The organism is Neorhizobium lilium (assembly GCF_004053875.1).
Lineage (GTDB): Bacteria > Pseudomonadota > Alphaproteobacteria > Rhizobiales > Rhizobiaceae > Neorhizobium > Neorhizobium lilii.
The window spans coordinates 278,197-505,833 of record NZ_SBIP01000002.1 but is presented as its reverse complement, the minus strand read 5'-3'; the positions used below and the strand labels follow the sequence as shown (position 1 = coordinate 505,833).

214 protein-coding genes, 1 tRNA gene, 1 other RNA gene and 2 pseudogenes (2 of these 218 cut by a window edge) are annotated in these 227,637 nt (G+C 60.2%); 110 read left to right on the top strand and 108 right to left on the bottom strand.

The genetic code is table 11. The features are described 5' to 3' along the window. The 3 genes in view from EPK99_RS08640 to EPK99_RS08630 are tightly spaced (at most 32 nt apart) and all read right to left on the bottom strand, a layout consistent with a single transcriptional unit that may run on beyond the window. Positions 1–2,578, bottom strand: partial view of a DUF4159 domain-containing protein gene (locus EPK99_RS08640; RefSeq protein WP_128442632.1) — the 5' portion only. 269 nt of this gene lie to the left of the window's left edge; only the first 2,578 of its 2,847 coding nucleotides appear in the window; the start codon lies at positions 2,576–2,578; its stop codon lies off the left edge, out of view. Further along, on the bottom strand, positions 2,575–3,507 hold the full coding sequence (locus tag EPK99_RS08635) for a DUF58 domain-containing protein (protein ID WP_128442631.1): 933 nt from the start codon (positions 3,505–3,507) through the stop codon (positions 2,575–2,577). Before EPK99_RS08635 ends, EPK99_RS08640 begins: the two co-directional genes overlap by 4 nt. A 32-nt stretch (positions 3,508–3,539) precedes the next feature. After that, entirely contained in the window at positions 3,540–4,553 is a 1,014-nt protein-coding gene (locus tag EPK99_RS08630; RefSeq protein ID WP_128442630.1) for an AAA family ATPase, read from the bottom strand. A gap of 254 nt (positions 4,554–4,807) precedes the next feature. Here EPK99_RS08630 and EPK99_RS08625 point away from each other — a divergent pair, with 254 nt between their 5' ends. The 3 genes from EPK99_RS08625 to EPK99_RS08615 are packed head-to-tail and all read left to right on the top strand — an operon-like array spanning position 4,808 to position 7,322. Further along, a complete protein-coding gene (locus EPK99_RS08625) occupies positions 4,808–5,431 on the top strand; it encodes a DUF1285 domain-containing protein (protein WP_128442629.1) in 624 nt (207 codons plus the stop codon). Continuing rightward, entirely contained in the window at positions 5,428–6,063 is a 636-nt protein-coding gene (locus EPK99_RS08620) for a CoA pyrophosphatase (protein ID WP_128442628.1), read from the top strand. Before EPK99_RS08625 ends, EPK99_RS08620 begins: the two co-directional genes overlap by 4 nt. After that, the gene (locus EPK99_RS08615; protein WP_128442627.1) at positions 6,060–7,322 is read left to right on the top strand and encodes a CCA tRNA nucleotidyltransferase; all 1,263 of its coding nucleotides are present in this window, start codon (positions 6,060–6,062) and stop codon (positions 7,320–7,322) included. The genes EPK99_RS08620 and EPK99_RS08615 overlap by 4 nt, the downstream gene beginning before the upstream one ends. 15 nt (positions 7,323–7,337) lie before the next feature. On the opposite strand, the gene EPK99_RS08610 is transcribed toward EPK99_RS08615, so the two are convergent. The 3 genes from EPK99_RS08610 to hemF all read right to left on the bottom strand — a co-directional run bounded on the left by EPK99_RS08610 (position 7,338) and on the right by hemF (position 8,916). Next, a complete protein-coding gene (locus tag EPK99_RS08610) occupies positions 7,338–7,532 on the bottom strand; it encodes a DUF1059 domain-containing protein (protein WP_128442626.1) in 195 nt (64 codons plus the stop codon). Positions 7,533–7,617: 85 nt separating this feature from the next. Further along, the gene (locus EPK99_RS08605) at positions 7,618–7,902 is read right to left on the bottom strand and encodes a hypothetical protein (protein ID WP_128442625.1); all 285 of its coding nucleotides are present in this window, start codon (positions 7,900–7,902) and stop codon (positions 7,618–7,620) included. A gap of 99 nt (positions 7,903–8,001) precedes the next feature. Beyond that, positions 8,002–8,916 (bottom strand): oxygen-dependent coproporphyrinogen oxidase, encoded by a 915-nt coding sequence (gene hemF / locus EPK99_RS08600; RefSeq protein WP_128442624.1) that lies wholly within the window; start codon positions 8,914–8,916, stop codon positions 8,002–8,004. Positions 8,917–9,087: 171 nt separating this feature from the next. Here hemF and EPK99_RS08595 point away from each other — a divergent pair, with 171 nt between their 5' ends. After that, complete coding sequence (locus EPK99_RS08595) at positions 9,088–9,345, top strand: hypothetical protein (protein WP_128442623.1); 258 nt, start codon at positions 9,088–9,090, stop codon at positions 9,343–9,345. Position 9,346: 1 nt separating this feature from the next. Here EPK99_RS08595 and EPK99_RS08590 read toward each other — a convergent pair whose 3' ends face one another. After that, a complete protein-coding gene (locus EPK99_RS08590) occupies positions 9,347–9,760 on the bottom strand; it encodes a hypothetical protein (RefSeq protein ID WP_128442622.1) in 414 nt (137 codons plus the stop codon). A gap of 140 nt (positions 9,761–9,900) precedes the next feature. Further along, a complete protein-coding gene (locus EPK99_RS08585; protein WP_128442621.1) occupies positions 9,901–10,362 on the bottom strand; it encodes a tRNA (cytidine(34)-2'-O)-methyltransferase in 462 nt (153 codons plus the stop codon). Positions 10,363–10,723: 361 nt separating this feature from the next. Here EPK99_RS08585 and EPK99_RS08580 point away from each other — a divergent pair, with 361 nt between their 5' ends. The 3 genes from EPK99_RS08580 to EPK99_RS08570 all read left to right on the top strand — a co-directional run bounded on the left by EPK99_RS08580 (position 10,724) and on the right by EPK99_RS08570 (position 16,694). Continuing rightward, the gene (locus EPK99_RS08580; RefSeq protein ID WP_128442620.1) at positions 10,724–12,577 is read left to right on the top strand and encodes an ABC transporter ATP-binding protein; all 1,854 of its coding nucleotides are present in this window, start codon (positions 10,724–10,726) and stop codon (positions 12,575–12,577) included. A gap of 177 nt (positions 12,578–12,754) precedes the next feature. Further along, positions 12,755–14,683, top strand: a complete 1,929-nt coding sequence (locus EPK99_RS08575) for a HAMP domain-containing methyl-accepting chemotaxis protein (protein WP_128442619.1) — start codon at positions 12,755–12,757, stop codon at positions 14,681–14,683. A gap of 148 nt (positions 14,684–14,831) precedes the next feature. Beyond that, entirely contained in the window at positions 14,832–16,694 is a 1,863-nt protein-coding gene (locus tag EPK99_RS08570; protein ID WP_128442618.1) for an ABC transporter ATP-binding protein, read from the top strand. A 6-nt stretch (positions 16,695–16,700) separates the two neighbouring features. Here EPK99_RS08570 and EPK99_RS08565 read toward each other — a convergent pair whose 3' ends face one another. Continuing rightward, a complete protein-coding gene (locus tag EPK99_RS08565) occupies positions 16,701–17,642 on the bottom strand; it encodes an endonuclease/exonuclease/phosphatase family protein (RefSeq protein WP_128442617.1) in 942 nt (313 codons plus the stop codon). 380 nt (positions 17,643–18,022) lie between these two features. Here EPK99_RS08565 and petA point away from each other — a divergent pair, with 380 nt between their 5' ends. The 5 genes from petA to EPK99_RS08540 all read left to right on the top strand — a co-directional run bounded on the left by petA (position 18,023) and on the right by EPK99_RS08540 (position 22,235). After that, a complete protein-coding gene (petA, locus tag EPK99_RS08560) occupies positions 18,023–18,601 on the top strand; it encodes a ubiquinol-cytochrome c reductase iron-sulfur subunit (protein WP_128442616.1) in 579 nt (192 codons plus the stop codon). A gap of 15 nt (positions 18,602–18,616) precedes the next feature. Further along, positions 18,617–19,906: a cytochrome b gene (locus EPK99_RS08555; protein WP_128442615.1), complete on the top strand. Its 1,290-nt coding sequence runs from the start codon at positions 18,617–18,619 to the stop codon at positions 19,904–19,906. 27 nt (positions 19,907–19,933) lie between these two features. Beyond that, on the top strand, positions 19,934–20,815 hold the full coding sequence (locus tag EPK99_RS08550; RefSeq protein ID WP_128442614.1) for a cytochrome c1: 882 nt from the start codon (positions 19,934–19,936) through the stop codon (positions 20,813–20,815). A gap of 115 nt (positions 20,816–20,930) precedes the next feature. Beyond that, entirely contained in the window at positions 20,931–21,470 is a 540-nt protein-coding gene (locus tag EPK99_RS08545; RefSeq protein WP_128442613.1) for an adenine phosphoribosyltransferase, read from the top strand. 150 nt (positions 21,471–21,620) lie between these two features. Beyond that, a complete protein-coding gene (locus tag EPK99_RS08540; RefSeq protein ID WP_128442612.1) occupies positions 21,621–22,235 on the top strand; it encodes a LysE family translocator in 615 nt (204 codons plus the stop codon). A 6-nt stretch (positions 22,236–22,241) separates the two neighbouring features. Here EPK99_RS08540 and EPK99_RS08535 read toward each other — a convergent pair whose 3' ends face one another. The 4 genes from EPK99_RS08535 to ychF form a co-directional block, all read right to left on the bottom strand. Next, positions 22,242–22,709, bottom strand: a complete 468-nt coding sequence (locus tag EPK99_RS08535; protein ID WP_128442611.1) for a MaoC family dehydratase — start codon at positions 22,707–22,709, stop codon at positions 22,242–22,244. Continuing rightward, a complete protein-coding gene (locus tag EPK99_RS08530) occupies positions 22,706–23,164 on the bottom strand; it encodes a MaoC family dehydratase (RefSeq protein ID WP_128443373.1) in 459 nt (152 codons plus the stop codon). The genes EPK99_RS08535 and EPK99_RS08530 overlap by 4 nt, the downstream gene beginning before the upstream one ends. A 61-nt stretch (positions 23,165–23,225) precedes the next feature. Continuing rightward, a complete protein-coding gene (locus EPK99_RS08525; protein ID WP_128442610.1) occupies positions 23,226–24,674 on the bottom strand; it encodes a hypothetical protein in 1,449 nt (482 codons plus the stop codon). An 81-nt stretch (positions 24,675–24,755) separates the two neighbouring features. Beyond that, complete coding sequence (gene ychF, locus EPK99_RS08520) at positions 24,756–25,859, bottom strand: redox-regulated ATPase YchF (protein ID WP_128442609.1); 1,104 nt, start codon at positions 25,857–25,859, stop codon at positions 24,756–24,758. A gap of 147 nt (positions 25,860–26,006) precedes the next feature. Between ychF and EPK99_RS08515 the strand changes: the two genes are divergently transcribed. From EPK99_RS08515 to clpS, 3 genes are all read left to right on the top strand, one after another. Continuing rightward, positions 26,007–26,261, top strand: coding sequence for an AbrB/MazE/SpoVT family DNA-binding domain-containing protein (locus EPK99_RS08515; RefSeq protein WP_128442608.1), 255 nt, complete (start codon positions 26,007–26,009; stop codon positions 26,259–26,261). After that, positions 26,258–26,659 carry a type II toxin-antitoxin system VapC family toxin gene (locus EPK99_RS08510; protein WP_205909080.1) on the top strand — a complete coding sequence of 134 codons (402 nt, stop codon included), beginning with the start codon at positions 26,258–26,260 and terminating at the stop codon, positions 26,657–26,659. Before EPK99_RS08515 ends, EPK99_RS08510 begins: the two co-directional genes overlap by 4 nt. 95 nt (positions 26,660–26,754) lie before the next feature. Further along, positions 26,755–27,063 carry an ATP-dependent Clp protease adapter ClpS gene (gene clpS / locus EPK99_RS08505; RefSeq protein WP_128442607.1) on the top strand — a complete coding sequence of 103 codons (309 nt, stop codon included), beginning with the start codon at positions 26,755–26,757 and terminating at the stop codon, positions 27,061–27,063. 34 nt (positions 27,064–27,097) lie between these two features. On the opposite strand, the gene prmB is transcribed toward clpS, so the two are convergent. The 12 genes from prmB to lgt all read right to left on the bottom strand — a co-directional run bounded on the left by prmB (position 27,098) and on the right by lgt (position 39,427). Further along, positions 27,098–28,039 (bottom strand): 50S ribosomal protein L3 N(5)-glutamine methyltransferase, encoded by a 942-nt coding sequence (gene prmB, locus EPK99_RS08500; RefSeq protein WP_128442606.1) that lies wholly within the window; start codon positions 28,037–28,039, stop codon positions 27,098–27,100. Between the two features lie 43 nt (positions 28,040–28,082). After that, positions 28,083–28,817, bottom strand: a complete 735-nt coding sequence (gene pth / locus EPK99_RS08495; protein WP_128442605.1) for an aminoacyl-tRNA hydrolase — start codon at positions 28,815–28,817, stop codon at positions 28,083–28,085. A 93-nt stretch (positions 28,818–28,910) separates the two neighbouring features. After that, the gene (locus tag EPK99_RS08490; protein WP_128442604.1) at positions 28,911–29,636 is read right to left on the bottom strand and encodes a substrate-binding periplasmic protein; all 726 of its coding nucleotides are present in this window, start codon (positions 29,634–29,636) and stop codon (positions 28,911–28,913) included. Between the two features lie 63 nt (positions 29,637–29,699). After that, complete coding sequence (locus EPK99_RS08485) at positions 29,700–32,078, bottom strand: EAL domain-containing protein (RefSeq protein WP_128442603.1); 2,379 nt, start codon at positions 32,076–32,078, stop codon at positions 29,700–29,702. Positions 32,079–32,376: 298 nt separating this feature from the next. Beyond that, positions 32,377–32,985, bottom strand: coding sequence for a 50S ribosomal protein L25/general stress protein Ctc (locus EPK99_RS08480; protein WP_128442602.1), 609 nt, complete (start codon positions 32,983–32,985; stop codon positions 32,377–32,379). A 251-nt stretch (positions 32,986–33,236) separates the two neighbouring features. Further along, positions 33,237–33,494 carry a hypothetical protein gene (locus tag EPK99_RS08475; protein WP_128442601.1) on the bottom strand — a complete coding sequence of 86 codons (258 nt, stop codon included), beginning with the start codon at positions 33,492–33,494 and terminating at the stop codon, positions 33,237–33,239. A 10-nt stretch (positions 33,495–33,504) separates the two neighbouring features. Next, a complete protein-coding gene (locus tag EPK99_RS08470) occupies positions 33,505–34,437 on the bottom strand; it encodes a ribose-phosphate pyrophosphokinase (RefSeq protein WP_128442600.1) in 933 nt (310 codons plus the stop codon). A 105-nt stretch (positions 34,438–34,542) separates the two neighbouring features. Beyond that, positions 34,543–35,265: a RodZ family helix-turn-helix domain-containing protein gene (locus EPK99_RS08465; protein ID WP_128442599.1), complete on the bottom strand. Its 723-nt coding sequence runs from the start codon at positions 35,263–35,265 to the stop codon at positions 34,543–34,545. 82 nt (positions 35,266–35,347) lie between these two features. Then, positions 35,348–36,499, bottom strand: coding sequence for a M24 family metallopeptidase (locus EPK99_RS08460; protein WP_128442598.1), 1,152 nt, complete (start codon positions 36,497–36,499; stop codon positions 35,348–35,350). A gap of 11 nt (positions 36,500–36,510) precedes the next feature. Further along, the gene (pgeF, locus tag EPK99_RS08455) at positions 36,511–37,308 is read right to left on the bottom strand and encodes a peptidoglycan editing factor PgeF (RefSeq protein WP_128442597.1); all 798 of its coding nucleotides are present in this window, start codon (positions 37,306–37,308) and stop codon (positions 36,511–36,513) included. Between the two features lie 149 nt (positions 37,309–37,457). Next, a complete protein-coding gene (locus EPK99_RS08450) occupies positions 37,458–38,558 on the bottom strand; it encodes a class I SAM-dependent methyltransferase (RefSeq protein WP_128442596.1) in 1,101 nt (366 codons plus the stop codon). Next, positions 38,555–39,427: a prolipoprotein diacylglyceryl transferase gene (lgt, locus tag EPK99_RS08445; RefSeq protein WP_245582373.1), complete on the bottom strand. Its 873-nt coding sequence runs from the start codon at positions 39,425–39,427 to the stop codon at positions 38,555–38,557. Before lgt ends, EPK99_RS08450 begins: the two co-directional genes overlap by 4 nt. Before the next feature lie 197 nt (positions 39,428–39,624). Between lgt and EPK99_RS08440 the strand changes: the two genes are divergently transcribed. The 4 genes from EPK99_RS08440 (at position 39,625) to EPK99_RS08425 (ending at position 42,339) form a co-directional block, all read left to right on the top strand. Continuing rightward, positions 39,625–39,885, top strand: coding sequence for an accessory factor UbiK family protein (locus EPK99_RS08440; protein ID WP_128442595.1), 261 nt, complete (start codon positions 39,625–39,627; stop codon positions 39,883–39,885). Between the two features lie 765 nt (positions 39,886–40,650). Further along, a complete protein-coding gene (locus EPK99_RS08435) occupies positions 40,651–41,151 on the top strand; it encodes a type III secretion system chaperone family protein (RefSeq protein ID WP_128442594.1) in 501 nt (166 codons plus the stop codon). Between the two features lie 2 nt (positions 41,152–41,153). After that, entirely contained in the window at positions 41,154–41,969 is an 816-nt protein-coding gene (gene proC / locus EPK99_RS08430) for a pyrroline-5-carboxylate reductase (protein WP_128442593.1), read from the top strand. A 7-nt stretch (positions 41,970–41,976) separates the two neighbouring features. Then, complete coding sequence (locus EPK99_RS08425; protein WP_245582372.1) at positions 41,977–42,339, top strand: tRNA-binding protein; 363 nt, start codon at positions 41,977–41,979, stop codon at positions 42,337–42,339. Between the two features lie 38 nt (positions 42,340–42,377). Here the strand turns inward: EPK99_RS08425 and EPK99_RS08420 are convergent, their stop codons facing one another. From EPK99_RS08420 to EPK99_RS08405, 4 genes are read right to left on the bottom strand one after another with little or no spacing between them, the layout of a single operon-like run. Beyond that, positions 42,378–42,962, bottom strand: coding sequence for a DUF1349 domain-containing protein (locus EPK99_RS08420; protein ID WP_128442592.1), 585 nt, complete (start codon positions 42,960–42,962; stop codon positions 42,378–42,380). A 42-nt stretch (positions 42,963–43,004) separates the two neighbouring features. Further along, a complete protein-coding gene (locus EPK99_RS08415) occupies positions 43,005–44,384 on the bottom strand; it encodes an ATP-binding protein (RefSeq protein ID WP_128442591.1) in 1,380 nt (459 codons plus the stop codon). Between the two features lie 28 nt (positions 44,385–44,412). Continuing rightward, on the bottom strand, positions 44,413–45,111 hold the full coding sequence (locus tag EPK99_RS08410; protein WP_128442590.1) for a response regulator: 699 nt from the start codon (positions 45,109–45,111) through the stop codon (positions 44,413–44,415). Between the two features lies 1 nt (position 45,112). Further along, a complete protein-coding gene (locus tag EPK99_RS08405; protein ID WP_425374182.1) occupies positions 45,113–45,649 on the bottom strand; it encodes a MarR family winged helix-turn-helix transcriptional regulator in 537 nt (178 codons plus the stop codon). A gap of 255 nt (positions 45,650–45,904) precedes the next feature. On the opposite strand from EPK99_RS08405, the gene EPK99_RS08400 reads away from it, so the two are divergent. Further along, positions 45,905–46,102, top strand: a complete 198-nt coding sequence (locus tag EPK99_RS08400; protein ID WP_128442589.1) for a hypothetical protein — start codon at positions 45,905–45,907, stop codon at positions 46,100–46,102. A gap of 68 nt (positions 46,103–46,170) precedes the next feature. Beyond that, positions 46,171–46,818, top strand: a complete 648-nt coding sequence (locus tag EPK99_RS08395; RefSeq protein WP_128442588.1) for an MBL fold metallo-hydrolase — start codon at positions 46,171–46,173, stop codon at positions 46,816–46,818. Between the two features lie 70 nt (positions 46,819–46,888). Here EPK99_RS08395 and EPK99_RS08390 read toward each other — a convergent pair whose 3' ends face one another. Beyond that, entirely contained in the window at positions 46,889–47,104 is a 216-nt protein-coding gene (locus tag EPK99_RS08390; protein WP_128442587.1) for a cold-shock protein, read from the bottom strand. Between EPK99_RS08390 and EPK99_RS25275 the strand changes: the two genes are divergently transcribed. From EPK99_RS25275 to EPK99_RS08375, 4 genes are all read left to right on the top strand, one after another. Beyond that, positions 47,012–47,266 (top strand): hypothetical protein, encoded by a 255-nt coding sequence (locus tag EPK99_RS25275; protein ID WP_164901717.1) that lies wholly within the window; start codon positions 47,012–47,014, stop codon positions 47,264–47,266. The genes EPK99_RS08390 and EPK99_RS25275 overlap by 93 nt on opposite strands. Before the next feature lie 522 nt (positions 47,267–47,788). Next, the gene (locus EPK99_RS08385) at positions 47,789–48,991 is read left to right on the top strand and encodes a pyridoxal phosphate-dependent aminotransferase (protein WP_128442586.1); all 1,203 of its coding nucleotides are present in this window, start codon (positions 47,789–47,791) and stop codon (positions 48,989–48,991) included. Between the two features lie 101 nt (positions 48,992–49,092). Beyond that, a complete protein-coding gene (locus tag EPK99_RS08380; RefSeq protein ID WP_128442585.1) occupies positions 49,093–49,368 on the top strand; it encodes a type II toxin-antitoxin system Phd/YefM family antitoxin in 276 nt (91 codons plus the stop codon). A 2-nt stretch (positions 49,369–49,370) separates the two neighbouring features. Next, on the top strand, positions 49,371–49,757 hold the full coding sequence (locus tag EPK99_RS08375; RefSeq protein WP_128442584.1) for a type II toxin-antitoxin system VapC family toxin: 387 nt from the start codon (positions 49,371–49,373) through the stop codon (positions 49,755–49,757). A gap of 36 nt (positions 49,758–49,793) precedes the next feature. Here the strand turns inward: EPK99_RS08375 and EPK99_RS08370 are convergent, their stop codons facing one another. The 3 genes from EPK99_RS08370 to EPK99_RS08360 all read right to left on the bottom strand — a co-directional run bounded on the left by EPK99_RS08370 (position 49,794) and on the right by EPK99_RS08360 (position 53,182). After that, positions 49,794–51,056 (bottom strand): PQQ-dependent sugar dehydrogenase, encoded by a 1,263-nt coding sequence (locus EPK99_RS08370; protein WP_128442583.1) that lies wholly within the window; start codon positions 51,054–51,056, stop codon positions 49,794–49,796. Between the two features lie 181 nt (positions 51,057–51,237). After that, positions 51,238–51,681 carry a DUF3597 domain-containing protein gene (locus EPK99_RS08365; RefSeq protein WP_128442582.1) on the bottom strand — a complete coding sequence of 148 codons (444 nt, stop codon included), beginning with the start codon at positions 51,679–51,681 and terminating at the stop codon, positions 51,238–51,240. Between the two features lie 397 nt (positions 51,682–52,078). Continuing rightward, a complete protein-coding gene (locus EPK99_RS08360; protein ID WP_245582371.1) occupies positions 52,079–53,182 on the bottom strand; it encodes a calcium:cation antiporter in 1,104 nt (367 codons plus the stop codon). Between the two features lie 212 nt (positions 53,183–53,394). On the opposite strand from EPK99_RS08360, the gene EPK99_RS08355 reads away from it, so the two are divergent. Beyond that, positions 53,395–53,679: a DUF2188 domain-containing protein gene (locus EPK99_RS08355; RefSeq protein WP_128442580.1), complete on the top strand. Its 285-nt coding sequence runs from the start codon at positions 53,395–53,397 to the stop codon at positions 53,677–53,679. Here the strand turns inward: EPK99_RS08355 and EPK99_RS08350 are convergent. After that, positions 53,664–54,572: a LysR family transcriptional regulator gene (locus tag EPK99_RS08350; protein WP_128442579.1), complete on the bottom strand. Its 909-nt coding sequence runs from the start codon at positions 54,570–54,572 to the stop codon at positions 53,664–53,666. The two genes, EPK99_RS08355 and EPK99_RS08350, sit on opposite strands and share 16 nt — an antisense overlap. A gap of 96 nt (positions 54,573–54,668) precedes the next feature. Between EPK99_RS08350 and EPK99_RS08345 the strand changes: the two genes are divergently transcribed. Further along, positions 54,669–55,658 carry an SDR family oxidoreductase gene (locus EPK99_RS08345; protein ID WP_128442578.1) on the top strand — a complete coding sequence of 330 codons (990 nt, stop codon included), beginning with the start codon at positions 54,669–54,671 and terminating at the stop codon, positions 55,656–55,658. A gap of 36 nt (positions 55,659–55,694) precedes the next feature. Here the strand turns inward: EPK99_RS08345 and EPK99_RS08340 are convergent, their stop codons facing one another. The 4 genes from EPK99_RS08340 to trxB form a co-directional block, all read right to left on the bottom strand. After that, positions 55,695–56,816, bottom strand: coding sequence for an alkene reductase (locus tag EPK99_RS08340; protein ID WP_128442577.1), 1,122 nt, complete (start codon positions 56,814–56,816; stop codon positions 55,695–55,697). 39 nt (positions 56,817–56,855) lie between these two features. Beyond that, positions 56,856–57,152, bottom strand: coding sequence for an ArsR/SmtB family transcription factor (locus tag EPK99_RS08335; RefSeq protein WP_128442576.1), 297 nt, complete (start codon positions 57,150–57,152; stop codon positions 56,856–56,858). Between the two features lie 543 nt (positions 57,153–57,695). Further along, complete coding sequence (locus EPK99_RS08330; RefSeq protein ID WP_128442575.1) at positions 57,696–58,598, bottom strand: LysR family transcriptional regulator VtlR; 903 nt, start codon at positions 58,596–58,598, stop codon at positions 57,696–57,698. A 2-nt stretch (positions 58,599–58,600) separates the two neighbouring features. After that, entirely contained in the window at positions 58,601–59,575 is a 975-nt protein-coding gene (trxB, locus tag EPK99_RS08325; RefSeq protein WP_128442574.1) for a thioredoxin-disulfide reductase, read from the bottom strand. A gap of 496 nt (positions 59,576–60,071) precedes the next feature. On the opposite strand from trxB, the gene EPK99_RS08320 reads away from it, so the two are divergent. Beyond that, complete coding sequence (locus EPK99_RS08320) at positions 60,072–60,539, top strand: Lrp/AsnC family transcriptional regulator (RefSeq protein ID WP_128442573.1); 468 nt, start codon at positions 60,072–60,074, stop codon at positions 60,537–60,539. 56 nt (positions 60,540–60,595) lie between these two features. Here EPK99_RS08320 and EPK99_RS08315 read toward each other — a convergent pair whose 3' ends face one another. Next, a complete protein-coding gene (locus EPK99_RS08315) occupies positions 60,596–61,528 on the bottom strand; it encodes an alpha-1,2-fucosyltransferase (protein WP_128442572.1) in 933 nt (310 codons plus the stop codon). A gap of 14 nt (positions 61,529–61,542) precedes the next feature. After that, on the bottom strand, positions 61,543–62,325 hold the full coding sequence (locus EPK99_RS08310) for a glycosyltransferase family 25 protein (RefSeq protein WP_128442571.1): 783 nt from the start codon (positions 62,323–62,325) through the stop codon (positions 61,543–61,545). 216 nt (positions 62,326–62,541) lie between these two features. Here EPK99_RS08310 and EPK99_RS08305 point away from each other — a divergent pair, with 216 nt between their 5' ends. Then, positions 62,542–63,567: a glycosyltransferase gene (locus EPK99_RS08305; RefSeq protein ID WP_128442570.1), complete on the top strand. Its 1,026-nt coding sequence runs from the start codon at positions 62,542–62,544 to the stop codon at positions 63,565–63,567. 18 nt (positions 63,568–63,585) lie between these two features. Here EPK99_RS08305 and EPK99_RS08300 read toward each other — a convergent pair whose 3' ends face one another. Continuing rightward, on the bottom strand, positions 63,586–64,638 hold the full coding sequence (locus tag EPK99_RS08300; protein ID WP_128443368.1) for a glycosyltransferase family 4 protein: 1,053 nt from the start codon (positions 64,636–64,638) through the stop codon (positions 63,586–63,588). Between the two features lie 42 nt (positions 64,639–64,680). Continuing rightward, entirely contained in the window at positions 64,681–65,157 is a 477-nt protein-coding gene (greA, locus tag EPK99_RS08295) for a transcription elongation factor GreA (protein ID WP_128442569.1), read from the bottom strand. 239 nt (positions 65,158–65,396) lie between these two features. Between greA and EPK99_RS08290 the strand changes: the two genes are divergently transcribed. Both EPK99_RS08290 and EPK99_RS08285 read left to right on the top strand, forming a co-directional pair. Continuing rightward, positions 65,397–66,629, top strand: coding sequence for a putative DNA modification/repair radical SAM protein (locus EPK99_RS08290; RefSeq protein WP_128442568.1), 1,233 nt, complete (start codon positions 65,397–65,399; stop codon positions 66,627–66,629). Next, the gene (locus EPK99_RS08285) at positions 66,629–68,080 is read left to right on the top strand and encodes a UdgX family uracil-DNA binding protein (RefSeq protein ID WP_128443367.1); all 1,452 of its coding nucleotides are present in this window, start codon (positions 66,629–66,631) and stop codon (positions 68,078–68,080) included. Before EPK99_RS08290 ends, EPK99_RS08285 begins: the two co-directional genes overlap by 1 nt. Before the next feature lie 21 nt (positions 68,081–68,101). Here EPK99_RS08285 and EPK99_RS08280 read toward each other — a convergent pair whose 3' ends face one another. Together EPK99_RS08280 and carB are read right to left on the bottom strand one after the other, a co-directional pair. Then, positions 68,102–69,271, bottom strand: coding sequence for a T6SS phospholipase effector Tle1-like catalytic domain-containing protein (locus EPK99_RS08280; protein ID WP_128442567.1), 1,170 nt, complete (start codon positions 69,269–69,271; stop codon positions 68,102–68,104). Between the two features lie 94 nt (positions 69,272–69,365). Then, positions 69,366–72,851 (bottom strand): carbamoyl-phosphate synthase large subunit, encoded by a 3,486-nt coding sequence (gene carB, locus EPK99_RS08275; RefSeq protein WP_128442566.1) that lies wholly within the window; start codon positions 72,849–72,851, stop codon positions 69,366–69,368. 334 nt (positions 72,852–73,185) lie between these two features. Between carB and EPK99_RS08270 the strand changes: the two genes are divergently transcribed. From EPK99_RS08270 to EPK99_RS08260, 3 genes are all read left to right on the top strand, one after another. Continuing rightward, positions 73,186–74,394, top strand: a complete 1,209-nt coding sequence (locus EPK99_RS08270) for an MFS transporter (protein WP_128442565.1) — start codon at positions 73,186–73,188, stop codon at positions 74,392–74,394. Between the two features lie 96 nt (positions 74,395–74,490). Further along, entirely contained in the window at positions 74,491–75,381 is an 891-nt protein-coding gene (ypfJ, locus tag EPK99_RS08265) for a KPN_02809 family neutral zinc metallopeptidase (RefSeq protein ID WP_128442564.1), read from the top strand. A gap of 176 nt (positions 75,382–75,557) precedes the next feature. Next, positions 75,558–76,952, top strand: a complete 1,395-nt coding sequence (locus tag EPK99_RS08260) for an MATE family efflux transporter (RefSeq protein ID WP_128442563.1) — start codon at positions 75,558–75,560, stop codon at positions 76,950–76,952. 37 nt (positions 76,953–76,989) lie between these two features. On the opposite strand, the gene carA is transcribed toward EPK99_RS08260, so the two are convergent. Further along, entirely contained in the window at positions 76,990–78,195 is a 1,206-nt protein-coding gene (carA, locus tag EPK99_RS08255; RefSeq protein ID WP_128442562.1) for a glutamine-hydrolyzing carbamoyl-phosphate synthase small subunit, read from the bottom strand. Positions 78,196–78,503: 308 nt separating this feature from the next. Between carA and EPK99_RS08250 the strand changes: the two genes are divergently transcribed. The 9 genes from EPK99_RS08250 to EPK99_RS08220 all read left to right on the top strand — a co-directional run bounded on the left by EPK99_RS08250 (position 78,504) and on the right by EPK99_RS08220 (position 88,341). After that, on the top strand, positions 78,504–78,956 hold the full coding sequence (locus tag EPK99_RS08250; RefSeq protein WP_128442561.1) for a GatB/YqeY domain-containing protein: 453 nt from the start codon (positions 78,504–78,506) through the stop codon (positions 78,954–78,956). Between the two features lie 190 nt (positions 78,957–79,146). Further along, positions 79,147–81,153 (top strand): DNA primase, encoded by a 2,007-nt coding sequence (gene dnaG / locus EPK99_RS08245; RefSeq protein WP_128442560.1) that lies wholly within the window; start codon positions 79,147–79,149, stop codon positions 81,151–81,153. A gap of 434 nt (positions 81,154–81,587) precedes the next feature. Beyond that, positions 81,588–83,651: an RNA polymerase sigma factor RpoD gene (gene rpoD / locus EPK99_RS08240; RefSeq protein WP_128442559.1), complete on the top strand. Its 2,064-nt coding sequence runs from the start codon at positions 81,588–81,590 to the stop codon at positions 83,649–83,651. Between the two features lie 131 nt (positions 83,652–83,782). After that, positions 83,783–84,943: a DUF930 domain-containing protein gene (locus EPK99_RS08235; protein WP_128442558.1), complete on the top strand. Its 1,161-nt coding sequence runs from the start codon at positions 83,783–83,785 to the stop codon at positions 84,941–84,943. Between the two features lie 199 nt (positions 84,944–85,142). Further along, positions 85,143–85,547 (top strand): hypothetical protein, encoded by a 405-nt coding sequence (locus EPK99_RS08230; RefSeq protein WP_425374181.1) that lies wholly within the window; start codon positions 85,143–85,145, stop codon positions 85,545–85,547. 65 nt (positions 85,548–85,612) lie between these two features. Beyond that, complete coding sequence (locus EPK99_RS25710) at positions 85,613–86,086, top strand: hypothetical protein (protein WP_245582370.1); 474 nt, start codon at positions 85,613–85,615, stop codon at positions 86,084–86,086. 3 nt (positions 86,087–86,089) lie between these two features. Further along, complete coding sequence (locus EPK99_RS25705; RefSeq protein WP_245582369.1) at positions 86,090–86,422, top strand: hypothetical protein; 333 nt, start codon at positions 86,090–86,092, stop codon at positions 86,420–86,422. Positions 86,423–86,488: 66 nt separating this feature from the next. Then, positions 86,489–86,935, top strand: coding sequence for a hypothetical protein (locus tag EPK99_RS25700; protein WP_245582368.1), 447 nt, complete (start codon positions 86,489–86,491; stop codon positions 86,933–86,935). Positions 86,936–86,991: 56 nt separating this feature from the next. Continuing rightward, on the top strand, positions 86,992–88,341 hold the full coding sequence (locus EPK99_RS08220) for a type IV secretory system conjugative DNA transfer family protein (RefSeq protein WP_245582367.1): 1,350 nt from the start codon (positions 86,992–86,994) through the stop codon (positions 88,339–88,341). A gap of 26 nt (positions 88,342–88,367) precedes the next feature. On the opposite strand, the gene EPK99_RS08215 is transcribed toward EPK99_RS08220, so the two are convergent. Then, complete coding sequence (locus EPK99_RS08215; RefSeq protein WP_128442557.1) at positions 88,368–88,928, bottom strand: hypothetical protein; 561 nt, start codon at positions 88,926–88,928, stop codon at positions 88,368–88,370. 267 nt (positions 88,929–89,195) lie between these two features. Here EPK99_RS08215 and EPK99_RS08210 point away from each other — a divergent pair, with 267 nt between their 5' ends. Together EPK99_RS08210 and EPK99_RS08205 are read left to right on the top strand one after the other, a co-directional pair. Further along, positions 89,196–89,426 (top strand): helix-turn-helix transcriptional regulator, encoded by a 231-nt coding sequence (locus EPK99_RS08210; protein WP_128442556.1) that lies wholly within the window; start codon positions 89,196–89,198, stop codon positions 89,424–89,426. After that, positions 89,423–90,685 carry a type II toxin-antitoxin system HipA family toxin gene (locus EPK99_RS08205; RefSeq protein ID WP_128442555.1) on the top strand — a complete coding sequence of 421 codons (1,263 nt, stop codon included), beginning with the start codon at positions 89,423–89,425 and terminating at the stop codon, positions 90,683–90,685. Before EPK99_RS08210 ends, EPK99_RS08205 begins: the two co-directional genes overlap by 4 nt. 47 nt (positions 90,686–90,732) lie before the next feature. Here EPK99_RS08205 and EPK99_RS08200 read toward each other — a convergent pair whose 3' ends face one another. From EPK99_RS08200 to EPK99_RS08175, 6 genes are all read right to left on the bottom strand, one after another. Further along, on the bottom strand, positions 90,733–93,156 hold the full coding sequence (locus EPK99_RS08200) for a nucleoside triphosphate pyrophosphohydrolase (protein WP_128442554.1): 2,424 nt from the start codon (positions 93,154–93,156) through the stop codon (positions 90,733–90,735). Beyond that, positions 93,153–93,770, bottom strand: a complete 618-nt coding sequence (locus tag EPK99_RS08195) for a hypothetical protein (protein ID WP_128442553.1) — start codon at positions 93,768–93,770, stop codon at positions 93,153–93,155. Before EPK99_RS08195 ends, EPK99_RS08200 begins: the two co-directional genes overlap by 4 nt. A gap of 1 nt (position 93,771) precedes the next feature. Continuing rightward, positions 93,772–94,428, bottom strand: coding sequence for a hypothetical protein (locus EPK99_RS08190; RefSeq protein WP_128442552.1), 657 nt, complete (start codon positions 94,426–94,428; stop codon positions 93,772–93,774). Positions 94,429–94,496: 68 nt separating this feature from the next. Further along, on the bottom strand, positions 94,497–94,808 hold the full coding sequence (locus tag EPK99_RS08185) for a helix-turn-helix domain-containing protein (RefSeq protein WP_128442551.1): 312 nt from the start codon (positions 94,806–94,808) through the stop codon (positions 94,497–94,499). 144 nt (positions 94,809–94,952) lie between these two features. Continuing rightward, the gene (locus tag EPK99_RS08180; RefSeq protein ID WP_128442550.1) at positions 94,953–95,306 is read right to left on the bottom strand and encodes a hypothetical protein; all 354 of its coding nucleotides are present in this window, start codon (positions 95,304–95,306) and stop codon (positions 94,953–94,955) included. Then, a complete protein-coding gene (locus tag EPK99_RS08175; RefSeq protein WP_245582366.1) occupies positions 95,303–95,746 on the bottom strand; it encodes a helix-turn-helix domain-containing protein in 444 nt (147 codons plus the stop codon). The genes EPK99_RS08180 and EPK99_RS08175 overlap by 4 nt, the downstream gene beginning before the upstream one ends. Positions 95,747–95,811: 65 nt before the next feature. On the opposite strand from EPK99_RS08175, the gene EPK99_RS08170 reads away from it, so the two are divergent. The 3 genes and pseudogenes from EPK99_RS08170 to EPK99_RS26080 all read left to right on the top strand — a co-directional run. Next, complete coding sequence (locus tag EPK99_RS08170) at positions 95,812–96,030, top strand: helix-turn-helix domain-containing protein (RefSeq protein WP_043613259.1); 219 nt, start codon at positions 95,812–95,814, stop codon at positions 96,028–96,030. A 10-nt stretch (positions 96,031–96,040) separates the two neighbouring features. After that, positions 96,041–96,307 (top strand): helix-turn-helix transcriptional regulator, encoded by a 267-nt coding sequence (locus tag EPK99_RS08165; protein ID WP_128442549.1) that lies wholly within the window; start codon positions 96,041–96,043, stop codon positions 96,305–96,307. Further along, a pseudogene (locus EPK99_RS26080) lies at positions 96,273–97,250 on the top strand (tyrosine-type recombinase/integrase); the annotation flags it as partial. The gene EPK99_RS08165 and the pseudogene EPK99_RS26080, both read left to right, overlap by 35 nt. Positions 97,251–97,451: 201 nt before the next feature. Here the strand turns inward: EPK99_RS26080 and EPK99_RS08155 are convergent. Beyond that, a tRNA-Ile gene (locus tag EPK99_RS08155) sits at positions 97,452–97,527 on the bottom strand. A 230-nt stretch (positions 97,528–97,757) separates the two neighbouring features. Here EPK99_RS08155 and EPK99_RS08150 point away from each other — a divergent pair. Then, positions 97,758–98,501, top strand: a complete 744-nt coding sequence (locus EPK99_RS08150; protein WP_425374191.1) for an SIMPL domain-containing protein — start codon at positions 97,758–97,760, stop codon at positions 98,499–98,501. Positions 98,502–98,604: 103 nt separating this feature from the next. On the opposite strand, the gene EPK99_RS08145 is transcribed toward EPK99_RS08150, so the two are convergent. Both EPK99_RS08145 and EPK99_RS08140 read right to left on the bottom strand, forming a co-directional pair. Then, the gene (locus EPK99_RS08145) at positions 98,605–99,027 is read right to left on the bottom strand and encodes a secondary thiamine-phosphate synthase enzyme YjbQ (protein WP_128442547.1); all 423 of its coding nucleotides are present in this window, start codon (positions 99,025–99,027) and stop codon (positions 98,605–98,607) included. A 36-nt stretch (positions 99,028–99,063) separates the two neighbouring features. After that, positions 99,064–99,447: a DUF427 domain-containing protein gene (locus tag EPK99_RS08140; RefSeq protein ID WP_128442546.1), complete on the bottom strand. Its 384-nt coding sequence runs from the start codon at positions 99,445–99,447 to the stop codon at positions 99,064–99,066. 365 nt (positions 99,448–99,812) lie between these two features. Here EPK99_RS08140 and EPK99_RS08135 point away from each other — a divergent pair, with 365 nt between their 5' ends. Next, positions 99,813–100,610: an NAD-dependent epimerase/dehydratase family protein gene (locus EPK99_RS08135; RefSeq protein ID WP_128442545.1), complete on the top strand. Its 798-nt coding sequence runs from the start codon at positions 99,813–99,815 to the stop codon at positions 100,608–100,610. Positions 100,611–100,670: 60 nt separating this feature from the next. Here EPK99_RS08135 and EPK99_RS08130 read toward each other — a convergent pair whose 3' ends face one another. After that, positions 100,671–101,447 (bottom strand): siderophore-interacting protein, encoded by a 777-nt coding sequence (locus tag EPK99_RS08130; protein WP_128442544.1) that lies wholly within the window; start codon positions 101,445–101,447, stop codon positions 100,671–100,673. Between the two features lie 231 nt (positions 101,448–101,678). Between EPK99_RS08130 and EPK99_RS08125 the strand changes: the two genes are divergently transcribed. Beyond that, entirely contained in the window at positions 101,679–102,563 is an 885-nt protein-coding gene (locus tag EPK99_RS08125) for a helix-turn-helix domain-containing protein (protein WP_128442543.1), read from the top strand. Between the two features lie 142 nt (positions 102,564–102,705). After that, positions 102,706–104,859, top strand: coding sequence for a TonB-dependent siderophore receptor (locus EPK99_RS08120; protein ID WP_128442542.1), 2,154 nt, complete (start codon positions 102,706–102,708; stop codon positions 104,857–104,859). A gap of 95 nt (positions 104,860–104,954) precedes the next feature. Here the strand turns inward: EPK99_RS08120 and EPK99_RS08115 are convergent, their stop codons facing one another. Together EPK99_RS08115 and EPK99_RS08110 are read right to left on the bottom strand one after the other, a co-directional pair. Beyond that, on the bottom strand, positions 104,955–105,614 hold the full coding sequence (locus EPK99_RS08115; protein WP_128442541.1) for a peroxiredoxin: 660 nt from the start codon (positions 105,612–105,614) through the stop codon (positions 104,955–104,957). A 267-nt stretch (positions 105,615–105,881) separates the two neighbouring features. Continuing rightward, a complete protein-coding gene (locus EPK99_RS08110) occupies positions 105,882–106,280 on the bottom strand; it encodes a DUF1236 domain-containing protein (RefSeq protein WP_128442540.1) in 399 nt (132 codons plus the stop codon). A 530-nt stretch (positions 106,281–106,810) separates the two neighbouring features. Between EPK99_RS08110 and EPK99_RS25270 the strand changes: the two genes are divergently transcribed. Further along, on the top strand, positions 106,811–107,308 hold the full coding sequence (locus EPK99_RS25270; protein WP_164901735.1) for a hypothetical protein: 498 nt from the start codon (positions 106,811–106,813) through the stop codon (positions 107,306–107,308). Here the strand turns inward: EPK99_RS25270 and EPK99_RS08100 are convergent. Together EPK99_RS08100 and EPK99_RS08095 are read right to left on the bottom strand one after the other, a co-directional pair. Then, positions 107,298–107,957, bottom strand: coding sequence for a response regulator (locus tag EPK99_RS08100; RefSeq protein WP_128442539.1), 660 nt, complete (start codon positions 107,955–107,957; stop codon positions 107,298–107,300). The two genes, EPK99_RS25270 and EPK99_RS08100, sit on opposite strands and share 11 nt — an antisense overlap. Next, the gene (locus EPK99_RS08095; RefSeq protein ID WP_245582364.1) at positions 107,954–109,354 is read right to left on the bottom strand and encodes a sensor histidine kinase; all 1,401 of its coding nucleotides are present in this window, start codon (positions 109,352–109,354) and stop codon (positions 107,954–107,956) included. Before EPK99_RS08095 ends, EPK99_RS08100 begins: the two co-directional genes overlap by 4 nt. Positions 109,355–109,491: 137 nt before the next feature. Here EPK99_RS08095 and EPK99_RS08090 point away from each other — a divergent pair, with 137 nt between their 5' ends. After that, positions 109,492–110,313, top strand: coding sequence for a DUF1206 domain-containing protein (locus EPK99_RS08090; RefSeq protein WP_128442538.1), 822 nt, complete (start codon positions 109,492–109,494; stop codon positions 110,311–110,313). 29 nt (positions 110,314–110,342) lie between these two features. After that, complete coding sequence (locus EPK99_RS08085; RefSeq protein ID WP_128442537.1) at positions 110,343–111,083, top strand: phosphatase PAP2 family protein; 741 nt, start codon at positions 110,343–110,345, stop codon at positions 111,081–111,083. Here EPK99_RS08085 and EPK99_RS08080 read toward each other — a convergent pair. Further along, entirely contained in the window at positions 111,067–112,296 is a 1,230-nt protein-coding gene (locus EPK99_RS08080; RefSeq protein ID WP_128442536.1) for an ROK family transcriptional regulator, read from the bottom strand. The two genes, EPK99_RS08085 and EPK99_RS08080, sit on opposite strands and share 17 nt — an antisense overlap. Positions 112,297–112,500: 204 nt before the next feature. Between EPK99_RS08080 and EPK99_RS08075 the strand changes: the two genes are divergently transcribed. The 7 genes from EPK99_RS08075 (at position 112,501) to EPK99_RS08045 (ending at position 117,989) form a co-directional block, all read left to right on the top strand. Continuing rightward, the gene (locus EPK99_RS08075) at positions 112,501–113,526 is read left to right on the top strand and encodes a sugar ABC transporter substrate-binding protein (protein ID WP_128442535.1); all 1,026 of its coding nucleotides are present in this window, start codon (positions 112,501–112,503) and stop codon (positions 113,524–113,526) included. Positions 113,527–113,657: 131 nt separating this feature from the next. Further along, entirely contained in the window at positions 113,658–114,737 is a 1,080-nt protein-coding gene (locus tag EPK99_RS08070; RefSeq protein ID WP_128442534.1) for an ABC transporter permease, read from the top strand. Then, positions 114,737–115,519: an ATP-binding cassette domain-containing protein gene (locus EPK99_RS08065; protein WP_128442533.1), complete on the top strand. Its 783-nt coding sequence runs from the start codon at positions 114,737–114,739 to the stop codon at positions 115,517–115,519. Before EPK99_RS08070 ends, EPK99_RS08065 begins: the two co-directional genes overlap by 1 nt. Then, a complete protein-coding gene (locus EPK99_RS08060; RefSeq protein ID WP_128442532.1) occupies positions 115,516–116,154 on the top strand; it encodes a nucleoside triphosphate hydrolase in 639 nt (212 codons plus the stop codon). The genes EPK99_RS08065 and EPK99_RS08060 overlap by 4 nt, the downstream gene beginning before the upstream one ends. A 231-nt stretch (positions 116,155–116,385) precedes the next feature. Further along, positions 116,386–116,916, top strand: coding sequence for a sigma-70 family RNA polymerase sigma factor (locus EPK99_RS08055; RefSeq protein WP_164901762.1), 531 nt, complete (start codon positions 116,386–116,388; stop codon positions 116,914–116,916). Next, a complete protein-coding gene (locus EPK99_RS08050; protein ID WP_128442530.1) occupies positions 116,913–117,572 on the top strand; it encodes a ChrR family anti-sigma-E factor in 660 nt (219 codons plus the stop codon). Before EPK99_RS08055 ends, EPK99_RS08050 begins: the two co-directional genes overlap by 4 nt. A 9-nt stretch (positions 117,573–117,581) precedes the next feature. Beyond that, positions 117,582–117,989 (top strand): DUF2177 family protein, encoded by a 408-nt coding sequence (locus tag EPK99_RS08045; protein WP_128442529.1) that lies wholly within the window; start codon positions 117,582–117,584, stop codon positions 117,987–117,989. A 35-nt stretch (positions 117,990–118,024) separates the two neighbouring features. Here EPK99_RS08045 and EPK99_RS08040 read toward each other — a convergent pair whose 3' ends face one another. Next, the gene (locus EPK99_RS08040; RefSeq protein WP_128442528.1) at positions 118,025–118,936 is read right to left on the bottom strand and encodes a DnaJ C-terminal domain-containing protein; all 912 of its coding nucleotides are present in this window, start codon (positions 118,934–118,936) and stop codon (positions 118,025–118,027) included. A 420-nt stretch (positions 118,937–119,356) separates the two neighbouring features. Here EPK99_RS08040 and EPK99_RS08035 point away from each other — a divergent pair, with 420 nt between their 5' ends. Beyond that, complete coding sequence (locus EPK99_RS08035; protein WP_245582363.1) at positions 119,357–119,875, top strand: sigma-70 family RNA polymerase sigma factor; 519 nt, start codon at positions 119,357–119,359, stop codon at positions 119,873–119,875. A gap of 23 nt (positions 119,876–119,898) precedes the next feature. On the opposite strand, the gene pepT is transcribed toward EPK99_RS08035, so the two are convergent. From pepT to EPK99_RS07995, 8 genes are all read right to left on the bottom strand, one after another. Beyond that, positions 119,899–121,134 (bottom strand): peptidase T, encoded by a 1,236-nt coding sequence (pepT, locus tag EPK99_RS08030; RefSeq protein ID WP_128442526.1) that lies wholly within the window; start codon positions 121,132–121,134, stop codon positions 119,899–119,901. Between the two features lie 120 nt (positions 121,135–121,254). Next, entirely contained in the window at positions 121,255–122,535 is a 1,281-nt protein-coding gene (locus tag EPK99_RS08025; protein ID WP_128442525.1) for a TRAP transporter large permease, read from the bottom strand. Beyond that, a complete protein-coding gene (locus EPK99_RS08020) occupies positions 122,535–123,056 on the bottom strand; it encodes a TRAP transporter small permease (protein WP_128442524.1) in 522 nt (173 codons plus the stop codon). The genes EPK99_RS08025 and EPK99_RS08020 overlap by 1 nt, the downstream gene beginning before the upstream one ends. 89 nt (positions 123,057–123,145) lie before the next feature. After that, on the bottom strand, positions 123,146–124,120 hold the full coding sequence (locus tag EPK99_RS08015) for a TRAP transporter substrate-binding protein (RefSeq protein ID WP_128442523.1): 975 nt from the start codon (positions 124,118–124,120) through the stop codon (positions 123,146–123,148). Between the two features lie 52 nt (positions 124,121–124,172). Next, positions 124,173–125,054, bottom strand: coding sequence for an amidohydrolase family protein (locus EPK99_RS08010; protein ID WP_128442522.1), 882 nt, complete (start codon positions 125,052–125,054; stop codon positions 124,173–124,175). After that, a complete protein-coding gene (locus EPK99_RS08005; protein WP_128442521.1) occupies positions 125,054–126,190 on the bottom strand; it encodes a mandelate racemase/muconate lactonizing enzyme family protein in 1,137 nt (378 codons plus the stop codon). Before EPK99_RS08005 ends, EPK99_RS08010 begins: the two co-directional genes overlap by 1 nt. A 4-nt stretch (positions 126,191–126,194) precedes the next feature. Further along, positions 126,195–127,100, bottom strand: coding sequence for a 5-dehydro-4-deoxyglucarate dehydratase (gene kdgD, locus EPK99_RS08000; protein WP_128443363.1), 906 nt, complete (start codon positions 127,098–127,100; stop codon positions 126,195–126,197). Between the two features lie 79 nt (positions 127,101–127,179). After that, the gene (locus EPK99_RS07995; protein ID WP_128442520.1) at positions 127,180–127,926 is read right to left on the bottom strand and encodes a FadR/GntR family transcriptional regulator; all 747 of its coding nucleotides are present in this window, start codon (positions 127,924–127,926) and stop codon (positions 127,180–127,182) included. A gap of 234 nt (positions 127,927–128,160) precedes the next feature. Between EPK99_RS07995 and EPK99_RS07990 the strand changes: the two genes are divergently transcribed. Further along, entirely contained in the window at positions 128,161–128,733 is a 573-nt protein-coding gene (locus EPK99_RS07990; RefSeq protein WP_245582362.1) for a DUF922 domain-containing Zn-dependent protease, read from the top strand. Positions 128,734–128,747: 14 nt separating this feature from the next. Here the strand turns inward: EPK99_RS07990 and EPK99_RS07985 are convergent, their stop codons facing one another. Together EPK99_RS07985 and EPK99_RS07980 are read right to left on the bottom strand one after the other, a co-directional pair. After that, complete coding sequence (locus EPK99_RS07985; protein ID WP_128442519.1) at positions 128,748–130,643, bottom strand: ABC transporter ATP-binding protein; 1,896 nt, start codon at positions 130,641–130,643, stop codon at positions 128,748–128,750. A gap of 11 nt (positions 130,644–130,654) precedes the next feature. Continuing rightward, positions 130,655–132,490 (bottom strand): ABC transporter ATP-binding protein, encoded by a 1,836-nt coding sequence (locus tag EPK99_RS07980; RefSeq protein ID WP_425374190.1) that lies wholly within the window; start codon positions 132,488–132,490, stop codon positions 130,655–130,657. Between the two features lie 240 nt (positions 132,491–132,730). On the opposite strand from EPK99_RS07980, the gene EPK99_RS07975 reads away from it, so the two are divergent. Continuing rightward, positions 132,731–134,287: a VOC family protein gene (locus tag EPK99_RS07975; RefSeq protein WP_128442518.1), complete on the top strand. Its 1,557-nt coding sequence runs from the start codon at positions 132,731–132,733 to the stop codon at positions 134,285–134,287. A gap of 11 nt (positions 134,288–134,298) precedes the next feature. Here EPK99_RS07975 and EPK99_RS07970 read toward each other — a convergent pair whose 3' ends face one another. From EPK99_RS07970 to EPK99_RS07945, 6 genes are all read right to left on the bottom strand, one after another. Then, complete coding sequence (locus EPK99_RS07970; protein WP_128442517.1) at positions 134,299–135,072, bottom strand: ABC transporter ATP-binding protein; 774 nt, start codon at positions 135,070–135,072, stop codon at positions 134,299–134,301. Beyond that, complete coding sequence (locus EPK99_RS07965) at positions 135,072–135,854, bottom strand: ATP-binding cassette domain-containing protein (protein WP_128442516.1); 783 nt, start codon at positions 135,852–135,854, stop codon at positions 135,072–135,074. Before EPK99_RS07965 ends, EPK99_RS07970 begins: the two co-directional genes overlap by 1 nt. Then, positions 135,851–136,681, bottom strand: a complete 831-nt coding sequence (locus EPK99_RS07960; RefSeq protein ID WP_128442515.1) for an ABC transporter permease — start codon at positions 136,679–136,681, stop codon at positions 135,851–135,853. Before EPK99_RS07960 ends, EPK99_RS07965 begins: the two co-directional genes overlap by 4 nt. Beyond that, positions 136,678–137,667 (bottom strand): ABC transporter permease, encoded by a 990-nt coding sequence (locus EPK99_RS07955; RefSeq protein WP_128442514.1) that lies wholly within the window; start codon positions 137,665–137,667, stop codon positions 136,678–136,680. The genes EPK99_RS07960 and EPK99_RS07955 overlap by 4 nt, the downstream gene beginning before the upstream one ends. 42 nt (positions 137,668–137,709) lie before the next feature. Next, on the bottom strand, positions 137,710–139,320 hold the full coding sequence (locus EPK99_RS07950) for an ABC transporter substrate-binding protein (RefSeq protein WP_128442513.1): 1,611 nt from the start codon (positions 139,318–139,320) through the stop codon (positions 137,710–137,712). Positions 139,321–139,487: 167 nt separating this feature from the next. Next, positions 139,488–139,673 carry a hypothetical protein gene (locus tag EPK99_RS07945; RefSeq protein WP_128442512.1) on the bottom strand — a complete coding sequence of 62 codons (186 nt, stop codon included), beginning with the start codon at positions 139,671–139,673 and terminating at the stop codon, positions 139,488–139,490. A gap of 326 nt (positions 139,674–139,999) precedes the next feature. Between EPK99_RS07945 and EPK99_RS07940 the strand changes: the two genes are divergently transcribed. Next, positions 140,000–140,983, top strand: coding sequence for an ROK family protein (locus tag EPK99_RS07940; protein ID WP_128442511.1), 984 nt, complete (start codon positions 140,000–140,002; stop codon positions 140,981–140,983). A gap of 1 nt (position 140,984) precedes the next feature. After that, on the top strand, positions 140,985–141,707 hold the full coding sequence (locus EPK99_RS07935) for a copper homeostasis protein CutC (protein WP_128443360.1): 723 nt from the start codon (positions 140,985–140,987) through the stop codon (positions 141,705–141,707). A 4-nt stretch (positions 141,708–141,711) separates the two neighbouring features. Here the strand turns inward: EPK99_RS07935 and EPK99_RS07930 are convergent, their stop codons facing one another. The 4 genes from EPK99_RS07930 to EPK99_RS07915 form a co-directional block, all read right to left on the bottom strand. Further along, the gene (locus tag EPK99_RS07930; protein WP_128443359.1) at positions 141,712–142,347 is read right to left on the bottom strand and encodes a helix-turn-helix domain-containing protein; all 636 of its coding nucleotides are present in this window, start codon (positions 142,345–142,347) and stop codon (positions 141,712–141,714) included. Positions 142,348–142,455: 108 nt separating this feature from the next. After that, positions 142,456–142,914 carry a response regulator transcription factor gene (locus EPK99_RS07925; RefSeq protein WP_128442510.1) on the bottom strand — a complete coding sequence of 153 codons (459 nt, stop codon included), beginning with the start codon at positions 142,912–142,914 and terminating at the stop codon, positions 142,456–142,458. Next, complete coding sequence (fixJ, locus tag EPK99_RS07920) at positions 142,901–143,521, bottom strand: response regulator FixJ (protein WP_128442509.1); 621 nt, start codon at positions 143,519–143,521, stop codon at positions 142,901–142,903. Before fixJ ends, EPK99_RS07925 begins: the two co-directional genes overlap by 14 nt. Then, positions 143,508–145,028: a sensor histidine kinase gene (locus tag EPK99_RS07915; protein ID WP_128442508.1), complete on the bottom strand. Its 1,521-nt coding sequence runs from the start codon at positions 145,026–145,028 to the stop codon at positions 143,508–143,510. The genes fixJ and EPK99_RS07915 overlap by 14 nt, the downstream gene beginning before the upstream one ends. Before the next feature lie 266 nt (positions 145,029–145,294). Between EPK99_RS07915 and EPK99_RS07910 the strand changes: the two genes are divergently transcribed. Beyond that, on the top strand, positions 145,295–148,204 hold the full coding sequence (locus tag EPK99_RS07910; RefSeq protein ID WP_128442507.1) for a hybrid sensor histidine kinase/response regulator: 2,910 nt from the start codon (positions 145,295–145,297) through the stop codon (positions 148,202–148,204). A gap of 64 nt (positions 148,205–148,268) precedes the next feature. On the opposite strand, the gene EPK99_RS07905 is transcribed toward EPK99_RS07910, so the two are convergent. Further along, entirely contained in the window at positions 148,269–149,525 is a 1,257-nt protein-coding gene (locus EPK99_RS07905; RefSeq protein WP_128442506.1) for an AGE family epimerase/isomerase, read from the bottom strand. Between the two features lie 155 nt (positions 149,526–149,680). Here EPK99_RS07905 and metH point away from each other — a divergent pair, with 155 nt between their 5' ends. Next, positions 149,681–153,451, top strand: coding sequence for a methionine synthase (gene metH, locus EPK99_RS07900; RefSeq protein WP_128442505.1), 3,771 nt, complete (start codon positions 149,681–149,683; stop codon positions 153,449–153,451). Positions 153,452–153,500: 49 nt separating this feature from the next. On the opposite strand, the gene EPK99_RS07895 is transcribed toward metH, so the two are convergent. The 6 genes from EPK99_RS07895 to EPK99_RS07870 all read right to left on the bottom strand — a co-directional run bounded on the left by EPK99_RS07895 (position 153,501) and on the right by EPK99_RS07870 (position 159,886). Then, entirely contained in the window at positions 153,501–154,838 is a 1,338-nt protein-coding gene (locus tag EPK99_RS07895; RefSeq protein ID WP_128442504.1) for an MFS transporter, read from the bottom strand. A 131-nt stretch (positions 154,839–154,969) separates the two neighbouring features. After that, the gene (locus tag EPK99_RS07890) at positions 154,970–156,031 is read right to left on the bottom strand and encodes an ABC transporter ATP-binding protein (protein ID WP_128442503.1); all 1,062 of its coding nucleotides are present in this window, start codon (positions 156,029–156,031) and stop codon (positions 154,970–154,972) included. A gap of 10 nt (positions 156,032–156,041) precedes the next feature. Then, the gene (locus EPK99_RS07885) at positions 156,042–156,830 is read right to left on the bottom strand and encodes an ABC transporter permease (protein WP_128442502.1); all 789 of its coding nucleotides are present in this window, start codon (positions 156,828–156,830) and stop codon (positions 156,042–156,044) included. After that, complete coding sequence (locus tag EPK99_RS07880) at positions 156,827–157,702, bottom strand: ABC transporter permease (protein ID WP_128442501.1); 876 nt, start codon at positions 157,700–157,702, stop codon at positions 156,827–156,829. Before EPK99_RS07880 ends, EPK99_RS07885 begins: the two co-directional genes overlap by 4 nt. A gap of 69 nt (positions 157,703–157,771) precedes the next feature. Next, positions 157,772–158,827: an ABC transporter substrate-binding protein gene (locus EPK99_RS07875; RefSeq protein ID WP_425374189.1), complete on the bottom strand. Its 1,056-nt coding sequence runs from the start codon at positions 158,825–158,827 to the stop codon at positions 157,772–157,774. 177 nt (positions 158,828–159,004) lie between these two features. Further along, entirely contained in the window at positions 159,005–159,886 is an 882-nt protein-coding gene (locus EPK99_RS07870; protein ID WP_128442499.1) for a MurR/RpiR family transcriptional regulator, read from the bottom strand. A gap of 164 nt (positions 159,887–160,050) precedes the next feature. On the opposite strand from EPK99_RS07870, the gene EPK99_RS07865 reads away from it, so the two are divergent. From EPK99_RS07865 to EPK99_RS07840, 6 genes are all read left to right on the top strand, one after another. After that, on the top strand, positions 160,051–160,827 hold the full coding sequence (locus tag EPK99_RS07865; protein WP_128442498.1) for an N-formylglutamate amidohydrolase: 777 nt from the start codon (positions 160,051–160,053) through the stop codon (positions 160,825–160,827). A gap of 100 nt (positions 160,828–160,927) precedes the next feature. Next, complete coding sequence (locus EPK99_RS07860) at positions 160,928–162,520, top strand: amino acid permease (protein WP_128442497.1); 1,593 nt, start codon at positions 160,928–160,930, stop codon at positions 162,518–162,520. A gap of 122 nt (positions 162,521–162,642) precedes the next feature. Continuing rightward, on the top strand, positions 162,643–164,013 hold the full coding sequence (locus EPK99_RS07855) for a glutamine synthetase family protein (protein ID WP_128442496.1): 1,371 nt from the start codon (positions 162,643–162,645) through the stop codon (positions 164,011–164,013). 35 nt (positions 164,014–164,048) lie between these two features. Continuing rightward, a complete protein-coding gene (locus EPK99_RS07850) occupies positions 164,049–165,434 on the top strand; it encodes an aldehyde dehydrogenase family protein (RefSeq protein WP_128442495.1) in 1,386 nt (461 codons plus the stop codon). Continuing rightward, a complete protein-coding gene (locus EPK99_RS07845) occupies positions 165,431–166,576 on the top strand; it encodes an iron-containing alcohol dehydrogenase (protein WP_128442494.1) in 1,146 nt (381 codons plus the stop codon). The genes EPK99_RS07850 and EPK99_RS07845 overlap by 4 nt, the downstream gene beginning before the upstream one ends. 221 nt (positions 166,577–166,797) lie before the next feature. After that, positions 166,798–167,514: a ParA family protein gene (locus tag EPK99_RS07840; protein ID WP_128442493.1), complete on the top strand. Its 717-nt coding sequence runs from the start codon at positions 166,798–166,800 to the stop codon at positions 167,512–167,514. 78 nt (positions 167,515–167,592) lie between these two features. Here EPK99_RS07840 and EPK99_RS07835 read toward each other — a convergent pair whose 3' ends face one another. Next, complete coding sequence (locus EPK99_RS07835) at positions 167,593–169,011, bottom strand: L,D-transpeptidase (protein WP_425374180.1); 1,419 nt, start codon at positions 169,009–169,011, stop codon at positions 167,593–167,595. A gap of 193 nt (positions 169,012–169,204) precedes the next feature. Between EPK99_RS07835 and EPK99_RS07830 the strand changes: the two genes are divergently transcribed. The 3 genes from EPK99_RS07830 to EPK99_RS07820 all read left to right on the top strand — a co-directional run bounded on the left by EPK99_RS07830 (position 169,205) and on the right by EPK99_RS07820 (position 170,866). Next, positions 169,205–170,044, top strand: a complete 840-nt coding sequence (locus EPK99_RS07830) for a DUF4432 family protein (protein WP_128442491.1) — start codon at positions 169,205–169,207, stop codon at positions 170,042–170,044. Positions 170,045–170,119: 75 nt separating this feature from the next. Further along, positions 170,120–170,458 carry a protein tyrosine phosphatase family protein gene (locus EPK99_RS07825; RefSeq protein WP_128442490.1) on the top strand — a complete coding sequence of 113 codons (339 nt, stop codon included), beginning with the start codon at positions 170,120–170,122 and terminating at the stop codon, positions 170,456–170,458. A gap of 63 nt (positions 170,459–170,521) precedes the next feature. Further along, positions 170,522–170,866: a RidA family protein gene (locus EPK99_RS07820; protein WP_128442489.1), complete on the top strand. Its 345-nt coding sequence runs from the start codon at positions 170,522–170,524 to the stop codon at positions 170,864–170,866. Between the two features lie 64 nt (positions 170,867–170,930). Here the strand turns inward: EPK99_RS07820 and EPK99_RS25900 are convergent, their stop codons facing one another. From EPK99_RS25900 to EPK99_RS07800, 5 genes are read right to left on the bottom strand one after another with little or no spacing between them, the layout of a single operon-like run. Continuing rightward, positions 170,931–171,053, bottom strand: coding sequence for a hypothetical protein (locus EPK99_RS25900; protein WP_281033454.1), 123 nt, complete (start codon positions 171,051–171,053; stop codon positions 170,931–170,933). A 47-nt stretch (positions 171,054–171,100) separates the two neighbouring features. Beyond that, a complete protein-coding gene (locus tag EPK99_RS07815; protein WP_128442488.1) occupies positions 171,101–172,750 on the bottom strand; it encodes a thiamine pyrophosphate-binding protein in 1,650 nt (549 codons plus the stop codon). Beyond that, positions 172,747–173,961: a succinate--glutarate CoA-transferase gene (gene caiB / locus EPK99_RS07810; protein ID WP_128442487.1), complete on the bottom strand. Its 1,215-nt coding sequence runs from the start codon at positions 173,959–173,961 to the stop codon at positions 172,747–172,749. The genes EPK99_RS07815 and caiB overlap by 4 nt, the downstream gene beginning before the upstream one ends. 1 nt (position 173,962) lies before the next feature. Continuing rightward, a complete protein-coding gene (locus EPK99_RS07805; protein ID WP_128442486.1) occupies positions 173,963–174,928 on the bottom strand; it encodes a DMT family transporter in 966 nt (321 codons plus the stop codon). Between the two features lie 54 nt (positions 174,929–174,982). Then, complete coding sequence (locus EPK99_RS07800) at positions 174,983–175,930, bottom strand: alpha/beta fold hydrolase (RefSeq protein ID WP_128442485.1); 948 nt, start codon at positions 175,928–175,930, stop codon at positions 174,983–174,985. 88 nt (positions 175,931–176,018) lie between these two features. On the opposite strand from EPK99_RS07800, the gene ettA reads away from it, so the two are divergent. The 4 genes from ettA to metF all read left to right on the top strand — a co-directional run bounded on the left by ettA (position 176,019) and on the right by metF (position 182,337). Next, positions 176,019–177,668, top strand: coding sequence for an energy-dependent translational throttle protein EttA (ettA, locus tag EPK99_RS07795; protein WP_128442484.1), 1,650 nt, complete (start codon positions 176,019–176,021; stop codon positions 177,666–177,668). 272 nt (positions 177,669–177,940) lie between these two features. Next, positions 177,941–180,301, top strand: coding sequence for a methyl-accepting chemotaxis protein (locus EPK99_RS07790; RefSeq protein WP_128442483.1), 2,361 nt, complete (start codon positions 177,941–177,943; stop codon positions 180,299–180,301). 129 nt (positions 180,302–180,430) lie between these two features. After that, complete coding sequence (locus tag EPK99_RS07785; RefSeq protein ID WP_128442482.1) at positions 180,431–181,426, top strand: ArsR/SmtB family transcription factor; 996 nt, start codon at positions 180,431–180,433, stop codon at positions 181,424–181,426. Positions 181,427–181,434: 8 nt separating this feature from the next. Continuing rightward, positions 181,435–182,337 carry a methylenetetrahydrofolate reductase [NAD(P)H] gene (metF, locus tag EPK99_RS07780; protein ID WP_128442481.1) on the top strand — a complete coding sequence of 301 codons (903 nt, stop codon included), beginning with the start codon at positions 181,435–181,437 and terminating at the stop codon, positions 182,335–182,337. Positions 182,338–182,766: 429 nt separating this feature from the next. Here metF and EPK99_RS07775 read toward each other — a convergent pair whose 3' ends face one another. The 5 genes and pseudogenes from EPK99_RS07775 to EPK99_RS07755 all read right to left on the bottom strand — a co-directional run bounded on the left by EPK99_RS07775 (position 182,767) and on the right by EPK99_RS07755 (position 188,036). After that, on the bottom strand, positions 182,767–183,675 hold the full coding sequence (locus EPK99_RS07775; protein WP_128442480.1) for a DMT family transporter: 909 nt from the start codon (positions 183,673–183,675) through the stop codon (positions 182,767–182,769). Positions 183,676–183,781: 106 nt separating this feature from the next. Continuing rightward, positions 183,782–184,984: a lytic murein transglycosylase gene (locus EPK99_RS07770; RefSeq protein ID WP_164901733.1), complete on the bottom strand. Its 1,203-nt coding sequence runs from the start codon at positions 184,982–184,984 to the stop codon at positions 183,782–183,784. A 212-nt stretch (positions 184,985–185,196) separates the two neighbouring features. Further along, positions 185,197–185,979 (bottom strand): annotated as a pseudogene (locus EPK99_RS07765) (glycoside hydrolase family 25 protein); the annotation flags it as partial. Between the two features lie 142 nt (positions 185,980–186,121). Then, positions 186,122–186,805 carry a class I SAM-dependent methyltransferase gene (locus EPK99_RS07760; RefSeq protein ID WP_128442478.1) on the bottom strand — a complete coding sequence of 228 codons (684 nt, stop codon included), beginning with the start codon at positions 186,803–186,805 and terminating at the stop codon, positions 186,122–186,124. Further along, a complete protein-coding gene (locus tag EPK99_RS07755) occupies positions 186,789–188,036 on the bottom strand; it encodes a BtaA family protein (protein ID WP_128442477.1) in 1,248 nt (415 codons plus the stop codon). Before EPK99_RS07755 ends, EPK99_RS07760 begins: the two co-directional genes overlap by 17 nt. Before the next feature lie 177 nt (positions 188,037–188,213). Between EPK99_RS07755 and EPK99_RS07750 the strand changes: the two genes are divergently transcribed. Further along, on the top strand, positions 188,214–189,563 hold the full coding sequence (locus EPK99_RS07750) for a serine hydrolase domain-containing protein (protein WP_128442476.1): 1,350 nt from the start codon (positions 188,214–188,216) through the stop codon (positions 189,561–189,563). Positions 189,564–189,569: 6 nt separating this feature from the next. On the opposite strand, the gene EPK99_RS07745 is transcribed toward EPK99_RS07750, so the two are convergent. From EPK99_RS07745 to EPK99_RS07735, 3 genes are all read right to left on the bottom strand, one after another. Continuing rightward, positions 189,570–190,463, bottom strand: a complete 894-nt coding sequence (locus EPK99_RS07745) for a lytic transglycosylase domain-containing protein (RefSeq protein WP_245582361.1) — start codon at positions 190,461–190,463, stop codon at positions 189,570–189,572. 345 nt (positions 190,464–190,808) lie between these two features. Continuing rightward, positions 190,809–191,444: a hypothetical protein gene (locus tag EPK99_RS07740; protein WP_128442475.1), complete on the bottom strand. Its 636-nt coding sequence runs from the start codon at positions 191,442–191,444 to the stop codon at positions 190,809–190,811. A 43-nt stretch (positions 191,445–191,487) separates the two neighbouring features. Next, complete coding sequence (locus EPK99_RS07735; RefSeq protein WP_128442474.1) at positions 191,488–192,699, bottom strand: pyrophosphate--fructose-6-phosphate 1-phosphotransferase; 1,212 nt, start codon at positions 192,697–192,699, stop codon at positions 191,488–191,490. Positions 192,700–192,961: 262 nt separating this feature from the next. Between EPK99_RS07735 and EPK99_RS07730 the strand changes: the two genes are divergently transcribed. The 17 genes from EPK99_RS07730 to EPK99_RS07650 all read left to right on the top strand — a co-directional run bounded on the left by EPK99_RS07730 (position 192,962) and on the right by EPK99_RS07650 (position 210,760). Next, positions 192,962–193,705, top strand: a complete 744-nt coding sequence (locus EPK99_RS07730) for a J domain-containing protein (protein WP_164901732.1) — start codon at positions 192,962–192,964, stop codon at positions 193,703–193,705. Then, positions 193,702–194,469, top strand: coding sequence for an N-acetylmuramoyl-L-alanine amidase (locus EPK99_RS07725; RefSeq protein WP_128442473.1), 768 nt, complete (start codon positions 193,702–193,704; stop codon positions 194,467–194,469). Before EPK99_RS07730 ends, EPK99_RS07725 begins: the two co-directional genes overlap by 4 nt. A 41-nt stretch (positions 194,470–194,510) precedes the next feature. Then, positions 194,511–195,710, top strand: a complete 1,200-nt coding sequence (locus tag EPK99_RS07720; RefSeq protein ID WP_128442472.1) for an NAD(P)/FAD-dependent oxidoreductase — start codon at positions 194,511–194,513, stop codon at positions 195,708–195,710. A 47-nt stretch (positions 195,711–195,757) separates the two neighbouring features. Beyond that, an RNA gene (rnpB, locus tag EPK99_RS07715) (RNase P RNA component class A) lies at positions 195,758–196,188 on the top strand. Between the two features lie 437 nt (positions 196,189–196,625). Further along, on the top strand, positions 196,626–197,060 hold the full coding sequence (gene mraZ / locus EPK99_RS07710; RefSeq protein ID WP_245582405.1) for a division/cell wall cluster transcriptional repressor MraZ: 435 nt from the start codon (positions 196,626–196,628) through the stop codon (positions 197,058–197,060). Between the two features lie 14 nt (positions 197,061–197,074). Then, a complete protein-coding gene (gene rsmH, locus EPK99_RS07705; RefSeq protein WP_128442470.1) occupies positions 197,075–198,100 on the top strand; it encodes a 16S rRNA (cytosine(1402)-N(4))-methyltransferase RsmH in 1,026 nt (341 codons plus the stop codon). A gap of 2 nt (positions 198,101–198,102) precedes the next feature. Next, positions 198,103–198,567 carry a cell division protein FtsL gene (ftsL, locus tag EPK99_RS07700; RefSeq protein ID WP_128442469.1) on the top strand — a complete coding sequence of 155 codons (465 nt, stop codon included), beginning with the start codon at positions 198,103–198,105 and terminating at the stop codon, positions 198,565–198,567. After that, complete coding sequence (locus EPK99_RS07695) at positions 198,567–200,312, top strand: peptidoglycan D,D-transpeptidase FtsI family protein (protein ID WP_128442468.1); 1,746 nt, start codon at positions 198,567–198,569, stop codon at positions 200,310–200,312. The genes ftsL and EPK99_RS07695 overlap by 1 nt, the downstream gene beginning before the upstream one ends. A gap of 55 nt (positions 200,313–200,367) precedes the next feature. After that, positions 200,368–201,828, top strand: coding sequence for a UDP-N-acetylmuramoyl-L-alanyl-D-glutamate--2,6-diaminopimelate ligase (locus tag EPK99_RS07690; protein WP_128442467.1), 1,461 nt, complete (start codon positions 200,368–200,370; stop codon positions 201,826–201,828). Further along, the gene (locus EPK99_RS07685) at positions 201,825–203,258 is read left to right on the top strand and encodes a UDP-N-acetylmuramoylalanyl-D-glutamyl-2,6-diaminopimelate--D-alanyl-D-alanine ligase (RefSeq protein WP_128442466.1); all 1,434 of its coding nucleotides are present in this window, start codon (positions 201,825–201,827) and stop codon (positions 203,256–203,258) included. Before EPK99_RS07690 ends, EPK99_RS07685 begins: the two co-directional genes overlap by 4 nt. Before the next feature lie 29 nt (positions 203,259–203,287). Continuing rightward, the gene (gene mraY, locus EPK99_RS07680) at positions 203,288–204,391 is read left to right on the top strand and encodes a phospho-N-acetylmuramoyl-pentapeptide-transferase (RefSeq protein WP_128442465.1); all 1,104 of its coding nucleotides are present in this window, start codon (positions 203,288–203,290) and stop codon (positions 204,389–204,391) included. Between the two features lie 6 nt (positions 204,392–204,397). Beyond that, positions 204,398–205,804: a UDP-N-acetylmuramoyl-L-alanine--D-glutamate ligase gene (gene murD, locus EPK99_RS07675; protein WP_128442464.1), complete on the top strand. Its 1,407-nt coding sequence runs from the start codon at positions 204,398–204,400 to the stop codon at positions 205,802–205,804. Between the two features lie 3 nt (positions 205,805–205,807). After that, on the top strand, positions 205,808–206,962 hold the full coding sequence (gene ftsW, locus EPK99_RS07670; RefSeq protein WP_128442463.1) for a putative lipid II flippase FtsW: 1,155 nt from the start codon (positions 205,808–205,810) through the stop codon (positions 206,960–206,962). 6 nt (positions 206,963–206,968) lie between these two features. Further along, the gene (gene murG / locus EPK99_RS07665) at positions 206,969–208,108 is read left to right on the top strand and encodes an undecaprenyldiphospho-muramoylpentapeptide beta-N-acetylglucosaminyltransferase (protein WP_128442462.1); all 1,140 of its coding nucleotides are present in this window, start codon (positions 206,969–206,971) and stop codon (positions 208,106–208,108) included. Next, positions 208,105–209,514, top strand: coding sequence for a UDP-N-acetylmuramate--L-alanine ligase (gene murC, locus EPK99_RS07660; protein ID WP_128442461.1), 1,410 nt, complete (start codon positions 208,105–208,107; stop codon positions 209,512–209,514). Before murG ends, murC begins: the two co-directional genes overlap by 4 nt. Positions 209,515–209,516: 2 nt before the next feature. Then, complete coding sequence (gene murB / locus EPK99_RS07655) at positions 209,517–210,491, top strand: UDP-N-acetylmuramate dehydrogenase (protein ID WP_128442460.1); 975 nt, start codon at positions 209,517–209,519, stop codon at positions 210,489–210,491. A gap of 2 nt (positions 210,492–210,493) precedes the next feature. Further along, positions 210,494–210,760 (top strand): hypothetical protein, encoded by a 267-nt coding sequence (locus tag EPK99_RS07650; RefSeq protein WP_128442459.1) that lies wholly within the window; start codon positions 210,494–210,496, stop codon positions 210,758–210,760. Positions 210,761–210,956: 196 nt separating this feature from the next. On the opposite strand, the gene EPK99_RS07645 is transcribed toward EPK99_RS07650, so the two are convergent. Continuing rightward, positions 210,957–212,261 carry an MFS transporter gene (locus EPK99_RS07645; protein WP_128442458.1) on the bottom strand — a complete coding sequence of 435 codons (1,305 nt, stop codon included), beginning with the start codon at positions 212,259–212,261 and terminating at the stop codon, positions 210,957–210,959. Positions 212,262–212,655: 394 nt separating this feature from the next. Between EPK99_RS07645 and EPK99_RS07640 the strand changes: the two genes are divergently transcribed. The 8 genes from EPK99_RS07640 to ligA all read left to right on the top strand — a co-directional run bounded on the left by EPK99_RS07640 (position 212,656) and on the right by ligA (position 224,256). After that, complete coding sequence (locus tag EPK99_RS07640) at positions 212,656–213,582, top strand: D-alanine--D-alanine ligase (RefSeq protein WP_128442457.1); 927 nt, start codon at positions 212,656–212,658, stop codon at positions 213,580–213,582. After that, positions 213,570–214,499 carry a cell division protein FtsQ/DivIB gene (locus tag EPK99_RS07635; protein ID WP_164901731.1) on the top strand — a complete coding sequence of 310 codons (930 nt, stop codon included), beginning with the start codon at positions 213,570–213,572 and terminating at the stop codon, positions 214,497–214,499. The genes EPK99_RS07640 and EPK99_RS07635 overlap by 13 nt, the downstream gene beginning before the upstream one ends. Beyond that, complete coding sequence (gene ftsA / locus EPK99_RS07630) at positions 214,496–215,827, top strand: cell division protein FtsA (RefSeq protein WP_128442455.1); 1,332 nt, start codon at positions 214,496–214,498, stop codon at positions 215,825–215,827. Before EPK99_RS07635 ends, ftsA begins: the two co-directional genes overlap by 4 nt. Positions 215,828–215,906: 79 nt before the next feature. Further along, a complete protein-coding gene (gene ftsZ / locus EPK99_RS07625; protein ID WP_128442454.1) occupies positions 215,907–217,703 on the top strand; it encodes a cell division protein FtsZ in 1,797 nt (598 codons plus the stop codon). A gap of 355 nt (positions 217,704–218,058) precedes the next feature. Next, positions 218,059–219,015, top strand: a complete 957-nt coding sequence (gene lpxC, locus EPK99_RS07620) for a UDP-3-O-acyl-N-acetylglucosamine deacetylase (RefSeq protein ID WP_128442453.1) — start codon at positions 218,059–218,061, stop codon at positions 219,013–219,015. Positions 219,016–219,210: 195 nt separating this feature from the next. Beyond that, complete coding sequence (locus EPK99_RS07615) at positions 219,211–220,077, top strand: outer membrane protein assembly factor BamD (RefSeq protein ID WP_128442452.1); 867 nt, start codon at positions 219,211–219,213, stop codon at positions 220,075–220,077. Between the two features lie 21 nt (positions 220,078–220,098). Continuing rightward, on the top strand, positions 220,099–221,772 hold the full coding sequence (recN, locus tag EPK99_RS07610; RefSeq protein WP_128442451.1) for a DNA repair protein RecN: 1,674 nt from the start codon (positions 220,099–220,101) through the stop codon (positions 221,770–221,772). Positions 221,773–221,838: 66 nt separating this feature from the next. Further along, a complete protein-coding gene (gene ligA / locus EPK99_RS07605; protein ID WP_128442450.1) occupies positions 221,839–224,256 on the top strand; it encodes an NAD-dependent DNA ligase LigA in 2,418 nt (805 codons plus the stop codon). Between the two features lie 14 nt (positions 224,257–224,270). Here the strand turns inward: ligA and EPK99_RS07600 are convergent, their stop codons facing one another. Continuing rightward, positions 224,271–224,876: a BRCT domain-containing protein gene (locus tag EPK99_RS07600; protein WP_128442449.1), complete on the bottom strand. Its 606-nt coding sequence runs from the start codon at positions 224,874–224,876 to the stop codon at positions 224,271–224,273. 135 nt (positions 224,877–225,011) lie between these two features. On the opposite strand from EPK99_RS07600, the gene EPK99_RS07595 reads away from it, so the two are divergent. Together EPK99_RS07595 and EPK99_RS07590 are read left to right on the top strand one after the other, a co-directional pair. Then, positions 225,012–225,602: a 3'-5' exonuclease gene (locus EPK99_RS07595; RefSeq protein WP_128442448.1), complete on the top strand. Its 591-nt coding sequence runs from the start codon at positions 225,012–225,014 to the stop codon at positions 225,600–225,602. Between the two features lie 75 nt (positions 225,603–225,677). Next, the gene (locus EPK99_RS07590; RefSeq protein ID WP_128442447.1) at positions 225,678–226,175 is read left to right on the top strand and encodes a CreA family protein; all 498 of its coding nucleotides are present in this window, start codon (positions 225,678–225,680) and stop codon (positions 226,173–226,175) included. A gap of 65 nt (positions 226,176–226,240) precedes the next feature. On the opposite strand, the gene EPK99_RS07585 is transcribed toward EPK99_RS07590, so the two are convergent. The 3 genes from EPK99_RS07585 to EPK99_RS07575 all read right to left on the bottom strand — a co-directional run. Next, positions 226,241–226,549, bottom strand: coding sequence for a hypothetical protein (locus EPK99_RS07585; RefSeq protein WP_128442446.1), 309 nt, complete (start codon positions 226,547–226,549; stop codon positions 226,241–226,243). A 186-nt stretch (positions 226,550–226,735) separates the two neighbouring features. After that, on the bottom strand, positions 226,736–227,203 hold the full coding sequence (locus EPK99_RS07580) for a chemotaxis protein CheW (RefSeq protein ID WP_128442445.1): 468 nt from the start codon (positions 227,201–227,203) through the stop codon (positions 226,736–226,738). Between the two features lies 1 nt (position 227,204). Further along, on the bottom strand, positions 227,205–227,637 hold the 3' end of the coding sequence (locus EPK99_RS07575) for a methyl-accepting chemotaxis protein (RefSeq protein WP_128442444.1). It continues 1,532 nt past the right edge of the window; the window shows 433 of its 1,965 coding nt (coding positions 1,533–1,965); its start codon lies off the right edge, out of view; the stop codon is at positions 227,205–227,207.

Sequence of the window (227,637 nt, the reverse complement as noted above, 5' to 3'; positions counted from 1 at the left end):
CCACCCAAAGCGGGCTTCCGGCATAGCGGCCGGGAAAATCCCGCAGGAGGTAGAAGGAGCGGGTCAGCACATGGTTTTCCGGCGTCGGCTCGAGCGGCGGGATGTCGATGTCGGCAAGAATGGCCTGCAGGCGCTGCGCGTTGGGGCTGGAGCCGGCGCCATCCAGCGCCGAGATCTGGTCGCGGGTATCGAACAGCACGGTGCCGCCATTGCGCATATACGCGTCGATGCGGGAAATCGCAGCCTGCGAGGGCATGGGGGCGGTTGCTGAAACAGGCCAGTAGATGATCGGGTAGAAAGACAGCTCGTCCTTGGCGATGTCGAGACCGACGGGCGCGCCCGGCTCCAGTGTCGTCCGGTAGGTGAGGAACTGGCTCAGCCCTTCGAGACCCTGCTGCGAGATGCGGTCTACATCGGGTTCGCCCGTTGTGACATAGGCGAGATGGGTTGTATCCAGCCGTTCCAGGATCTGGTCGTCGCCGGGTTTTGCCGCCGCGCCGGGCGCCATGTCCTGCGCCTGAAGATGTCCGGGCGAGAAGGCCAGAGGCCCGAAGGCGAGCAGACCTGCCAGGGCAGCCGCGGCGCCGCCTGCCGTGCCCCGATGCGAACGGTTGCGCGGACCTCTGGCGAAGGCGCCGTTCATGAAGAGGATGACGAGGCTGTCGAGCACCAGCAACGCGAAGGCCAGCGCGAAGAGGGCGGGCCGCAACGAACGAGCTTCGCCACCGGCCAAGCCTTCACGGGCGATATTCTGTCCCGCGCCTGCGGCATCGAAGGGAGCCAGTACGGTTTTCGGGGCCAGAAGGTTGACGGCGCTATAACCGTCTTCGGTGCCGTAGAGGCCAGGCGGATGATCGAAGCTTGCCACGGGTGTTTCTCCCGGACGGATGGCGATCGGTCGCGCCGTCCCGGTTTCGGTGGTGAGGATGCCGTCGGCGGTCAACAGCCGGTAGGGCGGCAGGGCGGCGGCGGCTCCCTCTGCGCCAGTCGTTGCGGCGCCGCCTGCGCGGGCAAGCTGAACGAGACGCCGCAGCATTTCCACGAAATTGCCGGAAAGCGGAAGGTTGGACCAGCTCGCCTCGGCGCTGGTGTGGAAGAGCACGATGCGTCCCGCCTCCACTTCCTTTTCAGTCACGAGCGGTGTGCCGTCGGCAAGGCTCGCCCAGGTGCGCTCGGCCAGATCCGGGCTCGGCTCGGCCAGAACCTGACGGCTGACGGTGATGTCGGCGGCGCGCGGCAGGCCGGCAAAGGGACCGAAACTGGGAAACTCCGCCAGCGGTTGCGGCTCCGACCAGGACATGGCGCCGCCGAGCGCGCGTTCGCCCTGGCGCAGCACGACAGGCACCAGCGGATCATCGGCGGGCGCGGCGGCAAGGCGCGGGCCTGCAAAGCGGATCAGCGTGCCACCCCGGGCGATCCACCGCTGCAATGGCGCATAGGTCTCTGCCGGAAGGCGGCCGATATCGGCCATGACGATGGCTGACGGGTTGCTGGCGATCAGTTCCGGGATGGAGGCGGCGAGGTCGGCCGTGCGGGGCTCCACGATATCGGCATAGGGCTGAAGAGCGCGGCTAATATAGTAAAGCGGCTGCAGAAGCGGTTGCAGATCGTTGCCGCCGTCTCCTGCCAGCAATGCGACGCGGCGGCGCTTGAAGCCGTCGTCGAGCAGATGGGCGGTGCCGGCCGTCGCCATGCCTTGCACGTTCAGCCGCGCGAAATCGTTTCGCAGCTCGAAGGGGGCGGTGATCTCCGCGGTGGCGGTGGCGGCACCCACTGCGAAGTCGAGCGTGCCCGATGCGAGCGACCGTCCCTGGCTGTCGAGCGCATCGACGATCGCCTGTTGCGCCGTCGCGGTAACCAACCGGGTCGCGGTGACGCTTAGCGCCGTCGCGTTGTTGTTGGCGTCGGTGATGGCAAGGGCGCTGCGGCCGTCACCTTCGATCAGGCGCAGATCCGCCGGCGACAGGGCGGCGAGGGAGGCGACAGCATCGCCATCGCTTGCGGCCGCAACACCATCGGAAAGAAGGACGAGCGTGCCGGGGCGGGTGCCGTTCAGCGCTTCCGCCACCGCTTTGGCGGCACGGGCACGATCTGGGACCAGCGGCTTCGGGCCGGCCGCGGCGAGCTTTTCGCGGGCGTCAGCAGCCGTGCCCGGCGTCGCTTCCTGGCTTGGATCGGCGGTGAAGGCGATCGAAACCGGGATATCGGCGTTTTCGGCATCGTCGATCAGAAGCCGGGCAGTCTGTACGCGGCGATCCCAGTCCGGAGCGGTCGCCCAGCCGTTATCGACCACAAGCACCAGCGGGCCTGCGGTGTTGAGCGAGTTGGTGCGCGGATTGAGGATAGGATCGGCAATAGCAAAGATGACCGCTGCGGCGAGCAGCATGCGCAGCAAGGTCAGCCACCACGGGCTCTTGGAGGGCGTCTCCTCCCGCGTCAACACGGATGCGAGGATGCGCAGCGGCGGGAAGACTTCCGCCTTGGGGCGCGGCGGCGTCAGCCGCAGCAGCCACCAGATCATCGGCAGGGCGATCAGGCCAAGGAGAATTGCGGGACTGGCGAAAGCAAGAGCGCTCATGCCTTGCCTCCTGTCGGCCGCTCGATTGCCCTTTGTGCCGGCATGCCGGAAAGATAGCCGTGGACTGCGACCAGCGCCTCGGAGGCAAGATGATCCGTGCGATTGAAGACGAAGCTCCATCCCAGCCGCCGCAGCGCTTCGCCGAGTGCCTGGCGGCGAGCCCAATAGGCGCGCTGGTAGAGGTCACGGATATTCTCTGCCCGGCCTGCGACGAGCTTCTCGCCCGTCTCCGGATCGACGAATTCGGTGCGGCCGGAATAGGGAAAGGTCTCTTCGGCCGGATCGGCGATCTCTATCACATGGCCACGCAGGCCGCGGCGACCGAGCGGCGCGATACGGTTCATCACCGCATCCGCTTCATCGAGAAAATCGCCGATCAAGATGATGTCGCTCTGGCCGCGGATCATGGCCGTATCGGGTAGACCCGTTGCCTGGGGAGCGTGCATGATGGCGGTTGCCAGCCTCTCGGCGGCATTGCGTGACGAAACCGGCTCCATGATGCCGGGGCAGCCGATGCGTTCGCCCGACCGTGAGAGGATTTCGGCGAGCGCCAGCATGATGACCAGCGCGCGGCTCTCCTTGGAGACCTGCGCCAGCGTCGACTTGTACATCATCGACGGAGAAAGGTCGGCCCACAGCCAGACGGTATGGGCCGCTTCCCACTCGCGGTCGCGGACATAGGTATGGTCGTCGCGGGCGGAGCGGCGCCAGTCGATGCGCGACAGGCTTTCGCCTTCAGCATAGGGGCGGAACTGCCAGAAGTTCTCGCCGATGCCGCGTTTGCGGCGGCCGTGCCAGCCGGCAATCACCGTATTGGCGATGCGCTTGGCCTCGACCATGCAATCGGGCACCAGCATGGCCCGCGCCTGGGCGCGGGAAAGGACGTCATTGGTGGGCGTCTGTTCGACGATCTGGCCAATGGATGCCACGGGGTTCCTTTCTAGCCTTGCGGGGAGCCGCCTTAGCCGCGGGCCTGCTTCACCAGGCCGGCAATGACGTCGCGCACCGACATACCCTCGGCGCGAGCCGAGAAGGTGAGAGCCATGCGGTGCTCCAGCACGGGTTCCGCCAGCGCATAGACATCGTCGAGCGATGGGGCGAGGCGGCCTTCGTAGAGCGCACGGGCGCGGGCGGTGAGCATGAGCGACTGGCCGGCGCGCGGGCCGGGACCCCAGGCGACATGCTTGTCCGTGGTGACGTTGCCTTGGCCGGGACGGGCGGAGCGGACCAGCGAAAGGATCGCATCAACCACCGTGTCGCTGACCGGCATCTGACGGATCAGCATCTGGATTTCCTGCAGGCGCGCCGCATCGATGACGCTTTCCGGCTGGCGCTCCGAAAGCCCGGTCGTCTCCAGCAGAATCTGGCGCTCAGCGGTGAGATCCGGATAGAGCACGTCCACCTGCAACAGAAAACGGTCGAGCTGAGCCTCGGGCAACGGGTAGGTGCCTTCCTGCTCCAGCGGGTTCTGGGTCGCCAGCACATGGAAGGGCGCCGGCAGGTCGTAACGCTGACCGGCGACGGTGATGTGGTATTCCTGCATGGACTGCAAAAGCGCGGACTGGGTACGCGGCGAAGCGCGGTTGATCTCGTCTGCCATCAGCAATTGAGCGAAAACCGGGCCTTTGATGAAGCGGAAGGAGCGGCGCCCGCTTTCGTCGGCGTCCATGACTTCGGAGCCGAGGATATCGGAGGGCATCAGGTCCGGCGTGAACTGGATGCGGTTGGAGTCGAGACCCAGCACCGAGCCGAGCGTGGTGACGAGCTTGGTCTTGGCAAGGCCCGGAACGCCGACAAGCAGCGCGTGGCCACCGGAGAGAACCGCAAGCAGCGTGTTCTCCACCACCTTTTCCTGGCCGAAGATCACCTTGGCGATCTGGGCACGGATGGCGGCGATATCGGCAAGAGCACTTTCGGCGGACGCGATGATGGCCTTCTCGTCGAGCACTGCCTCGGTGGAATTCATCATGCCCATATCGCTCTCCAACATGCTTATTCGGTAGATCGCACAGCCAAGGCATCGTGCCTGATGGCGAATCGCTGCGGTGCGAAATACGCCCATTCAACCAAACTTATTACCCGAAAGAAGGCTGACAAGCGCGTATTGAATGACTATCTCGTGAGGAACGATAGCCTTGTCGAGTGCTTATACCAAGGATCAATGATCGAGCCGATCCTATAGATCCCTATCATTGATCCTTGGTGTTACGTGTGAACCGGGACTGAAAGATGGCGGCACAGATGACAAATTCGGAAGGCGACGCGGCGGGACTGGCGGCTTTGATTGCCCGTGCCTCCGAACAGACCGGTACTCCCGGTCGGGGCCTCCCGCCGGTCGAAAAGTGGAACCCGCCTTTCTGCGGCGATATCGACATGGAAATCCGCGCCGACGGTACGTGGTTCTACATGGGGACGCCGATTGGCCGGGCTCCGCTGGTGCGGCTTTTCTCCACGGTGCTGCGCAAGGATGAAGACGGGAAAACATATCTTGTCACGCCTGTGGAAAAGCTCGGCATCCGTGTTGTCGACGCGCCGTTCCTGGCCGTGGAGATGCAAGCGGTCGATGGGCCGGGCGGACCTGTGTTATCCTTCCGCACCAATGTCGGCGACGTGGTGGAGGCAGGCAGCGATCATCCCTTGCGCTTCGCGATCAGTGGCGAGACAGGGGAGCTTAAGCCCTATCTGCATGTCCGTGGGCGGCTGGAGGCGCTGGTTTCCCGCGCGGTGATGTACGACCTTGTGGCACTGGGAGCGGTGGTGGCTGTGGATGGTGTGGACATGTTTGCCATTCGATCCGGCGCTGAACTGTTTCCCATCATGCCGGCAGCCGAACTGGACCGCCTGTCGCAATGACCGACGCATTTCCTTTCTCAGCCGGCGAATTTCGGCGACGCGCGCTTCGTCAGCGTGGCAGTCCGATCGAGAATGCGGCGCGCGAGCATGGGGACCATCTGCTCAACCCGACGCTGGTCGATTATGCACAAGGCCTCAAGCTGAAGGATGCCGCGGTGCTGGTGCCGGTGGTCGATGATGGCGAAGACGCCAAGATCATCCTGACGCAGCGTACGTCGAACCTGCGCAAGCATTCGGGCCAAATCGCCTTTCCAGGCGGCGCGATCGATCCGGAGGACGGATCTCCGGAACGGGCCGCCATTCGTGAAGCGGAAGAGGAAATCGGCCTTGCGCCGCATTTCGTGGAAACGGTTGGGCGGCTGCCGACCTATTTCGCCACGACCGGTTTCCGGATCACGCCGGTGCTTTCCGTGGTGAAGCGCGGCTTCGAGCTGAAGCTCAATCCGACGGAAGTGGATGAGGCTTTCGAAGTGCCGCTATCGTTTCTGATGAACAAGGCGAACCACCAACGCAGTTCGCGCCTGCTGGACGGAAGAGAGCGGCACTTCTATCTGATGCCCTACGAGCAGCGCAACATCTGGGGCGTCACAGCCGGTATTCTCCGGACATTGTATGAAAGGCTCTACGCATGACCTCTGTTGGAGACGACGCCTGGTTCCGCGATCCGGCGCTTCAGCGTGTGCTTTCGCTCCTGAATATTGACGGGGCAGAGGCGCGTATTGCAGGCGGCGCTGTGCGCAATGCGTTGATGGGAATGCCGGTCTCCGATGTGGACATCGCCACGACGCTTCTGCCGGAGCAAGTGGTGGAGCGTGCGGTGAAAGCAGGGATCAAAGCGGTGCCAACGGGGATCGAGCACGGTACGGTAACGCTGGTCACCGACGGCAGGCCATTCGAGGTGACGACGTTGCGGCGCGACGTGGAAACCGACGGGCGGCGCGCCAAGGTAGCTTTCGGAACCGATTGGCAGGCAGATGCGGAGCGGCGCGACCTCACGATCAACGCGCTCTATGCGGATGACCAGGGGGAGGTGATCGATCTCGTCGGCGGCCTCGCGGACATCGAAACGCGCACCATTCGGTTCATCGGCGACGCCGCGCAACGGATCGCGGAGGACCATCTGCGGATACTCCGCTTTTTCCGCTTCTTTGCACTTTATGGTTCCGGGCGGCCAGACGCCGATGGCCTGAGGGCGTCGGCGCGCGCCAAGGACAAGCTTTCGACGCTTTCGGCCGAACGCGTCTGGGCGGAAACCAAAAAGCTTCTTTCGGCTGCAGACCCCTCCCGCGCCCTGTTGTGGATGCGGCAGGTGGGCGTGCTGACGGAAATCTTGCCCGAGACGGAAAAGTGGGGCATCGACTCCATTCACGGACTGGTAACAACGGAGGCCGCGTTCGGCTGGGCGCCTTATCCCCTGCTGCGGCTCGCCGCCATCGTGCCGCCCGATGCGGAAAGGCTCAATGCGCTGGCGACGCGGCTGCGAATGTCGAAGGCGGAGACAGCGCGGCTGGTGGATTGGGCGAAAGCGCCAGTCTTGCCGGACGAAGTAACCGATGTCGGCTTCGACAGGCTGCTCTACCGTCATGGCGCCGACGGCCTTGTCATGCGGCTGAAGCTCGCGCTCGTGTCGGCGCGCTCGGCGGACGAAGGAGATCCGGTGGCGATGCGCAAATCGGCGCGGCTTTCGACGCTCCTGCAGCGGGCGGAGAATTACCGAAAGCCGGTGTTCCCGATGACCGGTGCCGACGTTGTCGCGGCAGGCGTGCCCGCCGGAAAGCGGGTCGGCGAAGTGCTGAAGCTGCTCGAGGATTTATGGGTGGAGCGCAATTTCACTCTCGACCGGGCGGTACTGACCGCCCGGCTGAACGAGATGATCGCGGATTCGCTTTAATCGTCTTCGGCCGGCTCAGGCCGCCGCCTCAACGCCGTTTTCGTGCTGGATACGCGCCTTGATCTTCTCTACCGTGCCTTGTCGGATCATTTCTTCGCCATGGGTCCCGCGCATATGCTCGACGGCACGTCGAACCACTTCGGCATCGTCCTGCGCCCGCGTATGCCATTCGCAGCCGGGCACCAGCGTGCCGCACTCAAACAGTCGCATCTGTGTCTCCTCCTGTTCAGCAATTGACGCGCCGAAAGTTCCGGCGCTGCCGATCTAACTCAGGGGCGAGTGGTGTGTTCCGATGTTACTCGCGCAGCGCCCAGGCGTGGAAGACGGACTGAGCTTCCGATGGCATCTGCTGTGCCATCACGTCGGCTGGCATGAAGCTGTCTCCATTCTCGCCCCGGAGCCGCTGCTTCACCTTCTCGACATAAAAGGAATGAGGCAACTCACCACCGCTGCGGGCCCGCATCTCGATTGCCAGCCGCTCGATCATGCGCGGCGTGTCCAGATTGCGGGACGGACCTTTCTGCTGCTGCAGGTCCAGTGTTGGAACGCTTGGGTTTGGCAGGCTGTATGATGCGCTCATGGGATCCTCCTCCAGTGCGATCAGCGAGAAGTTACCACCACAGCGGCGATTCGAAAACTCCTTATTAGCGAAAGTTGAACTGTCAACTAGCCAAGTCGATCATGGCCACCTGACCACTGGAGGTAGAGAGGAGAGAATGGATTCGACGTTGCCGCCGGTCTTCAGACCGAAAATCGTGCCGCGATCGTAAAGCAGATTGAACTCGACATAGCGGCCGCGCCGTACCAACTGCTCGTCGCGATCCTCTGCCGTCCAATCGCTGTTGAAATTGCCCCGAACGATCTTGGGGTAGACCATGTTGAAGGCGCGCCCGACATCCTGCACGAAGCCGAAGTCGGCGTCCCAACCGCCTTTTTCCTCTTGCGAATGCAGCCAGTCGAAGAAGATGCCGCCGACGCCGCGGGCTTCGTTGCGGTGCTTCAGGAAGAAGTATTCGTCGCACCATGCCTTGTAGCGATCGTAATCGGCGACTGCCTGATGACGGTTGCAGGTGATCTCCATAACGCGGTGGAAGAGGAGAGTGTCGGGATCGTCCTGGGTACGGCGGCGGTCGAGCACCGGCGTCAGGTCGGCGCCGCCGCCGAACCATTGACTGGTGGTGACGACCATTCGGGTGTTCATGTGGACGGCAGGCACGTTGGGATTGACCGGATGGGCGATCAACGAAATGCCGGACGCCCAGAAGCGTGGATCCTCGTCGGCTCCAGGCATTTGGGCGCGGAAATCCTCGGAGAATTCGCCATGGACAGTCGAAGTATGCACGCCGACCTTCTCGAACACCCGGCCGGCCATCATGGACATGGTGCCGCCTCCGCCTTCGCCGCCATCACGCAGCCAGTCCTTGCGCTCGAAGCGTCCCGGCGCCTGATCGGAAAGAGGCCCTGCCAGCTCATCCTCCAACTGTTCGAAGGAGGCGCAGATCGTATCGCGCAGGCTCTCGAACCAAGCCCTAGCCGCTGCCTTCTTCTCCTCGATGTCGTGGGGCAGTTCTCTTGGAAGTATCGGCCGTTCCATCTGTGATCCCATCCATCTCGCCGCGCGCAGACGCGATTCGTCTTTCATTGGATCTAGCAAACGAGGCTTTCGTTAGCCATTCCGGTACTGGCCGAAGACAAAAAATCGGACTCGCAATGCGTGTCTCTCCAGACTATCTTTTTCTCGCAAGGTGCGGATGAGAGGCTTTTGATGGCGAAGTTCACACCCCCGCCGCTCGACGGGCTGAAGCGCAGGATCGATCGCCACCGGCTGGAGAAGGCCGGCGCGCGATCCGGCATGTTCGTACGCGAGACCTTTCTCATGTCCCGGCAGGAAGCCCGCGAAAAAGCGCGGGAATGGTTCGCCGAGTTTCCCAAGGCTGCCTATTGGACCGAAGTGGAAAGCTGGCGCCAGCTCGACAACGACCGGATCGAATTCACCATGCGGCGGCTGCCGACGGCAGATTGACCTATTCCGGGTCCTGGTAGGTGTAGAGGGCGCACATTTCGTCGTCGCCCTTCGGCGCACGCTTTCCAGTGAAGACGGCAATTGCCGACATGCCGTCGCTCAGCGCCCAGTTGGCGACATAGGTCACGTCTCCATTGCCGCAGAGCTGATTGCCGTTCTGCAGTTCCGGATCGGCCGGATTCTTGACGCGATAAACGGAAGCCGGGACATTGCGACCGCCGACCTGAAAATGATCGGCGACGAGAGCGGAAAAGTTAAGCGATTCATCGTTTTCGAAGGTGATGCTGAAGTCGTCCAGCCAGATATCGCCGGTAACGCTCATCGCCGTGTTGCTGACGGCCGTGTAATGATCCGCCTCCTGCGCAAGGGCGGGCGTGGCCGCCGCGACTGTCGAGAGCAGCAAGAGACTGCACATTCTGTTTATCCCGGTAATGCGCATGACCGAACCACTTTCTCTGCAAACGCCCGAAAGGCGCTGTCAATTCAGTGGCGGATATCGCACAGGCCGGGCATCCGGTCCAGGGAAACTCCCGCGACGGAAACTGCATCGAGACTTCAACGGAAGCCCGTCTGGCGCAGGGCTTCGCCGGATATCATCGCTGCCGACATGGCGACGTTGATGGATCGCTGGCCGTCCACCATAGGTATCAGGACACGTGCTTCGGCCATATCGTGCACATGATCCGGCACCCCCGCACTTTCCCTCCCGAAGAGCAGGATGTCGTCTGGCCTGAAGTCGAAGCTGGTATAGGGAAGGGCGGCTTTGGTGGAGGCGAGCACGAGGCGGCGTCCGGCGTCCCGCCGCCACGCGTCGAAGTGCTGCCAGGTAACGTGGCGGGTGAGAGCGACCGTGGCAAGATAGTCCATGCCGGCCCGCTTCAGGTTGCGGTCGGATATGTCGAAGCCGGCCGGCTCGATGATATCGACGGAGAGGCCAAGGCATGCGGCGAGCCGCAGGATGGTGCCGGTATTGCCGGCAATGTCGGGCTGGTAGAGAGCAATGCGGAGCGCGGTCATGCTTTGGTCTTTACGAGAAAGGGGGGCCGTGGCTCAAGAGGGATCGTTGCAACGCTCACCGGCTGCTTCTCCGCTGCATGACGGGCGATTTGATCTTTTCAATTTGCGCGTGAGCCGCTACAAGGCTGCCACATCTTCAACGCAAGCCTCAAGGAGACCCACATGGATATGACCGTGCTTTGGCGCCTCCGCGGCCGAATTCTCCGAATTCCAGCTTAGCGCTTAGCGGTTTCTCGCAAATTTCCCTTCTCTGATCCGTTACGTGGCCGACACCCGGCCTCGATATCTCAAGTTTCGTTGCCTGATTCCGGCCGCCTTGCGTTCCGAACCGGCTCGGCAATACGATTTACGGAGTTTCTCCATGTTTTCCTGGTTCGAACGGCGCGTCAATCCTTATCCAGAGGAAGCGCCCACTCTGCCGCCGTCTACGCTGTTTGGCTTCCTGTGGCACTACACCAAGCCTGTCTGGCCGTGGGTTCTGTTGATGTCGATCTGCACCATGCTGATTGCGGTCGGCGAGGTGATGCTGTTCCAGTTCCTCGGGCAGATCGTGGACTGGCTGTCGCATGCCGACCGCGCCACCTTCCTGCAAACCGAAGGTCCGCGTTTGATTTTCATGAGTGCGGTGGTGCTGATCGCTCTGCCGGCGGTGGCGACGTTCGATTCGCTCATCATGCACCAGATCCTGATGGGCAATTTCCCCATGATCGCGCGCTGGCAGATGCACCGCTTCCTGCTGCGCCACTCGATGACCTTTTTCGCCAACGAGTTCGCCGGCCGCGTTTCGACCAAAGTCATGCAAACATCCGTCTCGGTGCGCGAGACGGTGATGAAGGTGCTCGACGTCTTCGTCTATGTCGCCACCTACTTCATCTCGATGGTGGGGCTCGTCGCGTCTGCGGATTTGCGCCTTGCCGTGCCGCTGATCGTGTGGATCATCGCCTATTCCGCCACGGTCGCCTATTTCGTGCCGCGTCTTCGCAAAATTTCGGCCGAGCAGGCGGACGCACGCTCGATGATGACCGGGCGCGTGGTGGACAGCTACACGAATATCGGAACGGTGAAGCTGTTTTCGCATGCGGGCCGTGAGGAGGCCTATGCGCGCAGTGCCATGGACGTGTTCCTGCAGACCGTCTACGGGCAGATGCGCAAGGTGACGATGTTCCAGGTTCTGGTCTATTTCTACAACTGCCTGGCTCTTTTCGCCATCGGTGGCCTGTCGATCTGGTTCTGGCTGGACGGCGCCATTTCGATCGGCGCCATCGCAATTGCCATCGGCCTTGCCATGCGCATCAACGGCATGTCCCAGTGGATCATGTGGGAGGTCTCGGCGCTGTTCGAGAATATCGGCACCGTCTATGACGGTATCTCGATGATGCGCAAGCCGCATGACGTCACGGATACGCCAGGGGCAAAAGCTCTGACGGCAAGCAAGGGTCATATCCGCTACGAGAACGTCCGTTTTCATTATGGCAAGGGCGGCGGCGTAATCGACGGCCTGAACCTCGACATCGCGGCGGGCGCCAAGATCGGGCTTGTCGGACGGTCGGGCGCCGGCAAGACGACGCTGATGAACCTGCTGCTGCGTTTCTACGACCTTGAGGGTGGCCGCATCACGATCGACGGGCAGGATATTGCGACCGTGACGCAGGACAGCCTGCGCTCGCTGATCGGCGTCGTCACGCAGGATACGTCGCTGCTGCATCGCTCAATTCGCGACAACATCGCCTATGGCCGGCCGGACGCCACGGATGCCGACATCGTCGAAGCAGCGAAACGGGCCAATGCCTGGGACTTCATCGACGGGGTCGCCGACCTTCAGGGCCGCCTGGGTCTCGATGCGCATGTGGGAGAGCGGGGCGTCAAGCTTTCGGGCGGCCAGCGACAGCGGATCGCCATCGCGCGGGTCTTCCTCAAGGATGCGCCGATCCTCGTGCTCGACGAAGCGACCTCCGCGCTGGACTCGGAAGTCGAGGCCGCGATCCAGGAAAACCTGTTCGCGCTGATGCAGGGCAAGACGGTGATTGCCATCGCCCACCGGCTTTCGACGCTGACGGAAATGGACCGGCTGATCGTTCTGGATCGTGGTCGCATCGTGGAGGAGGGCACGCATCAGCAACTTGCGGCCGGCAACGGCATCTACGCAGACCTTTGGAGCCGCCAGTCCGGCGGGTTTATCGGTGATGAGAAGCCTGAAGACGCTGCCGCAGAATAACAAACGAAAGGCCGGACTAGTTCCGGCCTTCTGCCTGCTAATACAGAAGGATCTTATACTCAGAGTTGTGGCGGAGACGAGGCATGAAGTCGCAGAGCGCGGTAAGCCTTTCTTCAATTTCGACTGACAGAAAGATGAGGACATCTCGTATCAGTTGAAACTACTGCGGATTTTCCCATGCGCTCGATTAAAATCAAATTTCTTCTTCCCGCCTTGTTTGCAATGATCGTCTTCATGCTCATCTTCCAGGGCGCTGCCGGTATGCGCTCTGTCTATCAGCTGGAGGACCAGATCAGCAGCATCAGCCGGCGCATGGACCGTTCGCTGATGATCGCCAATATGGATCGGGTCATGTCCGATCTCCGCCGGCTCTACCTGATGACGCTCGCCACCAGCACGGCCTCCGATCAGGCGCAGTGGCTTGATCAGATTCAGGCTTCCATCAGGGAGCGGGACGAGGTGTTCAAGGCATTCGGCGACACGGCCACCTTGCCGGAAACGAAGGCGAAACTCGAAGCGCTCCAGAAGACGGTCGCGGATTATGACAAGATGGGCGCCAGTTTCCTCGAGCTCGTCAAGGGTTCGCGGGTCTATGAAGCCAAGGCGGTCATTGCGGACATGGTGCCGAAGGGCGCGGAAATCGGACAGGTCCTGCAGAGCCTGATTGCGGATAACAAGGTTCGTGCGGCAAACGATCTCCAGACGGCCGAGGAGGCCGGCGCGTTCATCTCCATCTCGACCATTGTGGGTGTGGCTTTCGCCGTATTGCTCGCGATCGGTGCCGCAGTGCTGAGCCTGGTGCGTATCACGCGTCCGGTCACCTCGATCACCGCGGCCATGAACGCGCTTGCCTCCGGCGACAACCGGGTCGAGATCCCTCATGCCGAACGCAAGGATGAAATCGGCGAAATGGCAGCGGCCGTCGCCGTGTTCCGGGAGAACGCCTTGGAACGCGAGCGGCTGGAGAAGGAGACAGAGGCCAACCGTTCGATCAGCGAACGGGAGCGCATTGCCCGCGAAGAGCAAAGGGCGCGCGAGGCCGCGGAGGTTGCCTTTGCCGTGGAAGGGCTTGCCAAAGGACTGACGGGCCTTTCGGACGGTGACCTCACCATCCGCCTTGAGGAACCGTTTGCCCAGCATCTCGACCAGCTGCGCGTCAACTTCAACGAATCGGTCAGCACGCTTCAGGGCGTGTTGAAGGCCGTCGGCGAGAATGCGCGGATGATCGATAGTGGCGCCAACGAGATCCGTTCGGCAGCCGACGACCTTTCCAAGCGTACTGAGCAGCAGGCTGCTTCGGTAGAGCAGACTGCGGCGGCGCTGGAGCAGGTCACCATTGCGGTCAAGGATTCCGCGGCTCGCGCTGTCGAGGCCGGCCAACTGGTCGATGTGACGCGCTCCGGCGCCGAACGTTCAGGCGAAATCGTGCGCCAGGCCGTACAGGCCATGGAAGCGATCGAAAAGTCTTCCAGCGAGATCACCAACATCATCGGCGTGATCGATGACATCGCCTTCCAGACCAATCTGCTTGCCCTCAATGCCGGTGTGGAAGCGGCAAGGGCGGGCGATGCCGGCAAGGGCTTCGCAGTGGTCGCGCAGGAAGTGCGCGAGCTTGCTCAGCGTTCGGCCGCTGCCGCTCGCGAGATCAAGGCGCTCATCACGGCTTCCGGCGGCAAGGTGCGCGATGGCGTGGCGCTGGTCGGCCAGACGGGGGAGGCGCTGCAGGCCATGGTGGCGAACGTGCAGCAGATCAACAGCAATGTCGCCTCGATCGTCGTCGCGGCGCGGGAGCAATCGACCGGGCTCGGCGAGATCAACACCTCCGTCAACCACATGGACCAGGGCACGCAGAAGAACGCCGCCATGGTGGAACAGACGACTGCGGCCAGCCATAGTCTTGCGGCTCAGGCCGCGACGCTGAACGAATTGTTGTCGCAGTTCAAGCTTGGAGATGTCAGTGGCGACATTCGCCGTAATGTTCGGCCTCAGGCCGCACGCCCGGCATCGCGTCCGGTTGCCTCGCCAGCCCGCGCGATGGGCGCAAGGCTCGCTTCAGCATTCGGCGGCGGATCGGCAGCAGTGAAACAGGAGTGGTCCGAATTCTGATCCGGCATGGATCTTCGATCATGATGGAACAGCGGCGGCCTTCGGGCCGCCGTCTTCGTTTGGAGGGATTACGACGCTCGTGCCGCATTGCCGAAATGTAATCGGCGAGAACCTTTCCCCTCACAGAGAATCCGCCTATATCCCGGTCATGATAATTTCCGTCTTCCGCAGCTTCGAGAACTGGATAAAACCATTCGCCAGGCGGGGGGACCTGAGGCCGCCCGAAGGCGTTTTTCCGTTCATCTGGTTCTACGTTTCCCAGGCCAAGGCGCCGTTTCTCGCCATGCTGGTGCTTGGCGGATTGACGGCAAGCATCGAGGCCGCCCTTTTCTGGTTCGTCGGGCGGCTGGTGGATATTCTCGCTACGGTGAAGGCGGGCGATGGCTGGCCCGGACTTCTATCCCAGCACGGGGCGGAACTGGTCGGCATGCTGGTGCTAATAGCGGTCGTGCGCTTTATCGTGACCCTGTTCACGGCGCTGATAGACCAGCAGATCATCACCCCTGGCTTCTACAATCTGGTGCGCTGGCAGTCGTATATGCACGTGGCGCGGCAATCGCTGTCCTTCTTCCAGAACGATTTCTCCGGTCGCATCGTCACCAAGGTCTGGTCTGGCGGGCAGGCGGTCGGCGATCTGGTGACCTCGTTAATGGAAAGCGTATGGTTCGTGCTGATCTATGCCGCGTCTATGCTGTTTCTGGTGGGAGGGCTCGACTGGCGGCTCGCGGTCGTCGTCTGCCTGTGGGTCTTCATCTTCTCGCTGCTGGCGCGCTATTTCGTGCCCCGCATCCGCTATCATTCGCGCGAGACGGCGGAAGCCAGTTCCATGCTGAGCGGCCGAATGGTCGATGCCTACAGCAATATCCAGACACTGCGACTGTTCGGTCGCGACGAAGCCAATGACCGCTACATGCGGCAGGGCTTCGAGGTCTATCAAGACACGCTGATCATGTTCACCCGGTTCATCACCGGCGTGCGGGCCTCGATGGCGCTGCTGTCGGGCGTGATGATCACCAGCATGGCAGCGCTCTGCATTCATCTCTGGCTTTCAGGCAAGATCAGCGCCGGCGCCGTCGCCTTCACTTTGGCCCTGGTGCTGCGGCTCAACTTCCTGCTGGGCCGGCTGATGACGCAGTTCAACGGCATCATGCGCAATTTCGGAACGGTGCAGAATGCCGCCGAACTGATTTCCCAGCCGATCGGTCTGGTCGATACTCCCGATGCGAAGGAACTCGTCGTTCGAAGCCCGGAAGTTCGGTTCGAGAACGTGTCGTTTGCCTATGGCTCCGGCAGACCGGTTATCGAAAATTTTTCACTGACCATCCGACCGGGTGAGAAGATCGGCATTATCGGCCGCTCTGGCGCCGGCAAATCGACGCTCGTCAACCTGCTCCTGCGTTTCTACGATATCCAGCAGGGCCGCATCCTGATCGATGGGCAGGACATATCGCAGGTAAGCCAGGAATCGCTGCGCGCCAATCTGGGTATGGTGACGCAGGATACGTCGCTCCTGCATCGATCCGTGCGCGACAACATCCTGTTCGGCCGTCCAGACGCCTCGGATGAGGAATTGCTGGAGGCCGCGCGGAAGGCGGAGGCAGACCAGTTCATCCTGACGCTGGAGGACCAGCGGGGCCGCAAGGCATTCGACGCGCATGTGGGCGAACGGGGCGTCAAGCTTTCCGGCGGTCAGCGTCAGCGTATCGCGATTGCCCGCGTGATGCTGAAGGACGCGCCGATCCTGGTTCTGGACGAGGCGACATCGGCTCTCGATTCGGAAGTGGAGGCGGCCATTCAGTCGAACCTCGACCGGCTGATGGAGGGCAAGACCGTTCTCGCAATTGCCCACCGCCTTTCGACCATCGCCTCGCTGGACCGGCTGGTTGTGATCGACAATGGCCGGATCATCGAGCAGGGCACGCATGGCGAGCTATTAGCACGAGGGGGGCTTTATGCAGACCTGTGGACCCGCCAGTCCGGCGGCTTCGTGGCGGCGGACGCTGCGCAGTAACCTGTGTCAGGGGCCGGTAATCGCGACCTCCGCCATCAGGCCGTAATGGTTGGAGCCGAGGGCATCCGACAGTCGCTGGAGCCTCTTGATCTTGAGGGGTGAGCGGACATAGACGTGATCGATCGGAACGCCGAAATCCCCAGCCTCGATGGGCCAGGTCGCAGCCTCCCAGGAAGCCGGGTGAAGATCCGTCCATTTCAGGAAGGCGCGCATATTGGGAGCGAGACTCGATGCGTTGAAATCGCCCGAAAGGATGAGCGGACCGTCCGTGTCAGTGATCGCCAATGCCGCTCGGATGAGTTCCAGCGTATGGAAGTTGTCGAAATAGGGCTTGGTGGTGTGGATGCCGCCGATATTGATCCTGCGGCCTGCCAGAGTGACCTGCGCCAGGATGAAGCGGTTCTCGAATATGTCGCTCAGCGTCCGCACGGAAGCGTTTTCGAGCGGAACCTTGGACAGCATCAACTGGTCGCAGTCATTGAGCACGATGACGCCGCAGCCGAGCCGGTAGGGATAGGTCTCCGAAAGCCGCGCGAGCTGGTTGTAGAGGGGGGCCGCCTCCATGACGTTCACCACGTCCGCGCCGGAGCCAATAATCGCCGTTGCTATGGCATCGGCGTTCTCGAAATTGTCGGACAGGATGTTGAAGGACATCAGCCGGAAGGTCGGCGCTGCGGCATCGGTGTCGGTAAACGAAACCGCGAGGTCTCTTGTCATATAAAACGTATGCGCCGTCAGGATTACGGCGCAGGCCAGCAGGGCGTAGACAAGCGGGTGGCGGTGGAGTGCGACGGCCACCAGCATGGCAACGACGCAAGCAATGGCGAAATGCAGCTGCAGGCTGTGCAGTGTCGCCAAAATCCAGTGAGGGTGGAAATAGCGCGTTACCAGCGCGCCCAGGACTAGCGACACGATGACGCAGATGGCAACCGATAACGTCTGTCTCATGATAACCCGGTCCGAAAGGCTGCCATTCGCCTGCGCTGCGACCTAGCATGAGGGCAGGTTTGTTGCAACGCCGAAGAGCGCGGCGAACGGGGCTTCAAACCACCTCGAAACGGGGTTTGGCCACTCCTTCCGACGCAGCGGTTAAACCCCTCGGATTGTTGCCGTTACGCAAGTGCGAAGAACATACGCTCACACGGTTGTGGACCGGGCTTAAGGTTTCCGCAGCATTGTGCCAGGCGCCCTTGCCAAGACTGGACATAATTTGCGATGAAGCATAGAACGCGCCGAATTGCCGGGGATTCTGTGGTCTAATTGTGATCAGATTAGATTCGCGAGAGGCGGCAAAGCGGTTTTCGGGATTGCGAGAGGATGGTAGAACCGTGAGCGAGCACGAGACACATAGCGAAACCCTTGGCGAGCCCACTCGCCGCGACTTTCTGTACCTGACGACCGGCATGGCGGGAGCGGTCGGGGTAGCAGCAGTCGCCTGGCCGTTCATAGACCAGATGCGTCCGGACGCCTCGACATTGGCGCTGGCCTCGATCGAGGTCAATGTGGCCGCGCTCGAGCCCGGCATGTCGCTGACGGTCAAGTGGCGCGGCAAGCCGGTCTTCATCCGCAACCGGACGCAGCAGGAAGTGGAAGCAGCAAATGCTGTTCCGCTCGGCGAGCTGAAGGACCCGGTCGCGCGCAATGCCAATCTGCCTGTCGACGCACAGGCTACGGGCGCGGACCGCTCCGGCGGCCAGGGCAAGGAAAACTGGATCGTGATGATCGGTTCCTGCACCCATTTGGGTTGCGTGCCGCTTGGCCAGTCCGGCGAATACAATGGGTGGTTCTGTCCTTGTCACGGCTCGGTTTACGATACGGCGGGCCGTATTCGTAAAGGCCCCGCGCCTCAGAATCTGGCCATACCGAATTTCAAGTTCACGTCCGACACAGTGATCCAGATCGGGTGAGGGGGATCTAAATCAATGAGTGGGCATTCCACATACCAGCCGTCCACCGGCATCGAAAAGTGGATCGACTCGCGGCTTCCACTGCCGCGCATGATCCATGACAGCTTCGTTTCCTATCCTGTTCCGCGCAATCTGAACTATGCCTATACGTTCGGCGCCATGCTGTCGGTCATGTTGATCGTACAGATCGTCACCGGCATCGTACTGGCCATGCACTATGCGGCCTCCACAGGGCTTGCCTTCGACAGCGTCGAAAAGATCATGCGCGACGTCAACCATGGCTGGCTCCTGCGCTACCTGCATTCCAACGGCGCCTCCTTCTTCTTCATCGCCGTCTATGCGCACATTGCACGCGGCCTGTATTACGGTTCCTACAAGGCGCCGCGCGAGATCCTGTGGATCCTTGGCGTCGTCATTTACCTGCTGATGATGGCAACCGGCTTCATGGGCTATGTCCTGCCCTGGGGGCAGATGTCCTTCTGGGGCGCGACCGTCATCACCGGCTTCTTCTCGGCCTTCCCGGTGGTCGGCGATTGGATCCAGCAATTTCTGCTTGGCGGCTTTGCCGTCGATCAGCCGACGCTGAACCGCTTCTTCTCGCTGCACTATCTGCTGCCCTTCATGATCGTCGGCGTCGTTATCCTGCACGTCTGGGCGCTGCATGTGACCGGCCAGACCAACCCGACCGGCGTCGAAGTGAAGACCAAGACGGACACGGTTGCCTTCACGCCTTATGCGACGCTGAAGGATGCGCTGGGCGTTGCCGTGTTCCTGCTGTTCTATGCGTGGTTCGTCTTCTACATGCCGAATTTCCTTGGTCATCCGGACAACTACATTCCGGCCGACGCGCTGAAGACACCGGCCCATATCGTCCCCGAATGGTACTACCTGCCGTTCTACGCCATGCTGCGTGCGATCACCTTCAATGTCGGCCCGATCGACTCCAAGCTTGGCGGCGTCCTCGTGATGTTCGGTTCGATCATCATCCTGTTCTTCCTGCCCTGGCTCGATACGTCCAAAGTTCGTTCCGCAGTCTATCGTCCCTGGTACAAGCTGTTCTTCTGGCTCTTCGTGGCCGATTGCATCCTGCTGGGATGGCTCGGCTCCGGCCAGCCGACCGATCTCACCACGACTCTGGCCCAGCTCGGTACGCTGTACTACTTCGGCTTTTTCCTGGTCATCATGCCTTTGCTCGGCCTGTTCGAGACACCGAGGCGTATTCCCAATTCCATCACGGAAGCGGTGCTCGAGAAGAAGAACAAGTCCGACATGGAGAAGCTCAAGCCTGGCCATGCCAGCGCTTGACGCCTGCGACCGAGAGGGAAGAGAGAAATGAAGAAGCTTGTTTCAAGCCTCCTGTCGCTGGCCTTCGTGGCGGGTCTTGGCGGAGCCGCAGCCATCGCGCAGGAAAACCATGCAGCGGCTCCCGCTGCAGAGCACGCGGAATCCGAAACGCCGCACTATCCGCTCAAGCATCCCAAAGAGGTTGCCTGGAGCTTTGCCGGTCCGTTCGGGCATTACGACAAGGCTCAGCTGCAGCGCGGCCTTAAAGTCTATACGGAAGTCTGTTCCGCCTGCCACTCCATGCGCCTGGTTCCGTTCCGGATGCTCGAGGAGTTGGGTTATTCCGAAGCGCAGGTGAAAACCTTCGCCGCTAACTACAAGGTTCAGGATGGACCGAATGACGCAGGCGAGATGTTCGAGCGCGTAGCCGTGCCTTCGGATTATTTCCCGTCACCCTATCCGAATGCCCAAGCGGCAGCTGCGGCCAATAACGGTGCCGCACCTCCCGACATGTCGCTGCTGGCCAAGGCGCGCGGCGTGACCCGTGGCTTCCCGCAATTCGTGTTCGATATGTTCACGCAGTACCAGGAAGGCGGCCCGGACTATATCTATTCGCTGCTGACAGGCTATGAAAACCCGCCTGCAGGCTTCCAGGTCCCGCCCGGTGGACACTATAATCCGCACTTCGCCTCGGCGGCCACGCTTGCCATGCCGCAGCCGATCAACAACGACCAAGTCACCTATGACGACGGATCGCCGCAGACGCTCGACCAGTATTCCAAGGATGTTTCGGCCTTCCTGATGTGGGCTGCCGAGCCGCATCTGGAGGAACGCAAGCGGACCGGCTTCATGGTCATGGTGTTCCTGTTGATCTTCGTCGGCCTGATCTACCTCACGAAGAAGTCGGTCTACGCCAGCAAAGAACACTAAGATCTCGTCTTATTTCATCGAAAGGCGGAGCTAGCCGGCTCCGCCTTTTTTGTTGGGCACGGCGGCGCCGGTTGATAAGCTGGCGCCAAAGTCTTTCTCCTATCGGTCGAATGTCATGTCTTCCAATACCAAGCTTGCCGCCTCCATTCGTGCCATTGCCGATTATCCGAAGCCGGGAATCGTGTTTCGCGACATCACCACGCTGCTCGGGGATGCTGCTGCCTTTCGCGAGGCGGTGGATCAGCTGGTTGCACCCTATCAGGGGCTGGGCGTGGACAAGATCGCCGGCATCGAGGCGCGAGGCTTCATCCTCGGCGGCGCGCTCGCGCATCAGCTGTCGGCCGGTTTCGTGCCGATCCGCAAGAAGGGCAAGCTTCCCCACGCGACCGTCCGCATCGCCTACAGCCTGGAATATGGCGTGGACGAGATGGAAATGCACGTGGATGCCGTAAAGCCCGGCGAGAAGGTGATCCTGACCGACGACCTGATCGCCACCGGCGGCACGGCCGAGGGCGCCGTCAAACTGTTGCGGCAGCAGGGGGCGGAAATCGTCTCGGCCTGTTTCGTGATCGACCTTCCCGATCTTGGCGGCCGCGCCAAGCTCGAGGCCCTGGGCGTCGAAGTGCGCACGCTGGTGGAGTTTTCCGGGCACTAGAAGTGGCGGCCCTAAATGGGGACCTGGCCGATGCCGCTGCACTGGCGAAGTCGCGTGCCCAAGCCAACAATTCATCCCCATCTTCCGGTGATTGCCAGGCGGCGCGTCAGGGTTATGCTGTTGCTTTCAACCGGATGAGGGAAGCTGCCCATGGATGCCACGACGCTTTTGTTGTTTGCCGGTGCCTTCTTCGTTTTCGCGGCAAGTCCTGGCCCTGACAATGTCACCATTGTCGCGCGTACCGTTGCAAATGGCACAGCCTCCGGCATTGCCTATGGGCTGGGTACGGTCGCCGGCATCCTCGTCTTTCTGCTTCTGGCCTGTATCGGCCTGTCCACGGTTGCGGCCGAAATGGGCGGGGTCATGCTGGTGCTGCGCTATGCCGGAGCCGCCTATCTCATCTGGATGGGACTGAAACTTTGGTTTGCAGAGCCGGTCGTGCGCGAGAGTACAGATATTCCAGGCTCCGGAAATCTGTGGAAGAGTTTTGCAACGGGCGTGCTGCTCAACCTCGGCAATCCGAAAATGCCGCTTTTCTACATCGCATTGCTGCCCAATGTGGTTGGGGCGGAACTGACTTTGCGGCAGGCATTCACCATGGTCGTGGTGATCCTTGCGGTGGAGGCGGTGGTGATCGGCGGGCATGTCTTCCTGGCGAGCCGCGCGCGACGGATGTTGAAACAGCCGGCCATGCTCCGCAGGCTCAACCGGGCTTCGGGCGCCGTCATGGTCGGGGCCGGTGTCGCGGCGGCCTCCGTCAGGTGAGGAGCACTATTCGAATTCCAGCACGCTGCCTTCGTAGCGCATCACCGGCTCGCCATTCTGGTTGACGGCCTCGTTAAGGGTCATGTTGATCCAGGTGCCGGGCCGGGACGCCAAAGGCCGAGAATCGAGCAGCGTGACCGAATAGGTGATGCTGTCGCCGGCGTAGACGGGCTTCAGCCATTGCAGCTTGCGGAAGCCGGGCGAGGGGCCAAGCTTGGGCGCGGTTAAGCCATCGCTTTCCAGGCGTGCTACTTCGCCCTGCCAATAGGCGAGGAACATCTTCATCCAGCCCGCGCAGGTATGCCAGCCGGAGGCGCAGAGGCTTCCGAACACATAGTTCTTGGCCGCTTCCGGATCCACATGGAAGGGTTGCGGATCGAACTGTCGCGCGAAGCGGATAATATCTTCCGGGGTGAAGACGAGCGTACCAGTGACGACCCTGGTGCCTGTGGGAGAGAGTTCCATCAGCCTCATGCGGCTGCCTCATCTGGGTCTCGCATGCGCATCATGATCGGGTTTTCACCGCGCATCACCACCTCTCCGCGCTGGTTTTGCACCTCGTGCTGGAACTTGACGAGGCCAAGGCCTGGGCGAGTGCGTAACGGCCGCGCATCGAGAACCGTGGAGCGGCCGGAGAGGGTATCGCCCGCCAGTACCGGCTTCTTCCATTCCATGACGTCGATACCCGGCGAGCCTTCCGAGGTGGAGCGCGACAGCCAGCCGTCGAACATCATGCGCATGAAGAGACTTGCCGTATGCCAGCCGGAGGCAGACAGGCCGCCGAGAATGCTCGCGCGGCCGGCCTCTTCGGACAGGTGCATGGGCTGCGGATCGAACTCGGTAGCGAATTCGACAATCTCGTCGGCCGTCACCTGGTGGGTGGCGAGCGCGAAGGAATGGCCTGGCTGGAAATCCTCGAAACACAGCATGACGTCCTCCTCGAACATTTCAAGAGCCGCGGCTGGTGCCGGCAACCCTCACTCGCTCCGCCTAAAAGGGTAGGTCCTGTCCGTTGATCTTGACCTTGTTGGTCTCATCGACGGAGACGGCCCACATATTGCTGCCATCCGGCATTTGCTTCGCAAACCCCTTGGCCATGAGCACGAAAAAGGCGGCCTGGTTGAAGTCGGGTACGGTCTGCGCATTTTGCTGCAGATAGGCAATCGTCTTGTCGAGATCCCGGGCGAAAACAGTCACTTCAGTGTTCTGCCGGGCGGTTTCCTCAGGATAAAAAGTGGTGGTTCCCGAGAGGCTGACGTCATAAATCGACGACCGCGCCCGCACCTCGTCATAGCGAACGGTAACAGCTCCGCCAGGCAGGAAGATACGCTCGATTTCCGCTGTTTGTTGATCGTCAAGCGGCGCAGCCGCATCGAAATCCGCGTGGTCCAGGAAATAGTTGATGCCACTGGCGAGATTGAGCTTATCCACCGAGATGTTCATGGCGAAGCTTTCCGGCACGGCCACCTCGTAAGCGTCCGGGATGAGACCAGGCGGGATCGACGGTTTGTCGAAAGCAATGCCGAAGCCGGCCTTTGCGCCGTCGCTCAAGCCTGTCGAATTGATGGAATAGCGCACCGTCTGGGCGCCGAATTTGCCGGCCGGCGTCGCGATATCCAGATTGGTGAAGTCGATGGTTTCGGCCAAGCCATCGAAGACCGGAAGGCTGGCCCGGATCATCTGCGTCAAGCGGGCTTTATCCTCGGCTGACACGGTCTCGGTCTCTTCCTTGACCTTGTCCATGACGAACAGGACCATGTCCTGCAGCGGCTTGAAAGCCAGCCCGTTGAGGGAGACATCCATCGATAGGCTGTCGGCCGAAAAATCGACCTGCAGTCCGGAAGGATCGATAACCGTTTCAGCGAAGGACTTGACGAGGGCATTGGAGTGAAGTGTCACCTTGCCTTGCGGCTCTTGCCTGCTATCCATCGTCGACTTCAGAGAACCGAAGCGGGCATCAAGCGATTGTGGACCGGACTTTGACGTCATCGCCATGCCGTCCGCGGTCATTTCTGCAGATCTGAAGTAGAGAATTTGCGGGTCATAGACACCGTCGAAGCGAAAAGCATCGATCTTGTAGCTGAAATCGGACGTCTGTTCCGAGGCCGTAATCGAGCCCTTCACATCCAGACTGTCGGACTGGGAAAACTGCCAGGTTCCATCGTCGAGAGGCCGGAGTGCCGACAGCAGAGGCTTGAGCCCGGAGACCGTGATAGTCTTGGGGTCGATGTCCTTCAACAGAACAGCGGGATTGACCGTGAGATCATAAGCGCTGGTGCCGGGCCGGACCTCGATCAGGCCCGAACTGGCAAAGCCCTCCGGCAGGTAGGAGAGGATCTTCTCCTTGATCTGCTTTGCGCCCTCATAGGTGATTTCGGCCGCGCTCGAAGCATGAGTGCCGAGCGCGGTGGAGAACAACAGGGCTATAAGCAGGCGCATCGAGAAGGTCCCCTCACTGTGTGGCAAATCATCTGGCGTTGCGGCAAGCGTCAAGCGACCTGCCGGTAAGCCCGGTCCGGATCAGGTGTTGAAGCGGAAGTGGATCACGTCGCCGTCCTGAACGACATATTCTTTGCCTTCGTCGCGGCCCTTGCCTGCTTCCTTGGCACCGACTTCTCCCTTGAAGGCGATATAATCGTCATAGGAGATGGTGAAGGCCCGGATGAAGCCGCGTTCGAAATCCGTATGGATGACGCCGGCGGCGGCAGGGGCCTTGGTGCCGCGCCGGATGGTCCAGGCGCGGGTTTCCTTGGGACCGACGGTGAAATAGGTGATGAGGTCGAGCAGGTGATAGCCGGCCCGGATCAGGCGGTCGAGACCTGCTTCTTCAAGCCCGAGCGCCGACAGGAATTCCTTGGACTCTTCTTCCGGCAGTTGGGCGACCTCTGATTCGATCGCCGCGGAAATAATGACGCATTCGGCGCCCTGTTCCTTGGCCATGGCGGCAACGGCCTGCGTGTGCTGATTGCCATCGACTGCATCGGCTTCCGCGACGTTGCAGACGTAGAGCACCGGATGCGAGGTCAGGAGGTTCAGGCCCTTCAGGATCTCGATCTCGTCGGCCGCCAGCGTCTTCAGGAGCAGGCGGGCCGGCTTGCCGTCGTTGAGAAGCTTCACCACCGCTTCCATGATCGGCAGCTGAGCGAGCGATTCCTTGTCCTTCGAGGCCGCGCGCTTGCGGGTCTGCTCGACGCGGCGCTCCAGGCTTTCGAGGTCGGCGAGCATGAGCTCCGTCTCGATCGTATCGGCATCGCCAACCGGGTCGATCCGCCCTTCGACATGGGTGATGTCGTCATCCTCGAAACAACGCAGTACATGCACCACGGCATCGACTTCGCGAATATTGGCCAGAAACTTGTTGCCCAGGCCTTCACCCTTGGACGCGCCGCGCACGAGGCCGGCGATATCCACGAAAGAGATGCGGGTCGGAATGATTTCCTTCGAGCCGGCAATGTCGGCCAGCGTCTTCATGCGCGGATCCGGAACGGCCACTTCGCCCGTGTTGGGCTCGATCGTGCAAAACGGATAGTTGGCAGCCTGCGCCGCGGCCGTCTTGGTCAGCGCATTGAAAAGCGTGGACTTGCCGACATTCGGCAGGCCCACGATACCGCATTTGAAACCCATGGGTCCGGACCCTGTCTTTGTGAAGATTTTCGTTGGCTTGGCTATGGGCGAAACTGCCGAAGCGGTCAAGGCTTGGGGTCATTCCGGGACGCCAGTCTTGCAGGTAAGGCAGTTTTGCCTTACCTTTATAATGATGTGGAGGCAGCAATGGTTAGACTGAAAGTCACCGCCAAGGGGCAGATTACCCTGAAGAAGGAAGTTCTCGATCATCTTGGCGTAAAGCCGGGGGATCATCTTGACGTCAAGCACGGTGCAGATGGTACGCTGAAGTTGGCGCGCGTACGCGAAAAGACTGGAAATATCTTGGACGTCTTCGGCAGCGTGAAAAATGAACACGGCCTTCATTTTACTCTGGACGAAATTAAAGAAGAGATCGACAAAGCCTGGGCAAGCGAACCTTGATCATCCTCGACACCAATATTCTGCTTCGCGCAGCTCTGGATGATGATCCGAGGCAGTCGAACATCGCGCAAGGATGTCTTGCTGATGCTGACGAGATCGCGATTCCGCTTCCCGTATTTTGCGAGTTTGTGTGGGTGCTGTCACGGAGCTATAAGCTGCGAAAGGAGATGGTGATCTCCGCCGTTCTCCGGCTTATCAATAGCTCAAACGTCACATGCGACGAGGAGGCCGTCGAAGCAGGCCTTGCCTTCCTTCAGGCCGGCGGAGATTTCGCGGACGGCGTCATTGAATTCGAGGGCCGCAAGCTGGGCGGGACCAGGTTCGTAACCTTCGACAGGCAGGCCGCTTCAATCGTCCGAGACAAAGGCCGTGAGGTGGTTCTTCTCGACGCCGGCTGAATGTCTGCCCGTCTCCGCTTGCTTGAAATGTCAAGGTCGCGATGCGATATAGCGACGAATGCGGCCAACCAGGCCGGGGTCATCAGGGGATGCCGATGCCGGGCAATACTACCCTCAAACCAAAGACCGTCACCAAGCCGAAGCTGGAGCGTCCCAAGCTCTACAAGGTCATACTGGTGAATGACGACTACACGCCGCGCGAATTCGTGACCATGGTCCTGAAGGCCGTGTTCCGCATGAGCGAGGAGGCGGGTAGCCGTGTCATGCTGACCGCGCACCAGCTGGGAACCGCTGTTGTCGTTGTCTGCACAAAGGATATCGCCGAGACCAAAGCCAAGGAGGCTGTCGATCTCGCCAAGGAAGCGGGTTTTCCGCTGATGTTCGTGACGGAACCTGAGGAGTAGATCTTTCCTGCCTCAAGCTGCGTGACGGCCAGCGTCAGCGCTTCTTCTTGATCGACACGCCCAAAGCTTCCGCCGAAATCCAGAACACGCTGTCGGGTGCTTCTGCGGTTTCGAGCCAGACGAATTCGAGGTCCGGAAACTCCTCTTCCAGGATATGACGCCCGTTGCCGATCTCGCAGATCATGCCGCCGCCAGGATTGAGATGGGCCGGGGCTTCCGAAAGCAACTGTCGGACGATATCGAGCCCGTCAAGTCCGCCGTCGAAGGCCATGGCCGGCTCGGCCCGGTACTCTTCCGGAAAGGCGTCGATTTCCTCGTGATCCACATAAGGCGGATTGGTGATGATGAGGTCGTATTTCCTGTTGCCGATCGGTTGGAACAAATCGCCCTGATGGAGCGTCAACCGATCCTGAACCTCATGGTCACCGACGTTGAGCTCGGCGACCGCCAGGGCATCGGCGGAAAGATCGACGGCATCGATTTCTGCATTGGGGAAGAATTTGGCAGCCAGGATGGCCAGGCACCCCGAACCGGTGCAGACGTCGATGACGCTTTCGACGGCGATTGGATCGGGAAGATATACAGGCTCGTCATCCCCCAGATATTCGGAGAAGAGAATTTCGCCGATATGGGAGCGCGGCACGATGACCCGCTCATCGACGCGGAAGCGGATACCCTGGATGTAGGAGCGGCCCGTGAGATAGGCGGAGGGCTTGCGGGTCGAAACCCTGGCATCGATTCGCTCGGCGAGAAGCCGCCGCTCGTCCGCCGTCAATCGAGCATCCAGGAAAGGATCGAGCGTGTCGATGGGCAGGTCGAGCGAGTCGAGAAGGAGAAAGGCTGCGTCGTCCGTCGCGGTCGTGGTGCCGTGGCCGAAGCTCAGCTTGGCGGCATTGAAACGCGAGATCGCGTAGCGCCAGAAATCACGCAGCGTCACAAGTTCGCTCGCGATGTCGGTGGTTTGGATCTTCGTCATTGAGCGGTTCCGATTTGAAACAGTGAGGTCGTAGGTCTGGGGGTCATTCCGGCTTATTGCCGAACATTTTCTTGAGCATGTCCGCCATGGGGCCGCTCGATGGAATGCTTGGCTTTGCGCCGCCGCGGGCCTGATGAATGTGGGATTTACCGGCAGGCTTGGCAGCGGGTTTCGCCGAAGCCTTGGCTGGAGCGGACTCCGGGTCCGGCTTTGCGCCCACCGCAAGCGCCAGCTTGTTCATCAGTTGCGAATCCTCTCCCTTCACCAGCATTTCCGCATTGTCCGCAAGCGTGTCCAACATCGGCGAAAGCCAGGTCTGGTCCACCTTGGCGAAATCGCCCAGGACATGGTTGTGCACCAGTTCCTTTGCACCGGGATGACCGATGCCGAGCCGCAGGCGGCGATATTCCCTGCCGCAATGGGCGTCGAGCGATTTCACCCCGTTATGACCTCCATGACCGCCACCGGTCTTGATGCGCGCCTTGGCCGGCATCAGGTCAAGTTCGTCATAGATGGCGATGATGTTTTCCGGGCCAAGCTTGTAGAAGCGCATCGCTTCGCCCACGGCTTCGCCGGAGAGGTTCATGAAGGTCTGCGGCTTCATGAGCAGGACTTTCTCGCCCGCCAGCTCGCCTTCCGATATCTCTGCCTTGAACTTCTTGGACCATGGCGCAAAGCCTGGCCGGCGTTGGATCGCGTCCAACGCCATGAAGCCGATATTGTGCCGGTTGGCCGAGTATTTGGCGCCGGGATTGCCGAGACCCGCGATGATGAGCATGAAAAAATATGTCCTGGACCGATGGCTTTCACCATCGCGAAACGAAGAGAAAGTCAACTGGTTTCAGTGTGCCAGCCGAACGAGGCTTCTCTTCTACTGGGAACGGTTGATGCCGTACTTCTTTTCGACCGCTCTTTGGGTTCCGTCGGCAATCATTTTCGTGAGATTCGATTGCATCCTGGCAATGATATCGTCCGGGATGTTCCTGTTGCAGGCGATGCCAAGCTGCTGCTCGGTGAGCACGATGACTTTCTCGATCGGGTTGCCATCGGTCTTGAGTTTGTCATAGACGCTCTCCGACATGGGCATCATGTCGATGCGGTCACCAAGCAGCTTGCGCAGGGTCGTATCGATGTCCGCGCTCAGATCGATCTTGGGGAAGCCGAGGCTCTTCAAAATCTGCGCAGTATAGTCTTCCCTGTGGGTGCCGAGAGTGAACTGCCTAGCCTCGTCAAGTGTGCCGGCATGAACATTCGAACCGGCATGGCGGACGAGGATGCTACGATCGATATAGAGGGGCACCACCCATTTGAAGCGGGTTTCGCGCTCCGGCGTGCGGGCGGCGGCAAAGACGCAGTGCCATTCCCGCGTCTCGGCCAGCGTGATCGCGCGAGCCCAGGGCATTATCTCCAGTGTATAGGGTGGCCCGACATCGCGCATGATGATCGCAACCTGCTCCACGCCGATGCCTTTGTAGCTGCCGTCGCTATCGCGGTAGCTGAAAGGTGGGTAGGATTCCGTGCTGAAGGTGATGGATTGTTGGGCGAAGGCGCAATTGGCCACGCCCAGACCGGCAAAAAGCAGCAGTGCCTCTTTCATATTCCAGCCTCCGAACGAGCGTGGTTGCGGGTGAAATCCGCGTCTCGTCCTTGGCTGTCGCCCTTAACCCGCCAAGGATGCAATGTCGGTCATTTCCACTGAGAGCACCGAAAGCAATTCCGAAATTTCGCGGGGTTTGGAGAAGTAGTAGCCTTGAGCATAATCTACACCCATTTGCATCAGCAGAGAACGTTGCTCGGCCGTCTCGACGCCCTCGGCCACGACCTTGCAGTTCATCTGATGGGAAATTGCCCGTATGCCCTCGATCAGCATCGTGTTCTTCCGGCCGATCTCGCTTGCCGGTTCACCGAGTGAGCGGATGAAGGACTGATCGATCTTGACGATATCCACCGGGAACCGGCTGAGATAGCTCAGGGACGAGTAGCCCGTTCCGAAGTCATCGAGCGCGATCCGGCAGCCGAACTCATGGATCTCGTTGAGGATCGTCCGGATATCCGGGTTGTCGTGCATGAGGACGGCTTCTGTTATTTCCACCACCAGCCGCGAAGGAAGGATGCCGTAGCGGCCGAGAATCCCTGACAGGCGTGTCGGCAAGGCGTGGTCGAACTGCAACGGCGAAAAATTGACGGCGACATACGTGTCCCGCATGCCGGGCAGGCGCGATACGCGGGCCAGATTTGCAACCGCATCTTCCAGGATAAGATTGCCGATCTGTCCGATCGTGCCGTTCTCTTCGGCCACGCCAATGATGGAGGCCGGCGACATCAGGCCCTTGCGGGGATGGCGCATGCGCATCAAGGCCTCGAAGCCCGAAGGCTGGCCGGTGGTAATATCCACGATTGGCTGCAGATGCGCTTCGAACCAGCTGGCTGTGATGGCGAGATCGATGTCGTTCTCGATTTCGGCCCTTTCTCTTGTCTGGTCCAGCATGGCTTCGTCGAAGACCTGTGCGCCGTTCTTGCCGTCGCGCTTGCGGGCATACATGGCAAGGTCCGACTTCTGCAGCAGCTCCGCAGCGCTTGAAGCGTGCCCCGGATAGAAGGCGAGCCCTATGCTGGCACTCAGGCGCATCGTCGTTCCCTGAACGCGGAAAGGCGCCTCGAACATGTCCACGATCTTCTGGCACAATTCATGGCCGCGCTGGTCGGCGACGTCTCCGGGCAGGAGGATGGCAAATTCATCGCCGCCGAGGCGGGCCGCTGTGTCGTTTTCGCGGAGCATGGGCTGGATGCGCTCGACGAACTGCCGCAGCACGGCATCGCCTGCGGAGTGGCCAAGATTGTCGTTGATCGCCTTGAAACGATCCAGATCGACGAAGAGGCAAGCCAGCTCACTGTTTCTTCGATCCGCTTCCTTGATTCTGTCTTCAAGCGTGGCTTCGAAGCCCTGGCGATTGAGAAGTCCTGTCAGATGGTCTGTGACAGCTTGTCGGCGATTGCGCAGTTCGGACTGCTTGAGTTCGGTGACGTCGGTCATGACGCTGAGAGAGCCGGCGACATGAGCACTTGTGCCGGTGAGTTCTGTTTCGACGATCAGCACGTCAATAAGCCTGCCGTCCATGCAGATGAATCGGACAGTCAGTTCGAGCGCCGGCCCGCCTGCTTTCCGATGCTGCTTGCGCGCCGCGTAAAATCCGCGGTTCTCCGGTGCGACGAGTTCCGAAAACGGATGCCCGATAACCGTCTCGCGGCGGTAGCCCGTGACCAGCAGCCAGTAGTCGCTGACTGCTGCAATGTGGTCGTTGGAGGTGAGCGAGAACAGCATGGCCGGGGTGAGATTGTAGATCTCGGTCGCCTGCTGATGCGCACGCCTGATTTCCCGTTCCTCGCGTTCGAGCAGCGTCTGCATCTCGTTAAAGCTTTTCGCCAGCCGCCCCATCTCGTCACTGGAGCGCCAATCGACGTGGTGGCGAGAGCCCAGCTTGCGCGTGGCTTCCACGGCGGCGGTAAGGCGCATCAGCGGCTTGATCACCATCAGTCGGTTGCCGAGGATGGCGGCGCCGAAGACGGTCAGAATGGCGATGACGAAAATGGAGACGAAGGCGAATTCGATCTCATGCAGCGCGGAGAACCAGCCCGGCATTTGCACGTAAGCCGTGACCGTTCCTACCTCCTGCGGCCCTTGCTGCGCATTGTAGAAGATCGGGCGCGACATGAGCGTTAAGTCTCCCATGTCGAGATTCTCGGTCATGCCGCTGTAGAGATTGAGCTTTCCAGTCGTGTCCGTCACACGAGCGCCCGAGATCGTCCTATCGGCAACCAGGGCTGTGATGACCTGCTCGACGCTGTCCGTATCCAGATCCCACAGCGGCTTTGCGAGTGCTCGTGAATTGGTATCAAGCACGACATCGACATGCCCCCGCAAGTTTTGCGTGGCCTGCTGCGACGAAAGCGCCAGGAACAGAGTGAAGAGCGGGGCAACCACGATCAGAAGCGCACCGGAAACGATGGCTATAAATCGACTTTCAACGGAATGCGTCATCCGTTTTCCTTAAGCCCCGCGACCGCCAGGGTAGATCTTGAGCGTGCCTGGGCTAAATTGAAAGCCTGGTCCTGACCGGAATTCCCTCCAGGGGAGCCGTTCCAATTTACCCTATGCACTCCAAGCCCCCCACTTGATGTTCAAGTGGCGCCATAGTTCACATAAACTCTTAATCTTTGCTAAAACGGGAGGATCTACTTGCGCATGAATCGCATAAGTTGTGGAGCATTGGCTGATTATCAAACAAAAAACCCGCCTTCGGTGAAGACGGGTTTGATGAAACCGAAGGAGTTTAAGCTTATTCGGTCGGTGCGGCAGCTTCTTCTTCTTCCGCAATACCTGCAGCCGGCGCGACGATCGTAGCGATCGTGAAGTCGCGGTCGGTGATCGTGGGCTTTGCACCCTTCGGCAGCTTTACATGCGAAATATGGATGCTGTCGCCGATCTTGAAGCCGTCGAGGTCCACGGTGATGAATTCCGGGATGTCGTTGGCAGGAACAAGCATTTCCACGGCATGACGAACGATGTTCAGAACGCCGCCGACCTTGATGTCCGACTTCTCTTCATTGACGAAGTGAACCGGAATTTCAACGGTGACTTCGCTGTCTGCGGAGACACGCAGGAAATCGATATGCATGGTGAAGTCGCGGACCGGATCCAGCTGGTAGTCCTTGGGAAGGACCTGGATCTTCTCGCCGTTGACATCAATCGTGGCGACGGTTGTCATGAAACCGCCGGCGTGGATGCGCTTCGTCACTTCGTTCGTGTTGATCGCGATCGAAATGGGGGACTGCTTGTCGCCATAAATGACGGCAGGGATAAAACCGTTGCGGCGAAGTTCACGGGAGGACCCCTTACCAACCCGTTCGCGCGCCTCGGCCTTGAGCTCGTAAGATGCGTGGCTCATGGCATTTCCTTTCGAGGTTATATGGAGAGTTTTTCGCGAGTGATTTCACCGCGTCAAACTGAAGGGCCTCATCCGATGCTCTTCATCCGCGTTGCCTCCAAGGGTGTCTACGCGGACGGGGTCCCTATAATACAAGGTGCTCCGTGACGCAAGGGAGAGCTGAAATGTGCAGAAATACTGCCATCCGCGGGCTTTTACGTCCATATGGGCAGGACGGCTTACCGCTCGCGACGAGGATTACGGCGGGCAGATCAGCGCCGCGGTTCGCCCCCCGGAGCATAAGCCGTCTTCTGCTCGAAGCGGAACTTGTGGCCGCACTGGCCGCACCGCAGGATGTGTTTTTTCGGATCGCTCGAGGCAAATTCCGTCTGGAAGCTTCTGGGAAGCTCGTCGATTCTGAAGTCCCGATGGCTGGCCCGCTTGTCGTCGGCCTCCGAAACCTCGGCAAAGCCGGTATTGCCGCATTGCGGGCATTCCAGCTTGCGGGAGTAGCGGTCTCGGGCTGCCACGTTTCTACCGTCAGTCGAACAGGCTGGAAACGGACGCTTCCATGGCCGTGCGGTTGATGGCTTCGCCAAGCAGGTTGGCCGTGGTGATCACCCGTATATTATGGGCCGACTGCACTGCCGTTGTCGGCTGAATGGAATCGGTGATCACCAGTTCCTTGAGCTTGGATGCGGCGATCCGGGTGACCGCGCCACCGGACAATACGCCATGGGTGATATAGGCGGTGACGCTGGTCGCGCCATTCTTCAGGAGCGCTTCGGCCGCGTTGCAGAGCGTGCCGCCTGAATCTACGATGTCGTCGATCAGCAGGCAGTCCTTGCCGGTCACGTCGCCGATGACGTTCATGACTTCCGACTCGCCGGCGCGCTCGCGGCGCTTGTCGACAATGGCGAGCTGACAGTCGAGCCGCTTGGCGAGCGACCGGGCGCGAACCACGCCGCCGACATCCGGGGAGACAACCATCACGTTCTTCAGGTCATAGTGTTCCTTCACGTCGCGCCCCAGGATCGGCACTGCGTAGAGATTGTCCGTCGGGATGTCGAAGAAGCCCTGGATCTGACCAGCATGAAGGTCGAGCGTCAGGACGCGATCGGCACCGGCCTCGGTTATGAGATTGGCCACGAGCTTGGCGGAGATCGGTGTGCGGGGCCCAGCCTTGCGGTCCTGTCTAGCGTAGCCGAAATAAGGAAGAACTGCGGTGATACGTTTGGCGGAAGACCGCCGGAACGCATCGATCATGATCAGCAGTTCCATCAGGTGATCGTTGGTGGGAAACGATGTGGATTGGATGACGAACACGTCTTCCCCACGCACATTCTCCTGGATTTCAACGAAGATTTCCTGGTCTGCGAAACGCCTTACACTCGCCTTGCCCACTGGAACATTTAAATAGGTGCAGATCGCGTCGGCGAGATGCCGGTTCGAGTTGCCTGCGAAAACCTTCATTGCGGTCCGCCTGTTTTGAAGCTGGATGGGCGCCTTTTACCGGGCACGTCTTCGAATGCAATAGAGTTTCGTCTCCGCCACCTCATTTTATGGCGAAGGCGTGTCCTAACCGGCACGCGACTGGCGCCAGCTGAGGTAATCCTGGATGGTCTTGGCAGCGATTTCTTCCATGGTGGAGGCCGGAACGGCGGTCCAGGGATCCGACCCCTTGGCTGGAACGACTGCCTGACCCTGCATGCGGTGAAGGCGGTTGCCCGTGCCGTCAAGTACATCCCAGACATAGATGACGGTCACCTTGCCTTCGTCCGCAAAGGCGGAAAAGTAGCCCTTGAGGATATGTTCGGTGCTGGTGTCGCCGGACGGTCGAATGGTGAGCCCGCTTGCCCGCGCCTGGGCGCCGAGTTGTCGCGACAATGGCGTCACCGCCTGCACCGGAGCGCCGATGATGGGAAGGAAGCGGATCGTGCCCGTAGCCGTCGCTGCGGATGGCAGCGAGGCATTCTGTTGCGACTGTCCTGTCGCGGGCAGCGGGCTTTCGCTCTCCTGTTGCACAGGAGGACCCGAAGATGCGGGTGACGCGCTTCCGTCCTGCATGGCCTCGGCTTGCGCCTGGAGTGTGTTCTGCGGTCCCATGGACCGGTTCTGCGCGGTATTGGAGCTGGTCGCGGGGTTGCCTGCCATCCGCTCCGTATCCGCCTGGGTGACCGGCGTCGATGTTCGGCGGCCGGAGCCGATCTCTGCCTGGGGCGTCAGCGTATCGCTGGTGTTGCAGGAAGCCAGCGCCAGCGTCAGCAGAAGTGTGCAACCCAATCTCTCGGTAAGCCGCATGACTGCCTCCTGCCGCCAGATTGCCGGTTGTCGAACTTAAGGTTCGGCCCGAAGGCCTGTCAATCGCAAGATGCACGGCAGGTCACCGGGCGATCAGGTCCAATCCGTGGCGAGATAGGGAAAGGGGCGCGGATTCCGTCGTCTGATAGGTCTGGCCGAGCGTCATGGCAGTGCCGCTGTCGGAGTCCATGATGATCATGTGAACGAAGAGCGTCATGTCCGGCAGGATCTCCTGCGTGTTGCCGAACTGAAACATCTGATGCTCCATCCATGAGGGCGAGAAACGCGCTCCAAGCGAATAACCGCAGGCATTGAGGCGGTGGCGGGAGAGGCCGCGCTCATCGAGAACCTGCGCATGAATATCGAAGACGTCGCCGAAGCTGTGGCCTGGCCGAAGCACCTCTTCGATCGCCTGGATCGTATCGACGCAGGCTTTGTGGAGCTCCCGCTGGCGGTGCGACGGCTCGCCGACCACCACGGTGCGCATCATTGCGGCGTGGTAATGTGCGCTGACGCCAGCCCATTCCACCGTCAGCTGATCCGTTGCTTCCAGTTTGCGGCGGCCGGACTTGTAGCGGCAGAGCAGGGCATCTTCGCCCGATCCGATGACGAATTCATTGGCGGGATAATCGCCGCCGCCAGCAAGAACCACACCCTGCATGGTGGCCAGTATGTCTGCTTCATCTCCGCCTGCCGCAATCAGCGAAAGGGCGGCATTGAGGGCGTCGTCCGCCAGTTCGGCCGCACGGCGGACATGGGCGAGTTCGACCGCGCTTTTGACCAGCCGCAGCCCGCTCACGATATAAGAGGCATCGACGATATGGCCGAAGGTCATCAGCTGATTGTCGATCAGGCGTGCGACCCGGCCCGTCATGCCGTGGGTGTCGTATTCGATACCGATCCGGGCTCCGAGCAGGTCCATCTCGCTCAGGAGGTTCTTCAGATCGAGCGTCGGGTCGGCATTGACCCGATCCACCCAGACGACGACGTTTTGCACGATTGAGGTCTGGCGCGCCTGCCGCATATCGGCGGAGCGCGTCAGGAGCGTCAGGGTTCCGTCCGCCTTGACGATCAGTGTCTGGAAGAAGCAGTAGCCGAAGCTGTCATAGCCGGTCAGCCAGTACATGCTCTCCTGCGCAAACAGCAGCAGAGCATCCAACTTCTCGGCCTGCATCCTCGCGGTCAGGCGCGATAGCCGCTCCGCATATTCGCTTCGTTCGAAGTGCAGCGCCATGATGTATTTCCCTACTGGGCCTCCCTGATGGATATGGCTGAGATCTGGCGGCCGTAATCCGGCTCTTTGGAATGGGTGGTGCGGCGGTAGGAATAGAACCGGTCCGCATCCGGATAGGTGTCGAGGCCAAGGCTTTCGGCCGTCACTCCGGCTTTCCGGAGCCGGTGGATGGTCAGCGAGGGCAGGTCGAACATGGCATGGCCCTGTTTGGCAGAGGGGCTGAAAAAGCTCTGATAGGATGGGTCGAAGGACACAAACCGCTCGATGAATTCCGGACCCACTTCATAGCTTGCTGGCCCGATCGACGGCCCGAGAACCGCCGTGATGTTTTCCCGGGCAGCGCCCAAGGAGATCATCGCATCTATCGTGTTCTCAAGAACGCCGGTCAGCGCACCCTTCCAGCCGGCATGGGCTGCGCCGATGACGCCGTTCTTGCCGTCCACAAAAAGGATAGGACCGCAGTCGGCGGCCAGCACTCCAAGCGCCACCCCAGGGACGGCGGTGACCATGGCATCCACCTGGGGCCGTTCTCCTGCATAGGTTTCATCGACCACATAGACATCCGGCGAATGGACCTGATGCACGGTCGCCAGTTTTTCGACGGGCAAACCGAACCAGGCGGCCACGCGCGAACGGTTTTCCATGACCCTGATGCGGTCGTCACGGGATCCGATCCCGACATTGAGGCCAGCGTAAATGCCTTCCGATACGCCGCCTTGGCGGGTGAAGAAGCCATGCCCGATGCGGCTTCCGGCTGCCTCATTCAGGAGCGGGCTCTCGATCGGCGTCGGCAAGGGGAGGTCCTGCATTGGCGGCTCCTATCCGGTTGATGGGGTGGGGCTTTGTGCAGGCGACGGAATTGGTCCAACTGCTTCGAACGGCGGGAGAGTGGCGCAAGGGGAGGGCGGATGTCAATCCGACAATGCCTTGCCGGCGCTGGGTCATCAGATGCGCAGTTTCACTCGACGGGACGGAACGGCATGAGATTGAGGGCCGGGCTCGAAACGGCGATGACCTTGAAGAGCTCACCCATCTTGCCGGCACCTTCGCCGGCCAGGCGGTCAACGGCGGCAGCGACCAGCCGCTGATCGACAGGCTCCTGGTCGCGAGCCAGCGCTGCGGCGCGCTCGGCAAGGCCGAGACCGTAGAGGAATTCTCCCTGGCGCAGGCCGCCATTCACGTGCACGCCCATGGACAGCGCAACCTTAGCCAGATCCTCGAAGTCCACATGGCTGGTCAGGTCTGCCTCGCCGGGGTTTGCAAGCGGCGGATCGAAATCATGCTGGCGCACCGCCTGCATCGTATCGCCGAAACCGGTAACCATGTGCCCGTAGTCGATGATGAGAGCCGTTCCGCCAAACTCCTTAAGGCGCTGGCAGAGCGTCTGCATGACGGCTTGGCGGGCTGGCGAAAGCTCGAAGATCGTGCCGTCCGGGATGGTGGAGACCGGTGCCGGCAAAAGATCCGGGTCGAGCGTCGCTACGCCTACGGTGAAGGCGAGTTCGTCCTCAGCGTCCAGCGCGACCACGCGTTCCCGGAACCCCGTCGGTGTCTTTACGAACTGGCGGATCGGGATCGCGTCGAACAGTTCGTTGGCAGCGATCAGGGTGAAGCCTTCCGGCACGTCTTCGAAACTGTCATGCCAGGAAATCTTGGTCGAATAGGCTTCCAGGGTCACGCGCTGGACGCCCCGCAACCTCTCGCTCGTTTCGACCAGATGGACATGCAGGTCATCGAAAAGCGACGGCGTGATGCGCTTTATCACCCGCAGCATATCGGCCATCATGGTGCCGCGACCGGGTCCGATCTCAACCAGGCGCACGCCGGTAGGCTGCTCATGGCGCTGCCAGGCATGAACCAGGAAAATTCCGACCATCTCGCCGAAGAGCTGGCTGATCTCCGGGGCGGTGATGAAGTCTCCGTGGCGACCAAAGGGTTCGCGGGTGCGGTAATAACCGTGTTCCGGATCAGCTAGGCACAGCGCAAAGTAGTCGGTCACGCTGATGGGACCGTTGATACGGATCAGCGACTTTATCTTGTCAGCCAGAGGAGTGCTCACGCAGAACCCTCCACCTCGGGCAACGACGGGTGTCTGGCGGCCAGGCGGGCACGCATGATGGCGGCGATGCCGATCAGCAGCATGGGAGTGGAGAGGATCATGCCCATGGTTAGCCAGTCCGTGCCGAGAAGATAGCCCAACTGCTTGTCAGGCTCCCTGAAAAACTCGACAAAGATACGGCAAAGCCCATAGCCGAAGACAAAAGTGCTGGAGACGAGGCCCGGCGTCTTCAGCGCCTTGAACCCGTAGATCATGACGGCCAGTACCAGCAGGAGCAGGATGCCTTCAAGGCCTGCCTCATAGAGTTGGCTCGGATGCCGCGCAAATGGTCCGCCGGTGGGGAAGACGATCGCCCAAGGCATACTGCTGAGCCGGCCCCAGAGTTCGCCGTTCACGAAATTGGCAATGCGGCCGAAGAAGAGGCCAATCGGCACCACAGCGGCGATGATATCCAGCATGCTCCACACGGGGATGGCGTTGCGGCGCGCGAACAGGATGATCGCAAGCGTCGCGCCGATGAATCCGCCATGGAAGGACATGCCGCCGTTCCAGATCTCGATGGCCCGGATCGGGCTCTCTATCACGGCGCCAAGATCGTAGAAGAGGATGTACCCCAGCCGCCCGCCGATCACGACACCAGCGGCGACCCAGACCAGGAAATCATCAAGATGGGCATGGGTGATCGGCGACTGGTTATTCTTCCACAGCGCTCCATTGCTGACCAGCCGGCGCGCGTAGAGCCAGCCGAGCAGAATGCCTGCCACATAGGCAAGGCCATACCAATGCACGGCGAGCGGCCCGATGGCGAAGGCCACCGGATCGATGTCAGGAAAGGGGATCAGGGCGAAAAAGTGAAGCGCTTGATACAAAATACGGGGTTCTCAACCAGCTTTATGTCGCCGGAACATGGCCTTGCGGATATTCGCGGTCAAGGCTTATCTCTCCCGAGGATCGAGCGAACGGTGGATGACGCTTGCAAGGTGGCGGTACAGGCCCTACTTCCATTCCATCAACCCATTGCGACAACAACGGGCCGGCCAATGCCGGCTGCACGGGAGACAGGACGATGGCAACCGGAACGAACCGCATATTCGACGATTTCGCGCGGCTTATGACCGATGCCGCCGGCGCTGCACAGGGTGTGCGCAAGGAAGTCGAGACCGCTTTCCATGCGCAGGCCGAGAAATTCCTCAACAGCATGGACGTGGTGAAGCGCGAGGAATTCGAGGCCGTTCGCGAAATGGCCGCGCGTGCCCGCGACGAGAACGAGGTCTTGAAAGCCCGTATCGAGGCGCTGGAAGCGAAGCTGTCCGGCCAACAATCGTAAGTCGTTGGTGACGTGACAAGCAGGACTCCCTCCCGGCCTGCCGGGGGGCACTTCCATCTGGTGGCTGGCACGCAAGCTGGGGATGATTTTACGCCCATCAAAAAATTACTTCCCCCGTTTCCAGCCGCTTAACTGCATTCGCGTCCCCAGATCGTCCACGCCTTTCGAATTCCGTCCATAATTCCATAGTCATCGGATGGGAGCCGGGTTCGCGAACCGGATTGCGTCCTCGGGTTCGAAAGTTCCCGGTTCCGATGATGGTCAGGCCAAGGTGAGCGGGAAGAGGGCTCGGAAATCCTCTTCAAGCTCCCCAGACCGGGCCGGGACAGGTGGAAAGCCTGAAAACTCATACTTAACTGCACTACCTCCGCCTGTCCCATTCCCTGTCGCCTGCCGCGGATCGACCGTCGGCGGGAGCGAGGGCGTATCGGCCGTCTCCCGAACTTTCATCAAAAAAATGCAGCCTGTGGACATGTCCAAAAAAGCCAGCGTCCAGAGTCAGTTATGACTCCCTTCTGATCCCCGCCCTAAACAAGTTCCGACGACTATACCGGCAAATTTGGCGTACAGGGGCTGGCAGCAGGACTCCGTCTAGGTACACTGATTTTAAAGGATGATTCGAAACGGGCTGGTAAGCTCCAGACAGGGTAACAGCGTTATTCTGGCAGCGTCGAGCGATCATCCGCAGTGTTGTTTCCGGTATTTGTTCGCGTTTCTGGCGTCGGTCGCACGAAGTCGCATTCATTCCGGTCAAGAAGGTGCCGCATGAGCCTCATTCAGATGGAAATGGAACGCCAGTCGAACCCGGTCGATATGATCGAGTTCGTCGCAGCCTCGAACGACTGGACGTTCGAACGGTCGGGCGAAGACGAAATCGCCATGACCGTGGAAGGCCGCTGGACGGACTATCATGTGTCCTTCTCCTGGATGGAGGAATGCGAGGCGCTGCATCTGGCCTGCGCCTTCGATCTCAAGATCCCCGATATCCGCGTCAACGAGGTCATCCGGCTGCTCTCCCACATCAATGGGCAGACGCTGATGGGCCATTTCGACCTCTGGCGCCAGGAAGATGTCGTCATCTTCCGGCAGTCGCTGCTGTTGGCCGGCGGCGCAGAGCCGACCAACCAGCAGGTCGAAGTGCTGCTGTCGAGCGCGCTCGATGCCTGCGAGACCTATTTTCAGGCATTCCAGTTCGTGGTCTGGTCCGGCATCGACTCCAAGGCGGCCATGGAAGCCGTGCTGTTCGAGACCGTGGGCGAGTGCTGACTATGCCGTCGCAGTTTGGGTCTGTCGTTCTCGTCGGTGCTGGCAATATGGGCGGCGCCATGCTGACTGGCTGGCTGAGGAGCGGCGTTCCGGGAGCGTCTGTCACCGTCATTGATCCATCGCCGTCCGATGCGATCCGCATCATATTGGCCGATGCCGGTGCGCGTCATGCGCCTTCGTTGCCTGAAGGGCTGGTGGCCGATATCCTGTTCCTGGCGGTCAAGCCGCAGATGATGGACGCGGTGCTGCCACCGCTTCGTGCTGCTGTGGGTGAGAAAACCGTGGTCGTGTCCGTCGCTGCAGGCAAGACGCTTTCCTATCTGGCAGGCCATCTCGGCGAGGCAGCCATGGTGAGGGCCATGCCGAACACACCGGCCATGATCGGCCGCGGCGTCACCGGCGCCTATGCCAATCCAAAGGTCGGCAGCAGCCAGCGTGACGTAGTCCAGTCCCTGCTGAAGGTCAGCGGGCCTGTGGAATGGGTCTCATCCGAAGCGGATATCGACGCGGTCACGGCCGTTTCCGGCAGCGGTCCGGCCTATGTCTTCTATCTGGTCGAGTGCATGGCGGAAGCGGGCCGAAAGGCCGGGCTTCCGGCTGATCTTGCGATGCGGCTTGCGCGGGAAACCGTATCCGGGGCAGGGGAGCTTCTCCACCAGTCGCCGGAGGAAGCCTCGAAGCTGCGGCAGAACGTGACATCGCCCGGCGGCACGACTGCCGCTGCCCTGTCTGTCTTGATGGCGGAAGACGGCATGCAGCCTTTGTTCGACAGGGCGATTGCCGCTGCCCGCCGAAGGGCGGAAGAACTCGGGAGCTGAGGGCGCCGTGGCGGACGATAACATTCACAGCAGCGAGACAATCAGCTTTGCCGACTTCGAGAAGGTCGATATCCGGGTCGGCACGATCGTCGAAGCGCAGCCGTTTCCCGAAGCACGCAAACCAGCCTTCAAACTGAAGATTGATTTCGGCCCGGAGATCGGCGTGAAGAAATCCTCGGCGCAGATTACCGTGCATTATACGCTCGACACGCTGGTCGGGCGGCAGGTGCTGGGTGTCGTCAACTTTCCGCCACGTCAGATCGGGCCGTTCCGTTCCGAAGTGCTGACGCTCGGTTTCGAGGACGAGACCGGCGCCATCGTGCTGGCTGCCGTCGAGCAGCCCGTGCCCAACGGCCGGAAGCTGATGTAGGCGAGCGGCATTGCCTCTCTTGCTGCGGGACTTGAGCTCTATCCATGAATGTCTCGGCTTACGACGTGCGTCAGGCTGAAATTCGAAAACGCGACCTCGAAGCCCGCTCTTTGTGGTGAGCAGAAGGTCGGCCCGACCGCAAGCTCGGTCATCTCGGGTGCAAACCAGGCCAGCCTTGCCATGCGCCAGTCCGGCTGATTGTCTGTGCGGTACTGCACGAACAGGGCATCGCCCATGCGCGTCACCCGCACCGTCATTTCCTCGAAATCATCGGCCAGGCGAAAGGCGGACCAGTCGGAATGGCCATTGGTGACGACAGTGCTGAAATGCCGTGCGCCGTCGGTGAACTCGATACCGCACTTCATCCAGTGCCTGTCGTCGTGGCGGATCATCAGGCCGGCCTGGTCGTAAAGCGCCTCGTAGCGGCCGGTAAAGGAAACCTCGGCTGTGAAATCTCCCTGCCAGGACTGATAGAGGAAGTGGCCGCTGTCGCGATGGAAGCCGTAATAGGTGCCCTGCCAAAAATCCGTCTCCAGGCCCGAGCGGCAGATCAGGCGGCGGTCCTCCATCCGGTTTTCCGGCGGCGGGTTAAGCCAGCTCATCCCGGCTAGGTCGATCGGCATCGGGAATTTCCTCATGTCAATTGCGGTTAGATCGGCTTCATATCAGGCGGGGAGGCGGACAATGGCACGAAGGCCGCCCTGCGGGCTTTTGTCCAAGGTGACATTGCCGCCATGCGAGCGGGCAATGTCCAGAGCGATGGCCAAACCCAGGCCGGTTCCGGATGCGTCCAGGTTCCGGGCTTCGTCCAGCCTGTGGAAAGGCTTGAACACGTCCTCCCGGGATTCCACTGGAATACCGGGTCCATCGTCATCGAGGGTCAAGGTCAGCCACTTGGCGCTGTGTCTTGCCTCGATATGCAGGCTTTGGGCATAGCGCTCGCTATTGGAGACGAGATTGCCGACCAGCCGCATGAAGGCGCTGGGGCGGACGGCGATCCTGTCGTCGCCTTCGATACTGTAGGTCATCGTCTTGCCCCGCAGCGCGAATTCGGCCCGGAATTTCTCCAGAAGCTCGCTCAGCCGCAGTTCGCCGAAATCCTCTTCCGCCTCGCCCTTGGCAAAGGCGAGATATCCTTCGAGCATGGACTGCATGTCGTCCACATCCTGACCCATGCCGGACAGTTCCGGCCGGTCGCCCGAAAGAGCAAGCTGTAGCTTGAAGCGGGTAAGGATGGTTCGCAGATCATGGCTGATCCCGGCCAGCATGGCGGTCCGCTGCTCCATCTGCCGCTCGATCCGCTCGCGCATCTGGATGAAGGCGAGGCCCGCGCGACGTACCTCATCGGCTCCCCGCGGCGAGTAGCCTTCCATCTTCTGCCCCTTGCCGAAGCTTTCCGCAGCCCGGGCGAGCGATAGAATGGGTCTGATCTGTCCGCGCAGGAAGAGGATGGAGATGACGACGAGCACAAAGGCCGTGCCCACCATCCAGATCAGAAAAATATGGGTATTCGAGGCATAGGTGGAGCCGCGCCGGGCAAAGACCCTCAGCACACGCGTATCGATCTTGACGCGGATCTCGACAAGGCGGCTGTCGCCCACCGTATCGATCCAGAATGGCAGCTTGATCTGGTCGGTGATCTGGTCGGCCAGGATATTGTCCAGGATCGCGAAAAAGGGGCGGGGGCGCGGGGACGGCAGCTGGCCGTTCTCTTCCACGGCAATGGTGAGGTTCAGAGCGTCTTCTGCGATCTTGGTGATCTGCTCGTAATTGCTGTCCTGCGGATAGGTGTGGATGACCTCGATGATGCCTGCAATATCCCGGATCGTGCCTTCGGACAGGCGTTCGGTCACCATGCGCCAGTGCCGCTCCATGAAAAGCGCGGCCACCACCGTCTGCAGGAGCAGCATGGGCAGGATCACGATGAGGAGCGAACGCGTGTAGAGACCCGTGGGCAGCCGGCGCCGCATCCAGCGCGTGAGCGCCCGCCACCCGGGTGGGTTGATACGGCCTGCATCGCGCTTCAGCATATCGAAGATTGCCATACTGCCGCCTGTGCTTCCTTTTGCCTGCTCAGTCGATGCTCAGGCGGTATCCTATGCCACGCACGGTCTGAAGATAGACGGGATTGGCGGGATCTTCCTCGATCTTACGCCGAAGCCGGTTGATCTGCACGTCTATCGTCCGTTCGCCCACTTCCGCATCGTCGCCCACCAGCTCGTGTCTCGGAATGGTGTCGCCGGCCTTCAGCGCAAAAAGCAGCATGATTTCCTGCTCGCGGTCGGTCAGCCGGATCGTCTCGGCTGCCTTTCGCAATTCCTTGCGCGGAATGGAGAAGGTGAAGGGCCCGAACATGATCTGTTCGATCTTTGGTGTATCAGGCGAGGTGCTGCGGCGCAGGATGTTGTTGATGCGCAAGACAAGTTCGCGCGGATCGAAGGGCTTGGAGAGGTAATCGTCCGCCCCGGCCTCGAGGCCGGCAATGCGCGATTCCGCTTCCGCCCGCGCCGTCAGGAGGATCACCGGGGTTGTCTTGTTCTGATAGAGCGACTTGGTGAGCGAAATGCCGGACTCGCCCGGCATCATCACGTCGAGGATGATCAGGTCGAAATGAATGCCGTCGAGCTTGCGGCGCGCCTCGGCCGCGTCGCCGGCAACGGTGATGCGGAAACCCTGCTCCACAAGGTAGCGGTTCAGAAGGTCGCGGATGCGGGTGTCGTCGTCCACGACCAGAAGGTGAGGGGCATCGTCCGAGGGAGGCACAGATGTCATGCTAAAGATCCCCGCTGTCGTCGAAATCATGTTCAGCAATAGCAATGGCAACGGCTTCGTCGCGGCCCCGCATTCGCTCCAGGAACCGCTTGATCGTCTGCCGCATCTCAGGCGTGAAGTCCTCCATCGCATGAGCGATACGCCGAGATTGCGGCTCCGACAGGGCAAGCGCCAGTTCGCGACCGGCCAGGGTCGGGTAGAGCCTGCGCTGCCTGCGGTCCTTGGCACCGGCCATCTGCCGGATATAGCCCAGATCTATCAGCTGCTTCAGCACGCGGGCCAAGCTCTGCTTGGTAATTTCGAGCGTGTCGAGCAGATCCGTCACCATCATGCCCGGCTGGCGGCACACGAAGTAGACGACGCGGTGATGGGCGCGCCCCATATCTATCCTTGCCAGAATGGCATCCGGATCCGAGACGAAATCCCTGTAGGCGAAAAACAGCAGCTCTATCGTCTCGAAGTCTATCTGGGCTTCGTCAACCGCCGGCATGGGCGGCTGGACCTTCTTGACGGCTTTTCCCGTCGATGCAGGCGACAATGCAGTTTCCTTTCGCTCCGGCCTTCGGCCCGTCAGAACATCTGGTCCAGAGCTTAGCTCGAAGATGGTGATAAAGCGCGAACTTGTTGAACAATCAACAGGATTTCTTTTATTGCGGAGCTGGAGGTCACGCGATCTGATCGCCTGTATCAAAGCGTGAACCCTATAAGCCGTTTCTTGGACCTTTCAGTATTTAGTCCAAGGAACCTTTAAGCGGGCCGTCCATTATCGTGACCAGACACTGGAGAGACTGCAATGACTGCGCACACATATTCCGCCATCCCCGCCATCGAACTGAAATCGCCTTCGGTTCCCGCCCATCCTCTGCGCCCGGTTTTCGTCACCGTCATCGCGCTCAAGGTTGCGGTCTCCGTCTTTCTGCTCGCCACCGTTTCGCTGGCTCCGCCTGTCGCGGCCGAGGGCACATATATGTCCGTCGCCTCCATCGACTAAAGTTTTCGCTGGCAAGCCTGCTCCATATTGCTATATCCGGCTGACACGTCGCTTAAGCCGAGGACCCTATGGGCAAGATCCAAGCCGGCATCATTCCCGTTACCCCTTTTCAGCAGAATTGCACTATCCTTCTCGACGAAGACACCAAGCAGGGCGTGGTTGTCGATCCGGGCGGCGACGTCCCGACGATCGTCCAAGTCATCACGGACAACAAGCTGACGCTGACAGAGATCTGGCTGACCCACGGCCATATCGACCATGCCGGTGGCGCTGACGAACTGCGGGAGATATTGGGTATTCCGGTCATTGGCCCGCATGAGGCCGACCGGCCGCTTCTCGAAAAACTGGAAATCCAGGCCCAGAAGTTCGGTGTGTCTATGCCTGTGCGCAACCTCGTGCCGGACCGGTGGCTGAACGAGGGCAATACGGTCGGTTTCGGCGAGCACGTTTTCGAGGTCTTCCATTGTCCTGGGCATTCCCCCGGCCATGTCATCTACTTTAACCGCAACCAGGCCTTCGCGCATTTGGGAGACGTTCTGTTCAACGGCTCTATCGGCCGGACCGACCTGCCTGGCGGCGATCACGCGACCCTGCTTGCTTCGATCCGCGACAAGGTTCTGCCTCTCGGGGATGAAGTCGGCTTCATCTGCGGCCATGGCCCAGGAAGCAGGATCGGAGACGAGCGCCGCACCAACCCGTTCCTGAAGGGGCTGTGAGCCTGTTTTCAGCGCATAAAAAAACCCGGCATCGCTGCCGGGCTTCAACTCGAAGAATAGGCTTTGAAGCTTATCCAGCGATCTGCAGGTTTACGGCCTTGGGGCCTTTTCCGCGACGATCGGGTTCCGTGTCGAAGCTCACCTTCTGATTTTCTGTCAATCCGGACAGGCCAGATGCCTGTACGGCAGAGATATGAACGAAGATATCGGCGCCGCCATTATCTGGCTTGATGAAGCCGAAGCCTTTGTCCGTGTTGAAGAATTTTACAGTGCCAGTCTCGGCCATCAGCAGGTCCTTTTCTCTCTGTCCGTGTTCAGCGGCGGACAGCATCACGATGTTGCCCAAAGGGCGGTGGCAGGCAGTTTTAAGAAAGGGTCCCTGTTTACCGCGGAGACTTGCAGGAATGGTTTTGAGATCCGCCCCCAGATCTACCGCCCGAAGTTTTAGCGACTTCGGAACGCATCATTATAGGTCTTCCCATGCTCGTAAATTGCCCGAACTTACACAGAGTGCTGTGTTTATAAAAAATTGGCAAGAAAAAGTTTTTTGACGCAGGATCAGGTGCTCACGGCTGATATCATGCCCAAGCTGAAAAAGCGCAGTTGGTTTATAATTACAGTTGCGTGGAGCCTGATTCAGGCAAAAATGGGACATTCCGCGCCGTTCTGCATTAAATCGGCATAGGTTATATAGTAATGGCTGCCAATGGGTCAGTCTAACCGGTTGCTCCTGGAGTATGTCTCTTTATTGGGCGGCGACCCCAAGCGATCCGGAGAAAAGGTTGCCGACGGACTTGATGGCCGAGCGCGACCTTGATGAGCCTTGCAAGCGAGCTGCCGCTCCTTCGATCAGGCTTATTGATCTGTGTCATTCAAGCTTTGTGCTTGAAAACAAAGCTTTCATTCGACATACAACGTGCGGCGGTCCAGCAGCTCCGCCATGTTCCAACAGCTCTTCAGGACGAAGATTATGGCCTTTCTTGCCGATGCACTCTCCCGCGTAAAGCCGTCCGCTACCATCGCCGTCTCACAAAAAGCCCGCGAACTGAAAGCCAAAGGTCGCGACGTGATCGGTCTGGGCGCAGGTGAGCCTGATTTCGATACGCCGGACAATGTCAAGCAGGCAGCCATCGACGCGATCAACCGCGGCGAGACGAAGTACACGCCCGTTTCCGGCATTCCCGAACTGCGCAAGGCCATTGCCGCAAAGTTCAAGCGCGAGAATGGGCTCGACTATTCCTGGGAGCAGACGATCGTTGGTACGGGCGGAAAGCAGATCCTTTTCAATGCTTTCATGGCGACCGTGAATCCGGGCGATGAAGTCATCATTCCTGCGCCTTACTGGGTGTCCTATCCGGAAATGGTGGCGCTGTGCGGCGGCACGCCGGTTTTCGTTTCAGCTACGCAGGAAAATAATTTCAAGCTGACGGCTGCCGATCTGGAAAAGGCGATCACGCCGAAGACGAAGTGGTTCCTGTTCAACTCTCCGTCCAATCCCTCCGGCGCCGCCTATAGCCACGACGAGCTAAAGGCGCTGACGGATGTTCTGCTCAAGCATCCGCATGTGTGGATCCTGACGGACGACATGTATGAGCACCTCACCTTTGGCGACTTCAAGTTCGTGACGCCGGTCGAAGTGGAGCCAGCGCTTTATGGCCGTACACTGACGATGAATGGCGTGTCCAAGGCTTATGCCATGACCGGCTGGCGTATCGGCTACGCGGCTGGTCCGCTGGAACTGATCAAGGCCATGGACATGATCCAGGGCCAGCAGACTTCCGGCGCTTCGTCTATCGCCCAATGGGCAGCAGTCGAAGCGCTGAACGGACCGCAGGATTTCGTCGTGAAGAACAAGGCGATCTTTGAAGGCCGCCGCGATCTCGTCGTGTCTATGCTGAATCAGGCGAAGGGCATTTCCTGCCCCAACCCGGAAGGCGCATTCTATGTCTATCCGTCCTGCGCTGATCTGATCGGCAAGACCGCGCCTTCGGGCAAGGTCCTTGAGACGGACGAGGATTTCGTGACCGAGCTCCTGGAAACGGAAGGCGTTGCCGTCGTGCATGGTTCCGCCTTCGGTCTTGGACCGAACTTCCGCATCTCCTACGCCACGTCGGAGGATCTGCTGGAAGAGGCTTGCCGTCGTATTCAGCGCTTCTGCAACGCCTGCAAGTAAGGTCTTCGGTTCATCCCCGATCGTGAAGGGCTCGCCGCAAGGCGGGCCCTTTCGCTTTCGTACTCGTTGACCGTGAACGGAGCCGCGCCTACATTGGCGTCATGAAGACCGTTTCCATCCGCGATGTTCAGAACCGCTTCGATGAACTGGCTCATGATGTGGAGCAGGGTGAAACCGTGACCGTGACCCGCGACGGCAAGCCGGTGTTCGATCTCGTGCCGCGTGGGGGTGCCTCTTCCAAGAAAGAGGGTGGACTCGACCTTGAAGCTGGACAGGCTTATCTGCGTTCAAGAGGCATCACAGATCCTGTCCCTTATATTTCGGACGACTTTGACGATCCGTTGCCTGAAGACTTCCTGCTACGGCCGTTGCCCTAGTCATGCGGTGCCTGCTCGACACGCACATGATTATCGCAGTTCTCCGCAACGACATCCATATACGCTTCCCCGAGGCGGCCAAACTCGTCGTTTCTGAAGATTTCTCCGGCTTCGCAAGCGTCGCCAGCCTCTGGGAAATTGCAATCAAGTCGAGGTTGGGAAAGCTTGATCCGGGAATGGACCTAGCTGCGATGCAGAGCGCACTGGAACGGACGGGGCTGATAACCTTGAGCATTGAAGTCTCACACGTCACTACGGTTATCAAGCCGGAGCCGCCCACGCGCGATCCTTTCGACCGGCTGTTGCTGGCGCAGTGCCACGTCGAAGGGCTGCAGCTGGTGACGGTCGATCGGGCGCTGGTCGATCATCCGCTGGCATTCAGACTTTAGGCAAGGCGGCGCTTGAGGACGCCGCCCAACCGCGCCTTAGGCCTTTGTCAGGCGAATAATGCTGGATGCCCCGCCGCGGCTTTCCGTCACTGCATAAACAGCACCGTCCGGCCCGACCTTGACGTCTCGGATGCGGGCTTGCAGCGGCACGCGTTCCTCGTGAGTAACCCGGTCTCCGTCCGTATGCAGGACGACGACGCCTTGGCTGACGAGGCCGCCGACCAGGAAGCTGTTCTTCCATTCGGGTATCGCGTCGCCATCATAGTAGGCCATTCCCGATGGAGCGATGACCGGATCCCAGAAATAGACGGGCTGCTCCGTTTCCTTCATCGCCGTGATGCCTTTGCCGATCGGCTTGCCGGAATAGTCGATGCCGTATGTGACTTCCGGCCAACCGTAGTTCTTGCCGGCTTCCGGACGATTCAACTCGTCTCCACCGCGAGGTCCGTGCTCCACGGTCCACAGCCGTCCCTGGCCATCGAGCGCCGCCGCCTGAAGATTGCGGTGGCCATAGGACCAGATCTCAGGCCTTGCGCCCTCCCGTCCGGCAAAAGGGTTTCCGGGGAGAGGCTTGCCGTTGACGTCTATGCGAAAAGTCTTGCCGAGACCGCTCTTCAGGTCCTGTGCCTGGACGCGCGGCTGCGGATCGGAGCGTTCGCCGACCGTGACATAGAGTTCCTTGTCAGGGCCGAAAACAAGTCGGGAGCCAAAATGCTTGTTGCCGTCATAGCTCGGCATCTGGCGGAAGATGATTTTAAGATCCTGAAGCTTCCCGCCGCCTGCGCCATCGGCCACCAACTTCGCGGAGGCGACAGACGTACCGTTTCCGCCGTCGCGGGCTTCGGAGAAGGAAAAGAAGACCATTCCCGTCTGCGCATGATCGGGAGCCAATGCGACATCGAGGAGCCCGCCCTGTCCGGCCGATAGCACGCCCGGTACGCCTTCGATCGCGGGTCCGGGTTTGCCATCCTTGGAGATGATGTGCATGGCGCCCGCCTTGGCGGTCACGAGCATGCGCCCGTCGGGCAGAAACTCCATCGACCAAAGATGCGGAAGGTTATCGGCGACCACGTCGGTGCGTATCGCCGGCATGTTCGCCGGCTGCGGTGCGCGCGTTTGACCGGTGAATGCGGGCTTCTGGTTGCGGGCGTTCGGCGCCTGGGTTTCGGCCGGCTTGCCGGACGAAGCGCCTTCCGCGCCGGTAGCGACGGGTGCGCTTTCCATCTGAGAATGCGCAGGGGATGAAAGAAACGACGCGCTCATGAGCGAGGCGGTGAGGAGAAGGGTGAGGCTCTTCATCGGGGACTCCTAGATAAGCGTTGCTACGGCCCAACTGAATGCACGAAGTCGGTCGGGCCAATAGTCTCCATCTAGGGTGGCGAGCCCAAACACTCGCACACGAAGCATTCAAGTTTACTTTACCGAATACAGGAAGGCCCGCCCGAGCAGGCGAGCCCTCCGCAATTGCGTGATGTGACGATCAGTCGGCCAGATCGGCCGGGACCTTGCCGCCGTTTTCGGCGAGCTTCTTCATCAGCGCCTTATGCAGCCAGACATTCATCGTGGCGGAGTCATCGGTGCTGCCGGTGTAGTGCAACTCTTGGGCTAGCTCCTTACGAGCCTCCAGGCTGGAGTCCAGATCGAGGGCCTTCATGAGGTCTACGATCGACTTGCGCCAGTCGAGATGCTGCCCCTTCTTCTTCACTGCGGCGTCGAGGATAGGTTCGATGTCGACCGGACCCGATGACGAAGGAGTGGCCGTCGGCGCCGAAGCAGACGGCGAGGCCTGTGTGGAGGCCGGGCTCAGGGGTGCCGATGTCGATGTATGGGGCACTGCAGACCCGGCTGCTGCCGTTTCCGACACGGGTGCCGCATGCGCTTCATGGCCGAAGATGGCTTGCTTGATTTTGTCAAAAATACCCATTGCGGTTTCCTCTTCTTGTTGACGTGACGAGAGGGAAACCCCGAGCGGATTCATGTGTTCCGTCACCGAAGCGGATTCTCAGAAAATGAATCAGCCGGACCTCTCAAGGCGTTGGCCGCATTCCATTAGAGCGGTTCAGGGCTAAATGGAATCGTTCTGCCGGAGGGATTTTCCGTCAGGATCAAGGCTTTTGGCGAAGGGTATACCTCCCGGTACGGCCGAGACGAAAGCCGAAGATAATGGCGGAAAAGCACCCGGCCCTTCGGGTTGGCTCAAGCGGGTCATATGCCATGTCGAGCGGCTTGGCCGTATGCGACGGCTACGACACGGCGCCGCTCTCCTCGCATCTGCTCCCGCTTGAGCCAACAGAACTGTTTCCATTTAACCCTGAACCGATCTAAAGGCCGATGGCCGTCAGCATGATGAAGGTCGCGAACAGCACGAAATGGGTCATACCCTCGATGGCGTTGGTCTGCCCGTCATTGAGGTTGATAGCAGCCGCGATCAGGGTAATGCCGACCATCACGGTCTGGACCGGGCTCATCGCCATCACGAAGGGCTGGCCGGTGTAAAGGGCTATGCCTTCCATGACAGGGACCGTGAGAATGACGGTCGAGAGCGAAGCCCCCATGGCGATGTTGACGACCGATTGCATTCGGTTGCGAAGCGCGGCACGCATGGCCGTCAGGATTTCCGGCGCCGCGGAGATGGCGGCGACGACCACGGCCATGAGGGCAGGCGGGGCGTTGGTGCCTTCCAAACCCGTGTTCATGAAGGCGGACATAAACTCGGCGAGGAAGCCGATGATGAGGACACCGACAAGAATGACTGCGATGGAGAGCTTTGCCGATTCCTGCTCCCCATCCTGTTCCGGTCTCGGCGCAGCGCCGGGCGTTTTTGCGCGTGGATAGGTATAGCTGAAGAAATAGCTGTGCGGCCCGACCTGCATTTTGAGGAACACGCCGTAGAGCGCGATCATGGCTATGATCGTATAGGCGGAGTAGTAGTGCCAGCGGTCTTGCGGAATGAATTCAGGCACGACCATGGATATGCCCATGGCGGTCAGGATCATGACGCTATAGGTGCGGCTGGAATCGTCATTATAGGGCTGCTCGCCGTGCCTGAGACCGCCCAGCAAGGCGGCCAGCCCGAGGATGCCGTTGATGTCCAGCATGACAGCGGAATAGATCGTGTCGCGAACAAGGGTCGGCGAGGAGGTGCTGCCCATCATGATGGCTAGGATCAGCACCTCCACCGCTACGGCGGATAGAGTGAGGATCATTGTGCCGTAGGGGTCGCCGACCTTGTGCGCCAGGATTTCAGCGTGATGCGCGACCCGGGTGGAAGCAAGGATAATGACGCCGATAAAGGCAACAGCTCCGACGAGGGCAATCGTCCGCCCGCCTTCGACAATGCTGTGCTCGAAGAGGTAACCTGCCAGTACCGTGCCCAAGGCCACGATGAGGAACGCTTCCTGCTTGATCAACGACGACAGACGCACTGGCGGCTCCTCTTTCGGTTCGATCTGATCTAACGCGGCAACCGCATGCATCAAGCAAGCCGTGGACGCAATTCCGACATTTGTGTAAATCCGGCTTTGATGACATTATTTCACAGGTGGTGGGAACCGCACGTCGGTCTTCCCGCGTTCCCATCCCGCTGCCGCCGGTGGATCAACAAGATCGAGCTGGGCCAAAAACATTAGGAGGAACTATGACCAAGGTTGTTTACAAAGTCGTGCCGCATGACGGCGGGTGGGCCTATCGTCTGGGCGACGTGTTCTCTGAAACTTTCCCTACGCATCAGGATGCTTTGCAGGCTGCCCGGATCGTTGCTGCCGAGCAGCAAGTCGGGGGAGACCCGGAAGAGATCAGCTGGCAGGATGCCAAGGGCGCCTGGCATACGGAATACAGCGATGGCGGTGATCGTCCCGAAGCCGAGGTGGTGGATGGCGACGACGCCACGACCGGTAAAGGCTCTCCTCAGGCTCGCGCATAGTCGAGAAGGCCCGTCACCAGAGCATCGAATGTGACACGCCAGCGCGGGGACGACTTCAGGTCCTCGTGCATGGCAATCCAGGTCTCCAACGGAAATTCGAACAGATCCGGCAATACGCGCACCAGGTTCGCGTCCCGGCTGGCAATTCCGACCTGACAGATGCCTATGCCGGCACCGGCCCGGATGGCCGCCAGCTGCGCCAGGTTACTGTCGGCCCGGAAGCTCCAGCTTATGTCATCCAGATCCGGAAAGTCCGGCACGGCAGCCCGAATACGGCTTGCTGCTACCCGCACAAATGCCGTCTGCCGGTCGAATCCAATGAACCGATGCTCCGTCAGCTCATTGGCGGATTCCGGAATTCCATGTTTTGCCAGGTAGCGACGGTGCGCGAAAAGGCCGAGCGGCAGATGCCCGATGCGGCGTACAAGAAGTGCGTCCTGCTCGGGAGCCGCCATACGCACCGCGATATCCACTTCACGATTCAGCAGGTCCTCCAGCCTATCGGATAGCGAGAGTTCCAGCTCAATCGCCGGATACGTCTCCTGTAGCGCCGCCAGAATGGGCGGCAGAACCTCAACTCCGATCACGTCGCTGGCGCCTATTCTCACGCTGCCTGAGACTGTTCCGAGTTGTCCGGAGGCCAGCCGGCGCATGGCGGCGGTGGTCGCTGCAAGGCTTGTCGCGTAGGGCCGCAAAGCGAGTGCGGCTTCAGTTGGCAACAGACCTTGCTGAGAGCGGGTGAACAGCTGATGGCCGATGCTGCGTTCCAGAGAGTCTACATGACGGCCGACCGTTGGCTGCGTCAGGCCTAGCTCGCGCGCGGCTGCCGACAACGAACCGGTCTGCAGCACAGCCAGGAATGTCTTGTAGAAGTCCCAACTGATGTCATTCATTTTTGAATAGATACCGCAGACATTTCGCTGATTACGTATATCAGCTTGAAGTGGCATATTCCAGTCAGTGCATGCCTCACATGAAGGAGTTTGGCGATGACGGGAATTTCAGACGGAAACAGGCGCGTCGCTCTGGTGCTTGGGGCGACAGGTGGTATCGGCGGTCATGTGGCGCGGCGTCTGGCGGGTCGCGGCTGGACGGTCCGGGCGCTCAATCGGAAAGCTGAAGAAGCTGCCATGCGTGAGCCAAGCCTCCAATGGATCCAGGGCGATGCAATGAGCGCCCAAGATGTGGAAAGGGCAGCAGTTGGCGCGGATGTGATCGTGCATGCCGTCAATCCTCCCGGCTACAAGGATTGGGAGAAGCTCGTGCTTCCAATGCTGGAGAACAGCATCGCGGCTGCGCGGGTGGGCGGTGCCAGGATCGTGCTGCCGGGAACCGTGTATAACTATGGACCGGATACATTCCCGGTCTTGTCGGAGGCAAGCCCTCAGAACCCGGTGGCGCGGAAGGGTGCGATCCGCGTGGAGATGGAGCGGCGGCTGGAAGCGGCGTCGGAGGAGGGCGTTTCGGTGCTGATCGTGCGGGCAGGAGATTTTTTCGGGCCGGGCGCCGGCAATAGCTGGTTCAGCCAGGGTCTCGTGAAACCGGGCAAACCGGTGACATCTGTCACCCGGCCCAATGCGGTGGGCATCAGCCACCAGTGGGCCTATCTGCCGGATGTTGCGGAAACGATGGTGAAGCTGATCGAGCGCGGCAATGACTTGCCATCCTTCGCCCGCTTCCACATGCAGGGCTTCTGGGACGAAGGCGGTAACCGGATGATCGAGGCAATCGGCAGGGCGGTGGGCCGACGGCCGAAAGTGACGGCGTTTCCGTGGTGGATGCTTCCGCTGGCGTCTCCCTTCGTGCCGCTGTTTCGCGAGTTGAGCGAGATGCGCTATCTCTGGAAGGTGCCGGTGCGGATGACCAATGAAAAGCTCGTGGCATTTCTAGGTGAGGAGCCATCGACTCCGATCAACGAGGCGGTACGAGCCACGTTGACTGATCTCTGCTGCCTGTCGGGCGATGTCTTGCAGAAATAGCCGCGCCCGGCATGACCGGGCGCGGCAGTTCGAAAATCAGGCGACTGCCTCGACGGACGGATAATCCGTGTAGCCCTTTGCGCCGCCGCCGTAGAAGGTGGTGTTGTCCGGTGTGTTGAGCGGCGCCTTGTCCTTGAAGCGCTGGACGAGATCCGGATTGGCGATGAAGAGCTTGCCGAAGGCCACGCCGTCGGCATAGCCGCTTTCAATTGCTTGGGCTGCGCTATCGCGGTCATAGCCGTTGTTGACGATCCAGCCGCCTGTGCCGCCGGCCTTGCGGTAGGTCTCCTTCAATTCATGATAGTCGAACGGCTTGCCGCCCTGGGTAAAGCTGCGGTCGCCGCCGGTCGCGCCCTCGATGAGGTGGATGAAGGCAAGTCCGCGCGTGCCCAGCTGTTCGGCAACATAGTTGAACAGCGGCTGCGGCTGGTCGTCGCTGATGTTGTTGGCAGGAGTGACGGGCGACAGGCGGATGCCGACGCGGCCGGCGCCGATTTCCTTGGTAACCGCATCGACGACTTCCAGAAGGAAGCGGGCGCGGTTCTCTATCGAGCCGCCGTAATCGTCCGTGCGCTGGTTTGCGCTGGTCTTCAGGAATTGGTCGATCAGATAGCCATTGGCGCCGTGAAGCTCGATGCCGTCGAAGCCTGCGTCGATTGCAGCGCGGGCGCCTTTCCGGAAGTCGTCAACGATGCCGGCGATCTCGTTGCGCTCAAGCGCACGAGGCGCGGACGTATCCGCGAAGGCGCCAGTGCCGTCCGGATTGATGATGTAGGTCTTGCCGCCGGCCGGGATGGCCGAAGGAGCCACCGGAGCAACGCCGTCCGGTTGTAGCGAAACGTGGGAGACACGACCGACATGCCAGACCTGAGTGACGATCTTTCCGCCCTTCCGGTGCACGGCCTCTGTCACCTTCTTCCAGCCTTCGACGGCTTCCGGAAGATAGAGGCCGGGCACGTCCGCATAACCCTGGCCCTGTTGCGTGATCGGCGTGCCTTCGGTGATGATCAGGCCGGCCGTAGCGCGCTGTTCGTAATAGGTGACGTTGAGGTCGTTGGGGACGGCCTTGGGAGAGCGGTTGCGGGTGAGCGGCGCCATGACGATGCGGTTGGAGACTTCGATATCGCCGAACTTGGTCGGGTCAAAAAGATTGGCCATGAGATGTCCTTTATCTTCGGTGGGAGGATCAAGCCAGGATCACAAACTGGATCGCAGCTCTTCGAGAAAAGCCGCGATCGCTTGTTCGTCGCGGCGATAGAAGGCCCATTGGCCGACACGGTTGGTGCTGACCAAGCCGGCTTTTTCGAGCGTTGAAAGATGCGCCGATACTGTCGACTGCGAGAGCCCGCAGCGCTTTTCGAACTGATTGGCGCAGATGCCCATATCAAGCGGATGCGCCTGATCGCAAAAATGACGCTCAGGCTCTTTCATCCACTCCAGAAATTCGACCCGGACGGGATGCGCCAGCGCTTTCAATATTTCAGTCTTGTCCATTGCGGATCTCAAATCGACTATACCCGATATGTAGATCGGATTTTTCCGATTTAAAGACGCTGATGGCGAGTGGCAAAAAAAATGGGCCACCGGATCGCTCCGAGGCCCATTAAGTGTGAAGGTCGATAACCTTCAGAGGGGAACAGCCAGCGCGGACAACAGGACGTCGTCAAAATGCACCGGCTATTGGAGATATGGAGATAAGGTTCCAGCCGGACAAGTGCAATGTCGTGAATATTAGGAGTATTTGCGCCAAGAATTTACGGGCAAAAAAAGAGGGCCACTGGATCGCTCCAGGGCCCTTTAAGTGTGAAGGTCAAAAAACCTCCAGAGGGGAACAGCTGCTGCGGTGGAACTGGGAGGAAAAGCCACCATGTGCATCAGCTGTGTGCGATATGGCGGTTTTTTGTGCATGGAACAATGCTTTTTCATGCACCGCTGCCATGCGTGTTGCGCATCCCTATCGACATAAAAGCTTCGCATGGGGAGTGGCAACAGCTGCAAGCCCTGGTGGCCAAGGCTTCTGCGCCGCCGGAGGCAGCTTCAGAAATTCCAGTTGCGCGCCTTGGCAACGACGAAATCACGGAAAACTTTGAGCTTTGCGGCGTTTTTCATTTCGTCTGGATAGCAAAAATAGGTGTCGAAGGTCGGAATCTCTGCGTTGATAGCGAGCTGGATGAGGCCCGGGTCTCGTCCGACGATGTAATCCGGCAGCACGGCAATACCGATTCCCAGCAGGCAGGCGCGCTTGATGGACGTCTGGCTGTTGATCTGCAGGTGAGGCGTGCGTGTGTTGTCCGAGGATCGGCCGGCATATTCCAGCCAGTTCACGTCCAGAAGATAGTTGGGCGCCGGCTCGCCGAAAGTGATGATTCGATGGCTGTCGAGATCGTCGATCGTCTGTGGCTCGCCGAAACGGTTGATGTAGGACGGCGCCGCATAGACGTGCATGTGCACGGTGAACAGCTTGCGTTGGATGAGATCCGATTGCTGCGGCTGCCGAAGCCGGATGGCGCAATCGGCATGGCGCATGTTCACATCCACTTCCTCGTTGTCGAGGATGAGCTGGATCGACATTTCCGGATAGAGCTGCAGGAATTCCTGAACCTTGTCCGTGAGCCAGCCTTGGCCCAGGCCGACGGTCGTCGTGACACGCAGCTTTCCGGAAGGCTTGTCGGTGGTCTCCGTCAACTGGACCTTGACGCTCTCCAGCTTCAGCAGCACGTCATGCGCGGTCCGGTAAAGGAGTTCGCCCTGCTCGGTCAGGATCAGGCCGCGGGCATGCCGGTGAAACAGCTTCACTCCGACGTCCTGCTCGAGCGCGCTGACCTGACGGCTGATTGCCGACTGGGACAGATGCAGCTTGTCTGCGGCATGGGTGAAGGAACCCGCCTCGGCCGCCGCGTGAAAGATGCGCAGCTTGTCCCAATCGAGAGGTACGACCATGCTTACTCCGCGGCCACGGCGACCGGCTGGATGCCGGCGAGATATCGTTCTGCTTCAAGCGCGGCCATGCAGCCCATGCCTGCGGCGGTGATCGCCTGACGGAAACTATCGTCCGTGACGTCGCCTGCCGCAAAGATGCCGGGCACGTCTGTCGCGGTCGAATCGGGAGCCGTCCACAGATAGCCGCCCGGCTTCATCTTGAGCTTGCCCTTGAAGAGATCTGTCGCCGGTGCGTGACCGATCGCGACGAAGACACCGTCGACCGGGCGTTCGGTAACAGTGCCGGTAAGGGTATTGCGCAGCTTTATGCCTTCCACCGAAGGCGGCATCGGAGCCTTGGCCGGCTTGCCGGTGATCTCGGCCACTTCCGTGTTCCACATCACATGCACGTTCGGCCGCTGGAAGAGGCGTTCCCGCAGGATTTTTTCCGAGCGGAATTCATCGCGGCGGTGAACGACCGTGACCGATTTGGCAATGTTGGAAAGGTAGAGCGCTTCCTCAACCGCGGAATTTCCGCCGCCGACCACGATGACGTCCCGGTTGCGATAAAAGAACCCGTCGCAGGTGGCACAGGCGGAAACACCGAAGCCCTGGAAGTGCTGTTCGCTCTCGATCCCGAGCCACTTCGCCTTGGCGCCGGTCGCGATGATGATCGTATCGGCCGTCCACACGGCGCCTGAATCGGTGCGTATGGTGAAGGGGCGACGGGTGGTCTCGACCTCCGTCACGAGGTCGTTGACGATCTCGGTGCCGACATGCATTGCCTGCTTCAGCATCTGCTCCATGAGCCACGGTCCCTGGATCGGGTCCGCGAAGCCCGGATAGTTCTCCACATCTGTGGTGATCATCAACTGGCCACCCTGTTCCATGCCGGCAATCAGCACCGGCCGGAGCATGGCCCGCGCCGCATAGACGGCAGCCGTATAGCCGGCAGGGCCGGAGCCGATGATCAGAACTTCGGTATGGCGGGCGGACATGGCGACATTCCTTTCAAAGACCGATCGATACGCTCTGGCGCCATCCATATAGGTATGGAAATTCCGATCTGCCGCTTTTGATATGCCATCTAAGATTGATCCATGCGCCATTGCAAGGGCAGGTCTGCGTTAGCAACAGGACAGTTGGCCTTAGGACCAATCGACATTCAGGATTTGGAGCGTGGTATGAGGGAAAATCGTTCAGTTCGAGGAGCGAACCCGATGGTGGATCCTATATCCATCGAGGGTTCGCGACGCAGAAATGGGCGATTTTCGCCATATCCCTTCGGGACGCGGCGGATTTTGTCCCTGAAGACGTCGGAAAGTCCTTGTGGAGGAAAGGCTCCACTGCAGCCTTCCCTCCTGTTCAGAAACCAAATCCGCTCGCGCCACGCCCGAAACCTGAATGTCGATTGGTCCTAAGCACGGTGCATTCGCTTGCTTCTTGCGTTAAATGCCGTTTTCGCTAAAAGCCTCCCAACCAAAGGGGAACGCCGTGCTCCGCGCCGATCTGGACGCCATCGACATCAAAATCCTCCGCGAACTGCAACGCGATGGCCGCATCACCAATGTCGAACTGGCAGAGCGGGTTGGAATTTCCGCGCCGCCTTGCCTGCGCCGCGTGCGCAAGCTGGAAGAAGCCGGCGTCATCGAAGGCTATCATGCCCTCCTCAACGGGCCGAAGCTGGGCTTCGATCTCGTGGCCTTCTGCATGGTCGGGCTGAAGCGCCAGTCGGATGCCGAGCTCAAAGCCTTTTCCAACAAAGTGCAGCAATGGCCGCTCGTGCGCGAAGCCTGGATGGTGAACGGCGATAGCGACTTCCTGCTGCGTTGCGTGGCCGAAAACCTTACCATTTTCCAGGATTTCGTGATCGAGGTTCTGACAGCGGACGAGCATGTGGACACAGTCCGAACCATGCTGACGATCCGGCAGGTCAAACAGCTCGGTCTGGTGGAAGTCTGAGACGGTTCTGTTGCCGAGTTGGCTCGACCGCAGACGACGCAGCCGTCCGCTCCAAATCATCTCATGGCGAGGAGGCGAGCGCGAGCATGGAGCTTTATCTTTCGCCATTGCCTCCGCAAGCGGATCTTCTGCAAGGCATTCTGCTTGAGCGTGCGGATTTCCTCGCGGCTCAAGAGGCGGTGCTCACGCGTCTGCCATAGCGATTCGATGTCGGCGGGAGTGGCGTTCCAGCGAAATGGATCGAAGTGGTAGAAGCTGTATCGGGCGTCGTCTTCGGGAAGAAGGTCGATGTCAGGTCTGAGGTCTGGGTCAAGCATGCCGGCGACCGGCAGATGAATCGTGTCGGCTTCTGAGAGCCACGCCGCCAGCCAGGAAAAAGAACTGATCGCGATGGCTATCTGCCGCGATCGTCTCATCGTTTCGAAATCCTCCAACGGTGATGCCGGCGGCGAGAAGATCGCATCGGGGTAACGCGCCCGCAGCCGCGTGGAATAATAGTTCTCGTCCAGCTCCCCAACGAAAACCGGTGCCGCGTTGGCACGGCTCAGGACCGCATCGATATAGGAGAATGGAACCGGATAATAATCCGGATGGGCGCTTTCGAGAATATCCCCGCCGCGGATGTGAAAGACGACGTGCTCATCTCCATAGCCTTTGATGTGGGGCAAATTCGCTACGATGCGCGGGCGATAAAACTCCACCGGCGCGTAGTTCGACATCCGGAATCCGAGCCCCGACAGCACGAAATTCGACACGATCTTCCGCCGCATCAGACCGACTATGTCTTCGCAGAACAGGTTCTGCCCGGTCAGCCGCAATTCTCTTGCCGGAGGATGGGCAGGCTTTTCCGACACCAGATTCCATTCCGGCAGGTCATAGCCATAAACTTCGAGGTCGGCGACCAGACGTTGCAGGTTGGCGGCAAACAGATATTGGAGCAACTGATTGGCGGTCCGGCCGGCAGGCCTCACCCGCAAGAACTGGGTCATAGAAGGCTTCCCGGCTATCGGCCGTTCGGGTTGGTAGGATATTTTCGCTTATGCCGCATGGCGATCAGCTTGTCATGAAAGAGGCGGTATTGCTTGGCCAGGCCGTAATACCAGGTCCGCTTGTTCTTCTTTCGCGCATGTCCGGTGCTGCCGATAATCTGGCTTGCAGCCTCCGTCGTCGTCACGGGCGAAGGCCAGAAGGAGTAACCATGGCCCGACCGGGTCAGCCAGAAGCGGAAATAATTATCGACCGGCGCGAAAATCTTCCGGTGCTGCTCGACGAATTGTCTTGCCCCTTCGCGCGACCAGACGATGGCGCTTGTCGTCATGGGGAAATAGTGAGCCGCCACGAGCTCGCACGCATGCCCGCCGACCTCGTAGCGCGAAAGCGCCGTTGCGATCTTGAGCTTGTTATTTCCGATATTGATCAGCAGCCAGGCCGGATCGGCCGCTTCCAGATCAGGCAGGGCCTGTCCAAGCAATTCGACTGGGTTGCAAAGCGGCAGGGCATCGTCTTCGAGAACCAGCGCATAGCGTGAATTGGAGGCTAGAAACTGTTCGGCAACCTTGAGGTGGCTGCGATAGCAGCCGATCTCGCCGCCCACCAGGCTGCGGCCCATGTAACGCTCAGCGCGGGCCGCGTCATAGTCCGGCAGGGTAGACAGGTCCATCTGGCGCCCGTCGACTGCGGAAACACGCCGGAATGGGATGCCGAAGGCGGCGAGGCGGTCGCTTATCGCCTGAAGGCGGTCATGGCTGCCATCCAGGTTTATGACGTAGGTTTCAAGCGATTGCATATCATCCCTTCAACGAGGACAGCTGCGACAACGTGCGGCCCACATTTCCTCCGTGGAGCGGAGGACAGTCGTTCCTTAGAGTATAGTCGCTCGGTCTATCAAGAGATCAGGCTGCTTTGCTCTTGCGCCGGTTTTCCAACCGGAACATATAGGCGGCGCTGCCCATCGATTGCGACTTTTAAGATAACAAGCGGCAGAACACGAGGGCAGAGACCGATGCGGGTTCATCAGTACATTTTCGGCAAGGACGGCGGCGCTGAAAAATTCTTCGTTCATCTGGTCGGCGCGCTGGCACGCCGCGGCGTCGAACAGACGACCGTGATGCGCTGGAACCGCCGCTGGAAGCCGGATGTCGAAGTGCATTCCCGCGTCATCGAGAGCAATTTCCGCAATCTTTCGATCGACCGCATCCTACTGCCGCGGAAAGTGCTGTCACTCGCCAAGAAGGAGAAGATCGACGGGATCATCTCCTGGTCCACGCGCGGCGCACGCCTGATGCCGGACTATAAGGGCGGTATCAAGCTTTCGCGTCTCGGCGACTACCCCACTCATCTCGGCTATTTCAAGAATTCCGACATTCTGGTGTGCAATACGCCCGGCATTGCCGATCATGTGCGCAACAATCTCGGCTGGACGCGCGGCGTGGAAGTGATCTCGAACTTCACCGACACGACGATCGTGGCGCCGGTCTCGAGGTCCGTCGCCAATACGCCCGAAGGCGTGCCGCTGGTGATGACCATGGGCCGTTTCGTGAAGCGCAAGCGTTTCCATCTGCTGATCGAGGCAATGACCGGCGTTCCTGACGCCTATCTGTGGATTGCAGGGGAAGGCGAGGAGCAGGAGGCGCTGGAAGCCGTCGTGCGCGAGCACAAGATGGAAGAACGCGTGCGATTCCTGGGCTGGCAGAAGGACACCCGAGCTTATGTGGCGGCGGCGGATATTTTCGTCATGCCATCCAGCCACGAGCCGCTTGGAAACGTCATCTTCGAAGCCTGGGCGCAGAAAAAGCCGGTCATTTCCTCACGCTCGGAAGGACCATCCTGGTTCATGCAGGACGGCGAAAATGGTCTTCTTGTGGATATCGACGACGTCGCCGGTTATACGCGCGCCATCAATCAGCTGATCGCCGATCCGCAACTGGCAGCAGCCCTGGGTGAGGGCGGTCGCCAGACCCTGGTCGGGCAGTTTTCGGAAGAAGCCGTAGCCGGAGCCTATATCGAGCTGTTCAAGCGCAAGCCCTGATCGGGGCTTCCGGGACCATCACTGCAGGCTGCGGTACACTTCGCCGAGGCGTTGTGCCTCACCCTCTATGCTGAACTTGTCGCAGGCGTGAAGCCGGGCGCGGCTTCCGGCCGACAACCTCAGTTCGTCATCGTCCATGAAGCGCCCGGTGGCGGCGCACATGGCATCCACGCTGTCGCGGGGGATGATCTCGCCCGTGCCGTCTGCACCGGTCACGAGAAGCTCCGGAAAGGCCCCGACATCCGTTGCGATGACGGGGACGCCCGTTGCCATGGCCTCGAGCGGTGTCAACCCAAACCCTTCCCAGCGCTGCGGAGCAACGAAGAGGTCAAGCGCGCGATACCATTCGTTGATGTCCGTATGTTCGCCGACGAAGAGGATGCGGTCGCTGAGACCGGCGGCCTTGACCCTTGCCTTCAGGGCGTTTTCGAATTCCACATGTTTGCTTGTGGCGCGACCGGCGACGACGGCACTCCAATCGGGCCGCTCCGGAAGAAGCCTGATCATCGCATCCACAAAAAGGTCCGTGCCCTTCTGGTGGCGGACACGGCCGAAACACCCGACGATCTTCTGGCCCGCATCGAGACCGCGGAGCCGCTTAGCGGCAGCCTTGTCGATCGGACGCGAGAAGCGTTGCGTATCGATGCCGTGCAGAATGACCGTGTTCGGCACAGTCAGATAGTCCGCCGTCTTGCTGCTGACGGCGATGACGTGATCCATCCTGGAGATCAGCCATTTCGTCCAGCCGGTATGGCGACGTTGCGAGGCCGAGGTGAACAGGATGCGAAGCGGCATGCGCAGCAGATCCCGCATCAGGATCGCAGGCAGCATTTCGATGTTACGACGCGCATGCCAAACGCGTACGCGCTGGCCCTTAGGCCGCCACCACAGCGCGACCAGATCCCGATAGCGGATATGCGGCAAATGGGCGGGCAGACCCGGGCCGAAGGCTGCGACCTTCTGGCCAAGCGCCCGCTGTACCGGAATGAGCTGGATGATCGTGGACGTGACGCCGGACAGCCGCCGCTTGAAATTCGGCGCGATGATCTCGACGTCACGGATAGCGACGATGGCAGGATTGCCTTCAATGTCCCCTGGCACGACCAAAGGCGATCAGCCCCAGGACACGCCGAGGATTGCGTACGCCTTGGAACCGCCAGGTGCCACGACCTCGATGGAATCGCCCTTTTCCTTGCCGATCATCGCGCGCGCGATCGGCGAGGAGATGGAGATGCGGCCCAGCTTCACGTCAGCCTCCTGGTCGCCGACGATCTGGTAGATCTTTTCCTCGTCCGTATCCTCGTCGATCAGCTTGACCGTCGCACCGAACTTGATCTTGGAGCCAGACATCTTCGTCAGGTCGATCACTTCGGCGCGCGCCGTCAGATCTTCCAGCTCGGCAACGCGGCCCTCATTGTGGCTCTGCGCTTCCTTTGCCGCATGATATTCCGCGTTTTCCGACAAATCGCCATGGGCGCGTGCCTCGGCTATCGCCTCGATGATGCGGGGACGCTCCTCCTGCTGACGCCAACGCAGCTCCTCCTGCAGCTTGCTGAAGCCACTGGGAGTCATCGGTACCTTATCAACCATTTCAATGTCCTTCAGGCTCATGCCCGCTATAGCCGCGAACACAAAAAGAAACAGGTTCCGGAGCATAACTTCGGAACCATCGCAAACTCAGAATTTAGCTCACCATAACAGAATTTCGACGGCTTCCGCCAGAAATTTTGAAAAGCGGTTCAGGGAGCGCCTCCAGCTCATGAGAACTCACGCCTCATTCGCTGTCAATGCCTTGACTTGCGAAACGAGAACATTTAGTGAACATACTAATGAAGAAGTCCCTGAAAGAACGCCTGGCGATCCTCTCGGATGCCGCCAAATATGACGCTTCCTGCGCTTCCAGCGGCACGGTAAAGCGCGACTCATCGGCATCGGGGGGATTGGGTTCGACGGAGGGCTCTGGCATCTGCCATGCCTATGCGCCCGATGGACGGTGTATTTCGCTGCTCAAGATTTTGCTCACCAATTTCTGCATCTACGACTGCGCCTATTGCATCAACCGTTCGTCCAGCAATGTCGAGCGGGCGCGCTTTACGCCGGAAGAAGTCATCTGGCTGACGCTCGAATTTTATCGCCGCAATTACATCGAGGGGCTGTTCCTGTCGTCGGGCATCATCCGCTCTTCCGACCACACAATGGAAGACATGGTGCGGATCGCGCGCGAGCTGCGGACCATCCATAATTTTCGTGGCTATATTCACCTGAAGACCATACCTGAAGCATCCGCCCATCTGATCGAGGAGGCGGGTCTTTATGCGGACCGTCTCTCCATCAATATCGAGCTGCCGACCGATGCAGGGATCGGCAAGTTCGCGCCCGAAAAGCGGCCGGACAATATCCGACGGTCCATGGGCGAATTGCGGCTAAAGATGGAGGAGATGGCGGAGCCGACGCTGCAGACCAAGCGCCGCAAGAAGTTCGCTCCGGCCGGTCAAAGTACGCAGATGATCGTCGGCGCCGATGGTGCCAGTGACGCGACCATTCTCGGCACCAGCGCCCGGTTGTATGGGAGCTATGGCCTGAAGCGGGTCTACTATTCGGCTTTCAGCCCTATACCCGATTCTTCCAAGAACCTGCCGCTGATCAAGCCGCCGCTGATGCGCGAACATCGCCTTTACCAAGCCGACTGGCTCTATCGCTTCTACGGCTTCGATATCGGCGAGATCACATCCAGCGGCGCGGATGGCATGCTGGATCTCGACCTCGACCCGAAGCTCGCCTGGGCGTTGGGGCATAGGGAACGGTTTCCGGTCGATATCAATCGTGCCGACCGGGAGATGCTGCTGCGGGTGCCGGGGCTGGGAACGAAGTCTGTGAAAAGCATCCTGTCGGCCAGACGTTTCCGCAAGCTGCGGCTGGAAGATCTGAAACGGCTCAGCGTGTCGCTGAAGAAGGTTCAGCCCTTCATTACGGCAGAAGGCTGGACGCCGCATCGTCTTGGGGATCGCGCCGACCTGCGCGCCATGTTCGAGCCGAAGCCGGAGCAGCTGTCGCTCCTATGATGTATCGCTATGCATTGCGGGGACGGGGGGATCTGGCGGAGTGGCGGAATGCGGCGCGCGGGTTCCTGGGCGCTGGCATAGCGCCCGATATCATCGACTGGCGGACCATGGACGATGCCGACGGCCTGTTCGGTGTCGCAGATAACGAGCTTCCCGAACCGTTGCCGCATCATGTGCCGGCAAGTGTGCCACCAGCCTTCATCCAGCTTGCGGAATCGGTGATCTGCCACTCCGATCCCACGCGTTTTGCGCTGCTGTACCGCATTCTGTTCCGGCTGGTCCACGACCGCCATTTGTTGCAGATGGCATCCGACGCAGATGTGGTCGCCGCCCAGCGCATGGCGAAATCGGTTGGCCGCGACTACCACAAGATGACGGCTTTCGTGCGCTTCAAGGAACTGCCGCTGCCAGCGGATGTGGCGGGCCACCGGCGGTTTATTGCCTGGTTCGAGCCCGACCATTTCATCGTGAAAAGAGTGGCACCCTTCTTCCAGCGCCGCTTCAACGACATGGACTGGTTGATCGCGACGCCCAAAGGGTCGGCCTCCTGGGATGGCGAAAGCCTGCGCACGACGGACGATCCGGCGGAGAAGCCGGATCTGCGTGACGAGACGGACGATCTATGGCGGATCTACTACGCCTCCATCTTCAACCCGGCGCGGCTGAAGGTGAAGATGATGACCAAGGAAATGCCGAAGAAATACTGGAAGAACCTGCCCGAGGCTGAGCTCATTCCGTCGCTCATCGCCAATGCGGAGGCGAGCGTGCTGGACATGGCGAAGCGGGAAGCCAGTCAGCCGCTGCCGTTCCACCACCGCCTGCAGGAGGCTGCGGCGATGGTGCCGGAGCCGGTAATGCCTGTGGCAGGCACGCTTGCCGCGCTGAAGGAGCAGGCGCGAAGCTGCACGCGCTGCGACATCTATTGCCGTGCCACGCAGACCGTGTTCGGTGACGGGCCGACCGACGCAAAGCTGATGTTCGTCGGCGAGCAGCCGGGCGACCAGGAGGACCTGGCGGGCAAGCCTTTCGTCGGACCTGCCGGCAAACTGTTCAACGACACGCTGGCCGAGGTGGGGATCGACCGCCAGTCGCTCTACATCACCAATGCGGTGAAGCACTTCAAATACGAGCCGCGGGGAAAGCGGCGCATCCACCAGAAGCCGAACATGGGCGAGGTGCGGCAGTGTCGCTGGTGGCTTACCCAGGAGCTTGAGCTGATCAAGCCGAAGCTGGTAGTGGCCATGGGCGCGACGGCGTTGTTTTCGCTGACCGAGATGCGCCAGCGGCTGGAGGATGTTCGCGGCGAACCTATCGCCATGGAGGATGGCCGCGTCCTGTTCGTTACTGTGCATCCCTCCTATCTGCTGCGCATTCCCGACGAGGGGCGGAAAGCAGAAGAGCTTATCCGCTTTCGAGAGGATATGAGCCGGGTCAAGCGTTTGGCTGCTTAAGCTAAAGCGAAGTGGCAGCGCTCAAGGAACGAAAGTGGGCGCCGGTGGCAGGTTTGGCGGATTATAGCTTCCTGTGCCCAGACGCTCCCGGACAGAGTCATGGATAAGAGCGTTCGGCGGTATCAGACGCGGGTCACGCATCGGGATGTAATGACCTTTAAGAGAGTTGCGCCTTCGCCATGACGTCTCCGGAACACGGCGCGGAACCCATTCCAGCAGAGGCCAAGCTTTTCTCATCGAATCGTGGAGCGGCCAAACAGGGTCGAGCCGGACATATTCGGGCGACGCAGGATCTTGCCCCAGCACGATCTTATTGATGACGTTCTGGCGATACAGCAGCCCGGTTGGTCCGGTCTCCCGGATCATCCAGTCCAGCGGGATCTTGATCTGTGGGCTCTCTCTTTCGGGATAGCCGCCGCCGACATCTCCATGCACTCCGGCAAACCACACCTCCCTGAAATTTTGTGGAGTTTGTGGAGTGTCGGGGGCGCCCTGATAAAGCTGGCCCGGTGCCCATAATTCAGGCCTGAACATGGTTCGGCGCTCGTCGATACCGATGGCGTGCCGAACCCATTCGACGCTTGGGTTCTCATGGGTGTAGCGATGGGTCTTCATCTGAAGCCGGCCATGGCCGGGCTCGATAACAGACGCCACCGTATCGAACAGCCCGAGCAGCTTGATCGAGGGTCGGTCATTGTCGAGGGTCTTGTCGTAAAGCCGCATCTTCTCCACGGCCGAGCCCTTTCCTTTGGAAGGAAGCGCCTTGTAGGCCCTGTAGGCGTAATCGAGCAGATTGAGATATTGGGGCTTGGTGAGTCCGAAGGCGTGGATGAAGCCTGCCAGGACGCGGGCCGTATAGGCGCCGCGACTGAAGCCGAAGATGTAGATCCGGTCGCGGTCCTGATTGTCGCTGTCTACTGCACCGGCTTCGTAGTTTTCGACCAGAAAGCGGTAGGCTTCCTTGACATTGTGATCGAGGCCCCAGCCGGTCGCCAGACCCCATATTTCTGCACTGTCCCGCGCCAAGGACGACCAGGATTCATCCGCACCGAAGGTGCCTACGCCAGGATCGTAATAGACTAGCTGGCGGTCGCTATGCTCCAGCGTTCCAAACAGCCTCAGAATATTGGTGCGGTCGGTTGCGATTTCGTTCGACGTGCCATCAAAAAGGATGACGATATTCTTCGACATGATGATCCCCCGGAGTGCCAGCCTTCAGGCTAGCATCCGGGAAATCTCAATGCAACTTAAGAGAGTTTGTTTCTCTGCGGCAACCTAGTGCGCTTTAGAAATAGCTCTGCAGCGGGCGAACCTCCAGGTTTCCGGCCTTCAACGCCTTGATCGCGAGTGCTGCGGCTTCGGCACCTGCCATGGTCGTGTAGTAGGGCACGCGCTGCATCAGCGTGGCGCGGCGGAGCGATTTCGAGTCCGAGATCGCCTTGTTGCTGTCGGTCGTATTAATGACCAGCTGCACCTGCCGGTTGCGGATCGCATCCTCAATATGCGGGCGGCCTTCCAGCACTTTGTTGATCTTTGTCGATGCGATACCCTGTTCAGCAAGGAACCGCGCAGTGCCGCCGGTGGCGAGCACCTTGAAGCCGATATCGGTGAGGATGCGGATGGCGGGCAGGACGCGGGTCTTGTCCTCGTCGCGGACCGAAACGAAGACGGTTCCGTCGCGCGGCAGTTCCACGCCGGCGCCGAGCTGGCTTTTCGCGAAGGCAAGGGCGAAATCGGTGTCGAGGCCGATGACTTCGCCGGTCGAGCGCATTTCAGGCCCGAGCAGGATATCGACGCCCGGGAATTTGGCGAAGGGGAAGACCGCTTCCTTGACGGCAATATGTGTCAGCGCACGCGGGTCGGGCTTTTTCCCGTAGGCCGCAAAGACCGGATCCAGCTTTTCACCTGCCATGATGCGGGCAGCGATCTTGGCGATCGGCGCGCCGATGGTCTTGGCGACGAAAGGAACCGTGCGGGAGGCGCGTGGATTGACTTCGAGGACGTAGATCGTGTCGTCCTTGATGGCGAACTGTACGTTCATCAGGCCACCGACATGCAGCGCCTTTGCCATCGCCTTGGCCTGCCGCTCCAGTTCATCCAGCACGTCGTTAGAAAGCGAGCGCGGCGGCAGCGAGCAGGCCGAGTCGCCCGAGTGAATGCCGGCCTCCTCGATATGCTCCATGATGCCGGCGACATAGACGGTTTCGCCGTCCGACAGGCAATCGACGTCCACTTCGATAGCGTTGCTGAGATAGCTGTCGAAGAGAAGCGGGTTCTTGCCGAGCAGCGTGTTGATCTGGCCCGTCTTGTCGTTGGGGTAGCGCTGCTTGATGTCTTCCGGCACCAGACCGGGGACGGTGTCCAGCAGATATGACTGCAACTGGCCTTCGGAGTGGATAATCTGCATGGCCCGGCCGCCCAGCACATAGGACGGGCGCACGACCAGCGGAAAGCCGATCTCGGACGCGACCAGGCGCGCCTGTTCGACCGAGTAGGCTATGCCGTTGTTCGGCTGGTTGAGGTCGAGCTTCATCAGAAGCTTCTGGAAACGATCGCGGTCTTCGGCCAGATCGATCATGTCGGGCGCAGTGCCGAGGATCGGGATGCCGTTCTTTTCCAGCGCTTCGGCGAGCTTCAGCGGGGTCTGGCCGCCGAACTGCACGATCACGCCCACCACTTCGCCCTTTTCCTGCTCGGCGCGCAGGATTTCGATCACGTCCTCCGCCGTCAGCGGTTCGAAGTAGAGGCGGTCGGAGGTGTCGTAGTCGGTGGATACGGTCTCCGGGTTGCAGTTGATCATGATCGCTTCAAAGCCGGCATCCTTCAGCGCGAAGGCGGCGTGGCAGCAGCAATAGTCGAACTCGATGCCCTGGCCGATACGGTTCGGACCGCCGCCGAGGATCACGACCTTCTTGCGGTCGGAGACTTCCGCTTCGGAGCGAGGAGCGCCGACGAATGGCACCTCGTATGTCGAGTACATGTAGGCCGTGGGCGAAGCGAACTCGGCCGCGCAGGTGTCGATGCGCTTGAAGACCGGCCGGACGTTGAGGCTATTTCGCAGTTCGGCGACTTCCTTGGGGCGCTTGCCAGTAAGGCTTGCGAGGCGCGCGTCCGAGAAGCCCATGGCCTTCAGCATGCGCAGGTTGTCGGCGTCCTGTGGCAGGCCGTGCTCACGGATGCGCGCTTCCATATCGACGATGTCCTTGAGCTGCGCGATGAACCAGGGATCGATCTTGCAGGCTTCGTGGACTTCTTCCGCCGTCAGGCCGAGGCGCAGGGCCTGGGCCACCATGCGAAGACGATCCGGGGTCGGCGTGCCGATTGCGGCACGGATGGCGTTCTTGGAGTTCTCGCCATCTTCCAGACCTGGGATTTCGATCTCGTCGAGGCCCGTCAGACCGGTTTCGAGCCCGCGTAGCGCCTTCTGCAGCGACTCGGCAAATGTGCGGCCGATCGCCATGACTTCGCCGACCGACTTCATCGCGGTGGTCAGCACCGGCGAGGCGCCCGGGAATTTCTCGAAGGCAAAGCGCGGGATCTTGGTGACGACGTAGTCGATCGATGGCTCGAAGGAGGCGGGGGTCGCGCCCCCAGTAATGTCGTTTTCGAGTTCGTCCAGCGTGTAACCGATGGCGAGCTTGGCTGCGATCTTGGCAATCGGGAAGCCGGTAGCCTTCGAAGCAAGCGCGGAGGAGCGCGATACGCGCGGGTTCATTTCGATGACGACGAGGCGGCCATCCTTGGGATTGACGGCGAACTGGACGTTCGAACCGCCGGTTTCGACGCCGATCTCGCGCAGTACCGCGATCGATGCGTTGCGCATGATCTGGTATTCCTTGTCCGTCAGCGTCAGCGCCGGCGCGACAGTGATGGAATCACCCGTGTGGACGCCCATCGGATCGAGGTTCTCGATCGAGCAGATGATGATGCAGTTGTCCGCCGTGTCGCGGACCACTTCCATCTCGTACTCCTTCCAGCCGAGAACGGATTCCTCGATCAACACTTCGGTCGTGGGCGAGGCGTCGAGACCGGATCCGACAATCTCGAAGAATTCCGAGCGGTTATAGGCGATGCCGCCACCGGTGCCGCCGAGTGTGAAGGAGGGCCGGATGATGGCCGGCAGACCGACAACATCGATCGCTTGAGCGGCGATCGCCATGGCGTGGCTCATATAGCGCTGCTTGCGGTCGCTTTCGCCGAGGTTCCAGTGATTTTCGAGCGCATCGAGCGCATTGTCGAGATCCGCGCCGGTCAGCCTTTCGCGCAGTTTGACGCGCTCCGCTTCATGGCTCTTGCGGTCGGCATCCTTGATGTCGGTGGCGTTGGCCAGCATGGACTTCGGCGTTTCGAGGCCAATGCGGGCCATGGCCTCGCGGAAGAGGGCGCGGTCTTCCGCCATATCGATGGCGGCTGGCTTGGCGCCGATCATCTCGACATTGTAGCGGTCGAGCACGCCCATGCGCTTCAGCGAAAGCGCGGTGTTGAGCGCGGTCTGGCCGCCCATGGTCGGCAAAAGTGCGTCCGGGCGTTCCTTGGCGATGATCTTGGCGACGACCTCAGGCGTGATCGGCTCGACATAAGTGGCGTCTGCGAGACCCGGATCGGTCATGATGGTGGCCGGGTTGGAATTGACCAGGATGACCCGGTAGCCTTCCTCTCGCAGCGCCTTACACGCCTGGGTGCCGGAATAGTCGAACTCACATGCCTGGCCGATGACGATCGGACCCGCGCCGATGATGAGGATCGATTTGATGTCTTGGCGCTTCGGCATGGTGCAAATCCGCTTTTTTCCTGCGCAGAAAGCCCGCGCGGTGTGAGGGTCACCGGTCGGGTTGCGCATCTATGGTCTTTTCAGGCTAGACGCGGCTTATAGGCAAATGTGGCTGGGAACGGAACCCCATAAATCGCCAAATCGACAGGAATCTGCATCGACCGGAACCCGATCTCAGCCAGTTGCCGATGTGCCGAGCAGGGTCATTAATTGTTCCGGGCGTACCGGAAGAGGCCTTCCTGCCATAGACTGCTCGGACGGCGGCGCCTAGTTTTAGGGCAGAAACGTGCAGCAAGGGCCATCCGCGATGAGACCTCTTGCGCGGAGGAAACCCATGGCAGACGCAACATCGAAACCGATCTCCGCTGCGGCGGAGAAGACCGTATTTCCCATCATCTTTGCGGTCAGCCTGTCGCACATGCTGAACGACATCATGCAGTCGATGATCGCCGCGATCTATCCGATGCTGAAGACCAATTACGCGTTGGACTTCTGGCAGATCGGCATGCTCACGCTGGCCTTTCAGTGCACGGCCTCCCTGCTGCAGCCGGTGATCGGCATCGTTACCGATAAGAAGCCGTACCCCTATTCGCTGCCGGTTGGCATGGGCGCCACCTTTATCGGCCTCTTCCTGCTTGCGGGTTCGCATGTCTATCTCATGCTGGTCGTCGCCGCAGCCCTGGTCGGTATCGGCTCGGCCGTGTTTCATCCGGAGGCCTCCAGGGTCGCGCGGCTTGCGGCCGGCGGACGTTACGGCTTTGCGCAGGCAACCTTCCAGGTGGGCGGCAATTTCGGTCAGGCCCTGGGGCCGCTGCTGGCCGCCTTCATCATCGTTCCGAACGGGCAAGGTAGCGTCGCCTGGTTCTCTGGCTTCGCGCTGCTCGGCATCGTCATCCTGTCCTTCGTGGCGCGTTGGTACAAGCAGCACATGGCCGCCAACAAGGGCCGCAAACGCGCCGTCAACGCCCATGCCCTTCCCAAGCGCACGGTCCAGGTGGCGCTGGTCGTGCTGGCCATCCTGACCTTCTCCAAGAACATTTATATGGCTGCCATCGGCAGCTACTACACCTTCTTCGTCATCGAGCGCTTCGGCGTATCGGTGCAGATGTCGCAGATCATGCTGTTCGTCTTCCTGGGCGCAACCGCAGTCGGAACCCTGGTCGGCGGCCCGATCGGCGATCGGTTCGGTTCCAAGGTGGTAATCTGGATATCCATTGTCGGCGTGTTGCCGTTCACGCTCGCCATGCCGTTCGCGAACCTGCCGATGACGATCGTGCTGTCGGCGATCGTCGGTTTCGTGCTGGCCTCGTCTTTCCCGGCCATTCTCGTCATGGCGCAGGAACTGGTGCCCGGCCGCGTCGGCATGATCGCCGGCATCTTTTTCGGGCTCGCTTTCGGGATTGCCGGCATTGCCGCCGCCGTTCTCGGGATACTCGCCGACCGTTATGGCATCGAGTTCGTCTATACGATCTGCGCCTTCCTGCCGGCACTCGGATTGCTCACGGTTTTCCTGCCGAGCAAACGGGAATTGCGGGTCGCCTGAGAGCAGGTTTCTTCTTTTGCATTCATCGACGGATCGTCTTTATTGTCCGCTGCGTTATATGCGCCATCAGGATGCCCGTGAACAAGGAGATGAGAGATGGAATGGAGAGGCCGCCGACAATCGGATAATGTCGAGGACCAGCGTGGTTCCTCGATGGGAGGGCTCGGCCAGGGTGGCTTTCGCATTCCAACCGGCGGACGTGGAGGCGGCGGGCTCGGGATCGGCGGCATCGTCGTCCTCCTGATCATCTGCTGGATCACCGGCATCAATCCATTGACCCTGCTGTCGGGCGGCGATATCGGCGGCACCGATGCCGGCTATCAGCAGAATGCCGGCCGCCCGCCTGCTAATGACGATACGACCGCCTTTGTGAGAACCGTTCTCGCCGATACCGAGGACACCTGGAAGAATATCTTCCAGCAGAACGGCCAAACCTACGAGGAGCCAAAGCTGGTGCTGTTCTCGGGGCAGGTCAATTCCGCCTGCGGCTTTGCTTCCTCGGCCACCGGCCCCTTCTACTGCCCCAATGACCGCAAGGTTTATCTGGACACGAATTTCTTCGATCAGATGAGCCAGCAGTTCAAGGCGGCAGGCGATTTCGCGCAGGCCTATGTGGTCGCGCACGAAGTCGGGCACCACGTACAGAACCTGCTTGGCATTCTTCCCAAGATCACCCAGCAGCGCCAGCGGATGAGCGAGGCCGACTCCAACAAGATGTCTGTTCGGGTCGAGTTGCAGGCGGATTGCTTTGCCGGCGTGTGGGGCAAGTTTACAGACCAGAAGGGCGTTCTCGAGCGCGGCGATCTGGAAGAGGCGTTGAATGCCGCGCAGCAGATCGGCGACGATACGCTGCAAAAGCGTAGCCAGGGCTATGTCGTGCCTGAAAGTTTCAACCACGGCACCTCCGCCCAACGTGCCAGCTGGTTCCGGCGCGGCTTCGAAAGCGGTGATATGAAGGCCTGCGACACCTTCGCCGGTAACGTGTGATAGCGGGACTGCCCTACGCGAGCGGGGCAGTCCTGATCCATCAGCTTCGTTGAAGCAAGGCACAAAAATTCTTCTGAATAGAGGTGCCGGATTGTTCTTGCGATCCGGCTTCTTTATAGCTCCGGCACGCGCCGCTCGCTCTTCTGCAAGCGGCGTTTTTGTCTTTGGAGGAGCCTATGACGCGCCGGTCTATCTATCTGGAGGAGAGAGCGGAAAACACCTGGTCTTCGCACATGCGTGCCACATTGGCGCTGGGCGCGCCGTTGGTGGGCGCTCAACTGGCGCAGATGGCGATCAACACCACGGATGTCATTCTGGTCGGCTGGCTCGGCACGACAGAGCTTGCATCGGTAGTGATCGCAACTCAGCTTTTCTTCGTGGTCTTCATCTTCGGCACCGGCTTCACCAGCGCTGTCGTGCCGCTTGTGGCGCAGGCTCTTGGAGGCAATGATCCAGTCAGGGTCCGGCGCTCTGTGCGCATGGGGTTGTGGATCATTCTCGGCTATGGTGTCCTGACGGCGCCGCTTCTGTGGTTTTCGGAACCCATGCTCCTGAAGCTCGGCCAGGAGCCGGACGTGGCCGCCAATGCCCAAAGCTATCTGCGTATTGCGCAATGGGGGGTGTTTCCGGCGCTCGGGCTGATGGCGCTTAGAAGCTTCGTGACGGGGCTCGAAAAGGGCGGCATCGTGCTTTACGTCACGATCGGCATGTTCATCATGAACGCGATCCTGGCCTATGTGTTGATCTTCGGCCATTTCGGGGCGCCGGCGCTTGGCCTGAATGGGGCGGCAGTCGCGTCGGTCTGCGCGAACCTTTGCGGTTTCATCATCGCCGTCATCTACGTGGAAAGCCGGGCGGAAATGCGCGCCTACGAGATTTTCGTACGCTTCTGGCGCTCTGACTGGGCGATGCTGCGCGAAATCGTGATTCTGGGGTTGCCAATCAGCTTCACCATCCTGGCGGAGACGTCGCTCTTCGCCGCAGCCTCCTTGCTCATGGGCATGATCGGCAAGCTGGAACTTGCAGCACACGGGATCGCTCTGCAGCTCGCCTCCATCGCCTTCATGATTCCGCTCGGCCTGGCGCAGGTGGCGACGGTGCGCGTAGGCCTCGCCAATGGCCGGGGTGACATGCCGGGCGTCCGGCGGGCGGGCGGTACGGTGCTGTTGGTGAGTGTCCTCTTTACCGCGATCGGCGGCATACTCTACGCCGTCATGCCGCAGAGCCTGGGAGGCTTGTTCCTGGACACCCGCCATGGCGATGCGGAGGCCGTTCTGAGGCTTGCCGTGCCGCTGATCATGATCGCTGGCGCTTTCCAACTCTTCGACGGATTACAGGCCGTCGGCTCCGGGCTTCTGCGCGGGTTGAAGGATACGAAAGTGCCGATGGTGCTTGCGCTCGTCGCCTATTGGCCGATCGGCTTTGTCTGCGCCTGGATATTTGCCTTTCCGCTCAAGTTGGGCGGTGTGGGCGTCTGGTTTGGCTTCGTGCTGGGGCTTGCCGCAGCGGCCGCGTTTCTGTGCGGCCGTTTCTGGCTGCTGATCCACCGCCACAAACAAATGGCCCGCTGATTGGGGCCAGGACGGGCCATTTGTGCAATGTTTGATATCAGCGTTCGGCGAGGGCTGGCTCGCCCTTCCGTTCGCGGACCATGTTTATGAAGCGGCGGAAAAGGTAGTGGCTGTCCTGCGGTCCGGGCGAGGCTTCCGGATGATGCTGCACGGAGAAGACCGGCCGGCCTTCGACCCTCAGACCGCAATTGGTGCCATCGAACAGGGAGATATGAGTCTCCTCAACGCCTTGCGGCAGTGAGTTCGAGTCTACTGCGAAGCCGTGGTTCATGGAAACGATCTCGACCTTGCCGGTCGTATGGTCCTTCACTGGGTGATTTGCGCCATGATGGCCCTGGTGCATCTTTGCAGTGGTGGCGCCGAGGGCAAGGCCCAGCATCTGGTGGCCGAGGCAGATGCCGAAGGTCGGAATATCGGTCTTGATGACGTCCTGAATGACCGGCACGGCATATTCACCGGTTGCGGCCGGGTCGCCCGGGCCGTTCGACAGGAAGATGCCATCCGGCTTCAGCGCCAGGATATCCTCAGCCGAGGTTTGGGCCGGAACCACGGTTACCTTGCAGTCGAGCCCGGTGAAAAGACGCAGGATGTTGCGTTTCACGCCATAGTCGATGCAGACGATATGATATTTCGCGTCGTCCTGCTTCAGCTCGCCAAAGCCTTCATTCCAGACCCAAGGCATTTGGCTCCACTGCGACGACTGGCCGGAGGTCGCTTCTTTGGCAAGATCCAGGCCCTCCAGTCCGCTCCAACCCCGGGCTTCCGCCTTCAGTGCCTCGACGTCGAACACGCCGTTCGGGTCATGAGCGATAACGGCATTCGGCGCGCCGTTCTGGCGGATCCAAGAGGTGAGGGCGCGGGTATCGATGCCGGAAAGCCCGATAATGCCGCGGCTCTTCAGCCAGGCGTCCAGATCGCGCGTGGCGCGGTAGTTGGACGGCGCGGTGATGTCGGCCTTGAAGATCACGCCGACTGCGCCGCGACGGGCGGCAGGCGTCAGATCCTCGATGTCTTCGTCATTGGTGCCGATGTTGCCGATATGGGGGAAAGTAAATGTGACGATCTGGCTGAGGTAGGAAGGGTCTGTGAGGATTTCCTGATAGCCGGTGAGCGCAGTGTTGAAGACCACTTCCGCCGGCACCTTGCCGGTCGCACCAATGCCTGTGCCTTCGATGACGGTACCATCTGCAAGAACGAGAACGGCGGTAGGCTTAGCTGTGGTCCAGGAGGCGGTGGCGGTCATGTCTATCCTTCTGCCTCATATTCCCGTTCCGTGTGGAGCAGGCGGGGGAGGCCGGTTCTGGTCGCAGAAGAGGGCGCGCGGAAGCATCCGCTCGAGCCCTAACATCTCAATCTTGTGTGCAGGTGCGGGAAAATAGACAAGGAAGTCCGTGCGGTCAATTGCGCGGGCGGCAAAAACGGGCGGAACATGGCGGATAGAGGTCGCCGAACAGAGCCAATTTGGTTGCTCCCGCGGACCCGCTGTTCTATGAGGACACCAACACAGGTGGGTCGGAGAGCCGGCGCAATCTAGGGTAGGAGACGAGTACAATGTTGCGCGACCAGCTTTCCCAGGCGCTCAAGGATGCGATGAAGGCGAAGGAAACGCGCCGCCTTTCGACCGTTCGGCTGATGCAGGCGGCAATCAAGGACCGCGATATCGCCAATCGCGGGACCGGCAAGGATGCCGCGAGCGACGACGAAATCCTGCAGATCCTCCAGAAGATGGTGAAGCAACGGGAAGAATCCGCCAAGATCTATCAGGATGCGGGGCGCGGCGAGCTTGCCGCCCAGGAGCGCGAGGAAATCGTCATCCTCAAGGAATTCATGCCGGAACAGCTTTCGGAGGAGCAGGTCCAGGACATCATCAAGGCTGCGATTGCTGAGACGGGGGCCGAAAGCCCGCGCGATATGGGTAAGGTCATGGCTCATCTCAAGGAAAACCACGCCGGCCAGATGGACTTCGCCAAGGCTTCCGGCCAGGTAAAAGAGCTTTTGAAATAATCCGAATACAAGACGGCCAGACCGCCGGACGTCAGTGTTGCGGCGTGCCCCGGATTTTAGATGCGTACCGGACGGACGTGTCTGGACGAATTTACAGCGGATAGGCCTGTGAATAACGGGCATTGGGTTTAAAGGCGGTAGTGCGGGGGCGCCAGCGTGCTTATATGCAAGGCTGGCCCCCGAGGTGATCATGCGCTTTTCCAACAGTTTTCTCGACGAGATCCGCGACCGAGTGCCGATATCGTCGGTGCTCGGCCGGCGTGTGACCTGGGACCGCAAGAAGACCAATGTCTCCCGCGGCGATTATTGGGCCTGCTGCCCGTTTCACGGTGAGAAAAGTCCGAGCTTCCACTGCGAAGACCGCAAGGGCCGCTATCATTGCTTCGGCTGTGGCGTGTCGGGCGATCACTTCCGCTTTCTCACCGACCTCGAAGGGCAGAGCTTTCCCGAAGCGGTGCAGACTGTCGCGGATATGGCGGGCATTGCTTTGCCGCAGCCAGATCCGCAGGCGGAAAAACGCGAGAAGGAGCGCACCACGCTTCTCGACGTCATGGAGATGGCGACGCAGTTCTTCCAGGATCAGCTTCAGAGCGCTGCGGGGGCGAAGGCGCGCGCCTATCTGCGGGATCGCGGGTTGACCGGCCGCACGATCGAAACTTTCCGGCTCGGCTATGCGCCGGAAAGCCGCAATGCGCTAAAGGAATATCTGGCCGGCAAAGACGTACCGAAGGATCAGATCGAGGCATGCGGCCTCGTCGTGCATGGAGAGGGCATCGCCGTTTCCTACGACCGGTTCCGCGACCGCGTCATGTTCCCCATCCTGTCGTCCCGTGAGAGGGTCATCGCGTTCGGTGGTCGCGCCATGTCGCCGGATGCGCCGGCAAAGTACCTCAATTCCAACGACACGGAACTCTTCCACAAGGGGCAGGTGCTCTACAATTTCACGCGCGCGCGCCGTGCCGCCCAGGCAGGTCCCGGCCGCAAGGAGGCGGGGACTATCATCGCCGTTGAGGGCTATATGGACGTGATCGCGCTCCACCAGGCGGGCGTCGAAAATGTCGTGGCGCCGCTTGGCACTGCCCTGACCGAGAACCAGCTGGAACTGCTTTGGCGCATGACGCCGCAGCCGGTGCTTTGCTTCGACGGCGACGGAGCCGGGGTTCGCGCCGCGCATCGCGCCGCGGATCTGGCGCTGCCTTTCCTCAAACCCGGCCGCTCCGTCAGCTTCGCCATGCTGCCGGAGGGAAAAGACCCGGACGATCTCGTCAAGCAGGACGGCCGCGGCCCCTTCGATCGGGTGCTGGCGGAGGCTCGCCCGCTTGCCGATATGGTCTGGCAGAGGGAGATTTCCGGAGCCAACTACGAAACGCCGGAAAAACGCGCCGAACTTGAAGCTCGCCTGAAGCAGATCGTCTCGGTGATCGGCGATGAAAACGTGCGGCGGTACTACCAGCAGTCAATGCGCGAACGACTGAACGGGCTCTTCCAGCCCGCCCGCAATTCGGCTCAGGGGCAAGGATTTCAGCGCGGCTTCCAGCGTGGCGGGGGACGCCCTGGCGAGCGCGGCAATGGGGCAGGCCGGGGCGGTGCGCAATCCGGACGCGGTCTTGGCGCCTCGGACCGGCTCGTGAGATCGGGCCTGGTGCGGGGCCATCACGACCTGCCGGCGCTACGCGAAAGCGTGCTTGCCATGACCATAGTCACTCACCCGCAATTGCTGCTGCAGGAATATGACGAGATCGCTTCGGTGGAATTCGAAAGTCGCGACCTGCAGCGCCTCTGGTCCTGCCTGTTGACCATTGCGGGCCGGGCCGGGCAGAACCTTTCGGCGGAAGGGCTTCGCGAGCAACTGGAAGAGAACGGGTTTGCCGACCTGCTCAAGGCCATGAACCAGCAGATTCGCAATGCGCGTCTATGGACCGCTACCGAACAGGCCGATCCGCAGGATGCGCTTCAGGCCTACCGGCAGACGCGCGCACTGCATTCCCGCAACAAGGAATTGCGCTGGCAGAAGGTCGAGCTGGAACGGGAGATCGCGGAGACCACCGGGGAAGAGCCGGAGCGAGCCGATCTTCTTTTGCGGGCGCTTCTGGAAGTGCAGAACGAGATTTCGCGGCTGGAAAACCAGGAGGCGATCATCGACGGTTTCGGCGTGCTTTCAGGCAGGATCAAAGGGGCCGCAATCAGCCACGGTTAAGGGAAAGCGGTGATTCGAGGTGTTTTGTTTTCGTTTCCAAGCTATCCGAATAAAGGAAGTAGGGCCGCGCCGTGCCTCTTGTCTTCAGCGCGGGACTGCCTACATTACCGGGTACTTGGTAAACTCGGCTTGATTTAACCGTTCAAAACGGCTTTTTCCACATTTCCGAGGGCTTAGGCTCTGGAAAAACTTGACGAAGCGTTAATTTGTGGGAATCACCATTTCAGGCAGAATAGGCGGAGTGGGTCAAGCGCACCTGATATGGCCAAGGGATCCTGATTGGAGTGGTCTGCCTCTGGCGACCGCCGATGGTAATCGGGAATTAAAGGTCATTCCGTTACGAGTTGAACATCGATTCGCGGCCGAGGTGCTTAACCTCCAGCCGCAAGCCACCGAGCGCGGCAACGTGGCGTTCAAGGAAAGCGACGAAATACATGGCAACAAAAGTCAAAGAAAACGAAGAAGCTGAGGGCGAACGCGAAGCCTCGCATGACGGTCCGCTTCTCGACCTTTCTGACGACGCCGTCAAGAAGATGATCAAGGCCGCCAAGAAGCGCGGCTACGTCACCATGGACGAGTTGAATTCCGTTCTGCCCTCCGAGGAAGTGACCTCCGAGCAGATCGAGGACACGATGTCCATGCTTTCCGACATGGGCATCAACGTCGTTGAGGATGAAGAGGCCGAGGAGGCTGCCGGCGAAGAAGAAGACGCGGGCGAGACCGAGGAAAACGAGAGCGAAGGCGGCGAATTGGCGCCAGCGTCCTCCGGCACGGCGCTTGCTGCGGCCAAGAAGAAAGAACCGACCGACCGCACGGACGATCCGGTGCGGATGTACCTGCGCGAGATGGGCTCGGTGGAGCTTCTGTCGCGCGAAGGCGAAATCGCCATCGCCAAGCGTATCGAGGCCGGCCGCGAGACGATGATCGCGGGTCTGTGCGAAAGCCCGCTGACATTCCAGGCCCTGATCATCTGGCGCGACGAACTGAACGAGGGCACGACGCTGCTACGCGAGATCATCGATCTCGAAACGACCTATTCCGGTCCGGAAGCCAAGGCCGCCCCGCAGTTCCAGAGCCCCGAGAAGATCGAGGCGGACCGTAAGGCTGCCGAGGAAAAGGAAAAGACCCGCAGAGCGCGTTTCCCTGCCGCCAATGACGATGACATCACCGCTGTCGGCGGCGATGGCTTGCCTGGCGAGGAGGAAGAAGAGGACGACGACGAGTCGAACCTTTCGCTGGCTGCCATGGAAGCAGAACTGCGTCCGCAGGTCATGGAGACGCTCGATACGATCGCCGACACCTACAAGAAGCTGCGCAAGCTTCAGGACCAGCAGGTGGAAGCCCGTCTTTCCTGCACCGGCACGCTGTCGTCCGGGCAGGAGCGCCGTTACAAGGAGCTTAAGGACCAGCTCATCACCGCCGTGAAGTCGCTGTCGCTCAACCAGAATCGTGTCGATTCGCTGGTCGAGCAGCTTTACGACATCTCCAAGCGACTGATGCAGAACGAAGGTCGCCTGCTTCGGCTGGCCGAGTCCTATGGTGTCAAGCGCGACAGCTTCCTGGAGCAGTACCAGGGTGCCGAGCTCGATCCCAACTGGATGAAGTCCATCGCCAACCTTGCCGCCCGCGGCTGGAAGGAATTCTCGAAGGCTGAAAGCACGACGATCCGGGATATCCGTCAGGAGATCCAGAATCTCGCGACCGAAACCGGCATTTCCATCGCCGAGTTCCGACGCATCGTGCACATGGTCCAGAAGGGCGAGCGCGAAGCGCGCATTGCCAAGAAGGAAATGGTCGAAGCGAACCTTCGCCTCGTCATCTCCATCGCCAAGAAGTACACGAACCGCGGCCTGCAGTTCCTCGATCTCATCCAGGAAGGCAATATCGGCCTGATGAAGGCGGTGGACAAGTTCGAGTACCGGCGCGGCTACAAGTTCTCGACCTATGCCACATGGTGGATCCGGCAGGCGATCACTCGTTCGATTGCCGATCAGGCGCGCACGATCCGCATTCCGGTGCACATGATCGAGACGATCAACAAGATCGTCCGGACATCGCGCCAGATGCTGCACGAGATCGGCCGCGAACCGACTCCGGAAGAACTGGCCGAAAAGCTCGCCATGCCGCTGGAAAAAGTGCGCAAGGTGCTGAAGATCGCCAAGGAGCCGATCTCGCTCGAAACCCCTGTGGGCGACGAAGAGGACAGCCATCTCGGCGACTTCATCGAGGACAAGAATGCGCTGCTGCCGATCGATGCGGCAATCCAGGCGAACCTGCGCGAGACGACGACCCGGGTTCTTGCCTCGCTGACGCCGCGTGAAGAACGCGTTCTGCGCATGCGCTTCGGCATCGGCATGAACACCGACCACACGCTGGAAGAAGTGGGCCAGCAGTTCTCGGTCACCCGTGAACGTATCCGGCAGATCGAGGCGAAGGCGCTGAGGAAGCTGAAGCACCCGAGCCGCTCGCGCAAGCTGCGCAGCTTCCTCGACAGCTAAGCGCAACATTCGACGCGAAAGACGGTTTCAAAGCCGGCCTGTGCAAGCAGGCCGGCTTTTTTCTTGTCCTTTTCGAGGCGTTTCCGGAGGCAGGACTCGATCCGCCGGCCATTTGACCTTACATCGCTGTCATGAGCGAAGACCGCAGACACAGCTACGGCAAGATTGGATGGGGCGTCGGGGTATCCGTCTTGCTGCATATGCTCGTGGTGGCAGCTTTCCTCGTGCGTCTGCCGTTACCCGTTTCCGAGCCGCCGAAGGAGGAGACGGTCGAGGTCGAGCTTGTTCCGCCGCCGCAGCCCCAACCCGAACCGAAGGAGCCAGAGACGCCGAAGCTCAAATTGCCAAAGCCCGAAGAGCCGAAGCCTGAAGAGGCCAAGAAAGAAGAGCCTCCACCACCGCCTCCCGAAGCGCCGAAAGTCGAAGAGGCGCAAAAGCAGGAACCTCCGCCTCCGCCCCCCAAGCCTCCGGAGCCGCCTAAGCAAGAGGCGAAGCAGCCGGAGCCGCCTCCGCCGCGTCCCGCCAAGCAGGAGGAGCCTGCGGCGGATCAGGCACAGCAGGGAAAGCCGCAACCGCTCGACGTGCTCCGCCCGGTGGTGGAGTTCGGCGACAAGGATAGCGGTCCGCGCAAGGCGCTGGACGGCAATAGTTCCGCCGAGCAGGGGCCGCAGCCCGATCAGGCCCCGACAGAGGAAAAAGCCGACGCCGCAGCGGCGGATGCTCCGCCGCCGCCTGACAAAGCGGAGGAGACGCAAGGCAATCCCGTGCCGGATATATCCGTGCCTGAAATCTCTGCATCCTCTGCCAATCCGCAAGCTCAAGGTAATGCAGGTGTAGCGCTTCCGGACGAGGTGAAGGCCGCACTCGTGACGCCGGCGCCGAAGCCGGACGTCAAACCTTCGACAAAGCCCAAACCGGTTACGACCGCCGATCTGCCCGAGGTGAAACGGCTGTTCTCGACAAACGATACGGGTGAGGGTGTGGCCCGAACCGCCATGGGCAATATCCCGCGTGACATCCGCGCCAGCCAGTTGTGCAGCACTGAGCTCAAGGAACAGTTGCGGCACGGGTCGCCCTCCTATAGTCCCGAACTTCTGCCGTCCTACAGGCTGCCGAGCGGCACGGTCATGGAAGTACAGCGCGGCGCGTTTCGCGCAGATGCGCAATGGTATGACTTGAGCTTCCGCTGCGAGCTGGACGACAAGGTCACGAAGGTCGTGTCCTTCGGCTTCACGGTCGGCCCGCCCGTGCCGCAGAGCCAGTGGCGCAAACGTGGTTTCCCGGAATTTTAAGAGTGGAAATGTGCAATTGAGCCAAGCCACCAGCTCGGAAGACCACATGCTTGGTTAGAAGTTGGATCGGTTATTTAACCGGCACCTCTTTTTTGTTGCGGATACCGAAGAACCAGACTTCCAAAATGCATCGAAGGAGCGATACGGTCGGTCCAACTGGATCGTTTTTAGGGGCCAAATTTTGGATCGGAATTTCATCGTGGCTGCGCTTGCTACGTGCCTTTCGCTTAGCTTCGTATCGTCTTCGTCCGCTCAATCGAGCGTAACGGCGGTTCATTCCGATAAGCTGATTGAGCGGTATCGCGCCTATATCGGAAAGTCCGATCTGTTCAATTCAAGCGGCGTTCGACTTACGCAGCCCTGGCAGATCATCCGACAGGATCGCGCAAATTTTTATGTGTATGGGCGGCGTGATAAGGCCGACGAGGCCGACGAGTTTTTCGCAGATAAAGGCAACCGTGAAGCTCTCGAGAATATGCTTCGCAACGGCCGCATGACATCTGAGGCAGCGACGATGATAGTCAATGGTGACGTTTGGATCGACGTCGGGATTTATGGAAGCGGGGCAACAGGTCGATGGATCGACGTGACAGTTTCCGACTGACTTGCCTCCATATAGTAGGCGCCCGATTTTCGAACAGGGGATTTCGCAGCAGGCGGACGTTACCCTTGAGCGAGCGCTTGAAAGATCGGCTGGCGAGCCCAGCCGCTCCGGAAGCCGGCTCGACGCCATCGACCTCAACGAGCTTCGATGCCGATTGGAGCGAAGCCTTGAAGCGCGCGCAAGCTACAATCGAGACCGATATCCGCAGCTTCACGGACGCGAACCGCCAGCACTTGAGCGAGGCGCTGGCGATGACCGAGGCGGACGTGAACCGGCTCCGGTCGATGGTGCAGCCATACTTACTGACCATGGGCGCGGTGGCGTTGCTAATCGTCCTTCTGAGCTTCACCGCGAGTTGGTTTTGGGCGGGGCTGATGATCGACCGAGCCCAGAGCGCCAGCCTCTGGCAAATGGGCTTGCAGATCAACCAGACCAGCAACGGCAAAGTCCTGACCTGGGACGTCAACCGCCTTCAGCTGACCACCTGCCAGGCCGGGACCGCCAAAACACCATGCCTGAAGATCGTCCAGGGAGATTGACCGATGACCACACCCACCAGACCACCGATACCCGAGAGCCTGTCGCCGCTGGAGCGCGAATTGCTGGGTTACGTCGAGACGTTGATGAACGCATTGAGCAGCGGGACCGCGCAGTTCGAGGCGCTGGAGAAACGCTCGACCGACATAATCGAAAACCGGCAAGCGGCTTTGGAAGGATCGCTGAAATCGCTCATCGCGTCACAGGCTACCTTCATGAACGCCTGGCTCGCCTCCGGCAATCATTCCAGCGGCACGGCCTCGACCGAGCTGGCGGAAGCGTTCGCCCTGCTGGAGCAAGCCGAAGCGATGCTGGAGGCGGTCGCGCCGCAGACGTGACAGCCCGATCGCCCGCGCCCGGTCGCGGCCGCGTCTGATTTTCATTTCCGTCTGGAGTTTTGACCCATGAATTTGATCATTCAGCCTTACCGCTATGCCCTTTCCATCGCCATGGTTGCGGCCGGTTTCCTGCTGATGGAGACCGCGCCGTTGTTCTGGCCCCCCATCTATCAAAACGCGCGCGCCGCAATACTGGTCATGTTTTGCGGGTTTGCGCTGCTGACCTTGGTGGGAGACACCCAGGGCCGCATCCGCAGCGCGTCGGGCTTAGCTGTGGGGGCTGCCCTCCTTGCCGCGTCTGCTCTCGCCCTTACCGACCCCACCATTGCGGCAGGCGTCCTGGTCGACAGCTTTAAGGCTTGGCGAAATGCCGGTTATTCCGGAATCGAGAGCATCCGGGCATGGTTTCGAGATGGGATCGCTTCACAGAGGCGCAGAAACTTGGTGTACAAACCAGCCTCGCCATCGGCCTGCCTGTGCCGCTGTTCCTCATTCTGCGAGCGATCTCGATAGCCGCCCCCGCTTCGTCAAGCCGTTTTTCGAAACAAGGCCCATGGCGCGCCCGATGGATGAATCGCCAGGAGTTGCGCCAGCTCCGGCACAACGATAGCGGGTTGCCGCTCGGTCTCTCCGGCGGCGCAATGCTGCGCTACCGTCCCAACCCGAAGACCGGATGGCGCGCCGGCCACCATGTCGCCATAGCCGGCACCCGCGCCGGGAAAGGCGTGTCCGTCGTCATTCCGGCGATCATCGACCATGACGGGCCGGTCGCCGTCCTCGACATCAAAGGCGAGAACTTCGCCGTGACGCGCCGATATCGGCAGTCGCTCGGCCGTCAGGTCGTGGTTCTCAATCCCTTCGGCGTCATCGAGCCGTCGCAGGATCGTTTCAACCCACTCGACTATATCCGGCAAGCGCACCTCGTCCGAGACATCGAGGTCATCGCCGAGGGGCTTGTTCGACCGGAAGGCGGTAACGGCGCGCACTTTGCCGAAATGGCGAAATCCATGATTGCCGCCGTGATTGAGGTCGTCATGACCAGGCGCACGGAAGCCGATCGCAACCTGATCAGCGTCATGGACCTGCTGTTTTCCGCCAGCTTTGAAAAGACGTTGACGGAATGGGCTGGAGCACCGGAGACATTCGGCACGCGCCCGGCCGCCGCCGCTGCGACTTTCCTCGCGGCCGGCGAGAACGAGCGTGGCGCAATCAAGACGACGATCAAGAAGGCTTTCGATTGGGCACGCTCCGACGAGCTGCGCGCCTTTCTCAGCGCCTCCACATGCTCACTTGAAAACCTGTTTGAGGGCCGCGCCGACCTCTTCATGGTCGTGCCGCTCGACCAAGTGGACGCCCAAGCCGTCTTCCTCCGGCTGCTGACGAACATCATTCTCGGCATGGCCGTTCGCCTTGAAGGCGCGAAGAAGCCGAAAAAGAACGTGCTTTTGGTGCTGGACGAGTTTGTCCGTCTCGGCCGGATGGAAAAGCTGATCAACATCGCCAACGTCGCCGCCGGCTGCGGCATCGAGGCGCTGTTCATCACCCAGGACAAGGGCCAGATCGAAAGCGTCTATGGCAAGGGCGACACCGCCAGCATTCTCGGCTCCTGCGTCACAACCCGCATTTTCGGCCTCGGCCGTGCAGAGTTCGAAACCGCCAATTGGGCCGCGAATGCGCTTGGCGATCAGACCGTGCTGACCCGCACGAAGCAATCATCCGCCAATTTCGGCGAGAGCCGCAAGACCTCGACCGCCGAACAGCGCCAGAAGCTCATGACCCCCGATCAAATATTGGAAATGAAGACGGGAAAGATGCTGCTGCTGGCGGGGTCGAAGCCGCCAGCGTTGGTTGACGCGATCGTGTCGCACAGGCATCCGTCATATCGGGGGAAGCTGGATCGAAATCCGATGGTCGGATGATGTTAGGAGCGCGACGGCAAGATATCTTACGAACTCGCCGCCGCCATCACGATCTGTACGAAGGCCATCAAGAGGCCTGCGATTCCGGTCACCCCAGCGAGCGTAGGAGAGCGTAATAGGCGCATAATCTCAGGCCAGAGAGGGTCTGGGGTCTCGACCAATTTTTCTGCAGACTCTATCAAAGCCATGGCATTTGCCGTGCGAGCGTTTGATAACTTAGCTGTTTCGATGACTACTCGCATTTCCGTAAGAATTCGCCGAATCTCAGACTTTTGATATTCTGATAAATTAAAGCGGCCAGTCCATGCCGCACTGTCTACTATGACGGTTATCTCTCCCTTTTCTATGGCATCATACCCTGCGGCAGTGATCTGAAATAGTCTGCCACCGGACATCTGGTAAGCCTGGCGCGTGATAACCAAACCTGATGTCTCTAAGTCATCCGTTAACGCCAACAAGTACTGATTGGGGTTCTCAAGCCCGGTATGTTTTTTTATCGTCGCAATAGTACAGTACCGGGTGTCTCCGCTGGCCAAGCGGTGATACAGGTATTTGAGTACCGTTAGCTGATCACTTTTGGCGCTCAACTTGCTTTCCTTTGCGTTTATTACGAGTTGGCAACATCTGAAGCATCCAAGAGACTTTGGCTAGCGAATTGGGTGGATGCCTACAATGGATTCGGCTTCTCCTGGAAGCGATGTCTCCAACACCTAACGTCGCAATCAGGCGCGATTTACCGATCGGGACATTTTCCTTCCGAGCGATAGTACCGCGTCCATAATTTTCCCGAGCGGGTAAATTAACCTAGACAAGAGGCGTACAAGGCGGTTACCTTCCCGAGCGGGAAAACAGGAATGGCAAAACAGATCAAAAATCCAGCCGATATCGGCGCCTTGGTTCGAAGTGCGCGCAAGGAGCAAAACTTGCGGCAGGATGAGCTTGCCGGCGTCGCCGGCGTTGGGCTTCGGTTTATCGTCGATCTCGAAGCAGGCAAGCCCACGGCTCAGATTGGAAAAGTCCTACAGGTACTCCAAACGCTGGGGTGTTCGGTTGACATTCTAGCCCCTGGTGAGCGCAGAAAATGACGGCAAAGGTTCTCAACGTCTGGTGGGATGGTCGCATTGTCGGGCAGTTTACCCAGGACAGGCACGGCGATATCGGCTTCGCCTACGTTGACGTTTGGCTTGATGACGACAACGCACCTCCACTTTCAGCCTCACTGCCGAAGCGGCCGGAGCGGTTTTCCCGCCGAGAATGCCGACCCTTTTTCGGCGGCCTGTTGCCTGAAGAGAGCCAGCGTCTTGTTGCGGCGCAGGCATTGGGCGTTTCACCTGCGAATGACTTTGCGCTACTCGACCGCTTGGGGGGCGACGTCGCCGGTGCACTTCAGCTTTTGCCAGAAGATCAGAAGCCCATGGATGAGGACCCGATTGCATGCCAGCAACCCACACCTATGGATGAAGCAGGAATCGTCCGGGTACTGGACGCACTTCCAATGCGGCCGCTACTGGCCGGGGAGGAAGGCTTGAGACTGTCACTGGCCGGCGCGCAATCCAAAGTGCCTGTTGTTATGATCGACGGCCTGATTGCACTTCCGCTTCCTGGCCAGGCGACCACACATATATTGAAACCGCCCATCGCGCGCTTCAAGGGGACAACCGAGAACGAAGCTTTTGTGATGAGGCTTGCCGCTGACATAGGCCTCGACGTTGCACCCATCGAACCGAGGTCTGCGGAAGGGCGCTCGTTCCTTCTGATAGAAAGATATGACCGTGTTCGCGATGACAACGGCGTCGTGCGCCGCATCCACCAAGAAGACTTTTGCCAAGCGCTCGGCGTGCCACCCGAAACGAAGTATGCCAGCGAGGGCGGACCGACCTTCAAGGACTGCTTCGAACTATTGCGGCGGGTATCAGCGCGACCGGCTGCGGATGTGTTGAAGCTACTAGACTCAGCAATCTTCAATCTCATTGTCGGAAATGCAGACGCTCACGGGAAGAATTTCTCGATCCTTTACGATCATCAAGGGCCGAGAATGGCTCCGTTGTACGACCTACTCTGCACTGTTGCCTACTCAGACCTTTCACCAAAAATGGCCATGAGGATTGGAAGGCGCGCCACGCTCACCGAGATGGATGCGGAAGGATGGTTCGCTTTTTCAAAAGATTCTGGAATTGGTACTGCACTGGTGCGACGCCGAGTTGCCGAAATTTGCGGCGCGGTACCGAAGGCGAGCAGCGCATTGGCTGACAGTCTTAATTTTCCCAAGGACAGCCAAGCAGTTACGGCGATCCAACGGATAATTGATGAACGAGCCCGAATGATCCCTCTGACGCTGGGCTAAATTGCCGCTTCGAGGATACTTCGGGCGGATAACGCTAATTGCAAAAATTAATTTTTGTCTTCGGGCATCTCTAAGTCCAGCGGCAGAAACAGTTGGGTCGGATCCCGAGTTAATGAGATTTCGATCCGGTCACCTCGCAACGTGATATTCAGACTTATCTCAAGGTTTTCAAACTCTAGGGTTCTAGGTTGATCTAATTCCATGAAACCAAAGAAAGTAAAAGGCAGTTCATACGTGGTTCCGTTCAGCTTGCGTGCCAAAACCTGAGCCAACTGCTTCTCTTTCGTGCGTGCAGTTCTATTACCTCGGCTAACAATTCCTGTTTGGAGCAGCACCAGACCTTCGTCAAATCCTCCGACCTTGGCTCTTTTTATTTCCGCCGCCTCAGCGACCTCCTCTATTGTAAAACCTTCGCTGCTTGAAAGCGCTCGTATGACTTCGTACAAATCCGCCAATTCCACCCGCTTTTCTTCCAGCGTTTGCGCTTGGCGCACCTCCAACGCTTCCTCCAATAGCTTACTGGTCAGAAAATTTTTCCGCAAACTTTGTGGAATCGTCTGTGTGACCTCAGTCTCCTTGCGTTCTGCAATCCTTCCAGGAATTTTATCTCGAACTATTTTCCCAAAAGTCGCATTTTTCCGGATGCGAGAATGTTCTTTTTCCCCTTTTGCAACGACGGTACATCCCTGCCGCCCGAGCTCAAAATAAGCATGGGCAAGAGTCGACCCCGCCAATATTACCGGAATATTCAGTTCCCTCGCGGTAGCCCCAACTGCTCCAATGAATTTCATATCCCGCATCAAGCTTTGATCGGTAGGGCGCAATTCAATTGCTTGCCGCGTACGTGGACCGGGCACTGCTTTGAACTTTTCCAAGTCTTCAGCCCCAGCAACAATGAAAACTTGATAATTTGATCGATCAATGTTTCGTTCTGTTTCGTGCGCGTTTGTCCAGTACCAGGGAATGTTGAAAGATTGGCCTCTTTCGTTGATACATCCAACAAACCACATCACATGACAGGATTTTCCCATACGGGATGCAATCGCCGCTGTACGATTCGCCAAATCCAATGCTTCCTTACTTCCAATACTTAGGCTTCTACAAAGCTCGTTCTTGATACGTCTGTACTCCCATCCCCCGCTCTCCTTCGCGACCAGCATATGACTTTTGTACTCGGGGTATTCTGTCGAGCTTTGCGTCGGAACATGTATTTCCCAAATATCATAGGGGCAATATTGGAGCGCATCTGGCAGGCCCCATAAGCTATTGATTTCGACAATGGGATTTCCAGGCTCTGCCCGCACCCAAGCAGCTGCACGCGCTGCCATAAAACGATGGGCAACGAACGCCAAGTCGTCCACGTGTCCGCGCTCGGCCTTAAATTTAACATAAGTCGACAGGCACCAATTTGCCGCCTCCGCCGGGGTTAGCCCCTCGGTTCGGTCAAGGTTCGATTTTTTCTCTGCCGAGGCCAAGCCGCTTGTTCTGACAACAATATTGTCCGGACCAATAAGCTTTCGAAAATCAGCTTCTAATTCTGAAGCGTCGCCTGCAAGAGTCGCATTGGAGAGCGACGAAAGTGGAACGTAAAACAGCGTAGGCTTTTCTTTTGCGTCAGGCTCCCACAGTTCTTTTAAGACCCGTAGTTTATCCCACTGTTCTATTGCATTTTCGTCTGCACAGAGGAGATATTGCCCATGTGAGGCTGCTGGTTGATGTACGGGGGCGACGCGCACTTGAAATGGGTTCAATCCCGATAGATCTTCATCTTCTTCGTCAATCTGCACCAGATAAATGTTTTCCAGATCAGCAATCCATTCGCAATTTACGCGAACTGATGTGCTTCGCAGGAGATAAGTGTTCAACCATGCTGCGATGGAGCCAAATATCCTTTCTCGTGCAAGCCGTGGCCTCATTTCTATTGAGGCGTCGTCGTTCGCAGCCTCGTCGCGTTGGGTATTGATACGAAGTCGCGATGTTATGCCATTGGTCTCCGTCGAGAGTTCCCAATGATCACGAGTCTTCGATATTCGGAGCAAGTTTCCGAACTCCCCACGCGCTTTCGGCTCAACGTAACTTTGAAGCACAAACCCGACTTTTTGTCCGTTAGCCGATTCCACCACCTCGGCAATCGCTTTGTTCAGATCAGCCTCGAATAGCGGACCAACCGTCGGGATAAGTACACTGCTATAGGTTCCTCTCTCCCAGATTGTTTCTCCCACCACACTTGATCGGACGTAGAGCTTGCCAGTCAGGCCAGCGATCTTCTCAATTCTGCTGACTTCATCCGGCAGCAATCCCGTTCCGTCACTTCGGCACACATCCCAGGCGACTAGAGCGAATGGAGGTGTCCATACCCTTGGAAGAGTTGCCAGCGTTGCTGCTTTGGGTCCAAACCGCATTTTAAGATTTCGCGCGTCGAGCCACTCCGCACGAACATTTTCATTAGAGAACAGGACCCTCTGGTTCATTTTTTCTCTAGCGTCCCGAACACCGCGTTGGCGATGTTGGACAAAAGTCCGCTGACACCGTCAGAAAAGTAACCAACTAGAAACGCAAGTGCTGCCGTTGTCGCCATGGAGCGGGAGTGGGCGCCATCCGCCACCCCAATCACACCACCATCAAACAACGTCAACACCACACAAGCATAAACGCCGCCGATCAGCGGCACAAACATCCGCCAATATCGCCTATCCAAGTGCCATTTTAGCTTCGCGACAGAATGGATCAGCCATTTAATAGAGAAGGTTGTGCCGCCAACACATCCAACGAAGAAAATTGTGAGGATCTTTAGGTCAAAGTGCAATATGTTTTGCTTTGCGGAAGCGTTCTCAGCTACCGAATTCAGCGGCATATCTACTGTCTGCCCAGACAAAGCGAGTAACAGTCCACTGACGCAACACAGAACTATCAAAAGTCCTGCTAAAAAGAATGCTTCTTGATTGATGCAACGGCGTGCTGGCGTTGGGTACTTGCTCTCCCATTCTCCCAATGTCCTACCGTCCGTATAGTCATTTTTTCCGGGGGTCGCAGGAACAGAACTGGAATCGTCTGCAGTTCCGGCACTATCGTCGCTTTCCGCCACGCTAACTTCCAATCTGCTGCGCGAGCGTCTTAACTGTTCGCCGGACGTTTCCAATGTGTGCATGCGTGCGGTAGTTCCATGCGTGCGGCTTTTGCACCAAGCCTGCAATTGTTCTTCTGAAATATTGGGAGCCAAGTTCCTCGACGCTTGTGCCAGCGATCGCGCGTTTATCCGAGCCGATTATCATGTAAGACTCATTACCCAAGATGTGATCATACACGCATGAGGTGTTGAAAGGTTTCCACCTATCGGACTCTGCTCTTACCGCCGCATCGAAAGCCTGAAAACTGAATGGAGGATCGACCAAGACATGAATGTGGGCATGGTCTACGCCGCAGCCGGTAATTGAACCAACCGCGCTGGGTCCATGCTCAAACCAAATAATCCGCTCAAGCTCCACCCTAAGCGTTGAAGATACTTCTTGAATAAGCTCTTGAGGATTGACCCCGGTCCCGCGATACCATTGAGCAAAATTCATCGCTGGACGCGTTGGAACAATTAGCAACCAATTCGGAATTATGGAGCCAAGCGTAGGCGCGACAACGCAGTCTCCCACCTCAAAGAGAACGGTGTCGTAGATTTTACGGCTTTGGCAAGCCGGATCAAGTAGAGGCGCAAACCTGCCAAATTGCTCCGCCACCCTGGTTTTTTCAGTCATTTCGCACCTCGATTCCAATGTGCCGTGATGCTACTACGGATGCTATGAATTCGTAAAGAAATCACAGACTAAGAGACGCCTTTGGCGAGCAACAGCTTTCTATCAGGCGATCGCGGCACAAATCCAAGCTCAAATCCAAAAAGTCGACCGATCTTAGTCAAGGTTCCAAGCGTTGGATTCGCATTGCCGGCCTCGATCTCTGCTATTTGCCGTCGTGTGAGCCCAAGCACTTTGGCGAATTCCTCTTGTGTCATCCCGATACCTTTGCGGATTTCCACCACGGCGCTAGGCAAACGCAAGTCACCACAGTGTGCTCGCTCCGCCAGCGTTCGCCGGTTTTCCAGAATCTCGCTCTTTGACGGCTTCTTCCAGCGCGCCATGTGTCAGCCATCCTAGAACTGCGAGCAAGCCTGCGCGATGAGATTGGCAAGTCCCTTGGAGCAAAACTTATAGACCCTTTCAGTGGATCAATAATGCACCGGTAGAGAATATTCAACCCATCAAAGTGGGTTGAATAACTGCCTTCAGAACTGCCAGCTACCGAAGCGGTCATGGAAGCTTCTGATCCGGCTGACCATCTTCCGGCCACGCAGCGCACTGCCGCAAGCGAACAACATGAGGGACAGGCTCAGCACAGGTGTCAGCCAAGCATCGGAATCGCTTCTCCCATCAAACACAATGAGCAAGACAGCTCCCATCGCCGCGAAGAAAATCATTCCGAAGTCGTATTGCTTTGAAAGGCTCGCAAGCCGGGCCGAATGTCGGGTATAGCGCAGTTGCCTTGCCAACTTTCGCTTTTCAGATGCCAATTGATCGCGCTGGCGCCCGATTGCATAAAAACCCTGTTCGATTTTCTGTTCAAAGCTCGACTTACTCATATCGCTGACCTCAGATATTTCTCTGCAATTTCCTCTGTGAATTCGCCGTGTTGTTCGGCGTAGTCGATCAGGAACCGGATGAGCTTCAAGCGCTTGTCCGGTTCCACTTGACAGTTCTCCCGCACGATAAAGGCATCAACTTGGTTCGTGACGTCGTGATACAGATCGACCGCGTCCCGATTGTAGGGGGTGCCTTCCCCGGTCATCATCCAGACCGGATTGACGTTGAACTTCGTGTAGAGCGCGCGCAGTACGCGAACGGGGATCTCTCGCTGGCCGCGCTCATAGGTATTGTAGCCGCCTTGTGAGACCTCAAGCGCTTCCGCAAAGGGGATCTGTTTCAATCCCGAGTTTTCCCGGATCATAGCCAAACGTTTGCCCATCTGAATGAGCAGCGTGTCTTGCGTCGGGTTATTATTTTTCTGATAATCGCGTTGCATTTTTGAGCTTGATGTGATTCTTTCGGGTTCATATCATTCTATCATCAGTTGGAGGTGAATTTCCAATGCAGGCGCAACTCTTGTCCCCCAAACAGCTCGCAGACCGTTCCGGATGGCCGGTCGCACGCATCCGCAATCTGATCGCAAAGCAAGAAATCCGTCATGTCCGGATTGGCGGAAGCCTGTTCCTGCCGGAAAACGCCGTGGATGAGTATCTTGCGGCGAATATGGTCGAGCCCAAGCAGAAGGCTTTGGCGCTTGCTGACAACGCCTCCAGAGCGTGAGGAGCGGCACATGAAGCAGCACGCAGAAGCGCTGGCCACACGCCCCATTTACAAGGTCGCAGTCAGCCGCGTTCGTGCGGCGGAACTTCTTGACGTCTCGACGGGCACCTTTGACGACTGGGTTCGCCGTGGCCTTATGCCGAAAGGCGTGAAGATCGGCGCGTTGCGCCGTTGGGATGCCGAGGAAATCCGGGCGTCCTGGTACGACATCAAAGAACAAGGGTTGAGTGGAGACGAAGACGATGGCGAAAACCCGTTTGATCACGCGGTTGGGTAGCCAGCGCGTCCCCTTTAAATTCTGCTCACGGGATGTCGATCGGCATGGCAACGAGCGCTTCTATCTCCGCCTGCCTGGCATGCCGAAATATCGCATGACGTCCGTTTATCTGGACGAGGCGGGCAGCGTCACCCAGGCGTTTACCGAGGAATATCACCGCGTCATGGCTGGTGATCGTGGTGAAAAGACCGTCCCGATTTCAAGACTGGAGCCCGGCTCGGTTCGTTGGCTGGTCGAGACCTATTATCGGTCCAAGGCGTTTCAGAGCCAGTCCCCGGCCACGCAAAAAGACAAGAAGAGCGTTCTCAATCGCTATTGCATCAATGTGGGCGAGCTGCCCTTCAAGAAGATTCGCAAATCCGACATCGAAGCCAGTCAGATGAAGGGCAACGGCACGCCCGGTGCGGCTGACAAGCTGGTGAAGTACCTGAAGGCGCTCTTCAATTGGGCCATCAGCGCGGAGTTGGCGACATTAAATCCCACGAACGGCGTCACCAAAATCCATAAGTCTCCCGGTTTCCATACGTGGAGCGAAGCGGAAGTGGCGCGCTATCGCGCAGCCTATCCTCTCGGCTCCACAGCTCGGCTTGCAATGGAACTGATGCTGAATTTGGGCGTCAGACGCTCAGACCTCGTCAAACTCGGTTGGCGGAACCTGGTCGGAGACCGTATCGAATTCATGCCGCAGAAGGGGTCGAAAAAATACGCGCAGTCGATCAGCCTGCCGGTTACAGACGAGCTTGGCGAGGCCCTGGATCAGATAACGCATGATCAGCCGACATTCCTTATCAACGAATATGGCAAGGCGTTCACCGGCAATGGCTTCGGCAACAAGATGCGCCAGTGGTGCAACGACACGGATTTGGCGAAATGCTCGGCGCACGGCCTGAGAAAGACGTCCGCCACCATACTTGCCGAGGCAGGTGCTCCCGAACATCAGTTGATGGCGATCTTTGGCTCGTCTGATTCCAAGATGGCTCAGCACTACACAAAAGCCGCTCAATCCAAGCGCATCATCGATGCCGGTTTCGAGCGCCGTAAAACCTACGTGGCCCGCAATAATGTCCCACTTTCATCGAACCGGAATTCCGGTGAGACAAATCGAGGAAAAAAACGATGGAAAAACAACGTCCGAAGACAGAAATGGTGGGCCCGGAGGGACTCGAACCCCCAACCAAGCGGTTATGAGCCGCCGGCTCTAACCATTGAGCTACAGGCCCTTGCCGTAAGGCATGCGGCAGGGCGCAATGGTTCGCCGTCTCCGCACGCTGCCTCTAGCCTAAATCGCAGGGCCTAACAAGGTCTTGCCGTAAAGGCTTCACATTGAAGCCTCAGGTAGAAGCAGGCGCCCGGCGCGAGTCGGCGTAGAGCCAAGCTGTTCGGCCTGCGTTCATGATCTGCCAGATATCGGTGCCAGTCAGAACCACAACCCCGAGGGAGATCCATGTCCATAGCCCCCACTCGTTTTTCCAAGATCGCAATGCTGGCTGCCGTTAGCGTGCCCTTCCTTTTCCATAGCGGTTCTCTTCTGGCGCAGGATGCCCGTCCGCGGGAACCCATGATCATCGTTGCCGGTCAGGGCGAGGCCTCCGTGGCGCCGGACATGGCTTTCCTGTCGCTCGCGGTCGTACGTAATGCCAAGACGGCCGATGCGGCGCTCTCTGCCAATAGTGCCGCAATGAAGGATGTGCTGGCTTCGCTTCGCAATGCCGGCGTGGCAGAGCGCGACATCCAGACAAGCAATTTTTCGATCCAGCCTCAGTATCGCCAGACCGAACCCAAGAACGGCGCTGCGCCTCCGCCGCCTGAGGTCGTGGGATATGAAGTCTCCAACAGCGTGTCCGTGAAGGTCCGGGATCTTGCCAAGCTTGGCAGCCTGATCGACGCTTCCGTAAAGCTCGGGGTGAACCAGGGCGGTCAGATCAGCTTCACCAACGACAAGCCAGATGCCGTACTGGCCGATGCCCGCAAGGCGGCTGTCGCCAACGCGGTCGCCAAGGCGAAAACGCTCGCGGAAGCGGCGGGCGTCAAGCTCGGGCGCGTTCTCCAGATCAACGAAGACACACCGATGGCTATGCCTGCGCCGATGATGCGCATGTTGGTGGCCAAGCAAATGGAAGATTCGGTTCCGGTCGCCGGTGGCGAGAACAGCTATAGTGTCACCGTCAACGTGACCTTTGCGCTCGAACAGTAAGCGTCGAAGAATGGATGCGCCCGTCGCGGTCGGGCGCATCCATGTTACGCGTTCCGAAGGGGACGTGCAGCCCGCCCAGCCTGCTTGACGCAGTTGGAAAATCTCAGGCCGACAAGTGAAGAACAATTTCGCGACTGTGAGGCCGGTCCCGGTGTTCGAAAAGGTAGATCCCCTGCCAGGTTCCGAGCAATAGCCGCCCATCCTTCACCGGAATGCCGATCGACACCGCCGTCAGTGCCGCCTTGATGTGAGCCGGCATGTCGTCGGGACCTTCCACCGTATGCGTCACCCATCCCATGTCCGGATGATCCGTCCGCGGGACCAAGCGGGAAAAGAAGGTGTCGAGGTCGCGCCGCACGTCCGGATCTGCATTCTCCTGGATGATGAGCGAGCAGGAGGTGTGACGGACGAAAACGGTAAGCAGGCCTTCTTGCACGGTGTTGCCGCGTGCGAATTGTTCGGCCTGCTCTGTAAACTCGTAGAGCCCTCGGCCGCGCGTCGAAAGAGATAGAAGAACCTGCGGCATATATCTCTCCTCCGGGGACGTAGCCTTTGATCCCGTTTAAGCCTCATCCAGGGCATCGATGGAATCGACACGGTCAGGATAGAAGGCAAGAAAGTCCTTGATCGCCGAGACCGCCGCATGCGGATCCTCGTAAGACCAGACCGCGTTGCGGGACCGGTCGCCGCCTTCCAAAATGCTGAAATAGGACGCATCACCCTTATAAGGGCAATGGGACGAATGAGAGCTGCGCTCAAGCGCCGCCATGTCCACATCCTGGCGCGGAATATAGTAGACAGCTGGATAGGAGGCTTCCTGAAGGACGAGTGCATTCGTGCTGTCGGCTATGATGTGGTCGCCCAGTTTGACCAGGATACGACGGGCAGCCGGTTCGACAGTGATGGGATGGCCGGGACCAGGGATCTTGATGGGTTTGACCGACATGCTTCTCTCCAGTGTGACTAGGGCTCGCGCCTTAGATGCGCTGCAGAAAGATATGGATATCTTCCGCATCTGTCCAAGGGGCATCAATGGAACGCAGTGGTTCAGGCGCTGGAATAGTGGCGGCGGTCACCCTGCACATCGTACAAGGCGAATGCTTGTAACATATGTTCTGCAGGCAAGGGTGTAGCCTAATAGCGATTGAGTTTGTGCAATACAATCCATGCCGGTGGGCTCGCAGATCGGGCCTTCCAACGCTTGCCAAGCGAGTCGAAGAATGCAAAATAAACGCAGGAGGCATCTTATAGGATAAGATGCGAAGCACATAAGACAAGCTGATGTCATAGGCGACCAGTGGGAGGATCTGCATGTTGAAGAGGCTGTTGCTGACGGGGGCTGCGGGCGGCGTCGGGCAGGGCATCCGGCCCCTGCTAGGCGAACTGGCTGAGACCGTCGTTCTATCGGATATTGCCGAGATCTCCGATTTGCGCGCCGGCGAGACCTTTATCCGCAGCGATCTTGCCGATGCCGCCGGCGTATCGACGATGATGGAGGGGGTCGATGGGGTTATCCATCTGGGTGGCGTATCGATCGAACGACCGTTCAACCTGATCCTGCAGGGCAATATCGTCGGCCTCTACAATCTCTACGAGGCGGCGCGACATAGCGGCCAGCCGCGTATCGTATTTGCCAGCTCCAACCACGTCGTCGGCTATTACCGACGTGACGAACATATCGACAGCGATGTGCCGCCCAGACCCGATTCGCTCTACGGCGTGTCCAAGGTCTTCGGTGAAGCCATCGCCAGCATGTATTTCAGCAAGTTCGGCCAGGAAACGCTGTCCGTGCGCATCGGCTCCTGCTTCGAAAAACCGGCCAACCCGCGCATGCTCGCCACCTGGCTCAGCCAGCGCGATTTCGTCTCGCTTTGCGGCCGAGCTTTCGCCACGCCGCGGCTTGCCCATACCGTCATTTACGGCGCGTCCGCCAATGACGAGCAATGGTGGGACAACCGCAACGCGGCTTTTCTGGGCTGGAGCCCGAAGGACAGTTCCTCCAAATGGCGAGTTGAAGTGGAGGCGGCCACCGGCAAGCAGGATCCAACGGATCCTGCCGTCATCTACCAAGGCGGTGCCTTTACCTCTGCGGGGCATCCGGAGGACTGAGCGCGCCAAAGCCTTCCAATGAGTAGGGCCACAGCCAAATCAGACCGAGGCCTCTCAGCCTCATTCGATCTTTTCGTGGGCGTCTGCCTGACCCTGCAGCCAATAGCCTGAGGCTTTCAGCCAGGTCAGCGGGTGGTTCCGCTTTTCCGTGAGATAAGCCCGCACGGCTCTTGCGACAGATGCCTCTGCTGCGATCCAGGCGAAAGTCTCACCCTCGATATTGACCGCAGCGAGCGCCGCCAGCACCGGCGAGGCATCGGCCGCCCGCGCGAGGGGACGGTGCACCCATGTCGTGCGGAGACGGCACATGCCGTCGAAACTCTGCTCTTCTGCCGCACCCGTTACGACGGCCACGACCGTGACGTCCTCGTCTTGATGCGCCTCCTCGATTCGCCTGCCGATAGCGGGGAGGGCGGTTTCATCGCCGACCAGGAGCCAACGCCTGACGCCGGTGATGACGGCGGAGCCGCGTGGACCGCCAATCAGCAATGTGTCGCCAGACTTGGCCTGGCTTGCCCACACCGTCGCCGGTCCTGCGTCGTGGAGGGCGAAATCAAGCACGAATTGGCGGGCCTTGGTGTCATAGCGGCGTGGCGTATAATCGCGCGCTGCCAGTTCTCCATCGGAAGCCGGCAAGAAGATCTTGATGTGATCGTCCGGAGAGGCGCTGACAAAATCGCCCAGGTCGTTCCCTGCCAGGGTCAAGCGACGCATGTTCGGCGTGACCTGTACCACGTCCGTCACCGTCAGTTCACGGCGTTTCAAGTCATGGCGGATGCGCTCGATACGAGCTCCCGCCTGCGGAACGGGTTGTCGCTGTGTCGCTGCTTCGTTCATCTCGTGTCCTTATAGGGCGTTCGCCTCGACCTGCCGGACACAGTCCGCGCAGACCGAAACGGAGGAGCCCGGTCGATCATGCGCGTTGAGTGACGTTAACGCTTACGTGCGCGATAAAACGCGCAGATATCGCACCCTTGCGGCCGCAGCTGCCGGAAGCAGAGAGCCGGGATTGAAGCATGATAATAAACTTGATAAAGACAAGCAAGTTTGCGTGTTCAGGATTTCGCCATGACGTTTCAGCCGCGGATGAACAACCAGATCGAAGGCTTTTCCGTAGTCGGCGGCCTGCGCCGGCGCTATTGGAACGGTATCACGGCCGATCTATGGGATGTGGAATGCGCATCTTATGCCGGCGGACATTATGTGGCGCGCGATCCAAGGCTGTTCATTCTCCTCAACCATCGGGGCCGAGGGCGTCCCGCCGTCAAGCGCTCGCAGGATGGCCAAGGCGAGTTGCAGGACAGCCGCCAAAGCCCGATCTGCTACATCCCCGCCGGAATGGACCTCTGGATGGATATTCATGAGGTGCAGTCCGTTCGCCACCTGGACATCCACTTCGATGCCGACATCGTCAGCCGGCGGCTCGGGGAGGAGCTCGACCCCCAGCGCTTGAGAGATCCGCGCCTGCTGTTCTTCGATCAGGGGATCATGGCGCTGGCGGAGCTCATCGCTGCGGAAGTTGCCAATCCCGATCCCTTGCATGACCTTTATGGAGATGGGCTGGCGCTGGCGCTGCTGATCGACGTCCTGAAGATGGGAAAATCGCCGGCGCGCAAGCGCAGCGCACTGGCACCCTGGCAGTTGCGGCGGGCAACCGCTTTCATCGAAGCGAACTGCCTGCGCACCATTCGCCTGGAGGAGCTGGCGAGCCTGACGGGGCTTTCACAATCGCATTTCAGCCACTCGTTCAAGGCTTCGACTGGGCTTGCGCCCCATGATTGGCAGATAAGGGCGCGGCTCGAAAAGGCCAAGGACATGCTGCTCCGCAACGACCAGCCGCTGACAGCCATCGCAGCCGATACAGGTTTCGCCGATCATGCCCATTTCAGCCGTGTGTTCCGCAGGCATGTGGGCATCACGCCCTCCCGCTGGCGTGTGATCCACCGGTCTTAGACGCCATTAATTTTGAACGAAAAGTAAAAATGCCCAAGATCGTTCAATGCTGCCAAAACCGGGCAAGCTCTCATAATAATATTGAGTTAATCACTCATCTTATTGGGGGTCGCGTTCAGCGCGACGCGATAGGGGCGAAGTGATGAGTCATTTGACGAGAAGTTCCGTGCGGACCGCAAGTTTGCGGGCGGGCGTAGCCATGGCGGGAATCTGCGCCGCATGGTCGGCACAGGCGCAGAGTGCGGTTGAGAATACGACTTTGGCGCCGATCGTGCTTCAGTCCGGTGACGACAGCGGCACAGGTCCGGTCAAGGGCTATGTGGCCAAGCAATCGACTACCGGATCGAAGACGGACACACCCCTCAAGGAAATTCCGCAGTCGGTATCGGTTATCGGGCGCGAAGAACTTGACGACCGCGGCGTCATCACGAAGGTCGACGAAGCTCTGTCTTATACGCCCGGCATCCTGACGCAGCCTTATGGTTCTGATCCCGATACCGACTGGATCTATATCCGTGGTTTCGACGCGAGCCAGACAGGTCTCAGCCTCGACAACCTGCCTTTCACCAGCACGGCCTATGGCAATTTCCAGATCGACGCCTTTGCGCTGGAGCGCATCGAAGTGCTGAAGGGGCCTGCTTCGGTCCTGGTCGGTGGTGCGAACGCCGGTGGCGTGGTCAATCTCGTCGGCAAGCGTCCGACGGATCAGCCGTATTTCTACACCGAGACCGGCATTAACAGCGACGGCAACGCTTTTGGCGGCTTCGATATTTCCGACAAACTGGGCAACAGCGATACCGTCAGTTACCGCCTGACCGGCAAGGTCGCCGGCGGTGACGGCTATGTCGATGACACGAACGATCTTCGCGGTTTCATCATGCCGCAGATCACCTTCGCGCCGAGCGATACGACGACACTTAACGTCTACGCCTATGTCAGCGGCCTCGACCAGACCCATACGACCAACGGCCTGCTTCCCTATATGGGAACGGTGGTCGACAACCCGATCTATGGCAAGATCGGACGCGACCAGTATCTCGGCAACGAGGACTACGATATCGGCAGGGCCAACCAGACCATGGTCGGCTACGAATTCAAACATGAATTCGACAACGGCTGGAAGTTCACGCAGAACGCCCGTTATGCGAACCTCTACAAGCGCGAACGTTATGTCTATGCCTTCGACTTCGATCAGACCGATGCACTGATCGGCCGTTACGCGGAAGATATCACGTCCAGGGCCAATGCCTTCAACATCGACAACCGCCTCGAAAACGATTTCGATTTCGGCGGTGCGAACCACACTGTCATGTTCGGCATCGACTATCGCTATTATCGTCTCGACACCGACAAATATGCTGGTTTCCCGACGTCGATCGATCCGCAGAACCCTGTTTATGGCCCGGATCCGGTCCTGTCGCCTGGTACACACCAGATCGTCACGATGAACCAGGTCGGCGCCTATGCGCAGGATCAGATCAGGTTCGGCGACGGCTTTATCGCAACCTTCAACGGCCGCTACGATTATCTCCATGGCGAAGCCAACGACCGCAACGGCGTCCTTACGAACTATTCCTCGGACGACCACGCCTGGAGTGGGCGCGCCGGTATCGCCTATGAGTTCAAGAACGGCGTGACGCCCTATGCCAGCGTTGCGACCTTCTTCAGCCCGCTGGTCGGCACCAGCGTAGACGGTGCGCTGAAGCCTGAAGAAGGCGAACAGTACGAAGCAGGCGTCAAATACGAGCCGACGTGGTTCGACGGCATGCTCACGGCTTCGGTCTTCCAGATCGACAAAGACAATTACACGGTCAGCATACCCGGCGTGGGCGACCAGCAGCTTGGCAACGTCCGTTCGCGCGGCTTCGAACTCGAAGGCAAGTTCAATATCGACCAGAACTGGAAGGCGATCGCTTCGTACTCCTACACGGATCTTGAGTTTACCAAGTATCCGGGCAGCCCTGACATGGTCGGCAAGACGCCTTACGTCGTTCCGGCGAGCACCGCCGGCCTTTGGCTCGACTACACTGTCACGGAAGGTGCGCTTGAGGGCCTTGGCCTTGGGGCCGGCGTGCGGTATCGCGGCAAGTCATGGGCGGACAACGCCAACACGCTTCGCGTCGGCGATGCCACCGTGTTCGATGCCGGTCTCCACTACGAGAAGAACGATTGGAAGGCGGCACTCAACGTCACCAATCTTTTCGACAAGGACTATGTTGCCGGTTGCGCAACCCAGTATTTCTGCGGTTACGGCCAGTCTCGGACGATCACCTTCAAGCTCAGCAAGGTGTGGTAGGACCGGCCATAACTTGAAACCTCAAAAAGGCCCAGCGATGGGCCTTTTCTTTGCGCGACTCGGTAGGCCCGCCGCATTCTGGAGCGGATAAGCCGTCAGGCTGCCGGCTGCTTGGTCTTTCGCAGGTAAGGCAGGACCGTGTCGAAAGAGCCGAAGCGGGCAATCGCGTCTTCGTTGGAAACGGCCGCCGTGATGATGACGTCGTCGCCCTGCTGCCAGTTGGCAGGTGTTGCCACCTGGTGCTTCGCCGTCAGCTGGATCGAATCGATCGCGCGCAAGATTTCGTTGAAGTTGCGGCCCGTGGTCATCGGGTAGGTGAGGATCAGCTTGATCTTCTTGTCCGGACCGATGACGTAGACGGAGCGAACCGTCGCATTGTCGGCCGGACTGCGGCCGTCGGACGAGGAGCCGGCTTCGGCCGGCAGCATGTCGTAGAGCTTGGCGACGTTGAGGTCGCGGTCGCCGATCAGCGGATAGTCGACGTCGTAGCCGGTAGCAGTGCGGATATCGTCCTTCCACTTTCCGTGGCTCTCCACGGGATCCACCGAAATACCGATGATCTTGACGCCTCGTCTGCGAAATTCGCCTTCAAGGCCCGCCATCGCACCAAGTTCGGTGGTGCAGACCGGCGTGAAGTTCTTCGGATGCGAGAAGAGAACGGCCCAGCCGCTGCCGATCCAGTCATGGAAATGGATCGTGCCTTGAGTGGTTTCGGCGGTAAAATCCGGTGCTAGGTCATTGATCCGCAGTGTCATCGTGTTGGCTCCCTTGTCCGTTGATTCAAGCCCTTTTGCAGATGATGGCATTATCCTGCGAAGGCTTGCTTTTCTTGCCGGATAGTAACGAGTGCCGTCTGCAAAACCACCATGTTTGTTCCAAAAATGAGGGGAATCGAAGCTAATGTTGCTTCAGGAGCAGTGCAACGCGTGCGGGTTTTGCTCTTCTACGGATGTAAAGAGCGAAACGAAAAGGCCCCGCAGGCGCGAATGCGCTGCAGGGCAAGCTCTTATATTTCCTGCTTTTTAGTTGATGACCTTTACGACCGTGCGGGTCTGCGGATCGACGATGACGCGCTCACGGTTGACCACCGCATAGGAATATTTCGGAGAGTCGGGTACAGGGGTCAGAACGACGGTTTCCGGCACGGGCTTGCCGACGACGACCTTTTCCTGGACCACGACCGTGTCAGCCGGCATGGGCTGTTCCTGGACATAGGTCACAACCTTTTCCGGCGGCGGATCGATGGCCGTGCCTGCGACGGCACCGACGACACCGCCCACTGCCGCGCCGATCGGGCCGCCGACGATCGCGCCCGTCACGGCGCCGCCGGCTGCACCACTCACTGTGCCCTGCTGGGCGAATGCCGCCGGAGCAAGGCCGGCGAGGAGCATCGACGAAATGAGAATAGCCTTGGTTTTCATGATCTTTTCCTTTGCTGTTCCGTTTCTGGTCTTGCCTGCTCCACATGAGCAGCCATGGCGTCACAATCGCTATCCCCGCCTGTCCGTTCCCGGCTTGGCCTTCGGTCCGTGCGGCCTTCGGACCAAAGGCCCAGCCATGCTTCTACAAGGGCCTGATGGGCGGATTGCAAAGGTCTGCTTGTGTTCTGCCGGCGGAACGAGCGGGGCAATGATCGGTTGCTTTGCCGATCATTCAACGCAGATCATTCAGAGGTGACGGAATGGAAAAGAGCGTCGTTCAAGCCCGCTGGCTTCTCATCCCGGTGGTGTGCCTGGCAGTCAGCCTCGCGGCCATCGGTACGATGTTGGGGTAGCGGCCTTGGCTGGGTAGGAGTGATTGTCTAGTCTTCCAAACCATCGTCGAAATGTTACCGGCTGCCGACATGTGCTTAACACTTCCGGGTGAGCCAAGACCACCGCAAATGCGTAAGGTTCAATATGCAGCCAAGAATGGTGAGCGGTATGGAAGAGTCGGAGATGGAGGTTATCGGATGCGTTCCAGACGAGAACTGATCTTGCTGACAAGCGGCGCGTTTTTAGGCCTGCTGATGCTTCCCAACCACGCGACCTTCAACGACGGAAGTGTCCATGTCCAATGGGCGCACGCGCTTGCGGGAAACGGCAACGGTGGCGGTAACGGCAATGGTAATGGCAATGGCAATGGCAATGGCGGCGGTAGTGGAGGAGGTAAGGACAACGGCAATAGCGGCGGCCAAAGCAACGGAAAGAGCAATAGTGAGGGCGCCAATGGCGCAAGCAAGGGTCCCAGCAGCACAAGCAGCGCGGATGACGACGCTTCGCCTGCTGCGACCGGCGCCGCACCGATCGGCCAGAACGCCGACAAGCCGCTGTCGGTTCGCCATGCCAATGGAACGATCGAACGCATAGCAGGAGACCGCTACGAAATGCAGGATGCGAAGTCCCGCACGATCGTCAATCGAAGGGCAACCGCGTCGGACCGCACGCGGCTGGAGGATCTTACCCGCTGAGCCGGTTTTCCGTCGCGTCGCGCAGGGCGAGAGCGGCTTCCGTACGATTACTGACCTTCAGCTTGGACAATATCCGGGTCATGTGGTGCTTGATCGTTTTCTCGTGCAGATCCAGCTGAATGGCCACGCGCTTATTGCTGAGGCCTGACGCGACAAGCTTCAAGACCTGCTGCTCTCTTTCAGTGAGCTCCGCCATCAAGTCCCGTTTCTGGCTTACTTCCTGGGCTTCCGACAGGCCGGCGATCAGCTGAGCGGACAGCGAAGGCGAGACATAAGTTTCGCCCGACGCCACCGTCTTGATGACATCCGCCAGAGAGCGGGAGCCGATGCCTTTCAGGACGTAGCCCTTGGCGCCTAGCCGCAGAGCTTTGGCAATGTCTTCGTTCGCTTCGGAAACCGTGAGCATGATGATCTTGAGCTGCGGACAGCTGGACATGGCTCTAGCCACGGCATCGAGCCCGTTCCCAGGCATGGAGATGTCCATCAGCATGACGTCCGGGCACTGGTTCTGCACGATCCGCAGGGCGTCGTCGCGCGATCCGCCTTCAGCCACGATCTCGAAGCCGTCGATCTCGCCCAGGCTGCGGATCACTCCCTCGCGAAACAGCGGATGATCGTCGATGACCGCAACTTTTATCTCCGGCATCAGGCGTGCTCCATTTCGTTCAAGTTCAGGGACATGGAGAGAATTGTTCCCTCACTGGATGTGGTGATGTTAAACGTGCCGCCGAGGCTTTCGATCCGCTCTCGCAGGCCCGCCAGCCCAAGACCGCCCGGCCTTGTGGCGGACGGCTCGAACCCTTGGCCCCGATCGCTGACCTCGATGACGATGTTGCCATCCACAAATCCCTGCCGCACTTTCTGGCCTAGTCCGCCGGCATGGCGGAAGCCGTTATTTAGCGCTTCCTGTACAAACCTGTAGATGGAGATCTTGGCGGAGGGGGAAAGGCGCCGCGATGGCCCATCCATCGAAAGCTCCACAGACGCGCCCGTCCGCTGGGAATGGGCAGCGACGGCCCGACGCAGCACGTCCGGCATATCTGCCGTTTCTATATCCGGGAGGACGAGGCCCGTGCAGATGCTGCGGATCTCGTCCATCGCCTCCTGCAAACGCTCCTTGATGGCGGCCACTTCCTTTTCCCTGGCATCCCGGGCGGCGCCGGGATCGACCAGAAGTTCGCTGTCGACCCTTAGCGCCGCATAAGCCACGAGCTGGGCCGGTCCGTCATGGAGATCGGCGCCCAGGCGGCGGAGATAGCTTTCGTTGAGGGCAGTGGCGCGTTGCGAGGCTCGCTGTGCACGCAAATGCAAGGCCCGGTTCTGAGACAGAAGCCCGGAAAGCTCCGTTACCCGTTCCGTCAGCGCCTTTTGCTGTGTTGCAATCGTACGGCTGCCGCGGAAGACGATAGCCGACAGAAGCAGGAAGAAGAGCAAGGTGACGCCGGCAACCGCAAGCCAGCTTTTAAGCCGCGCTTGCGTGAGACTGGAGTGGAAATCTTCGGCCACTTCATAGAATTCGCTGACTGCCACCACCTCGCCCGACCAGGGTTGCAGTACCGGATTGTAGATCTCGAGCAAAGGCTTGCCGAGCGCTCGTTCCGCACTGCTCTCGGGATCATCCGGGTAGCCGAATCCTGCCACCATCTGGCCAGCGAAAGCTGTCTTCAGGTCTTCGTTGGGAGGGTAGCGGTGCCCGACCATGTCCTTGTGGGTGGAGTAGAGAACGGTGCCATCGGCTCTCCACAAATGGAAGGAAATCACCCGCCCGCCAAGTGCACCCTGGCCGAAGGTCTCGTCGAGTACCCGGGTAGTGACATCGTCCAGGGTTTCGGCGGTCTTCAGGTCAGGTAGGATGGGTGCGATCACGCTATCGACATAGAGGGCGGTTGCGGCGCCGGAATTCCGCGTCACGGCAGCCTCGATGAGGCTTGTCACGAAAGCGCCGACCAGCAGCATGGCGCAAAGCGACACCACTCCGCCCGCCAGCAGGAACTGCCGGGCGAGGGATTGTTCATTCCAGCGACGAAGAATGCCGAACGGATGCAAGGGACACCGGTGTTGATCTGCAGCGCATAGCTATGGCAGCCGAAGCCAGGGTCAATCCCTGTCACTTAGGAATACGACAGAGCTGGAACATGCGCCCACGACATGCGTTCAGGTGCGTTCTTAGCGAGAGGCTTTTGATGATTCCTGACAACAAGCTCGAATGGTTCGCACGCTCCGGCTATGCGGCGCGCGGCGCGGTCTATGCCCTGACGGCGGGCATGGCTCTCCTGTCTTCCTTCGGCGGGGGACTGCCGGATTCCAAGTCGGCCATGCAGACCCTGCTGGAGCAGCCATTGGGCCAGATCTGGCTCGGCCTGATCGGCGTCGGGTTGGTCGGCTTCATCGTATGGCGGCTTATCCAGGCGATCTTCAATACGGACCATCATGAAAGCGATTGGAAAGGCTACGGCACCAGGGCTGTGCTTCTGGTGAGCGCGGCGACCTATACCAGCCTTGCTGCCTTTGCCATTGGTCAGGCGTTTCATCTTGGTTTCGGTGGTGGCTCGTCCGATGGCGGAAGCAGCTGGACCAGCTGGTTGATGAGCCAACCCTTTGGCCGTTACCTCGTCGGCCTGCTGGCTCTTGCCGTTCTCGGCAGCGGCGTCGCCCAGATCATCCGGGGCGCAAAACGCAGCTATCGCAAATACTTCGAGCGTGACTGGGGAAACCGGAAATCGCTTGATGCAGTCTGCATGTATGGTCTGATCGCGCGCGGGACGATTTTCCTGATTGTCGGCGTCTTCTTCCTTTACGCAGCCTTTGCAGTCGATCCGCAGCAAGCGGGAAGTTCTGCCGATGCCCTGACATGGGTTCGCCAGCTTCCGTTCGGCGGCTTGCTCTATGTCATCGTTGCGCTCGGGCTCTTTGCCTTTGGCGCCTATGGCTTCATCGAGGCCCGGTTCAGGATCGTCAATCCGCCGACATCCATGCAGCAAGCGCGCCGCGCAGTATCTATATAAGCCAAGGTTTCGTCTTCAAGGGAAAGAGAATGGCATTTCACCAGCGCATGCGACAAAGGATCATCGACCGGTTCATGACCTTCGAGCCGATCGGTCTCATCACTTTTGGCGCGATTGCGGGTGGTCTCTTTCTCTTCCTCAGCCTCGCGAGCGAAGTGAGCGAAGGAGAAACCCACGCCTTCGACGACCGTATTCTGCTCAGCCTGCGCGTACCGGGCGATCTTGGGACGCCGATCGGACCCTATTGGCTGAACCACGCGGTGAACGACATCACGGCTCTGGGCGGCACGACCGTCCTGTCGCTGATGACGATCCTGGCGACGACGTACCTTCTGCTCGGCCGGCGCAGGGCAATTGCCGCCTTCATGTTTCTCTCCATCGTCGGCGGCTGGATCGTCAGCCAGTTGGCGAAGCTCGGTATTGCCCGGCCGCGGCCCGATATCGTGCCGCATCTGGTGGAGGTCCACGACCTGAGTTTTCCAAGCGGACATGCCATGCTGTCGGCGGTGACCTATCTTACGCTCGCCGCGCTCCTGTCCCGTGCCGAACAGTACCGGTCCACGCGGATCTTCCTGCTGGGGACAGGCATATTGCTCACCCTGCTGATCGGGCTCAGCCGGATCTATCTTGGCGTCCACTATCCGACGGACGTGTTGGGCGGCTGGTGTGCGGGCGCTACGTGGGCGGCGGGTTGCTGGCTCGTATCGCGTCGATATATCTCCGCCAAACCAAGTGTGCCACCGCAGGCCGACGTCAACTCAGGTCCTTGAAGAGAACGTTCTGGTCCGTGAGGTATCGGGCGAAGATCGGCAAGCTGGCGCCGCCGATGGCGCGCGCCTGTGATCCCACTGCGCCTTCGATGATGTCCGGCATCACCACGCCCTGGAGGTCGAGCCGTTTGGCCTCGACGATCGTCGCCCGGACGAGCCTCTCGCGCACCCAGCCGGGAAATCCTCCGTCGATGATGGCCGCACCGAAGTCGATGATGGAAGCGGCCGCGACGATTGCCTGGGCGAGGGCCTTGGCGCTTGCATCGATCCAGGCGCTCAAGGGTTCACCGAAATCGATCCACTGATCGGCCGAGTACCACAGCGGTTGCGGGTCGATGTCGAGGTCCCGCAGCATCCGTTCCAGCACGACGATGGAGGCGATCTCCAGCAACTGCCGAGGCTCACCGTTCTTGCCCAGGACAGGAAGCGGGCCAACGGCACCGGCTGTGCCGGTTCGGCCGGAATAGATCGCCGAATTGAGGACGATGCCGCCGCCAATGAAGGAACCTACGAAGAAATAGACGAAATCTTGGTAGGCCGAGCCCTTGCCGAAGACGAGTTCGGCGCCGCAGGCGCTCGTCGCATCGTTCTGCAGGAAAACGGGGTAGGGGATCTTGGCCGCCACCTCCGACTGCAGGTCGAAATCGCGCCAGACGTCCATGGCGCCCTTGGGCGCCCCAACTTCACCCGCCCAGTTCCACAGTTCGAAGGGCGCAGCAATGCCGACTCCCGCGATCCGGCCTTGCTGTCCCGGGCCAAGCTCCGCCTCCAGCTTGGCCATCCCTCCCGTGATGAAGGCCATGATGCGGTCGGGCAGCGGGTAGGGGAAGGTCTCGTGGAGATGCAGGCGGATATTACCGACGAAATCCATCAGCACGAGGTCGGCGCTGCGGCGACCGATCTTCACGCCGAAGGAATAGACCGCGTCGGGATTGAGCTGCATGGGGACGGAGGGCTGCCCGACACGGCCGCGCACCGGGTCGCCCCGCAGGATCATGCCTTCCTTCTCGAGCGAACGCATGATGACGGAAGCGGTTTGGGCGGAAAGTCCGCTCAGGCGGGCGATGTCGGCCTTGGAGAGGGAGCCATACAGACGGACCAAGGACAGGATCAGCCGCTCGTTATATGCCCGCACCCGCACCTGGTTTGCACCGCCGGTGGAAGAAACAACCAGCGGAAGATGCGGCTGCTGCAACGGATCTTCGATGGACATCTGCCTGCCTCCCATAGCCTCCACGTCAGTTTCTATCTCCGGTGGATTAATAATTCAATTGGATTTATTTATTGACAAGGCCGCTGCCGTGGACATTAATGGCGGCTGTGCAGGGTGCCGGAGCTGGGGAGGATGCTTTCGCAAACGCGCTTGGCGCCGCACCTACAAGGGGATGCCCCTTCATTCATTTTCGGGAGGATGACAATGAAAAACACGTTACTTGCCACCGCTTTTGCAACGCTTGCCATGGGCGTCGCTTTTGCAGCGCCCGCATCGGCAGCGGATGTTTCCGCCTGCCTCATCACCAAGACCGATACCAATCCCTTCTTCGTGAAGATGAAGGAAGGTGCCTCCGCCAAGGCCAAGGAACTCGGCGTTTCGCTGAAGTCCTATGCCGGCAAGATCGACGGTGACAGCGAGAGCCAGGTTGCCGCAATCGAAACCTGCATCGCCGACGGCGCAAAGGGTATCCTGATCACCGCCTCCGACACCAAGGGCATCGTCCCGAACCTCAAGAAAGCCCGCGACGCCGGTCTTCTGGTCATCGCGCTCGATACGCCGCTGGAACCCATCGACGCCGCGGATATGACGTTTGCCACCGACAACCTGCTCGCCGGGAAGCTCATCGGCCAGTGGGCCAAGGAAACGCTTGGCGACAAGGCCAAGGATGCCAAGGTGGCCTTTCTCGACCTGACGCCCTCGCAGCCCTCCGTGGACATCCTTCGCGACCAGGGCTTCATGATGGGCTTCGGGATCGACCCGAAGAACCCTAACAAGATTGGCGACGAGGACGATAAGCGCATCGTCGGCCATGACGTCACCAATGGCAATGAAGAAGGCGGCCGCACGGCCATGGAAAACCTTCTCCAGAAGGACCCGACGATCAATGTCGTCCACACGATCAACGAACCAGCCGCCGCCGGTGCCTATGAGGCACTCAAGGCCGTCGGCCGCGAAAAGGACGTGCTGATCGTCTCCGTCGACGGCGGTTGCCCGGGCGTCAAGAATGTGGCCGAGGGCGTTATCGGCGCCACCTCGCAGCAGTACCCGCTGCAGATGGCAGCACTCGGCATCGAGGCGATCAAGAAGTTCTCCGACACTGGCGAAAAGCCCAAGCCTACGGCCGGCAAGGACTTCTTCGACACCGGCGTTACGCTTGTCACCGACAAGCCGGTATCCGCTATCAAGTCCATCGACACGAAGGCCGGCCTCGGCAAGTGCTGGGGTTAATCACTCAGTCGTTAAGGTGGGGATATCCATCCCCGCCTTAACTGGTTCCTGCGGCAGGCGCTTCCTTTGAAACCGAGCCAGATGGCTCTGCCAGTGCTGCCGCTTCAACCCACGTCAAGCGGAGAAGCTTCATGAGCGAGCCAACAGCGGCCGCGCCGCACCATGACTACGAGAAGGTCCTGAAGGACAGCGCCACCGAGGTCGCCTCCTTCGACCGCGACGACAAGTCGGCCGTCCAGCGGTTCCGGCAGTTCCTGCATTCCAGCCCTTCGGCAGTGTCGCTGATCGTGCTGGTCGCCTCGCTGATCGTCTTCGGCATCCTCCTTGGTGGAAAGTTCTTCAACGCCTTTTCATTGACGCTGATCCTTCAGCAGGTTGCGATCACCGGCATCGTCGGAGCGGCCCAGACGCTTGTCATCATAACAGCTGGCATCGATCTTTCCGTCGGTGCGATCATGGTTCTTTCCTCCGTGGTCATGGGCCAATTGGTCTTCCGTTACGGGCTACCCGTGGAAATCGCCATTCCTTGCGGTTTCGCGGTGGGAGCCTTGTGCGGTTTTCTCAACGGCTTCCTGATCGCAAGGATGAAGCTTCCGCCGTTCATCGTGACGCTCGGCATGTGGCAGATCGTGCTCGCCAGCAATTTTCTCTATTCGGCGAACGAGACCATCCGCGCCCAGGAAATAGAAACGACCGCGCCGCTGCTTCAATTGCTCGGGCATAATTTCCGCCTTGGAGGGGCCGTGTTCACCTATGGCGTCATTGCCATGGTGCTCCTGGTGGCGCTTCTCTGGTACGTTCTGAACCAGACCGCCTGGGGCCGCCATCTTTATGCCGTCGGCGACGATCCCGAGGCGGCAGAGCTTTCCGGCGTCAATGTCAAGCGCATGCTGGTTTCGGTCTATGTGCTGTCCGGTCTTATCTGCGCACTGGCCGGCTGGGCGTCGATCGGCCGTAACGGCTCGGTCTCTCCGACGATCGGTCAATTCGCGAATATCGAGTCCATCACGGCTGTGGTGATCGGCGGAATATCGCTGTTCGGTGGCCGCGGCTCCATCCTCGGCATGGTGTTCGGCGCGCTGATCGTCGGCGTCTTCTCGTTCGGGCTTCGCATGCTCGGCACCGACGTGCAGTGGACCTATCTCCTCATCGGCGTGCTGATCATCGTCGCCGTCGCAGTCGATCAATGGATCAGAAAGGCAGCCGGCTAATGGCAATCGAACCTATCCTGACCGCTCGCGGCCTGGTGAAGCGCTACGGTCGCGTCACTGCTCTCGACCATGCGGACTTCGACCTCTATCCGGGCGAAATCCTGGCCGTCATCGGCGATAACGGCGCCGGAAAGTCGTCGCTGATCAAGGCGATATCCGGTGCCGTCCGTCCCGATGAAGGCGAGATCCGCATGGAAGGCAAGCCGATCCAGTTCTCGTCTCCCATGGAGGCCCGCAAGGCCGGCATCGAAACCGTCTACCAGAACCTGGCTTTGTCGCCGGCTCTGTCGATCGCCGACAACATGTTTCTCGGGCGAGAAATTCGCTCCCCGGGATTCATGGGCAAATTCCTGCGCAAGCTGGACCATGGCGCGATGGAAAAAGTGGCCCGGGCCAAGCTTTCGGAACTCGGCCTGATGACCATCCAGAACATCAACCAAGCGGTTGAAACTCTGTCCGGCGGGCAGCGCCAAGGTGTTGCCGTCGCTCGCGCTGCGGCGTTCGGATCGAAGGTCATCATTCTCGACGAGCCGACGGCGGCACTCGGCGTCAAGGAAAGTCGTCGCGTGTTGGAGCTTATATCGGATGTCCGCTCGCGCGGCATTCCGATCGTGCTGATCTCTCACAATATGCCGCATGTTTTCGAAGTGGCGGACCGCATCCATATCCATCGCCTTGGGAAACGCCTGACGGTCATCAACCCGAAGGATTATTCCATGTCGGATGCCGTCGCTCTCATGACGGGCGCAAAGACCGTGGACGCGGAAGCCGTTCCTGCATGACTGTAACGATCGATGACCTCTGCAACGGCATCCTGAAGCGGGCCGGCGGTGCCAGCCGTTTCCTGGTTGGCGTTGCCGGCCCGCCGGGGGCCGGGAAATCGACGCTTGCCGATGCGGTGGCTGCTCATCTCACCGCGCTCGGAGAGGCGGCCGAGGTCCTGCCCATGGACGGTTTCCACATGGACAATGCCGTGCTGGAAGAGAAGGGCATACTGCCTCGCAAGGGCGCCCCGGAATCTTTCGACGTTAGGGGCTTCACCGATATCCTGCGTGCTGCAAGGCTGGGTGAGCAGGAGATACTGGTTCCCGTCTTTGACCGCAGCCGGGAGCTTGCCATTGCCGCCGCCCGGGCCATTCCTTCCGCCTGCCGCTTTGTTGTGGTGGAAGGAAATTACCTGCTTCTGCAGCAGGATCGATGGAAAGAGCTCCGCCCTCTCTTCGATTACGCCATAGCGCTGGCGCCTCCGGTCGAAGAACTGGAAAAACGGCTGACCGCCCGCTGGCACCATTACGGCCTTTCAGGTGATGCGCTGGAAACCAAGCTCCATGGCAACGACCTTCCGAACGTGCGGCTGGTTCTGTCGCAGTCTGCCGGAGCAGACCTTGTCCTGACGAATTGGACGGTTGACGATTGAACGGCAGATTCGGATTCTGAGCCACGACTGCATTATTTTCCGATTGCGCTGATCCAGGCACGGCACCGTGCCGTTAACATCGCCATGAGCCTGGATATTCCTCTTGAAGCTAATACATGTCACAAAGATGTGCCTGCGCCCCTTAGGGCTCGCGCATCTTCCGTACGTGCTTTGAGGGTGACCAATCCGAATTTGACCCAGACATCGAACCAGATCCTGTCCAACGGCGAGATGGCGCGCCTGTTAAAGGCCGTCGCAAGCGATCGCAGCATCGAGGCTTTCGAGGCCTTGTTCCGCTTCTATGCGCCGCGCGTTCGCAGCTTCATGGCGATGAAGACGGGTGACAGGCAAGTAGCGGAAGAACTTATGCAGGAAACCATGGTGTCGGTCTGGAACAAGGCCGAACAGTTCGATCCGGAGCGGGGGAATGTTTCTGCCTGGATCTTCACCATTGCGAGAAATATCCGGATCGACTTTTATCGCCGCCGCCGCCCTTCTTTCGATCCGCAGGACCCGGCCTTCGTCACTGATGACGTTCCGTCGGCCGATGTGGCGTTCGAGCAGGTGCAGGATGCAGCCCTGCTGCGACAGGCTATGGCAACGCTGCCGCCCGATCAACTTGACGTGCTGAAGCGGGCGTTTTTCGACGACGTCTCCCACTCGACCATTGCGAGTGAGCTCGGGCTTCCGCTGGGCACGGTGAAATCCCGCATCAGGCTCGCCTTCGAGAAGCTCCGCGCGGCGCTGGAGGGGCGTCGATGAAGATCAATCATCATCTGAGCGACGAGCTGTTGCTGGATTATGCGGCAGGCAATCTGACAGAGGGCTGGAGCCTCGTCATGGCGACGCATATGGCGCTGTGCCCGTCTTGCCGTCGCCGCCTTTCGGCAATGGAAGGAGCCGCAGGTGCGCTTCTCGAAAAGGTCGAGCCGCATGATGTTCCGGAGGATTCCTGGGCGAGAATGAAGCAGCGGCTTGAAGGCATTCGGATCGAAGAGGTCAAGCCGAAGCCCGCGGCTCCGCAGAAGGACGCGCTGGTGTTTCCGGAGCCATTAAGATCCTATGTCGGTGCGGACCTTGCCGATGTGAAGTGGCAGGCGCTCGGGCTCGGCGCCTATCATCTACGGATAGAGACTGCGGATCCGACCACCCAGGTGCGGCTCTTGCGCATCCCGGCGGGCAAACCCGTGCCTGAGCACACGCATGTTGGCAAAGAGCTTACGCTTGTTCTGTCGGGAAGCTTTTACGATGGCGACGAGCTCTTCGGACGGGGCGACGTTGAGGAGGCGGATGACAGCCTGCTCCATACGCCAAAGGCCTCACCCGGCGAAGACTGCGTCTGCCTGGCCGTGACCGAGGCGCCGCTCAAGTTCAGCAGCTGGATCGTCCGGCTCATCCAGCCGATCCTGAAGATCTAGGACCAATCGATGACCTATCTGATAGCTTATGTCGCGACGGCGATCGTTTTCCTTGGTCTTGACTGTCTGTGGCTGGGGCTTGTTGCCCGAGCCTGGTATCGCCAGTGGATGGGGCCGTTGATGCGCGATCGCCCGAATTTCAGTGCGGCGGGCCTGTTCTACCTGCTCTATCTGATTGGCCTGGTGTATTTTGCGGTTGCTCCGGCCTTGGCCGTAGGTGGCGGGTGGCCCACAGCCGCATTTGCCGGTGCGCTGTTCGGCCTTATCGCCTACGGGACCTATGACATGACCAACCTCGCTACGGTCAAAGGATGGTCAGTGACGATGAGCGCAGTAGACATGGCTTGGGGCGCCTTTATCTCCTCTGTGGCCGCGGTCTGCGGCTATGCTGCGGTCCAAATGATGGGAGCCGCTTGACCGGCCCCAAGGACGGCAAAATCTCGCTGAACAAATCAAACCGTCATGTGTCGGCGTGGGTCTGTCGTGTTCCTGTGGCTCCAGTTCTCCATCAGAGCGGAGAGCTCCGGATCCGGACTTTCCGGAAGCACTATCTTCAGCGTCACCAGCATGTCGCCACGCCCTCCATCGCGTCGTGCGACACCCTTGCCGCGCAGGCGTAAGACCGTGCCGGAATCGGAGTGAGGTTTCAGCGTCAGGTTCACGAAGCCGGTCAACGTGGGCACCTTCACTTTTCCGCCAAGCACTGCCTCCGCCACGGTAATCGGCAGCTCGATGCGGATGTCGTCTTCGTCCCGCTTGAAGAATGGATGAGGCTTCACCCGAACGTCAATCAAGGCGTCACCGGGAGCGCTGCCGCCCGAGCCCAGACTGCCCTTGCCGCGCAGGCGCAGCGTCTGGCCATCGCGTGTGCCGGCAGGAATCTTCACATCCAGGTTCTGCCCACCCGGCAGGGTAACGGTTCGTGTGGCGCCGTTGATGGCATCCAGAAACTCCACATCCATGGAGAAGTGCATGTCGCTTCCCTTGCCGGCAAACCCGTTGCCGCCGGTGCGGCGGTTCATGAAGCTTGCAAAGACGTCCTCGAAGCCGCCGATATCGGCAAAACCTTCCGTGCCGAATGGGCCGGCGCCAGGGCCATCAGCCGTGGCGCGGCTGCGATGGAAGCGTGGCGCCTGTTCGGCTCCGTTGATGTCGATCTCGCCGCGGTCGAACCGACCTCGCTTGTCCTCGTCTCCAAGGATTTCGTGGGCGGCGGTGATCTCCTTGAACAGAGCTTCAGCCTTTGCATTCCCCGGGTTAAGGTCGGGATGGTATTTCTTGGCAAGCTTGCGGAACGCAGCCTGCACATCCTTTTGGGTGGCGCTACGACTCACACCCAATATGTCATAGGGATCAGTCCTCATCTTTATCTCCAGACGCAGTGCGAATTCTCAGGCGGAAATGCTCGGGTCTCAGCCCTGCTTCCAGCGCCCGGATCGGCGACGGGAATGGGCCGTGCATCCGAGATTGTTGGCCCGCAGGCCCGGAGATGTGTTCATGGTCAGATCGTCTCGTGTCATTTCCATATCCTCTTCGAGCAACATGGCCGGCAAGCACAGGTCCTGGCTCACCCTGGCCGGTCCCCTCAGGCAACCGGCACCTCAGAGTTAAGAAGCAGACCGTCACGATTCAAGCAGGCGACGCTCATACGGAGGTTGCAGGAAAGTTATGCCTCCTCTTCTCATGCCGATCCTGATGCTGCGCGGGAAATGTAGTTCGGTACGTTTACGTACAGCAACATAGGTCTGGAGGTCGCGTTCTCTCTGCAACAATGGAGAATGTGTATGACAAGTTTCCGCCCGGAACGGATGAGCCATTTCAATGCTGTAGAGAAAGGTGTCGAAGCTCAGATCCCGGCGCTCCGTCGTTTTGCACGCCGGCTTGTCGGCAGCAGCGAGGATGTGGACGATCTCGTACAGGAAACCCTGACCCGCGCGCTGAATGCAGCACCGCAATTCCAGCCTGGAACAGCGTTGAAGTCCTGGCTCTTCACCATCATGCGCAACACCTTCTGCACGTCATACCGGGTTCGCCAGAGGGAACATGTGGGTATGGAAGACGGGATGATCGCAAAATTGTCCGTTGCTCCGCCGCAAGACTGGGCTGTTCGTCGCAACGAAATGCAATCCGCCCTCGAGCGCTTGCCGCCACGGGTACGCGAACCGCTCGTGTTGATCGCGATGGGAACAAGCTATGACGAGACGGCGCGGATCTGCAATTGCGAGGTGGGCACAGTGAAGAGCCGCGTCAACCGCGCGCGCAAGGCGCTTTCTGAAGAGCTGGGTGATATATCCATGCAGTAGCGCTTACGGCCGGAGGCGCTTCTTCAGGCCTGCTCTTCCCACAGCTTTGCCAGCTCGATTACGGTATCGACAGCCTTCTCCATATCCTGGCTGCTGACCCATTCCAGCGGCGAATGGAAGGCATGGCCGCCGGCGAAGATGTTGGGGCAGGGGAGCCCCATGAAAGATAGGCGGGAGCCGTCGGTGCCCCCGCGAATGCTGCCGCGCACCGGTGCCATTCCGGCGCGGCGCACGGCCTCCAACGCGTTTTCCACGACCTGCGGATGCTTGTCGAGAACGAGCTTCATGTTGCGGTACTGCTGCGAAACGGTGAATTTGTAGCGCGAGCCGGGATAGCTCTGAAGCACGTCGCGCAAAATCGCCTCCAAGGTTTCTTCCTTCGATACGAGCCCGGCTTCGGTGAAGTCCCTGATGATCAGGCTGATGCTGGCTTTTTCCATGGCCCCGGAAATTTCCGTGGGATGGATGAAACCCTGCTTGCCCTGCGTGGTTTCCGGCGCCATATGCTTCGGCAACCGGTCCACGATAGCGCCCGCTATGCGAATGGCATTTTCCATGCGACCGAACGCGAAACCCGGATGAATGGCTACCCCGGTTATGGAGATTTCGACCGAGTCCGCGGAGAAGGTCTCGTCTTCGACAGTCCCGGCGGTTTCGCCATCCAGCGTGTAGCCGAAATCGGCCCCCAGCTTCTTCAGGTCCACCTTTTCGACACCGCGGGCGATTTCCTCATCCGGCGTGAAGAGAATGCGGATGGCGCCGTGCTTGATGTCGGGATTGTTCATCAGGATCTCGGCAGCAGTGACTATCTCGGCAAGGCCGGCCTTGTCGTCGGCGCCCAGCAGCGTCGTACCGTCCGAGGTAATGATGTCGTTGCCGATCTGGTTCTTGAGTTCCGGGTGCTCGCTCGTGCGGATGATGCGCTGCGGGTTGCCCGGGAGGGCGATGTCGCCGCCCTGGTAATTCCTGATCACCTGCGGCTTCACATTGGTTCCGCTGAAATCCGGAGCCGTATCCATGTGGGCGCAGAGGCAGATCACCGGCACATTGTTCTTGCCGCTATTGGCGGGGATGGTCGCGTAGACATAGCCGTGCTCGTCCAGATGCGCGTCGGTAATGCCGATGGCCAGCAGTTCCTCGACCAGCAGTCGGCCGAGCGTAAGCTGCTTGGCTGTGGAGGGTTGTGTCGGGGAGCGGGCGTCCGACTGGGTGTCGATGACGACATAGCGCAGGAAGCGGTCGGTTACGGAATCGGTCATAGCAATCATCCAGAACGAAGCAAAGGCTGGACCTTAGCCTCGCTTGCCGAAAGGAGAAAGCGGAAACGGAGAGGTCCCGCACGAGGGCGGGACCTTGGTGTATGCCGGCAGCTGCATGCCTTACCTGAATACGCCCGGCAGCCACAGCGATAGCGCCGGGATGTAGGTGACGAGCAGCAGCACGGCGACGCTGGCGCCGAAGAAGGGCCAGATCGTCCGCATTGCTTCTCGTATGGAAATCCCACCAACGGCGCAACTCACGAAAAGCACGGTTCCGACCGGCGGCGTGTTGAGACCGATGCCGGCGTTCAGGATCATGATGACGCCGAAATGGACCGGGTCGATTCCGAAAGCCTTGACGACCGGCAACAGGATGGGCGTCGCGATGATGACCATGGGCGCCATGTCCATGAAGGTGCCGAGAACCAGCAGGATGACGTTGATCATCAGCAGCACGACGATCGGATTGTCCGAGAGCGCGCTGATGGCCGCGATGATCAGGGTCTGAACCTGCAGGAATGCCATCAGCCAGCCGAAGGACGCAGCGGTGCCGATGACGAGAAGAACCATGGCAGTGGTGCGTACCGCGCCCATGACGGCTTCGATGAAGCCTTCCCAGTTCAGTTCGCGGTAGACGAGCATGGCAACCAGCAGCGCGTAGAGAACGGCAATGCAGGAGCTTTCCGTGGCTGTGAACACACCGGAGCGGACGCCGCCGAAGATGATGGCGATCAGCAGGATGCCCGGCAGCGAGGCTAGAAAGTAATATCCAACGCGGGCAAATCCCGGGAAGGGATCGGCCGGATAGCCGCGCTTGACTGCAACCCACCAGGCCGTGACCATCAGCGCTGCAGCCAGAAGCAGGCCTGGTATGATGCCGGCGGTGAAGAGATCGGCGACCGAGACATTGCCGCCGGCTGCGATGGAGTAAAGGATCATATTGTGCGAGGGCGGGATCATCAAGGCAATGATAGCGGCGTTGGCCGTCACGTTGACCGCGTAGTCCCTGTCATAACCGCGCGCCGCCATTTGCGGGATCATCAGGCCACCGACGGCGGAAGCATCGGCCACAGCTGAGCCGGAAATTCCGCCGAAGAGTGTCGAGGCAACGACGTTTACCTGGCCAAGGCCACCGCGCATATGGCCGACCAGGCCGGCTGCAAATCGAATGAGGCGGGTGGCGATGCCGCCGCGTACCATAAGGTCGCCGGCGAAGATGAAGAACGGGATTGCCATCATCGCGAACACGTTCATGCCCGAGTTCATCTGCTGGAAGACCACAATCGGCGGAAGGCCCATGTAGAGGACCGTGGCCAGGGATGCGATGCCGAGGCAGAATGCGATCGGCATGCCGATCAGCATCAGGAGGGTGAAGACGCCGAAGAGGATCGTATAGGCCATTACGCAGCCTCCTGCACGAGGACATCGGCAGCGATTTCCTCGCCCACAGCGACATCAATGAAGCGTTCTAGGGCGAACACGGAGATCATTACACCGCCAGCGATCATCGGGAAGAAATCGACGCCGCCCGGCCAGCCGAGGACGGGAATGGTGGCTGACCATGTGCCGGTCGACAGAAGAACTGAGTAATATGTCATGCCGATGCCAAACAGGATGATGAGGCCGAGGCTGATCAGATCCATCGCTTTCTGGATGGCAGGCGGCATCATGTAGCGGACCACATCCAGTCCCAGATGGACACTCTCGCGCACGCCAACTGCGGCCCCGAGCATGATGAACCACGACATCAAGTGAAGGGAGAGCGGCTCCGACCAACTAGGCGAGTCGTTCAATATATAGCGGCCAAAGACCTGCCAACCGACGATCAGCGTCATGACGACGAGACCAATGCCGGCGATATAGAGTAGTAGGCGGCTTATGCCGGCCGTGATGGGCCGGATGATCCGCATGAAATTCAACATGTCCCTGTCCTCCAAGACCCAGCAATTTCCCCAATGCCGGAAATGAAAAGCCGGTCCTCATGTTTGGGGACCGGCTTCTGTCTTCTGATTTATTTGACGGCCTGGATCTGCTCCAGAAGAGCCTTCTGCTTGGCGTCCGTGACGAACTTGTCATAGACGGGCTTCATGGCTGCCGAGAATTCCTCTTTGTTGACACTGATCACATTGACGCCGCTCGCCCGAACCTTGGCTTCGGCAGACTTCTCGCGTGCGACCCAGAGTTCACGCATTTTCACCACCGAATCCTTGGCGGCCTGGCGAATGACCTTCTGGTCGTCAGGTGTCAGCTTGTCCCAGGAGATCTTGGACATGACCAGAATTTCCGGATTGAGCGAGTGTTCGGTGAGCGTGTAGTTCTTGGCAATTTCGTAGTGGCGGGCGGACTCGTAGGACGGCCAATTGTTTTCCGCGCCATCGACCACGCCCGTTTCGAGCGAAGAATACACCTCGCCCATTGGCATCGGCGTTGGGTTCGCACCGAACGCCTGCATCATGGCGATCCAGAGATCCGACTGCTGGACGCGGATCTTCATGCCCTTGAGGTCGGCGAGCTTCTGGATCGGCTTCTTGGTCGTATAGAAGGAGCGGGCGCCTGAATCGTAGTAGGCGAGGCCGATCAGGCCGTGCGGTTCGAAGGCTGCCAGGATCTCGTCACCGATCGGGCCATCGACGACCTTGTGCATGTGGTCGGTCGAGCGGAACAGGAAAGGCAGGCCGAGAACGGTGGTCTGAGGCACGAGGTTGTTGAACGGTGCCGCGTTCACACGGTTCAGGTCGATGACGCCGAAGCGCGTCTGTTCGATCGTGTCCTTCTCGCCGCCCAGCATCGAATTGTTCATGACCTGGATCTTGATGCGGCCCTTGGTGCGCTGGGAGACCAGGTCGCCCATGTATTTGACCGCTTCGACCGTCGGATAGCCATCCGGATGGATGTCGGCGGATCGCAAGGTTATTTCCTGAGCATGCAGGGCAGTCGCGCCAAGAGCGATGCCAAAGGCCAGTCCAAGCGTCTTTGCGAAATTCATGTTTTCCTCCTCTTTCGGTTGACGGAGCCTCCACGCTCCGGTCGGCAGTCTTTCAGTCGGCAGACCCTCTCCAGACGGGCAGGCCGTAAAGTTCTTCCGGGTTGTTCACGAGGGCCAGACGCAGGGCATCTTCATCCGGCAGCCAGCCGAGAACGGTGTCGATCAGGGCTGCGTCATCGGGATAATCCGCCTGTTCGCGTGCCAGGTTGTGCGGCCAGTTCGTGCCCCAGACGATCCGCTGTGGCGCATATTTTGCGAGTTCGCGGGCCACGGCGGCGGTGTCGGCATAATCCGGTCCGCCCGATTTCGACGATTCGTAGACGCCCGCGAACTTGAACCAGCATTTGCCGCCGTCGATGAGGCGCTTGACGGCCGCGATCTGCGGGCTGTCTGGCGTGACGCCGGAGAAGAACTTACCGTGATGGTCGAAAACCCAGCGGGATTTCAGGTTCTTCAGGCGCTCCTCGTGATCCAGAATATTGCTGCCGTCGAACTGGATGGCCAGCATCCAGCCAAGCGCCGCAGCCTTTGCGTCCACGGCCTCCAGTTCGCCGAGGTTCACGGCGCCGCCCGGCAGGTCCATGATGCGGGCGCCAACATTGCCAGACTGGGACAGTTGCTCGAGTTCTGCATCATCGGTCGTGCTGTCGATGACGCAGACGCCGCGTGCCACATCGCCCATGGCGGCGAGGCAGGCATTCAGGTTGGCGTTGTCACGCTGGTGGGCATTGCCCTGGGTAATGATGACCCGGTCGATGCCGAGCCAGCGCATGACCTGACGATACTGGTCGGGATCGGGAAGGGTGCCGACCGGGAGAGAGGGGCCGCCGGGAAGCGCCGGATAGCCCGGCAGGTACATGTGCATCTGCGTATCGACCGCACCCTGCGGCAGCTTCGTCTTCGGAGGGTTACCGGACAGCGCGCGGGTCAGCATCAGGCGTCTCCCATTTTGAATTCTTTGAGCGCATCGCGGTTGATTTCGATCCCGAGGCCAGGGCCATCGGGGATCTGCACCACGCCGCGCTCGTGCTCTATGGGCTTTTTGATCACCGCTTGGCGGAACGGGTTGTCGGTCCGGTCGAATTCCAGGATGGGCTCGATCGGGTTGACTCGCACCGGGCTCGGGATCATCGCCGCCATGAACTGCAGGGCCGCGGCGATATGAACTGCGGTTCCCCAGACATGGGGCACGACGCGGATGCCGTGCAATCCCGCGAGATCGGCTACGCGCTTGGCCTCGGTAAAGCCGCCGACGCCGGCAAGATCTGGCTGGAGGATGTCGACGGCTCTTGTCTCGATTGGCTCTCGCATGCCCCAGCGGCTATGCCAGGTCTCGCCGCCCGCAACCGGGATTGGCTGCCTGGCGCGGACTTCGCGATAAGCTCCAAGCTGTTCCGGCACGACCGGCTCCTCGAACCAATCGATATCGTATTGGGCAGCGGCATTGCCGAGCCGGATCGCTTCCACCGCATCATAGCCGTGGTTGGCGTCGATCATCAGCCGCATATCGGAGCCAGCGGCCTCGCGCACGGCGCGGATCACCCGAAGATCCTCTTCCACGCCGAAGCCGATCTTGATCTTGGTGGCATGGAAGCCTTCGGTCCGATAACGCGCGACATCGGTCGCATTGTCTTCGACCCGATCGACGCCATCGCGCTTGAAGCCGCCGGTCGCATAGGCCTTGACGCTTTCGCGGAAACGACCGCCGAGCAGGATCGACACCGGCACCCCGAAATGCTTGCCCTTGATGTCCCAGAGGGCGATGTCGATGCCGGACAGTGCCGTTAGCGTCAGGCCACGTTGCCCCTGGTCGCGAAGAGCGTTGTAGAGCTTCGCCCAGATCTTTTCTGTTTCCAGCGGGTTCTCGCCGATCAGCCAGTTGGTATAGGCGGCGACCACGGCAGCGTTGGGCCGAGCGGGCCCAAGGCACTCCCCCCAGCCAACCGTTCCATCGTCGCACTCGATCTCCACGAGCACATGCGCGCGGCGATCGAAGCGCATAGAAGCGCTTTCGAAGGCGACGTCGAGCCTGTGCTCAAGGAGCTGGGTGCGGACGGAAGCAATCTTCATGGTTTTACCGCTTGTAGCTGCCGATGAGCTTCAGGAGCATCTGTTCCTCTTCCGCAGTCAGATCGTCGAGCGGCGGACGGACCTTGCCGGCGTCGAAGCCCTGGAGACGAACGCCCGCCTTGATGGCGGCAACGGCGTAGCCCTTGCGGCGGCTGCGCAGCGCCATGAACGGGTAGAAGAAGTCCTTCAGGATCTCTTCGCAGCGTGTCCGGTTGCCGGCGCGCAGCGCCTTGTAGAATTCGACCGCCAGTTCGGGCACGAAGTTGAAGACGGCGGAGGAATAAGTGGTGAAGCCGGCGCCGAGATAGGCTTCGGCAAAGAGCTCAGCCGTCGGCATTCCACCGAGATACATCAGCCGGTCGCCCATGGTGGCGGTGACCTGGCGCACGAGCCCGATATCGCCGGTGCCATCCTTGAAGCCGATCAGATTGGGGCATTCGTCGCAGAGGCGCTTCAGCGTATCGACATGCAGGATGGAGTTGTCGCGGTTGTAGACCATGACGCCGATGCTGACCGACTGGCAGATGCGCTTGACGTGCTGGAAGAGGCCTTCCTGGGGTGCATCGATGAGATAGTGTGGCAGAAGAAGAATACCGTCAGCACCTGCCTTCTCGACAGCCTTGGCCATTTGGACGCCGACATGGGTGCCGAAACCGCATCCCGAAACGATAGCCGTTTTGCCGGAGGCTTCCTTGGCCGCCTTTACGATGCCAGGAACCTCATCCGGGGACAGAGAGAAAAACTCGCCGGTGCCGCCGGCCGCGAAAAGAACGGGCGCATCGAAACCCGAGAGCCATTCGATATGGCGCTGATAGCTTTCCGGCTGAAACTGGCCTTCCTGGTCGAAATGGGTCACGGGGAAGGACAGAAGGCCGGTGCCGAGCACCGCCTTGATCTCGTCAGGCGTCATCATGTGGATTCCTCTGTAACTTGTCTCCTCCAGACAGAATTGTCGTACAGATCGCCCCGATGATAGTCAATAACTTATATTATGAATTTCGAACCTCGCGCAGAAGGCTGCGGTAGCGCAGCTGGGCACCGCGCAGATGTCGGCGCATGGCCTGTCGCGCGCCTTCTTCGTCGCCTTCGGAGATGGCGACCACGATGGCATTGTGCTCCTCGTCGAGCAGCTTGATATAGGCTGCCTGATCGCTTTCGGAATCGTCTGGCCTCAGGGCGGCGCGCGGGATGACATTCTTGCCGATCATGGTAAGAAATTCCCGGAAGCGCGGATTGTTGGTCGCTTCGGCAATGGCGATGTGAAGCGCAAAATCGGCCTCGCTGCTGGGCTGCTCGGCTTCCAGACAGGCGCGCAACCCATAATGCCTGTCGAAGATCATCTCCTCCTGGGCAGGGGAGCGTCGAAGGGCTGCAAGCCCTGCCGCCTCGACCTCCACCGCCGTTCGCAGCTCAAGAAGCTCGATGGTGGAGGAGACTCTCGCGACATCGATATTGTTGAGCGAAAGTATGCCAAGCCGTTGGTTTGCCTGAGGCTCCAGAACAAAGACGCCCGCGCCCTGGCGTGCTTCAACCAGCCTATCGGCCCGCAACGCTGCGATGGCTTCCCGTACCACCGTGCGGCTGACGCCATGGGCTTCCGTCAATTGCGCCTCGCTCGGCAGCCTAGCCCCGGGCGTATATTGTCCCGAAGCAATCGCCTGACGCAGCGTGTCGCTCAGCTGGGAGACGAGGGTGCCCGCTCCTTTCACGCCGTCAAGCTTCGCCTCTGCGCTCATTTTGTGTTTCCTCTCGGCGTTGCTGTTGGAGCGTGCATGGGCGGCTGCGCCCGTTCCCTTGGCATGATCACGGGAACATGTATGACAAGCGCGGAGCAGTTTCGTCAACAGGTTTCGGCCTCATCGCCGTGCGTCCAGCCCAGTTGCGGTTGAAACCTTCGATGCTTCTCCCTACCATCAGGCTTCAGAAAATATGGGAATACCGTGCAGAGCAGAATCAGGATCTTCTTGCTGTTGGGCATCGCTTTTGTGTACCCGGCGGCTGCGAATGCCCAGTGGAGATATGCGGAACAGGTGAAGACCTATTCCATCTCCGGCACTTCCGGCATCGAGCTTTATTCCTCTATCGGCGAGAACGGGCCGAAGGTTGGGCAGCATGTCAGGGCAGTCGCCCACACCGATTTCAAGCTGACCTGGTCGCGCAACTATGTGCCGCAGGTGGATGGGGGCTGCAGCCTTGTTTCGGCGCGGCCAAACATCACTATCACCTATGTGCTTCCCAAGCCGGTGACGGCGCTTGCTCCCGAGTTGCAGAAGAAGTGGAACGTCTTCCTTGAGGGCGTTCGTAAGCACGAGCGCGTTCATGCCGAGCAGATCAAGGCGATGGTGGCAGAGATAGAGAAGGTGAGCGTGGGCCTGACGGTTCCGGCCGATCCGAACTGCAGCAAAATCCGCACAGAACTCACGTCAAAGCTCGGCGAGATTTCACGCTCGCGAGTGAAAAGCAGCCAGGATTTCGACAAGATAGAGCTCAGCGAAGGCGGCAATGTTCACCAGCTCATCCTCAATCTGGTAAACCCGCGCTGATCCGGTCGCCGTGATTACGTGGCCGGCTGCGTCATGGCGTCATCGAGAACATCCTCGGGAATATCGTCGAAAGACGAGTAGTTGAGGTTGTAGAGCTTGGAATAAAGCTTTTCGTTCTTCATCAGCTCGCGGTGATTGCCGCTTTCGATCAGTTCGCCGTTCTGCAGCACGATGATGCGGTCCGCCTCCCGGATAGTCGCGAGTCGATGAGCGATGACGAGCCCGGTGCGCCCTTCGAGCAGCTTCACCAGGGCTTTCTGGATCAGCATTTCCGTATAGCTGTCGATATTGGCGGTCGCCTCGTCTAGAACAAGGATCTTCGCGTCGGCAACCAAGGCGCGCGCAAAGCTGATCAACTGTCGTTGGCCGAGCGAAAGATTGCCGCCGCGCTGGCCGAGCACGCTGTCGTATCCGTCCGGCATCCGCATGATGAAATCATGTGCGCCGACCGTTTTGGCCGCCTGCACAACATCGTCGCGGGTGGCATCAGTCTTTTGATACCGGATGTTCTCGATCACGGTGCCGGTGAACAGGAAGGGCTCCTGCAAGACCATGGCGATCTGCCGTCCGAGCGAGTCCTGGCTGAGGCTCCGAACGTCGTGTCCGCCCACCAGAACCTGCCCCTGCTGGACGTCGTAGAAGCGGTGGATAAGCGACATGCAGCTCGATTTGCCGGATCCCGTCGGGCCGACCAGCGCAACCGTCTCTCCCGGGTTCACCTTGAAGCTCACATGTTTCAGCACCGGGTGCTTCGGATTGTAGCCGAAGACGACGTCGCGAAACTCGACCGAACCGTCCATGTCGGAAGAGAGCACCTTGGCGTCCGGCGCATCCTTGATGTCGATCGGAACGTCCAGCACTTCCGTCAGCCTCTGGCCGGACGCCATGGCGCGCTGCATGACCGAATACTGCAGGGTGAGCGAGCGGATAGGGTCGAAGAAGCGCTGGATGTAGAAGAGGAAGGCCACCATGACGCCGACGTCGAGCGCCTGGTTGAGCACCCGCGCACCGCCGACGACGATGACCAGCGCCATGGCAAGCCCGGTGAGCGAGTCCACGATCGGCACCATGACCTGCGCATATTTGGCGGCCGTCAGATGCGTCCTCAGATTGGCGCGCACCTTGTCGTCGAACAGCATGAAGTTCACCGCTTGCCGGTCCATGCCCTGGACGGCGCGCACGCCGTGGATGGCTTCCGCCAAAGCTCCGTTGGCAATCGAGTTGGTCTCGTGCGCGGCCATGAAGGACTTGCGGGCGCGCGGCAGCCAGAACAGCCTCACCACGAAAAGCACCGGAAGCGCCGACAGCGTCAGCAGACCGAGCTTGAAGTCCAGGCTGAGCATCACGACGATGATGCCGAACAGGAGGGTGATGTCGCCGACCGACAGGACGGAGGTTTCAAGAAATTCCTGCATGGAATTGACGTCGCCCTGGAGGCGCGACATGAGCCGGCCCACTTCCGTCTTGTCCATCCAGGACAGGGACACCCGCTGCAAATGGCCGAACATGGCCCTGCGGATATCGAAGAGCACGTCTTCCGCGACACCTCCCACTAACATTTCCTGCAGATAGCTTGCCCCGAAATTGATGAGGATCGCCACGAGGAAAGCAAGGATCGTCCAAGGGAGCGTACTGGGATCTGCGCCCGGGCGCATGCCGTGATCGATTGCGTAGCGGATGATCAGCGGGATCGCCAGCTGCATGGCAGTGAAGGCCAGAACGGCTGCGACCGCCCAGTAGATCTTGGTGCGGTAGGGCGCGACGAAGGCCCATATGCGCCTGATGATATTGGTGTCGAAGACCTTGCCGAAGATCTCCTCTTCGATCCGGTGGGAGCCGACGACCGCGCGAGGGGGCCGCCCTTCCTCGCCCCTGGCATCGTCGCGTTCCGCGTCGAGTTGTTCTGCCATGTCCGTTCTCCTCAAGCGCTCAGGGCGTCGTCGCCGGGACGAAGCTGGAGGTCGTACAGCGCCCTATAGCGGCCACCGAGCGCCAACAGCTCAGCATGGGTGCCGCTTTCGACGATCCGGCCATCCTCCATGAAGAGGATTCGGTCGGCGTGCATGAGCGAGCTCAGCCTGTGTGCGACAATGATGGTGACGCGGCTGGCAGCATATCTGCGCATGGCGATCCTCATCCGCTGTTCGGTGCCCGCGTCGATCGCCGCTGTGGAATCGTCGAAGACCATGACGGCGGGCCGAAGCATCAGGGCGCGGGCGATCGACAGGCGCTGGCGCTGCCCGCCGGACAGTGAGACGCCGCGCTCGCCCACGACCGTGCCGTAGCCGGAAGGCAATCCGAGGACGTAGTTGTGCAACTGGGCACTTTCGCTGGCGCGTTCGATATGGGCATCCTTGGCCCAGGGGTCGCCATAGGCGATATTGTTCTCGATGGTGGTGGTGAACAGGAAGCTGTCCTGCTGCACCACGGCGACCGAGCGGCGCAGCGACTGCAAGGTAACGCGGCGAATGTCCTGACCGTCGATGGTGATGCTGCCGCCGGTGACGTCGTAGAAGCGCGGGATCAGGTGGGCGAGTGTGGACTTGCCGCTGCCGGGCGGGCCGACGATGCCGATCGTTTCGCCGCGTCTCGCCTCGAAGGACACGCCGGACAGGACATCCTGTTGTGCCGCAGCCGGGTAGGCGAAGCGGACGTTCTCGAACCGCAGCGTGCCGTCGGCCACTTTCAGGTCGGGAGCGTTCGCCTCGTCCTTGATGGCGATGTCGAGATCGAGCAATTCGAACAACCGCGCACCGCAGGTGGAGGCACGGGCAAAGGCGTTGACCATCAGGCCGAGCTGGCGGACCGGCATCTGCAGGATCGTCATGAATGTCAGGAAGGAGGTGAGGGTGCCGACGGTCATTTCGCCCGCCATCACCTTGGTTCCGCCGACCCATAACACCAGGCCCATGGCGACGAAGAAGGAGAAGGTCATGGCGCTGGTATTGGCGACGCGGATGCCGACACGCTGATGAGCGAGTTCTACGGCGCTTTGCGACGCCTTGTCGAACTTTGCCATTTCATGGTCCTGCGCCGCGAAGGCGCGCACGACGCGGATGCCGCCGAGACTCTCCTCCATAACGCGGGTCAGCACCGAAAGCCGTTCCTGCAACTCCAGCCATGTTGCCCGCAGTCGCAATTGCGTTACCGAGGAGCGCCATCCGACGAAAGGAACGAAGCTCAGGGCCAGGAGCCCAAGCACGATGTCGGTCGATAGAAGCAGATAGGCGCCCATGCCGATCAGCACGAAAAGCAGCACCATGCGCACTAGCGCGGTCGAGAAATACATGCGCACGCCTTCCAGATCGAGGAGGCCGACGGTGATGAGATCGCCCGAGTGCATGCTGTCATGGAAGCTGAAGGACAGGCGCTGAATCTTTTCGTAACAGGCAAGCCTCAGCCGGTAACCAAGGTGGTGGCCAACTGCCTCGCTGAAATAGTTCTGGACCAGTGTGAAGAGCCCGCGCACGACGCTGGCGCCAAGCAAAAGCAGGGCCGTCGTCAGCAGGGTATCCTGCGCCGCCTGGCCTGCGGCGCCGCCGCTTAGCACGATCTGGGTACTGTCGACCGCATGGCCGAGCAGCCGCGGGATCGTCAGCTGGAAGGCAGAGGCCACCAGCGTCGCACCAATCGCCAGGCTTGCCTGCCAAGGATGGCGGAAGGCCATGACGGTGATACGTGTGAGGATGGAAAGGCCTTTGCCCCAGCCCGCTGCCTTGACCAGAGCCAAGGAAGCCGCAGGCTTGGCGGCGCGCATGGATGCGTCACTGCTCACGATCTTGTCCCGATAGAATCAGATGGATGGCCAGAAGATAGCCTCAAAGACGGCCATTCTGAGATCACCATTTCGGCCGCGTCCAGTAAAGATTGGTGATGAGGGCTTCAGCGGAATTGATGGATGCCAAATCGTGGCGTGTCTGTGGGCGAAGAGGGTTGGGGCTTTTCTCCAGGACATGATTGCCCTCATATGCGCCTTCATCATTTCAAGGCGAGCTTCATGACGTCCGGTCTTCATCACATCACCGCAATCACCGCCAAGATCCAGGCCAATGTCGATTTCTATGTGGGCTTTCTCGGCCTGCGGCTCGTCAAACGAACAGCAGGCTTCGAGGATGCGCGACAGCTGCACCTTTTCTACGGCGATGGCGCCGCAAGTCCAGGTTCGCTCGTCACCTTCCTTGCCTGGGAAGACGGATCGCATGGCCGTGTCGGGCATGGGGCGGCAAGCGAGATCAGCTTTGCTGTCGCGCCCGCTGCCATCGGCTTCTGGCTGACAAGGGCGCTTCAGTTCAACGTGAAGCTTACCGGTCCCGCGCTGGAATTCGGCGAGCCGGTTCTACGGCTGACCGATCCGGACGGCATCATCGTCAAACTGGTGGGCGTGGAAGAAACCGCGCCTTGGGTCTGGTGGAGCGAGGGCGGGATTGCCGAAGCGGATGCGATCCGGCGGTTGCGCGGCGCGACTGTTCTTTCGGAAAAGCCGGAGGAGACGGCTTGGTTCTTGACCCAGCATATGGGCCTTGGCATCGGGCCAAAGGAAGGCAATATCCAGCGCCTGCTCTCGCAAGCGGGCGACGTGGTGGATGTGCGCAATGCGAGCGGTTTCTGGACCGCAGCGCCGGGCGCAGGTGCTATCGATCATATCGCCCTGCGCGCCGCTGACCGGGCGGCGGTGGAGGCCGCTCATGCCAAACTTGAGGCGGATCAGGTCGGCGAGATGAATATGCATGACCGCCACTATTTCTACTCTCTCTATGTCCGCGAACCGGGCGGCACGCTGATCGAGCTTGCCAGCGACGGACCCGGCTTTGCCTTGGATGAGCCGGTGGAGACGCTCGGCACGGAGCTGTTCATACCAGCGCATTTCAAGGAGGATCATGACGATCTGCGCGTCGTGCTGCCTCAATTCGGGTTGCCGGGCGAGGAGCGGATCGTTTATCGCGACCTGCCGTTCGTTCACCGGGTAAATATGCCGAAGGAATGGGATGGTTCGACGCTCATTGTTCTGCATGGCACGGGCGGCAACGAGACCACCATGCTGCCGTTCGGCCGCAAGGTTGCACCAAACGCCATGTTGATCGGTGTTCGCGGCCGGTCCAATGACGAGGGCTACCCGCGCTACTTCCGGCGGTTCAGCCAGACGTCCTTCGACCAGAATGAGATCGTTTCCGAAGCGGAGGCTTTCGTTGCTTTCGTTGAGGATATCGGACCGGCCTATGGTGCCGATCCGGGCAAGACGTGCTTTGTCGGCTATTCCAACGGCGGCAATATGATTGCAGCGGTCATGCAGCTTCATCCAGGCGTGGTTCATAAGGCAGTGCTTCTTCGCTCCATGAATTGTCTTGAGGAGAAGACGCAGGCCGATCTTTCGGATGCGAAGGTCTTATCGCTGAGCGCGACTGACGATTTTTACGGTCCGCTGGCCGCGCACGTGGAAGACCGGCTGCGCGCCGCGGGAGCAGACGTGACCGCACGGAAGCTCGATGCAAATCACGGGCTGGGGGCTGAGGACGAGGCGATTGTTCGCAACTGGCTGATAGAAACAACCGGCTAAGCAGCCGGGCATTATCTCGCATCTGTGACAAGGCGCGGCACGGCCGCGATCAGCGCCCTGGCGGCTGGGGATTGCGGCCGGTCGATGATCTGGCTTGCCGCTCCCGTCTCCACGATTCTGCCTGCATCCATGACGGCGATCCGGTGCGAAACGGCGCGCAGCACGGCGAGGTCGTGCGAGATGAACAGGTAGCTGATGCCGCGCTCCTGTTGCAGTTCGACCAGAAGTTCCAGGATCGTCTCGCGGATGGAAACGTCGAGCGCCGAGACGGCTTCGTCGAGCACGATGAGAGAAGGCCGCGTAGCAATGGCGCGGGCAATGGCGACCCGCTGCCGCTGCCCGCCCGAAATCTCGCGGATGGAGCGATCGGCGAAACCCGTCGGCAATCCGACGCGGTCGAGAAGTGTCGCTACGTCCTGTTTCCGATCCCTTGCGCGTTTGCCGGAATGGATGCGCAAGGGATCGTCCAGCACCGACCCCACCGTCGCACGCGGGTTGAAGGCGGCGAGCACATCCTGGAACACCATCTGCATCCGGGCGCGCCTGCGGCGCAGGGAGGCGCCGGACAAGGTCAACCAGTCTTCACCCTCGAAATGCACCTTGCCTGTATCGGCCGGGACGAGCCGCAGAAGGACCCGTGCGAGGGTTGATTTGCCGCTGCCGGAGACACCCGCCAGCCCCAGAGTTTCGCCTTTGCCGAGCGTGAACGACACGTCATCCAGCGCGGTTGTCTGACGAGAACCGGAGAGGTAGCGCTTGGTGAGGTTCTCGACCGAGAGCAACATCAGGCGCTCGTATCGCGTAGAAGGGAAGGACTGGAGAGGCTGCGGTGGCTGGCGATCAGTGTGCGGGTGTAGCTGCTTTCCGGCTCGGCCAAAACCTTGGCGGCTGCGCCGGTTTCCACCAGTTTGCCCTGTTTCAGGATGGCCAGCCGGTCGGCTAGGCCTGAGGCAAGTGCTATGTCATGGGTGACGAAAATGAGGGTCATGCCGGCATCTCGCACCAATTCGTTCAGCAGGGCCACAAGCTGCGCCTGCACGACCATGTCGAGTGCGCTGGTGATTTCGTCCGCGACGAGAATTGAAGGCTGGGCGGCAAGGGCAGCCGCAATCGCAATGCGTTGCCGCTGGCCCCCGGAGAACTGGTGCGGATAGGCTTTGAGCGCCTTCTCAGGATCGGGGAGCTGAACCCTTTCCAGCAGATCGCGGGCATGTCGCAAGGCGTCATGCCAGGACAGGCGGAGATGCCGCCTGGCGCCTTCCGCCACCTGCTCGCCAACGGTCAGGACTGGATTGAGGCTGGCGGAAGGGTCCTGGAAGACGAAGCCCAGGTCACGGCCGGGCAGGGGCGTGGATCTCGCTGGCCATAGGATCTCGCCGGTGTGCTTGGAATTTTCCGGCAGAAGGCTTGCAATCGCTCGCGCCAGCGTCGTCTTGCCGGAGCCGCTTTCGCCGATGATGGCCAGTCTTCCCCCTGCCTGAATGTCCAGCGCTGCGAAATCGAGCGCCGGGTTAGCCTGCCCGTGATAGGTGACGCGAAGACTGCGGATGCTGCAGAGGAGGGTCATGAGCCTGGCCTTCCCCGGCCGATCGCTTTGGTCACGCCCTCGCCGAGAAGATAGATGCCGATCACCGTTGTCAGCAGGGCGAGGCCGGGGAAGATGGATAGCCATGTCGCGGAGCGCAGCACGTTGCGGCCCTCGGACATCATCGAGCCCCAGGTGACGACATTGGGGTCGCTCAAGCCCAGGAAGGACAAAGCCGATTCTGTCAGGATGGCGGCCGCAACGATGATGGCGGACAGCGACAGCACCGGCGGAAGCGCATTGGGCAGAATTTCCTTGAAGACGATCTCCGCTGGGCCGGCGCCGATCACCCGCGCGGCGGCGACATACTCACGCTCTCGTATGGACAGGACCTGCGCCCGCATCAGACGCGCCGGCCCGGCCCAGGCTCCAAGGGCGATGGCTATGACGATCACATGGGCTGAGGAGCCGGCGACACTGACGAAGGCGAGCGCCAGCAGGAAGCCGGGGACGATCTGGAAGGCATCGACCAGCCGCATCAACGCTTCATCCACGATGCCACCGGAAAAGCCGGCGGCAAGGCCTATGCAGACGCCGAAGGCCATGGCGGCAGCGGCGGCGGCAAGTCCGACCGAAAGCGAGGTGCGAGTGCCATGAACGACACCAGCCAGCAGGTCACGCCCAAGGCTATCGGTGCCGAGCGGCAGGCTCCCTTGCGTGAACGGCGGAGTCAAAGGCGGCCCTGCGATATTCAGCGGGTCTCCGGGACAAAGAACCGATGCGAAGACCGCGATCAGGATGAGGAGCGAGAGGATTGCCGCGCCGATCGCGCCTTCTCCTGTGCCGATTGTTTGCCGCAAGAGCGTCATGCGCCTTCCTCCGCCGCACCGACCCTTGGGTCCAGCAAGGCATAGACCAGATCGAGCAGCAGATTGACCAGAACGACCAGCAAGGCGCTTGTCAGGATGATGCCGATCAGCAGCGGTGTGTCGCGCCCGGTAACCGCCTCCTGTGCAAGCCTCCCGAACCCGGGAATGGCGAATATGCTTTCTATCACGACGCTGCCCCCCAGCATGGCGGCGGACTGAAGTCCCAGCATTGTCACGAGCGGTAGGAGCGCATTGCGGGCCACATGGCGCAGCACGATCCGGCTGCGCGACAGACCCTTGGCGCGGGCAAAGGCGACGAAGTCGAGCTTCCAGACTTCCGCCATGGCTGACCGCATCACCCGCAGGAAGAGCGCCATGTAGATCACGCCAAGCGCGCCCACCGGCAGTATGAGGTGGAGGGCGATATCGGCGGCGCGCGCAAAACCGCTTTTGCCCGAAGCGATGGTCTCGATGCCGGAACTCGGCAGCCAGCGCAACTGCACCGCAAAGACGATGCTCAACACCAGGCCCAGCCAGAAGCTCGGGATCGCGTAAAGAATCAACGAAAGGGCGGAAACTACTTTGTCTGTTGTGCTTTCCGGCCTGGCACCTGCGACGATGCCAAGGCTTGTGCCGAGGCCGAAGGCAAGCGCCGTCGCACTTCCCATCAAAAGAAGCGTATTTGGAAGCCGTTCAAGGATGAGGTCGGCCACGGGCCGGCCAAAAGCGACGGACCAGCCGAGATCCAGCCGCGCGAGCGAGGACAGGTAGAGCCATAGCCGGGCGATCTCGGATTGGTCGAGGCCGTAGCTCTGCCGCAGGCTTTGCGCAATCGCCGCGTCGCCGCCGCCCATGGATAGAAGATAGGCGTCCACCGCATCTCCCGACGCGGATTGGAGCAGCAGAAAGGTCAGGACGACGACGATCAGCAGCACGGGAATGCTTCCGATCAGGCGGCGCCGGATCAAGCGGAGCGCACGGGCCACGTCAGGAACCAACTTGCAGTTGGTGCTTCAGGCCGAGCGTTCTCATGACCGCAGGGCGGTATCTGCCCAGTTGGACACTGCCCAACGCGGATTATCGGCGACGTTGAGGACCGTATTGCGGGCCACGGTGATGAAGCCCCATTCTGCGACGTTGATGAGCGGCAGGTCCGCTGTGACGATCTTCTGGAATTGCCGGTAGATCTCCGTCCTCGCTTCTGCGTCGATGGTCTCACTGGCCTTGGCGACAAGGGCGTCCAGCGCCTTGTTCTCGTAGCCGCCCTGGTTGGAGAAGGGCACACCAGCTGGAATCCCGGACTGGACCAGAATGGTGGTAGAGATGGCGGGGTCGCCCCGGAAGACCGGAGGACCGACCGCCAGATCAAAGTCGTGATCGGTATAGACGGCCTTCTGATGGGCAGCCGCGTCGGCATTCACCAGGGTTGCATCGATACCGATAGCCGCAAGTGCCTGACGCAGATAATAGCCGAATTGCTTGGTCTCATTGAAGTAGGGCGCGGGGCGCAGCTTCAGCGAGAACCTGACGCCATTGCTGCCTTTCGCGTAACCGGCCTCGTCCAGAAGCGCGTTCGCTTTAGCCGTATCGAAAGGATAAGTCGTGACGTCGGGATCGTAGAACTCCGAGGCGCTCTTCGGTACGGGGCCGGTCGAGGCCGTGGCATGCCCGAGGAAAATTGTATCAATCACGAATTTCTTGTTGATGGCATGGGCGATAGCCTGCCGGACCTTCAGATCGGCAAGTTCCTTGCGGCGGTGGTTGATTTCCACCACGAGCTGATAGGTGAGGGCCTCGTAACCCTTGGAGATGACCTCGATGCCCGGTACTTTCGAGATGCGGTCGAGGTCGCTCAGCGGCACGGCGGAGAAGGCCGCCAGATGTATCTCCTCTGCTTCGAGCGCCGACGCGGCGCCGGCGCGGTCGGGAAGGACCCGGAAGATGATCTCGTCGAGCTTCGGTTCTCCCTTGCCCCAGTAGTCCTCGTTCCTGGTCAGGCGGTAAAATTCTCCGGGCTTGTATTCCGCAAAGCGGAAAGGGCCGGTGCCTATCAGCTTGGTGTTGGCAGGGTTGCTGGCAATGTCCGTCCCATCGAAAACATGCTTGGGGATGACGCTGCTGACGACGGGAAGCGCGTTGCGGATCAATTGCAGGGGGGTCGGCCTGGAGAACCGGAAGACGGCGGTGTTCGCATCGGGAGTGTCGACCGCTTCCAGATTGGCGAAGACGATGCGGCCGAGGTTCTGCAACGGCTTCCAGACGTTCATGGCCGAATAGGCGACGTCGGCGGAGGTGAACGCCCGTCCGTCATGCCATTTGACGCCCTCGCGCAGCTTGAAGGTCACCGAGAGACCGTCCTCTGAGCCTTCCCACGATGTGGCAAGCCTTCGCGCAAGGCCGCCTTCGCCGTTGAAGGCCGCTTCGGCGAGCGGTTCGATCACCTTGCTCGCAATGAAGAAGACGCCGTTCGACGCGACGATGGCCGGGTTGAGGTTCTTGGGCTCCGAATCGGCTGCGACGATGAGGCGTCCGCCGCTCGCCTTCTCCTTCGCCCGCGGCAATGCTGGCATGGCTACCATAGCCAACAGTGCGCTTCCGGACTGCAACAGCCTGCGGCGCGATAGCAAATTCATTCTCATTAGTTTCCGGCCCTTTGTTCCAACAGCATATTGGCAGCGAAAGGCGTTGCCGGAAAGGCAGGATTTTCTTCAGGACGCCGAGTTTTCACCGTAATTATTTGGCGAAAGCCAAAGTGGTGACTCCGATCAGAGATCAATACGGTCGGACTTAAGGCCCGACCGTTCGATCAGAACTGTTTGCTGCCGGCGCTTTTTCCGTCGGAACTCTTTGAGCGCTCCTCGACGCGGTCCGCGCCTTTGGCGAGGTCGGAACCCTTGGCTGCTTCGACCTTCGTTTCTTCCTTCGCAGCGCTCTGTTGCAGTCCCCGAGCCGATTCACGGCCTTTTTCGGTGGGTGCCTGTTCGATGCCCATGTCGATCTCCTCCCGTGCCCGAGATGGCACAGCGGAATAACACGTATCTGCGATCCTGGTTCCTCCGTGGGGGCGACCGATCATGTGGGCTTCACTGCGACGATCAACAATGCCAAGCGACCGGCGCATGTAGTGGAAGTCCGGTTCACGTCCCACCGCTGGGGCGGCTCACTGGCTCAGGCAAGGCTTGACGCCGTGTTGATAAATGAACAAACCAAGCCAGCAGCTTGAAAACCCAAGAGACGGTAAGCACCAGACGCGATCATGATTAACCTCCTGGGCTTTAATATTCTCGGCGAGCTGCGCGACATTCTGGGTCTGCGCAAATGAAAACCGTTGCGGAAAACAAAGTTGAGGGTCGGTCGGGCCACGCGGTCTTCTGCGCCGATATCGGCGGCTCCTTCATCAAGTTTGCCGTTTCACCGGCCCCCGGCGTGCTCATGCCGCTCGAGCGAGTCGCGACACCGGCGATGGATTGGGACGCTTTTGCTGCCTCGATCGCCGATCTTTTGAGCCGCCACGAGCGGGCTGCTCCGCTCTCGGCGCCGCTGGCGCTCTCGATCGCCGGGCTGGTGGATCCGCAAAGCGGGCTTGCGACTTCGGCAAATATTCCCTGCATCACCGGTCGGCGTCTCGCAAAGGAACTAACGAGTTCGCTCGGCCGGCGTGTGGTGGCCGCCAATGACGCGGATTGCCTGACCCTGGCCGAGGCCAATGAAGGTGCGGGACGCGGTCATCCAATCGTATTCTGCGCCGTGATGGGCACCGGTATCGGCGGCGGCCTTGCCGTCGATGGACGGCTGCTTCGTGGAGCCGGCGGCGTAACGGGAGAATGGGGCCACGGCCCGATCCTCAACACGACCGTCGAAATCGAAGGCAAGGTGTTGCATATACCGAGGTTTTCTTGCGGCTGTGGGCAGGCAGGCTGCGTGGATACGGTAGGCGGTGCGCGCGGTATCGAGCGGCTGCACCTGTTTCTCCACGGGCAAAATGATACCAGCCACCAAATTCTGGAACGATGGCAGGCAGGGGACGAAGAGGCGAGAAAGACCGTTTCGGTTTATCTGGAACTCGTGGGCGACCCCCTGGCGGTCGCTGTGAACACGACCGGCGCATCCATTGTCCCGGTGGGCGGGGGGCTTGCGTCATCCACGCTATTGATCGAAGCTTTGGACCTTGCCGTTCGGGCGCGGATCTTGAACCGGTTCGATCGTCCGCTTGTTGTGCCGGCGGCACGGCAGGACGATGGCGGACTGGTGGGCGCGGCCGTGCTCGGTCATCAACTGGTACTATCGGTCAAGGGAGAGTGATCTGGCGGTTGTTCTGGAAGTCTGCGTCGATAGTGCGGAAGGCCTTGCAGCTGCCATTGAAGGCGGTGCCGACCGGATCGAACTTTGCGCCTGTTTGGCTGTCGGCGGATTGACCCCGTCGCCCGGCTTGATCGCCTTGGCGGCCAAGGCGCCGATCCCGGTCTATGCCATCATCCGGCCGCGCGCTGGAAATTTCTTCTACGATGCGGACAGTCAGGCAGCGATGCTTGCCGATATCGATGCCGTACGCGCTGCCGGGCTGGCGGGTGTCGTCATTGGAGCCAGCATGGCAGATGGGCGCCTCGATGTGCCGCTCCTAAAGCAGTTGAAGGACCACTCCGAAGGTCTTGAAACTACCCTGCATCGCGCCTTTGATCTCGTGCCGGATCCGTTCGAGGCCCTGGAACAGGCTGTCGAGCTTGGGGTGGAGCGAGTGCTGACCTCGGGCCTGCGGCCTAAGGCTGTCGATAGCCTGGATCTTCTGCAGGAACTGGTCGACCGCGCAGGAGATCGGCTCTCGATCATGCCCGGCAGCGGCGTCAATCCATGGAATGTGGAGCAGGTCTTGAGCCGGACCGGAGCGCGGGAGGTTCACAGCTCCTGCCGCGCGCTCGTTAGAGGCGCGGATGCAAAAGCTGTCGCTTTTGGCTTTGAGCCTGCACAAGATGCGCAAACAAGTGCTGCTGTTGTTCGGGAGATGCGGGAAATACTGGATCGGTTTTGAAGGGTCAGGCGCAGAGACCACGAAGTGCCGTCTTTTCGATGATTTCGACGCAGCGGATGCTGCGCAGCTTGATCAACCCCGACGCACGCAGCTTGGCGAAGACGCGGGATACGGTTTCGATCGTCAGGCCGAGATAGTCGGCGATATCCAGCCGGCTCATGGGCAGGTCGAAGTGCTTCAGCCCGCCCTGTCTATCGGACATATCCAGAAGAAAGCCAGCAACGCGCTCCATGGCCGTCTGGCGACCGATCACCAGGATATGCTCCTGGGCGCGCAGCATGCCATGAAGGGCAAGGCCTAGAAGTTCTGGCTGTGTTCCGGTGTTGTCCGCCAAGCAATGGGTTCTTGTGCTTGTCGCGACCATGGCCTCCGCAAAGAAGCTGTGGGTTCGGCTGACCTCGAAGCCGAAGGTTTCTCCGGCCAGATAAAAATCCACAACCTGCCGCCGCCCGTCGGAGAGCATTCGGTGAAGCCTCACGGCCCCAAACTCTATCCGGTATAGGCAGGAGGCCTTCTGCCTTGGAGCATAGATTTCGCTGCCGGCGCTGAATGTCGAGAGAGGCGTGCTGCTGTTCGACGGAAAGACGGAGGACATGTTCGGAGAAACTTCCGTCGAAGCGTCTCGGGCTGCGTAAGTCATTGCGGTCACTATTCCCATCCTCAAGCTCAAGCATAGATGCCTGAGCTAGGATGAGTGCGAAATCCGGTTCTATGCCTACGGGAAATTACTTAGGGTCAGGACCCTAATTTAAGCCGGGCAAGCCATGCGCGGCAGGTTCTTGACGAGCCGGAGAAGGTCGCCGCCAGCGAAAGGCTTGGTCAGAATGTCGGCGCGCAGGTCTTTCGGCACCGGAGACAATCCGTCGGTCAGGAGGATCAGATCGCCGCCATCGAGCGGCATATGCTCCAACAAGCAGCGTCTATTGGCAACCAAATCGCCATCTAGGATCATGCATAGACAGGGTTCCCCCCGGGCCGAACATCCCTGCCATGAGTCGTGTGCCTCCACACGATAGCCTTCGACTTCCAATGCAAAGACCAGGGAGTCCCGCAGGCCCGCATCGGCAGCGATAACGATGATGGTCGGAGGTGACACGAATAAAATCCAAAACCGATAATCTGTCAGCGTCTTATAGCGACTAGGGACAGGCCGCGCCTTGCGCCAGATCAATAAAATGAGATTTTCAGCCTCATCAGGCTTGCCCAAAGCCCGCCTCGATGGCCATGCGCACGAGTTGCGGCAGGCTTTGTGCCCTCATCTTCGCCATCACATTGGCACGATGAACTTCCACCGTCCGGGAACTGATCTGCAGTTCATAGGCGATGAGCTTGTTGGGTTGACCGGCCACGACCGCCGCAAGTACCTCGCGCTCCCGTTTGCTCAGAGTGTCCAAGCAGGCCTGGACGTCGGCAAGACCGGTCGGTGCCCCAGGCTGTTCCATGAGCATGGCCGCGGCCCTTATGATTGCGTCGATCATTGCGATATCGTCGAACGGTTTTTCGATGAAATCGACCGCGCCGGATTTCATGGCTTCCACGGCCAAGGGAACGTCGCCATGGCCGGTAATGACGATGGCACTGACTCCCGCCTTGGTGCTTTTCAATTTCCTTATCAGTTCGACACCGCTCATGTCCGGCATCCGGAGGTCCGTCACAAGTACACCGTGATGGATGCTCGGGGCGAACTGAAGGAAGGAGGAGGCGCTTTCATGAATGCGGGCGGCAAAGCCGTTCATCGTCAGCATGAATGCCAGCGATTTCCGCACGGCCTCGTCATCGTCCACGATGTGCACCGTGTAGTCAGCTGTCGGCATGCTCCAGCGTCTCCTTGTAAACCGGGAGGGTGATGCGGAAGGTCGCGCCACCCGCGTCGTTCGTCTTGACCGTCAATTCTCCGCCGTGAGCCTCTACGATCCGCTTGCTGATGGATAGGCCGATCCCCATGCCTTCGGCCTTGGTCGTCACGAAGGGCTTGAACAGCTTTTCGGCCATCTCGTCCGATATGCCAGGCCCCGTGTCCTCGATCAGCACCGACACTTCGTCATCGGTTTCTCCTTGCGTACGGATGATGAGCTCGCGGGTCTCGCAGTCGCACATGGCCTCGATTGCATTGCGCATGATGTTGATCAGCACCTGCTGAATCTGGATGCGGTCCACCATTACAATCTGCGGTCCGGAGGTCAGCTCGAAAACCGTCCTCACACCTTTTTCGCGAGAACCTACCAGAGCGAGTGCTGCCGCTTCCTCGACCAACCCTCGAATATTGTGAGGGGCCGTGTCGGTTTCCCCCTTGGACACGAACTCGCGAAGGTGCTTGATGATCTGTCCCGCACGGACCGACTGACGAGCGGTCTCCTGGAGGGCCTCTCTCATCTTCATCGCGACTTCGTGATCCACATCCTGCAGCAGGCGGGCGCATCCGTGGACATAGTTCGCGATGGCCGACAGCGGCTGGTTCAGCTCATGCGCAAGGATCGAGGCCATTTCGCCCATTTCCGTCAGACGCGCCAGGCGGGCCAGTTCGGACTGGATCTCCTGGAGCCTTGCCGCCGTCTCCTCCCGCTCGGTGAGATCGCGGATGAAGCCGGTGAAAACGGTTTCTCCCGCTGAACGCGTCTTGCCGACGGCAAGCGTCATCGGGAAGGTGGAGCCATCCTTGCGCCGTCCCATCATGACGCGGTCGCGGCCGATGATCTTTCTTTCGCCCGTCGGGCTGTAGCGTGTGAAGAAACCTCCGTGTTCAGTGCTATAGGGCTCCGGCATCAGCATGCGCAGGTTCCGGCCGACAGCCTCTTCCTCCTGATAACCGAATTGCCTTACCGCGGCTGCGTTGAACGCCAGGATCGTACCGTCTCTCGTACTGACGATCGTCGCGTCCAGCACTGTGTCGAGCATGGACTTCAGATGGGCCTCGCGAGCGTCTACTGTTTCTTGTGTCTTGGCGATCGTCTTTCTCGCCACGTGGAGGATGTCGCCGACCAGCGCAATGGCGGTGCTTACCGAGATAACCACCAATAGATCGGACAGGGCGAAGTCTCGCATACCCGTCAATTCTATGAGGGCATAGAAGGCTGCGGCAGAAAGAGCGGCGGAAAGGATGGCGGCGCGGAAGCCGCCAATGAGCGCTACCACAAGAATCGGCGGCACGAAGAAAATGAAGGCTGCCTTGTTGCCTAGAAGGGCGTGGAATGTCAGACGAACAAGAAACGCGGCTAAAACGCCTAGGACGCCAATAATGCAGATATCGCGGATGGTAAATTGACGGCTGAGGAACGTTTGAACCAGACGTACCTTGCGATCAGTGAAATCGGCTAAAGTCATCTCTCGTCAGCGCCGCTTGTTGGCACCCGCGCGGATTCAGTTGAATATGCGCGAATCATTTTCTAGCACGAGCTGAAGTGTATCTCTGATTAAAGAAGGCCGCGAGGTCTTCCGCGGCACTTCACCCGCTCTTTCTATTGGCGGTCGCAACTCTAAATGAACCTTCTCATTTTGCGTTTGTTGCAGCTTTTCAGCACCTGGTTTGCCGTTGTCATTCCTCGTTCGGAGCTTATAAGCTGAACATCACGTGCTGACAGGGATCGGGTATGTTTCGACTGACGGGTTTTTCCGCCATTGATTTTAATGCGTTGTTCGATCTGCTGCCGAACCCATACGTCGTCGTGGACCGGGATCTGCGCATGGTGGGGATGAACGACGCCTATCTCGCCGTCACAGGGCGTACCCGCGAAGACCTCACCGGCCAGGGCATCTTCGAGGCCTTTCCCAGCGATCCGGCTTCGGGACCCGGGCGCATGCTGCGGCAATCCTTCGCCAAGGTGCTTGCTTCGGCCTGCGTCGATCATATCCCCCTGATTGCCTATCCCATCGAGGACACTTCCGGTGTTTTGACGGAGCGCTACTGGAGCGCTACGCATACACCCATGTTCGACGATCAGGGGCAGGTGGCGTTCATCCTGCAACATACAGTCGATGTGAGCGAGCTGCATATCCTGAGGCAGGCCGCCGGCATGAACGACTGGCGGATACAGACGGATTTGATGCGACGGGCGAACGCTGTCGGAGACGAGAACCTGGCGCTCGGCAAGGAGCGTGAATATCTGAGGACGCTGTTCGAACAGGCGCCGGGCTTCATGGCAGTTCTGCGAGAGCCCGAGCATATCTTCCATATCGCCAACCAGGCTTACTTCACGCTCGTCGGGCGCGACGACCTGATCGGCAAGACCATTCGAGACGCGCTGCCGGATGTCGAAGGCCAGGGCTTTTATGAACTGCTGGACGACGTCTATCGTACCGGCATTGTCCACAAGGCGGTCGCGGCGCGTGTGCTTCTCCAACGGCAACCCGGCGAACCCGTTGAGGAGCGCTTTCTCGATTTCGTGTATCAGCCGATCCGCGACGGTGCCGGCGAAGTCAATGGCATTTTCGTGCAGGGGCATGACGTAACGGAACTTCGTCGGGCGCAGGAAACGGCCCGGGAAAACGAGGAACGGTTCCGCACGCTGGCACAGTCGTTGCCGAACCAGGTCTGGACGGCGACGCCGGATGGTCGGATGCGGTGGTGCAATGATCGCGTCTACGACTATAGCGGCATCGAAGTCTTCTACTTTGACACGGATACCAGCTCAGAAATGCTGCACCCCGGTGACAGTGCCGACTTCCGCACCCGCTGGTCCTCCTGCGTCCGGACCGGGGAAACTTTCGAAACCGAGCTGCGTTTGCGGCGGCGCGACGGCGCTTACCGGTGGTTCCTCAGCAGGGCGGTGCCCGTGCGCGGCGGCGGCGATGGAAGCATCCAGTTCTGGGTAGCTACCAACACCGATATCGACGACCAGAAGACGACGGAGAGCAGGCTCGAAACCCTGGCAACGACGCTTGGGCACAGGGTTGAGGAGCGCACGGTCGAGTTGGAGCGGACGCAGGAAGTGCTGCGGCAGAGCCAGAAGATGGAGGCCATCGGCAACCTCGCCGGAGGAATTGCGCATGACTTCAACAATCTCCTGCAGGTCATCACCGGCAATCTGCAACTGCTGGGCAGGGAAGTGGCTGGCAATGAAGTTGCGGAGAGACGCGTCAACAATGCCCTTTCGGGTGCGTCCCGCGGTGCCAAGCTTGCTGCGCAGCTTCTGGCTTTCGGCCGCAGGCAGCCGCTTGCGCCGAAGGTTCTTAACCTCGGTCGATTGGTCCGCGACATGGACAACCTCCTGCGCCGAAGCCTGGGCGAGGCAATCGAGATCGATACGATCGTGGGTGCTGGTCTTTGGAACACGCTTGTCGATCCGACAAATGTGGAGAATGCAGTCCTCAACCTCGCGATCAATGCGCGCGATGCGATGGAGGGTCACGGCAAGCTGACGATAGAGATCGGCAACGCGGTTCTCGATGAGGACTATGCCCGGAACGCTTTCGACGTGGCTCCCGGGCAGTATGTGATGATCGCGGTCAGTGATACCGGCTCGGGCATGCCGAAAGATGTGCTGCAGAAAGTGTTCGATCCCTTTTTCACGACCAAGCCGGAGGGCAAGGGGACGGGCCTTGGCCTCTCCATGGTCTATGGCTTCGTCAAGCAGTCGGAAGGCCATATCAGGATCTACAGCGAGCCCGGTGAGGGGACGACCGTGCGCATCTACCTGCCGCGTTCGCTGGACGAGGAAGACATGCCGGCCGAGGGTTCCGAGGAGGTTCCGACCGGCGGGAACGAAACAGTTTTGGTGGTCGAGGACGATGAGGCCGTGCGCGACATCGCCGTCAGCCTGCTGATCGAGCTTGGTTACCGCGTGCTTAAGGCTAAGGATGCCGATAGCGGGCTCGCGATCATCGAGAGCGGCGTGCCGGTGGATCTTCTGTTCACCGATGTGGTCATGCCGGGCAAGCTGAAGAGCCGCGAACTGGCGGTCTTCGCCAAGGAAAGGCTGCCGCGCATCGCCGTGCTGTTCACGTCCGGCTATACCGAGAACTCCATCGTGCATGGCGGGCGTCTCGATCCCGGCGTGCAGCTTCTGAGCAAGCCCTATACCCGGGACGCGCTTGCGCGGAAGGTCCGGCATGTGCTCGAGCAAAGCCGCAGCCTCCCTCCGTCCCAGATCACTCTGCCGGGCACCAGCCCTGTGGCGATGACGGATGAGGCTCCAGCGTCCACTCGGCCTATCCGAACCCTGCTGGTCGAGGACGAGGCGCTGATCCGCTTTTCGACGGGCGACTACTTGCAGGAGATTGGGATGGAGGTATTGGACGCGGGCTCTGCCGGTGAGGCGCTTGCCGTGGCCGCCGGGCAGAACCTCGATATTCTTGTCACCGACGTCAACCTGCCCGACATGAGCGGGCTGCAATTGGCGCTTGAACTGCGGGAGAGGCTACCGGGACTTCCCGTCATCTTCGCAACAGGCGACCGCAATGTGCCCGGCGCCGAAGATCTCGCCGGCACAGCCCTGCTGACCAAGCCCTACGACTATGATCTGCTGGCTGCCCGCATTCGCTCGATGGTGGGTTCGCGGTAGACGGCTCCGCTGTCTGCTTTCTTGGGAAAACGAGGCGGCAAATCATGCCGCCTCTCTCACCGTCTCAGAGCTTTCCGCCGACCTCGGGTATGACCCTGGTCAAGCTGCCGGTCGCGGGGAAAAGCGGGATCAGGCAGGCCTGCAACGCGTGGTACAGATCGCCCTTGCCCGGGAACAGCGTGTGTGACGGGACGAGATCCTCCGTCAGCTCTTCATGCCAGCCGCCATTGCGGTGGTCGATGAAGCGGTTGGCGATCGTTCCCCAGATCAGGCGATAGCTGTCTTCGTAAAAGGGGTCGGACGGCAGATGTTCGTTGAGGAAGTGGGCCGCCGCTGCTCCCTCGCACATGGGCCACCACAACTTGTTGGTCTTGGCTGGCTGATCCTGCCAGTCGAGCGTATAGAAAAAGCCGCCCTTCTGCTTGTCCCAGCCCAGTGACATGGACTGGACGAAGAGGGACTTTGCAGCATCCGGCATCCAGCTATGGGTTTTGCCGCCGAGCGACCAGAGCTGCAGGAGGAGCCGCGCCCATTCGAGCCAATGGCCCGGCGTCGTGCCGGCGGGACGGAACATCTCGTCCGGATGGTAATAGTCCTTGTTGATCTGCCATGCCGCATCGAAATGTTCTGCAACCCGAAAGCCGACGCTGCCGGCTGCCTGATGAATGACCCGCTCGGCTATGCTCTCGGCCTTGTCGAGATAGTGTTTCTCGCCGGTGACCTCGAAGGCGGCCATGAGGGCTTCCGTCAGGTGCATGTTGGAATTCTGGCCGCGATAGCTGCCACCGTCGATGGGTGACCAGTCGCGCGCGAATTCTTCGGCAATGGCGCCGTGCTGCGGTTCCCAGAACCGAGTGGTGAGGACGTCGGTGATATCGGCCAGCATCTGGTCTGCCAGGGGGTGCCCCACCGCCTTGGCGGATGATGCAGCAAGCAACACGAAGGCATGGCCGTAACCCTGCTTGGCAGGATCCACGGCGCCATCGTTATTGACCTGCCAGAAATAGCCGCCATGATCTGCATCGCGATGGCGATCCCACAGGGTGCGCAAGCCGTGGTCGATCACCTCGCCGGAGCCGGGCCGGCCGAGCAAGTAGCCAATGGTAAAGCAATGGACCATGCGGGCAGAGGCGTGAATGCCGCGCGTGGGATCGGCGCCGCCCAGCGCATTGCCCTGGTCGTCCAGATCGAAGAAGCCGCCCTGAGGATTGACGGCGCGATACTGGAAGAAGTCGAACAGCCCGTTGGCCTGATCGGCAAGCCATTTCCGGTGATAGGGCAGGGTTGCCCAGCGAAGGGAGGTCTGGTCTTGATCGGTCATGCTAGCCTCTGGGTAATCGGCGGGGTGCTCCAGCGATATAGCGTCCGGCGCGTGCCCTGTCATGATCCAAGTTGCAGTAAGTTCCAGATGTTACGTTGACATAAAGATATGTTTATGTGTTAATTCGCCCGAAAATGCGGATTTTGGAGTGCATGATGTTTGATGATTTGTTCGGCCAGAGGGTTGCTCCGCGCGATGGAGCTGAAGTGCTGACGGCACTCCAGGCTGCAGCGCGCGAGCGTATCCTGATCATCGACGGTGCCATGGGGACGCAGATCCAGGGCCTGGGGTTGGATGAGGATCAGTTTCGCGGCGACCGGTTTATCGGTTGCGCCTGCCATCAGCAGGGCAATAACGATCTGCTGATCCTCAGCCAGCCGCAGGCGATCGAGGACATCCATTACCGCTATGCCATGGCCGGAGCGGATATTGTCGAAACGAATACGTTTTCGTCCACCCGCATCGCCCAGGCCGACTACCAGATGGAGAACGCCGTCTACGATCTGAACCGGGACGGCGCCCGGTTGGCCCGCCGAGCCTTGCTGCGAGCCGAAAAGGAAGATGGCCGCCGCCGTTTCGTGGCTGGTGCTATTGGTCCTACCAATCGAACGGCCTCCATGTCGCCCGATGTCAACAATCCGGGTTACCGGGCGGTGACATTCGACGATCTGAGGATTGCCTATGCCGAGCAGATCGACGGGCTGATCGATGGCGGTGCGGACCTCATCCTGATCGAGACCATTTTCGATACATTGAACGCCAAGGCGGCAATCTTTGCCTGTGCCGAACGCTTTGCCGAAAAGGGCATTCACCTACCGGTGATGATTTCCGGCACGATTACCGATCTTTCGGGCCGCACCCTCTCGGGCCAGACGCCATCCGCTTTCTGGTATTCGGTGCGCCACGCCAACCCGTTCACGATCGGCCTGAATTGTGCGCTCGGCGCGGATGCCATGCGTCCGCATCTCCAGGAACTGTCTTCGGTCGCCGATACCTTCATCTCCGCCTATCCGAATGCCGGGCTGCCCAACGAATTCGGGCTTTACGACGAGACGCCGGACGACATGGCACGGCAGATCGGCGGTTTTGCGCAAGAGGGACTGGTCAATGTGGTCGGCGGCTGCTGCGGCTCGACGCCGGAGCATATTCAGGCGATTGCCGATGCTGTCGCTCCGTTCAAGCCACGCGAAGTGCCCGAGCACAAGCCGTTCATGTCGCTCGCCGGTCTGGAGCCTTTCGTCTTCACCAAGGACGTGCCCTTCGTGAATGTGGGCGAACGCACCAATGTCACCGGGTCGGCCAAGTTCCGCAAGCTGATCACCGCTGGCGACTATACCGCGGCACTCGCGGTTGCCCGCGATCAGGTCGAGAACGGCGCTTCGGTCATCGACATCAACATGGACGAAGGCCTGATCGATTCGCAGAAGGCGATGGTCGAGTTTCTCAACCTAATCGCCGCCGAGCCGGATATCGCCCGCGTACCTGTCATGCTCGACAGCTCCAAGTTCGAGATCATGGAAGCCGGCTTGCAATGCGTGCAGGGTAAGCCGGTGGTCAATTCGATCTCCATGAAGGAAGGCGAGGAGAAATTCATCGCCCAGGCCAAGCTCCTGCGCAACTACGGCGCGGCGGTCGTTGTCATGGCGTTCGACGAGCAGGGGCAGGCCGATAGTTACGAGCGCAAGGTTGCGATCTGCGAGCGCGCCTACAAGCTCCTGACCGAAGAAGCAAATTTTTCGCCGGAAGACATCATCTTCGACCCGAACGTGTTTGCCGTCGCCACCGGGATCGAGGAGCATAACGGCTATGGTGTTGCCTTCATCGAGGCGACGAGGACGATCCGCGAGCGGATGCCGCTGGTGCATATATCCGGCGGCGTGTCGAACCTGTCCTTCTCCTTCCGCGGCAACGAGCCGGTGCGCGAGGCGATGCACGCCGTCTTCCTGTATCACGCCATCCAGGCGGGCATGGATATGGGCATCGTCAATGCGGGGCAGCTGGCGATCTACGAGAATATCGACCTTGAGCTGCGGGACGCCTGCGAGGACGTCGTGCTCAACCGTCGCGAGGACGCTACCGAGCGCCTGCTGGAGATCGCCGAGCGCTATCGCGGCGGTCCGGGCAAGGAAGCCAGGGCGCAGGATCTTGCCTGGCGCGAATGGACGGTGGAGAAGCGCCTGTCGCATGCCCTCGTCAACGGCATTACCGACTTCATCGATGCCGACACGGAGGAGGCCCGATTGAAGGCGGAGCGTCCGCTGCATGTCATCGAAGGCCCGCTGATGGCCGGCATGAATGTGGTGGGCGACCTGTTCGGCTCGGGCAAGATGTTCCTGCCGCAGGTGGTCAAATCCGCCCGCGTCATGAAGCAGGCTGTCGCAGTGCTCCTGCCTTATATGGAGGAGGAGAAGCGGCTGAACGGCGGCGACCAGAGGAAGTCGTCCGGCAAGATCCTGATGGCGACCGTCAAGGGCGACGTGCACGATATCGGCAAGAACATCGTCGGCGTCGTGCTTGCCTGCAATAATTACGAGATCATCGACCTCGGCGTCATGGTGCCGTCCACCAAGATCCTCGAGACCGCGATCGCCGAGAAGGTCGATATTATCGGGCTATCCGGCCTTATCACTCCGTCGCTGGACGAGATGGTCCATGTCGCTGCCGAGATGGAGCGGCAGGGTTTTGACATTCCGGTGCTGATCGGCGGCGCGACGACGAGCCGCGTCCACACGGCGGTGAAGATCCATCCGCGTTACAATCGCGGGCAAGCGATCTACGTGAACGATGCCAGCCGCGCCGTCGGCGTTGTCTCCTCGCTCCTGTCACCCGAGGCGAAGGGTGGCTATATCGAAACGGTGCGGGCCGAGTATGCCAAGGTCGCCGCTGCCCATGCCCGGTCGGAGGCAGACAAGATACGGCTGCCGCTTGCCAAGGCCCGGGCAAATGCCGAGAAGATCGACTGGGCATCGTACCAGCCTGTAAAGCCTCAGTTTATCGGCACGAAGGTATTCGAGACCTATGATCTGGCCGAGCTTGCGCAGTATATCGACTGGACGCCCTTCTTCCAGACCTGGGAGCTGAAGGGGCGGTTCCCGGCTATCCTGGATGACGAGAAACAGGGCGAGGCTGCACGCCAACTCTATGCCGACGCGCAGGCCATGCTGGAAAAGATCATTGGGGAAAAGTGGTTCCGGCCGCGCGCCGTGATCGGCTTCTGGCCCGCCAATTCAGTGGGCGACGACATCAACCTGTTTACCGGTGAAGACCGTTCCCAGGAACTGGCGACCTTCTACACGCTGCGCCAGCAGCTCTCCAAGCGCGACGGGCGCCCGAACGTGGCGCTCGCGGATTTCGTAGCCCCGGTTGACAGCGGCAAGCCCGATCATGTGGGCGCCTTCGTCGTCACCGCCGGTATCGAGGAGATCGCCATTGCGGAGCGCTTCGAACGCGCCAATGACGATTACTCGTCCATCCTGGTCAAGGCCTTGGCGGACCGTTTTGCGGAAGCCTTCGCCGAGCGCATGCACCAGCGTGTGCGCAAGGAGTTCTGGGGCTATGCACCGGACGAGACCCTCTCGCCGCATGAATTGATCACCGAAGGTTACGATGGCATCAGGCCGGCTCCAGGCTACCCGGCCCAGCCGGATCATACGGAAAAGGCAACGCTGTTCCGCCTTCTCGATGCCACCGCCATGACCGGCGTGGAACTGACGGAAAGCTACGCCATGTGGCCGGGCTCTTCCGTTTCCGGCCTTTATATCGGCCACCCGGAGTCCTACTATTTCGGCGTTGCCAAGGTGGAACGGGACCAGGTGGAGGATTACGCCCGCCGCAAGGACATGCCGATCGAAGAGGTCGAGCGCTGGCTGGGGCCGGTGCTCAACTACGTGCCCACTGCCGATACCGCGGTGGAGGACGCTGCGTAATGTCGCCGCTCAATCCCTGTGACAAGCACAGGGATGAGGGAGCGCATGATCAGCCCTTGGCCATCCGGGCCGTCAGCTCTTCGATCCCCGCTTCCGACTCGACGCTCTCGCCGTACAGGGTGAGGTATATGCCAAGGCCGACGGTGAGTGCTGCGATAAACAGCAGATACCAGGCATGTGCCATCGGGTTGACCGCCAACAGGGTCGTGACAGCTATCGGCGTCATTCCGCCGAAGATGGCGTAGGAGATATTGTAGGAGAAGGACAAGCCGGAAAAGCGGACCCGCGCCGGGAAAGCCCGGACCATGACATAGGGCACCGCGCCGACCATGCCGACAGCCAGGCCCATCACCGCGTAGAGCACGAAGACGACGGTAAGGGAGGTCGCGGCGAAGCTGTAGAAGGCCCAGGTGGCCACGCCGAAGAAGATGCCGCCGGCGATGAAGAAACGGCCGGAGCCGACCCGATCGACGATGGCGCCGGCCGTTGCCGTGCCGAAGATCAGGAAGAGCGTACCGAAGCTGGTTGCGGCCAGCGACTGCTGGGCGGTGTAGCCGTAAAGCTTCTGGAGGAAGGTGGCGGTCATCAGTGTCGTCACGACGATGCCGGCCGACAGGATCCACGTGAGCAGCACCGAGACGACGACGCCACGCTTGTGGTCACGCAGGACCGCTTTTAGGGGCAGTTCGGGAGCAAGCGCGCGGCTGGCCTTCATTTCGGTGAAGATCGGCGTCTCCTGCAGCCAGCGCCGTAGCCAGACGGCAACTAGTCCGAAGGCGCCCCCGAGCAGGAAGGGGATGCGCCAGGCCCAGGCTGAGATGGTTTCGGGCAAGAAGACCGAATTGATGATCGTGGCGATGAAGGAGCCGAGCAGGATTCCAAGCGTCAGGCCCGAACACAGGAATCCGCAGGCAAAGCCGACGCGGCGGAAGGGGACATGCTCGGCCACGAAGGTCCAGGCGCCGGGGACTTCGCCACCGATTGCTGCGCCTTGGAGGAGCCGCATGACGACCAGCAAGATGGGTGCTGCAACGCCGATGGTAGCATAGGTCGGCATGAGCGCCATTCCTAACGTCGAGAGCGCCATCAGCAGAATGGAGAAGGAGAAGACGCGTTTTCGGCCAAACAGGTCGCCGAAATGGGCGAGCACGATGCCGCCCACAGGGCGTACCAGATAACCGGCGGCGAAAATGCCAAAGGTCTGGATCAGCACCAGCCAGTCCGGCATGTCCGGCGGAAAGAAGAGCTTGCCGATGACGGCGGCAAAAAAGACGAAGATGATGAAATCATAAAATTCCAGCGCACCGCCCAGGGCCGCAAGGCCGAGGGTGCGGAAATCCTGCGAAGTCAGGCGGCGGGGAGCCGCAGGCGTTATTGTGGGGGACATCGTGACTGAACCAGCTGCTTTGTGCTTCCATCTGCGGAAGCCATCACCCTGGAATGCGGCATGCAGCAGGACATTTCAAGAGCGAAAGACGCGCCAAAGCCCCGTTACATGTGTGGCCGCAACAGCCCTTGTCACTCCCGCACGAGCAGGAGATCGCTTGCCATGAAGCGGAGCGACAGGGTCTCGCCCGCCTGGGGCAGCACGACGTCCGGCGAATTGAACATGTCGAAGGATATGGGATTGCCGCCGATGTCGAGCTTGGTGCGGATAACCGAACCGAGGAAGTGCGACGAGATTACCGTGCCAGTCAGCACCGTATCGCCTGCGGCGGTTGCTAATGTGGAACCGGCTTCGGGGCGGAGCGCGATCGAAACCTTGTCGCCCGCCTTCAGCCCGCCGATGGGCTCCCTAAGGGTGACAAGGTTGTCGCCCATCTTGACGCTATTGGCAGCCGGGTCGACCACAGTCGCGTCGATGATATTGAGAGTGCCCACGAAGGAGGCGACGAAGCGGGTAGCCGGACGGTTGTAGATTTCGGAAGGCGTGCCAATCTGGTCGGCGCGCCCGGCATTCATGACGACGATGCGGTCGGAAATCGACAGCGCCTCTTCCTGATCGTGGGTCACGAAGACGGTGGTGATCCCGAGTTGCCGCTGGATCTGGCGGATTTCCTCGCGCAGCGACACGCGGATCTTGGCATCGAGGGCCGACAGCGGTTCATCGAGTAGCAGGACCTGCGGCTTCGGCGCGAGCGCGCGGGCAAGCGCTACGCGCTGCTGCTGGCCGCCGGACATCTGGTAGGGGTAGCGCTCGGCGAGGTGGTCCAGCGAAATCAGCTTCAGCATCTCCTTGACGCGAGCGCCGATCTCTTCCTTGGGCTTGCCGGCGATCTTCAGGCCGAAGGCGACATTGTCGAACACGGTCATGTTGGGGAACAGCGCATAGGCCTGGAAGACCATGCCGATATTGCGCTGGTTGGTCTTCAGTTTGTTCTGGTTCTTGCCGTTGACGACGATGGCGCCGTCGCTGGGCGTCTCAAACCCGGCGATCATCCGCAGGACGGTGGTCTTGCCGCATCCCGATGGTCCGAGAAAGGAGACGAACTCGCCCTTCTCAATGGACATATTGAAGTCCTTGACGACCTGAGTCTGCCCAAAGCTCTTCTTGATATTCTGGAGAACGAGGAACGACATTCGAAATTCCTTAAGGCCGCGACGGAGCGAGTTTGCTGAAGCGGGAAACGAGCTGGAGCAGTCCCATGGACAGCCAGGTAATGGCAAAGGCGATCACCGCAAGCGCTGCCGGTTCATAAGCCCGATTTGCGCCGATCAGCTGCAGGTAGGGACCAAAAGCCGGGCGGTTGAGAAGAGCCGCCATGGTGAACTCGCCCATGACGATGGCGAAGGTGATGAAGGCACCGGACAGTACACCCGACATGACGTTGGGGAAGATGCAACGGAACAGGATGGTCGGCCATTTGGCGCCGAGGATTTCCGCGGCCTCCGTCAAAGTGCGCACGTCAATGGCTCGCATGGCGGTATCGACCGATCGGTACATGTAGGGGAGGGAGAGCGTGATGTAGGAGAACACCAGCAGCACGTTGGTGCCCTGTGTCGATCCCGTAAAAGGAATCCAGGACGAGGAGTTGTAGAGCCTCAGATATCCAAAGACGATAACGATTGCCGGGATGACCAGGGGCATCAGCGTGATGAATTCGATGACCGGACGCATTTGCGGCAGGCGCAGACGCACCCAATAGGCGGTCGGTACGACGAGCAGCATGCCGAAGATGATGGTCAGCAGCGCCATCAGCATGGAAAAGCCGAACGTCTGCTGGAATTGGACGTCGGAGAATACCGATTGGTAGGCGTCCATCGAATAAGCGCCGCGGCGCATGCGCAGCGAAAACTCGAGCGTCCCGATCAGCGGCAAGAAGAAATAGATCAGCCCGATGGCAAGCGCGACCCAGGCCAGAATTTTGCTGGTCTTCATTTCTGCCACCTTTCAGCCCGCATGCGCAGCAGGATGTAGAGGATGTTCGAGAGGCCGGTGATGACGATCATGCCGAGCGCCAAGGCATAACCGAGATTGGCATTGTGGAGCACGTCGCCGCGGATCTGCGCGTAGAGCAGGATCGGCACGATATTGAGCGAGGAGCCGGTCAGTGCATAGGCCGTGGCGATTGCGCCGAAGGCATTGGCGAAAAGCAGCAGGGTCGTGCCCATCAGGCTTGGCCACAGGATGGGCAGCGCCACCATGCGCCAGTACTGCCAGGTGGAGGCGCCAAGGATCTCGGAGGCTTCGCGCCATTCCTTCTTCATGCCATCCAGCGCCGGCGTCAGAATCAGCACCATCAGCGGGATCTGGAAGAACATGTAGGTGATGGTCAGTCCGAAGAAGGACAGGATGTTGAAGCCAGTGCCGTAGAGGTTGAACCCAAACCAGTCGCGCAGAAGCACGGTGACGAGGCCGGTACGGCCGAGCGTGGCGAGGAAGGAGAAGGCCAGCGGAACGCCGGCGAAATTGGAGGCAACACCCGAAAAGGTGAGAAGGCTGGAGCGGATCCATCCCGGTAGACCGCCGAGCACGATCGCCCAGGCCAGAAAGAAGCCGATCAAGGCGCCGCCGAGCGATGATGCCACCGAAACCTTGATGCTGATCCAGTAGGCACTAAGGATGGTCGGGGTGAAGAGATCGCCGATATTCTTGAACGTGAACTGCCCTTCCGGCGTAAAAAACGCCCCCGACACCAGATAAAGCGTCGGAATGATCAGGAACAACAGCGCAAAGATCATGAACGGGGCTATGCCGAGCCAATCGACAATCGTGCGGCGGTCGATGAAGGATGTCGAGGCGGTGCTCATGGGGGAGGGCTTCTGGGAGAGGAAGTGAGACCTCCCCGCATGATGCGGGGAGGCGTGTAGTTGGCGTGATTACTTGACGTTGGCGCCGACAACGCTGTCCCACTTGGTGGTGATGGCGGCTTTGCCCTTGTCCTGCTGTTCGAGCGTCGGGAAGACAGCCTTGGCATAGCCTTCGGCCGGCGGCAGCTTGTCGAGCAGGTCCTTCGGAACCTTGCCCTTGGATGCCAGATCGTTGAAGCGGATCGGGTGGCAGTAGCCTTTCAGCCAGCCGAGCTGACCTTCGTCGGAATAGAGATATTCCATCCACAGCTTTGCGGCGTTCGGATGCGGTGCAAAAGCGGAGATCGCCTGGACGTAGACGCCGGCAACGACGCCGGACTTCGGCACGATGACTTCGACCGGAGGATTGCCCTTCAGCGTATCGCGCCAGGAAAGGCCGTTATAATCCCAGGCGACGACGATCGGGGTCGAGCCCTGGGCGAGCGAAGCGGACTTGCCGATGACGGGCACGAGATTACCGGCCTTGTTCAGTTCGCCGAAGTAGGCGAGGCCTGCTTCACCGGCCTTGGCGGCATCTTTCTCGCCAGTCGCGATGCCGGCTGCGTAGACAGCCTGGACGGCCTGGTTCGAGGCGCGCGGATCGCCAGCGAGCGCAACGGTGTTGGCGTATTCCGACTTCTTGAGGTCTGCCCAGTCCGTGGGCACGTTCTTCACGATGTCTGTGTTCACTACGAAGGAAAGGACGCCGTAATAGTCGCCATACCAGTGGCCTTCAGGATCCTTGGCGCTGTCCGGGATCGAATCCCAGGTGGATACCTTGTAAGGCATCAGCAGGCCTTCGGCCTTTGCCGTCGGGCCGAAGGAGAGGCCAACGTCGATCACGTCGGGAGCCTGCGGACCCTTGTTGCCTTTGTTCGCCTTGATGGCTTCGACTTCGTCGCCCGAGCCCGCATCCGGGTTCAATTCGTTGATTTCCAGGCCGTACTTCGCCTTGAAGCCGGCGATCACGTCGCCATAGCCGCACCAGTCGTGGGGAAGCGCGATGGTCGTCAGCGTGCCTTCCTTCTTGGCAGCAGCGATGAGATCGGCGCTCGGCTCGGCAGCGGCAAGGCTTGCAGAAGCCATGACGATCGCCGTCGTCGCAGAGAGAAGGCGTTGGGTTTTGTTGAGCACGGTGTCCTCCTGAGGGTTGGTCGTGTTGAGCGGACTCGTAGAGCCTGTTTATGTATCGTATGTGACAGTGCCGAGTGTCAGCACTTTCTCATAAACCGTTCGAAGTTTTCACAATTCTCCAACCGGCATTTAGTCGGAGCGCCCGCTGCGGCCCGGCCGGCGGAAGAGCCGGCTGCGCTCGAAGAGACCTTCCAGAGAACTCATGCGTTCGCGCGTTTCTTCCCAGGTTGCGCTCTGCACGGCCTCGATTAAAGCTTCGACGACAAAGAGCGTGACAACGGAGGAGTCCCAGGCGGATGGCGCCTCGATCCTAACCTCGAACACATGTTTGGCAGCGGCGGCGACGGGCGAACGCCACATATCGGTAAACAGAACAATGACCACGCCGGCGGCGGCGGCGGCTTCGGCCAAGGTCGCCATTTCCTGCTCGTAGCGACGGATGTCGAAAATCACCAGGACGTCGCCCGGCTTCATGTTGAGCACATGCTGCGGCCAGGAACTGGAATTGTTGGAGATCAGGGTCGTCTTGGGCCGTATGACCTGCATATGGGTGAAGAAGTATTCCGCCAGCGCGCCGGTGATGCGTCCGCCGACGAAATAGATGCTGCGGGCACGGTCGCGCAGCAGAGCTGCTGCACCTTCGAAGGTCGCGGTGTCGAGTTCGCTCAGCGTGTCGCGCAGATTGGCAGTGATCGCATCCGCAAAGCGATTTAGGATATGGGTGCCTGGAGCATTGGAGGCCCACCGGTCATGCTTGGCAATAGGGTTGGAGATCGTCGCTTCGAGCTCCTGGTGCAGATGCAACTGGAACTCGGGATAGCCCTTGTAGCCAAGCTTCTGCACCATGCGAGCAACGGTTGGCGTCGAAACGCCCGCATGCTCCGCAATCGTGGTTATACTCCCCAGTCCCGACACCGGATAGTTCTCCAAAAGGCTGTCAGCAAGCAGCTTTTCCGCGCGCGTCAATGTATCGTAACGAACACGAATAACATCCGATACGGTGCGTGCCACGGAACCTGTTCCCCCCGGTCTTCGCCGGTTTTCATGAAGATTAAGATTTGTTTCCGAGGCGATGTCAACGGGCAGTGCTGAAGAGATTTTTTCAGAATCACGTTGACCTTCGTCCGAAAGTGAAGAATTCTCTTCTTAATCTACAATTAACCTCCGGGCGGCTCATGCTGGTTCAGTCGGATTTCTTCACGGATGCAGACGGTGAGCCCGTCGCCGTGGAAAATGCGGAAGGGGTAAGCCCGGTTCTGCTGGTGTGCGAACATGCGTCGCGCCGCCTGCCGCAGCGATATGGCGATCTCGGCCTGTCGGAAGAGGCACGCCTTTCCCACATCGCGTGGGATCCCGGTGCGCTTGCCGTTGCCCGCTTTATGTCCCAAAGCCTGGACGCGGCGCTGATCTACCAACGGTTCTCGCGGCTGATCTACGACTGCAACCGACCGCCGGAATCGCCTGCGGCCATGCGCGACGTCAGCGAGATCTTCCGTATTCCCGGCAACGAAAACCTGTCCGCGTCGGAACGCTCGCGGCGCACGACGGCCCTCTATCTACCGTTCCACGGCCGGATACACCAGGAGATCGAGAACCGGCGGGAGCGGGGGCTGGATACGGTTATTGTGACGCTGCATAGCTTCACGCCGGTCTATTTCGGGAAGAAACGCCCCGTCGAGATCGGCATTCTGCACGACAAGGACAGCCGGCTTGCCGACCGGATGCTGGCCGATGCAGCGAAAGCCAACCAGTACCGCGTCGAGCGCAACGAGCCTTATGGGCCGGCCGACGGGGTAACGCATACGCTCGAAGTCCATGCCTTGCCGGCTGGCCTGCTGAACGTGATGATCGAAGTTAGAAACGACCTCATAAATGATGAAACCGGCCAAAGGGTTGTGGCCGATTTCCTGACAGGATTGCTGCGGGACAGTCTCGACGCTTTCCAACGATAAAACCCAGGGAGCAGTGGCTCGAATACCCGCGGACGATCAGCCGCGGGATGTGTGAGGCTCAAGGCCGCATGGTTGCGGTCGGCTATATTAGGGGGAAGTCATGTCCGATTATACCGATAGAGACAAAAGCGAGGATATCCATATCCTCCATTCCATGGGCTATGCCCAGGAGCTGGAACGGCGGATGAGCTCGTTCTCCAACTTCGCAATATCCTTTTCCATCATCTGCATTCTGTCCGGCGGCATCAACTCGCTGGCGCAGGCGACTTCCGGCGTCGGCGGCGCGGCGATCGGGATCGGCTGGCCGGTCGGCTGCATCATCTCGTTGTTCTTTGCGCTCGGCATGGCCCAGATCTCCTCTGCCTATCCGACGGCGGGCGGGCTCTATCACTGGAGTTCGATCCTCGGCACTCGCTTCACCGGCTGGCTGACGGCCTGGCTCAACCTTCTCGGCCTCATCACCGTACTCGGCGCCATCAATATCGGCACCGCGCTTTTCCTCGGCGGCACGTTCGGCGCGCAGCTTGGTATTGCAGATGCGACCGGCGTCGTGTCTCCCGCCATGCAGGTCGTGCTGGTGGTGCTGTTCACCGTCGTCCAGGCAGCCATCAACCATTTCGGCATCGGGCTGACCGCGAAGCTCACCGACTTCTCCGGCACGCTGATCCTGGTGACGGCAGCAGTTCTTACCATTGCCTGCTTCTACTTCGCGCCGACGCATGATTTCTCGCGTCTGTGGACCTTCACCAATTACTCCGGCGATGCAGGCGGTGCCGTTTGGCCGAAGTCGGACAGCATGTGGTACATCTTCGCCCTCGGCCTGCTACTGCCGATTTATACGATCACCGGCTATGACGCTTCGGCACACACTTCGGAAGAAACGAAGAAGGCGGCATTGTCGGTGCCGCGTTCCATGGTATCGGCGGTCCTGTGGTCGTCGCTTGCCGGCTGGGTCATGTTGTCTTCCTTCGTGATAGCCATTCCGGACATGGCGGAAGGCGCCAAGCAGGGCTGGAGCGTATTCTTCTCCACAATCAATGCCATCATGCCCGCCTGGCTGGTAACGATCCTCTACGTCGCCATCTTCATCGCCCAGTTCCTTTGCGGGCTGGCAACCGTGACCTCCTGCTCGCGCATGATCTTCGCCTTCTCGCGCGATGGCGGCATCCCTTGGGGCTCCAAGGCGCTTTCAAGCGTTAGCCGGAAATTCCGCACGCCCGTCGCCGCCATCTGGACCGGTGCAGCACTCGAAAGCCTGTTCGTCTGGGGTGCGCTCTTCATCTCCGTCGGTGAGGCCAGCCTCTATGTCACCGTTGTGAACGCGACGCTGATCTTCCTCTTCCTGTCCTTCCTGTTCCCGATCGTGCTCGGCATCTTCGCCTATGGCACGAAGAAATGGCCGGCTCCCGGTCCCTGGAACCTGGGGGCAGGCGTCTACAAGACCGTCGGGGTGCTTGCGACGCTCGGCATGGTGTTGATCGTCTACATCGCGATCCAGCCCCCGAACGACAAGGTTTTCGGCGTGACGGTAGGCTTCATCGTGTTGGCAATCGTGATCTGGTTCGCGGTGGAGAACAAGCGCTTCCAGGGTCCGCCCATCGGCGACATGATCGCCCGGCGCAAGGCCGAGATTGCCGCTGCGGAAGCGGCCGTCGGGGAGACCGGCGCCGTCTCTGCCGTGCCCGGGAAGTAACCCGTCAAGCTTGCGAGGGAGGCGCAGCCGCGGCTTTCTCCTGACCTGTAATGCTGAGTGAAGCTGCCGCACGTCTTGTGGCAGCTTCACCACGATCCTCTTGATCAGTAAATGGACCTATCATGACCGTCACCTATTCCTTCGATGATCTGAAGCTCGATGTCGCAGCCGGTCTGATCGATACCGTCGTAGCCGCGCTCGTGGACATGCAGGGCCGGCTGATGGGCAAGCGTTTCCAGGCAGAATTCTTCGTCGAAAGCGCCTACAAGGAAACGCATAGCTGCAACTATCTGCTGGCGACCGACATCGAGATGGAAACCGTTTCCGGCTACAAGGCGTCCAGCTGGGAGCAGGGCTACGGCGACTATACAATGAAGCCGGACCTTTCGACGCTGCGCAAGCTGCCCTGGCTCGAGGGCACGGCGCTGGTGCTCTGCGACGTCTATGACCACCATACCCATGCGGAAGTGCCGCATTCTCCACGCGCGATCCTGAAGAAGCAGATCAAGCGCCTGGAAGACATGGGCATGAAGGCCTTCATGGCAAGCGAGCTGGAATTCTTCCTGTTCGACCAGAGCTATGACAGCGCGCGCGAGAACAATTACCGGAACCTGAAGCTCGCCAGTGCCTATAACGAGGACTACCACATCTTCCAGACGACGAAGGAAGAGGAGGTCATGCGGGCCATTCGGACCGGCCTGCAGGGTGCCGGCATCCCGGTCGAGAACTCCAAGGGGGAAGCCTCCGCCGGCCAGGAGGAGATCAACGTTCGCTATGCCGAAGCGCTGACCATGGCGGACCGGCATGCCATCATCAAGAACGCTTCCAAGGAAATCGCTTGGAGCAAAGGCAAGGCCATCACCTTCCTCGCCAAGTGGAATTATGCAGCCGCCGGCAGTTCGTCGCATATCCACCAGTCGCTCTGGAGCGCCGACGGCAAGACGCCGCTCTTCTTCGACAAGGATGCCGAACACGGCATGTCCGAACTCATGAAGCATTATGTAGCGGGGCTACTCGCCCATGCCGGCGAGATCACCTATTTCCTGGCGCCCTACATCAATTCCTACAAGCGGTTCATGGCCGGCACTTTCGCTCCCACCAAAGCCGTCTGGTCCAAGGACAACCGGACCGCCGGCTATCGCCTTTGCGGCGAAGAGAGCAAGGGTATCCGGGTCGAGTGCCGCGTCGGTGGTTCTGACCTCAATCCCTATCTTGCCATGGCGGCACTGCTGGCGGCCGGCATTGATGGCATCGAGAAGAAGCTGGCGCTGGAGCCCGCCTTCGTGGGCGACGCCTATGGCGGCAAGGATATCCGGGAAATCCCCAAGACCCTGCGGGATGCGACGGAGCTTCTCGGTGGCTCCGAGCTTCTGCGCTCGGCCTTCGGTGACGATGTCATCGACCATTACGTCCGTGCGGCGCAATGGGAGCAGGAAGAATACGACCGGCGCGTGACGGATTGGGAAGTGGCGCGCGGTTTCGAGAGGGTGTAGACCCTCGACCAAAATCAACAACAGGAATGGCGATCATGTCTATGATCCAATGTATCTCGCCGGTCGACGGCTCGGTCTATGCCGAACGCCCGGCCATGTCGGAGCAAGCGGCTCGCGAGGCGGTGAGCCGGGCGCGGCAGGCCCAGAAAAGCTGGGCAAGACGCCCCCTCGAAGATCGTGTGCAGCTCGTTCTCAAGGGCGTCACCCGCCTGAACGAGATGACCGACGAGGTGGTGCCGGAGCTTGCCTGGATGATGGGCCGGCCGGTCCGCTATGGCGGCGAATTCCGCGGCTTCAACGAGCGCTCGAACTATGTGGCGTCGATCGCGGCGGATGCGCTTGCGCCGCTGCTGGTCGAAGACAGCGCCAGCTTCGAACGACGCATCGAGCGCGAGCCACATGGCGTGGTGCTGGTCATCGCGCCGTGGAACTACCCCTACATGACCGCGATCAACACGGTCGCGCCTGCGCTGATGGCCGGCAACACCGTCGTCATCAAGCATGCAGCCCAGACCCTGCTGGTCGGCGAGCGCATGGTACGCGCCTTTGTCGAGGCGGGCGTTCCGGAGGACGTGTTCCAGAACCTCTTCCTTGACCATGAGACGACCGGCGCGCTGATTGCGGATGGCCTTTTCAACTTCATCAATTTCACCGGCTCCGTCGAGGGCGGGCGCGCCATCGAGCGGGCGGCAGCCGGCACGTTTACCGGCATCGGCCTGGAACTCGGCGGCAAGGACCCCGGCTATGTGATGGAGGACGCCGACCTGAATGCCGCCGTCGATACGCTGATGGATGGCGCCACCTTCAATTCCGGCCAATGCTGCTGCGGCATCGAACGCATCTACGTCCACGAGTCGCTCTACGACTCGTTCGTCGAGAAATCGGTCGCCTGGGTGTCGAACTACAAGCTCGGCAATCCGCTGGAGCCCGATACGACGCTCGGTCCGATGGCGCACAAGCGCTTCGCCAAGACGGTGCGCGAGCAGATCGCCGGTGCAGTGGCGCAGGGTGCCAAGGCACTGGTCGATCCGAAGCTCTTCCCGGCCGATGACGGCGGCGCGTATCTGGCACCACAGGTGCTGGTGGACGTGGACCACTCCATGGAGATCATGCGCGAGGAAACCTTCGGTCCCGCCGTCGGCATCATGAAGGTGAAGAGCGACGACGAGGCGATCGCGCTGATGAACGACAGCAAATACGGCCTGACGGCTTCACTCTGGACGCAGGATCCCGAGCGCGCCGGCCGCATCGGTCGCGAGATCGAGACCGGAACCGTGTTCATGAACCGCGCCGATTATCTTGATCCGGCGCTGGTCTGGACAGGCGTCAAGCAGACCGGGCGCGGCGGGTCGCTCTCGGTTCTCGGCTTCCACAACCTGACCCGCCCGAAATCCTACCATCTGAAGAAAGTCACGCAATGAACATCGTCGCGAACTGGAGCTACCCGACCGCCATCAAGCTCGGCCGGGGCCGGATCAAGGAACTGGCGGATGCAGCCAAGACGCTCGGCCTGAAGAAGCCGCTGCTGGTCACCGATCGGGGACTTGCATCCATGGCCATCACCGGCCATGCGCTGGACGTGCTGGACGAAGCAGGACTTGGACGTGCAATCTTTGCGGAGGTCGATCCCAATCCGAACGAGAAGAACCTTGAAGCCGGCGTCAAGGTTTACCGCGACGGCGGCCATGACGGCGTGGTCGCGTTCGGCGGCGGCTCGGGCCTCGATTTGGGCAAGCTGATCGCTTTCATGGCTGGCCAAACCCGCCCGGTCTGGGATTTCGAGGATATCGGCGACTGGTGGACGCGTGCGGATGCGTCGAAGATCGCGCCGATCGTGGCGGTTCCGACAACGGCCGGCACGGGTTCGGAAGTCGGCCGGGCCGGGGTTCTCACCAATTCCGAAACCCACGTGAAGAAGATCATCTTCCATCCCAAGCTGCTGCCGGGCGTGGTTATCTGCGACCCCGAACTTACGACGGGCATGCCGAAGGTGATCACCGCCGGCACCGGCATGGACGCTTTCGCGCATTGCCTTGAGGCTTATAGCTCGCCCTTCTACCATCCCATGTCGGGCGGCATTGCGCTCGAAGGCCTTCGTCTCGTCAAAGACTTCCTGCCGCGCGCATTCAAGGATGGTTCGGATATGGAGGCGCGCACCAATATGATGGCTGCTGCCGCCATGGGTGCGGTGTCCTTCCAGAAGGGGCTCGGTGCCATCCACGCGCTGTCGCACCCCATCGGGGCCGTCTATAACACCCATCACGGGATGACCAATGCCGTCGTGATGCCGGCCGTACTGCGCTTCAACCGTCCGGCCATCGAGGAGAAGATCGGCCGCGCCGCCGCTTATCTCGGTATTTCCGGTGGCTTCGATGGCTTTTACGATTACGTCCTCGCGCTACGCGCCGAGCTTGGCGTGCCGCAGAACCTGACGGCCATGGGAATCAAGCCCGACAGAATCGACGAATTGGCAGCGATGGCCATCGAAGACCCGAGTTGCGGCGGCAATCCGGTGCCGATGACGCTGGAAAACACCAAGGCACTCTTCCTCGACTGCTTCTGACGGTCTGGTGCTCGAATATCGATAGCTGAATTAACAAAGACCCGGTGATGAGAATCGCCGGGTTTTCCGCGTGTTAGAGGCAAAGGCTAAATCTACCGGGTGATATTAGCCGTCCCTAAATTCATATTGTGTTAACCATGTTTAGCAAGGATGCGGGGCAAGACGCCATGTGTGCCGGCGTCTCCGTGAGCGATGCGGCTCAGTGATATTCGGGGACCGACATGCCTGTAATTTCTTTTGCCAATGCCAAGGGCGGAGCCGGAAAGACGACGGCGGCGCTTCTGCTCGCCACCGAGCTTGCTCATCAGGGTTTCCGGGTGACTGTGATCGATGCCGATCCGCAGCGTTGGATCACCCAATGGCGCGAGGCTTCCGGCCCCCTCCACAATATCGATGTGGTCTCCGAAGTCACAGTCGCCTCTCTCCAGTGTCACCTGCGGGAGCTTTCCTCACGCACCGATTTCTTCATCATCGATCTCGCCGGCGCACGGGATGCCTTGGTAACGACCGCGATCGGGCTTTCGGATCATGTGATGATCCCGGTCCAGGGCTCGGCCATGGATGCCAAGGGTGCGGCGCAAATCCTCGATCTCCTGTCCTTCCTCAAGGAAAAGGCCAATCTGACCATCCCGCATTCGGTGGTGCTGACGCGCGTTACCTCCATGGTCACGACCAGAGCCATGGTCGCCATCAAGGGCCTGCTGGCAGCCCGCGGGGTCAATGTGCTGAGCACTCCGATCGGCGAACGCATCGCCTTCAAGGAGCTGTTCGAGACGGGCGGCACGCTGCACACGCTCGACCCTCAGAAAGTCAGCAATATCGATCGCGCCCGGGACAATGCTCGTGCCTTTGCCGACGAAGTGCGTCGGCTGATGCCGATGAAGGTTGTCCGCTCCGGCACGGCGCGCATTTTCGGCTTTGGCCGGAACGCTGCTTGACCCGGCAACCTGCACTCACATCGTCAGACATAAAAAAGGCGCCTCTGGAGGCGCCTTTTTTATTCGAAGCTTTGGAGTTTACTCCATGAATTCCACGACCGTGCCCGGCTTGACCATCTTGGCCAGTTCGGTTGCGTCCCAGTTCGTCAGACGTACGCAGCCATGGCTGTTGGTCTTGCCGATCTTGGATGGCTCGGGCGTTCCATGAATGCCGTAGGTCGGCTTGGAGAGCGCAATCCAGATGGAGCCTACAGGCCCGTTGGGTCCCGGTGGGATCTGCAGGATCTGATCGTTGTCGCCCTGCTTGAAGTTGATCTTGGGGTTATAGGTATAGCCCGGATCGAAAGCGATCCGCTCCACAGTATGGGTGCCGGTGGGGGAGGGCGTGTCGCTGGACCCGATCGTTGCGGGGTAGGCAGAGATCAGCCTGCCGTCTGCGCCATAAGCCAGCACCTGCTTCTTGGCCTTGTCGGCGATGATGCGGGTCACCTGACCGACCTTCATGGGGCCTGGATTGACGACCTTGATCGTTGTACCCGGCAGAGAGAAGTCGGCGTTCGGGTTGAGCGCCTTCAGGTAGCCTTCGTCCATATGGAACTGCTCGGCCAGCTTTTCCGTAACCGACGTATAGGACATAGCCGGGAGTTGCGCCTTGTGGGCGTAGTCTTCCGGGATGGAGGCGACATAGGGACCCGCAGCGTCGGCCGGAGTGATCGTATAGTCGACGATCGGCAGGCCGCCGGAATAGGTCAGCCGCTGCATGATGTCTTCCGAATTGTTCGGGTCGAGCGTCTCGCCCGTCATCTCCTGCCAGGCGGCGACTGCCTTGTTGACGTTATCGCCCAGATGCCCGTCGATCACGCCCGGCGAGATGCCCTCCCGGTCGAGAAAGACCTGCAGCGCGGTGATCTCGGCCTGCGGCTTCTTGGTAACGGCAATGATCGGCTTCTGCTGCTGCAAAGGCTCACCCGCCGGCTGTTGATCCGGATCGATCGAAGCTTCCTGGGGATAGGCTGGCTCGACGCCCGGAAGCGACGGGTCCTCCAGCGGCATGCGGCTGATGGAGCCCTGGCCGGGAATGCCGCCGGTGACCGCGCCCGGTTCGCCGTCGCGATACTGCCGGTAGTCCCGGTAGCCGCCCTGGTTGTCGGCGCTATCTTGACCATAGCCGCCTTGAGCACCTCCATTGCCATACGTGCGGTAGCCTCCGGACGCTGCCGGATATTCATCCGGGCTGTCGCGGCGATTAGCGTTCTGCCGCATCTCCGTCGCGACGATGTTGCCGTAATGGTCCAGGTAGACGCGCCGGCCTGTGCTGTCGCGGCTGACGATGACCTCGCGCCGATCTGGCGTATAATCGAGAATTGCGCCGTCGGGGGCGACCAGAAGGACGTCCGACTGTGTGCGGTTATAGCGGGTCTGCGCCTCTGCCGCGGGCACGCCCTGGAGCACGGTGATAACCAGAAGGGTCAGGCTTGTGGAGAAAAGGCGCTTCACGATATCACCGCGTATGGAGTTTCTTTTGGGACGTAATAGCATTTCACGCGGTTTGTTCCCGCTGCTTTGTTGGCTCATCTCAGACAAGGTAAATTTGACCGTAGTGTGAAAAAGGTGAAATCGCAGTGAACGAGGTGTTAAAGTAACATTACAATAAGAAAGATTCCCTGACGAAAGCGTGAAGAGGGTGGAAATGAAGGTTTTTTCGGCTGAAGTCGGACCTCGTCTTTTTCTCGATCCAAGCTCTGTTCTGGATATAGGCGGCTGTTTCATCGGCGATATCGATCTCGCGCCGGGCCGGGCGATCCCCGACGATGGCGATCCGCGAATCGACCATTCGCTTGAAGGCTTCCTCTTTACCTGTGGGCCGGACCACATCCGCCACCCAGAGCCGATCGCCGGGCGCAGCGACGGACGAACCTATCCGCTGCATGGATCCTTCTCGTCGCACCCGGCCGACATCCTGTTCTGGGATGCCCAGGAAGGTAGCGCCGAATGCCACGCACGCGTCGCCGTCACCATGGCAACGGGCGAACCTGCGCAGCTCGATCGTCATTGGCGCATCGATCCAGCCACAGGCGAGGTCTGTCTTCTCGATACGCTGACGAATACCGGCACCAGGCCATTTTCCCCCGTCCATATGTACCACATGAATATCGGTGCCTGGCTGTTCGACGATAATGTCCGGCTTTCCGGCCGGATGCTGGAGGGTGGAAAACTGCCCTGGAATTTCGGTCCAGAGCCGGGAAGCGTTTTCTGCGTGCCGGCTGCAAGGGAAGGCGAGTCCTGGGCCGAGGTGGCGCTCGGTCCGATCGCGGCCGTCGGAGGCCTCACGCTGCGGGCGAAATTTCGCACCGATACGCTGCCCTACCTGCAAATCTGGCGCAATCAGCAGGCGCCGGCGCATGTGCTGGGCATAGAGCCGGTTTCGCACCGGCTGGCAGGACGCGAGGAGCTTACACGCAAAGGCGAGTTGAAGATATTGAAGCCCGGCGACAGCATCGAATACGGGCTCAAGTTCCTGTTCGCCTGAGGAGGCCTGACGCGATTGACGCCCATGCGGGCGCGTCGTAATGCTGGCGCCTCGACAGATATGGAGGCACGTACCATGGATATTCGATCGATCAATGACGAGTATTCTGTCACCGGACAGATCACGGCTGAAGACCTCGATCAGGTCAAGGACATGGGTTTCAAATCAATCGTCTGCCACCGTCCGGACGAGGAGGAACCTGGCCAGCCGCATTTCGCCGACATCGCCGCTCGCGCGCAGGAACTCGGACTTGAGATCCGTCACGTTCCTGTCGGCCGCATGGGTGTCGATGAGCAGGGCGTCAATGCCATGGTGGATGCGCTCGACGAGCTGCCGCGGCCAATGCTCGGCTTCTGCCGCTCCGGCGCGCGATCCACTGCCATCTATGAAAAGAGCCAGCATATCCGCGGCTAAATCTCAGTTTCAGGCGCCGTTCATCGCGGCGTCTTCTTCACGTCACCACACAGGAGCATTTGCATGAGCATCAAGCGTATCGAGCCCGGCGCCCGCATGAGCGGCGCAGTCGTCCACGGCAACACCGTCTATCTTGCAGGCCAAGTTGGGGATGGCGAAAGCGTGACCGACCAGTGCAAATCGGCTCTTGCCGAAGTAGACAGCCTGCTTGCTGCGGCCGGAACAGACAAGTCGAAGGTCCTGCAGACCATCATCTACCTGTCGGACATCGCCTATTTCGCAGAGATGAACGCCGTCTGGGAAGCCTGGATCGATCCGGCGAACCCGCCAGCGCGCGCCACCAGCGAAGCCAAGCTCGCAGCACCCAAGTATAAGGTCGAGTTCATCGTCACCGCTGCCCTCGACTAAGTTGCGGCTAAAAATGCGAAAAAGGACCGGCTTACGTCGGTCCTTTTTCTTTGCGTGGTTTATTTTAAGCCTGCTCGGGTGTCAGCCCGAAAAAGTAAAAGGCGGCAAGGGCTATCGCGATCAGGAAGATCACGATCACGAAGGTCGTCATGCCGCCAGCCGCCTTGCGGTTCGTATCTTTTTCCATGCTGGGTTAACTGCGCGGCATGCTTGCAGTTCCCGCGTGCCGCCTAGTTACGCGCCGGCGCGGATTTGGGTTAGGGTACGGGCCGGCGTGATGGCCTCCGGATCCAGCCTGACCTCGATGATCGAAGGCTTGCCGCTCGCCCGAGCGCGCACATAGGCTGGGCCGAATTCCTCCGTCTTTTCCACCAATTCTCCATAGCCTCCGAAGGCTTTGGCGTAGGCGACGAAATCCGGGTTCACGAGATCGGTTCCGCTGACGCGGCCGGGATATTCCCGTTCCTGGTGCATGCGGATCGTGCCGTAGATGCCGTTGTTGACCAAGACGGTGATGATCGGCAGATGATAGCGCACGGCGGTGATGAATTCCTGGCCGTGCATCATGAAGCAGCCATCGCCGGCAAAGCAGACCACTTCGCGGTCCGGAAACAGCTGCTTGGCAGCCACGGCCGCCGGCAGACCGTAGCCCATGGAGCCGGACGTCGGAGCCGACTGGGTGTTGTAGCGGCGGAAGCGGTGGAAACGATGCAGCCAGGTCGCATAATTGCCGGCGCCATTGGTGAAGATCGCGTCTTTGGCGACGTTCTCTTCGATCCAATTCATGATTGGCCCCATCTGCACGGCGCCTGGACCAGTCATCGGTGGGGTCGACCATTTGAGGTAGGCCTCGTGCATGGCAGCCGTCCGTTCCGCCCAGGCCGGGGCGGCGGGTGCATCGAGGTCTGCCAGGGCCCTTACGAATTCAGCCGGTGCCGCGCAAATGGCAAGGTCCGGGCGGTAGATGCGGCCAAGTTCTTCCGGCTCGGGGAAGACATGCACGAGCTTTTGGCTGGGATAGGGGATGTCGATCAGCGAATAGCTGGAGGAGGGCATTTCCGACATTCGGCTGCCGAGCAGGATGAGCAGGTCGGCTTCCTTTACTTCCCGGGCAAGCGCCGGGTTGATGCCGATTCCGACATCGCCGGCATAGCTTGGATGCAGATGATCGAACAGCATCTGGCGGCGGAAGGAGCAGCCGACCGGCAGCTTGAACCGGTCTGCGAACGCGGTGAATTCCGCGACTGCCTGTTCGCTCCAGCGGGTGCCGCCGAGAACGAATAATGGGCGCTTCGCGTCAGCCAGCAGCCGGCCGAGTTCCGCAATTTGCGAGGGGCCGGGATGGGATTCGACGCGGGTGTAAGGACGGGCCTCGGGCGCCTCCACCTCATCGATCAGCATGTCTTCCGGAAGCGTCAGCACGACGGGACCAGGCCGCCCGGATGTCGCGACGGCAAAAGCCCGCGTCACGAATTCGGGGATACGGCGGGCATCGTCGATCTCGCCCACCCATTTCGCGAACTCGGTGAAGGCGCGGCGGTACTCCACTTCCTGGAAAGCCTCCCGCTCCCGCATATCGCGGGCGACCTGGCCGACGAAAAGGATCATGGGGATCGAATCCTGCCGCGCAATATGGAGCCCGGCGGAGGCATTGGTGGCGCCCGGGCCACGGGTCACCATGCAGATGCCCGGCTCGCCGGTGAGCCTGCCCCAGCTGTCGGCCATCATCGCCGCGCCGCCTTCCTGGCGGCAGACGAGGACTTCGATGCCGCTCTCGTAAAGCGCGTCGAGAACAGCGAGATAGCTTTCCCCCGGCACGCAGGAAATGCGCTGCACTCCGTTCGCCTTCAGGGCCTCAACGATCAGCTGTCCACCCGTCTTCATTCCACAGTTCCTTTTGCGGCCTTTTTCATTTCGGTGATGATCAGTTCCATCATGACCTCGTCCGTGTGCTCGCCGAGCTTCGGGCTTGGGCGGTGGTAGGCCAGCGGCGTTTCCGACATCACGATCGGCGTCCGGACGCCGGGGATGAGTGTGCCTTCGGCATCCGCCAGATCGATGCGCAGGCCCCTGGCCTTGACCTGCGGGTCCTCGAACATCTCGGCGATGGAGTTGATGGGGCCGGCCGGAACGGCATTCTGCCCACAGGCCGCAAGCAGCGCGATTTTCGTCCATTTGCCGGTCTCGGCGATCAGGAGACTGCGGACTTCGATGCGATGCGCCACACGGGCTTTATTGGTTGCGAAACGCTCATCGCTGGCCGCTGTCTCAATCCCGAGGATCGTGCAGAGCCGCCTGAACTGGCCGTCATTGCCGACCGCGAGGATGATGTGGCCGTCCTGAACGGGAATGACCTCATAGGGCGATATATTAGGGTGAGCATTACCGAGGCGGTTCGGCGCAGTCCCGGAGACGAGGTAGTTCATGTTCTGGTTGGCAAGGACGGCTGCCATCACGTCCAGGAGAGCCATGTCCACATGCTGGCCCTGTCCGGTGCGCATCGCATGGATCAGCGCCGCCTGGATTGCCGCGACGGCATAGACGCCGGTGAAGATGTCGGCAATGGCAACGCCCGCCTTCATCGGCTGTCCGTCCGGTTCGCCAGTGACCGACATAAAGCCGGACATGCCCTGGACGATATAGTCGTAACCAGCGAGGTTGGCATAAGGGCCGTCCTGACCGAAGCCGGTGATGGAGCAGTAGACGAGCTTGGGGTTGATCTCCCGCAGGCTTTCGTAATCCAGGCCGTATTTCTTGAGGCCTCCGAGCTTGAAGTTCTCGATCAGCACATCGGCCCTTGCCACCAGTTGGCGGACGATCTCCTGCCCATCCTCGGTCTTCAGATCGACGGCGATCGAACGCTTGCCGCGATTGGTGGAATGGTAATAGGCGGCCGAAAGGTTTTCGTCGTCCTTGCCTTCGACGAAGGGCGGTCCCCAGGCGCGAGTGTCGTCACCGCCGTCGGGGTTCTCCACCTTGATGACGTCGGCGCCCATGTCGGCAAGCATCTGTCCGGCCCAGGGACCGGCCAGAACGCGGGCCAATTCCACTACCCGGATGCCCGAAAGAGGCTGGTTTTTTTCTTGCTGCTGCATATCAGGGAGCCAGTGTGGTGTCGGCGCTGCCGGTGACGGGTTTCATGGACGCGGCGCGGCGTTCACGCCAGATGATGAACAGTCCGGAGCCGATGATGATGCCGATGCCCAACCACTTTACGGGATCGGGGAAGTCGTCGAAGACCAGCCAGCCGAACAGGGTTGCCGACACGATCTCAAAATACTGAAGCGGTGCAATTACCGATGCCGGCGCTGCGCGATAGGCATAGACCGCAAGAATTCCCGAGAGAGCGGCAAAGACGCCCACGCCGGCCATCCATGTGGTGGTGGTCAGGTCGGGCAGGGAGGGTTGAAGGAACCCGACGCCCTGCCACTGACCGATCGTCAGCAGGACGACGCAGATCGGCATGCCCCAGAGCGACATCTGGAACTGCATGGACCAGGGGTCTTCCCGGTGCGCCAGCGCCCGCGTCATCAGAGCGAAGATGGCAATGCAGAAGGCGGTGACGACCGGCAGCAGGGCTACGAGGCCGATATCCTGGAAGCTCGGGCGGATGACGATCATCGCGCCGAGAAAGCCCACACCGCAGGCGGTGTAGCGGCGCCAACCGATCGTCTCCTTCAGGAAGAAGCCGGACAGGATGGTGAGGATGATCGGCTCGACGAAGAAGATCGCTACGGCATCCGCCACTTCCATCACAGCCAGAGTGGCGACGAAGCACACCATGGAAACGGTGATCACGGCGGCCCGGACCGCGTGGTAGAAGCTGAGGCGCCATGAAAAGCTGCGCCAGGAGCCATTCCAGACAATGATCGGCAGCATGCAGACCGCCTGAAAGAAGAAGCGTGCTGCCGTAATCAGGGTTGGCGAGGCGGTCGTGGTCGCGAGCTTCGAGAAGACGTCGATCAGCGGCGCAAGCAGCATGGCAAGGATCATCAACCCGAGCCCGGCCGGAATGCCTGAGGCTGGAGATGCTGCTTCGATTCTTGCTGCTCGGGCGTTCATATCGGTTTTATATTCGCTCGCCGCGGGCTCGGCACTTGATTAAATCTCATGAGGTTATTCCGCTTTGGTGGCGGTGACCCTGACGGGCAGTGCAGACTTTGCCCAGCTGGCGAACTCGGCCATGGCGCGGGCTCGCACCGTGTCATTGAGCGTCTCGTGCCGGGTTGCGGGCCAGATCTTGGTCGTGACATGCAGAAAGGCGTTCCGCTTCAACTGCTCCTCCAGCCAGCGGATCTCGCGCCCTCCATTGGTGGCCGGATCTTCGGCGCCGCCGACAAGATGGATCGGCAGGTTGGTCGGCAGCCGGTCCAGCAGTTTCGCGCCCCGGAAGGCGAGTTTGAAGAGGTCCAGCCAGAGGGAGACGCTGGCGTCGAAGCCGCAAAGCGGGTCTTCGACATAGGCGTCCACCATGTCTTGGTCGTGGCTCAGCCAGTCGAACTCGGTGCGGCGTCCTGGGATGGATCGTCCCCAGACGCCGAAGGTCAGTTTGGGCAGAAGCGTGCTCGGGACGTCCGAGCCCTTCAGCGCCCGTTCCGCCAACAAGATGCCTTGCGCGGTGCGTCCAGCCGGGCCGGGATTGAAATTGGAGTTCCACACGGCGAGCGCGTCATAGCTCTGCGGGTTGTCGATGGCCGCATTGAGGGCGACCAGCCCGCCCATGGAATGACCGAAGAGAAGTACCGGAAGGCCAGGATGCGAGACTGAGGCCATGTCCCGCATTGCCTTGACGTCCTGAAGCACCAGGCTTGCGCCGCCCCCGTGTGCAAACCGCCCGAGTGGAGCGTCGGGCAATAGGGTCTCTCCGTGGCCTCGATGGTCCCAGGCATAGACGTGGAAGCCATGCGTCGCCATGAATTTGGCAAACCGCCCATAGCGCAGCGAGTGCTCGGCCAGGCCATGCGAGACAAGAAGAATACCTCTCGCCTCGTTCTCTGCCGCCAGATGATGATAGGCGAGGCGGGCACCCGTCGGGCTTTCCAGCCACCGGGTATTTTCGAACATGTCTTTCCTCCCGTCTCCCGCATTGCCCCCGCCGGTCAATTCGCCTACATAGCGGCAAACCCAAATTCCCGCCGGAGCAGTATCATCCATGGCACGTCAGTTCATCTATCACATGTCGGGACTCAACAAGTCTTACGGCGCCAAGAAAATCCTCGAGAACGTCAACCTGTCCTTCTATCCGGATGCGAAGATCGGTATTCTCGGCCCGAACGGCGCGGGTAAGTCGACCGTCCTGCGCATCATTGCCGGGCAGGACAAGGAATACACGGGCGAGGCCTGGCTCGCGGAAGGCGCGACTGTCGGCTACCTGGAGCAGGAGCCGCATCTCGATCCGGCCAAGACCGTTTTCGAGAACGTGATGGAAGGCGTCGCCAAGAAGACGGCGATCCTCGACCGCTACAACGAACTGATGATGAACTATTCCGATGAGACCGCCGACGAAGGCGCCAAGCTCCAGGACGTCATCGACAGCCAGAACCTCTGGGATCTGGAAAGCCAGGTCGAGATGGCTATGGAAGCTCTGCGCTGCCCGCCGCGCGATTCAGAAGTCACCAGCCTTTCCGGCGGTGAGCGTCGCCGCGTCGCGCTGTGCCGCCTGCTTCTGTCGAAGCCTGATCTGCTGCTGCTCGACGAACCGACGAACCATTTGGACGCCGAAACCATTGCATGGCTCGAGCGGCATCTGCGCGATTATCCCGGCGCCGTCATGATGATCACCCACGATCGCTACTTCCTCGACAATGTCACCGGCTGGATTCTCGAACTCGACCGCGGCCGCGGCATTCCCTACGAGGGCAATTATTCCGCCTATCTGACTGCCAAGGCCAAGCGCATGCAGCAGGAATCGCGCGAAGAAGCCGGACGCCAGAAGGCGATCTCCCGCGAGCAGGAATGGATCGCCTCCAGCCCGAAAGCCCGCCAGGCCAAGTCCAAGGCGCGTATCAAATCCTACGAACAGCTTGTCGAGGCCGCCGAAAACCAGCGCCCCGGCGATGCGCAGATCATCATTCCGGTCAGCGAGCGGCTCGGTCAGGTCGTCATCGAGTTGGAAGGTATCACCAAGGGCTTCGAAGGCCGCACGCTGATCAACGACCTGTCGATCAAGCTGCCGCCGGGCGGCATCGTCGGCATTATCGGCCCGAACGGCGCCGGCAAGACGACGTTGTTCCGCATGATCACCGGCCAGGAAACGCCCGATGAGGGCACCGTGCGGATCGGACCGACCGTCCATATGGGCTACGTCGATCAGAGCCGCGATGCGCTCGACGGCAACAAGACCGTATGGGAAGAAATATCGGGTGGCGCGGAAGTCATCAAGCTCGGCAAGTTCGACATGAACTCGCGCGCTTATTGCGGCGCCTTCAACTTCAAGGGCGGCGATCAGCAGCAGAAGGTCGGCAACCTGTCTGGCGGTCAGCGCAACCGCGTCCACCTGGCCAAGATGTTGAAGGCCGGCGGCAATGTCCTGCTGCTCGACGAACCGACCAACGACCTGGATACGGAAACGCTCGGTGCACTGGAAAGCGCGCTGGAGAATTTCGCCGGCTGCGCCATCATCATCAGCCACGATCGCATGTTCCTCGACCGTCTGGCGACGCATATCCTCGCCTTCGAGGGCGACGGTCATGTCGAATGGTTCGAGGGCAACTTCGAAGACTATGAAGAAGACAAGGTGCGCCGCCTCGGTCCCGACGCTTTGAACCCGGGCAGCCAGGCTCACAAGCGCCTGACGCGCTGAGGAACGTCTTCGCGCATCACCTGCTGGCGCTATGTCATGGGGTCTCCTGAAGAGGAGGCCCCATTTTCTTTGAATTATGGGGGTTTTAGCGGCGCAACTTTTTAGTGTTATCTAAATTAGCCGCACTCTCAGGTGAGCGCGCGCCACTATTAATACTCAGTATTAATTCGGGTTATCGTTGCGGTGCAGCATAAGATGAGAATTAATCAATTATTACATGACTTTTGCCAAGGTGCGGTTGCGATATTAAGCTTGTGTGGGGGGTGAACTTCATGTTTTCGATCCGGAATATTCTGGTCTCGGTGTTTCTTCTTATCAGTCTGGCCTTGAGCGCCGTTGTCGGCAAATCCCTCTATCAGAGCTATTACGATTACGGGAAGTTCGGGGATGTGGCGAAGCGCACTGCGGTGGACAAAGCGCTCTTTACGGTTCTTGTGAACTACCGGCTGGAGCGGGGGCATAGCGTTACGATTCTGACGTCTGCGCCGGAGAAAGTTAAAACCACGCTGCAAATGCTTCCGGTCGACCGTGCCAATGTCGATGTCGGCATGAGTGCGCTCACTGCTGCGGCAGCCCTTATCGAGGATGCGCAGCTTGCGCCGCTGCTGGCCAAGATCTCAAGCACCTATCAGAGCAATTTGGCTGTGCGGAAAGAAGTCGATAACCAGCTTGCCGTCGCGTTGGACGGCCGGGACAAGGCGCTCAGCCCCAAGCTCATGTCCTTCGGCGGCGACTTCCTGGCCGATCTTGAGGCAGCTTCCAACATGACTGAGGCCGGCATTCGCTCGCTCGACAATTCGCTGATGGATCTGGTTCAGATTCGCGCCAATGCCTGGGCAACGCGAGCCTCCGTCGGCGCCGCCGCGCTCGTCCTCAACAAGGCGACCTCGACGGGCCAGCCCCTGCCGCAGTCTGACATCCTCGACCTGACGAGCAGCATCGGCCGGGCCACATTCGCATGGTCGCAGGTCAAGACCCTTGTTAATCACCCGAAGACTGCCGATGCGGTGAAGACATCCTTCGCCAATGCAGATGCGGCTTTCTTCGGCGGGTCCTTCGATACCCTGCACAAGATGCTTATCAAGAACGTATCGACCGGTGGTGTGGCCGGGGTGAGCCTCGAGGATTGGCAGGCAGCCAGCACAAAGGCCCAGGCAACAGTCGCAGACGTTGCGCTGCTGGCGATGGTCGTGCTCAACGACACGGCCAATGGCCTTGCGACAAATGCGCTGCACAGCGTGTTCGGCTATTCGGCCCTGCTGGTGCTTGCGCTGGGGATGGGCCTTGCCGGACTGGTGATCGTCGTTCGTCGCGTCGTCGGTCCCATCGGATCGTTGACGGCTGCCATGCAGACCCTCGCCCTTGGCAATTCCGATAGCTCCGTGCCTTTCGTTGACCGCAAGGATGAGGTCGGCAAGATGGCCGCCTCGCTGGAGATTTTCCGCCAAGCAGCGATCCGCAACAAGACCCTCGAAGCCGAGGCAGAGACGAACCGTAAGGCTGCAGAACGTGAGAAGGCGGATCTGCAGGCGAATGCCGAGGCCGAGGCCGATGCTCGCCTCAATCAGGCGACGGGGGCGCTCGCCGCCAATCTTCGCCGTCTCGCATCCGGCGATATGTTGTGCGAAATCCAGGAACCGCTTGCTCCCCAGTTCGAGGGGCTGCGCCAGGACTTCAATACATCCGTCAGCCATCTGCGCAACGCGCTTCTTGCTGTCGGTCAGGCCGTCTCCACGGTCGCGGGCGGCTCGAAGGAGATATCCGACGCTTCCGACAATCTTGCCAAGCGGACGGAGCAGCAGGCGGCTTCGCTGGAAGAAACCGCTGCCGCTCTTGAGCAAATTACATCCAATGTCGTCGGAACGTCGAAACGTGCCGCAGAAGCCCGTGGCGTCGTTCGCGATACCAGCAGCCGGGCCGACCAATCGGGCCAGGTGGTGCGTAATGCGGTAGCAGCCATGGAGCGCATCGAACACTCGTCCAAGCAGATCGGCCAGATCATCGGCGTCATCGATGAGATCGCCTTCCAGACCAACCTTTTGGCGCTCAATGCCGGTGTCGAAGCGGCGCGGGCCGGGGAGGCGGGCAAAGGCTTTGCAGTGGTCGCTCAGGAAGTTCGCGAGCTTGCCCAGCGCTCGGCCAATGCAGCCAAGGAGATCAAGTCGCTGATCAGCAATTCCGCCGTCGCCGTCAGCGAAGGGGTAAAGCTGGTCAACGAGACGGGTGAAGGGCTGACGCAGATCGCTCAGCTGGTGCTCGCCGCCAACAGCCACATGGATGCGATCGCTTCTGCTGCCCACGAACAGTCTGCAGGACTTGCCGAAGTCAACACCGCCGTGAACCACATGGACCAGGCCACTCAGCAAAATGCCGCCATGGTCGAGGAAATGAATGCAGCAGGTGCGGGCCTGGCGCAGGAAAGCGCCAATCTCTCCGATCTTCTTGCACACTTCCAGCTCGGTGCCGCGCCGCGTCAGCTTCGCCAGACGGCCGAACGCATGCGCGCCGCCGATGCTCCAGCATCACGCTCCGTGCGGCCTGTGGCAGCCACACGGCCCGAAGCAACGCGCTCGTTCAGCAGCCGCGGTAATGCCGCATTCGCGCCCAAAGCGGATGACTGGCAGGAATTTTAAGCGTCTCCACTTTAATTAATGCAAGGGGCGGCAGTTGCCGCCCCTTTTCCATGTCGGAGATTAAGGTCTTGCCTCACGTCTGAAAATCACATAAACATATCTTTATGTGTCGATTGAAGTGAGTGCTGCATGGGACTGGCCCTTGATGTTCTTGTTGATGTACTGAAGACGGCGGGCGAGCCGACCCGTTTTCGTCTGCTGGCGCTTCTGGTGGCCGGCGATCTTACGGTCACCGATCTTACCGACATACTCGGTCAATCCCAACCCCGCATCTCGCGTCACCTGAAGCTTCTCGCCGAAGAGGCGCTGATCGAGCGCTATCAGGAAGGCGCCTGGGCTTATTTCAGGTTGAAGCACGACGGGGAGGCCTCCGCCTTGGTGCGAACGCTCCTCGCTGCATCGTCGGAAGAAGATCCTGTGCTCCTTCGGGACGGTGAACGCCTGCGGACGGTGAAGCGCCTGCGCGCCGAAAAAGCCCAGGCCTATTTCAGCCGGAATGCGTCCGAGTGGGATGAACTGCGCCGGCTGCATGTCAGTGACAAGGCGGTGGAGAAAGCGCTGCTGCGCCTGATCGGCACTCGGCCTATCGACTCCCTGCTCGATCTCGGAACCGGAACCGGCTGGATATTGCAACTTCTGGCGCCGCTTTACCGCCGGGCGATCGGGGTCGATGCCAGCCGCGACATGCTGTCGGTTGCCCGGTCGAACCTGGATAAGGCCGGTGTCGTCAAGGCCTCGGTGCGGCATGGCGATATCCTGAACCTGCCGCTTGAGGGCCAGGATTTCGACTTCGTGACGATTCACCAAGTGCTGCATTTCCTCGATCAGCCGGAACTGGCCATTGGCGAGGCGGCGCGGGTTTTGCGGCCCGGCGGGCGGCTGCTGATCGTCGATCTGGCGCCTCATACGCTTGAGCATCTGCGCGAGGAGCATGCGCATGTCAGGCTCGGTTTCTCGCACCAGTTGATGAAGGAGTGGTTGGCTAAGTTGTGCCTGGATGTGGAGGAGGTCATCGATCTCGGTCCCGGCGAGCAGGGCTCGCTGACCGTGACCGTCTGGCTTGCGCGAGACCGCCGCCTGCTGATGGCCGATTCTGCCGCTGCCGAACCTGTTGCCGCCGTTTAGGGAGAGGAATGATGGATACCACCAGCACAGCGTCAGCACCCTTTCATCTCTCCTTCGAGTTCTTTCCGCCCAAGTCGGACGAGATGGAGGTGCAGCTCTGGGAGGCAGTCGAACAACTGTCTCCCTGGCAGGCGGACTTCGTCTCCATGACCTATGGCGCCGGCGGCTCCACGAAGGAACCGACGCTTGCGGCGGTGCGGCGCATGATCGGCGACGCGGGTCTGGACACGGCCGCACATCTGACCTGTGTGGACGCAAGCAAGGACGAAGTCAGAGCGGTCGTGGAAGAATACCGCGCCGCCGGTGTCCGGCGCATCGTGGCGCTTCGCGGTGACCCGACCACCGGCCTCGGTACGTCCTATACGCCCCATCCGCAGGGTTTTTCGGATACGTCCGACCTTGTGCGCATGCTGGTGGAGTATGGCGATCTGGACGTCTCGGTTTCCGCCTATCCGGAAAAGCATCCGGAAAGCCCGGACTTGGCCGCCGATATCGACACGCTGAAACGCAAGGCTGATGCGGGTGCTGCACGGGCGCTCAGCCAGTTCTTCTTCGACAACGACGTCTTCGAGACCTATCTTGAAAAGGTGCAGGCTGCGGGAGTGTCGATCCCTGTCGTGGCCGGGATCATGCCGATCCAGAATCTCTCCCAGCTCAAGCGCTTTGCGCGTCGCTGCGGCTCGTCGGTTCCAGCCTTTCTCGACCAACGTTTCGAAGGCCTGGACGAGAAGCCGCAGGAACGAGCTGAGGTAGCAGCCGACATTGCCGCCGAACAGATTGCCGACCTGATGCGCCGTGGGGTCAGCGAGTTCCACATCTATACGATGAACCGTGCGCCACTCGTCTCCGCCGTGCTTCAGCGGCTGGGACGCGCCCAAGGGCAGGGTGCTAAGATCGGCGCTGCGGCCTGAATATGCAAAGAGCGCATGCTCCTCCTGGCGCATGCGCTCTTCAATGGCTTTTGAAACGTGGTGGATGCAAAATCTGAGAGACCTGAAGGCTCCTTCAGATGAAGAGCATGCTCACCACGAATACGAACGCTGCACCGACTATCAGGACATTGATAGGATAAGTCCGTCCCATGTCTGCCTCCTTGCGTTAACGGCCGGAGTGTGGCGGGATTTGTCACAATTGCAACGCCAATAATGGGATGCAGCGCAACATGAACTCCTGCGCATATGACAGCGTGTGGGCGTAACCTGCGGCGCATCAAGGCGTTTCGGATCTTGGGGAGGCCTTAACGCATCCTTAAAATTATCCGCGCTGAAGTTAACGGCCGTCACACAGAACAGCTTCGTCCTGTGGATATCTGGAGCAGGTCCTGCTGAGTGCGAATCCGGTCAGCGGCGAATTTTGAGCATTCCGTTCAGCACAAGCAGTCCGAGCCCTATCAACACCATCCCGGCCAGATCGGTCATTTTCAGCCGCTCGCCCAGGAATATCGCACCCAGCAGGATAGCACTCGGCGGCACAAGCAGCGTGACGAGCGAGGCGTAAGTGGCGCCGGAGAGCGCCATGATCCGGAAATAGATGAGATAGCCGAGAGCGGTCGACAGGAGTGCCAGGGCCAGGATCGCGGCGACCACGGTTGCCGAAGGAAAGGCAAGCGTCCAGGGACGATCGGCGACCATCATGACAGGCAGCATCATCAGCGACGAAGCGGTCAGCTGGCCGGTCGCAGTGACCGGCGCTGGGATGTTGCGGAAGCGCTTCCCATAGGTCCCGGCAAAACCATAGGACACGGCGGCGCAGAGCGGCACCAGCAAAGCCCATAGCGGAACCGATGCAGCGGAGGATATGCCGGGGCCGATCAGGACAGCGGTGCCGGCCAAGCCGAGCAGGCATCCGACGATCTTTGCCGTGCTGAGCTTCTCGTCCTCGGTAAAGCGGTTGGCGATCAGCACGGTGAAAATGGGCGTCGTGGCGTTGAGGATGGCAGCAAGGCCCGCGCCGATCTGCGTTTGCCCGAAGACGATCAGCGTGTGAGGCAGGGCATTGTTGATCAGACCCATGATGGCGAAGGAGCGCCAATGTTCAGCAAGCAGCGGGTAGAGACCCATCCGCCCGCGCAGGTAGATGTGCAGGGCAAGCGCCGCGAGAAACAGGCGGAAGAAGACAAGGGTGAATGGTGGGACTTCTGCGACCGCGATGCGGCCGAAGAAGAAGGAGCCGCCCCAGAGCAAGCCAAGGATGAAGAGAAGAATCCAGGCTGTAGTGGCTGGCTTGGCTTGGCTTGAGGCGGCTGTCATCGGGAATCTCTCGCTTGCGGAAGAGCAGCCATATCTTCGGCAAGGATTCGTCGCCACCCGAAAATTACGGGTGGCGAGCAGGCTTTTCCAATCGGAGGCGTTTCGATCAGAGCGCCGAGAGCAGAGCCTGTGTCGGCCAGCCGTCCGCCGGCAAGCCAAGGCGCGCCTGTTCCTTCTGAACGGCGACGCGCGTGCCGGATCCGAGGATGCCATCCACTTTGCCGATGTCATGCCCGAGCGCTTCGAGCTTTGTCTGCAGCGCCTTCATGCCGGCATCGTCGAGACCCGGCTCCGGGGTGCCCTTCTGGTAGGTCGGTGCGCCGGAAAGCCGGGTTGCGAAATAGGCAGCCGACGTCGTGTAGATGAAGGACTGGTTCCACTGCAGGTAGACGTTGAAGTTGGGGTAGGTGAGGAAGGCTGGTCCCTTGCGGCCCTGGGGCAGCACGAGCGCGGCAGGCAGATCACCGAATTTGGTATTGCCGTCGCGCGGTGTCACGCCGAACGAAAACCACTGGCTGGCCGGGATCTCGTTGCCCAGCCCGCTCTTTTCCCAGGGCAGGTTCTCGGGCAGGCTGACCTCCTGTATCCAGGGCTGCCCAGCTTTGAAGCCCATGCTCTGGATGAACTTTGCAGCGGTCAGAATGGCATCAGGCGAGCTCGTCTTGACGTTGATATGGCCGTCGCCGTCGCCATCGACTCCATGCGCGATGATATCTTCCGGGAGCATCTGCACCTGGCCGATTTCGCCGGCCCAGGCGCCCGTATTGGTGGCCGGGTTGAGGTCGCCATGCTGCACCATCTCGATCAGCGCGATCAGCTGCGGACGGAAAAGCTCTGGACGGCGGCAGTCATGCGCCATGGTGACGAGCGCATTTCGGGTGTTGAAATCGCCCTGCACGGAGCCGAAGTCGGTCTCCATTGCCCAGAAGGCGGTGATGATGCCGGGAGCCACGCCGAACTCGTTCTGAGCCCGATCGAACACTTCGGCATACTGCTTCATCTTCTGGCGGCCGATGTCGAGGCGCGCCTGGCTTACCGTTCGCTGTGAAAACTCCAGGAAGGTCTGGCGAAACACACCCTGGGCGCGGTCGCGGGAGAGGACCTTCTGGTCGATCTGGGCGCCTTCCAGTGCGCGATCCGCTGCTTCGGCTGGGATGCCCTTTGCAACCGCTTCAGCCTTCACGCCCTGCAGGAAGGCTGCGAAGTCTCCTCCGCAGGCAGCGGCAGGTGCCTGTGCCGAGGCGGTTGAGGACAGGGCGGCGGTCAGAAGGCAGCTATAGGCAAGGCGGTGAAAGAAAGTGTTGGACATCGGCGTTCCTAGCATCATGAGGTCGGCCTGCTCATGGATGGCAACCGGAAACCGGACCGGAAAGCAAGCCAGCCCGCTTTTATCGCAACCGGAAAGACATTGCCAGACGCCTACTGAGCGATCTCGGCCGGAGGGGCTTCGGCATAGGCAAGTGTGCGGGACTGAGGGGCCGCCGGCAGCGGCTCGGCGGACGCCGTGGCCGTCGGTGCCGGCCTGCTGACAGCCGCCACCCAGGCGTTCCAGTTCTTGGTGGAGCCTGCAAAGACGTTGATGTCCGTCTCGCCCTTCAAACCCGGCACGACGCCGGTGGCCGTGTATTGCCAGAAAACCCAGCGACGATCCGAATAGATTTTGGCGGGATGGGCTGCCACGGAGCGAACCCAGAAGTGGTGGTCGTTGAACGCGCCGACCAGATTGTCGCGATGGAAATCGACCGACGTATAGATGATCGGGCGCTTGCCGTAATAGGCTTCGAGGCGGTCCATGAAGCGCTTCATGGATGCGCGTACGGTTTCCGGATCGGGTCGCGTGCGGCAGGTCTTGGAGGCGTGGTTCCATTCGACGTCGAGAACCGGAGGCAGTTGCATCGACGCTTTCGGTACATTGGCGATGAACCAATCCGCCTGCTCATCGGGCGTGGAGCAGAAATAGTAGAAATGATAGGGCGCATAGGGGATGCCGACGCCTGCTGCACTGCGCCAGTTCTTCTCGAAGGTCGGGTCGATCCTGTCCTTGCCTTCGGTCGCCTTGATGAAGACGAAAGAGACACCCGACTTCTTCACGGTCGGCCAGTCGATGTCGTCGCCATTCCATTTCGAAAGGTCGATGCCATGGATCTCGCGGCGGCCAGGGGCATCCTTGCCGAAATCCTGCGGGTCGTTGTCCTTGAATTTGGTGCGGCCGACCGAAGAGGTCTTCATCAAGTCATAATCAGTCGAGGTGCAGGCCGTGGCGAGCAGGGCGATCGACAGAAGAACCAGAAGGAGCCGTGGCATGGATGTCTCTTATGATACCGATGCAGGAAGCCTCTCAGCCCCGCAACGAGTTACAGAGGAGGCATGAACTCCTTTTTCACCATAACGGCGTAAAAAAACAGTTAGGGCAAGTCGAATTTGTTGCCCGTATATACACAGCGTATCAGTTGCGGCGTCGGATGATGACCCGCCAGGCATAGCCACCGCCGATCTCCTCGAAGATCATGTCGGCATTTGCCGCAGCAAGCCTAGCTTCCAGCACCTTTTGCAGACCTGCCCGCGGGGTGACGTGAAAGCGGTCAAGCCATGCGCGGAGCATGCTTCCAAACCAGCGCGGAAGATGCTCCTGCTGGCCGAAATCCACGATATGAAGCGAACCGCCCGGTGCCAGTGCTGTCAGCGCCGCGTCGATCGCCTTCTCCCAATCGGGAATCATCGACAGTGCATAGGAGATGAGAATTCGGTCGAAGCCGGACTGCCCGAAATCCTGCGGCCGGAAATCCGTCGCATCGGCAACTTGTAGAACCGGCTGGTTCGCGACGCCGCGAAAGTTCGCCTGCGCGCTGGCCAGCATCTCGGCCGATATGTCTAGGCCATAGAGCCTCGCGTCTGGATAGCTGCGGTGGGCCAGAAGCAGGTTCCGGCCGGTGCCACAGCCGACCTCCAGCAAGGTCTCGTTGAGCCCCAGCGCCAGACCTGCGATGGTGCTGTCCCGGCCAAGGAGGTAGTATTTGCGCGTCAGGTCGTAGATATGCCGCTGGTAGCGGTACATCCGGTCCATGCGCTCAGCGTGGTCTGGGGCAAGGTTGGTTTCTGCCGTCGTCACGGCGTCAGTCCTTCCTGGCATAGATGTGGAAGCCGCCATAGATGGCGGACCGATCCTGCAGCGTCAGTTCCTTCGAGCGATCATCGAGATAGGTCCACTGGTCGAGGAGGCTCTGGGACAGCCTGCCGTCCAGCACGCTTTTTTCCGCAGCGGTACGGAAGATGACCCTGGCGCCGGTCGCAGCCGTCCGGGTGATTTCGGACCAGAGGCCATCAAGCTGCTCGTCCGTCATCCAGTCCTGCGCATCGAGGAGCACGTAGCGATCGACAGAGCCTGCCGGCTTCTGCCGCAGGATTTCGGTAAAGCTCGCATGATGAACAGTCACGCGGTCGGCATTGGCGCGGATTGCAGCGTAATTCTCCGCCTTTAGATAGGTGGGGAGATTGCCTTCGTTCGCGGTCGGGTAGCGGCGGGCAAAAGCCTGCCAGGCGAAATAATTTTCGCGCAGAGAGAAGTGACAGGCGAGCTTTTCAAGCCGCTGGCGCAGGACCGGTGCAATCGAACCATCGCCCGCAAGGCTTGCCAGTTCGTCATATTGCTGCGGCGGAATGCCGAGGCCGAAGAGCGAGCTCTTGCGGCTGGTGATCCAACGGATCAGCGGCTTGTCGAAAAGCGGCGCGATCTGGCTGTCGAAAAACTGGCGCTGCTCGCGGATGGATGCTGCTTTGGTGAACTCCGTCAGGTCGACGCCGTGGAGCCGAGCGATCAGGTGGCCGGTGCCGATGAAGCGCCCAAGGAGCCCGGTCCGGTAGATGTTGCGGTCGAAGGTTCCGATTCGGCGCCGGCCAAGCAGCGACCGCTTCTGCCAGTAGCTGCGGGTAACGGGGTCTAGGTTCGGCGCCACGAACAGGTCGAAGCTTTTACTATTGGAAGGCACTCCCGCCATGCCGAACTTGCGAACGACATCGCTGTGGCTTGGGAGGTGCCGGAAGGCAGCGAGCTTGAGGCGATTGAGCGCAACATGGTGCGGGTTGAGATCGACAACGTCTATCCGCTTCGGCGAGCGGGAGAGATAGGCGAGCATGTTGCAGCCGCCTGAGGCGATGGTGACGATGGAGAGGCCTTCGATGTTTCCCATAGCCGCCATGTCGACGTCCGGATCCTCCCAGATCTGCGGGTAGACGAGGCCGGAGAACAGCAGGCCGAAGAGCCGCTCGGAGAAGCCTTGGGCCGACAGAGCCTTGTGCTGGAGGAGCGCGTCCCTCAGCTTGTGGTTTTTCCGAAAGCCGGCTTCCTGTGCAATGTCAGCCATGACCGAATCCCCTTGCGTTCTTGGGTTTCGCCGGATCTAACGCCCTCATGCAACAAGCAGATGACGCCTGCGCCTAGACGTGGGGATGAGGTGCAGGAACAGGACTACTGGACGGTTTTACTCTATCACATGAGGCGCGAACCATGCTTCCATGGCATTGTTTTGGAGGAGGCGTGGATGCGGTGGGCAATACGAAGCCTGAAACTCGTTTGTGTTGTTCTGCTGGCGCTGATCGTGGGTGGGGGCGCCTGGCTCTTCTTCCGGCCACCTGAGCTGCTACGGGTCGGAAGCGGCTATGCGGCCAAGATTGTCTGCTCCAATGTCTTCATCGCAGGGCGTGATGCCGACGAGGTGCTTGCGATAGATGTGCAGGCGCCCGGCAATCCGCTGCTGCGGCTGATGCGCGTCAGCGTCGATCGAGAGACCGCGCATGTTCATGCCGCCCTGCTGGGGTTTCTGGCCGGTAATGATGCCGTTTATCGCGAAGGGCATGGCTGCGCGGTGACAAACACGCCTGACAGGCTGTTGAAAGCAATTGCCGATCGCAGGCCGCAGCCGGCCGCTGGTCCTTCTGCTCTTTGGCCGGACGGAGAAGAAGCGGAGTCCGATCAAGCGGTTGCGACTGTTCTTTCAGATACTGCACTTACCGGGGAGGGGATGCGCGCCGTGGTGATCGTCAAGAATGGCCGCATCGTTGGAGAGGCTTACGGCTCTGGTTTCTCCAAGGACGTGCCGCTGCTGGGATGGTCCATGACCAAGACGGTGAACGCCGCCATCCTCGGCCGGCTTCTCGCCGAAAATAAGGTGTCGCTGGGTGACCGCGATCTTCTGCCCGAATGGCATGGTGATGCGCGGCGGGATATTACGCTTGCGAACCTGCTCGCGATGGAAAGCGGGCTCGCTTTCAACGAGGACTATGGCACGGTCGCCGATGTAACGCGTATGCTTTATCTGGAAGACGATTCGGCAGGTTTTGCCGCTTCCAGCCCATTGGAGGCAGAGCCCGGCACGCGCTTCAGTTATTCCTCCGGCACGGCAGTGCTTTTGGCGCGCATCTGGATGAACCGGTTCGGCGATCAAGGGGCAGCCGAGGCTTATCCGGCGCACGCGCTGTTCCAACCCCTCGGCATGCAAAGTGCCGTTCTGGAAGCAGATGCCGTCGGCACATTCGCCGGCAGCTCCTATCTCTATGCGACAGCGCGGGACTGGGCGCGGTTCGCGCTGCTGTTGGCACAGGACGGAATCTGGCAGGGAAGCCGCCTTCTGCCGGAAGGGTTCGTCGCGATGATGCAGGTGCCGAACGCCCATTCCGGCGGTCGCTATTCGAGAATGCAGACCTGGCTGCCAGCCCCCGGCAATCGGCTCATGCCGACCGGCACGTTCCTGATGCAAGGACATGACGGGCAGACGATCGCCATAAATCCGGCGCTCAATCTCGTGGTGGTAAGGATGGGCCTGACGCCTTCCTGGAACCACTACGATCCCAGCCCGCTGATTGCCGCCGTCGCGAAAGCGGCTAAACGGTAGCGGTGACTACTTTTCGAGGACCTGAAGCATGTCCTTGCGCTTGGCGTCGTTGTAATAGCCGCGCGCATAAAGTTTGATAGCGTTGTCGTTCTGGTTATCGGCAACGAGCCAGGCGCCGCGAAGATATTTGATCGCGTATTTGAGGTTGGTCTCTGCGTCGAGAAGTCCCTCGGGCGCGCCCTGGTAGCCCATGGATTTGGCCGTGGCGTACTTGATCTGCATCAGGCCCCAATAACCGTTCTTGTGATAGGCCTTGGGATCATATTTACTTTCTCGGTGCACGACCCGGTGCACCAGCGATTCCGGCACGCCATACAAACCCGCATAGCGCTTGATCAGCCTGATCAGTTCCGGTGTCGCTCCCGACGCTGTCGAAGGAACAGGTTCGCCCGGCGCCGGCGGGAATTCCATTCCGCGGTCGATCGCCGAGATTGCCGCGACTGCCTTCGGTTGGGCGGCATAGGCAAGGGTGCTGATGTCCGGCCGTGGGATTGGCACGACCGATTGCAGCGCCACCATGTCCGGCGTCAGCTGCTTTTCATCAAGAGCGATCGCCTCTGCGGCGGCCGGAGAAATCTGTCCTGCGGCAACCGCTGGCGCGATTGCCGGCGACACGAGGCGGCTGGATTTTGGAATGGCCGAAGCAACCAACAATTCCGGTCCGGGAGCAGCTGGCGCCGGCGGGAAAAAAGCGGCCTGAACAGCAGCTGCAGTCTGGGCTCGCGTCAGTGCCTGAGCAGATGCAGGAACGGCTGCGTCGATCGGCTGCGGTTTGACGGCGACGACCGCCGGCATGGTGGGGGACGCCATGGCCAAGGTCTGAACGGGCTCGATCTCGGCGGCCTGCGGAACCGGGACGGATATGCGGCTTGTCTTGGCAAGTTCCACAGTCGGCTGCATGCCGGGAGCAGGCAAAGAAGTCGCGACAACTTTCGTTCCGGCCTCCTGCGTTACCGGTAGCGTAGAACTGTATTGAATGACGAGTTGACCATCGGCTGAGCTTGTCTGTGCGGATACTGCACCTGTAGCGGGTTTCTGGGCGGACGCCACCTTCGGTTCATGATCGACGCTGGAACATCCAGCGAGAGCCGAAGACATCGCAAAAGCCACAGCCGTTCTACGGCCGATGGATCCGATTACCGCCATTAGGTTGCTCTCATGAAAATAGTTACCACAACCGCCCGAAATGCACCGAAAGGTGGAATTCATTAACGTATATGGCGGCATCCGGCAAGACGCCATCCCTCAGGCTGCGATCCGGCGATAACCGGCCGTCACTGCGCGCCGTGCGATGAATACCGTCTGTGCCTTGTTCGAAGCTGTTTTAGCCGGGATTGCCAGGCGCTTGCGGTTCAGGAGACGGCGGGGAAGAAGGGTCTGAATAGTCGCAGCCGCGGCCATTATTGCGGCACAGACCAACTCGGTCGCGAGGAATTGCGGAAGAGATGGGAGCGTGGCGTCCCACACCTGGATAAGAACGGCGAAGAGGGCCAGCACATAGCGTGGCGTCAGCACCGCCTGTTTGACGATGTGGCCGATCATCCGGATATTTTGCTGCTCCGGAAGATTGTCGTTGTCGGCCATCGGCCGCCTGCGGCTGGGGTCCAGATAGGAAAATACTACATAGGCCATGACGTACCATGGCCCAATAAAGGCGATCATGCCTATCCCGCCCGGCCAGTAGCGGGCAATAAGCAATACGGGTATTGCCGCCAGAGCTGTCGCGAGACAGAGCCCGGTGATAACGCCGGGAATGGTTGCAAGCGCGGCGCGGTGGCCCCGCTGTAGGGCAAAGTTCGCCGTCAGGCGGAAAAGCGGGCTTGGAACGAGGATCAAGAACACCGCCATCAGAGCGAAGGCGAGCAAGCCATAGGTCGTCATTCCAGTCCTCCCGGACGCCGCCAGGCGCCCGCCATTCCACGCATCAGGCGGCCCGGAAAGGCTGCTCGATGACGTCCATCACATCGGTGAACCATCTTGCTGTCAGATCGAAATGTTTTCCACCTTTTATTCGAGGAAATTCGATCGTGCGCAGCTTGCCGTTCTGGCCTTCGTCATGCCCGGTCACGCCCGAAACCTTGTTAAGCGCGCTCTCCACGGCAAGATCCACCATGCTCTGGATAAGCCGAAGATCGTCGCCATTGGCAGCTGCGGAGCGAGCGAAATAGCCCGACTTCTGCACCATGGACCGTTCCGCGCCAAGAAGTGCGGCGAACTGCTTCTGGAACCAGTTGCCGACATTGATCGTGTCGAGCTTCACATGGCCGAAGGCGTCGCGCTTCACTGATTCACCGGCGGCTTCGCGTTCCGCGACGATGGCGTCGAGGCATGCTCCTTCCGAGACGAAGAGCGTCACCGATCCACGCCGCTCCATCACCTTCTTCAGGCGCTCCGCTTCCTTGTCCAGGTCAAAGGCCATTTCCGGCAGATAGATAGCGTCGATGCTTTTCAGCTCGGCATTCATCATCATGCCGTCGATGTATTCATGCGCTCGCGTCTTCTGTAGATAGGCGCGCGCCGTTGCTGCGGTCAGCCAGCCGCAGTGGCGCCCCATGACTTCGTGAACCACCAGCGATCGAGGCGCTGCGGTTTGTTCGTTGGAGACGTTGTCGAAGAACTGCGCCCCGACTTCGGCTGCCGTCCAGGCACCCAGCGACTGGCGGATAGGCACCACGTCATTGTCCACCGTCTTCGGCAGGCCGACGACGGTCAGGTCGTAGCCGTTGCCACCAAGATAGGCGGCGAGGTCGGCGGCCGTGATGTTGGTGTCATCACCGCCGATCGTATGAAGGATGGTGATGCCATCGGCCGCCAGCCGCTCGGCCGCTACGCGCAGCGGGTTCTCGCCTTCCTTCACCAGCCCGCGCTTGACGCAGTCGGCGGCATTGGTGAGTTTCACGCGGCTGTTGCCGATGGGGGAACCCCCGAACCGATGAAGCAGGTGTGCCTTTTCGCGCATCTGCGGCGTGATCTCGATCCGGTCACCCAGAAGCACACCCTGATAGCCCGAACGATAAGCGATGATCTCTGCTTCCGGTGCGATATCCGTGTAACGCTCGATCAAGCCGCCAACGGCCGACGACAGACAGGGCGCGAGGCCCCCCGCAGTCAGCATTGCTACTTTCTGTTTGGCCATCGATCCTCCTTGATGCGCATCATCGCGTCGCGTTCAAATCCGGCCATGGATGCGTCACGGGCGGACGGCTGTAAAGTGAAATTCTGAAGAAAAAGCCGGCCTTAACCGTGCTGCCCCGCCCAGCGCTTGCGGCAGGTGAGTTTCGATCATCCCCTTTACGCACATCGGGCAGCGCGGATTGTTCCAAAAACATGAACATAGTTTAATCCCAGGCGGTCTTTTGCTGCCTTGCAAAAAACCCATAAATCTGGTCATTTGCGGCATGATATTCGATTTTGCCTGCCTTCAAATCTCTTCTCTCTGGGAACGTCTCCTCGGCGCCATCGGCGATGCGGCCGGCAACACGCTCGGCCGTGTGGTCGAGGCAATCCGCACCCTTTTCGAGGGAGATCCGGAGACCCGGAAGCAGGTCTCTTTCTCCGTTGCGATCATCGCACTGTCCGCCAAGATGGCAAAGGCCGACGGGATCGTCAGCGAGGCCGAAGTAAGAGCATTCCAGCAGATTTTTGATTTCCCGGACGAGGAAGCCCGCAACGTCGCACGGCTCTACAATCTGGCCCGGCAGGATGTGGCAGGGTATGAAGCCTATGCCTCAAAGCTCGCCAATCTCTGCGGCTCTGGCGCTGCTGAAAACTGCCCCATGCTGGAAAACGTGATCGACGGGCTGTTCCACATCGCCAAGGCGGATGGGCTGGTCCACGAGAAGGAACTGGTCTTCCTCGGCCGCATTGCCGAGATTTTCCGGATCGACGAGCAGCATTTCCGGCGGATCATGGCGCGTCACGTGCATCTGGAAGGCTCCGACCCCTATCTGGTGCTGGGCGTTTCGCCGGAGGATGATTTTAGAAGCATTCGCAAGCATTACCGCCTGCTGGTGTCGGAGCATCATCCCGATCGGCTGATTGCGCGTGGTGTACCGGCAACGCTGCATGCGGCTGCCAACGAGCGGATGGCAGCCCTCAACGCGGCTTACGAAGCGATCGAGAAAGAGCGCCGCGCTGCATGACTGTGTTCTCCGCCGATTATGCCGGCGCGTCGGTCATACCATCTCCCAATCACGGTGATCGGTTAGGCGGACGCAGGCCCGATCTGATCCTCTTGCATTATACGGGCATGGGAACCGCCGATCAGGCGCTTGCTTGGTTGTGCAATGAGGAAAGCCAGGTTTCCAGCCACTACTTCGTTTATGAAGACGGCCGCCTGCTGCAACTCGTGCCGGAGGAACGGCGTGCATGGCACGCGGGCAAGAGCTTCTGGGCCGGCGAAGACGACATCAATTCCTGTTCGATCGGCATTGAGATCGCGAATGCGGGGCATCCTGGCGGGCTGCCGGATTTCCCCGAAGCGCAAATCAATGCCGTCGCTCAATTGTGTCGGGACTGCAGCGAACGCTGGTCCATTGCCCCGGAAAGGGTGCTCGCTCATTCTGATGTAGCCCCGGTCCGTAAAGTCGATCCGGGTGAGAATTTCCCATGGCACAACTTGTACCTTGACGGTGTCGGCCACTGGATTGAGCCGACGCAAATCAGAGGCGGCCGGTTTTTTCAGTACGGCGACCACGGCCAGCCGGTGGAAGCGCTTCAGGGCATGCTTGCGCTTTATGGGTATGGAATTGAAGTCACAGGCGAGTTCTGTGAAAAAACGAAAGGCGTGGTCGAAGCCTTTCAGCGGCATTTTCGCCCGAGCCTTATTGACGGGGCTGCCGATTTCTCCACGATAGACACCCTGCACCGGTTGCTCGGCGCCTTGCCCAAGTTCAGCCAGCGTTGACGTCTGTGCAGCCATATTTCCATCGAGCGACGGGTAGCGGCATGGCGGCGCGGTTCAAATACATCATCATCGGCAAGGGCATGATGGGTGCCGCGGCAGCCCGCCACCTGAGCCAATGGACCGACGGCGTCGCACTGATCGGTCCGGACGAAGCGGCCGACTACAGCCGCCATGAGGGCGTGTTTGCAGGCCATTACGACGAAGCGCGCATCACCAGGACGATCGACCGCAATCCCGTCTGGGCGCGACTCGCCAACCGCTCGATCGCACGCTACGGCCAGATCGCTGCAAAAAGCGGAGTCGATTTCTATCATGAAACCGGTTGCCTGATTGCCGGGCCGGAACGCCGGGCTGGTCAACCATCATATGTCGGCAACGTCCTTGATGCCGCCGGCAAGCTCGGTGTCGAGACGGAAACGCTGCAGAGCGGCCAGCTTGAGGAACAGTTTCCCTTTTTCGCCTTTCCCGCATCCAGCGAAGGCGTGTGGGAAGGACGCAATGCCGGCTACATCAACCCGCGACGGCTGGTGCAGGCGCAGTCGTTGCTGGCGGAGCGGCACGGCACGACCGTTATTTCTGAGACCGTCTCGTCCGTTCGCCAGGATGGCGACTCAGTCACAGTCACGACGGCCGAGGGGCAGAGCTACCGCGCGGACCGAGTGCTGGTTGCGGCGGGTGGCTTCTCGATCAACGAGAACCTTTTGGGCGCTCGTCTCGATCTGGAGGTTCGTGCCCGCACTGTGGCCTTCTTCGAGCTCGATCAATCTCGTGTGGACGGCATGGGGCAGGTGCCGTCGCTGATCTGGAAATGGAACGAGGAAGAGGACGGCATCTATCTGCTTCCGCCGGTTCGTTATCCGGACGGAAAGCTTTACCTGAAGATCGGCGGAGATCCGGACGATTTGCTGCTTGAGCGTGAGGCGGATGTTCGGGCCTGGTTCCGATCGGGCGGGCGTGAAAGCACGAAGGCCCATCTTACCCGCGTCATGGGGCAGTTGATGCCGAGCCTGGATCTGTCGCGCTCGTCGATGGCCGCTTGCGTCACCTCGTTTACCCCAACCGGCTATCCTGCGATCGCCATGAGCGGCAATGACCGAATCGGTATCGTCACCGGTGGCTGCGGCGCGGCTGCGAAGAGTTCGGACGAAATCGGCCGGCTCGGGGCCGAACTGATTTTCCATGGCCAAATCGTAGACGATGCCTACAAGCCTCTGACCGATTTCCACGCCGACTATATTTGACGTCACCCCTATAGCCTTCACCGGCCGTCTCCGTTATGGAGCCCCTGCCAGTCGGCCGGGCAGCCGCGCTTTACCAATGCCGAAAGGCGGTGAGGTGAGGAAAGTCCGGGCTCCACGGAAACACGGTGCCGGATAACGTCCGGCGGGGGCGACCCTAGGGAAAGTGCCACAGAAAGCAAACCGCCTCGCATTCCGCTTCTTACGAAGCGACCAGGATGACGGGGTAAGGGTGAAAGGGTGGGGTAAGAGCCCACCGCGCCTCTGGCAACAGCGGCGGCACGGTAAACCCCACCGGGAGCAAGACCGAATAGGGATGACGCGAACCTCCGCGCAAGCGGGGCTCAGGCCTGTTTCCGGGCCAGTCATCCGGGTGGGTTGCGTGAGGCGGTATGCAAATATCGTCCCAGATGAATGGCTGCCACGTTCCGGTGCTTGCATCGGGGCCATACAGAACCCGGCTTACAGGCCGACTGGCGATTTACTTTTCTGAGTGTGCATCGATTTTAGACAATCCAGGCGTGCGCTCCGGGCGCCGCTGAATCTTCGCTGCGTATATAAGCGATAGCGAAATTTGTCGCAGCTGCAGCCGCTTACGAGACATCCAAATGCAGCTTGAAAAGGAGGCTGGAGCCAGTTTCTCCGCATGTGGCGATAACCCTTTGTTAAACTTAACACCTCATAAATATGTGCAGTTTGGGTACGGCTAGCGGGGCTGTTCCCATTGACGCCCATATGGTCCCATGGTATCCCAAGATCGCACTGCACAAGGGCGAATGACCGCCCAAAAATCCCAGAGTTTCGGCGCTGCAGCCGGAAGGATTTGCGTCCATCCGGATGGCGAAGCCGTGTCTGGGGCTGTGTTTTCGGTCCGGAATTATTCCGGTCGGATTTTCAACGGAGCGGATGTCTGGCGTGATGAGCCGCTTCCTGTCGAATGCGACGAACAAGATCGATGCGAAGGGGCGGGTATCCGTGCCGGCGGCATTCCGTTCGGCGCTTTCGGAGCGTGGAGTTCAGGAGCTTTATTGTCTCCAGGATTTCATCTATCCGGCGATCAGCGTCGGCGGTCCGGATCTGCTCGATCGTTACGAGAGGCAGATCGCTTCCGTCGATCCGTTTTCGCCGGAAGCGAACCGGATGTCGCTGCTGGTTCACGGCGGCGGCCTCTTCATGAGGCTCGATGCGGAGGGCCGGCTGATGGTCACGGATTTCATCCGCGACTTCACGGGAATCAGTTCGGACGTGACCTTTGTCGGGCGCTCGGATCATTTTCAGCTTTGGCAGCCGCAGGCGTTTCACGAGGCGCAGGCAGCAGCGAGACAGGGGCGCTTGAGTTTGCGTCCCGCCTAGCACAGGGGAACGGGATGACGGCGAATCCAGGCGAGGCAATCACCGAGCCAGAAGGCGGACCGGCTCGTCACATTCCGGTTCTCCTGCGGGAGGTCATTGATGCCCTTGAGCCCTCCGAAGGCAAAATCATTCTCGACGGAACGTTCGGGGCAGGCGGGTACAGTTCCGCGCTTCTGGATGCCGGCGCGACGATCATCGCGCTCGATCGTGATCCGAATGCTATTTCCGCTGGTCAGGCGCTTGTCGAACATTACGCCGGTAAGCTTTCCCTTGTCGCCGCCCAGTTTTCCGATCTTGCTCAGCATGCGCCGGCCGAGGGGCTCGATGGCGTTGTGCTCGATATCGGCGTTTCCTCCATGCAGATCGACGAGGCCGACCGCGGTTTCTCCTTCCAAAGAAACGGGCCGCTCGACATGCGCATGTCGCGCAGCGGTGTTTCCGCCGCCGATGTAGTCAATCGCGCCAAGGTCAGCGATCTTACCCGCATTTTCGGCTTTCTCGGCGAAGAGAAGCATTCCGGCCGAATTGCCCGCGCCATCGAAAAGCGCCGCGTCAGCGAGCCTTTTGCCACGACGCGAGACCTCGCCAACCTGATCGAGACGGTCAATCCGCGCAAGGCGAAGGACAAGATCCATCCCGCCACCCGCGTTTTCCAGGCGCTGCGGATTTTCGTCAACGACGAGCTCGCCGAGCTGGCGCAGGCGCTGTTTGCTGCCGAGCAGGCGTTGAAGCCCGGCGGCCGGCTGGTCGTCGTCACCTTCCACTCCTTGGAAGACCGAATCGTAAAGCAGTTCTTCGCGGATCGCTCCGGCAAGGTCTCCGGCTCGCGCCACCTGCCCATGGTCGAGGCAAAGCCCGCCACTTTCGAGCCGTTGGGCAAGGGCGTCGTGCACGCCAGCGAAGCGGAAGCAGAAATAAATCCGCGCGCGCGCTCTGCCAAGCTGCGCGCAGGCTTGCGCACGCAAAGTGCCCCCCGCGCAGCGGACATGTCGATCTTCGACCTTCCCGATCTCGCCAGCCTTGCAAAGATGGGAGCTTAAACATGCTCAGGAGCTTCGATCTCGTTTTGATCGGCGTCATGACCGCGACCGCCGTGGTCACCTATTCCATCAAGCATCGCGCAGACCAGAAGCTGTCTGAAGTGCGGCGGCTGGAAACGGAGATCAAGCTTGAGAAGGATACGATCGACCTGCTGAAGGCCGACTGGGCGCTGCTGACCCAGCCAAACCGGCTGCATCGCCTGACCAATCTCTACAACTCGGAACTGAGCCTCGCTTCGACCGAAACCACGCAGCTCGCCATGCCCAAGGAACTCCCCATGCTGCGGTCTCAACTGCCGCAGCCGGAGACGACGATCGAGGACATCATTGCCGGCAAGGACAGCGAAGTTGCTGCGGCTCTCAAGGGCGTCGCTGCAGCCAAGGCCAAGCCGCCCGCAAAGCCTCCGGTTCCGGCGGCGCGGCGGACCACGCTTGATTCCAATACAACCGGTTCGGTGAAACGCTGATGTCCTTCCTTTCGCGAGTCATGGTTCTGAAGAGCAAGGCCCATTTTTCCGCCGGCGGAAGAGGGCGCCCGGCTGATCAGACGGCCCGTTTCGAAGGCAGCCGCAAACGCAAGGCGGCCCAGGCGAAGAATCGTGTGGGCCTGCTGATTGCAGGCTTCGCCGTCTTCTATTGCGTCATCGGCGGCAGGCTTGCCCAGTACGGCATGGCGCAGCCGGAAATAACCTCCAGCATCCTGCCGGCAGACCGTCTCCTGGCGTCCCGTCCCGACATCGTCGATCGTAACGGCGAGGTGCTGGCAACGGACATCCGCACGGTGTCCCTGTTTGCCGAGCCGCACAAGATCGTCGATACGGACGAGGTGATCGAGAAGCTGTCGACGGTTCTTCCCGATCTGGATGCCAAGTCGATATACTCCAAGCTCAAGTCCAATTCGCGCTTCCAGTGGCTGCGCCGTCAGCTGACACCCAAACAGCAGAGCCAGATCCTCGCGCTCGGCATTCCCGGCATCGGCTTCCGCCCGGAAAAGCGCCGCTTCTATCCCGGTGGTTCCACCGCCTCCCACATCGTCGGTTACGTCAATATCGACAACCGCGGCGTGGCCGGCATGGAGCGCTATATCGACACGCAAGGGCTGGCGGATCTGGCCTCCGTCGGCATGACTTCCGACCAGCCGCTTGAGCCGGTCAAGCTCTCGATCGATTTGAGGGTTCAGGCGATCGTCCATGAGGTTGTGGTCGAATCCCTCAAGAAGTACAGCTCGATTGCCGGTGGTGCGGTCGTGCTCGACGTCCATACGGGCGAAGTTCTTGCCATGGCCTCCGCGCCGGATTTCGATCCCAACGATCCCGCCGCGGGGGGCGAGGAGGGCTGGTTGAACCGGATGTCGAACGGCACGTTCGAAATGGGTTCAACGTTCAAGTCGTTCAGCATCGCCATGGGTCTCGATGCCGGGACCATCAAGTTGAGCGACAGTTTCGACGTTCGTTTGCCCATTCGCATCGGCGGCTTCACGATCAAGGACTTCCACGGCCAGAACCGTATTCTGAGCGTGCCCGAGATCTTTCAGTATTCGTCCAATGTCGGCACGGCGAAGATCGTCGATACGGTCAGCATCCCTCATCACAAGGACTTCCTCACCAGCCTTGGCCTGCTTACCAGGATGCATACCGAACTGCCTGAGGTTGCGATGCCGAGCCAGCCGCGCGAGTGGAAGAAGATTAATCAGATGACGATCGCTTTCGGCCACGGCGTCGCGACAACGCCGCTGCAGACAGCTGTCGCCGGGGTGTCCCTGATCAATGGCGGCAGGCTCATTCCGCCGACCTTCCTTCCGCGGACGCGAGAACAGGCTGACGCTGTTGCGACCCAGGTCATCAAGCCATCGACCAGCAAGGATATGCGCTTCCTCTTCGACTGGAACGGCTCAAAAGGTTCGGGCCGAAACGCCCGCGTTCTAGGCTTCGATGTCGGCGGCAAGACCGGTACGGCGGACAAGATCGTCAACGGCCGCTATGTCACCAACAAGAACTTCAACGCCTTCCTTGCGGCCTTTCCGATGGACGATCCGCAATATGTGGTTTTGTCTTTCAGCGACGAGCCGAAAACGGACAAGGGCAATGGCGCAGCGCTTGCGGCCATGTCGGCGGCTCCCATGGTCAAGGAAATCATCAGTCGGGCCGCACCTATTCTTGGCGTGAAGCCGAAATTCGGCGAGGACGGCTCTGCCCTGCTCGTGTCTTATTAAGCCGCGAAAAGTGGCAGGCGATTCGATGTATCGCAGGTAAATGGAAAGGCATCCAATGAAGTTGCGTGATCTGGCCGGGCATGATTATCCGGAACTGGCGGACCTTCTTGGCGGACCGGCGGGCGAGATCGACGTGACAGGTGTCTCTTCCGACAGCCGCAAGATTTCTCCAGGCATGCTGTTTGTCGCCGTTGCCGGCACCAAGGCGGACGGCTCCTCTTTCGTGGGGGATGCCGCAGCACGCGGTGCGGTTGCGGCGATTGCTGCCCATCCCGCCGATGCAGGCATTCCTGTCCTAGTCGTCTCCAGCCCACGCAGGCTGCTGGCGCTCGCCGCCGCGCGCTTCTATGGTCGCCAGCCCGAGACGATGGTGGCCGTGACAGGGACGGCGGGCAAGACTTCCGTTGCCTCCTTCACCCGCCAGATTTGGGCGCATGCCGGTTTTGCTGCCGCGCAGATCGGCACGACCGGCGTCGTATCGCCGACCCGCAACGACTACGGCTCACTGACGACGCCCGATCCCGTGGAGCTGCAGAAACTCCTTTCAGATCTTGCATCCGAAGGCGTGACTCATGCCGCCATGGAAGCCTCCAGCCACGGCCTCGACCAAAGCCGGCTGGATGGCGTGCGACTTTCGGCTTCCGCCTTTACCAATCTCGGCCGCGACCACATGGATTATCATCCGACCGTCGAAAGCTATATGGCCGCCAAGATGCGCCTGTTCGACACGTTGACGCCCAAGGGCGCGCCTGCCGTGATCTTCGCCGACGACGAGTGGTCGCAGGAGGGGATCCGCGCCGCCACGACGGCGGGGCTCGACGTGCGTACCGTCGGACGCAAGGGGAGTTATCTCTCCCTCAAGCGGGTCGAGCACTTCCGCCACAAGCAGACCGCCGAGATCCATGTCGGCCGCGAGATCTTCGAAGTGGACATTCCGCTTGCCGGCGATTTCCAGGTTGCCAACGCCCTGGTTGCGGCGGGTCTTGCCATGTCCACCGGTGTGTCGGCGGCGGTCGCCATGTCCGCGCTCGAAAAACTCATCGGCGCGGCCGGCAGGCTTGAACTGGTGGGCCAGACCAAGGATGGCGCGCTCGCCTATGTGGACTACGCCCACAAGCCGGAAGCGCTCGAAAACGTTCTCACTTCGGTTCGCCCGTTCACGACAGGCCGCGTCATCGTGGTGTTTGGTTGCGGCGGCGACCGCGACAAGGGCAAGCGGCCGATCATGGGCGAAATCGCTACCCGGCTCGCCGATGTCGTCATCGTGACGGACGACAATCCACGATCCGAAGTACCGGAGACTATCCGGTCGGAAATCCTGGCTGCGGCTCCTGGCGCGGTCGAAATCGGTGACCGTGCTAAGGCTATCCGCGAGGCCGTCGGCATGCTGAACTCCGGCGATACGCTGATCGTTGCAGGCAAGGGACATGAGGAAGGCCAGACGATCGGAACGATGGTTCTGCCCTTCTCCGACCACGTGGAAGTCCGCAAGGCTATCGAGGAGTTGAAGTCATGAACTGGCTCTGGACCTCTGAGGCGATGATTGCCGCCATGGGCGGGCGGCCGATCGGCGCCCTTCCTGAAGGCATCACGGGCATTTCAATCGACAGCCGTTCGGTTGGGCCTGGTGAAGCCTTCTTTGCCATCAAGGGCGACCGTGTCGATGGGCATGATTATGCAAGCCTTGCAGTCGCCGGCGGCGCTTCGCTGATCGTCGTCAGTGAGGCGAAGCTGCCGGCGCTCGGACGCCTGACCATCCCGATGATCGTGGTGGAGGACGTGCTCGCGGCGCTCGGCAAGCTGGCGGTGGCATCGCGTGAACGCAGCCGCGCGCGCATCGTCGCCGTCACCGGCTCGGTCGGCAAGACCACGACCAAGGAGATGCTGCGGCAGGCGCTTGCTCCTTCAGGTGTGGTCCATGCGGCGGTCGCATCCTTCAACAACCACTGGGGCGTACCGCTGACGCTCGCGCGCATGCCTGCGGACACCGAGTTCGGTGTCTTCGAGATCGGCATGAACCATCCCGACGAGATCCGGCCGCTGGTCAAGATGGTGCGCCCGCATGTGGCGATCATCACCACGATAGCAGCGGCGCATCTCGGCTATTTCAAGGACCTGGAAGAGATCGCGGCCGCCAAGGCTGAGATCTTTGAGGGCCTCGAGCCGGGCGGAACGGCCATCCTCAACCGCGACATCAAGCAGTTCGCCTTCCTGGAAGAACGCGCGCAGGAGGTGGGGGTCTCGCATATCTGCACCTTCGGCCAGCATGCCAAGGCGGATTTCCGGCTGGCGGATTTCGAGGGCAGCGCCGAAAGCTCGACCATATGGGCGGTGCTGAACGGCGAAACCACGGAAGTGCATATCGGCGCTCCGGGCCGCCATGTTGCCGAGAACGCCATGGCTGTTCTGGGCGCGGCGCTGTTGGTCGGTGCCGACATGACGGCAGCCGGTGCGGCACTGGCGGGCGTGCGCGCGGTCAAGGGCCGTGGCCAGCGCCATATTCTTGGGATAGGCGAGGGGCATCTTACCCTGATCGACGAAAGCTATAACGCCAATCCGGCCTCCATGCGCGCCGCTATTGCATTGCTTGCTGCCACGGCGCCGGAATTGACCGGACGGCGCATCGCGGTTCTGGGCGACATGCTGGAAATGGGCGCGTTTTCCCAACAGGTTCACGAAGAGCTGACCGGGCCTATCCTTGCGGCCGGTATCGAACATGTGTGGCTCGCCGGCACAGAGATGACCGCCTTGCGGGACGCTCTGCCCGACAGCGTGGACGTCGTCTATTTCGACACCACGGCTGAGCTGGCGGACTACGTGGTTCATTCCGTTATCCCCGGCGACGTGCTGATGGTGAAGTCCTCGCTCGGACTGGGCTTCGGCAAGATTGTCGCCTCGCTTATTGACAACTATCCCCCATTTGCCGACACGGAGCACCAATCGTGATTTCCAATGCGGCTTGAGAAAGGGCTTTCATGCTGATCTGGCTTGTCGAACTGTCGGACAGGGTCCAATTCTTCAACCTGTTTCGCTACATCACCTTCCGGACCGGCGCCGCTCTGTTCACATCGGCTCTGATCGTCTTCCTGTTCGGCCCGCAGATCATCAATTCGCTGCGCGTTCGCCAAGGCAAGGGTCAGCCGATTCGCGCCGATGGTCCGCAGACCCATTTCAAGAAGGCCGGCACGCCGACTATGGGCGGGCTGATGATCCTGGCGGGCATCGTCGGGGGCTCCCTGCTCTGGGCGGATTTGTCGAACATCTACGTCGTCGCGACGCTGCTGGTGACGCTCGGCTTCGGCGCGATCGGCTTTTACGACGACTACCTCAAGGTCACCAAACAGACCGACAAGGGCTTCTCCGGCAAGGCACGGTTGGGGATCGAGTTCCTGATCGCCGGCATCGCGGTCTTCTTCATGATGCGGCTTGCCATGGTGACCGAGCAGCACAGCAATCCGCACCTTGCCACCTCCATCGCCTTCCCGTTCGTGAAGGACTTTCTGGTCAATCTCGGTTTCTTCTTCATCCTGTTTGGCGGCTTCGTGATCGTCGGTGCCGGCAATGCGGTGAACCTGACCGACGGTCTGGATGGTCTGGCCATCGTGCCGGTGATGATCGCGGCAGCCTCGTTCGGCATCATCGCCTATCTGGCCGGCAACGCAGTCTTTGCGAATTATCTGCAGATCAATTTCGTGCCTGGGACCGGCGAGCTGGCGGTCATCATGGGCGCTGTGATCGGCGCCGGCCTCGGCTTCCTTTGGTTCAACGCGCCACCGGCCGCCATCTTCATGGGCGACACCGGTTCGCTTGCACTTGGCGGATTGATCGGCTCGGTGGCCGTCGCTACCAAGCACGAGATCGTCATGGCGATCATCGGCGGCCTCTTCGTCATGGAAACGCTTTCGGTCATCATCCAGGTTGCTTTCTTCAAGATGACCGGTCGGCGCGTCTTCCTGATGGCGCCAATCCACCACCATTTCGAGAAACTCGGCTGGACCGAAAGCCAGGTCGTCATCCGTTTCTGGATCATCGCGGTCGGTCTGGCCATGCTCGGCCTGTCGACGCTGAAGCTGCGGTGAGGGGCGATGATTCCGGTTACCACCTTCAAGGACAGGAAGGTTGCCCTCTTCGGACTGGGCGGCTCCGGCCTTGCCACCGCCAAGGCGCTGGTGGCGGGCGGAGCTCAGGTCATTGCCTGGGACGATAATCCGGACAGTATTGCCAAGGCGAACGCCGCCGGGATCACGACTGGCGACCTCCGGTCTATCGACTGGTCGGCGCAGGCGGCCCTGGTTCTGTCGCCGGGTGTGCCGCTGACCCATCCGAAGCCCCACTGGACCGTCGATCTCGCCCGTTCCGCCGGCGTCGAGATCATCGGCGACGTGGAGCTTTTCGTGAGGGAACGCCGGGTGCATGCGCCGGAGTGCCCGCTCATCGCCATTACCGGCACCAATGGTAAATCCACCACAACGGCGCTGATCGCCCATATCCTCACGTCAAGCGGGCGCGACACGCAGCTTGGCGGCAATATCGGCACGGCCATCCTGACCCTGGAGCCTCCGGCGAGTGAGCGCTTTTACGTCGTCGAGTGCTCGTCCTACCAGATCGACCTTGCGCCGACGCTCAACCCGACGGCCGGCATCCTGCTCAACCTGACGCCCGATCACCTCGACCGGCACGGCACCATGCAGCACTATGCCGACGTCAAGGAACGGCTGGTGTCCGGCAGCCGGACTGCCGTGATCGGGGTGGACGACAGTTATAGCGCTTTGATTGCGGACCGTGTGGAGCGAACCGGTGTCGTCGTTCGCCGGATCTCCAAGCGCATGCCCGTGGCTGATGGTGTCTATGCGGACGGAACCCGGATCTTCGACGTGGTCGGAGGCGAGGCGTCTTTGCTTGTGGATCTGGAGGGCATCCAGACCCTGAGAGGGAGCCATAACGCCCAGAACGCAGCTGCGGCAATCGCCGCCTGTCAGGCGGTCGGCGTTTCTGCGGAGGAAATTCGTGAAGGGCTCCGGTCTTTTCCGGGCCTCAAGCACCGCATGCAGCCGGTCGGCAGGCGAGGCGAGGTCGTATTCGTCAATGATTCCAAGGCCACCAATGCGGATGCGGCGGCGCCAGCGCTTTCCAGCTATGAGCGGATCTACTGGATTGCCGGCGGGCTGCCCAAAGAGGGTGGCATCGCAAGCCTCGCTCCACTCTTCCCGCGTATCGTCAAAGCCTATTTGATCGGGGAAGCGGCGCCTGCATTTGCCGTGACGCTGGGCAAGGCTGCGGCATACGAGATTTCAGGTACGCTGGAACAGGCTGTTGCCCATGCCGCCGCGGATGCTGGCGCAGACGGGCAGGCTTCGGCGGTCATGTTGTCGCCGGCCTGTGCGAGCTTCGATCAGTTCAAGAATTTCGAGGTTCGCGGGGATGCCTTCGTGAGCCTCGTCGCCGCGTTGGATGGCGTCACCATGTTGGTCGAGACGGGAAGAGGAAACTGAGAAATGGTAAGTCGCGCTGATCGTGGCCCCCTCGCAGACTGGTTCTGGACGATCGACCGTTTCTTCCTGGCGGCCTTTGTTCTGCTGATGGGTATCGGCTTCATGCTGTCCTTTGCGGCCTCTCCAGCTGTCGCGCAACGAATCGGCCTGCCGGAGTTCCACTTCGTGGAGCGCCACGCGCTGTTCATGATCCCGTCGATCATCGTGATGGTCGGCCTCTCGTTCCTGACTCCAAGGCAGGTGCGGCGCACTGCGATTATCCTGCTTGTCGTTTCTCTCAGCCTGATGGTGCTGGCGCTGTTCTTCGGCGTCGAGGTCAAGGGTGCCCGCCGCTGGATCGGCGTCGGTGCCTTGTCCATCCAGCCCTCGGAATTCATGAAGCCGGCCTTCGTCGTGGTCTGCGCCTGGCTGTTTGCCGAGCATGCCCGCCAGCCGGAAATTCCGGGCAATCTGTTTGCCATCATCCTGTTCGGCATTGTCGCAGCACTTCTGGTGGCGCAGCCCGATCTTGGCCAGACGATCCTGACCAGCGTCGTGTGGGGCGGCATGTTCTTCATGGCCGGCATGCCCTGGCTGTGGATCGTCGTGCTGGGCGGGGCGGGTGCAGGCGGTCTGGTGACCGCCTATTACATGCTTCCGCACGTCACGGCGCGCTTCGACAAGTTCCTCACCGGCGAGGGTGACCGCTTTCAGGTCGAAACCGCTCATGAGGCGATCGTGCGCGGCGGCTGGTTCGGTCAGGGACCGGGAGAAGGCATCGTCAAGCGCATCCTGCCGGACAGCCATACCGACTTCGTATTCTCGGTCGCGGCCGAGGAATTCGGCGTCATCTTCTGCATGGCGCTGGTCTTGATCTTCGCCTTCATCGTGCTTCGGGGCCTCAACCACGCCTTCAAGGAGCGCAACGACTTCACCCGATTCGCGGTAGCCGGACTGGTGCTGCAGATCGGCATGCAGTCGATGATCAATATTGGCGTGAACCTGGAGTTGATGCCGGCCAAGGGCATGACCCTACCGCTGATTTCCTATGGCGGCTCGTCGCAGATTGCTATTTGCGTCACAGCCGGGTTTATTCTGGCATTGACCCGTCACAGGCCGGAAAAGCGGGCACAGGAGCGCAGCCTATTCCGCGTAGCCTCGGGCGTTCCGGCGGAGTAGGAACACATGACCAAAGGCATTATCTTGCTAGCCGCCGGCGGGACCGGCGGCCATTTGTTTCCGGCTGAGGCTCTCGGACATGAGCTGAAGCAGCGCGGCTATTCCGTGCATCTCGTCACCGACAGCCGTGCCGAGCGGTTCGCGGGCAAGTTTCCGGCAGACGAAATCCACGTCGTTCCATCCGCCACATTGGGGTCTAAGAACCCGATCGCGCTTATTCGCACGGGCTGGAAGTTATGGACGGGCCTGAGGGCCGCTCGCAGGTTGATCAGCCGCATCAAGCCTCTCGCCGTGGTGGGCTTCGGCGGGTATCCGACCGTGCCGCCGCTCATGGCTTCGACAGGCATGGGCGTGCCCAGCGTGATCCACGAGCAGAATGCCGTCATGGGCCGCGCCAACAAGGCGCTTGCCAAGCGCGTGCAAGCTATAGCCGGCGGCTTCCTGCCGGAAGGGCAGGGCGAGTTCGCTGCTAAGACGGTGACGACAGGCAACCCGGTTCGCCCCGCCGTTCTGGCGGCAGCTAGCATGCCTTACGTCGCATCTCGCGGAAACGATCCGTTCCGGCTCGTCGTGTTCGGCGGCAGCCAGGGCGCACAGTTCTTCTCCTCCGCAGTACCGACGGCGCTCAGCCTGCTCGACCAATCCGATCGCGAGCGCCTCGTGGTGACGCAGCAGGCCCGGCCTGAGGACCAGGGACGGGTCAATTCCTGCTTCGCCAAGCTGAAATCCCCTGTGGACGTATCGCCCTTCTTTGCCGATATGGCGGAGCGGCTTGCCATGGCGCATCTGGTGATCTGCCGTTCGGGTGCATCGACGGTGTCGGAGATTGCAGTCATCGGCCGCCCATCGATATTAGTGCCTTACCCTTATGCGCTCGACCATGACCAGGCGGCCAATGCGGCAGCCCTCGTTGCGACCGGCGGTGCGCAGGTCGTCGCCCAATCAGAACTTTCGCCGGATCGGCTGTCGGCAATGATCGCTTCGGCGATGAAGGAACCGGATCGCCTTGAAAAGATGGCCGCCTCTGCCAAACAGGCCGGCCGTCCAGACGCGGCCATCGTTTTGGCGGATCTGGTGGTTGCGATTGCGGAACGCAAACCGATTGCGGAATATAAAAAATCAAAAGACGTGGGAGTAAGCGCATGAAAATGCCGAAGGCTATCGGCCTCGTTCATTTCATCGGCATTGGCGGCATCGGCATGAGCGGCATTGCCGAAGTGCTGCATAATCTCGGCCACAAGGTTCAAGGCTCCGACCAGTCCGACAGCGCCAATGTGCAGCGGCTGCGGGACAAGGGCATTCCGGTATTCGTCGGTCACACGGCGGACAACCTGGGTGAGGCCGAGGTGGTCGTGGTGTCGACTGCGATCAAGAAGAACAATCCCGAACTGATGGCGGCGCGCGAGAAGTCGCTGCCCATCGTGCGCCGTGCCGAGATGCTGGCCGAACTTATGCGCTTCCGCAATGCGATCGCGATCGGCGGCACCCATGGAAAGACGACGACCACCTCCATGGTCGCTGCGCTTCTGGAAGCCGGCGGGCTGGACCCGACCGTCATCAACGGCGGCATCATCAATGCCTATGGAACCAATGCCCGCATGGGCGAGGGCGAGTGGATGGTGGTGGAGGCCGACGAATCGGACGGAACCTTCCTGAAGCTGCCGGCGGACGTTGCCGTCGTTACAAATATCGACCCGGAGCATCTCGATCACTACGGCAATTTCGATGCCGTGCGCGCCGCCTTCCGGCAGTTCGTGGAGAACGTGCCCTTCTACGGCTTCGGTGTGCTTTGCCTCGACCACCCGGAAGTGCAGGCACTTGTCGGCCGGATCGAGGATCGCAAGATTGTCACCTATGGTGCCAATCCTCAGGCCGATGCGCGTTTCTTCAATGTGCGCATGGAGGGAACCAAGTCCGTCTTCGACGTGGAAATCCGCCGTCGCCGGACGGGCCGCGTTTTCAACTTCAACGACCTGACGTTGCCCATGCCCGGCCGCCACAACATCTCCAATGCGACTGCCGCGATCGCCGTCGCCAACCGGCTGGGTATTTCGGAAGAGAACATTCGCAAGGGCCTGGCAGCGTTTTCCGGCGTCAAGCGCCGGTTCACGCTGACGGGGACCTGGAACGGCGTCTCTGTCTTCGACGACTACGGGCATCATCCGGTGGAGATCACGGCCGTGCTCAAGGCTGCGCGCGAAGCCTGCGAAGGTCGCATCATCGCCGTCCACCAGCCGCATCGCTTCAGCCGCCTGTCGAGCCTGTTCGAGGATTTCGCCAATTGCTTCAACGATGCAGACAGCATCCTGCTGGCTCCCGTCTACGCCGCTGGTGAAGAACCGATAGATGGTGTCAATTCGGAAGCTCTCGTCTCTCGCATCCGTGCCAGCGGCCATCGCGACGCGCGATATATTTCCTCGCCGACCGAACTTGCTCCGATCATTGCGGGCATTGCGAAACCGGGGGATTTCGTGGTTCTTCTCGGGGCTGGAAATATTACGCAATGGGCGGCCGCGCTGCCCAAGGAACTTGATAGCATTTCGGGACAGTGAGAATGAAACAGGTGAACGGGGAAAAGCTGCTCGCGTCGTTCGGTGATGGCGTAAAGGAACTGCGCGGAAGGCTTACTCCGGATGCACCCATGGACCGGGTTACCTGGTTCCAGGCGGGCGGCCTTGCCGAGCTGATGTTCCAGCCGCATGACGTGGACGACCTCGTCGCCTTCCTGAAGCTCCTGCCCGAAGACGTGCCGCTGACCGTTGTCGGCGTTGGCTCCAACCTCCTTGTTCGGGATGGCGGCATACCTGGCGTCGTCCTGCGGTTGTCCGCCAAAGGTTTCGGCGGCGTCGATCTGGTGGGGGACAATCGCATCCAGGCCGGTGCGATCTGCCCCGACAAGCATATTGCCGCCATGGCGATGGACAACGGCATCGGCGGCTTTGCCTTCTATTATGGCATTCCCGGTTCGATTGGCGGCGCGCTGCGCATGAACGCCGGCGCCAACGGAACCGAGACGGCGCAGCATCTCGTGGAAGTGCATGCCGTCGACCGGAGGGGAAACAGGCTTGTGCTTTCCGCCGCCGATATGGGCTACAGCTATCGGCACTCCGCTGTCTCAAAGGACCTGATCTTCACTCATGCGGTGTTCGAGGGCTATCCGGAGGAGCGTGCCAAGATACGTGCCGATATGGATGCCGTGCGCCAGCACCGCGAGACGGTCCAGCCGGTCAAGGAAAAGACCGGTGGTTCCACATTCAAGAACCCGCCCGACCACTCCGCCTGGAAGCTGATCGACGAAGCGGGCTGCCGCGGGCTGATGAATGGCGGCGCACAGATGTCGTCGCTACATTGTAACTTCATGATCAATATCGGCCACGCGACCGGCTACGATCTCGAATATCTCGGCGAGACGGTGCGTCAGCGCGTGTTCGAAGATTCCGGCATCAAGCTTGAATGGGAAATCAAGCGCCTTGGCATCTTCATGCCCGGACGCGAAGTCCGGCCGTTTCAGGGCGTGACGGGCGAGTAGTCATGGGCGAACCGTTCGATTTTGAAGTGGAGGAACGCAGACTCGTTCTGATCCAAAACGAACGGGCCAAGCTTCGTGCGAATGCGTTGGACAGGCTCTCAACGGCCTCAGCGGCTGCCGGATTCATTGCTCCCGTCGCGTCGATATCCAATGGCGGCGTATCGTTCGGCATCTCGATTTCCGTTGTCGCCTCCACCACGGCTTGGATTTTCACTGCGGCGATGCTACATTTGGGTGCACGGTTCAGTTTGCGAAAGTTGAAGCCTTGAATTTTGCCGCCGCCTTTTATCTGTACGTCCTGCCACTGTCGATTTCAGCGACAGTGTTGAGTTGGATGGCGTATGAGACGTGGAAAGAGCGCCGTAATCGGAAACTGCATCCCGGCGAATGATTTTGAACATCAATAAAAAGCCCGCGAAACCAAGAGTTTCGCGGGCTTTTCTATAAGTTCGATTCCGCTGGCGGTCAGACTTCGTCCTTGCGCGACAGCAGGATGCAGGCGAGCGTGATCAAGGCCGAGAGGCCGAGATAGAAGCCCACATAGGTCATGCCGTAATTGGCCTGCAGCCAGGTGGCGATGTAGGGCGCCAGCGAAGCGCCGAAGATGCCTGCCAGGTTGAAGGTGATCGACGCGCCCGTATAGCGGACGGGTGTGGGGAAGGGCGCTGCAAGCGCTGTCCCGATCAGACCGTAGGTCATGCCCATCAGCATCATGGCAATCGCCGAAAACAGGAAGATCGCGCCTTCGCCGTTCGTCATCAGAGCCGGCAGGACGAAGGAGAAAAGACCGATCAGGACTGTGGTCAGGATCAGCATTTCACGGCGTCCATAGCGCTCGGCGAGTTTACCGATCACCGGAATGAAGATGCCGAAGATGATCGAGCCCAGGATCTGCACTTCCAGCGCATCAAGGAATGGCATTTTCAGCACCTTGATGTTGTAGGACAGAAGATAGGCCGAACCGATGTAGAAGAGCACGAAGGTGGCGAGCGCCACGAAGGTGCCAAGAAACAGGCTGCGCTTGTGGTTGCGGAAAAGGACTGCCACCGGCACGGCAACCCGTTCATGCTGATCGATGGCCTTTTGGAAAGCCGGTGTTTCGGTGATGGAAAGACGAACCCAGAGACCGACCGCGATCAGGATGATCGAGGCGAGGAAGGGAACGCGCCAGCCCCAGCTCAGCAATGCTTCCTGGCTGATGAAGTGCAGCAGGATCCAGAAAATGCCGGAGGAAAGGAAGAGGCCGACCGGAGCGCCGAGCTGCGGGAACATGCCGTACCAGCTGCGCTTGCCGGGTGGTGCGTTTTCCGTCGCAAGTAACACGGCTCCGCCCCATTCGCCGCCAAGGCCGAAACCTTGTCCGAAGCGGCATAGGGCCAACAGGAGCGGCGCCAGCACGCCGATGGAGTTGTAGGACGGCAGGAGGCCGATCACCACCGTGGAGACGCCCATGGTGAGAAGAGCAGCCACGAGCGTCTTCTTACGTCCGATCCGGTCGCCGAAATGACCGAACACGACGGCACCGAGCGGGCGGGCGAAGAAGGCGATGGAGAAGGTGGCGAAGGAGGCGAGCAGCGCGGAGGTCGGATCGCTGTTGGGGAAGAACAGTGTCGGAAAGACCAAGACCGCAGCCGTGGCATAAACGTAGAAATCGAAAAATTCGATCGTCGTGCCGACCAGGCTGGCCGTCAGGACTCGTGCAGGAGAATTCGTTGCAACAGGCGCCAACGGCTCAGCAGAAGACGACGCGGATGGTGACGCGTTTGTCATGCTGATTCCAATTCATTGTGTTCGACTAGGAGCTCATTACGGAGCTTGACCCGGCCTTACCGTAATTTTCTGACATTTCAAACTGATAAAACGCAATATTGAACAAGTTTCAGACCGTTTGGATGATCTCTAATGCGGTGTGGTTGCTCCCGCGAGCCTGTATTTGCCCTTCCGGAGATCCGCTTCCCAAGAACCTGCGTTAACCATTCGATGAGATAGGTCTTCTTGATTTTTCAGTTACTTAGGTATTCCGATTAATCAAGGTAAACGATTTGTTAACCATTTTGCTGCACCAATAGAGGGGCGCCGAGCAAGAGCCAAGAATCGTAAGGCGAATAAGTTTGGCGCAAGCGCTGGGTTCTAATCTGAAGCCCTTTTCTGCAGGAGCGTTTTCATGAGAGACAAGCATGTGGCAGTGTTGATGGGAGGGTTTTCCTCCGAGCGGCCTGTCAGCCTGTCTTCCGGCAAGGCATGTGCCGACGCCCTTGAGGGTGAGGGCTACCGCGTGACCCGCGTGGATGTGGGGCGTGATGTCGCCTCCGTGTTGTCCGAGTTGAAGCCGGATGTCGCCTTCAACGCGCTCCATGGTCCGTTCGGCGAAGACGGCACTATTCAGGGCATCCTAGAATATCTCGAAATTCCTTATACTCATTCCGGCGTTCTGGCCTCGGCGCTTGCCATGGACAAGGGGCAAGCCAAGCATGTGGCGAGTGCTGCGGGTATTCCCGTGGCGGAGGCGCGTGTCCTGAGCCGATTCGATATTGCCGGCGAGCACCCGATGAAGCCGCCCTATGTGGTGAAGCCGGTGCGCGAGGGTTCCTCGTTCGGCGTGGTGATCGTGCAGGAGACCCAGTCGCATCCGCCGCAAGTGATCACGTCTTCGGATTGGCGCTATGGCGACCGGGTTCTGGTGGAGCGCTATGTCCATGGCCGCGAACTGACCTGCGGCGTCATGGGCGATGTGGCGCTCGATGTGACCGAGGTTATCCCGACCGGCCCCGACTTTTACGACTACGATGCGAAATATGCGGCTGGTGGTTCGAAACACGTCATCCCGGCACAAATTTCACCGAATATTTACCAAAAAATTCAAACAATGGCGCTCAAGGCGCATCAGGCGATGGGCTGCCGAGGGGTTAGCCGGTCGGACTTTCGTTACGACGACCGCTTCTCGGAGGACGGCGAGATCATCTGGCTCGAGATCAACACGCAGCCAGGCATGACGCCTACATCGCTGGTGCCTGAGATGGCCGCGCATGCCGGCCGCAGTTTCGGTGATCTTGTCCATTGGATGGTGGAGGACGCGTCGTGTTTGCGTTGATCGGCAGAAAATCGGGTGAGACCCGCAGCCATCCTCAGGACTCGTATGCCGGTGGCGACGATCGCCGCGTGCTGCCCCGACCGCTGCGCAGGATCGTTCGCTTCGGTATCAGCCTTGCAACGGGCCGGATTCATGTTCCTGACCATGTCGGTACGCTTGCGACCTTCGCCTTCATGGGTTCGGTCGGGCTCTACGGCATGTCGCTCGGCGGTCATGCCCAGGACGTTGCGCAGGCAACGACAGCCGCAGTTGGATTTGCGATCGAGGATGTGCGGGTTTCGGGTAATAGCGAAACGTCCGAAATCGATATCCTTCAGCTCCTCGGCCTGGATGGTACGACTTCGCTGGTTGCGCTCGACGTGGATGCGGCGCGCCGAAAGCTCTCCGAGCTTCCATGGGTCCAGTACGCCGAAGTGCGCAAAGTCTATCCGCGTACGATCGAGGTCATGCTGAAGGAGCGCGAAGCTTTCGGCGTCTGGCAGCACGGTTCCGACCTGTCGCTGATCGAGCGCAATGGCAGCATCATCGCGCCTCTGCGCGACAGCAAGTTCGCCTCGCTTCCGCTGTTCGTCGGTCGCGGCGCGGAAGCTGCGGCGGCAAAATTTGTGGACGACATGGCCGAATGGCCGGAGATCCGCTCGCGCGTGAAGGCTTATGTCCGCGTCGCCGGCCGCCGTTGGGATCTGCATCTGGACAATGGCGTGGTGCTCAAGCTGCCCGAGACCAATGTCCCGAAGGCGCTGACGGTTCTGGCGCGGCTTGAAAAGGAACAGAAACTCCTGGAGCGGGATGTTGCGGCCGTGGACCTGCGCCTTGAAGATCGCACCACGATCGAACTCACGGCAGCCGCCACTCAGCGTCGCAACGACGCTGTGGAAGCAAGGAACAAGGCGTTGAAAAAGGCAGGTGAAACTTGAGCGTCTTTGGTTCTTCACATTCCGGTTTGCCGCGCATGAAGCCGCTTTCCTCCAAGCGCAGCCATGTGGTCTCCGTGCTCGACATCGGCTCGACCAAGGTCGTCTGCATGATCGCTCGCCTGACGCCGCGTCAGGAAAGCCAGATCCTGCCGGGACGTACGCATAATGTCGAGATCATCGGCATCGGCCACCAACGCTCCCGCGGCGTGAAGTCCGGGGTCGTCGCGGATCTCGATGCCGCCGAAAGCGTGGTGCGTCTCGCCGTCGATGCAGCCGAGCGGATGGCTGGGTTGACCGTGGATAGCCTTATCGTCAACGTGTCCGCCGGACGGGTGGCAAGCGATATCTACACCGGCACCATCGATCTTGGCGGCCAGGAAGTGGATGCCGCCGACCTCAAGAAGGTACTCGGTGCCGCAAGCCAGCAGTCGCTGCGTCAGGACCGCGCCGTTCTTCATTCACTGCCCACAGGCTTCAGCCTGGATGGAGAACGCGGCATTCGCGACCCGCTCGGCATGTTCGGCGATCTGCTTGGTGTCGATATGCACGTGGTGACGGCTGAGCGTGCGACGCTGCGCAACCTCGAGCTCTGCATCAACCGCGCGCATCTGTCCGTCGAGGGCATAGTGGCGACGCCTTATGCAAGCGGCCTCGCAGCATTGGTCGACGACGAAGTCGAACTCGGCTGTGCCGCCATCGACATGGGCGGCGGCACGACCACGATCTCCGTCTTTGCCGAAGGCAAGCTGGTGCATACGGATGCGATCAGCCTTGGCGGTCATCACGTCACCACGGATCTCGCCCGCGGTCTCTCGACTCGCATCGAAGATGCCGAACGGATGAAGGTCGTGCATGGCTCGGCGGTCGCCAACGGCGCCGACGAACGCGACGTAATCTCGGTTCCGCCGATCGGCGAGGACGACCGTGACCAGCCGACCCAGGTTCCCCGTACGCTGGTAACCAGGATCGTCCGGGCCCGGATCGAGGAGACCCTTGAATTAATCCGTGACCGCATCCAGAAGTCGGGCTTCAGCCCGATCGTCGGCAAGCGCGTGGTCCTGACAGGCGGCGCAAGCCAGTTGACGGGCTTGTCGGAAACCGCCCGCCGCATCCTGGCACGCAATGTACGGATCGGTCGTCCCATGGGCGTGTCCGGTCTTCCGACAGCGGCCAAGGGACCGGCATTTTCGACAGCGGTGGGCCTGATGATCTACCCGCAGGTCGCGGACCTCGAGACCCATATCGGCCAAGGCGGCCTGATCGGATCGCTCGGCAACGGGAATGGCCGCCTCGCAAGAGTGGGACAGTGGTTGAAGGAAAGTTTTTGATCCGGGGCATCCCCGCTTCAGAGAGTTGCAATGAATTGGCCAGCTCGGCAATGCGGCCAGAGAAAGAAGGATAGGTACAATGACGATCAAGCTGCAGAAGCCTGATATCACCGAGCTGAAGCCTCGGATTACCGTGTTCGGCGTCGGTGGCGGCGGCGGCAACGCCGTCAACAACATGATCACGGCCGGGCTCGAAGGCGTCGATTTTGTCGTCGCCAACACGGATGCTCAGGCTCTGACCATGACCAAGGCCGAGCGGATCATTCAGATGGGTGTTCAGGTCACTGAAGGTCTGGGCGCGGGTTCGCAGCCGGAAGTCGGTCGCGCCGCTGCCGAGGAGTGCCTGGACGAGATCATCGATCACCTGCAGGGCACGCATATGTGCTTCGTCACGGCCGGCATGGGCGGTGGCACGGGCACGGGTGCGGCTCCGGTCGTCGCTCAGGCTGCCCGCTCGAAGGGCATCCTGACCGTCGGCGTCGTCACCAAGCCTTTCCACTTCGAAGGCCAGCGCCGCATGCGGCTCGCTGAAATGGGCATCAACGAACTGCAGAAGTCTGTCGATACGCTGATCGTTATTCCGAACCAGAACCTGTTCCGCATTGCCAATGACAAGACGACCTTTGCGGACGCCTTCGCCATGGCCGACCAGGTTCTCTATTCGGGCGTTGCCTGCATCACCGACCTCATGGTCAAGGAAGGCCTCATCAACCTCGACTTTGCAGACGTTCGCTCTGTGATGCGCGAAATGGGCCGCGCCATGATGGGCACGGGCGAAGCATCCGGTCCGGGCCGCGCCATGCAGGCCGCCGAAGCTGCAATCGCGAACCCGCTGCTCGACGAAACGTCGATGAAGGGTGCACAGGGCCTGCTGATCTCCATCACCGGCGGTCGCGACCTGACGCTGTTCGAAGTCGATGAAGCCGCAACCCGCATCCGCGAGGAAGTGGATCCGGAAGCCAACATCATCCTCGGCGCGACGTTCGACGAATCGCTGGAAGGCCTCATACGGGTTTCCGTCGTCGCCACCGGCATCGACCGTATGGCTGCCGACCTCGACCTGCGGGCCGCCGAAATGCGCGCGGCGCAGAAGCCGATTATCCGTCCTTCCGCGGCCGTTGCTTCGGCTCCGGCCGCAGTTCAGCCTGCCCCCGTCATGCAGGCACCTCTTTCGCCGGCCCCCAAGGCCGTAGATCCGATCGCAGAGACCATTCGTCAGGCCGAAGCGGACATGGAGCGCGAACTCGCAATCCCGCAGCAGCAGCCGATGACCCAAGTTCACCAGCCGGTCATGCAGCAGCCTGTAATGCAGCAGCCAGCAGAGGAAACCTTCCGTCCGCAAAGCCGCATCTTCGCGTCTGCCCCCCCGGAAGCCCAGCCGCAGGTCCAGATGCGTCCGGCCGCTCCGCAGCCGGCTCCGGCCCATCACATGCAGCCGGCTCATCAGGCTCCTGTCATGAGCCAGCCTGCACCGCGGGTGTCCCAGCCCGTCTATCACGAGCAGGCCGCTCCGTCGATTTCGCCCGTCATGGCACCGGTACGCATGCCGAAGGTCGAGGATTTCCCCCCGGTCGTGAAGGCCGAGATGGATCATCGCGCACAGCCCCTCCAGCATGTTCAGGAAGAACGTGGCCCGATGGGTCTCTTGAAGCGGATCACCAACTCGTTGGGTCGTCGCGAGGAAGACGATGTCGCTGCCGCAGAACCGGCAGCACCGGCACCTGCTCCGCAGCAGCGTCGCCCGCTCTCGGCAGAGGCAAGCCTTTATGCGCCGCGCCGCGGTAATCTCGACGATCATGGACGCGCTGTCCCACAGGCGCATCATGAAGACGACCAGCTGGAAATCCCGGCCTTCCTGCGTCGTCAATCCAACTGAGTTAACAGACGTCATCAAACGTGAAGGAAGCCCGGATCACCAAATCCGGGCTTCCTTCGTTTAGGGATTTGGACGCCCGTCTCGCAGACGTGATATGGGTGTCGAAATCGTCAATTATTCCAGATATTTGCAGCGCTTGATAAGCGGGCGGTAGGCTTTGCCGTACGAGGTGTTTCGAAAGCGCCTAAGACGTAACAATCCGAAACGAACAGTGATTTGGAATGACTCGGAATGCTGCGTATGTACGACAATAACAGACGCCCGGAATGCCATCGATTTTTAGGATCGGCGACCAGGTGCTCAAGAATTCCGGATCTTTGTCCTTAAAAGGTCCGGCGAAAAGAAGGCATTTGGAATGAACATCGGATTGCTCGGTTTCCAGACCACCATCGCTGCTCCGGTTAGCTTGACCGGCACCGGCGTTCATTCGGGCGCTCCTGTTGGCATTACCTTTCAGCCGGCGGAAGCAGGAACGGGCGTGCTGTTCAGCCGCAATCTTCCCGATGGCACTACCGCTGAATATCGCGCCGTTTCGGCTCAGGTCGGCGCGACCGATCTTTGCACCGTTCTCGGCCTGTCGCCAGCCCGCTCCATTGCGACCATCGAGCATGTCATGGCTGCTCTCTATGCGCTCGGCATCGACAATATCGTTGTCGAGACCGATGGCGGCGAAATGCCGATCATGGACGGCAGTTCCTATCCTTTCATCGAAGCGATCGAGCAGGTCGGCATCGTCAATCTCGGGATCAAACGCCGGTATATCCGCGTCGTGAAGCCGGTTCGCATCGAATCCGGTGCATCCTGGTCGGAGTTCCGCCCTTACGATGGCACCCGATTCGAAGTGGAGATCGATTTTGCGTCGCCGCTGATCGGCCGGCAAAGCTGGAAGGGCGACCTGACGGCGGAAGGCTTCAAGCGTGATCTGTCCCGCGCCCGTACCTTCGGCTTCATGCGCGATGTCGAACGCCTCTGGGCAGCCGGTTATGCGCTGGGTTCGTCGCTTGAGAATTCCGTGGTCATCTCCGATGACGATACGGTTGTGAATATTGAGGGCCTGCGTTACAAGGATGAATTCGTTCGTCACAAGGCTCTGGATGCCGTGGGCGATCTGGCTCTCGCCGGTGCGCAGTTCATCGGCTGCTACCGCTCCTATCGCGGCGGCCACAAGATGAACGCCAATGCGCTCAAGGCGCTGCTCAGCGATCCATCGGCCTACGAAGTCGTCGAGGCACCGTCCTCGCGGACAGTTCGTGTCAGGGCAGGGGAGTTCGTTCCGGTCACCATGGCCGAATGCACTCCATGGTTTGCATGAAATTCGATCTCCAGGTCCAACTGAGCCGCTTCCTCATCGAAGCGGCTTTTCTTTTTGTTCGGCTCCGATAGCGGCAGCCAACGCCACAAAAATGCGTTAATGCGCCACCATTGCGTTGCTCTGCCTTTGCTTTTATGGCTAGAACGGCCTGCCTGGAGAGGGTGGGGTTACGCGGGACGGATCGGGAACTGTCGAATGACTTATGCGAAGTCTGTAGGAATGCGTAGAGTGGCACGGATTGCGCTCGTCTCGTTGACATTGGTCGGCGCCGGCTCGGGGCTTACTGCCTGCCAGTCCGATCCAGACATCGACATCACCAAGCTCGGCGTTGAAACCGATCCCCCGGAAACGCTCTACAATCAGGGCCTCGCCAATATGAAGGCCGGAAAGATGGCGGAGGCCAGCAAGAAGTTCGATGCCATCGATCGCCAGAGCCCATTTACCGACTGGGCCCGCAAGGCGCTGGTAATGAGCACCTTCACCAAATACCGGATGGGCGCCAACGACGATGCGATCAGCACCGGCAACCGCTATCTGAAGCAGTATCCGCGTTCCGACGATTCGGCCTATGTGCAGTATCTCGTCGGGCTGTCCTACTCCAAGCAGATCGCGGACGTGACGCAGGATCAAAAAGCAGCCGGGAAAACGATCGATGCCATGACCGCTGTGGTCAAGAATTATCCCGATTCGGAATATGTCGAGGACGCGCAGGCTAAAATTCGCTTTGCCCGCGACCAGCTTGCCGGCAAGGAAATGCAGATCGGTCGCTACTACCTCGAGCGCAAGGAATATCTTGCCGCCATCCAGCGTTTCCGGTCAGTGGTTGAGCAATATTCCAACACCAATCAGGTGGAAGAGGCATTGGCGCGCCTGACAGAAACCTATTTCGCCATGGGTATCGTGGAAGAAGCGCAGACCGCCGCGGCGGTTCTCGGCCGCAACTATCCTGATAGCCAGTGGTATGCCGATTCCTACAAGCTGCTGCAGAGCGGCGGCGTGGAGCCGCGCGAGAACAAGGGTTCGTGGATTTCGCGTGCCGCGATCAAGCTCGCCGGTGCCTAAAGGACAGGTCGTCGAGGGACCATGCTGATCCAGTTATCGATCCGCGATATCGTCTTGATCGAGCGGCTGGATCTTAGCTTCGAATCCGGTCTCTCGGTGCTGACCGGTGAAACCGGTGCCGGCAAGTCCATCCTGCTCGACAGTCTTTCGCTGGCACTTGGTGGCCGCGGCGATGGCGGCCTGGTTCGCCATGGCGAAGACAAGGGCCAGGTGACGGCGGTGTTCGACGTGTCGGGCAACCATTCCGCCCGCAAGCTGCTGCGCGACAATGGCATAGACGATGACGGCGACCTGATCTTCCGTCGCGTCCAGTCGTCGGACGGGCGCACGCGCGCTTCCATCAACGACCAGCCGGTGAGCGTGCAGCTGATGCGCCAGGCAGGACAGACGCTGGTAGAAATCCACGGTCAGCACGACGACCGTGCCCTGATCGACACCGATGCCCACCGCATGTTGCTTGATGCTTTCACGGGCTTGACCGACGAGGTGCAGCAGCTTTCCGGCCTCTACCGCGCCTGGCGGGACGCTGATCGCGGTTACAAGGCGCATCGGGCCAAGGTGGAAGCGGCCGCGCGCGAAGCGGATTACATCCGCGCCTCGGTGGAGGAGCTGGAAGCGCTTGCACCTGTGGAAGGCGAAGAAGACGAACTCGCCGAACAGCGGGCACGCATGCAGAAATCCGAGCGGATCACTGGCGATATTTCCGAGGCCTCGGATTTCCTCAACGGCAACGCATCGCCGGTGCCGCTGATCGCTTCCCTAGTCCGCCGTCTGGAGCGCAAGAGCCATGAGGCACCCGGGCTGCTGGAAGAGACCGTGGAACTGCTGGACCAGGCGCTCAATTACCTTTCCAACGCGCAGATGGAAGTGGAGACGGCGCTCCGTCGCACAGAATTCGATCCGCGAGAGCTTGAGCGGGTCGAGGAACGGCTGTTCGGACTTCGTGCGGCCGGCCGCAAATATTCCGTTCCTGTCGCCGATCTTCCGGCTCTTGCCGAGAAGATGGTGTCGGACCTCGCCGATCTCGATGCGGGCGAGGAAAGGCTGGGGGAACTCGAGAAGCTGGCCGCATCTGCCAAGGCGCAGTATGATCATGCGGCTGTAGCACTGTCGGAAAAGCGGCGGCATGGTGCCGAAGCCTTGGCGCAGGCCGTGATGGCCGAGCTTCCGGCGCTGAAGCTGGAACGCGCCCGTTTTATGGTGGAGGTCACCACCAATTCGGAATCGGCTACTGCCGAAGGGATAGATACGGTCGAGTTCCATGTGCAGACCAATCCCGGCACACGGCCGGGACCGATCATGAAGGTCGCATCCGGTGGGGAGCTGTCGCGTTTCCTGCTGGCGCTGAAAGTGGCGCTCGCGGATCGAGGTTCGGCGCCTACTCTGGTCTTTGACGAAATCGACACGGGTGTCGGCGGGGCGGTCGCGGATGCGATCGGCCAGCGGCTGAAGCGTCTCTCCGCCAGGGTGCAGGTTCTCTCGGTCACCCATGCGCCGCAGGTGGCGGCGCGGGCAGCAACCCATCTGCTCATCTCCAAGGGGCCGGCCGCCGAAGGCTCCGACAAGATCGCGACCCGTGTCGCCACCATGGAACCGGAGCATCGCACGGAAGAAATAGCCCGCATGCTGGCCGGTGCTTCGGTAACCGACGAGGCAAGGGCGGCAGCGAAACGGCTGCTTGCCGGAAACGGGTAGACGGCACCCTTCCCATCTTCCGAAAAAGCACTACAAAACGACTCCTCTTGTTCGAGGAGTAACCGCATGTCCGCCGAAAAGACGCCCGTCGAAAATCTTGCCGAAGACCAGGCGTCTGCCGAACTTGCGCAGCTTGCCGCCGAGATCGCCCATCACGACGAGCTCTATCACGGCCACGACGCACCGGAGGTTTCCGACGCGGAGTACGACCAGCTGAAGCGGCGCAATGAGGCGATCGAGGCGCGCTTCCCAGACCTCATCCGCGATGACAGCCCCTCCCGCCGCGTTGGATCGGCGCCGCTCGCGACCTTCGCCCAAATCATGCATTCGCGGCCAATGCTCTCGCTGGACAATGCCTTTTCCGACGAGGACGTGCGCGATTTCGTCAACTCCGTCTACCGCTTCCTCGGCCAGTTGCCGGACGGTTCGATTGCCTTTACTGCCGAGCCGAAGATCGACGGTCTTTCCATGTCGATCCGCTACGAGAACGGCCGGCTCACCCATGCCGCCACCCGCGGCGATGGCACGACCGGCGAGAACGTCACCGAGAACATCAAGACGATACGGCAGATACCCAACCGCCTGCCGTCAGGCGTGCCCGATGTGGTGGAGGTGCGCGGCGAGGTTTATATGACCAAGAGCGACTTCCTCGCGCTCAACGAGAAGATGGCTGCGGAAGGCAAGCAGACCTATGTGAACCCGCGCAACACCGCTGCAGGCTCGCTGCGCCAGCTCGATCCGAAAATCACCGCCAGCCGCAACCTCAAATTCTTTGCCTATGCCTGGGGCGAGATGTCGGACATGCCGGCAGACACGCAGATGGACATGGTGGAAAAATTCGCGGAATGGGGTTTCCCCGTCAACCCGCTGATGAAGCGGCTGTTTTCGGTCGAGGACATCGTCTCGCACTATATCGAGATCGGACTGAAGCGCCCCGACCTCGACTACGAAATCGATGGCGTCGTCTACAAGGTGGACCGGCTCGACCTGCAGCAACGTCTCGGTTTCCGCTCGCGTTCGCCGCGTTGGGCGACGGCGCACAAGTTTCCCGCGGAGCAGGCCTTCACCAAGGTCGAGCGGATCGACATCCAGGTGGGACGAACAGGTGCGCTGACGCCGGTGGCGCGGCTAACGCCGATCACCGTCGGCGGCGTCGTAGTCACCAATGCGACGCTTCATAACGAGGATTACATCAAGGGCATCGGCAATTCCGGCGAACCTATCCGGGAGGAGGAGCACGATATCCGCATCGGCGATACGGTGATCGTGCAGCGCGCCGGCGATGTCATTCCGCAGGTACTCGATGTGGTCATGGAGAAGCGCCCAGCGGATGCAATCGTTTACAAGTTCCCGAGCAAGTGCCCGGTCTGCGGCAGCCATGCGGTGCGGGAGGAGGGTGAGTCGGTTCGCCGCTGTACTGGTGGCCTGGTATGTCCGGCTCAGCAGATCGAGCGACTTCGACATTTCGTTTCAAGGGATGCACTCGATATAGAGGGTTTTGGAGATCAGTACGTAGATCTGTTCTTTAGGGCAGGGCTCTTGAAAACTCCGGCCGACATATTCCGACTACATCAACATGACGCCGCCGTTAGAACTGCGATCCTGGGATATAGAGAGCAGCTTCAGCGTGAGCGCGAAGCACGAACCGGAAAATTAAGAAAGAAGGTCGCAGCCGAGGACGCACGTTCGTTCGAAGGTGTGGAAAAGCTCTACTCCTCGATTGAGACACATCGGCGGGTGTCTTTGGAACGGCTGTTGTTCGGCTTGGGTATCAGGCATGTTGGTGAGGTTACGGCGAAGGCACTTGCTAGACGTTACCTCGACCCTAAAAGCCTCATTGAAGCAGTTATGCTGGCATCAAAAGGACGCCCCGGTTCCTCATGGCATGCACTTTCCGCTGTAGACGGTATTGGCGCGATAAAGTTGGACGCGCTTGTACGTTCAGTGTCCTCTGAGGCGCCCGTCGCACTCACACTGTCGGTGGAGAACTGGTTAGCGAACGTCGGGCTAAACAAGAAGCAGAAGCAAAACCTTCTGGACCGGTTCAAGAGCGCTGCAAGTGTGCTTGATGCGGTTCTTGAGGCAAGCCATCAAGCTCCCAACGACGCGTATAAGGAACTAGCTCAGACCAAGGATATTGGAGAAGCGGTGGCAGATTCTTTGATAGATTTTGTCACTGAACAACATAATCGGGATGCATTAGACGATTTGCTTCAGTATCTGGACGTTTTTTATGAGCCGCCATCATCTGATGCCGGACAGCTCTCGGGCAAAACAGTCGTCTTTACCGGCAATCTTGAGAAGATGACACGTAATGAAGCCAAGGCCACTGCGGAGCGCTTAGGTGCACGTGTATCCAGCTCCGTATCCGGTAAAACCGATCTTGTCGTCGCTGGGCCCGGAGCCGGGTCCAAGCTGGCAGATGCTCACAAACACGGCGTGAAGGTTATCACGGAAGATGAATGGTTGGCGATTATCGTTTAGGCAACTGGCCACGTTCAAAGATGCCTAGCCCAATGCTCCTCCGAGACGATTGCTATGGGATGCCCTTTATCTCTCATTTCGCATGCCTGAAGAATTTTAGCGCCAAACGCTGAATGCTTCCAGGAATCTGTCGCATAAACTCCTATAACGAGGGTATTTGTCTTTTTTGTTAGCCCACCTACACCTGCTCCACGCTCTATCATCGCGGCCTCACAATGTTTGCGTTGGCCAAAGTTGAATGTGCCGGTAAAACAGTAGGTTTGGCCCTGAAACCTTAGGTCAGGCGCAGGTTTACATAGGGGAAGCGACGTCGATTTCAGCGTTTCACCAAGTTCAAAATCTCGGTCGGCAAATCGGCTAAGGGTATCAAGTAGTTCCGACATCTCAGTCTGATCAACGACACCGTCAGCCAAGATTTCCGTGACCCTCTTGTAGAGAGTGCTTATCACGGGTTGGTTGCTTACTGCGCCATTGGCTACCAGCCATTTTTGTAAAAACTCTACTTCTTGTTTGTTGATTACTCCGTCGGCAACCAAGCCTCTTGCCAAGCCGATCAGCTCGTCAATCTGCCGACTGGAAATTCGATCATCGCCAAACTTAACAAGTATTGCTTCGTTCATGGAAACCCCTCCCAACAATAGAGTATGAAAGCAAATCAACTCTGAAAAGTCGAGAGGTGGCAATTCCAACACTTACTTTTGCCGAATCAGCCGGTTCCGGTTAGAAGCGGTTCGAGACCATTCGGAACCTTGCCCTTGAAAACCATCGCCATCGATTTCGAGACCGCCAACGAACAGCGCGGCAGCGCCTGTTCCGTCGGGCTTGCCTGGATCGAGGACGGCAAAGTGGTGCGGGTGGAAGAGCGGCTGATCCGGCCGCGTGACATGCGGTTCTCTTCCTTCAACATCGCCATCCACGGCATCCGACCGGAGCAGGTTGAGGATGCGCCGGAATTTCCCCAAGTCATGGACGAGTTCGCGGAGGATTTCCGGGGCGCCACCATGATCGCCCACAATGCCGCGTTCGATTTCAGCGTCTGGCGTTCCTGCCTCGATGCCTATGGCACCAGTTATCCGGAGCTTTCCTATCTCTGCAGCGTCAAGATGGCGAGGCATGTCTGGCCGCAGCTGATCTCGCACAAGCTCAATGTTCTCGCCCAGCATCTCGGTCTCAGCTTCGCGCATCACAATGCCGCGGAAGATGCCGCCGTGTGCGCGCAGGCAAGCATCGCCATGTCGCGATCGCTCGGCACGCAGCATGTGCGCGACATTCCAGCGATGATCGGTATGAAGGTCGGCAGGCTGTTCTCCGGCGGCTACGCCCCCTGCACTCTTCGGGCGAGGTAGTGGTCACGCCGCCTTGCAACACTGCCGCGGCGTCTTATCTCTGTCTGCGGATCATTGACCGGAGTTTGAATCCTCATGAAGCGCTTGAACAGGCTCGCATCGGCCGCTGCCATCTCCCTTGGCCTCTTCTCGACCACTGCCAAGGCGGACGTGGTGGGGGAGGTCGGGGTCGATTGGATGGGCAACGACATTGTCGTGGAGGCTCTTGCCGACCCGTTGGTGAAGGGCGTGACCTGCCACGTCACCTATTTTTCGCGCGGTGTGCTGGACCGCCTGAAGAACGGCAACTGGTTCGAAGACCCGTCCAACAATTCCATCTCCTGCCGCCAGACGGGGCCGATAGAAGTCGGTGACATCAGCCTTTCCAAAGAAGGCGACGAAGTCTTTCGCCAGGGCATGTCGCTCATCTTCAAGACGCTGGTCGTCAACCGGATCTATGACCGCAAGAACGATACGCTGATCTACCTCGTTCATAGCCGGCAGATCACCAATGGCTCCGCCAAAATGGCTGTGTCGACCATACCGCTCTATGGTCAGAACGTCGCCTGGACCAAGGGTAAGCCTCAGCCCTGACCTTGATCGACCCTAGTCGCTATGGAAAGAGCCGGGCAGGTATGCTGTCCGGCTCTTGAGCGGCTTCAACGGACGTAAACGATCATTCCACCATTGCCCGATTTGTCGATCGCCATGACATTTTTCAACTGGACATCGTGACGTATCAGGACTTTTCGCAGGGCTGGATCTTTGCGGATCTCGGTCTGAGCCTGCTGTTCGGTGGAGCGGTCGGGCGTGATCTTCTCGCCAAACAGGCCTATATCGGCATGATCATTCATGTAGATGACTTCGACATTGCCGTTTGATCTGGCAGCGGCTCCCATTTCACGCGCGCTGGCGCCACCGAGAGCTACGGCAGACATCGCGACTGCGACTGCAAGAATTTTCTTCATGATAATTCTCCTATTTTACAAGCTGGCGATCCTCGGAAGACGGTCGAATGAGCTTGCAAGAGAATAATCCGTAAAGCAGGCGTCGCGTTCCGCCCGAAGATTACAAGTTGGACATGATTACCGTAGTTTAATCTTCCGCAACAAACGCGTGTCGCGGAAGATTTAGAACAATAGGGAAGCTGTGGATCAGGCCGCTTCGCGGGCCAGTTCGTCGGCAATGACCGTGTCGAGGTTGAGGAAGCAGACCATGGTCTTTTCCAGCGCCACGATGCCGCGGCAGAAGGCGCGCTGTGCTTCCGGGATGATCTCCGGCGCCGGCTGCAGGTCTTCGCTGCGAATGGTCATCATGTCGGACACCTGTTCAACCAGAAGGCCCACCAGTTTGCCGGCAATGTCGGTCACGATGATTGCCGAACGCTCAGACGGTTCCGTCATCTTCATGCCGAGGCGGCAGGCCATGTCGATGACCGGGATGACAGCGCCACGCAGGTTGATGAGGCCCAGCACATAAGGCGGCGTGTGCGGCATCGGGGTTACCGGAGCCCAGCCGCGGATTTCACGGATGGCCATGATATCGATGCAGAACTCCTGGTCGCCCAGATGAAACGAGACGATTTCAAGATAAGCACCGGACTGCTTGATAGCGTTCGACATGTCAGAATTCTTCCCATTTGTCGGAGGTGCCCGCGGCTTTGGACTTGGTCGGGGCAGGGCTGTTGCTGAAGGCTCCCGCAAGCTTGTTCATGAGGTTCAGTGCGGGGGAGGGTTTGGAGGGAGCGATGGTGCCGGCGGCATCGACAACGCGCAGGCTGGCGGTCCCGCGGATCTGAAAATGGCTGATTAGGTGATTCAGGTTTTCGGCATCGCTGGCAAGCGAATGGCTGGCGGCAGTGCTCTGCTCCACCATGGCGGCATTCTGTTGCGTTGCTTGGTCCATCTGGCTGATCGCAGCATTGATCTCGGTAAGACCCGTCGATTGTTCGCGCGCAGAGGTGAAAATCGCGTGAACATGATCGTTGATTTTCAGGACGTCGTCGCCAATCCGGCTTAGGGACTCGCCTGTGGCCTTCACAAGATCGACCCCGGTG

Excerpts from the sequence above, each read along its gene's own strand:
- EPK99_RS07805 (WP_128442486.1), bottom strand. The coding sequence starts at position 174,928 with ATGAACGCCCGAGCAGCAAGAATCGAAGCAGCATCTCCAGCCTCAGGC.
- lpxC (WP_128442453.1), top strand. The coding sequence starts at position 218,059 with ATGAACATCGGATTGCTCGGTTTCCAGACCACCATCGCTGCTCCGGTT.
- EPK99_RS08545 (WP_128442613.1), top strand. The coding sequence starts at position 20,931 with ATGTCTTCCAATACCAAGCTTGCCGCCTCCATTCGTGCCATTGCCGAT.
- EPK99_RS08290 (WP_128442568.1), top strand. The coding sequence starts at position 65,397 with ATGAAGAAGTCCCTGAAAGAACGCCTGGCGATCCTCTCGGATGCCGCC.
- EPK99_RS08555 (WP_128442615.1), top strand. The coding sequence starts at position 18,617 with ATGAGTGGGCATTCCACATACCAGCCGTCCACCGGCATCGAAAAGTGG.
- ypfJ (WP_128442564.1), top strand. The coding sequence starts at position 74,491 with ATGGAATGGAGAGGCCGCCGACAATCGGATAATGTCGAGGACCAGCGT.
- EPK99_RS08040 (WP_128442528.1), bottom strand. The coding sequence starts at position 118,936 with ATGAGGACTGATCCCTATGACATATTGGGTGTGAGTCGTAGCGCCACC.
- EPK99_RS08365 (WP_128442582.1), bottom strand. The coding sequence starts at position 51,681 with ATGGGTATTTTTGACAAAATCAAGCAAGCCATCTTCGGCCATGAAGCG.
- EPK99_RS08085 (WP_128442537.1), top strand. The coding sequence starts at position 110,343 with ATGGCATTTCACCAGCGCATGCGACAAAGGATCATCGACCGGTTCATG.
- EPK99_RS07785 (WP_128442482.1), top strand. The coding sequence starts at position 180,431 with ATGGGACTGGCCCTTGATGTTCTTGTTGATGTACTGAAGACGGCGGGC.
- EPK99_RS08330 (WP_128442575.1), bottom strand. The coding sequence starts at position 58,598 with ATGGTCGTACCTCTCGATTGGGACAAGCTGCGCATCTTTCACGCGGCG.
- fixJ (WP_128442509.1), bottom strand. The coding sequence starts at position 143,521 with ATGCCGACAGCTGACTACACGGTGCACATCGTGGACGATGACGAGGCC.
- EPK99_RS07725 (WP_128442473.1), top strand. The coding sequence starts at position 193,702 with ATGACTGTGTTCTCCGCCGATTATGCCGGCGCGTCGGTCATACCATCT.
- EPK99_RS07885 (WP_128442502.1), bottom strand. The coding sequence starts at position 156,830 with ATGAAGACCAGCAAAATTCTGGCCTGGGTCGCGCTTGCCATCGGGCTG.
- ychF (WP_128442609.1), bottom strand. The coding sequence starts at position 25,859 with ATGGGTTTCAAATGCGGTATCGTGGGCCTGCCGAATGTCGGCAAGTCC.
- EPK99_RS08115 (WP_128442541.1), bottom strand. The coding sequence starts at position 105,614 with ATGACACTGCGGATCAATGACCTAGCACCGGATTTTACCGCCGAAACC.
- EPK99_RS08180 (WP_128442550.1), bottom strand. The coding sequence starts at position 95,306 with ATGAGTAAGTCGAGCTTTGAACAGAAAATCGAACAGGGTTTTTATGCA.
- EPK99_RS08615 (WP_128442627.1), top strand. The coding sequence starts at position 6,060 with ATGACCTCTGTTGGAGACGACGCCTGGTTCCGCGATCCGGCGCTTCAG.
- EPK99_RS07970 (WP_128442517.1), bottom strand. The coding sequence starts at position 135,072 with ATGTTGCTCTCGGTCGAGAACCTCACCAAGCGCTACCTCTCCGGTTCT.
- EPK99_RS07750 (WP_128442476.1), top strand. The coding sequence starts at position 188,214 with ATGCGGTGGGCAATACGAAGCCTGAAACTCGTTTGTGTTGTTCTGCTG.
- EPK99_RS07775 (WP_128442480.1), bottom strand. The coding sequence starts at position 183,675 with ATGACAGCCGCCTCAAGCCAAGCCAAGCCAGCCACTACAGCCTGGATT.
- ettA (WP_128442484.1), top strand. The coding sequence starts at position 176,019 with ATGGCACGTCAGTTCATCTATCACATGTCGGGACTCAACAAGTCTTAC.
- EPK99_RS07905 (WP_128442506.1), bottom strand. The coding sequence starts at position 149,525 with ATGACCGATCAAGACCAGACCTCCCTTCGCTGGGCAACCCTGCCCTAT.
- EPK99_RS07645 (WP_128442458.1), bottom strand. The coding sequence starts at position 212,261 with ATGACAAACGCGTCACCATCCGCGTCGTCTTCTGCTGAGCCGTTGGCG.
- EPK99_RS08620 (WP_128442628.1), top strand. The coding sequence starts at position 5,428 with ATGACCGACGCATTTCCTTTCTCAGCCGGCGAATTTCGGCGACGCGCG.
- trxB (WP_128442574.1), bottom strand. The coding sequence starts at position 59,575 with ATGTCCGCCCGCCATACCGAAGTTCTGATCATCGGCTCCGGCCCTGCC.
- pth (WP_128442605.1), bottom strand. The coding sequence starts at position 28,817 with ATGCTCATCATCGCGGGTCTCGGCAATCCCGGCGCCAAATACTCGGCC.
- EPK99_RS07865 (WP_128442498.1), top strand. The coding sequence starts at position 160,051 with ATGCTGGTTCAGTCGGATTTCTTCACGGATGCAGACGGTGAGCCCGTC.
- EPK99_RS08380 (WP_128442585.1), top strand. The coding sequence starts at position 49,093 with ATGAAGACCGTTTCCATCCGCGATGTTCAGAACCGCTTCGATGAACTG.
- EPK99_RS08175 (WP_245582366.1), bottom strand. The coding sequence starts at position 95,746 with ATGCAACGCGATTATCAGAAAAATAATAACCCGACGCAAGACACGCTG.
- EPK99_RS08590 (WP_128442622.1), bottom strand. The coding sequence starts at position 9,760 with ATGTGCAGTCTCTTGCTGCTCTCGACAGTCGCGGCGGCCACGCCCGCC.
- EPK99_RS07950 (WP_128442513.1), bottom strand. The coding sequence starts at position 139,320 with ATGAGAATGAATTTGCTATCGCGCCGCAGGCTGTTGCAGTCCGGAAGC.
- EPK99_RS08250 (WP_128442561.1), top strand. The coding sequence starts at position 78,504 with ATGTTGCGCGACCAGCTTTCCCAGGCGCTCAAGGATGCGATGAAGGCG.
- ftsL (WP_128442469.1), top strand. The coding sequence starts at position 198,103 with ATGCTCAGGAGCTTCGATCTCGTTTTGATCGGCGTCATGACCGCGACC.
- EPK99_RS08385 (WP_128442586.1), top strand. The coding sequence starts at position 47,789 with ATGGCCTTTCTTGCCGATGCACTCTCCCGCGTAAAGCCGTCCGCTACC.
- EPK99_RS08070 (WP_128442534.1), top strand. The coding sequence starts at position 113,658 with ATGAGCGAGCCAACAGCGGCCGCGCCGCACCATGACTACGAGAAGGTC.
- EPK99_RS07985 (WP_128442519.1), bottom strand. The coding sequence starts at position 130,643 with ATGGCAGAACAACTCGACGCGGAACGCGACGATGCCAGGGGCGAGGAA.
- EPK99_RS07830 (WP_128442491.1), top strand. The coding sequence starts at position 169,205 with ATGAAGGTTTTTTCGGCTGAAGTCGGACCTCGTCTTTTTCTCGATCCA.
- EPK99_RS08540 (WP_128442612.1), top strand. The coding sequence starts at position 21,621 with ATGGATGCCACGACGCTTTTGTTGTTTGCCGGTGCCTTCTTCGTTTTC.
- EPK99_RS07840 (WP_128442493.1), top strand. The coding sequence starts at position 166,798 with ATGCCTGTAATTTCTTTTGCCAATGCCAAGGGCGGAGCCGGAAAGACG.
- EPK99_RS08280 (WP_128442567.1), bottom strand. The coding sequence starts at position 69,271 with ATGTCGAAGAATATCGTCATCCTTTTTGATGGCACGTCGAACGAAATC.
- EPK99_RS08135 (WP_128442545.1), top strand. The coding sequence starts at position 99,813 with ATGTTGAAGAGGCTGTTGCTGACGGGGGCTGCGGGCGGCGTCGGGCAG.
- EPK99_RS08130 (WP_128442544.1), bottom strand. The coding sequence starts at position 101,447 with ATGAACGAAGCAGCGACACAGCGACAACCCGTTCCGCAGGCGGGAGCT.
- EPK99_RS08110 (WP_128442540.1), bottom strand. The coding sequence starts at position 106,280 with ATGAAAACCAAGGCTATTCTCATTTCGTCGATGCTCCTCGCCGGCCTT.
- EPK99_RS25275 (WP_164901717.1), top strand. The coding sequence starts at position 47,012 with ATGAACGAAGATATCGGCGCCGCCATTATCTGGCTTGATGAAGCCGAA.
- EPK99_RS08435 (WP_128442594.1), top strand. The coding sequence starts at position 40,651 with ATGAGCCTCATTCAGATGGAAATGGAACGCCAGTCGAACCCGGTCGAT.
- EPK99_RS08065 (WP_128442533.1), top strand. The coding sequence starts at position 114,737 with ATGGCAATCGAACCTATCCTGACCGCTCGCGGCCTGGTGAAGCGCTAC.
- EPK99_RS08480 (WP_128442602.1), bottom strand. The coding sequence starts at position 32,985 with ATGAGCCACGCATCTTACGAGCTCAAGGCCGAGGCGCGCGAACGGGTT.
- EPK99_RS07975 (WP_128442518.1), top strand. The coding sequence starts at position 132,731 with ATGACGTCCGGTCTTCATCACATCACCGCAATCACCGCCAAGATCCAG.
- EPK99_RS08060 (WP_128442532.1), top strand. The coding sequence starts at position 115,516 with ATGACTGTAACGATCGATGACCTCTGCAACGGCATCCTGAAGCGGGCC.
- EPK99_RS07960 (WP_128442515.1), bottom strand. The coding sequence starts at position 136,681 with ATGACGCTCTTGCGGCAAACAATCGGCACAGGAGAAGGCGCGATCGGC.
- metH (WP_128442505.1), top strand. The coding sequence starts at position 149,681 with ATGTTTGATGATTTGTTCGGCCAGAGGGTTGCTCCGCGCGATGGAGCT.
- EPK99_RS08125 (WP_128442543.1), top strand. The coding sequence starts at position 101,679 with ATGACGTTTCAGCCGCGGATGAACAACCAGATCGAAGGCTTTTCCGTA.
- EPK99_RS07650 (WP_128442459.1), top strand. The coding sequence starts at position 210,494 with ATGGGCGAACCGTTCGATTTTGAAGTGGAGGAACGCAGACTCGTTCTG.
- EPK99_RS08485 (WP_128442603.1), bottom strand. The coding sequence starts at position 32,078 with ATGACGCATTCCGTTGAAAGTCGATTTATAGCCATCGTTTCCGGTGCG.
- EPK99_RS08535 (WP_128442611.1), bottom strand. The coding sequence starts at position 22,709 with ATGAGGCTGATGGAACTCTCTCCCACAGGCACCAGGGTCGTCACTGGT.
- EPK99_RS08610 (WP_128442626.1), bottom strand. The coding sequence starts at position 7,532 with ATGCGACTGTTTGAGTGCGGCACGCTGGTGCCCGGCTGCGAATGGCAT.
- EPK99_RS07640 (WP_128442457.1), top strand. The coding sequence starts at position 212,656 with ATGAGAGACAAGCATGTGGCAGTGTTGATGGGAGGGTTTTCCTCCGAG.
- murD (WP_128442464.1), top strand. The coding sequence starts at position 204,398 with ATGATTCCGGTTACCACCTTCAAGGACAGGAAGGTTGCCCTCTTCGGA.
- EPK99_RS08025 (WP_128442525.1), bottom strand. The coding sequence starts at position 122,535 with ATGGCCTATACGATCCTCTTCGGCGTCTTCACCCTCCTGATGCTGATC.
- EPK99_RS07850 (WP_128442495.1), top strand. The coding sequence starts at position 164,049 with ATGTCTATGATCCAATGTATCTCGCCGGTCGACGGCTCGGTCTATGCC.
- rsmH (WP_128442470.1), top strand. The coding sequence starts at position 197,075 with ATGACGGCGAATCCAGGCGAGGCAATCACCGAGCCAGAAGGCGGACCG.
- pepT (WP_128442526.1), bottom strand. The coding sequence starts at position 121,134 with ATGACCGATTCCGTAACCGACCGCTTCCTGCGCTATGTCGTCATCGAC.
- EPK99_RS07790 (WP_128442483.1), top strand. The coding sequence starts at position 177,941 with ATGTTTTCGATCCGGAATATTCTGGTCTCGGTGTTTCTTCTTATCAGT.
- EPK99_RS08390 (WP_128442587.1), bottom strand. The coding sequence starts at position 47,104 with ATGGCCGAGACTGGCACTGTAAAATTCTTCAACACGGACAAAGGCTTC.
- EPK99_RS08050 (WP_128442530.1), top strand. The coding sequence starts at position 116,913 with ATGAAGATCAATCATCATCTGAGCGACGAGCTGTTGCTGGATTATGCG.
- EPK99_RS07930 (WP_128443359.1), bottom strand. The coding sequence starts at position 142,347 with ATGACTTACGCAGCCCGAGACGCTTCGACGGAAGTTTCTCCGAACATG.
- EPK99_RS08080 (WP_128442536.1), bottom strand. The coding sequence starts at position 112,296 with ATGTCCATCGAAGATCCGTTGCAGCAGCCGCATCTTCCGCTGGTTGTT.
- mraZ (WP_245582405.1), top strand. The coding sequence starts at position 196,626 with ATGAGCCGCTTCCTGTCGAATGCGACGAACAAGATCGATGCGAAGGGG.
- EPK99_RS08305 (WP_128442570.1), top strand. The coding sequence starts at position 62,542 with ATGCGGGTTCATCAGTACATTTTCGGCAAGGACGGCGGCGCTGAAAAA.
- EPK99_RS08170 (WP_043613259.1), top strand. The coding sequence starts at position 95,812 with ATGCAGGCGCAACTCTTGTCCCCCAAACAGCTCGCAGACCGTTCCGGA.
- mraY (WP_128442465.1), top strand. The coding sequence starts at position 203,288 with ATGCTGATCTGGCTTGTCGAACTGTCGGACAGGGTCCAATTCTTCAAC.
- EPK99_RS08075 (WP_128442535.1), top strand. The coding sequence starts at position 112,501 with ATGAAAAACACGTTACTTGCCACCGCTTTTGCAACGCTTGCCATGGGC.
- EPK99_RS08355 (WP_128442580.1), top strand. The coding sequence starts at position 53,395 with ATGACCAAGGTTGTTTACAAAGTCGTGCCGCATGACGGCGGGTGGGCC.
- murB (WP_128442460.1), top strand. The coding sequence starts at position 209,517 with ATGAAACAGGTGAACGGGGAAAAGCTGCTCGCGTCGTTCGGTGATGGC.
- EPK99_RS07860 (WP_128442497.1), top strand. The coding sequence starts at position 160,928 with ATGTCCGATTATACCGATAGAGACAAAAGCGAGGATATCCATATCCTC.
- metF (WP_128442481.1), top strand. The coding sequence starts at position 181,435 with ATGATGGATACCACCAGCACAGCGTCAGCACCCTTTCATCTCTCCTTC.
- EPK99_RS07615 (WP_128442452.1), top strand. The coding sequence starts at position 219,211 with ATGACTTATGCGAAGTCTGTAGGAATGCGTAGAGTGGCACGGATTGCG.
- EPK99_RS07815 (WP_128442488.1), bottom strand. The coding sequence starts at position 172,750 with ATGAAGACGGGTGGACAGCTGATCGTTGAGGCCCTGAAGGCGAACGGA.
- EPK99_RS08550 (WP_128442614.1), top strand. The coding sequence starts at position 19,934 with ATGAAGAAGCTTGTTTCAAGCCTCCTGTCGCTGGCCTTCGTGGCGGGT.
- EPK99_RS08045 (WP_128442529.1), top strand. The coding sequence starts at position 117,582 with ATGACCTATCTGATAGCTTATGTCGCGACGGCGATCGTTTTCCTTGGT.
- EPK99_RS08345 (WP_128442578.1), top strand. The coding sequence starts at position 54,669 with ATGACGGGAATTTCAGACGGAAACAGGCGCGTCGCTCTGGTGCTTGGG.
- EPK99_RS08575 (WP_128442619.1), top strand. The coding sequence starts at position 12,755 with ATGCGCTCGATTAAAATCAAATTTCTTCTTCCCGCCTTGTTTGCAATG.
- EPK99_RS07685 (WP_128442466.1), top strand. The coding sequence starts at position 201,825 with ATGAACTGGCTCTGGACCTCTGAGGCGATGATTGCCGCCATGGGCGGG.
- EPK99_RS25900 (WP_281033454.1), bottom strand. The coding sequence starts at position 171,053 with ATGGAAAAAGATACGAACCGCAAGGCGGCTGGCGGCATGACGACCTTC.
- EPK99_RS08235 (WP_128442558.1), top strand. The coding sequence starts at position 83,783 with ATGAGCGAAGACCGCAGACACAGCTACGGCAAGATTGGATGGGGCGTC.
- EPK99_RS07720 (WP_128442472.1), top strand. The coding sequence starts at position 194,511 with ATGGCGGCGCGGTTCAAATACATCATCATCGGCAAGGGCATGATGGGT.
- EPK99_RS08200 (WP_128442554.1), bottom strand. The coding sequence starts at position 93,156 with ATGAACCAGAGGGTCCTGTTCTCTAATGAAAATGTTCGTGCGGAGTGG.
- EPK99_RS25705 (WP_245582369.1), top strand. The coding sequence starts at position 86,090 with ATGACCACACCCACCAGACCACCGATACCCGAGAGCCTGTCGCCGCTG.
- EPK99_RS08020 (WP_128442524.1), bottom strand. The coding sequence starts at position 123,056 with ATGTTGAATTTCATGCGGATCATCCGGCCCATCACGGCCGGCATAAGC.
- EPK99_RS08165 (WP_128442549.1), top strand. The coding sequence starts at position 96,041 with ATGAAGCAGCACGCAGAAGCGCTGGCCACACGCCCCATTTACAAGGTC.
- EPK99_RS08055 (WP_164901762.1), top strand. The coding sequence starts at position 116,386 with ATGGCGCGCCTGTTAAAGGCCGTCGCAAGCGATCGCAGCATCGAGGCT.
- hemF (WP_128442624.1), bottom strand. The coding sequence starts at position 8,916 with ATGGAACGGCCGATACTTCCAAGAGAACTGCCCCACGACATCGAGGAG.
- EPK99_RS08270 (WP_128442565.1), top strand. The coding sequence starts at position 73,186 with ATGGCAGACGCAACATCGAAACCGATCTCCGCTGCGGCGGAGAAGACC.
- EPK99_RS08335 (WP_128442576.1), bottom strand. The coding sequence starts at position 57,152 with ATGGACAAGACTGAAATATTGAAAGCGCTGGCGCATCCCGTCCGGGTC.
- EPK99_RS08375 (WP_128442584.1), top strand. The coding sequence starts at position 49,371 with ATGCGGTGCCTGCTCGACACGCACATGATTATCGCAGTTCTCCGCAAC.
- murG (WP_128442462.1), top strand. The coding sequence starts at position 206,969 with ATGACCAAAGGCATTATCTTGCTAGCCGCCGGCGGGACCGGCGGCCAT.
- EPK99_RS08210 (WP_128442556.1), top strand. The coding sequence starts at position 89,196 with ATGGCAAAACAGATCAAAAATCCAGCCGATATCGGCGCCTTGGTTCGA.
- EPK99_RS08005 (WP_128442521.1), bottom strand. The coding sequence starts at position 126,190 with ATGAAGATTGCTTCCGTCCGCACCCAGCTCCTTGAGCACAGGCTCGAC.
- recN (WP_128442451.1), top strand. The coding sequence starts at position 220,099 with ATGCTGATCCAGTTATCGATCCGCGATATCGTCTTGATCGAGCGGCTG.
- EPK99_RS07800 (WP_128442485.1), bottom strand. The coding sequence starts at position 175,930 with ATGTTCGAAAATACCCGGTGGCTGGAAAGCCCGACGGGTGCCCGCCTC.
- EPK99_RS08605 (WP_128442625.1), bottom strand. The coding sequence starts at position 7,902 with ATGAGCGCATCATACAGCCTGCCAAACCCAAGCGTTCCAACACTGGAC.
- EPK99_RS08460 (WP_128442598.1), bottom strand. The coding sequence starts at position 36,499 with ATGGCGCTGCACTTCGAACGAAGCGAATATGCGGAGCGGCTATCGCGC.
- proC (WP_128442593.1), top strand. The coding sequence starts at position 41,154 with ATGCCGTCGCAGTTTGGGTCTGTCGTTCTCGTCGGTGCTGGCAATATG.
- EPK99_RS08310 (WP_128442571.1), bottom strand. The coding sequence starts at position 62,325 with ATGCAATCGCTTGAAACCTACGTCATAAACCTGGATGGCAGCCATGAC.
- EPK99_RS08395 (WP_128442588.1), top strand. The coding sequence starts at position 46,171 with ATGGGCAAGATCCAAGCCGGCATCATTCCCGTTACCCCTTTTCAGCAG.
- EPK99_RS07945 (WP_128442512.1), bottom strand. The coding sequence starts at position 139,673 with ATGGGCATCGAACAGGCACCCACCGAAAAAGGCCGTGAATCGGCTCGG.
- EPK99_RS07740 (WP_128442475.1), bottom strand. The coding sequence starts at position 191,444 with ATGACGACCTATGGCTTGCTCGCCTTCGCTCTGATGGCGGTGTTCTTG.
- EPK99_RS08515 (WP_128442608.1), top strand. The coding sequence starts at position 26,007 with ATGGTTAGACTGAAAGTCACCGCCAAGGGGCAGATTACCCTGAAGAAG.
- ligA (WP_128442450.1), top strand. The coding sequence starts at position 221,839 with ATGTCCGCCGAAAAGACGCCCGTCGAAAATCTTGCCGAAGACCAGGCG.
- EPK99_RS08035 (WP_245582363.1), top strand. The coding sequence starts at position 119,357 with ATGACAAGTTTCCGCCCGGAACGGATGAGCCATTTCAATGCTGTAGAG.
- EPK99_RS08185 (WP_128442551.1), bottom strand. The coding sequence starts at position 94,808 with ATGGCGCGCTGGAAGAAGCCGTCAAAGAGCGAGATTCTGGAAAACCGG.
- EPK99_RS08440 (WP_128442595.1), top strand. The coding sequence starts at position 39,625 with ATGGCAACCGGAACGAACCGCATATTCGACGATTTCGCGCGGCTTATG.
- EPK99_RS07995 (WP_128442520.1), bottom strand. The coding sequence starts at position 127,926 with ATGAGCGCAGAGGCGAAGCTTGACGGCGTGAAAGGAGCGGGCACCCTC.
- EPK99_RS07890 (WP_128442503.1), bottom strand. The coding sequence starts at position 156,031 with ATGTCGTTCCTCGTTCTCCAGAATATCAAGAAGAGCTTTGGGCAGACT.
- EPK99_RS07915 (WP_128442508.1), bottom strand. The coding sequence starts at position 145,028 with ATGACTTTAGCCGATTTCACTGATCGCAAGGTACGTCTGGTTCAAACG.
- EPK99_RS25700 (WP_245582368.1), top strand. The coding sequence starts at position 86,489 with ATGAATTTGATCATTCAGCCTTACCGCTATGCCCTTTCCATCGCCATG.
- prmB (WP_128442606.1), bottom strand. The coding sequence starts at position 28,039 with ATGACGAAGATCCAAACCACCGACATCGCGAGCGAACTTGTGACGCTG.
- EPK99_RS08340 (WP_128442577.1), bottom strand. The coding sequence starts at position 56,816 with ATGGCCAATCTTTTTGACCCGACCAAGTTCGGCGATATCGAAGTCTCC.
- EPK99_RS08415 (WP_128442591.1), bottom strand. The coding sequence starts at position 44,384 with ATGGCAATCTTCGATATGCTGAAGCGCGATGCAGGCCGTATCAACCCA.
- kdgD (WP_128443363.1), bottom strand. The coding sequence starts at position 127,100 with ATGACGCCTGACGAGATCAAGGCGGTGCTCGGCACCGGCCTTCTGTCC.
- EPK99_RS07590 (WP_128442447.1), top strand. The coding sequence starts at position 225,678 with ATGAAGCGCTTGAACAGGCTCGCATCGGCCGCTGCCATCTCCCTTGGC.
- ftsW (WP_128442463.1), top strand. The coding sequence starts at position 205,808 with ATGGTAAGTCGCGCTGATCGTGGCCCCCTCGCAGACTGGTTCTGGACG.
- EPK99_RS08010 (WP_128442522.1), bottom strand. The coding sequence starts at position 125,054 with ATGCTGACCCGCGCGCTGTCCGGTAACCCTCCGAAGACGAAGCTGCCG.
- ftsZ (WP_128442454.1), top strand. The coding sequence starts at position 215,907 with ATGACGATCAAGCTGCAGAAGCCTGATATCACCGAGCTGAAGCCTCGG.
- EPK99_RS08090 (WP_128442538.1), top strand. The coding sequence starts at position 109,492 with ATGATTCCTGACAACAAGCTCGAATGGTTCGCACGCTCCGGCTATGCG.
- EPK99_RS08190 (WP_128442552.1), bottom strand. The coding sequence starts at position 94,428 with ATGACTGAAAAAACCAGGGTGGCGGAGCAATTTGGCAGGTTTGCGCCT.
- EPK99_RS08525 (WP_128442610.1), bottom strand. The coding sequence starts at position 24,674 with ATGCGCCTGCTTATAGCCCTGTTGTTCTCCACCGCGCTCGGCACTCAT.
- EPK99_RS08015 (WP_128442523.1), bottom strand. The coding sequence starts at position 124,120 with ATGAATTTCGCAAAGACGCTTGGACTGGCCTTTGGCATCGCTCTTGGC.
- EPK99_RS07820 (WP_128442489.1), top strand. The coding sequence starts at position 170,522 with ATGAGCATCAAGCGTATCGAGCCCGGCGCCCGCATGAGCGGCGCAGTC.
- EPK99_RS08565 (WP_128442617.1), bottom strand. The coding sequence starts at position 17,642 with ATGAGACAGACGTTATCGGTTGCCATCTGCGTCATCGTGTCGCTAGTC.
- EPK99_RS08285 (WP_128443367.1), top strand. The coding sequence starts at position 66,629 with ATGTATCGCTATGCATTGCGGGGACGGGGGGATCTGGCGGAGTGGCGG.
- EPK99_RS07910 (WP_128442507.1), top strand. The coding sequence starts at position 145,295 with ATGTTTCGACTGACGGGTTTTTCCGCCATTGATTTTAATGCGTTGTTC.
- EPK99_RS08145 (WP_128442547.1), bottom strand. The coding sequence starts at position 99,027 with ATGCCGCAGGTTCTTCTATCTCTTTCGACGCGCGGCCGAGGGCTCTAC.
- EPK99_RS08370 (WP_128442583.1), bottom strand. The coding sequence starts at position 51,056 with ATGAAGAGCCTCACCCTTCTCCTCACCGCCTCGCTCATGAGCGCGTCG.
- pgeF (WP_128442597.1), bottom strand. The coding sequence starts at position 37,308 with ATGCAGGACCTCCCCTTGCCGACGCCGATCGAGAGCCCGCTCCTGAAT.
- EPK99_RS07600 (WP_128442449.1), bottom strand. The coding sequence starts at position 224,876 with ATGAACGAAGCAATACTTGTTAAGTTTGGCGATGATCGAATTTCCAGT.
- EPK99_RS08490 (WP_128442604.1), bottom strand. The coding sequence starts at position 29,636 with ATGAAAGAGGCACTGCTGCTTTTTGCCGGTCTGGGCGTGGCCAATTGC.
- EPK99_RS08630 (WP_128442630.1), bottom strand. The coding sequence starts at position 4,553 with ATGGGCATGATGAATTCCACCGAGGCAGTGCTCGACGAGAAGGCCATC.
- EPK99_RS08420 (WP_128442592.1), bottom strand. The coding sequence starts at position 42,962 with ATGCCGATCGACCTAGCCGGGATGAGCTGGCTTAACCCGCCGCCGGAA.
- EPK99_RS08530 (WP_128443373.1), bottom strand. The coding sequence starts at position 23,164 with ATGCTGTGTTTCGAGGATTTCCAGCCAGGCCATTCCTTCGCGCTCGCC.
- murC (WP_128442461.1), top strand. The coding sequence starts at position 208,105 with ATGAAAATGCCGAAGGCTATCGGCCTCGTTCATTTCATCGGCATTGGC.
- EPK99_RS25270 (WP_164901735.1), top strand. The coding sequence starts at position 106,811 with ATGCGTTCCAGACGAGAACTGATCTTGCTGACAAGCGGCGCGTTTTTA.
- EPK99_RS07880 (WP_128442501.1), bottom strand. The coding sequence starts at position 157,702 with ATGAGCACCGCCTCGACATCCTTCATCGACCGCCGCACGATTGTCGAT.
- EPK99_RS08120 (WP_128442542.1), top strand. The coding sequence starts at position 102,706 with ATGAGTCATTTGACGAGAAGTTCCGTGCGGACCGCAAGTTTGCGGGCG.
- EPK99_RS08465 (WP_128442599.1), bottom strand. The coding sequence starts at position 35,265 with ATGCGGCTTACCGAGAGATTGGGTTGCACACTTCTGCTGACGCTGGCG.
- EPK99_RS07940 (WP_128442511.1), top strand. The coding sequence starts at position 140,000 with ATGAAAACCGTTGCGGAAAACAAAGTTGAGGGTCGGTCGGGCCACGCG.
- EPK99_RS07745 (WP_245582361.1), bottom strand. The coding sequence starts at position 190,463 with ATGCAGCCGACTGTGGAACTTGCCAAGACAAGCCGCATATCCGTCCCG.
- EPK99_RS08260 (WP_128442563.1), top strand. The coding sequence starts at position 75,558 with ATGACGCGCCGGTCTATCTATCTGGAGGAGAGAGCGGAAAACACCTGG.
- EPK99_RS07845 (WP_128442494.1), top strand. The coding sequence starts at position 165,431 with ATGAACATCGTCGCGAACTGGAGCTACCCGACCGCCATCAAGCTCGGC.
- EPK99_RS08315 (WP_128442572.1), bottom strand. The coding sequence starts at position 61,528 with ATGACCCAGTTCTTGCGGGTGAGGCCTGCCGGCCGGACCGCCAATCAG.
- EPK99_RS08470 (WP_128442600.1), bottom strand. The coding sequence starts at position 34,437 with ATGAAGGTTTTCGCAGGCAACTCGAACCGGCATCTCGCCGACGCGATC.
- EPK99_RS07585 (WP_128442446.1), bottom strand. The coding sequence starts at position 226,549 with ATGAAGAAAATTCTTGCAGTCGCAGTCGCGATGTCTGCCGTAGCTCTC.
- EPK99_RS08625 (WP_128442629.1), top strand. The coding sequence starts at position 4,808 with ATGGCGGCACAGATGACAAATTCGGAAGGCGACGCGGCGGGACTGGCG.
- caiB (WP_128442487.1), bottom strand. The coding sequence starts at position 173,961 with ATGCAGCAGCAAGAAAAAAACCAGCCTCTTTCGGGCATCCGGGTAGTG.
- EPK99_RS07695 (WP_128442468.1), top strand. The coding sequence starts at position 198,567 with ATGTCCTTCCTTTCGCGAGTCATGGTTCTGAAGAGCAAGGCCCATTTT.
- EPK99_RS08140 (WP_128442546.1), bottom strand. The coding sequence starts at position 99,447 with ATGTCGGTCAAACCCATCAAGATCCCTGGTCCCGGCCATCCCATCACT.
- EPK99_RS07875 (WP_425374189.1), bottom strand. The coding sequence starts at position 158,827 with ATGGCTTCTGCAAGCCTTGCCGCTGCCGAGCCGAGCGCCGATCTCATC.
- EPK99_RS07755 (WP_128442477.1), bottom strand. The coding sequence starts at position 188,036 with ATGGCTGACATTGCACAGGAAGCCGGCTTTCGGAAAAACCACAAGCTG.
- EPK99_RS08205 (WP_128442555.1), top strand. The coding sequence starts at position 89,423 with ATGACGGCAAAGGTTCTCAACGTCTGGTGGGATGGTCGCATTGTCGGG.
- EPK99_RS07760 (WP_128442478.1), bottom strand. The coding sequence starts at position 186,805 with ATGCCAGGAAGGACTGACGCCGTGACGACGGCAGAAACCAACCTTGCC.
- greA (WP_128442569.1), bottom strand. The coding sequence starts at position 65,157 with ATGGTTGATAAGGTACCGATGACTCCCAGTGGCTTCAGCAAGCTGCAG.
- EPK99_RS08595 (WP_128442623.1), top strand. The coding sequence starts at position 9,088 with ATGGCGAAGTTCACACCCCCGCCGCTCGACGGGCTGAAGCGCAGGATC.
- rpoD (WP_128442559.1), top strand. The coding sequence starts at position 81,588 with ATGGCAACAAAAGTCAAAGAAAACGAAGAAGCTGAGGGCGAACGCGAA.
- EPK99_RS08220 (WP_245582367.1), top strand. The coding sequence starts at position 86,992 with ATGAATCGCCAGGAGTTGCGCCAGCTCCGGCACAACGATAGCGGGTTG.
- dnaG (WP_128442560.1), top strand. The coding sequence starts at position 79,147 with ATGCGCTTTTCCAACAGTTTTCTCGACGAGATCCGCGACCGAGTGCCG.
- EPK99_RS07895 (WP_128442504.1), bottom strand. The coding sequence starts at position 154,838 with ATGTCCCCCACAATAACGCCTGCGGCTCCCCGCCGCCTGACTTCGCAG.
- EPK99_RS08585 (WP_128442621.1), bottom strand. The coding sequence starts at position 10,362 with ATGACCGCGCTCCGCATTGCTCTCTACCAGCCCGACATTGCCGGCAAT.
- EPK99_RS08410 (WP_128442590.1), bottom strand. The coding sequence starts at position 45,111 with ATGACATCTGTGCCTCCCTCGGACGATGCCCCTCACCTTCTGGTCGTG.
- carA (WP_128442562.1), bottom strand. The coding sequence starts at position 78,195 with ATGACCGCCACCGCCTCCTGGACCACAGCTAAGCCTACCGCCGTTCTC.
- EPK99_RS08570 (WP_128442618.1), top strand. The coding sequence starts at position 14,832 with ATGATAATTTCCGTCTTCCGCAGCTTCGAGAACTGGATAAAACCATTC.
- EPK99_RS07690 (WP_128442467.1), top strand. The coding sequence starts at position 200,368 with ATGAAGTTGCGTGATCTGGCCGGGCATGATTATCCGGAACTGGCGGAC.
- EPK99_RS07965 (WP_128442516.1), bottom strand. The coding sequence starts at position 135,854 with ATGACCCTCCTCTGCAGCATCCGCAGTCTTCGCGTCACCTATCACGGG.
- EPK99_RS08580 (WP_128442620.1), top strand. The coding sequence starts at position 10,724 with ATGTTTTCCTGGTTCGAACGGCGCGTCAATCCTTATCCAGAGGAAGCG.
- EPK99_RS07855 (WP_128442496.1), top strand. The coding sequence starts at position 162,643 with ATGACCGTCACCTATTCCTTCGATGATCTGAAGCTCGATGTCGCAGCC.
- EPK99_RS07980 (WP_425374190.1), bottom strand. The coding sequence starts at position 132,490 with ATGCGCGCCGCCAAGCCTGCGGCTTCCTTGGCTCTGGTCAAGGCAGCG.
- EPK99_RS08350 (WP_128442579.1), bottom strand. The coding sequence starts at position 54,572 with ATGAATGACATCAGTTGGGACTTCTACAAGACATTCCTGGCTGTGCTG.
- EPK99_RS07730 (WP_164901732.1), top strand. The coding sequence starts at position 192,962 with ATGATATTCGATTTTGCCTGCCTTCAAATCTCTTCTCTCTGGGAACGT.
- EPK99_RS08400 (WP_128442589.1), top strand. The coding sequence starts at position 45,905 with ATGACTGCGCACACATATTCCGCCATCCCCGCCATCGAACTGAAATCG.
- clpS (WP_128442607.1), top strand. The coding sequence starts at position 26,755 with ATGCCGGGCAATACTACCCTCAAACCAAAGACCGTCACCAAGCCGAAG.
- carB (WP_128442566.1), bottom strand. The coding sequence starts at position 72,851 with ATGCCGAAGCGCCAAGACATCAAATCGATCCTCATCATCGGCGCGGGT.
- EPK99_RS07580 (WP_128442445.1), bottom strand. The coding sequence starts at position 227,203 with ATGTCGAACGCTATCAAGCAGTCCGGTGCTTATCTTGAAATCGTCTCG.
- EPK99_RS07770 (WP_164901733.1), bottom strand. The coding sequence starts at position 184,984 with ATGTCCAACACTTTCTTTCACCGCCTTGCCTATAGCTGCCTTCTGACC.
- EPK99_RS07735 (WP_128442474.1), bottom strand. The coding sequence starts at position 192,699 with ATGGCCAAACAGAAAGTAGCAATGCTGACTGCGGGGGGCCTCGCGCCC.
- EPK99_RS07825 (WP_128442490.1), top strand. The coding sequence starts at position 170,120 with ATGGATATTCGATCGATCAATGACGAGTATTCTGTCACCGGACAGATC.